At 32.5% G+C, this 162,147-nt stretch carries 118 protein-coding genes and 3 tRNA genes; 60 read left to right on the top strand and 61 right to left on the bottom strand.

The annotated features are described in order from the left end of the window. Positions 1-588: 588 nt before the first annotated feature. From mnmG to BFJ87_RS11385, 3 genes are read right to left on the bottom strand one after another with little or no spacing between them, the layout of a single operon-like run. Entirely contained in the window at positions 589-2,457 is a 1,869-nt protein-coding gene (gene mnmG / locus BFJ87_RS11395; protein WP_077404421.1) for a tRNA uridine-5-carboxymethylaminomethyl(34) synthesis enzyme MnmG, read from the bottom strand. Between the two features lie 4 nt (positions 2,458-2,461). After that, complete coding sequence (ybeY, locus tag BFJ87_RS11390) at positions 2,462-2,881, bottom strand: rRNA maturation RNase YbeY (protein ID WP_077404419.1); 420 nt, start codon at positions 2,879-2,881, stop codon at positions 2,462-2,464. After that, positions 2,874-6,164, bottom strand: coding sequence for a hypothetical protein (locus tag BFJ87_RS11385; RefSeq protein WP_245799629.1), 3,291 nt, complete (start codon positions 6,162-6,164; stop codon positions 2,874-2,876). Before BFJ87_RS11385 ends, ybeY begins: the two co-directional genes overlap by 8 nt. Positions 6,165-6,479: 315 nt before the next feature. On the opposite strand from BFJ87_RS11385, the gene gltX reads away from it, so the two are divergent. Continuing rightward, complete coding sequence (gene gltX, locus BFJ87_RS11380; protein ID WP_077404413.1) at positions 6,480-7,991, top strand: glutamate--tRNA ligase; 1,512 nt, start codon at positions 6,480-6,482, stop codon at positions 7,989-7,991. Positions 7,992-8,138: 147 nt separating this feature from the next. Continuing rightward, entirely contained in the window at positions 8,139-9,095 is a 957-nt protein-coding gene (locus BFJ87_RS11375; protein ID WP_077404409.1) for an SPFH domain-containing protein, read from the top strand. 278 nt (positions 9,096-9,373) lie between these two features. Here BFJ87_RS11375 and BFJ87_RS11370 read toward each other — a convergent pair whose 3' ends face one another. Beyond that, complete coding sequence (locus tag BFJ87_RS11370) at positions 9,374-11,059, bottom strand: glutamine--tRNA ligase/YqeY domain fusion protein (protein ID WP_077404406.1); 1,686 nt, start codon at positions 11,057-11,059, stop codon at positions 9,374-9,376. A 252-nt stretch (positions 11,060-11,311) separates the two neighbouring features. Here BFJ87_RS11370 and BFJ87_RS11365 point away from each other — a divergent pair, with 252 nt between their 5' ends. From BFJ87_RS11365 to BFJ87_RS11335, 6 genes are all read left to right on the top strand, one after another. Continuing rightward, positions 11,312-13,567: a T9SS type B sorting domain-containing protein gene (locus tag BFJ87_RS11365; RefSeq protein ID WP_077404403.1), complete on the top strand. Its 2,256-nt coding sequence runs from the start codon at positions 11,312-11,314 to the stop codon at positions 13,565-13,567. A gap of 6 nt (positions 13,568-13,573) precedes the next feature. Further along, positions 13,574-15,703: a PorP/SprF family type IX secretion system membrane protein gene (locus BFJ87_RS11360; RefSeq protein WP_077404400.1), complete on the top strand. Its 2,130-nt coding sequence runs from the start codon at positions 13,574-13,576 to the stop codon at positions 15,701-15,703. 174 nt (positions 15,704-15,877) lie between these two features. Beyond that, positions 15,878-30,211 (top strand): T9SS type B sorting domain-containing protein, encoded by a 14,334-nt coding sequence (locus BFJ87_RS11350; RefSeq protein ID WP_077404394.1) that lies wholly within the window; start codon positions 15,878-15,880, stop codon positions 30,209-30,211. A 26-nt stretch (positions 30,212-30,237) separates the two neighbouring features. Next, complete coding sequence (locus tag BFJ87_RS11345; protein ID WP_077404391.1) at positions 30,238-31,191, top strand: PorP/SprF family type IX secretion system membrane protein; 954 nt, start codon at positions 30,238-30,240, stop codon at positions 31,189-31,191. 48 nt (positions 31,192-31,239) lie between these two features. After that, positions 31,240-31,596: a dihydroneopterin aldolase gene (folB, locus tag BFJ87_RS11340; protein WP_077404388.1), complete on the top strand. Its 357-nt coding sequence runs from the start codon at positions 31,240-31,242 to the stop codon at positions 31,594-31,596. Between the two features lie 216 nt (positions 31,597-31,812). Continuing rightward, positions 31,813-31,883 (top strand) — tRNA-Cys (locus BFJ87_RS11335). A 129-nt stretch (positions 31,884-32,012) separates the two neighbouring features. On the opposite strand, the gene BFJ87_RS11330 is transcribed toward BFJ87_RS11335, so the two are convergent. The 4 genes from BFJ87_RS11330 to rnr are packed head-to-tail and all read right to left on the bottom strand — an operon-like array spanning position 32,013 to position 36,138. Then, positions 32,013-32,498, bottom strand: a complete 486-nt coding sequence (locus BFJ87_RS11330) for a Clp protease N-terminal domain-containing protein (protein ID WP_077404386.1) — start codon at positions 32,496-32,498, stop codon at positions 32,013-32,015. 26 nt (positions 32,499-32,524) lie between these two features. After that, positions 32,525-33,190 carry a LysE family translocator gene (locus BFJ87_RS11325; protein WP_077404443.1) on the bottom strand — a complete coding sequence of 222 codons (666 nt, stop codon included), beginning with the start codon at positions 33,188-33,190 and terminating at the stop codon, positions 32,525-32,527. A 13-nt stretch (positions 33,191-33,203) separates the two neighbouring features. Beyond that, positions 33,204-33,884, bottom strand: coding sequence for a head GIN domain-containing protein (locus tag BFJ87_RS11320; protein WP_077404383.1), 681 nt, complete (start codon positions 33,882-33,884; stop codon positions 33,204-33,206). A 58-nt stretch (positions 33,885-33,942) separates the two neighbouring features. Continuing rightward, entirely contained in the window at positions 33,943-36,138 is a 2,196-nt protein-coding gene (rnr, locus tag BFJ87_RS11315) for a ribonuclease R (RefSeq protein ID WP_077404380.1), read from the bottom strand. A 619-nt stretch (positions 36,139-36,757) separates the two neighbouring features. On the opposite strand from rnr, the gene rpiB reads away from it, so the two are divergent. Together rpiB and BFJ87_RS11305 are read left to right on the top strand one after the other, a co-directional pair. Continuing rightward, positions 36,758-37,189 (top strand): ribose 5-phosphate isomerase B, encoded by a 432-nt coding sequence (rpiB, locus tag BFJ87_RS11310; protein WP_077404440.1) that lies wholly within the window; start codon positions 36,758-36,760, stop codon positions 37,187-37,189. An 8-nt stretch (positions 37,190-37,197) separates the two neighbouring features. Next, entirely contained in the window at positions 37,198-37,638 is a 441-nt protein-coding gene (locus tag BFJ87_RS11305; protein ID WP_077404377.1) for a GNAT family N-acetyltransferase, read from the top strand. Here the strand turns inward: BFJ87_RS11305 and BFJ87_RS11300 are convergent. After that, entirely contained in the window at positions 37,635-38,009 is a 375-nt protein-coding gene (locus BFJ87_RS11300; RefSeq protein ID WP_171974505.1) for a hypothetical protein, read from the bottom strand. The two genes, BFJ87_RS11305 and BFJ87_RS11300, sit on opposite strands and share 4 nt — an antisense overlap. Positions 38,010-38,160: 151 nt before the next feature. Between BFJ87_RS11300 and BFJ87_RS11295 the strand changes: the two genes are divergently transcribed. Next, positions 38,161-39,366 (top strand): C40 family peptidase, encoded by a 1,206-nt coding sequence (locus BFJ87_RS11295; RefSeq protein WP_077404372.1) that lies wholly within the window; start codon positions 38,161-38,163, stop codon positions 39,364-39,366. Between the two features lie 77 nt (positions 39,367-39,443). Here the strand turns inward: BFJ87_RS11295 and BFJ87_RS11290 are convergent, their stop codons facing one another. The 8 genes from BFJ87_RS11290 to BFJ87_RS11255 all read right to left on the bottom strand — a co-directional run bounded on the left by BFJ87_RS11290 (position 39,444) and on the right by BFJ87_RS11255 (position 49,795). Then, on the bottom strand, positions 39,444-39,977 hold the full coding sequence (locus BFJ87_RS11290) for a DUF4442 domain-containing protein (protein WP_245799628.1): 534 nt from the start codon (positions 39,975-39,977) through the stop codon (positions 39,444-39,446). A gap of 16 nt (positions 39,978-39,993) precedes the next feature. Then, positions 39,994-41,622 (bottom strand): S41 family peptidase, encoded by a 1,629-nt coding sequence (locus BFJ87_RS11285; RefSeq protein WP_077404369.1) that lies wholly within the window; start codon positions 41,620-41,622, stop codon positions 39,994-39,996. Then, positions 41,606-42,016 (bottom strand): ribonuclease P protein component, encoded by a 411-nt coding sequence (gene rnpA / locus BFJ87_RS11280; RefSeq protein ID WP_077404367.1) that lies wholly within the window; start codon positions 42,014-42,016, stop codon positions 41,606-41,608. Before rnpA ends, BFJ87_RS11285 begins: the two co-directional genes overlap by 17 nt. A gap of 206 nt (positions 42,017-42,222) precedes the next feature. Next, a complete protein-coding gene (locus BFJ87_RS11275; protein ID WP_077404364.1) occupies positions 42,223-44,082 on the bottom strand; it encodes a M1 family metallopeptidase in 1,860 nt (619 codons plus the stop codon). Positions 44,083-44,084: 2 nt separating this feature from the next. Next, a complete protein-coding gene (locus BFJ87_RS11270; RefSeq protein WP_077404361.1) occupies positions 44,085-45,725 on the bottom strand; it encodes a S8 family peptidase in 1,641 nt (546 codons plus the stop codon). Positions 45,726-45,810: 85 nt separating this feature from the next. Continuing rightward, a complete protein-coding gene (locus tag BFJ87_RS11265) occupies positions 45,811-46,671 on the bottom strand; it encodes an MBL fold metallo-hydrolase (RefSeq protein WP_077404358.1) in 861 nt (286 codons plus the stop codon). A 54-nt stretch (positions 46,672-46,725) separates the two neighbouring features. Continuing rightward, entirely contained in the window at positions 46,726-48,936 is a 2,211-nt protein-coding gene (locus BFJ87_RS11260; protein WP_077404355.1) for a SulP family inorganic anion transporter, read from the bottom strand. Continuing rightward, complete coding sequence (locus BFJ87_RS11255; RefSeq protein ID WP_077404352.1) at positions 48,920-49,795, bottom strand: universal stress protein; 876 nt, start codon at positions 49,793-49,795, stop codon at positions 48,920-48,922. The genes BFJ87_RS11260 and BFJ87_RS11255 overlap by 17 nt, the downstream gene beginning before the upstream one ends. Before the next feature lie 102 nt (positions 49,796-49,897). Here BFJ87_RS11255 and BFJ87_RS11250 point away from each other — a divergent pair, with 102 nt between their 5' ends. From BFJ87_RS11250 to BFJ87_RS11235, 4 genes are all read left to right on the top strand, one after another. Further along, complete coding sequence (locus BFJ87_RS11250) at positions 49,898-51,751, top strand: cation:proton antiporter (RefSeq protein WP_077404349.1); 1,854 nt, start codon at positions 49,898-49,900, stop codon at positions 51,749-51,751. 179 nt (positions 51,752-51,930) lie between these two features. Beyond that, positions 51,931-54,285, top strand: coding sequence for an outer membrane beta-barrel family protein (locus BFJ87_RS11245; RefSeq protein ID WP_077404346.1), 2,355 nt, complete (start codon positions 51,931-51,933; stop codon positions 54,283-54,285). A gap of 15 nt (positions 54,286-54,300) precedes the next feature. Beyond that, positions 54,301-55,311 carry a sensor histidine kinase gene (locus BFJ87_RS11240; RefSeq protein WP_077404343.1) on the top strand — a complete coding sequence of 337 codons (1,011 nt, stop codon included), beginning with the start codon at positions 54,301-54,303 and terminating at the stop codon, positions 55,309-55,311. 5 nt (positions 55,312-55,316) lie between these two features. After that, the gene (locus BFJ87_RS11235) at positions 55,317-56,081 is read left to right on the top strand and encodes a LytR/AlgR family response regulator transcription factor (protein ID WP_077404340.1); all 765 of its coding nucleotides are present in this window, start codon (positions 55,317-55,319) and stop codon (positions 56,079-56,081) included. 62 nt (positions 56,082-56,143) lie between these two features. On the opposite strand, the gene lepA is transcribed toward BFJ87_RS11235, so the two are convergent. Beyond that, positions 56,144-57,940, bottom strand: coding sequence for a translation elongation factor 4 (lepA, locus tag BFJ87_RS11230; RefSeq protein WP_077404337.1), 1,797 nt, complete (start codon positions 57,938-57,940; stop codon positions 56,144-56,146). Between the two features lie 301 nt (positions 57,941-58,241). Here lepA and BFJ87_RS11225 point away from each other — a divergent pair, with 301 nt between their 5' ends. Beyond that, positions 58,242-59,072: an OmpA/MotB family protein gene (locus BFJ87_RS11225; RefSeq protein WP_077404334.1), complete on the top strand. Its 831-nt coding sequence runs from the start codon at positions 58,242-58,244 to the stop codon at positions 59,070-59,072. Between the two features lie 73 nt (positions 59,073-59,145). Here BFJ87_RS11225 and BFJ87_RS11220 read toward each other — a convergent pair whose 3' ends face one another. Genes BFJ87_RS11220 through BFJ87_RS11205 form a run of 4 tightly spaced genes read right to left on the bottom strand, consistent with a single transcriptional unit; the run spans position 59,146 to position 61,732 of the window. Next, positions 59,146-59,367, bottom strand: a complete 222-nt coding sequence (locus BFJ87_RS11220) for a hypothetical protein (protein WP_077404331.1) — start codon at positions 59,365-59,367, stop codon at positions 59,146-59,148. A gap of 13 nt (positions 59,368-59,380) precedes the next feature. Further along, positions 59,381-59,596, bottom strand: coding sequence for a hypothetical protein (locus BFJ87_RS11215; RefSeq protein WP_077404328.1), 216 nt, complete (start codon positions 59,594-59,596; stop codon positions 59,381-59,383). Then, on the bottom strand, positions 59,593-60,987 hold the full coding sequence (locus tag BFJ87_RS11210) for a radical SAM protein (protein WP_077404325.1): 1,395 nt from the start codon (positions 60,985-60,987) through the stop codon (positions 59,593-59,595). Before BFJ87_RS11210 ends, BFJ87_RS11215 begins: the two co-directional genes overlap by 4 nt. Next, entirely contained in the window at positions 60,959-61,732 is a 774-nt protein-coding gene (locus BFJ87_RS11205) for a prolipoprotein diacylglyceryl transferase family protein (RefSeq protein ID WP_077404323.1), read from the bottom strand. The genes BFJ87_RS11210 and BFJ87_RS11205 overlap by 29 nt, the downstream gene beginning before the upstream one ends. A gap of 59 nt (positions 61,733-61,791) precedes the next feature. Here BFJ87_RS11205 and dusB point away from each other — a divergent pair, with 59 nt between their 5' ends. Continuing rightward, complete coding sequence (gene dusB / locus BFJ87_RS11200; RefSeq protein WP_077404320.1) at positions 61,792-62,784, top strand: tRNA dihydrouridine synthase DusB; 993 nt, start codon at positions 61,792-61,794, stop codon at positions 62,782-62,784. 50 nt (positions 62,785-62,834) lie between these two features. Here the strand turns inward: dusB and BFJ87_RS11195 are convergent, their stop codons facing one another. Continuing rightward, the gene (locus tag BFJ87_RS11195) at positions 62,835-64,043 is read right to left on the bottom strand and encodes an ABC transporter permease (protein ID WP_077404317.1); all 1,209 of its coding nucleotides are present in this window, start codon (positions 64,041-64,043) and stop codon (positions 62,835-62,837) included. A 2-nt stretch (positions 64,044-64,045) separates the two neighbouring features. Continuing rightward, entirely contained in the window at positions 64,046-64,438 is a 393-nt protein-coding gene (rbfA, locus tag BFJ87_RS11190) for a 30S ribosome-binding factor RbfA (protein WP_013620866.1), read from the bottom strand. A gap of 115 nt (positions 64,439-64,553) precedes the next feature. On the opposite strand from rbfA, the gene mce reads away from it, so the two are divergent. Continuing rightward, positions 64,554-64,967, top strand: a complete 414-nt coding sequence (mce, locus tag BFJ87_RS11185; RefSeq protein ID WP_077404314.1) for a methylmalonyl-CoA epimerase — start codon at positions 64,554-64,556, stop codon at positions 64,965-64,967. Between the two features lie 73 nt (positions 64,968-65,040). Next, positions 65,041-65,114, top strand: a tRNA-Ile gene (locus tag BFJ87_RS11180). 167 nt (positions 65,115-65,281) lie between these two features. Here the strand turns inward: BFJ87_RS11180 and BFJ87_RS11175 are convergent. Beyond that, positions 65,282-65,629 carry a YegP family protein gene (locus BFJ87_RS11175; protein WP_077404311.1) on the bottom strand — a complete coding sequence of 116 codons (348 nt, stop codon included), beginning with the start codon at positions 65,627-65,629 and terminating at the stop codon, positions 65,282-65,284. Positions 65,630-65,873: 244 nt separating this feature from the next. Between BFJ87_RS11175 and BFJ87_RS11170 the strand changes: the two genes are divergently transcribed. Next, positions 65,874-66,686, top strand: coding sequence for an endonuclease/exonuclease/phosphatase family protein (locus tag BFJ87_RS11170; protein WP_077404308.1), 813 nt, complete (start codon positions 65,874-65,876; stop codon positions 66,684-66,686). 11 nt (positions 66,687-66,697) lie between these two features. Here the strand turns inward: BFJ87_RS11170 and BFJ87_RS11165 are convergent, their stop codons facing one another. After that, the gene (locus tag BFJ87_RS11165) at positions 66,698-67,126 is read right to left on the bottom strand and encodes a response regulator (RefSeq protein WP_139344236.1); all 429 of its coding nucleotides are present in this window, start codon (positions 67,124-67,126) and stop codon (positions 66,698-66,700) included. Between the two features lie 320 nt (positions 67,127-67,446). Here BFJ87_RS11165 and BFJ87_RS11160 point away from each other — a divergent pair, with 320 nt between their 5' ends. Together BFJ87_RS11160 and BFJ87_RS11155 are read left to right on the top strand one after the other, a co-directional pair. Next, positions 67,447-68,526 (top strand): metallophosphoesterase, encoded by a 1,080-nt coding sequence (locus BFJ87_RS11160; protein WP_077404302.1) that lies wholly within the window; start codon positions 67,447-67,449, stop codon positions 68,524-68,526. A 105-nt stretch (positions 68,527-68,631) separates the two neighbouring features. Beyond that, a complete protein-coding gene (locus BFJ87_RS11155; RefSeq protein ID WP_077404299.1) occupies positions 68,632-69,807 on the top strand; it encodes a dicarboxylate/amino acid:cation symporter in 1,176 nt (391 codons plus the stop codon). Positions 69,808-69,936: 129 nt separating this feature from the next. Here the strand turns inward: BFJ87_RS11155 and BFJ87_RS11150 are convergent, their stop codons facing one another. The 11 genes from BFJ87_RS11150 to BFJ87_RS11100 form a co-directional block, all read right to left on the bottom strand. Next, positions 69,937-71,574, bottom strand: coding sequence for a sulfatase family protein (locus BFJ87_RS11150; protein ID WP_077404296.1), 1,638 nt, complete (start codon positions 71,572-71,574; stop codon positions 69,937-69,939). 2 nt (positions 71,575-71,576) lie between these two features. Further along, positions 71,577-72,506 (bottom strand): alpha/beta hydrolase, encoded by a 930-nt coding sequence (locus tag BFJ87_RS11145; protein WP_077404293.1) that lies wholly within the window; start codon positions 72,504-72,506, stop codon positions 71,577-71,579. 9 nt (positions 72,507-72,515) lie between these two features. Then, complete coding sequence (gene bglX, locus BFJ87_RS11140; protein ID WP_077404290.1) at positions 72,516-74,780, bottom strand: beta-glucosidase BglX; 2,265 nt, start codon at positions 74,778-74,780, stop codon at positions 72,516-72,518. Positions 74,781-74,832: 52 nt separating this feature from the next. Next, positions 74,833-75,621, bottom strand: a complete 789-nt coding sequence (locus tag BFJ87_RS11135) for a carboxylesterase family protein (protein WP_077404286.1) — start codon at positions 75,619-75,621, stop codon at positions 74,833-74,835. Next, on the bottom strand, positions 75,611-76,993 hold the full coding sequence (locus BFJ87_RS11130; RefSeq protein ID WP_077404283.1) for a glucoamylase family protein: 1,383 nt from the start codon (positions 76,991-76,993) through the stop codon (positions 75,611-75,613). The genes BFJ87_RS11135 and BFJ87_RS11130 overlap by 11 nt, the downstream gene beginning before the upstream one ends. Further along, positions 76,983-78,320, bottom strand: coding sequence for a glucoamylase family protein (locus tag BFJ87_RS11125; protein WP_077404280.1), 1,338 nt, complete (start codon positions 78,318-78,320; stop codon positions 76,983-76,985). The genes BFJ87_RS11130 and BFJ87_RS11125 overlap by 11 nt, the downstream gene beginning before the upstream one ends. A 27-nt stretch (positions 78,321-78,347) precedes the next feature. After that, entirely contained in the window at positions 78,348-80,072 is a 1,725-nt protein-coding gene (locus BFJ87_RS11120; protein ID WP_077404277.1) for a LamG domain-containing protein, read from the bottom strand. A 13-nt stretch (positions 80,073-80,085) separates the two neighbouring features. After that, positions 80,086-81,636 (bottom strand): RagB/SusD family nutrient uptake outer membrane protein, encoded by a 1,551-nt coding sequence (locus BFJ87_RS11115; protein WP_077404274.1) that lies wholly within the window; start codon positions 81,634-81,636, stop codon positions 80,086-80,088. 5 nt (positions 81,637-81,641) lie between these two features. Continuing rightward, the gene (locus tag BFJ87_RS11110; protein ID WP_077404271.1) at positions 81,642-84,668 is read right to left on the bottom strand and encodes a SusC/RagA family TonB-linked outer membrane protein; all 3,027 of its coding nucleotides are present in this window, start codon (positions 84,666-84,668) and stop codon (positions 81,642-81,644) included. Between the two features lie 232 nt (positions 84,669-84,900). After that, a complete protein-coding gene (locus BFJ87_RS11105) occupies positions 84,901-87,666 on the bottom strand; it encodes a helix-turn-helix and ligand-binding sensor domain-containing protein (RefSeq protein ID WP_077404268.1) in 2,766 nt (921 codons plus the stop codon). Positions 87,667-87,730: 64 nt separating this feature from the next. Continuing rightward, a complete protein-coding gene (locus tag BFJ87_RS11100) occupies positions 87,731-88,486 on the bottom strand; it encodes a sulfite exporter TauE/SafE family protein (protein WP_077404265.1) in 756 nt (251 codons plus the stop codon). Between the two features lie 74 nt (positions 88,487-88,560). Between BFJ87_RS11100 and BFJ87_RS11095 the strand changes: the two genes are divergently transcribed. Beyond that, positions 88,561-90,372 carry a sodium:solute symporter family protein gene (locus BFJ87_RS11095; RefSeq protein WP_077404262.1) on the top strand — a complete coding sequence of 604 codons (1,812 nt, stop codon included), beginning with the start codon at positions 88,561-88,563 and terminating at the stop codon, positions 90,370-90,372. A 53-nt stretch (positions 90,373-90,425) separates the two neighbouring features. Here BFJ87_RS11095 and BFJ87_RS11090 read toward each other — a convergent pair whose 3' ends face one another. Then, a complete protein-coding gene (locus BFJ87_RS11090) occupies positions 90,426-91,010 on the bottom strand; it encodes a riboflavin synthase (RefSeq protein WP_077404259.1) in 585 nt (194 codons plus the stop codon). A gap of 55 nt (positions 91,011-91,065) precedes the next feature. Here BFJ87_RS11090 and pdxA point away from each other — a divergent pair, with 55 nt between their 5' ends. From pdxA to BFJ87_RS11030, 12 genes are all read left to right on the top strand, one after another. Then, positions 91,066-92,118, top strand: coding sequence for a 4-hydroxythreonine-4-phosphate dehydrogenase PdxA (gene pdxA, locus BFJ87_RS11085; protein ID WP_077404257.1), 1,053 nt, complete (start codon positions 91,066-91,068; stop codon positions 92,116-92,118). Between the two features lie 167 nt (positions 92,119-92,285). Then, positions 92,286-92,819: a YceD family protein gene (locus BFJ87_RS11080; protein WP_077404254.1), complete on the top strand. Its 534-nt coding sequence runs from the start codon at positions 92,286-92,288 to the stop codon at positions 92,817-92,819. Between the two features lie 9 nt (positions 92,820-92,828). Continuing rightward, complete coding sequence (rpmF, locus tag BFJ87_RS11075) at positions 92,829-93,026, top strand: 50S ribosomal protein L32 (protein ID WP_013620844.1); 198 nt, start codon at positions 92,829-92,831, stop codon at positions 93,024-93,026. A gap of 172 nt (positions 93,027-93,198) precedes the next feature. Continuing rightward, positions 93,199-94,194 carry a beta-ketoacyl-ACP synthase III gene (locus BFJ87_RS11070; protein WP_077404251.1) on the top strand — a complete coding sequence of 332 codons (996 nt, stop codon included), beginning with the start codon at positions 93,199-93,201 and terminating at the stop codon, positions 94,192-94,194. Positions 94,195-94,235: 41 nt separating this feature from the next. Beyond that, entirely contained in the window at positions 94,236-94,721 is a 486-nt protein-coding gene (accB, locus tag BFJ87_RS11065; RefSeq protein WP_077404248.1) for an acetyl-CoA carboxylase biotin carboxyl carrier protein, read from the top strand. A gap of 66 nt (positions 94,722-94,787) precedes the next feature. Beyond that, on the top strand, positions 94,788-96,143 hold the full coding sequence (gene accC, locus BFJ87_RS11060) for an acetyl-CoA carboxylase biotin carboxylase subunit (protein ID WP_077404245.1): 1,356 nt from the start codon (positions 94,788-94,790) through the stop codon (positions 96,141-96,143). A 141-nt stretch (positions 96,144-96,284) separates the two neighbouring features. After that, entirely contained in the window at positions 96,285-97,043 is a 759-nt protein-coding gene (locus tag BFJ87_RS11055; protein WP_077404242.1) for a DUF2314 domain-containing protein, read from the top strand. 95 nt (positions 97,044-97,138) lie between these two features. Then, the gene (locus BFJ87_RS11050; protein WP_077404434.1) at positions 97,139-97,828 is read left to right on the top strand and encodes a hypothetical protein; all 690 of its coding nucleotides are present in this window, start codon (positions 97,139-97,141) and stop codon (positions 97,826-97,828) included. 6 nt (positions 97,829-97,834) lie between these two features. Next, the gene (locus BFJ87_RS11045; RefSeq protein ID WP_077404239.1) at positions 97,835-99,763 is read left to right on the top strand and encodes a hypothetical protein; all 1,929 of its coding nucleotides are present in this window, start codon (positions 97,835-97,837) and stop codon (positions 99,761-99,763) included. Positions 99,764-99,775: 12 nt separating this feature from the next. After that, positions 99,776-101,173 (top strand): hypothetical protein, encoded by a 1,398-nt coding sequence (locus tag BFJ87_RS11040; RefSeq protein ID WP_077404236.1) that lies wholly within the window; start codon positions 99,776-99,778, stop codon positions 101,171-101,173. A 45-nt stretch (positions 101,174-101,218) separates the two neighbouring features. Then, positions 101,219-102,337 carry an NAD(P)/FAD-dependent oxidoreductase gene (locus BFJ87_RS11035; RefSeq protein WP_077404233.1) on the top strand — a complete coding sequence of 373 codons (1,119 nt, stop codon included), beginning with the start codon at positions 101,219-101,221 and terminating at the stop codon, positions 102,335-102,337. Next, complete coding sequence (locus tag BFJ87_RS11030) at positions 102,331-102,780, top strand: 3-oxoacyl-ACP synthase (protein WP_077404230.1); 450 nt, start codon at positions 102,331-102,333, stop codon at positions 102,778-102,780. Before BFJ87_RS11035 ends, BFJ87_RS11030 begins: the two co-directional genes overlap by 7 nt. Before the next feature lie 66 nt (positions 102,781-102,846). Here BFJ87_RS11030 and BFJ87_RS11025 read toward each other — a convergent pair whose 3' ends face one another. From BFJ87_RS11025 to BFJ87_RS10990, 9 genes are all read right to left on the bottom strand, one after another. Beyond that, on the bottom strand, positions 102,847-103,233 hold the full coding sequence (locus BFJ87_RS11025) for a plastocyanin/azurin family copper-binding protein (protein WP_077404227.1): 387 nt from the start codon (positions 103,231-103,233) through the stop codon (positions 102,847-102,849). Positions 103,234-103,278: 45 nt separating this feature from the next. Further along, positions 103,279-103,812 (bottom strand): carboxymuconolactone decarboxylase family protein, encoded by a 534-nt coding sequence (locus BFJ87_RS11020; RefSeq protein ID WP_077404224.1) that lies wholly within the window; start codon positions 103,810-103,812, stop codon positions 103,279-103,281. 49 nt (positions 103,813-103,861) lie between these two features. Next, positions 103,862-104,023: a hypothetical protein gene (locus BFJ87_RS16900; RefSeq protein ID WP_171974504.1), complete on the bottom strand. Its 162-nt coding sequence runs from the start codon at positions 104,021-104,023 to the stop codon at positions 103,862-103,864. Positions 104,024-104,120: 97 nt separating this feature from the next. Beyond that, entirely contained in the window at positions 104,121-104,963 is an 843-nt protein-coding gene (locus BFJ87_RS11015) for a helix-turn-helix domain-containing protein (RefSeq protein ID WP_077404221.1), read from the bottom strand. A 130-nt stretch (positions 104,964-105,093) separates the two neighbouring features. Next, positions 105,094-106,542 (bottom strand): pyruvate kinase, encoded by a 1,449-nt coding sequence (gene pyk / locus BFJ87_RS11010; protein ID WP_077404218.1) that lies wholly within the window; start codon positions 106,540-106,542, stop codon positions 105,094-105,096. A gap of 2 nt (positions 106,543-106,544) precedes the next feature. Continuing rightward, positions 106,545-107,009 carry an IPExxxVDY family protein gene (locus BFJ87_RS11005; protein WP_013620830.1) on the bottom strand — a complete coding sequence of 155 codons (465 nt, stop codon included), beginning with the start codon at positions 107,007-107,009 and terminating at the stop codon, positions 106,545-106,547. Positions 107,010-107,119: 110 nt separating this feature from the next. Beyond that, entirely contained in the window at positions 107,120-107,860 is a 741-nt protein-coding gene (gene rnc / locus BFJ87_RS11000) for a ribonuclease III (RefSeq protein WP_077404215.1), read from the bottom strand. 4 nt (positions 107,861-107,864) lie between these two features. Further along, a complete protein-coding gene (fabF, locus tag BFJ87_RS10995) occupies positions 107,865-109,115 on the bottom strand; it encodes a beta-ketoacyl-ACP synthase II (protein ID WP_077404212.1) in 1,251 nt (416 codons plus the stop codon). Between the two features lie 114 nt (positions 109,116-109,229). Further along, entirely contained in the window at positions 109,230-109,463 is a 234-nt protein-coding gene (locus BFJ87_RS10990) for an acyl carrier protein (protein ID WP_008269813.1), read from the bottom strand. Positions 109,464-109,625: 162 nt separating this feature from the next. Between BFJ87_RS10990 and purN the strand changes: the two genes are divergently transcribed. The 5 genes from purN (at position 109,626) to BFJ87_RS10965 (ending at position 115,428) form a co-directional block, all read left to right on the top strand. Next, positions 109,626-110,192 carry a phosphoribosylglycinamide formyltransferase gene (gene purN / locus BFJ87_RS10985; protein ID WP_077404209.1) on the top strand — a complete coding sequence of 189 codons (567 nt, stop codon included), beginning with the start codon at positions 109,626-109,628 and terminating at the stop codon, positions 110,190-110,192. Next, complete coding sequence (locus BFJ87_RS10980; protein ID WP_077404206.1) at positions 110,193-110,822, top strand: ribonuclease H1 domain-containing protein; 630 nt, start codon at positions 110,193-110,195, stop codon at positions 110,820-110,822. Between the two features lie 86 nt (positions 110,823-110,908). Then, the gene (locus BFJ87_RS10975; protein WP_077404203.1) at positions 110,909-111,835 is read left to right on the top strand and encodes a PfkB family carbohydrate kinase; all 927 of its coding nucleotides are present in this window, start codon (positions 110,909-110,911) and stop codon (positions 111,833-111,835) included. A gap of 45 nt (positions 111,836-111,880) precedes the next feature. Further along, positions 111,881-113,779 carry an amidophosphoribosyltransferase gene (locus BFJ87_RS10970; protein WP_077404200.1) on the top strand — a complete coding sequence of 633 codons (1,899 nt, stop codon included), beginning with the start codon at positions 111,881-111,883 and terminating at the stop codon, positions 113,777-113,779. A gap of 752 nt (positions 113,780-114,531) precedes the next feature. Continuing rightward, positions 114,532-115,428 carry a metalloprotease gene (locus BFJ87_RS10965; protein ID WP_077404197.1) on the top strand — a complete coding sequence of 299 codons (897 nt, stop codon included), beginning with the start codon at positions 114,532-114,534 and terminating at the stop codon, positions 115,426-115,428. Between the two features lie 407 nt (positions 115,429-115,835). On the opposite strand, the gene BFJ87_RS10960 is transcribed toward BFJ87_RS10965, so the two are convergent. Then, on the bottom strand, positions 115,836-116,444 hold the full coding sequence (locus BFJ87_RS10960) for a superoxide dismutase (RefSeq protein WP_077404431.1): 609 nt from the start codon (positions 116,442-116,444) through the stop codon (positions 115,836-115,838). A 122-nt stretch (positions 116,445-116,566) separates the two neighbouring features. On the opposite strand from BFJ87_RS10960, the gene BFJ87_RS10955 reads away from it, so the two are divergent. The 11 genes from BFJ87_RS10955 to BFJ87_RS10905 all read left to right on the top strand — a co-directional run bounded on the left by BFJ87_RS10955 (position 116,567) and on the right by BFJ87_RS10905 (position 131,591). Beyond that, positions 116,567-119,686 (top strand): UvrD-helicase domain-containing protein, encoded by a 3,120-nt coding sequence (locus tag BFJ87_RS10955; RefSeq protein WP_077404194.1) that lies wholly within the window; start codon positions 116,567-116,569, stop codon positions 119,684-119,686. Between the two features lie 5 nt (positions 119,687-119,691). Next, a complete protein-coding gene (gene kbl, locus BFJ87_RS10950; protein ID WP_077404191.1) occupies positions 119,692-120,885 on the top strand; it encodes a glycine C-acetyltransferase in 1,194 nt (397 codons plus the stop codon). Between the two features lie 114 nt (positions 120,886-120,999). Continuing rightward, a complete protein-coding gene (locus BFJ87_RS10945) occupies positions 121,000-122,358 on the top strand; it encodes an OmpA family protein (protein WP_077404188.1) in 1,359 nt (452 codons plus the stop codon). A 68-nt stretch (positions 122,359-122,426) separates the two neighbouring features. Next, positions 122,427-125,162 (top strand): PD-(D/E)XK nuclease family protein, encoded by a 2,736-nt coding sequence (locus tag BFJ87_RS10940; RefSeq protein WP_077404184.1) that lies wholly within the window; start codon positions 122,427-122,429, stop codon positions 125,160-125,162. Positions 125,163-125,344: 182 nt separating this feature from the next. Beyond that, positions 125,345-125,746: a response regulator gene (locus BFJ87_RS10935; RefSeq protein ID WP_077404181.1), complete on the top strand. Its 402-nt coding sequence runs from the start codon at positions 125,345-125,347 to the stop codon at positions 125,744-125,746. A gap of 78 nt (positions 125,747-125,824) precedes the next feature. Then, on the top strand, positions 125,825-126,367 hold the full coding sequence (locus BFJ87_RS10930) for a heme NO-binding domain-containing protein (RefSeq protein ID WP_077404178.1): 543 nt from the start codon (positions 125,825-125,827) through the stop codon (positions 126,365-126,367). Next, positions 126,345-128,342: a PAS domain-containing sensor histidine kinase gene (locus tag BFJ87_RS10925; protein ID WP_245799627.1), complete on the top strand. Its 1,998-nt coding sequence runs from the start codon at positions 126,345-126,347 to the stop codon at positions 128,340-128,342. The genes BFJ87_RS10930 and BFJ87_RS10925 overlap by 23 nt, the downstream gene beginning before the upstream one ends. A gap of 9 nt (positions 128,343-128,351) precedes the next feature. Continuing rightward, entirely contained in the window at positions 128,352-129,485 is a 1,134-nt protein-coding gene (locus BFJ87_RS10920) for an FIST signal transduction protein (protein ID WP_077404172.1), read from the top strand. After that, the gene (locus BFJ87_RS10915; protein ID WP_077404169.1) at positions 129,485-130,546 is read left to right on the top strand and encodes a sensor histidine kinase; all 1,062 of its coding nucleotides are present in this window, start codon (positions 129,485-129,487) and stop codon (positions 130,544-130,546) included. The genes BFJ87_RS10920 and BFJ87_RS10915 overlap by 1 nt, the downstream gene beginning before the upstream one ends. A 1-nt stretch (position 130,547) precedes the next feature. Then, complete coding sequence (locus BFJ87_RS10910) at positions 130,548-130,865, top strand: histidine kinase (RefSeq protein ID WP_077404166.1); 318 nt, start codon at positions 130,548-130,550, stop codon at positions 130,863-130,865. Positions 130,866-130,868: 3 nt separating this feature from the next. Further along, the gene (locus BFJ87_RS10905; protein ID WP_077404163.1) at positions 130,869-131,591 is read left to right on the top strand and encodes a LytR/AlgR family response regulator transcription factor; all 723 of its coding nucleotides are present in this window, start codon (positions 130,869-130,871) and stop codon (positions 131,589-131,591) included. Positions 131,592-131,639: 48 nt separating this feature from the next. Here the strand turns inward: BFJ87_RS10905 and BFJ87_RS10900 are convergent, their stop codons facing one another. Further along, the gene (locus BFJ87_RS10900) at positions 131,640-133,712 is read right to left on the bottom strand and encodes a tetratricopeptide repeat protein (RefSeq protein ID WP_077404160.1); all 2,073 of its coding nucleotides are present in this window, start codon (positions 133,710-133,712) and stop codon (positions 131,640-131,642) included. Between the two features lie 226 nt (positions 133,713-133,938). Here BFJ87_RS10900 and BFJ87_RS10895 point away from each other — a divergent pair, with 226 nt between their 5' ends. From BFJ87_RS10895 to BFJ87_RS10885, 3 genes are all read left to right on the top strand, one after another. Continuing rightward, positions 133,939-134,241: an STAS domain-containing protein gene (locus tag BFJ87_RS10895; RefSeq protein ID WP_077404157.1), complete on the top strand. Its 303-nt coding sequence runs from the start codon at positions 133,939-133,941 to the stop codon at positions 134,239-134,241. Further along, positions 134,228-135,463 (top strand): oligosaccharide flippase family protein, encoded by a 1,236-nt coding sequence (locus tag BFJ87_RS10890; RefSeq protein WP_077404154.1) that lies wholly within the window; start codon positions 134,228-134,230, stop codon positions 135,461-135,463. The genes BFJ87_RS10895 and BFJ87_RS10890 overlap by 14 nt, the downstream gene beginning before the upstream one ends. Positions 135,464-135,769: 306 nt before the next feature. Further along, positions 135,770-137,041: a glycosyltransferase gene (locus tag BFJ87_RS10885; protein WP_077404151.1), complete on the top strand. Its 1,272-nt coding sequence runs from the start codon at positions 135,770-135,772 to the stop codon at positions 137,039-137,041. A 54-nt stretch (positions 137,042-137,095) separates the two neighbouring features. Here the strand turns inward: BFJ87_RS10885 and BFJ87_RS10880 are convergent, their stop codons facing one another. Genes BFJ87_RS10880 through BFJ87_RS10870 form a run of 3 tightly spaced genes read right to left on the bottom strand, consistent with a single transcriptional unit; the run spans position 137,096 to position 142,934 of the window. After that, a complete protein-coding gene (locus tag BFJ87_RS10880) occupies positions 137,096-138,619 on the bottom strand; it encodes a glycoside hydrolase family 2 TIM barrel-domain containing protein (RefSeq protein ID WP_077404148.1) in 1,524 nt (507 codons plus the stop codon). Then, entirely contained in the window at positions 138,616-139,845 is a 1,230-nt protein-coding gene (locus BFJ87_RS10875; protein WP_077404145.1) for an Ig-like domain-containing protein, read from the bottom strand. Before BFJ87_RS10875 ends, BFJ87_RS10880 begins: the two co-directional genes overlap by 4 nt. Positions 139,846-139,847: 2 nt before the next feature. After that, positions 139,848-142,934, bottom strand: coding sequence for a hypothetical protein (locus BFJ87_RS10870; RefSeq protein WP_077404142.1), 3,087 nt, complete (start codon positions 142,932-142,934; stop codon positions 139,848-139,850). 216 nt (positions 142,935-143,150) lie between these two features. Here BFJ87_RS10870 and BFJ87_RS10865 point away from each other — a divergent pair, with 216 nt between their 5' ends. Continuing rightward, positions 143,151-144,302, top strand: coding sequence for a response regulator (locus BFJ87_RS10865; protein WP_077404139.1), 1,152 nt, complete (start codon positions 143,151-143,153; stop codon positions 144,300-144,302). 77 nt (positions 144,303-144,379) lie between these two features. On the opposite strand, the gene BFJ87_RS10860 is transcribed toward BFJ87_RS10865, so the two are convergent. The 7 genes from BFJ87_RS10860 to BFJ87_RS10830 all read right to left on the bottom strand — a co-directional run bounded on the left by BFJ87_RS10860 (position 144,380) and on the right by BFJ87_RS10830 (position 156,585). Next, positions 144,380-146,017, bottom strand: coding sequence for a sodium:solute symporter (locus tag BFJ87_RS10860; RefSeq protein ID WP_077404136.1), 1,638 nt, complete (start codon positions 146,015-146,017; stop codon positions 144,380-144,382). A 3-nt stretch (positions 146,018-146,020) separates the two neighbouring features. Then, positions 146,021-147,565 (bottom strand): hypothetical protein, encoded by a 1,545-nt coding sequence (locus tag BFJ87_RS10855; protein WP_077404428.1) that lies wholly within the window; start codon positions 147,563-147,565, stop codon positions 146,021-146,023. Then, entirely contained in the window at positions 147,558-148,604 is a 1,047-nt protein-coding gene (locus BFJ87_RS10850) for a glycoside hydrolase family 130 protein (RefSeq protein ID WP_077404133.1), read from the bottom strand. The genes BFJ87_RS10855 and BFJ87_RS10850 overlap by 8 nt, the downstream gene beginning before the upstream one ends. A gap of 64 nt (positions 148,605-148,668) precedes the next feature. Continuing rightward, positions 148,669-150,186 (bottom strand): hypothetical protein, encoded by a 1,518-nt coding sequence (locus BFJ87_RS10845; RefSeq protein ID WP_077404130.1) that lies wholly within the window; start codon positions 150,184-150,186, stop codon positions 148,669-148,671. A 58-nt stretch (positions 150,187-150,244) separates the two neighbouring features. Next, positions 150,245-151,942: a hypothetical protein gene (locus tag BFJ87_RS10840; RefSeq protein ID WP_077404127.1), complete on the bottom strand. Its 1,698-nt coding sequence runs from the start codon at positions 151,940-151,942 to the stop codon at positions 150,245-150,247. A gap of 11 nt (positions 151,943-151,953) precedes the next feature. Beyond that, entirely contained in the window at positions 151,954-153,489 is a 1,536-nt protein-coding gene (locus BFJ87_RS10835) for a RagB/SusD family nutrient uptake outer membrane protein (protein ID WP_245799626.1), read from the bottom strand. A gap of 12 nt (positions 153,490-153,501) precedes the next feature. Further along, positions 153,502-156,585 carry a SusC/RagA family TonB-linked outer membrane protein gene (locus BFJ87_RS10830; RefSeq protein ID WP_077404124.1) on the bottom strand — a complete coding sequence of 1,028 codons (3,084 nt, stop codon included), beginning with the start codon at positions 156,583-156,585 and terminating at the stop codon, positions 153,502-153,504. 259 nt (positions 156,586-156,844) lie between these two features. On the opposite strand from BFJ87_RS10830, the gene BFJ87_RS10825 reads away from it, so the two are divergent. Next, complete coding sequence (locus BFJ87_RS10825; RefSeq protein ID WP_077404121.1) at positions 156,845-157,717, top strand: AraC family transcriptional regulator; 873 nt, start codon at positions 156,845-156,847, stop codon at positions 157,715-157,717. A gap of 71 nt (positions 157,718-157,788) precedes the next feature. Here the strand turns inward: BFJ87_RS10825 and BFJ87_RS10820 are convergent. After that, positions 157,789-157,862: transfer RNA gene (locus BFJ87_RS10820), tRNA-Ala, on the bottom strand. A gap of 11 nt (positions 157,863-157,873) precedes the next feature. Further along, on the bottom strand, positions 157,874-158,677 hold the full coding sequence (locus tag BFJ87_RS10815) for a universal stress protein (RefSeq protein ID WP_077404118.1): 804 nt from the start codon (positions 158,675-158,677) through the stop codon (positions 157,874-157,876). 134 nt (positions 158,678-158,811) lie between these two features. Between BFJ87_RS10815 and BFJ87_RS10810 the strand changes: the two genes are divergently transcribed. Genes BFJ87_RS10810 through BFJ87_RS10795 form a run of 4 tightly spaced genes read left to right on the top strand, consistent with a single transcriptional unit; the run spans position 158,812 to position 161,949 of the window. Beyond that, positions 158,812-159,312 carry a GNAT family N-acetyltransferase gene (locus tag BFJ87_RS10810; RefSeq protein ID WP_077404115.1) on the top strand — a complete coding sequence of 167 codons (501 nt, stop codon included), beginning with the start codon at positions 158,812-158,814 and terminating at the stop codon, positions 159,310-159,312. Between the two features lie 15 nt (positions 159,313-159,327). Then, positions 159,328-160,662, top strand: a complete 1,335-nt coding sequence (locus tag BFJ87_RS10805) for an MATE family efflux transporter (protein WP_077404112.1) — start codon at positions 159,328-159,330, stop codon at positions 160,660-160,662. Between the two features lie 30 nt (positions 160,663-160,692). Beyond that, positions 160,693-161,460, top strand: coding sequence for an enoyl-CoA hydratase/isomerase family protein (locus tag BFJ87_RS10800; RefSeq protein ID WP_077404110.1), 768 nt, complete (start codon positions 160,693-160,695; stop codon positions 161,458-161,460). A 6-nt stretch (positions 161,461-161,466) separates the two neighbouring features. Next, the gene (locus tag BFJ87_RS10795; protein WP_077404107.1) at positions 161,467-161,949 is read left to right on the top strand and encodes a DUF4199 domain-containing protein; all 483 of its coding nucleotides are present in this window, start codon (positions 161,467-161,469) and stop codon (positions 161,947-161,949) included. Positions 161,950-162,147 lie beyond the last annotated feature (198 nt).

Here is a 162,147-nt window from a genome sequence, read left to right as displayed (position 1 = left end):
AGAATGCAATATAATGTGAGAATGAAGTTGTGTCGTGTACAAAAAAGAAGAAAACGATAGAGAATAACAAGAGTAAGATCGTCGGAATAGGCAGATGTGAATAAGCGACAGTAAAAATAAAACGTGAAATCAAAAAAAATAAAAACAGTGATAAAAAAATAGAAACAAAAATCTGAAATCAATTCTAAAAAGGAAGGTATAAAAATCAATATCAAAAAAAATAAAAAAGATGAAATTTGAAGTAAGGATTCTAAAACAATTTAGGTTCGAAATAATTAAAACTGAAAATTGAAAAACTCAAAAATTCAGAACACTTAAATTTTACAATTGATCTAAAAAAGGATAAAATATTTTCTAATTAACCCACAGCAAAAAAGTAAAATTATATGCTAAAAAAAACGACACGAGAGCATCAGAAATTTTTAAACAGAATTAAAATTAACTCTAAACAAACACACAATAAACAACACTAACCTACCGTTATAAAAACCACAGAAAAAGACAAACAAAAACATCTTTGTTAAAACAAAAAAACCCAATTGTTCCACGTGGAACAATTGGGTGAATCTTATATACTTTAAACTTAAATTACCTTCCCATAAACACAAGTAATACACTTATGTCACTTGGCGAAACGCCACTAATTCTGGAGGCTTGGGAGATAGTAACCGGTCTAATTGCCTCTAATTTTTCACGAGCTTCAAAAGACAAACTCTTAAGTTGTCGATAATCAAAACCTTCAGGAATTTTAATGTTTTCTAAACGCTGAAGCTTATCTGCATTGTTCTTTTCCTTGGCAATATAGCCTGCATATTTAACCTGAATTTCGGTCTGCTCCATTACTTCTCTATCTATATTTTGAGCCTCAATAAATTCTGAAACAGACTTTAATTTACGCATATGATCCATAGTTACATTAGGCCTAGAAAAGCTCTTAAACATCTTATGAGATTGTTTAACTGGGGTAGAATTTACTGACTCTAAAATAGGATTTATATCCTCTGGAACAACACTTGTTTCTCTAAAAAAGTTTACAAAAGCATCAGATTTTTTAAGCTTTTCTTCCATCCTTTTTAGTCTAGAATCTGATGCTAATCCAATTTTATGAGCCATTGGAGTAAGTCTAATATCAGCATTATCTTGCCTTAAAAGGGTCCTATATTCAGCCCTAGAAGTAAACATTCTGTATGGTTCTTCTGTACCTTTTGTAATTAAGTCGTCTATTAAAACACCTATATAAGCCTCATCTCTATTAAGAATAAATGCATCATTTTCATTCACTTTTTGGTGTGCATTTATACCCGCCATTAGACCCTGACTAGCGGCTTCTTCATACCCTGTTGTACCATTAATTTGACCAGCAAAATACAGGTTATTTACAAGCTTAGTTTCTAATGTATGCTTTAATTGTGTAGGTGGAAAATAGTCATATTCTATAGCGTAACCTGGTCTAAAAAACTTCACATTTTCAAAGCCAACAACAGAGCGTAAAGCTTTAAATTGTACGTCCTCTGGTAGCGAAGTTGAGAAGCCATTTACGTATACTTCTACCGTATCCCACCCCTCTGGTTCTACAAATAATTGGTGCTTATCTTTGTCTGCAAACCTATTAATTTTATCTTCAATAGAAGGGCAATAACGCGGTCCTAAACTCTTAATTCTGCCGTTAAACATAGGTGATCTATCAAACCCTTCACGTAATAAATCGTGCACTAAAGTACTTGTGTGAGTCATATAACAGTCCCTCTGATGAGCTAATGCATTGGTATTTGTATAGCTAAATTTTTCTGGAATTGCATCACCTGGTTGCACTATCATCTTAGAATAATCTAGCGATCTACCATCTACTCTTGGTGGTGTTCCAGTCTTCATTCTACCACTTTCAAAGCCTAACTCAACCAACTGTTCTGTAATACCAGTAGCGGCTTTTTCACCTGCTCTACCACCACCTAATTGGCGTTCTCCTATATGAATTAAACCATTTAAAAACGTACCATTTGTAAGCACAACAGACTTAGATCTGATCTCTATCCCTAAAGAAGTTCTAACTCCGCATACCTTATCACCTTCTATAATAAGGCCAGAAACCATCTCCTGATAGAAGTCACAATTAGGTGTTCTTTCTAATGCCAAACGCCATTCTTCAGCAAAACGCATACGGTCATTTTGCGTTCTAGGACTCCACATTGCAGGTCCTTTTGACTTGTTTAACATCTTAAATTGTATAGCAGATTTATCCGAAATAATACCACTATAACCACCTAAAGCGTCTATCTCACGTACAATTTGCCCCTTTGCAATTCCTCCCATTGCAGGGTTGCAAGACATTTGTCCTATGGTTTGAAGGTTCATTGTAACCAACAAAGTTTTAGAACCTAAATTAGCGGCAGCAGCAGCAGCTTCTGCGCCTGCGTGCCCGCCTCCTACTACAATAACATCGTATTCTTTATCAAACATAATCTTAATGTTCCACGTGGAACAATTTAATTTTTTCTTCTTCTTTACACCTCATTACCGCAGCTTCTTCGTTAGTCTTATCTTTAAAGCCACACAAATGAAGTATGCCATGAGCCATAACTCTTAATAATTCTTCATTAAAATTGACTTTAAAATCTGCTGCATTTTCTTTAACACGCTCAATAGATATGTAAATATCTGAGCTAATAACCGTCCCATCTGTATAATCAAACGTAATAATATCTGTATACGTATCATGATCTAAGTACTGCTGATTGATGTTTAACAGGTAAGCATCATCACAAAAAATGTAATTAATATCACCTACTAAATGGTCTTCAGAAGCTATTATCCTATTAATCCAATCGATATACTTGGTATTACCTTTCAGATTAAAATCTGTTTCATAATGAAAATCAATCATTGCTTTTAAAATATTTTTGCACTTTATTTTGATAAATTTGCTGCAAAGGTAGTGCTTGTCTATTTAAGATTTCTATTTCGTTACGATAATTCTCCAATGCCTCTGGCTTAGTCGTAATAGGATTACTAAACTTATTTTTTGCTTTATTAGCTTCTCTTGTACTTTTCTCCCCTTGTTTTAAAGCTGCATTTTCTAGCTTCAAAAGTTGATGTTGTATATTATTTGCTTTGGTTTGAGTTCTATTTGTTATACCATTTTCCAGTAAATCGTTCTCGAAATCTTCCATTTGTTGCAACAGTTTCTTGGCTAAATTCTTATCTTCTTTGGCAATCATATCATTTAATTGCTGTTCTAAAGCCTGTCTAATTTGCTGTTGTTCTTTGTAAATTTCATAAATTTCTTTTAGTTCTTCCTCAGATAAACCTTGTCCTGTAGAACCATTCTCACCATTTTGGGTTCCATTTTTACCCTTAGAATTCTTATTTTCCCCTTCACCATTAGCTCGATTTTTGCCATTATCACCTTCTTTTCCACTCTCTCCTTCGCCACCTTTGTCTCCAGATTTGCCTTTTTTACCATCAGCCCCTGGTTCCTTTACACCAGATTTTTGACCTTCACCAGGCTTTTTGCCATCAGAAGACTTGGAATCTCCTTGTTTACCCATTTTATCTTTTAAGCTATTTTGAGCTTTAATTATATCTGGCAATTGAAAACCTTGACCCTTTCCTTGACCTTGTCCAGCACCAGATTTCATACTCTGATTCATATTATCTAACAAATTAGCAAGAAAATCTGCCAAACTGTTTGATGAATTAAGTACATATTTTTGATTAGACTTAGCCAAATACGACCTATTTTCCGCTAATTGTTCTAATGATTTATCAATATTATAAAATACCTCTGTGATATCTTTAGTTACTTTTTCTGATATTTCAGCTTGTCTAAGAGACAAAGCAAAAAGGCTATCATCTACGTGCTCAAATAATGTACGTAATTCCTTTTGACGCTTAATTGTTGTTGAAAATTTAGTGACGTCATTATCTCTAGCGCTTAAATCCTCAAACAACTGTTCCTGTTTAAAAGAAAAAATAACAAGGTTTTCAAGAATTTGACGTAACATTTCAGCATCTTCCGTAATAGATTCTCCACTAGAACTAGATGAAGACTGCTGCATTTGAGAACTCATTTGTCTCATTTTATCAGCTGCAGATTTTTGTTTTTTTGCAGCTTTGTTACTGGCTTTACTATCAGATTTAGAAGAATTATCACTCCCCTGTTCCTTATTTAGCTCTTCTAAAGCATCATTCTGATCCTGTTTAACGGCGTCTTGTTTTGCTTTATTAGCCTTAATATCTAATGGTTTTTGTAATTTTTGATTGTCCTTTTCAAGCTCATCAAGTTCCTTAGTTAAATCTTCAAAGGCTTTGTTTAATTTTTCCTGCTCCTCTTTTTCAAAATTTTGGTCCTGTTTAAGCTCTGATAGTACCTCTTGTTTCTCTGCAAGTTTCTCTAAATCTTGTGCTAATTGGGCCAATTTTTCTGTAACATAATATTTTTTTGTGAGCTCTAAAAGCTGTTCTAGGTTACGCTCACTATTTTTTTGGCTCTTACCAAGTTCTTCCAAACGCTTACTAAGCTCTTCTTTATTTATTTTATCAGCAACTTTATTTAACTCTTCAAGCAATTTTTGATTCTTTTTTGCTTCCTGCTCCTGACGTTGTAGTCTTTCTTGCAGTAATTTATTCTGTTTATTGTCTGTATCACTCTTTTGTAAATTCTCCTTTAACTGCTTACTAAATTTTTCCATCATCTGCTCCTGCTGTTGTTGCTTTTGCAGATAGTCTTTAACCTCAGACTGTTCGGTATAATTTAATGAAGATTTCTCTTTTTGCCTATTATTTAGCTCTTGCAGTTTTTCTTTCTGTTCTTTAAAATTATCTAAAGAATTGTCCAAGTTATCCAAAAGCTGTTGTTGTTGTTCTAAATCGTTGTTTTTAAGAGCATCAGCATCTAGTAATACAGTACTAAAAACCTGACTTTTAGATGTTTTGCCATTATGTATAGCGTCATTATCTGTAGCAGAAAAATAAAAACTATAGTTAATAGTAGGCTCTAATTTAAGGCCAGATGGGAATGTGTAATAAAACTGAGCAACATTGTTATTGGGATTAGAAATAGTCACTATTTGTTTATCTTTAGCATTATTAGTAGGATAACAAACTAATTTAATACTCATCAGTTTATAATCATCAGAAGCAACACCGGAATAGTATAAAATATTTGGATTTAAACTATCCTTTACTTGACTAACCTGCAAATTAGGACTAGCATCTTTTACTACTGTGAATTTATAACCTAACTTTTCATAATTAGAAACATTGTTATTTGATGTATTAATTACATAATCTGTACTATTATAAATTCTTTTTGAGAAAGAAAAAGAATTATCCATCTTATTAAATCTCAAAATAGTATCATTTAAACCCAAGGAAATGGTACTAATATGGTCGCCTTTTATGTTCCAGCTAACTTTAGTTCCTTCTGGAAAAACCGCATTACCAGTGCTTTGTATTGTTTCTGGTAGTTTATTGGTATAAAAAGGATAAACCAATTTCATACTAAAATCTTCTAAAAAAGGTACGTCTAAAACAGAAAGATTATATTGTTTTGAGGTTATGTTATTGGCTAAAAAGTAAAAAGAAATGCTTTTATCAGGAGAAACAAAAGTATACTCATAAAATCCATTGTTCTCTTGCAAAAGAAATTCAGTGCCACTAACAACTATAGCAACATTTTCTGGTTTAATTTTACCTTTGGTAGTAACTTTTAAGGTTAAACTCTCTCCTCTTAAAACAGTTAACTTGTTATTAATGAGATTAAAAGAAAAAGGTGCAGGTTTTTCATAAGCCATTTGGTAATTAACAACCCTATCATATGAGCCCAAAAAAGAACTAATGTTTCCTGTAATCCATACAACCAAAAATACAGCAAGGGGTAAAAGCAAATACTTAACGTATTTAAAATTTTCAGAAAAATTTATTGCTTTAGCGAAAGGAACAGCATCTAACTTTTTAGAACGTTGTTCTATACTAGCCAATAAAAGCTCAGATGTTTGTTGGTTATCTGCTAAATCTAACAAATTATACAACTTATCTCCTACCTCAGGAAAATGTTTACCTATTAACATAGCTGCATCCTTATTAGATATTCCTTTTTTAAGTTGAAATAAATAAAAAAGAGGTGTTAAAATATAAGCATATAAAAGGTAAAAAGTAATTGCCAAAAGGGTTAAAAGTAACAACAATCTACCTGTAGAATTAAACCATAAAAGGTACTCAAGCCCTAATATTACTAATAAAGTCAGCAATCCAAAACTAATAAAAAGGAGTAATCCTTTAAGTAACTTTTGGGTATAAAACCTTTTAGTAAAGGCCCTTAATTTTTGTAAAATATGGTCTAAACTATTCAAAATCTGTGATATTTAATACCAAGATACCCACAGTTTAAGAAAAACATAGAAAAAAATTGTTAAAAAGTGAGTATAACACTTTAATAGGACAAATAACTAACTGTATCTTTGTAGTAATAAATATATATTATGAGTTCTAAAGTAAGAGTACGTTTTGCTCCAAGTCCTACCGGACCGTTACATATTGGTGGTGTGCGCACTGCCCTATTTAACTACCTTTTTGCTAAAAAAAATGGTGGAGATTTTATTCTGAGAATAGAAGACACAGATCAAAATAGATATGTAGAAGGTGCTGAGCAATATATAATTGACAGTTTAAACTGGTGTGGAATTGGTTTTGATGAAGGTCCTGGAAAGGAAGGAAAATTTGGTCCGTATAGACAAAGCGAACGTAAACATTTATACAAAGAATATGCAGATAAGCTAATTGCAAATGGTAAAGCATATTATGCTTTTGATACTGCAGAAAGTTTAGATGAACATAGAAAAAGCCATGAAGCTAATGGCAAAACTTTTATTTACAACTGGCATAATCGCTTAAAATTAAACAACTCATTAGCACTAAGTAAGCAAGAAGTAGATGCCAAATTAGCTAGTAATGAGCCGTTTGTAATACGTTTTAAAACTCCTGAAAACGAGAAATTAGAACTGACAGATATAATACGTGGTACTATGCATATAGATACTAATGTGTTAGATGATAAAGTATTGTTTAAAAGTGATGGAATGCCAACATATCATTTAGCAAATATTGTTGATGACCATTTAATGGAAATTTCACATGTTATACGTGGTGAAGAATGGTTACCGTCTTTAGCATTACACCAACAATTGTATGATGCTTTTGGTTGGCAAGCTCCAGAATTTGCCCATTTACCATTAATAATGAAGCCTGTAGGTAAAGGTAAATTAAGCAAAAGAGATGGTGAAAAGCTTGGGTTTCCTGTGTTTCCGCTATCATGGAAAGAGTCTACTGGTTATAAAGAAGAAGGCTATTTTCCAGAAGCAGTAGTAAACTTTTTAGCATTACTTGGCTGGAATCCAGGTACTGAGCAAGAATTGTTTAGTTTAGAACAATTAATAAATGAATTTTCTTTAGAAAGAGTAAATAAATCTGGCGCTAGGTTTGATCCAGATAAAACCAAATGGTATAATACACAATACTTACAAGCAAAAGACAATGCAGAAATTGCAACATTATTAATGCCGACTGTTTTAAGTCACGTACAAGAAACACATCCTTTAGCTAAACAAGAAATTGTAACCAAATTGGTAAGTTTACTAAAAGAGAGAGCTACTTTTGTAAAAGATATATGGAATTTAGCAAACTATTTTTACATTGCTCCAAAAGAATATGCTTCAAAAGCTGTTAAAAAACAGTGGAAAGAAGAAACTCCAGTAATTTTAAACCAATTAGTATCTATATTAGAATCAATAACAGACTTTAGCTCTAACAATACAGAAACAATTGTAAAAGAGTGGATTACAGATAAGGAATTATCTTTTGGTAAAGTAATGCCTCCTTTTAGATTGGTTTTGGTTGGTGATATGAAAGGACCACACGTTTTTGATATTGTAGAATTACTAGGAAAAGAAGAAACTATTAAAAGAATAAAAAATGCTATTGAAAGATTAGCATAAATTACATAACATTTACTAAAAGCTACAAATGTAATTATGCATTTGTAGCTTTTTTTTTATAAAAATGTAACATAAGCCCTATTTTAGTTACATATATATGTACAGTATTTGTACATTTAAAACATAAACCTAAAAACCTTAAAAATTATGGGAAGTTATTTATTAATACCACTAATAGTATTTGTAGTATTTGTAATATTTTCAGCTGCATTTGTAGTTAAACAGCAAACAGCAGCTATTATTGAAACATTTGGAAAATTTAGTAGTATTAGACAATCTGGTCTACAATTTAAAATACCTTTTATGCAACGTATTGCTGGTAGATTAAGCTTAAAAATTCAGCAATTAGATGTAATTATTGAAACAAAAACTTTGGATGATGTTTTTGTAAGACTAAAAGTTTCTGTACAATACAAAGTTATAAAAGATAAAGTATATGACGCTTTTTATAAATTAGATTATCCTCATGATCAAATAACATCTTACGTTTTTGATGTAGTACGTGCAGAAGTACCAAAAATGAAATTGGACGATGTTTTTGTTAAAAAAGATGATATTGCCCTTGCAGTAAAAGCAGAACTTAATGATGCAATGTTAGATTATGGTTTTGATATAATTAAAACCTTAGTAACTGATATTGACCCAGATGCGCAGGTAAAACAAGCAATGAACCGTATTAACGCGTCTGAAAGAGAGAAGATTGCAGCACAATTTGAAGGTGATGCAGCACGTATTTTAATAGTAGAAAAAGCAAAAGCTGAAGCAGAAAGTAAGCGTTTACAAGGACAAGGTATTGCAGATCAACGAAGAGAAATTGCACGTGGATTAGAAGAATCTGTAGAAGTACTTAACAAAGTGGGTATAAATTCTCAAGAAGCTTCTGCCCTAATTGTTGTTACCCAACATTATGACACGTTACAATCTATAGGTGAAGAAACTAATACTAATTTAATATTATTACCAAACTCTCCACAAGCTGGTAGTGATATGTTAAATAATATGGTTGCATCATTTACAGCTAGTAATATGATTGGCGAGTCTATGAAAAAAAATGCACCAAAAAATGAACAGACTAAAAAACTAGACAAACCAAAAAATGAATAAAACCAAATTATTATAAAAATTAGAAAATCCGATAGAAATATAAATTTCTATCGGATTTTTTTATACTTATAAAATTTTACAAAAAATTAAAAAGCAAAACTTGGTAAAAAAGGAACTTTTAATACAAAAAACTATTTAAATCAGCTTACACAGCATTATATTAAACTACCCTTATAATGACATTAAGTATTTTTAAAAAACGCTTAGAACTCACTAAAAAAAGCCTTTTTTAATAAGAAATAGTAATTGTTTTTAAGTTAACATCAATAAAACTTATACTAACTTTTTTGCTGAATTTTTGCCCATGAATCTCTTAAACCAACAGTTTTATTAAAAACTAAATTTTCAGGTGTGCTATCTGTATCAATATTAAAATAACCCATTCTTTGAAACTGAAAAAGATCTCCAATTTTAGCTTCTTTTAAACTCGGTTCAACAAAACCTTTAATTACTTGTAAAGAATCTGGATTTATAAACTCCATAAAATCTTTATCTTTATGCGTATCCGGACTCTCATCTGTAAATAACCTATCATATAACCTAATTTCAGATTCTATAGCATGTTTAACAGACACCCAATGTAAAGTACCTTTTATTTTACGTAAACTTTCTTCGGTACCACTACCACTTTTACTTAAAGTATCATACGTACATTGAATTTCAATAATATTCCCATCGGTATCTTTTGTGCAAGATTCCGCCTTTATAATATAAGCTCCTTTTAAACGCACTTCTTTACCAAGCTTTAACCTAAAGAATTTTTTATTAGCCTCTTCCCTAAAATCCTCCTTTTCTATATAAATTTCTCTCGAAAAAGGAATTTGTCTGTTACCAGAAGCAGGATCTTCAGGGTTATTTTCTACCTCCAACCATTCTTCTTGATCTTCTGGGTAATTAGTTATAACAACTTTTACAGGATCTAAAACACCCATTACTCTAGGTGCAATTTTATTTAAATGTTCACGAACATGAAACTCTAATAATGATACATCAATGAGATTTTCTCTTTTGGCAATACCAATAGTATCTGCAAAATTACGAATAGACTCTGGTGTATAACCCCTTCTACGCATACCAGAAATGGTAGGCATTCTAGGATCATCCCATGATTTAACAACACCCTCCTCTACCAATTTAAGCAACTTTCTTTTACTTACAACGGTATGGCTAAGGTTACGTCTGGCAAACTCTCTTTGTTTTGGTCTTGTTTTAGATTCATCATACACTTGGTCTAAAAACCAGTCATACAATTCTCTGTGCATAGCAAACTCTAACGTACAAAAAGAATGAGAAACTTGCTCTAAATAATCACTTTCACCGTGCGTCCAATCATACATAGGATAAATACACCAATCGGTATTTGTTCTGTGATGTGCCTTGTGTAATATACGGTACATAATAGGGTCTCTCATAAGCATGTTAGAGGAACTCATATCTATTTTAGCCCGTAAAACGTGTTCACCTTCTTTAAATTCGCCATTTTTCATACGCTGAAAAAGATCCAAATTTTCTTCAACAGATCTGTTTCTAAAAGGACTAGCAACACCAGGTGTTGTAGGCGTACCTTTTTGTTCTGCCATAGCTTCAGAAGTTTGGCTGTCTACATAAGCTTTATTTTCCTTTATAAGAAAAATTGCCCAATCATACAACTTTTGGAAATAATCTGAAGCAAAGCATTCATGCTCCCATTTATAGCCTAACCAAGAGACATCTTTCTTAATTGCGTCTACGTACTCTTGTTCTTCTTTCGCCGGATTTGTATCGTCAAAACGCAGATTCACAGGTGCATTGTATCGTAAACCTAACCCAAAATTTAAGCAAATAGAACTAGCGTGTCCTATATGTAAATAACCATTAGGTTCAGGTGGGAAACGAAAACGTAAATCCTCTTTTGAGAAACCATTTTTCAGGTCTTCCTCGATAATGTGCTCTATAAAATTTAATGATTTTTCGCCTTCATTCATAGGATAAAATTAAGCTGTAAAGGTACAAAATTAGATTAATTATAGGCCTTAAAAAATCGGTCACCATACAATAAAGCCATTTTCACAACATATTTAAATACTACTACAACAATAAATTTATGAACAAGTTATAAACAACCATATTTGTTTAAGCAAATTTCGCACACGCGTTAAAATGTTTGCAAAATTTTAAACGTTTAATCTAACTAACTATGTCCCCAGACAATAAATAGTTACAAAAAAAATCATCTCATGAGAACAACACCTACTACAGCTCTTTTGGTACTTTTATTGTTATTTAGCTACTCGCTAACAACAACAGCCCAAATCTTAAATGCTCCCGAACCAATTGCCGATCCAAGTGGTGGCGGTACAAGCGGATGGACTGCCGCATGTGCATCTTCCGGATTTAACTCTTACTGGGTAAACTTTACCTGGATTAATGCACCTGCTGTAAACAGCGACAACAAATTTATATTAGAATTATCTGACTCAAATGGCAACTTTGGTAGTCCCGTAGCTCTTGCCACTTTAGATGATAAAAATTCTAATTACGATTTCAATATTCAATTTGCTTTACCTACAGACACTAGAGGAGAAAATTACAAAATACGAGTAAAGAGTACAAGTCCAGAAAAAGTGAGTCCTGTTGCCGGCCCTTATTCTATGTACTATGTAGACTTTAACTCACCAATATTAATGAGTCAAGATGGTAACGGTAATATACCATCTGGTGGTACTATAGAAGTTTGCGACGGTACAGCAATCACCATGGCACCACACAACGTACCAAATGCAAGTACTTACAAATACAATTGGTATAAAAGTGGAACTTTATTATCTGAAAAAGGTCCATCATTAACTACAACAGAAGCAGGTATGTATTCTGTACAGATAGATTATGGAACAATATGTTCTGGATCTGCAAGTACAGACTCAAATATTATAGAAGTAACAACAGGCACAAGTTTAGGAGTTGCATTAAATACACCGTCTAAAACTAGTCTTTGTTCTACAGAAACAGAAACACTTACTGCAAACATATCTGGCCAAGGCTTAACGTATGTTTGGTATAAGGATGATGTTGCTATTACATCACCAACTGTAGATAACCATACATACACAGTAGATGGCGCTACTGCAGGTTTTGAAGGTAACTATGCAGTAGAAATAAGTGGCCCAGGAGCTTGTTTAGAGCGTTCTGCAGCTATTTCTATAACAACTGCATCTAATGTTACATTAACAAGAGATAATGAAGCTAACCTTGTTATTTTACCAACTAAAACTAAAACATTACAAGTAACTAGTAGCAGTACAGCTGTAACTTATGCTTGGTACAAAGATGGAGTAGTACTTAGTGGAGAGACTACAAATACATTAGTGGTAAATAGTGCTGGTGAATACTTTGCTCGTATTGCAGATAATGGTGGTAGCTGTCCTTTTACAATAGATTCTGATAAAACAACAGTAGTAAGTCCGGCTTCTTTTAACATAGCAATAGATTATACAGCGGCTTACACAGACTGCCAAAACACAACAACAACATTAGATGTAAAAACAATTGAAGCCGTTGCCGCAGATGGTACAAAGACAGATGTTACAGCAGATCTTAAAAATGAATTTACATACCAATGGAAAAAAGATGGTGTAGCAATTTCTGGCGAAACCAACAATGCCATTGCACTATCAGATATTACTGCAAACGGAGATTATACTTTAAATGCAAGCATAAGTGGTTACAGCGCTACAGATTCTAACACTTTAGGCGTTATATTATTAACATCAGAAACCGTGGCTATTACAGCAAGTACTACTACTTTTTGTAATCCAAGCAATCCGGTAGTATTAAGTACAACAACAGCATTAGCCGGTGAAACCTTTACTTGGTACAAAGATGGTGTTAGTTATAATAATACAGATGAAACTTTAAGCAGTACAGAAACAGGAACATTTGTTCTAGAAGTACTAAAAAATGGCTGTCCGTTACGTTCTAACGAAGTTGTTATTTCTCCTTTAAACGAAGATTTAATTACGCTAGACAGCGCAGACCCAGTTATTCTTATAGAAGGACAAACTAAAACAATATCTGCAAACGGTGGTACAAGTTACCAGTGGTTAGATGCAGCTAATGTAGAATTAAGCACAAGCTCATCTGTAACAATTACGGCAGAAGGGACTTATACGCTTATAGCAAAGATAGATGACTGTGAAATTATTAAACAATTTACAGTTGAATACAAAGATACTTTTAACGTTCCTAACGTAGTAACACCTAACGGTGACGGTAAAAATGACCTTTGGGTATTACCTAACTCTTACTCTAACAACCCTAATGCAACTGTTATTATTTACAACAGTAACGGTGAGGAAATTTTAAATGAAAAAGGTTATAAAAACAATTGGCCTACTTCAACAATGAGTTTTCCTAAGCAAAATATGGTGTTTTATTATAAGATTTTAGATGATAAAGGTGGTCAAAAACAAGGGACTATAACAATTATAAGATAATTTAAAATGTTTAAGTTTAAGTACATATACTTTCTATTATTAGTGATGGTGCTAGCCAATGTTAGTGCCCAAGAGGTTAATCCATACCTATCATACGATGTTCCATCGCAGAACCTATTAAAATACAATAGGTTCTTAATAAACCCTACGTTTTCTACGGTTAGGGAAGATAAGTCGTACATAAACTTATTGCATAGAAACCAATCGGTAGAATTTACAGATAACAATCAAAACTACTTTTTAAGCTATAGTGGACGTATTAATGACCGTACAGGTTTAGGTTTAAGTATATACCAACAAACAGCCGGTACACTAACAAATTACGGTGTACTTGCTAACTATGCTTATGGCGTAAAACTTAACGACAAAAGTAACTTTACTTTTGGAGCAAATATGTCTTACTACGCTAGTGGTTTAGATAAAAGTAGAGTAAACGCCGCAGATCCAGATGATCCATTTTTAAACGGTCAAAGAGACAATTTACTACAGTTTCAGCCTGGTGTTAACTTGTCTTATGGTAAGTTTGATATTGGTTTATATGCCGAAAACTTATTTGATTATAACTTAAAAACAAGCGAATCTATTACAGAATTTGCAGATAAAACTTTCTCTGGTCACCTACAATATACACATCAGTTTGATAAAACATCTGGTATTTTAGAACAAGGTAGATTAATGCCTTTGGCTAGAGTACGTAAAGGCGGACAAGAAGATGTTGTACTTGGTGGAAGCCTTATATTAGATTTACCTAAACTTGGATGGGCCCAAGTTGGTTATGATGACCATTATGGTGCCGCTGCAGGTTTAGGTTTTAATCTAAACAAACGATTATCATTAGGCTATACTATGGAAAAAGGTATTTCTGGTGATTTAGATAATTTTGGTGTAACACATGAAATATCAGTTGCATACTCATTTACTCCAAATTTAACAGAAGACAGAGTAATGTTAGAAGATGATAACGATAATGAACTTGCTTTTAATGAAGAAGATACCAACTTAGACGAAGAATTAGAATCTGAAAAATTTGAAGAACTTAAAAAACGTTTAGCTGAAAATGATCAAGTTTTGGCAGAGTTAATGTACAGACAAGATTCTTTAGAAGTAAACAGACAAAGAGATCTAGAAAAAAGGTTTGAAAGAGTGTTACGTATGGTACGTAGTGAAACTCAAGGTAAAAGACCAGATTTAGAAGAGAGAGCTAAAAAAATGTATTTCATTAATAATGATGAAAATGCAGTTGCAGAAAACACTACTAATAAACCAAGTGGTATAGAAAAAGATGCAACAACAGTTGTTGCTCCAAAAACCTCAACTTCTGGCTACCAAAATGCTACTAATAACACTATTGAAAATGCAACTGTGGCTACAGATGCTACCAATACAAACACAGCAATAGCAAATAACCAAAAAACAACTACAGTTAAAACAAATGCTTCTACAATAAAAAGAAGAAAATTTAAACATTTAAGTGGTGTACAAGATGGTTACTATGTAATAGCAAACGTATATAAGGGCCAAGGATACTTAAACAAGTTTATAAAAGATCTTGAAGATAATGGCTTATCAGCAGATTATATAAAAGATCCAAAAACAAATTTAAAGTATGTGTATCTAGAAAGATATGATACTTGGAAAGAAGCAGAAGCAGCACATAACTCAAAACTTAATGGCGCATACGATTATGATATGTGGATTATGAATGTAGATAATAGCTCTAACCTAGACAGTAGATACAACAATACAGGTTATGCAGCAACTACAAAAGATAAAACCCAAACCAGGGATAAATACAGTAATGACAACCCTAAGTTTAGAAATCCAGTACAAAAAGATAACGTTGCTAATACTTACCCAACTCCAAAAATTGTAAAATTTAATGGAGTAGATGCAGGATATTACATTATTGCTAATGTATTTGCAAGTGCCAAAAATGCTAACAACTTTGTTAAGTTACTTAACAAACAAGGTTTACACGCTAGCTATTTTATAAATCCTGAAAACAATTACAGATATGTTTACTTAAAAAAGCATGGTACTTGGAACAATGCTTTACTATCATACTATTCTAAAATTAACAGCTCTTACCAAGACCGTATGTGGATTATGAGAGTTACTCAAAACAACATAGCGTAATGGATAAGATTTTTTCTAAAATAATACTTTTTTGTGCACTATTGCTTACGTGTATTGCATTAGCTAACACAAAAAATACCAATAAGTATACTGTAAAATTCAATGACAGTATAACAACAAACAACTCAACTCAAACTAATTACTCACCAACAAACACTAAAAACATTCAACCTAATGAATAAGTTTTTAAAATCATTATTTATTATTCTTTTCTTAGCTTTATCTCATTCAGGATTTAGTCAAGTTAAGAACAATTTTGAACCCAGATATGACAATAGCATTCGTGGAGACTTAACTATAATAGCAAATAACATAGTTAACCGTGAGGGTGATGAAGGTTATTGGGAAAGAAGAATAGTAAGAGGAAGATGGAGATGGGTTTATGTATCAGATCCAAAGGTTGCTAATGACCCATACAACCAAACAGGAAGTAGCTCTACAGCAAATGATAATTGGACAATGCAATACATAGATATAGATGGTGACCCATCTACATTTAGCTCTAGTAGTGCAGAGTTAACAGTACCTGACGCTAGTTGTTCTAGAGTTAGGTATGCTGGTTTATATTGGTCTGCTGTTTATGGCGACTCTGATAGAAGTAATATTGGGAACATTAAGTTTAAAACTCCAGGAGGTAGCTATATAGATATCTCTGCAGACGACATTCTTTTTGATGGTTTTGGTGATTCTGATTTTGGATACTATAGTCCATATGCAAGTTATAAAGATATTACATCAATAGTAGCAGGCCTAGCAGACCCAAATGGAGAATATACAGTAGCAAATATAAGAGCTAGCCTTGGAGATGCACCAAGTGGCTCTGGTGGATATTCTGGTGGATGGACAATGGTTGTTGTTTATGAAAACCCAACTTATCCAGGTAAATACATTACTACTTTTGATGGCTATGCAGGTATAAAATCTGGAGAATCTGTAGATATTCCAGTATCTGGTTTTACAACATTACCAGCTCCTTTCCCAGTAAATGCAAGGCTAGGGGTTAGTACTTTAGAAGGAGATAACAGTTTAGGAGGAGATGGTTTATCTATAAAAGCAAGCGGAAGACCAACTTTTACTCCTTTAGGTACAGCAACGGGAAGCATAAATAGAAATAACAACTTTTTTGACAGTAATGTCACTTTTGAAAATAATATCGTAACTACTCGTAACCCCAACAGTATAAATACATTAGGATGGGATGCAGACCTTTTTACAATACCTAATACAGGTTGGTCTACCATCCCAAATGATGAAACTAGTGCTATATTAAGAGCTAGTTCTACACAAGATAAATACGATATTTTCTTTACATCTTTTGATGTAGAAATTATAGAACCACAAATGCACTTAGCCAAAAGGGTAGAGGACATTGGTGGCACAGATATTACGGGGCAAGGTGTAAATCTAGGTCAGGTTTTAGACTACGTTCTATCATTCCAAAATGTGGGTAATGATGATGCAGATAATTACACAATTAGAGATGTACTCCCTGTAAATGTAACATTAGATGAAACTAATATTACGATGCCTGCGGGTGTATCCTATACTTATGATCCTACTACAAGAACAGTATTGTTTACAATACCAAATAACCTAGTAGTACAAGGCGGACCTTTAGAGAGCATACGCATGCGTGTACGTGTAGCAGAAAATTGTTTTGATTTTATAGATGCTTGTTCAGATCTTATTCAAAACCTAGCCTATTCTACCTATAGAGGTGTAATAAATTCTAACGAAATTACAGATGATCCAAGTGTTACAGATTTTGATACTTGTGGATTTACAACACCTGGTGCAACAAACTTTTTATTAGACGATTTAGAAAGCTGTGACTATAATAGAAATGTAGAAATTTGTGGCGCAGATGCAGTTCTAGATTCTGGTGATGGTTTTGATGATTATGTTTGGTACAAAGACGAAAACGGAAACGGTGTTATAGACAGTGGAGATACTGTCTTAAACGACGGTAATCCAGATGGCGATTTAAGTACACTTGTTGTAGATGATATAGGAGTTTATATTGTAGATAAAATAATAGCAGATCCTTGTAAAGGTTTTCAAGAAGTTATAACTGTAACACGTTTTGGAACCACACAAACTAACCCTATAATAGATTTAATAAACGATACTTCTAACACCGTTGATGGTGAAGTAACTATTTGTCCTATTGATGGTGACCCATTACCAAAAATATTTTTATGTGGTTTAAATGATATAGAACCAATAAGCATTAATATTCCTGATGCTACAAGCATACAGTGGGAAAAATTAGATGAAGGTAGTTGCACGGCTTCAGTAGAAGATTGTGCTAATAAAAACGGAACCTGCACATGGAACCAAGTAGCAACAGGCCAAACATTTAATGCAGAAGACGAAGGACAATATAGAGTAGTAATTAACTATTTAAATGGTTGTTTTACAAGATTCTACTTTAATGTATTTAAAAACGATTTAGACCCTAGAGCAACAGTTGAAGATATTATTTGTACTACAGATGGTAGTATTAGTGTAACTAACGTACCAGCTAATTATAATTTTCAGTTATTAGATGCAGCTACAGGAAATATTCTTGTTCCTTACAGCGCAAATAACGGTCCTGTTTTTCCAATAACAAATAACGGAGCCTACACAGTAGAAATGCGTCAGCAAGGTGTTGTAGATGGTTGTGTTTTTAGATTAGAAGACATAGGGGTATTAAGAAGAGACTATGTAGTTAATATTACAACAAAAGATACAGATTGTAATGGTTTAGGAGAAATAAGAATATCTGCTGAAGACGTAGAACCACAGTACTATTTTTCAATATCACAAGGTGGTGTAGAGGTAGATACGTTTGGACCAACTAATGACAATGACCATACTTTTGAAGGTTTAAATGATGGTGTTTATGATGTAACCGTTAGTACAGATAATGGTTGTACATTAACTAGAGAAGTAACTATTAATGATGTATCAGACCTAGCAGGTTCTGCACTAACTACAAAGTCTATAGATTGTACAGACGGTACTATATCTGTAACAGCTACTGGTGGTATTGCTAATCCATCATATAGCTATGCAATATGGAGTAAAGATGGTGTAGATTTATATCCTTCTCCTTTTTCTTTAAGTGATATTCCTGCTAGTGCATACCAAACTACAAGCGATTTTAATTTTAGTGCTGCAGAGGCTGGTACTTATGAATTTATTGTTGTTGGTAGTAACAATTGTTATATAATTACTAATGAGGCTACAATAGACATAGCGCCTGCAATTACATACAATCCTAACATTACAGATGAAAGCTGTTTTGGTGCAGAAGATGGTAGTTATGATATTAATATAACAAACAGTAATGGTTATACGTTATCCTACAGTTTATTATATCCAGACGGAACAACAACAAGTATTAACAATTCTGGCAGTTTTTCATCATTACCGCAAGGAAATTACATACTTACCATAACACAAACCATAGGTGGTACATCATGTGATTTTGATGAACCTTTTACTATTGGTGGTCCTACAAATGGTGTTACAGGTGATGCTGTTTTAGTAGATGACTATACATGTTTACAAGAGGCAACAATACAAGCTCAAAATGTAGCTGGTGGTGCTGCTCCTTATGAGTATAGTATAGATGGTGTTAACTTTAACTCAGGTGTAGGTGCAGATACATTTGCAAACCTAACTAATGGTAGTTATACTATTACAATTAGAGATGCCAATATGTGTACGTTTGTAACAAATGAAATTGTTATAGATGCATTAAATCCACCAACAGATTTAGATTTTACAGCAACGGCTCCAAATTGTCCTACACAAACATCAAATGTTACAGTAACAGTTGCAAATGGTACTGCTCCTTATGTTTTTGACATTATTGCTCCAACAGCAATAACGGCTACAAGTACTACAGGAAACACAGCAACTTTTAATGGTTTAGCACCAAATACATATACTTTTAGAGTAACTGATGATAAAGGTTGTGAGTATGAAGAAAGTTTTACAATTAGACCTGTAAATCCTATAGTTGTAACAGGCAGATTAGTAAGTAATGTTTCTTGTTTTAATAATACAGATGGAGAAGCAGAATTTACTGTAACAGGTTTTAATTCTACATACAGTTATACAATAACAGGACCTACAACGGTACCAGCTGGTACAGCAGTAAATAATACATTAATTTCTTTAGGTAATTTAGATAATGGTACATACACAATAATTGTAACAGATACAGAAACAAATTGTACTGCAACCACAGATGTTACCATAAATGAACCAACTGCAGCTTTAACTTTAACTGTTAACGAATCACAACCTACATGTACAACAGATGGTAGTGTTGTTTTAACTGCTACGGGAGGCTGGGGTAGTAACAGTTTTACAATTACATACCCAGACGGTACAACTACATTTACAAATGGTACTGGTACGTTTAATAACCTAAACCAAACAGGTACTTTTAATGTAAGCGTAGAAGATGCTAATGGATGTATTGTTACTTCAAATTTTGACTTAGATCCTTCAGTAGCTCCTACTTTAGAAATTGTTCCAAATAACGATTGCTTTACAGCAGCTGCAGGACTAGAACTTACTGCAAACGTAATTGCAGGCGGAGATGGCTCTTATCAATATAGAATTAATGGAGGCGCTTATAACGCAAATAACGTGTTCTCTGGCTTAAATCCGGGTACGTATACTATAGATGTTATAGACGGAAATAACTGTACAGGAACAGCTTCTATTACAGTAAATCCAGAATTAACGGTTACTGCAACAGCAGATAATATTACAGCTTGTGCTACAGATGCCATAGTAACAATTACTCCTGCTGGTGGTAGCGGTGTAAACTATGTATATGCAATTGTTCCTGATGGCGCTACTCCGGTTGCAACAGATTTTACAAATGTTAATCCTAGAACGGTAACAACTGGTGCTGGTGATTATGATGTGTATGTGCGTGATAATAACGGTACAGGAACTTTTTGTGAGGCTATGTACGATTTAAACATTGCTCAAGATCCTGCTTTAACAGTATCTACTACAAGCACAGACATTCTTTGTAGTGGTGAAGCACAATCTACCATAACAATAACTGCTGGTGGAGGAGAAGCTCCTTACCAATACAGTATAGATGGTGGTACTACGTATCAACCAACAAATACTTTTAATAACCTACCTGCAAATAGCTACAACATTGTAGTTAGGGATGCAAATAACTGTGAAATAACAGATACACATACCATAACAGAACCTTTTACTTTATCTGCTTCTGCAGCAGTAACAGCTTTATATGAGTGTAACCCAACAACTGGTGCTGAGGTTAGAATTACAAATGCACAAGGTGGTACACCTGCTTATGAATATAGTTTTGATGGTGGAGTTAACTATAGTACAAACCCAATATCTAACCTATTACCAGGTACGCATACATTATTTATTAGAGATGCTAATTTATGTACGTATGAAATGACAGTAACTGTTGATGAAGCTCCTGAAGCCCCTACATTTTCTCCTTCTATAGCTTATGATTGTGAGGGTCTTGGCGAAATTACAGTAACACCAAGTAGTACAGATTTTGATTATGTATACTCTATAAATGGTTCATTTAACACACCAGATAATACAAGTAATGTATTTACAGATGTAGCAGCTGGCACACATACAATTAGAGTAGATTATACTTCTAATGCAACTCCTACACCAAGTAATTTACTATCAGAAGATTTTGGCGTTGGTGCAAATACATCAATAACACAAATAGATCCTCTATACTGTTATGAACCACAAGATGGTACAGTAAGGCCTTGTGACCCAGGAGTACATACAAGAATTAATGATGGTGAATACTCGGTTACACAAGCAATAGCTTCACCATTTAGTACTTGGAGAAGTCCTAACGACCATACAGGTAATGCTAATGGAAGATTTTTAGCAATAAACGTTGGTGGTGTAGCTGGTGTTGGTGGTATTGTATATGCTAAAAGAGGTATAGAGGTTATACCAAATAGAGATATTACAATATCTACTTGGGCATACAACTTATTAAGAACCGGTGAAAGTGGTGGTGATCCAACAATAGAAATCCAATTAGTAGATGCTGGTGGTACAGTAATTAATAGTGTATCTACAGGTAATATTCCTAAAAACAATAATGCTAATGATTGGCACAATTATATAGTAACATTAAACCCTGGTGCCAACACAAACCTAGATATTGTTATACGCACAAATTCTGCTGTTGTTAATGGTAATGATATTGCTATAGATGATATACAAGCGTTTCAATTACCAGAAGTTTGTTCTTCTTCTGTAACTTTTGATGTTGTAGTTGAAGCAGGAAAAGCTTTTACAGCAAATATCACAAACCCAAAAAACATATCTTGTTTTGGTGGTAATGATGGTGAATTTGTTATTAATGCTGCAAATTTTGGCGCTGGCGGATTTGAATATTCTTTAGATGGTGGTACAACTTATGCTGGGCCTTTTACAACTTCGCAATCAGTAACTGGTTTAACTGCCCAAAACTATACTATTGAAGTTAGAGATGTTGATGATAATGCGTGTAGTATACCGTTAACACAAGAATTAACAGAACCAACAGCTATCACGGTAACTGCCTCTATCACCGATGAATTTACATGTAACAATACAGGTGCTACAATAACTGCTGTTGCAAATGGTGGTACACCAACGTATAACTATCAATTAGAAATATACAATACAGTAACAACAAGTTATACTGTTTTTAGAGCATATCAAACATCTGCAATATTTATAGATGTACCTGCAAATGCAGCTAATGAAAATTATATTGTAAGAGTACAGGATAATAATTTGTGTACAAATGCCATAACACCTGCAGTAACTGTTACTGCTCCAGAAGTACCAACTTTTACAGTAACTCCTACAGCGTGTTATTCTGGTGAAAACGATGGTGAAATACAAGTAGACGTTACGTCTATTCCTGGGAATGGAAACTTCCAGTTTAGTATTAACGGTCGTGCTTGGATTACACCAACTCCGGCAACTGCAACAAGCTATACTTTTACTAACCTAGCAAATGGTACATACACTATAGATGTAAAAGACGGTTATGGTTGTGTTGGCGTACAAGAAACAGTTGTATTGAATCCTGTAATTAATGCCGATATAGATGTTGTACACGTTAGTTCTTGTGCAGATGGAAGTATTACTGTTGATGCAACTGGTGGAGATGGTAATTTAGCTTATGCTTTTGTACCTACTGGAACTCCTGTAACAGCAGCAGATTTTAGTAATGTAAATAATTATAGTGTAGCCGCTATTGATGCTGGTGACTATGATGTTTATGTATGGGATAATAACGCAGCAGATCCACATTGTGAATATATGGAGACCGTTACAGTTAACCCTGCAACTCCATTAACTTATAATGCAGTACCTACAGATCCTACTTGCCACGACGGTACAGGAACTATAGCAATTACAGTTACATCTGGTATAGCGCCATACACATATCAAATTATAGATTTAGATAATGGTGGTGCATCTAATGAAACCACAACCAATGTAATAAACAATACTAAAACATTTTTTAATTTAGCACCTGGCAACTATACAATTAATGTTACGGATGCAAGCGGATGTACAATAGAAACAACTCCTGTATTAATTAATAATCCTGATGAGTTAGTAACAGATATAGAATCTATTTTGTCTGGTAATTGTGACCCTGCAACAGGCTTTAGATTCTTAAACTACACAACAACACTAAACGGAACATTAGAATTTAGTCATGATGGTGGTACTACTTGGCAAACATCTGATGAGTTTAATGCTCCTACATACACATTAACTTCTGGTGATGCTGTAGACCCTTCTATTAGAACGGTAGATGCTTCTGGTAATACATTATGTAGATTAGATTTACCTAGATATATTATATCATATCCATTAGATAATTTAGATATTACAATTTTACCAATTGTAGTAAATTGTAATGAGCTACAAGTAAGTGTACAAGGTAATCAAGGTACTGCACCTTATCAATATACGTATACAGACGATCCTGTTAATTTTGATGCAACTACACCTATTAATCCTTGGACTACTCCTGCAAAGGGACTATCAGATCCTCACACATTTACAGGTTTAATACCAGGTAGAACGTATGTTTTTTATGTAAGGGATGCTAATGGTTGTGTTAGACAAAGTGATGTTAATGTAAACGATATAATTACGTTACCATTAGAAATAACATCTACTTCTGTACCAGCTTGTTTTGGTATGACAAATGGTAGTATTACATATACAATTACAGATAATCAACTTCCATATGGTACAGAATACAGATGGGAAGTTTTTAATATGATTACAGGTACTCCTGTTTCTGTAGCAAATAGTGGAGGTAACATTCCTTTTTCTTCACCACAAACAGTTACAGTATCTGGTTTAGGAGCTGGAGAATATTTTATACAAGTTACCGAAAGAGATAGTGGAGTAGATAGTTGTATATCTGCATCAGAAAATCTATTGTTAGAAGAGTTAGATGATATTACAGCTACATTAAATAAAATACAAGATATTTCATGTGCTACACCTGGACTTATTGAAATACAAAACATTAATGGCGGTGGCGGTACTTATACTTTTACAGTAACTGGTCCTGCACCTTTTACAACTATTACCGGTACTACAGATAATCCTATAGAAATTCCTGCTAATTCACCTGCTGGTACTTATAACGTAACTATTCAAGATCAATATAGTTGTGCTAAAAATTTAGGAGATGTTATAATGACATTAACTCCTAACCCAACAATAGATAGTATAGATGTAAACAATTGTGCTATACCAAATACTTTACAAGTAAATGCATCTAGTACAGCTGCACAAATATTATACTCTATAGATGGTGGTTTAACTTATGTAGATAATGGAGGTTTGTTTACTAATCTTGCAGTTGGTACATACAACATTTCTATAAAAGATAGTAACGGCTGTGTAGCTACAGATAGTGCAACTATTTATCCAGTACTAGAGGCTAATGTTAGTCTTACTAAACTAATGGATTGTAATCCAGGTACTGCAGAAATTACAATTGAAGCTATAAATGGATCTGGAGATTACGATTATGAAATCACAAACGGTTTAGGAACTGTTGTTGCTAGAACAGCATTGGCAACAAATCCTCTTGTAGCAACGGTAACAGTTGTAGATACTTATACTGTAATTGTTTATGATAATAATACAAGTGGTCCTGAATGTTTTAGAAGATTTACAATAGAAGTTCCTGCAGCAGTAACCCCAATATTTACGCACACATTTACAGATATTACTTGTAATAGTGCAGAAGATGGTACTATAACTTTATACCAAACAGATAATGGAATAAACCCATTAACATATACAATTACGCCTGCAGTTGTTGGGTCATTAAATCCTGCAACAAATACGTTTGAGAACCTTCCTCCAAATACGTATACAGTAACTGCAACTGGTACTAATGGTTGTACAACAGATATTACTAATATAGTAATTAGTGAACCTAATCCTATTGTAATTGTAAATGCAGATGTAGTAGAATTTGGTTGTACACCAACAAGTGGTAACACAAATAGCAATGCTAGTATTACTATAGATAATACTGCTGCTAACATTACTGGTGGTAGCAATACTTATGTTATTTATGAATTTATAAATGATAATAACACGGTTGCAACTGGCGATGATACCATTGTACAATCTGGCTCTAGTAATGTTTATATAGAAACCAATACTGCCGGAGGTTCTTATACTATTAACGTATATGATGATAAAGGCTGTGTTGGTACAATAGAGGCAGACATTGCTCCTTATGATGAGTTATTAACGGCTACTGCTACCATTACAGGTGATATTACTTGTGATCCTGGTACAGATGGCGAAATAACTATATCTGTAACTTCTACTGCTAATGATACTTCTAAATTTGAGTATAGTATTGATAACGGAACAACGTGGCAAACTACTGTTTCTCATACTAATCCAGAAATATTTACTGGTTTAGGTGTTGGTACGCATAATTTCTTAATAAGACATGCAGATACTGGTTGTATTATAACAACATCAGAAACTATTACTAGTCCAGATGTATTAGAATTAGATGCAACTGTATTAAGCAATGTAATTTGTTTTGGTGGTAATGATGGTAGTGTTGAATTTAATTTACATGATGATGCTAATGTTACTTATGCTAATGGTGTGACATTTACCGTGTATGATGCTGTAACAAATAATGTTGTACAAGCTTTAGCCTCTGACTTAGATGGAAACTTTGTTGTTAATAGTTTAATAGCTGGTACATACTATATAGAAGTACAACAAACTCCAGATCCTAGATGTACGTATACACAAGCATTTACTATAACTGGTCCTAATGCTGCAATAACTGCTGCTACAGAAGTTACACCTGTAACTTGTATGGGTAATGACGGAGTTATAGAAGTTATTAATGCTGCTGGTGGTTGGGGAGACTATGTTTACTTTGTAGATGTAGCAACTAATCCTGCTCCTGTTTACCCAACAGATTATGTTTCTAATCCTAAATTTTCAGGTTTAGCTGGTGCTGCAGCTCCTGCTGGTACAGATTACCAAGTTTGGATTGCAGATAAAAATGGTTGTATTGTTCAATTAGCAGATGTTAATTTAGTAACACCAGATCCTATAACTGCAACTTTAAGGGTAAACCAAGAAAATTGTACAAACCTAGAAGGTGAAATTGAAGTAATTAATACTGTAGGTGGACAAGGAAGTAACTATACATACCAACTTATTAAAGATGGTACTCCAGTTGGTTCTCCACAGACTACTACAATATTCTCTGGTTTAGGTGCTGGTTCTTACACCGTATTAATTAACGATCAATGGTCTTGTGACTTTACAACACTTGCAACAGTATTGTATGAAGAAATAAATGTTTCTACTACTGTGGCTAAACCAATAGATTGTACAGTAGATCCGGGCGGACAAATAACAGTAAATGTAACAGGTGGTTCTACAAACTTAGAGTTTGTAGCTACATTACCAATAAGTGGTTCTACTATTACAAACACAACTGGTGTATTTACCGGCCTAACAGAAGTTGGTTTGTATAGCTTTGTTGTACGTGATTTAGACACAAGTGCACCAATATGTGAAAAAACAGTTACACAAGAATTGGTTGATAAGGTAGATCCTATTTTATTAGCTTCAACTATAGAAAATGTTAGTTGTTTTGGTTTATCAAATGGTAGTATTACTGCTAATTTAGATCCAGCAACAAATGTAGATCCTATCTATAACTATAATTTATATGATGCTACTGGAACAATTTTATTAGCCGGACCACAAACTAGTCCTACTTTTACAGGTTTAGCTGCTGCTTTTTACCAAGTAGAGGTAGTCTCTGCTAAAGAATGTGCAGTAATACAAACTGTTGAGGTTACTCAGCCTACAGAATTATTGATAAGTGCAGTTGCAACAGATTTTGCTTGTGCTCCTAATAATACAGTAAATACAGCAACAATAACAGTTACTATAGAAGACGGTGCTACAACACCAGGAACTCCTTCTGGTACTAGTCCATATTTGTACAGTATAGATAATGTAAACTTCCAAACAGGAAATACATTTACTGTTACAGATACTGGAGTTACACAAACAATTACTGTTTATGTTAAAGATAATAATAGTTGTCCGCAAACAACAACAGTAACAATAGAACCAATTAATAAATTTACAGCTGTAGTTACTAAAAATGCAGACATATCATGTGCTGGTCCAGAAGAGGTTACAATTACAGTAACAGATAATGGTGATGGTACAAATGTATACACGTATGAGTTATTACCTATTGGTAATACAAATGCTACGCAAACTGGTACACCTACTTACAATACTGCAACTTTTGAATTAACAGCAATTGGTGGTTATGTATTTAGAATTACCGATACAAATACAGGTTGTTATGTAGATACAGATGTATATGACATTGCACCTTATGACTTAATTAAAGTTTCGGCTAGAGCGTCATCTCCTGTAACTTGTTTTGGAGATACAAACGGAGAAATAGAAGTAACGGTAACAGACGCTACAGCACCATTTACTTATTCAGTTTTAAATGCTGATGGTACTTTAACAGGCATTAATGGCAACGCTACAGCAAATACATTTACGATACCAGGTTTATCTGGAGGTAATTATTATGTAGCAGTAACAGAAGATAATGCTCCTTTCTGTACAGAAGATTCTAATGTTATAACAATAGCATCGCCAGATATGGCACTAACAGCAACCATAACACAAAATGCTGCAGTAACTTGTGATGATAATGCTGGTGAAGTAACTGTAAACCCAACAGGTGGTTACGCACCTTATGACATTGTTTTAAGAAACAATACTACTGCTGTAGAAACCACATTTACAGATGTAAATTCTGCTAGCTATGTAGGCTTAAGTGCTGGTACATACACAGTAACAATAACAGATGACAGTGGTTGTATATATACCAATAATATAACATTAAACCCTGCAATACCAATTACTGCAGATATTACACCACTTACACAAATGTTAACTTGTTTTGGTGATAGCAATGGTAGCGTAAGTGCAATAAATGTATTAAATGGTGAAGGTGTTTATACCTACCAGTTAAATGTTTATGATAATGCTGGTATTACATTATTATACTCTAGTACACCACAAGCAAACCCAATGTTTAATAACCTAGGAGCTGGTGTTTATACAATAACAGTTGCAGATGGATGGAACTGTGATGTAGAAACCGTACAAGCCGTTATAACAGAGCCTACAGATATCACTGGTTCTCTTGTTCAAGTATCTCAATTAACGTGCGTAGATCCAGCAGAGATAAGATTAACAGCTACTGGTGGTACTGCTCCGTATGAGTTTAGTGTAGATGGTATAAGCTTTACTCCAATGAGCGGAGGTGATACACATACATTTACAGTAATAGAAGGTGTGTACCAATACTACATAAGAGATAATTTTAACTGTGGTAATATTCTTAGTAATAAAGTAACTATTGATGCTGTACCACCATTACAAATAGTATTAGATGAAACCGCCGCGGTAATAAACTGTAACGGAGAATCTACAGCTAGTATAAATGCAACTGCTATAGGTGGTTTAGGTAATTATAATTATGAATTGTTAGACAATCCAACTAGTACAAGTCCGTTACAAGGACCACAAACTAGTGGTGTATTCAGAAATTTAGGAATTGGCACTTATTATATTAGAGCAACATCAGATGGTGGTTGTGAAAATGTGTCTAGAGCTATTACAATAATAGAACCTGCCCCATTAGTAGTAGAAAACGAAGAATTTACAGATGTGCTTTGTTTTGGAGAAGAAAATGGTACTATAACTGTTGAGGTTAGTGGTGGTACTGGAGAAATTAAATATTCTATAACACCAAATTTAGACCAGTTTGATACTAAAAATGTATTTACAGATTTAGCACCTGGCGTTTATGATGTAATTGCACAAGATGAAAACGGATGTTTTACCACTTTTAATTTTACAATTAGTGAACCTAGTGCAATACAATTAAGTACAACAACTACTGGCGAAACTTGTACTGGTAATGAAGATGGTATGGCTACAGTTACAATAACTGGTGGTACTGCGCCTTACAGCACAAGTTTAGATTCTAATGATCCTGCAGATTATGTGCTAGACAGAGTAGATTTTACAGGTTTAACTTCTGGTACACACGTAATATTAGTTAAAGATGCAAATGGATGTGATACTAATATTGTAATAGATATAGCACCAGGTGTAAATTTAAAAGCCACAGCAACACCTATTTATGAGTGTAGTACAGATACTCCAACAAATTATTTAGACGTTGTTTTAGAAGACAACACAATAACAGACGTATTATACGGTTTAGATACTACAGATCCTGGAGCAATGCAATTAACACCAGACTTTACAAATATGTCTGCTGGTAATCATTATTTACACATATTGCATGCAAACGGATGTTCTGAAACTATTGACTTTACTGTAGCAGATTTTGAACCGTTAACTCTTGTATTAGAGAATAGAAATATTAACGAAATAACGGCAATTGCTGCAGGTGGTAACCCAAAATATACTTTCTATCTGGAAGGAAACAATAATGGGGAAGACAATACGTTCAGAATACGTAAGACTGATACTTATACCGTAGTTGTTGTAGACGAAAATGGTTGTGAAGCTACTCAAGATATATTTATTGAGTTCATCGATATAGAAATCCCAAATTTCTTTACACCTAACGGTGATGATGTAAACAACACATGGAAGCCTAAAAACACAGAAGGGTTCCCTAATATACTAACTATTATATATGATAGATATGGTAGAGAATTATATAGAATGGGAGCAGATGACAAAGGCTGGGACGGAACTTATGATAATAAGGAACTACCATCTGGAGATTACTGGTATACTATTAAGCTTAAAGATGAAGTAGATGACAGAGAATTTGTTGGACACTTTACATTGTACAGATAAAAAATAAAAGAACTTAACCTATAATTATGCGATTTAAATTAGCAATCTTATCATTATTTGCTGGCACAATGCTATCAAATGCACAGGAGCTAAATTCCCCACAGCTCTCACAGTATTTAGCAGATAACCCATTTGTTTTATCACCAACATACGCAGGTATTGGCGATCATGTAAAAATTAGAATGAACGGTCTTGCTCAATGGGTAGGTATTGAAGATGCACCAAGGACACAGTCTTTGGCTGCAGATGCCAGAATTGGGAATAAATCTGGTTTAGGTTTATTTTTATATAACGATAAAAACGGATACACTAAACAACAAGGTGCAAGAATTTCTTTTGCACACCACCTAACTTTAGATAGGTATGAAGACGAGTTTTTATCCTTTGGTATATCTTATAACTTTAACCAATTTAGATTAGACATACAGGAGTTTAACCTAATTGCTAACCCAGACAATGCTGTAACGGATGACAGGTCTACTACAAACCATAACTTTGATGTTGGACTTATGTATAGAATTAATAAATTTTATGCTAGTTTAAACGTATCCAACCTTGTTAACAAAGATATATCAAACTTTAATGAAACTTTTGAGCCAAATGCTTTAAGAAACTATTACTTGTATACTGGTTACAGATACAAAAAAAGTAGAAATAGCGATTGGGAAATAGAACCATCTGTACTTTATAAAATGTTTGAAAGTGATGGAAGATCTGAAACTGATTTAAACCTTAAGTTTAGAAAATACGATTTTGAAGATTATTATTATGCTGGTGTAAACTACAGATTTTTAAATGATCAAATTGGAAAACCATTGTATTTGGCACCTTTTGCAGGTTTAAAAAAAGATAACTACTACTTTGGATACTCTTACCAAATAATTTTAAACGATATTTTAAATTACAGTACAGGTACACATGTTATTACAATTGGTGTAGATTTATTTCAAGGATTAAGTAATTGTAGATGTACTTACTAAGTATTTATTAATTCTATTAGTTAAGTTTGCACATATAAACTAAAACAAATGGGAAAAATAACTGTAAGTACTATTAAAACATATGCTTACCACGGATGTTTAAATGAAGAAGCCTTAATTGGTAGCGATTACTCAGTAAATGTTACCGTAAATGCAGATTTAACTAAGGCATCTGTAACTGATGAGTTAGTAGATACTGTAGATTATGTACATATAAACCATATAGTAAAAGAAGAAATGGCTATACGGTCTAAATTATTAGAACATGTAGCTAAACGTATCATAGATCGTATTTTTAAAGAAATACCAATTGTAACCGAGTCTGAAGTAAAGGTATCTAAATTAAACCCACCAATAGGAGGAGATGTAGAAATGGTTTCGATAACATTGCAATTAACTCGTTAAACTGCATATTAGTAAATTTTTTATACATATAAATATATGTACATTTGAACTCTCCCCCGCATAAATGGCATTGTGGTCGAAATGGATAGACATAATCCCGCAAGGATTAGCATAGTGGTTCGAATCCACTCGATGCCTCGAAAAAAAATGCAAAATTGATTTAAAAAAACTTATTTGCTTATGAATTTATTTTTGTAAGTTTGCAGTCCAAAAAATGGCATCGTGGCCGAGTGGCTAGGCAGAGCTCTGCAAAAGCTTGTACAGCAGTTCGAATCTGCTCGATGCCTCAAAAACCTTCACTAACGTGGAGGTTTTTTTGTTTGTAGTTATAGCTACAAAATTATCTATCTTAAAATCAAATAATTACAAATACTTGATTAAAAGTACAGCAGTACTTTAGAGTTTAAAAACCTATTTTATATAATAGAAAGTAATCCTAAAGAAACTAAACGTTTACTGCTCCCAAAAAATTCTAGAAATTTATTAGATTTTATACTTCTAATTTTCTCACATTCTTTTTTAAATTTAAAATAATCCATTTCTATTTCATTTAAATAGTTACCAGCATAGCTATTTTTATTAGCTAGCATAGCAAGTACTATATGTTCTGGATTTACTTTTATATCTGAATAAATGCGAGCATAAAATGAACCGTTTCTTAAAATAGCATCAAACTCTTTGGTTAGATAATACTTTGCTACTATTTTTTTATCATCTGATTTTAATAATTCTATTAAATTCTGAAATTTCCAATCGTAAGATTTAAATATTTTTTGAGCAATATTATCAGATTGTAAAGTAGCTATTAAAAAATGAAAAGAAGAAATATACTCTGAATTTAAATCTATTGCTACAAGTCTACTATTTGCTATTATTTTTTCTAGTTCAGACCCCAATTCCATTTTTAAACACAATAGTTTTTAAACAATTATTTTTCTAATAACTCTAATCCTTCTTGTATATTTAATTGGTCCTTAGGTAAAAATCCTTTGGTTATTAATACCAAACCACATATAACAAGTATTATACCTAGTATTTTTTTAGTTAAAAAAATACGTTTTGGAGTTAAGTATCTTTTTAATTGTTTAGCCAATAAAATTTTAATTATGTCTGTAATAAAATATGTGCCTAACATAGCAGAAAAGAAAACTAAAATTCTGTTAGGATTGTTATCTAGACTAGGACCTACAACTAAAATAACACCTAACCAAAACACCAAAACACCAATATTTATAAAGTTTAATAAAAAGCCCTTAACAAATAGACTTAGGTATGCACTTTTACTAGATTTAAGTTGAGTTGGCTTTTCTTTTACAGGTTTTTTTATAATTACAATTATGCCATAAACAAGTAATATAACTCCACCAAAAATATATAATCCTGGTAAATTACTTAGGTTTTCTAATAGTTGGTAACTACTAAAATAAGCAACAGTTAAAAATAATACATCTGCTAAAATAACGCCAAGATCAAACATCAATGCAGCTCTAAAACCTTTAACAGCACTGGTTTCTAGAAGAACAAAAAAAACAGGACCAATCATAAAACTTAAGAAAAAGCCTAATGGTATTGCTGCCTGTATATCATCTAACATGTAATAGTTTTTCTTATTTTCTAATAATTTTACCGCCAAAAACAGTTTTTTCATCCATTTTAGCTGGGTCGCCATAAACCAAAACTTCACCGCCAGCCTTTACAGTAGCTTGTACATATTTAGCTGCATTAATTTCTGCATTACCACCCGCATTTACACTTATTGTGGTAAGCTCTGTTTTAAAATTTTTACCGTAATAAATACCACCGGTATTAATTTTTATATCTTGGTTTTTAGCATTTCCTCTAGATGTAATAACCCCGCCAGTAACAGATTTTACTAATAATTGTGTTACGTTAGCATCTATAATTAGTTCTCCACCTTCTTGAGATTTTAACTCTAACAAATCTTGTTTTATAGTTTCATTAGAGCTAATTCTGGCATCTTCATTAACATCTATCACAGTTAAATTATCTGTATAATACAAATCTATAAAAGTTCTATAACCACTAAAAATTTTATCCAATTCCATACGTAGTTTTAGAACACCATCATTATTAACAATTGCAACTTTTTGTGTGTTAACACCAGTTATAACTGCTTCATTTTTAGTAGACTTTATAAGATTTACAGATAATCCATCAAAAGCTTTAACCTCTGAAAAATTTTGTAGCTTTTGTGTAATTTTCTCGTTTTGTGCATTTACTAAACTAATAGCAAAAAATATAAACGTAAATAAGGTTAACTTATTCATTTTGTTGTTTTTAGGTATAATTCCTAATCTAATTTACAAATTTCGTTCCAAAAATACTTTATTCTGCCTTTCTAAGTAATGAGAAATCTAAATGTCTTTTTACTAAATCTGTACTTTTAACCATAACCACAACTTGCTCTCCTAACTGGTAGCTGTTGTTTGTACGTTGCCCTACTATAGAATAGCTTTTTTCATCAAAAGTATAGTAATCGTCCTTAATATCTCTTATACGAACCATACCCTCACACTTATTATCTATAATTTCTACATAAATACCCCATTCTGTTACTCCGGAAATTACACCAACAAATTCAGCATCCTTATGATCATCCATAAATTTAATTTGCATGTATTTTATAGAATCTCTTTCTGCACTTGCTGCTAAACCTTCCATATCTGAAGAATGTTTACATTTTTCTTCATAAACTTCTTGTTTTGCACTTGCGCCACCATCTAAATAATGTTGTAATAAACGGTGTACCATAACATCTGGATACCTACGTATTGGAGAGGTAAAATGAGAATAGTAATTAAAAGCCAAACCGTAATGTCCTATATTATCTGTGGTATAAATAGCTTTACTCATACTACGTATAGCAAGCGTATCTACTAAATTTTGTTCTTTTTTACCTTTCACATCTTCTAATAATTGGTTTAAAGAGCTACTTATAGTTTTTTTACTTTTAAAATCTAGCTTATGACCAAACCTAGAAATAATACCATTTAAATTGGCTAATTTTTCTTCATTAGGTTCGTCATGAACTCTATATATAAATGTTTTTTCTGGTTTTTGTTTGCCAATAAATTCTGCTACCTTTCTGTTAGCAAGTAACATAAACTCTTCTATAAGTTTGTTAGCATCTTTAGACTCTTTAAAGTAAACACCAGTTGGGTTTGCGTCTTCATCTAAACTAAACCTAACTTCTACTTTATCAAAAGAAATGGCTCCGGCTTTCATACGTTTACCACGCATAATTTTTGCTAATTTATCTAATGTAAGCGTAGCATCCACAATTTCATTACTAACACTATAAGCTCCGTTTTCTCTAATAGAAATAGCCTCTGGAATGGTATTTTCACCAGTTTCTATTATATGTTGTGCTTCTTCATAAGCAAAACGTTCATTAGAGTTTATTACAGTTCTACCAAACCATTGGTTAATAAGTTCTGCTTTTTCATTAATCTCAAAAACTGCAGAAAAGGTATATTTTTCTTCATTTGGTCTTAGAGAACAAGCATTGTTAGATAAAACTTCTGGTAACATTGGTACCACGCGGTCTACTAAATATACAGATGTAGCCCTGTCATAAGCTTCATCATCTAAGATGGTATCTGGTTGCAAGTAATGTGATACATCTGCAATATGAACTCCTATTTCATAATTACCATTTTCTAATTTTACAAAAGACAATGCATCATCAAAATCCTTTGCATCTTTAGGATCTATAGTAAAGGTAAGCGTATCTCGCATATCTCTACGTTTTGCAATTTCTTCTGGTTTTATAGATGTATCAATTTTATTAGCATAATTTTCTACTTCTAACGGAAACTCATATGGCAATCCGTATTCTGCTAAAATTGAATGTATTTCTGTGTTATGTTCTCCTGGTTTACCAAGTACTTCTACAATTTCTCCGTAGGGTGAGTCTGCATCATCTGGCCAATCATTCATTTTTACAATGACTTTATCACCATCTTTAGCATCATTAATTTTTTCCTTAGGAATAAAAAAATCTGTATACATTCTAAAATCTGTAGCTGTTACAAAAGCGTAATTCTTTTGCAATTGTACAATACCAACAAAGTTAGTTTTGTCTCTTTCAATAATTTTAGTGATTTCACCTTCTAATTTTCTTCCCTTTCTTCTAGGAAAAATATATACTTCTACAATATCTCTATGAAAAGCTTTTTTTAATTTATTGCTAGAGATAAATACATCATCTTCTAAACCTTCTATAACTATATAGGCATTTCCTTTACTAGTAATATCTACTTTACCTGTATGGTAAGTTTTAGTATCTCTAGCTACAGCTTTATATTTGCCTCTACTTTCTTCTATAATTCTTTTTTTCTCTTTTAATTGTACTAATCTCTTTACTAGTATATTTCTCTTATTTGCATCTGTTATTCCTAATTTAGCAGCAATTTGCTTATAGTTATAACTAGCATTAGGATCTTTTTCTAATACCGTAAATATACCTTTAGTAATAAGATTACGGTCTTGGTTTTTAGGTCCTTTTTTTTTCTTAGTCATTCATTTTATTTATTTCTGGTAAATTACAAATTATAATCTACTCTTATCTAATTAAACAGTTTCTTAATTTTTTAGTAAAGAAAACGTTGTTATAAACATATATATAATATACTATTTTTCTTTTATTAAATTTTAAAAAAAAATGGTGATTATAATAGTGTGTTAATATCTACAATAAAATTATGTAATATTTCTTGTGTTGAACAGTAATGTAAATTTATTGTAAAGTTATTAAGTGTTTATTTTTAACTTTTTATTTAGAAATCAATCTATTACCATAATTATTAACGGTTATTAACAACTTCTATTAACATCAAATTTTTAATAATTAACCGCTAAAAAATTGTTTACATTATTAACAATAGTCTTAATATCTTTTATCTAAAAAGTAAAAAATAGATTTGGTTGAAGAAATTCTATGCTATAATGCAACAATTTTTACGAAAAACAAAATTTATGTTTTGTATACTTATTAAAGTGTTGTGAACAACTTGTTAGTTGTATGTGATACAATCAAAAATGTATGTAAAAATGGGGGTTTGTATTTATTAACAATTTTAGAATAGGATATACAATGGTATTTGTACTTTTGTATTGTAAAACTACAAAAAACAATATAATGCATATAGCTATAGGTAATGACCACGCCGGTACAGAGTATAAATTTGCGGTATTAGAACTTTTAAAATCTAAAGGTATAGAAGTAACTAACTACGGTACAGATAGTAATGATAGTGTAGACTATCCAGATTTTGTGCACCCAGTAGCTGCAGATGTAGATACAAAAAAAGTAGATTTTGGTATCCTTATATGTGGTAGTGGCAATGGTGTTTCTATGACAGCCAATAAATACCAAAATGTTAGAGCTGGTTTATGCTGGACTAAAGAAATTGTGTCTTTAACACGTGAGCATAACAATGCAAACATATTAAGTATACCAGCACGTTTTGTTTCTTTACCGCAGGCATTAGAAATGGTTACTACATTTTTAAATACAGAATTTGCTGGCGGAAGACACCAAAACAGGGTAGAAAAAATAGCATGTAATTAATACTTTATATGGTAATAAGTGTTAAAAGTTTTAACGAGCTTACTACAAAGGATTTATACGCAGTTCTACAACTTAGATCAGAGATTTTTGTTGTAGAACAAAATTGCGTTTACCAAGATATAGATGGTAAGGATTTTAAAGCTCTACATGTTTTAGGTTTTAAAAACAACGAGTTAGTTGCATATACACGTATATTTAAACCTGGAGATTATTTTAATGACGCTAGTATTGGTAGAGTAGTAGTTAAAAAATCTGAAAGGAAACATAAATATGGGTATGCAATAATGGAAGCATCTATTACTGCCGTAAAAAGTTACCTACAACAAACAACGATAAAAATATCTGCTCAAAAATACCTTTTAAAATTTTATAATAATTTAGGTTTTAAAGAAGAAGGAGCAGAATATTTAGAAGACGGCATACCGCATATGGTAATGTACAAACACTAAATTTTTATAGGTGTTTTATTGGTAAGGTTTATATCTTCTAACATTGTATCGGTAAATTTAAAATGTCCTTTGGTAGTAATAATTCTAAATCTGTTAGAGTTCATTCTACTTAAAGTATCTAAAAACAGCCACTTAGACTTTAAAAGTTTAGGTTTATCTGACTTTAAGCTAATTTCAAAAAAATATTTTCTCCCGTTTTTCATAGCAACAATATCTGGCGTTACTTTATCACCAGTATTTTTTCTAATGTAAGATTTTGGTATTTCACAATCTGTTACATCTGCTTTGATATTTGTAAATCCTCTAGATTCTAAATAACCTATAGATTTTTTTATAAACGCTGTATTTTCAATTTTATCTGTCTCTATCATAGTTATCAACATAATAAAATAAACTCAAAATTCCTAATTTATATATTGATTAACAGTACTTTAACGTAGTTATTAACATTACAATGTTCATTTTGTCTACAGTAAAATAAAATTTTCATAATTTCACTCTTTCAATTAAACACGCACAAAAATGATGAAGAATATCAATTCTAAAATTCCATTAATAGCACTTGCAACAATAATGGTTTTGGGTAGTTGTAAAAATGAAGTAGTTACAGAAGTAGAAAATCCTGTTTTAGAATATATAGATGATGTAAAAACAACATATGCTCCAGACAAACGTGTTGCTCTTTTTAATATTGAATATAAAGCTGTTAACAATAGTTTTATTTTAACAGGACAATCTAACCTACCAAAAGCGGTAAACGAGCTTAAAACCAAGCTAAATGAGGCTAAAATTGAGTATATAGATAGTATACAATTACTACCAACAGCAGAATTTAAAAATAGCAATTGGGCCATTGTAAAAATTTCTGTTGCTAATTTAAGAAGCAAAGCAGGACACTCACAAGAACTTGCCACACAAGCAACTTTGGGTACACCAGTAAAAGTGTATAAAAATGATGGCGATTGGTATCTTATACAAACACCAGATAATTACATAGCGTGGGTAGATAAAGGTGGCATAGAAATTTTAAAGAATAACGATTATAAAAACTGGAAAGCAACAGAAAAAATAATATATACTAATACTACAGGTTTTTCTTACGCGTCAACAACAGGTCAAGAAATTGTTTCAGATTTAGTAGCTGGTAGTATTTTAGAATTAGTAGCTGAAGAAGGCTTATTTTACCAAGTAAAATACCCAGATGGTAGACTTGCATTTGTTAAAAAAGACGAAGCACAAACGTACAATAATTGGTTAAAAGCATTAAACCCATCGCAAGAATCTTTAGTAGCAACATCTAAACAATTAATGGGTTTACCGTATTTATGGGGAGGTACATCTAGTAAAGGAGTAGACTGTAGCGGTTTTACCAAAACTATATACTTTTTAAATGGTATGGTTTTACCAAGGGATGCATCACAACAAGTAAATGCAGGTACAGTAGTAGATAAAGATAAAGATTTTAGTAAGCTAGCAGTTGGCGATTTATTGTTTTTTGGAAGACCAGCAACAGATTCTACTAAACAAAAAGTTGTACATGTTGGTATGTGGATTGGTAACAACCAATTTATACATTCCTCTGGACGTGTACATATTAGTAGTATAGATAAAGACGCTACTAATTTTGATGAGTTTAATTTAAACAGATATTTACAAAGTAACCGCATGTTACACCAAAATACAGAAGCTATTTTAGAACTTAAAAATGCTGCACTTTTTGTAGAGTAAAGTGTGTAAAATACACCAAAAAAAGAGACCTAAAATATAGTTATTTTAGGTCTCTTTTTTATTTATATAAACTAATATTATGCCTTTTGTTTTTTTCTATTTTTCATTTTTTGCTTGTAAAACTCTTTGTTGGCTACATAAATGGTTTTATGTACCACGCAAAAGGTAGTTGTACCATCTTCACTTTTAATTTCGGTAGTTTTTTTAACCTCAATTTCGTTTTCTGCAGCAATGCATTTTTTAATATCTTGTAGTTCCTCTTCAGTATAAGTAAAATCTGCAAAAACATTTTGTTTAGCAGGCTTTTTAAAACGTATATCTGCAGCTTTATCCCAAACCACATAATCATCACCAATTAAATACAACAACTGTATCATAGGTATTGGGTCTACAGCAGAAAACAAACTACCACCAAAAATAGAATTTACATAATTTCTGTTTTTCCAACTAATAGGAATCTTCACCTTTATGTGCAGTAAATCTTTAGTAATTTCAATTATTTTACCTGTACTTCTCCTGTACATAGGCGAATAATTAAATCCGTATTTAAAAAGTATATGTTTAGAAAATAGTTTTTGACCAATATTGGCCATTTTTTGGTAAACAGACATAGTATTTTTACGTATTCTACTTTAAATAATCGTTGTATTTACTTGGGTTGTTAAGTAATTCTGTTGCTGTTAAAATAGCATCGTCATGAGATAAGTAATACTCATACAAACCTTCTCTATAAAAATAACGTTTTACAATCTCGTCTTCAATATTTTTTACAATTTCTGTTTTGTATTTATCTAGTGCTTTAATTTTATTTTTATTGATATCTACCAAAAGACTTTTATATTTTTCTTGTATATCATCACCAAAAATAGCGGTATCATTACTGTTTATAGCGGCAGTAAGTGCTTTTTCTGTTTCAGTTTCAAAAGAAAAATTAGAAGCTTCTACAAAGCTTTTAAAAGCAGTAAAATCTGTATCTGTTAACTTAAAATCTGTAATTGAAGCTACTTTATTATTATAATAGTAGTTGGTTGCGTAGTCAAAAATAACATTGTTAACAATAAGTGCTTTTGTAAGTGAGTTTGTTTTAGCAGCAGTAATTTGTATTTCTGGTAAAACACCTCCACCATCTTGTACTTTACGTCCGTTTTTGGTTTTAAACTCATTAAACTTAGTATTTTTTACGGCTTTACCGTTTTCATCTCTATGCCAGTAATCTAAAGACTGTATACATCTGCCACTAGGTGTATAATACCTAGAGATGGTAACTTTTAATTGCGTACCATAAGTAAGTTTAAGAGGCCTTTGTACCAAACCTTTACCAAAACTACGCGCACCAACAATTACAGCTCTGTCTAAATCTTGTAAACTACCCGAAACAATTTCACTAGCAGAAGCACTAGAGCCATTTACAAGTACGACCAAAGGAATTTCTGTGTCTACAGCAGCGTTTCTTGTAGTGTATGTTTTATTAAACTTTTTAACCTTAGATTTTGTGGTTACAATTAGTTCTCCTCTAGGAACAAATAAATTGGTAACGTTTATAGCTTCGGACAATAAACCACCCGGATTTCCTCTTAAATCCAATATTATTTTTTTGGCACCTTCATTTTTAAGGTTTATCAAAGCTTCTTTTGTTTGTGAAGATGCTTTTTGGTTAAACTTTGTTAACACAATGTAACCTGTAGTTTCATCTACCATTTTGTAAAAAGGTACAGCGTCTACTTCTATATCTTCTCTGTTAATTGTTGTGGTGTTTGTTTTACCTTGTCTTTTGTATACAACGGTTACACCAGTGTTACTGGCACCTTTTAGAAGCTCTGTTGCATCATCTTTAAAAGTTGCAACATCGGTATCGCCAATTTTAATAATCTCGTCACCAGCCTTTAAACCAGCCTTATCTGCAGGTAGGTCTTTATAGGCTTCTATAATTAGCATTTTATCTTTGTAAGTACGTACAGTAGCACCAATACCAGAGTATTTACCAGCATTATTAATACGGTAAGCTTCTACATCTTGTTCATTTAAAAAGCGGGTATATGGATCTAAACCGTTTAGCATATTTTTAATGGCATTATCCATTAATTCTGCCGGATTGGTTTCATCCACATAATTCATATTTAACTCTTTAAAGAGCGTAGTAAAAATTTCTATTTGCTTTGCTATTTCAAAAAAATCGCCTTTAAAACTACTGGCTCCTATTAAAATAAAAACGGCAAAAACCGGTATAATTATTCTTTTTTTAAGTACGTTCTTCATTGTTTACTTTCTTATAAAATTTGGCAAGCACTTCTGCAACAGATTTCTCTATTTCAGTATGGTTTGGCTTCTTTTTACCAAGGTATAAAAATAGTAACGCAAAATCTTTATCTATGTTGTTAAAAATTACGTGTTTGTTAAGTCTGTAACCTTCTCGTAATAATCTTTTAATTCTATTACGGTCTACAGCACTTTTAAAATTACGTTTAGGCACAGTTACACCAACTTTTAAAGGGGTGTTTTCTAATGTGCAAGGCAAGTAAATTAGTTTAACTGGGTAGCTAGATACACTTTTTCCATTTTCAAACAATTCTCCAATTAACTTTTTACTTTTTAATTTTTCTTTGGTAGGAAACTTAAAATTAGGAGTGTTTGGTTGTTCTTGCGTAGGCATTAAAAATGTATTAATTATCTAGTTATATAAAAAATGAGTGTTTACAGTAACACCACTTCTTTACTAAAAAGCAAAGGTATTATAAAGTTACTATTTTTAACTATCTATTAGTTTTTTATCTTTTTTGATGCTGTTTTAGAATTATAAAAAAAATCCGTTTAAAGCTGAACTCTAAACGGATTTTGATAGTTGTTAACATGAAGATTTTACTCTGCCTGATAAACGTTGTTTTCTTTATTAATATCTGCCATAAGGTTAGATGGGTCTATAACAATTGCTTTAATACTTGCTTTTGGCTTGTTAATAGTAAAGCTGTAGTTAGAGTTTGCCCAAGGCCAGTCTGGCAATACAGTTCTTTTTAAGTTGGCATAAGGATTTTCTTTTTCTCCACGCATCATACGTAAAGGAGCGTAAAAAGTTTCTTGTGTACCATCTGTATAAACAACTAAAATATCTAAAGGCATTGGCATTAAACCAATTCTTTCTAAAGAAACTGTAGATGCATTGTTGGCTTCTGTAACTTCTGTAATACCATAATCTATAGTATTAGTAGTTTGTGTCCAGTCTGTTAAATACCAATCTAGCTCCATACCAGATACTTTTTCTGCGGTTCTTTTAATATCGTTAGGTATTGGGTGCTTAAATTTAAAGTCTTCGTAGTACTTACGAATTGTTTTCATTAAGTTTTCTTGTCCAATAATATAACCTAATTGTGATAAAAATATAGAACCTTTACTGTAAGCAGCTATACTATAAGGCATATTTTCATGATAACGATCTGCATGTGTAGTTTGTGGTTGTTCTTTACCAGAATTTACTAGGTAATAATAACCACGGTAAGATCCTTCAAAAGGATTGTCTTTTTTCTGGTCCATAACCTCGTTCATACATAATGAAGAAATAAAAGTTGTAAAACCTTCATCCATCCACTCATGTTTAGCTTCATTACTAGCTAATATGTGCTGAAACCAGGAGTGAGCCATTTCATGTGCTGTTGTACCAGCAAGGCTACCAAACTTTTTACCACCAGCAATTAAAGTACTCATAGCGTACTCCATACCACCATCTCCACCTTGTATAATAGAGTATTGTTTGTATGGGTATTTACCAATGTTTTTGCTAAAAAACTGCATCATTTCTGCAGCTTTAGGCTGTACTTTTTCCCAATTTGCTTTAATTTCTGGGTCGTTACCTTGGTATAAAAAGTGTAATAATGGTCCGTTTTCTACTTGTAGTGTGTCATGAATATAATCTGGATCTGCTGCCCACATAAAATCGTGTACCATAGGCGCTTTAAAGTGCCAAGTTAATTTTTTACCACGTTGTTTTTTTACTTTAGTTCCAGGAGTTTCATATCCGTGGCCTATTTCATTAGCGTTTTGTAAATAACCACTACCTCCAACAACATAATTTTTATCTATTGTAAGTTTTACATCAAAATCTCCCCAAACACCATGAAATTCTCTAGCAATGTAAGGGTCTGCGTGCCAACCTTCAAAATCATATTCTGCTAATTTTGGGTACCACTGTGTCATAGATAATGAGACACCATCACTACTATTGCGTCCAGATCTACGTATTTGTACAGGAACCTGACCTTTAAAAACCATATCAAAAGTAGTTTTAGAACCAGCAGCTATTGGTTTAGCCAATTCTACTATTAAAACAGTACCTTCTACACTGTATTTTACAGGAACACCATCTTGTTTTAAAGAAGAAACTTTAATAAAACCAATTTCATCTTCTTTTAAAGTAGCAATTCTGCTATTTTTATTTTTATCTGTCATTCTTCCATCAGGATCTGCAATGCTGTGTAAACGAGCATCCATTTCACTACCTGGCTGAAAAGCATTAAAATATAAATGGTAGTATACACGCGTTAACTCATCTGGTGAGTTGTTAGTGTATACTAATTTTTGTGTACCATCATACTGGTAATTTTCAACATTCATATCTATCTCCATAGCATAGTCTACGTGTTGTTGCCAATACGAACCATTTTGTGCAGATAAAGGAGAAAACAAGGTTGTTAACGCTGCTACCCCCGCAATTAATATTTTTTTCATAATTATAGTTTTACTTGTCCTTTAGAAACGCTTTCAGCTAATAAAAGTGCGTTATATAAATTTACCATTTTACCTGATGTAGATATATTAGCTAATGTATTGTTGTTTGATGGATCACCGCCAAGAACAACTTTAGTTTTAATTGCTATACCAGACTGCATGATTATTTTTTTAACCTGTGCAGCTGTTAATTTAGGGTATTGTGATCTTATAACTGCAGCAACACCAGCAACACCCGGAGAAGCCATAGATGTTCCTCCCATATACTCATATTTACTACCTGGCATTGTAGAGTAAATTTCTGCACCCGGAGCAAAAACATCTACATTAATTTTACCGTAGTTAGAGAAATCTGCAAGCATTGTAGATCCGTATTTGTTAGCTAAAGCACCAACTGTTATTACGTTATCTACAAATTCTGCACCATTTTTTATTTGGTCATTTGGGTAATTAGGGTGGTTTTCATAATCGTCTAAATTAGCACCATCATTACCTGCAGCATGTACAAAAAGTACATCTTTTTCTGCAGCATATTTTAAAGCCTCATAAACCCATTCTGCTTTTGGTGAATAAGCTTTACCAAAACTTGCGTTTATAACTTTAGCTCCATTATCTACTGCATAACGTATACCTAAAGCAATATCCTTGTCGTATTCATCACCGTTAGGTACAGTTCTAATGCTCATTAACTCTACATTATTAGCAACACCGTTAGCACCTTTACCATTATTACGCTCTGCTGCAATAATACCGGCAACGTGTGTACCATGGCTTTCTGTATCTACAGTGTTAATTGGGTTACCATTACCATATTTAGTGTCTGTAATGTCATAAGGATTGTCACCAACAGGTTCTCTACCGTTAAAATCTTTGTTTAAGTTGTAATTTACTTGGTCTGTAAAGTAAGTAATACCACCGGTAATATTTTTTATAGCTTCAGGGATTGAGCTACTAAAAGAATACATTTGGTTTAATACAGCCAAGTTGCGTTGCATAGTTTCATCTTTTGCAGTTATACTGGCTAAATCTTGTTTTGTATAACTGTCTTTACCTAGTTCTTTTTTTACAGCTTCATCTGCATTTTTTACAGCTTGTAAAATTTGCTCATATCTTTGTTTGCCAGCTAAAGCTTCAGCATAGTCTGCTTCTACTTCTGCTTTAGCTTTAGCTTGTAATGCAGCATCGCCAAGACCTAATCTTACAATTCTAGCACTTTCTAATTGTTCATTATAAGAATCTCCTAAAAAGTTATATCCATGAACATCATCAATAAAACCGTTATTATCATCATCTATATTATTACCAGGAATTTCTTTTTTATTAGTCCATAGAACATTTTTAAGATCTTCATGATTTAAATCCATTCCAGAGTCCATAACAGCTACAATAACTTTGGTTCCTTTTTTATTGCCAATAAGCTCTTTGTAGGCTTTGTCTACACTCATACCTGGTATAGTGTCTGTAGCAAGATCTGCGTGACCCCAGTTTTGCTTTTGTTGCTCTGTAAGTTCCGATACTTTTAAAGGTAAAGCATCTATATTTTCTACAGGAGTAGAAATTAAGGTGGGTGCAGAGCCACAGCTAGCCATTATTAAAGCAACTGCTGATAGGCTTAAAACAGATTTTGATAGTCTGATATTCATATTATGTTAATTTAATTTGTGTATTTATTATTTTGATGAATTTAGTAATTTATTGATAAATGTTGGAGTATGGTGGATTACAAGCTTAGTTAAAAAGCTCATTAAATGTAAATGTTTCATTAAGTCTAACTCCTTTTTCTGTGTGCTTTACAGTGCAAATTTCATTATGTGCATCATGTTCTAATACCAAATAATAATTATGATCTGCTGCAGAGTTTAAAAACACTTCTTTTTCAGACAAGGTTAACAGAGGTCTAGTATCAAAACCCATAACGTAGGGTAGAGGTAAGTGCCCAACTGTTGGTAGTAAATCTGCCATAAAAACTAGGGTTTTTCCTTTGTATTGTATGTGCGGAATCATTTGTTTTTCTGTATGTCCGTCTGCATAAAAAATACCAAAACCTAATTCAGATTTGGCTTCAAATTGATGCTGATTTGGCTTTAAAAATTTTAATTGTCCGCTTTGTTGCATTGGCATTATGTTTTCTGTTAAAAACGATGCTTTTTCACGTGCATTAGGTTTTGTTGCCCAATTCCAATGGTTTTCATTAGTCCAAAATGTTGCATTTTTAAAGGCAACTTCAAAACCTGTACGATCTTTGTTCCAAACGGCGCAGCCACCAGAATGGTCAAAATGTAAGTGTGTTAAAAAAACGTCTGTAATATCATCCTTACTAAAACCTAATTTTTTTAATGAATTATCTAAGGTATGGTCTCCCCACATATAGTAATAGCCAAAAAACTTATCAGATTGTTTGTTACCCATACCAGTATCTATAAGTATAAGTCTGTTACCGTCTTCTATTAATAAGCAACGGCCAGCAATATCTATCATATTGTTAGCATCTGCCGGGTTAGTTCTTGTCCATATAGCTTTAGGAACAACGCCAAACATTGCACCGCCATCTAACTTAAAATTGCCTGTTTCTATTGGGTAAATCTTCATATTTACAAAATTAGGTAAACTAAAATGTTTATAATGCGCTAAATTATGTTAACATTATTGTAAAATTTTATGCAATTGTTTGCCAAAATACAACATTGCTTTAACTTCTTGTACACTTAATAAACGTTCTTTTTTAATAATTAAAAGTGAAGAGCCATTACACTCTATATGGTAATAAGGGTTACTTTCTAAAAATAAAATAAGCTCATTTGTAAATAGTTGTTGAATTTGTTTAGGTTTTTCTCCACTTAAGTAAAACCTTTGGTTAAAATCTGGATGATTATCTACGTTTAACTCTTTAAAACCAGCTAAACTATACAAGTATTTTATTAGTCCTTCTTTGTCTAACGTAAAAACAGGTACTTCTCTATCTAATTTTATGTGTAAAACAGTTGTTTTTATTACTTCTTTTACTATAAATTCACCTTCAGTAAACTCTACATCCATAAGAGCAACTTTATTGTTTTTTGCTTTAAGCTGATTATAAAAATAGCTTATTTCTCTAGTTTTAAAGAAAACAAAATTGGTTAAAAAACCAGCGTTTTTATTTTTTTCTGGAATATAATCCCACGTAAAATTTGCAGCAGTATTTTTTAATAGTAACTGCCTTTTTGTAAGGTTACCACCTACAGATGCTAATTTTGTTGCAAACGGAAGAATTTTACGTATTGCAAATGGATGTGCAGAATCTGTACCGTGTTTGTCTAGTCCAATAAGCTCTATACTACCACCTTTTTTACTAAACGTATCTGCATAACCCTCTAAACCATCCATAACGGTGTGGTCTACAAAATTACACATAGAAAAATCTAAAACTACAGTATTGTTTTCTTGTATAGCATCTAATTTATTTTTTAGCTTGTAAAAATTTAAAAAGCTACAAAAGTATTTTATGCTAATATAAAAGTTACCACCGTCTGGCTCTTTATACATTAAAATATTTGGCTTTAATATGTTGCTAAAAAATAACGAAAAACTTTTATTAAGTATAATGTGTATTACAAACGTAACCAATATACCAGCACTTATACCCGTAATTAAGTTGGTAAATAAAGTTGTTAAAAGAGTAACTAAAAATATTATTATTTGCTCTTTACCAACTTTAGCAATTTTTTGTAATGTTTTTGGTGTAGCAAGTTTATAGCCCGTATAAACTAGTATTGCAGCAAGTGCAGCTAAAGGAATTTTACGTAGTTGTTCTTGAAAAAGAAGTACAAATGCTGCTAAAAAAAATGCTTGAAAAAAATTGGCAGACCTATTTGTTGCGCCGTTATTAACATTTACAGAGCTACGTGCTATAACAGTTACAACATTTATACCACCTAAAAAACCACTAGCAATAGAGGCTACACCTAAGGCTTTTAAGTCTCTATTAACATTAGAGCGCCTGTTTAAAGGGTCTAACTTATCTACCGCTTTTATACTTAATAAAGATTCTATACTTGCAATTAATGTGATAGAAAAAACAGCTATTATAAAATTAGGCTGGTATACTTTTGAAAAATCTGGAAAAGCTAAATTAGAAGTAACATCTTTTGGTATTTTTACCAAAAAATCTTTGGTTAACGGATAATTAATATCTAAACTAGTCAACAAATAACTAAGTCCTACAACAAGTACAATAATCCACATAGGAGCAGGTATTAATTGAAAATACTTATTTCTAATTTTTGCATAAAAAACCATAATTAGCAAACTAATAATACCAATTGCAGCAGCAATTAAAACGCTAATATCTGTGGTAATCCATAAATTTTGTATTCCTGCCGGAAACTGTTTTAGTAATGATACTATAGAGCCATTAGCACCATTATTACCTAGCATTATATGAAATTGTTTAGAGAGGATTCCTATACCAATTGCGGCAAGCATACCCTCTATGGCAGAGGCAGGAAAAAAATCTGCCAGACGACCCATTTTTAAAAAACCAAGTATTATCATTACCAAGCCAGATACAATAATGGCGGCAAGTGTACACAGGTAACCTTGGTACAAATCTCCATTACCTAAGGTATAAATGGCACTTAATAAAACAATTACCATACCATTACCCGGACCAGTAATAGTAACATTAGAACCACCTAAAATAGAAACTATAAAACCACCAACAATTGCAGCTATAACTCCAGAAATTGGAGGTGCTTCACTGGCAAGTGCTAATCCTAACCCTAATGGTAATGCTATTAATGATACTACAAAACCAGAAAAAATATTCTTTGGTAGTGCGCTTATAAACGTTTTGGTTTTATTATTTTTTAGAGTCAAATTGGTTACGTATTATAAATAAATCTGTTGGTAAATCAGACAAAATGTATTCTAAATCATGGGGAAAAATACGGTCTAAAAATCTTGTTTTAGACGGAGCATTCATTACCAATAAATCTGCCCTAACAATTTCTGCATAATGGCCAATAGAATAACCTCTTTTGCCAAAAATACCTTGGTTTTTTACTTTTATTCCTTCTTTACAAGCATCAGGAATTTCTTTTACAATTTCTCTAACCCTTTGTTCTTCTCGGTGTTTTAATCGCTCTTTAACAATATTTACTTTTTTTAATGTTTTATCATCCTGTACACTTACTTGTATATTTTTTTGTAAAATTTCTTCTACAATTGTTAGCTGCGGAGCACCAAGGGCGTTGGCAATATAAAAAGCAGAGTTTATAGTAAGTGGGGTATTTGGTGCATCTAGCCCATTAACAACAATGTTTTTGCAAGGCACACGTTCTTTAGACGGTTTTATAAGTAACAATACAGAACAACAAACCTTACGTGTTAGTTTACGCGCAATAGAACCTACATAAAACTGATATATTTTTTCTTTTTGTAAAGCTCCAATAATTAACAAGTCTATGTTACTAGTTTTACAAGCCGTGGTAATAATGGTAATGGGGTCACCTTTTTGCCATTTAACTTCAATGTCTAAATTTTGGTACTCTGTTTTATTTAAAAAAGATGCAATTTTAGCCTCTTTATCTTCTGTTTTAGTTCCAACATGAAGTAAAATTAATTTAGCCTTAAAAAAATGAGCTATTCTGATAGTCTCCAAAATATTTATCTCTAATTTTGGGGAGAATGCAAATCCAAAAAGAATCGTTTTAAAAGGACGATTTTTATAAACCATAGGCTAAATTTAGCCCAAGATAGTACAATTATATAACAAAAGTTATTTTGAGTTAAAATTGCTTTTTAAAATTAAAATACTATTTTTCAAAAAAAATGAATTATGCTAGAGTTAGCCGGAATTATAATATTAGGAATAATTGCCCAATGGTTTGCCTGGAGGTTAAAACTACCAGCCATTTTACCATTAATTTTAATAGGCCTAATGGTAGGGCCAATAGCCACTTTTTTTACTGAAGATAATAGCAAAATTATAGAGCCAATTTGGAACGGTAAAACTGGGCTTTTTCCAGGAGAAAGTTTGTATTATTTTGTTTCATTGGCTATTAGTATTATTTTGTTTGAAGGTGGTTTAACCTTAAAACGATCTGAAATTAAAAATGTAGGGCCAGTAATTTCCAAATTAATAACAATAGGTTCTTTAGTTACATTTTTAGGCGCAGGTGTTGCTGCACATTATATTCTTGGTTTAAGTTGGTCTATATCCTTTTTATTCTCAGGATTAATTATTGTAACGGGTCCTACTGTAATAACTCCAATTTTAAGAAACATACCTTTAAAAAAAGATATTTCTGCAGTACTTAAATGGGAAGGTATTTTAATAGATCCTATTGGAGCTTTAGTTGCCGTTTTAGTTTATGAGTTTATTAGTGTAGGCGGCGGTGGAGACTTTACATTTACCGCACTAATAGAGTTTGGAAAAATACTGTTATTTGGTACCACATTTGGTTTTACTTTTGCACACGGTTTAACAGCAGCTGTAAAACGTAATTTTATACCACATTATTTACTTAATGTGGTGTCTTTATCTACAGTATTACTTGTTTTTGTAATGTCTGATGTTTTTGCACATGAATCTGGATTATTAGCCGTAGTAGTTATGGGTATGGTAATGGGTAATACAGATCTGCCTAATATTAAAGAGTTACTGTACTTTAAAGAATCTTTAAGTGTATTGTTAATATCTATATTATTTATATTGCTTTCTGCTAATATTAACATAGCAGACTTAGAGTTAATTTTTAATTGGAATACACTAATACTTTTTGCTGTAATTGTATTTATAGTACGGCCATTGGGTGTATTTTTAAGCACCAGAGGATCTAACCTTCAATTAAAAGAAAAGCTTTTTATAAGTTGGGTAGGTCCAAGAGGTATTGTTGCGGCAGGTATTGCGTCATTATTTGGATCTAAACTTTTTACAAAAGGTGTAGAGGGTGCAGATTATATTACGCCTTTAGTATTTGTTATTGTATTAGGTACTGTTTTACTTAATGCAACTACGGCTAGGATGTTTGCTAAACTTGTTGGTGTTTTCTTAAAAAGGTCTGAAGGTATTTTAATTATAGGTGCCTCAAAATTATCTAGATTAATAGCTCAATATTTAAAAGAACATAACAGACACGTGGTGTTAATAGACAATAACCAAACTAACATTAACAAGGCAAAAAAATTAGGTATTGATGCTATTAGTGCTAATATTTACTCAGACTCATTAACAGATAATATAGAGTTGAATGATATGGGCTACGTTATGGCACTTACTGCAAACTCAGACATTAATAATTTTGCAGTAAAAAAGTTTGAAAAACAATTTGGAGAAAATGGATCATTTAGGTTGGTTAATTCTGATGAAATGAACGATCCACAAAATAACCCGAAAGAAGGTTTATTTTCTCATACAGACGATTTTATTAAGCTAATGGAAGCTACACGTAAGTACCCAACAATACATGAAATAAAACTAAAAGACCAAACCCATTATGAAGGTTTAATTGAAATTACCAAGGCAGATGAAAGTATAATACCAATATTTTTAAAATCTCCAGATGGTGAGTTGCACATTATACCATCGTTTAGTAAGTCTTTTACCGATATTACAGAAGGGTATGAGCTTGTTTATTTAGGTAAAATGTTAGATGTAGATAAACACGCAGATATTACAGAAGAAGAATAAAAAAGAACTATTTTATAAAGTAAGGCTTCCTGAAACAGGGAGCCTTTTTTGTTTTTAGCTGTTACAATTGGTCATAAAAAAAATAGGTTTTAACCTTATTTTATCCCAATTTATCAGAAAATAGTTTCTGTAATATATTAGTTACTATACATTTATGGTATCAATCATAATCAACAGTCATGGAAACCTTTACAAAAACTATTTTTATTTTAGTCCTGGGTATATTAGCTACCCAAGCACAAAACAAAGTTTCTGGCCTTATTACAGAAAATAATACACCCTTAGAGTATGCCAATGTTATTTTATATCAACAAGCCAATAAAGAGGTTGTAACTGGTACAATATCAAACAAGCAAGGCGTTTATACATTTAATAATATAAAAAACGGAAGTTATTATTTAGAAGTTTCTATGCTTGGTTTTAAAACTAAAACATCTAATGTATTTGAATTAACTACCGATATTACCTTAGATTTTAACCTGCAGGAAGAAGCAGAAACATTAAATGAAGTTGTGGTTAAGAGCAAAAGACCGGTAATTAAACAAACGGCAGAAAAGCTAATTGTAGATTTAGAAAATTCAGAAATGATAAATTCTAACTTACAAGATGTTATGAAACGTGTACCTGGTATAATTGTTAGTAATAATGGTATAAGCTATGCGGGCCAAAACAATATAAGAATATTAATTAATGGTAAAACCACAGACTATATGGATATTAATACTCTGCTGCGTGATATGCCTGCAGACAACATAGCCAGAGTAGAGATGATAGAACAGCCAGGAGCCGAGTTTGATGCTGCTGGGTCTGGACCAATTTTAAATATTATTTTAAAGAAAAATGTAAAACTTGGTACACACGGTACCGTAGTTGGTTGGGTTGGTGAAGATGAAGGCGTAGAGTATGGTACAAGTGCATCTATTGCCAGTTATAAAAACAAACTAAACTGGCAAGCCAGTGCAGGATATTCTAGTCCTACCTGGAGAGAAGATTTGTTTATTAAAAGAACCGTAGAAGACGCTACATATGACCAAGCTACAATAGAACCTTATAACCCGCAAAGTATAAGGGCTAGTGCTAGTTTAGATTATTACATTACAGATAAGCACAGTATTGGTGTTGGTGTTAGAAACATTACTACAGACTCTGACCGGAACTCTAAAAGTAGCAACATAATTACTACCGCTAATACTACAGATTATTTACTGTCTCAAAATAGTTTTAACAGAGACCAAACAGTATTTAATGTTAATCCATATTACGAGTATAAAACAGAAACACAAAAACTAACAGCAGATTTTAATTTTGTAGACTATACTAATGATAATATTAATACCATATCTTCATTAGAGGGCAGCACTGTACCTTATACAAACCAACGTTATTTGCAAGACGGTGAATACCAAATAAAAACATATAAAATAGACTACTCTAAGCAGTTTACAGAAAACTTTAAACTTAGTTTTGGTAGTAAATACGCAGATGTAGACACAGATAGCGATTTAATGTCTTTTACTGAAGATACAAACGGAGAATTTGTTTTTAATGAAGATGCTAGCAATAGGTTTTTAGTAGAAGAAAATATTTTTGCGGTGTATTCTAAACTAAATATTACAAGCGGAGATTGGTCTTTTTCTGGAGGTTTACGTTTTGAAGATAGTAACACAAAAGGTACCTCTAGTACTACTAATGAAAGTAGAGAACGTAAAATATCTAAACTATTCCCTAGTGCATCTGTAAGTAAAAAACTAAATGATAACTTAAGTGCCAATGTAGCTTATAGTTATCGTATTAGTAGGCCAAGTTACAGTACACTAAACTCTTTTGTAACGTATTATGATCCTTTATCATCAGACGTTGGTAATGAAAACTTAAAACCAGCTTTTACCAATAATTATCAGTTTAACTTAACTTTTGATGGGCAGCCTTTTTTTACTATTGCATATAATGAAACTAAGGACGCAATGTTTCAATACGTATCACAAAACACAGAAACCGCAGAAATTAGCAGAACAACAATAAATTTAACAGATAATCAAAACTGGAATTTTAGATTATTTGGACCATTAAGTTTTATAAACGGTGTTGAGGGTTTTACTGGTTTTATTGTAAATTATAACAAGTTAGAATCTGATCCAGACAACTTAAATTTAGATAAATGGAGCTTAATTTGGTTTACACAAGCAAGTTATGAGCTTCCTTGGGAGATTAATGCAGAAATTAGTGGAAATTATGGTACTGGTGCATTAGATGGTGGTATGGATGTAGATTGGTTTGTTGGTTTAGATTTTTCTTTAGGTAAAACTTTTTTAGATGATAGGTTAAAGGTAAATTTTGGGTTAAATAAAATATTAAACAGAGGTTTTGTGGGGACAATTAATTACAACAACCTAAATGCAGATATAGAGAGTAATGAGTCTAGAAGAAACGTACAATTAAGAGTAACCTACAGTTTTGGATCTAGATATGGCAAGCAAAAAAATAGAGAAAACTCATCCAAAGAAGAACAAAACAGAATTGATGATAATAACTAACATACCAACTGTTTAATGAACAAGAAAATAAACAAATCAGATATACTACTTATGGTAGTTTATTTTATAATTTCTTTTTCTTTGCAAGGACGAGAATATTATAAAAACGACTCTATGCTTAGGGAATATCTTATAGATTTTCCAGTAGATTTAATTACCATCTGTGGTATTATTTTCTTGTTTGTTTTTTGGCTAATACCAAAGTTTGTAAAAGAAAAAAAGTATGTGCTTTTTGCTTTCTTGGGTATACTTATCTTGGTTGTTTTAACGGGAATTCAAAATGTAGTTGGCTTTTGGACAGGAGATAATGATTGGAGTAAGTTTCCAACGGGTTTAGATTTTGTTATAGAAATGATAGATAAGGGTAGTTTACAAACCGCTTTTCCTTTTGCATTATTGCTTACTAAAAAGTTCTACGAAGGGCAAAACCAATTATTAAAGTTTGAAAAACAACAAAAAGAAAACGAGCTTAAACTATTACGTTCACAAATAGATCCTCATTTTTTATTTAACAACTTAAATACATTAGATTCTTTAATAGATAGTGATACCCAAAGAGCAAAAGAATACATAAATCGTTTGTCATTAATATACAGGTATTTAATAAAAACAAAAGATGCAGAGGTTATGGAGTTGGCTGAAGAAATTCAACTTGCAGAAAACTATATGTTTTTAATAAAAACGCGCTTTGGCAACGATTATGATTTTAAAATTGAAAAAACCACAGCTATAGAAGATAAATTTATACCCACAGGAGCCATACAAGCTTTATTAGAGAATGTTGTAAAGCACAACAAGCCTACGGCAGGTGTTAGTGTAAAAACAGTAATTTGTGTGGAGGAAAACGCTTTAAAAGTAAGTAATACAAAATCTAACATTATACCAAAAAACGAATCTTTTGGTATAGGTATAGATAATTTAAAAGCTCGGTATAAATTATTATCAGACAAAGAGGTAATTATTATAAGTACTGATAAAGAATTTTCGGTTTCTATTCCAGTAATTAAACTAATTGAAGATAATTAAAGTAGATGAAAATTTTAATTTTAGAAGATGAAATACCAGCTTTTCAAAAACTAGTTTCTTTTGTTAAAGACTATTTTAATGATGAGGTTGTGTATGACTGGGCAAGGTCTAACGCAGAAGGTAAGCTATTTTTAAAGAGCAACACATATGATTTTATTTTGTCTGATATTCAGCTTTTAGATGGTGTTTCTTTTGATTTGTATAACGAGGTTAATATAGATGCCCCAATTATATTTTGCTCTGCGCATGATGAGTATCTTTTTCAGGCATTTAACACCAATGGCATTGCTTATATTTTAAAGCCATACACACAATTAGATTTTAAAAAGGCGCTAGAAAAATACCAAGCATTGTTTAATAAAGGAGATTACAACTCCCTATCTACCAAAACACTTACAAACCTTAAAATTGCGTTACAAGAAGAACATAACAACTATAAAACAAGATTTGTAATAAAAAAAGCAAACGGTATACAGTTGTTAAGTGTTTCAGAAATTAGTTGCATAGAGGCATCAGGAGATTTTTGTGTTGCTACAGATGCAAAAGGGAAAAGGCATACAATATCTTTAAATTTAGGTACCATACACCAACAATTACACCCTAATAAATTTTTTAAAATAAACCGAAGCCAAATTATAAGTATAGATTTTATAGACAATATAGAAAGTCATTTTAAAAACCGATTATTATTAAAAATGGTTGGTGTAAAAGAAAAAGTAATGACTAGCACATCTACCACAGCAGAATTTAGAAAATGGTTAGAGCAATAAAATAAAAAACCTTCATTTTTTAAATGAAGGTTTTTATATATCTATATTAAGTAATAGGTGTATTAATCGTTAAGTTTTAATACTGCCATAAACGCCTCTTGTGGTACCTCTACGTTACCAACCTGGCGCATACGTTTTTTACCTTTTTTCTGTTTTTCTAAAAGTTTACGTTTTCTAGATATATCACCACCGTAACATTTTGCAGTAACATCTTTACGTAATGCTTTTGTAGTTTCTCTAGAAATAATTTTTGCTCCAATGGCAGCTTGTATAGGAATATCAAACTGTTGTCTTGGAATTAATTCTTTTAATTTTTCACACATTTTTTTACCAATATGTACGGCATTATCTGCGTGTATTAAGGCAGATAAGGCATCTACTGGTTGTGCATTTAATAAAATATCTACACGTACTAATTTAGAGGTACGCATACCAATTGGTGTATAATCAAAAGAAGCATATCCTTTAGAAACCGTCTTTAATCTGTCATAAAAATCAAAAACAATTTCAGCAAGTGGCATATCAAAAGACAGCTCTACACGCTCTGGTGTTAAATACGTTTGGTTTGTAATTTGTCCTCGTTTTTCTATACATAAAGACATTACATTACCAACAAAGTCTGATTTTGTAATTATGGTAGCCTTAATATATGGTTCCTCTACACGGTCTATACTAGAAGGGTCTGGTAAATCTGTAGGGTTATTAACAATTACAGGAGTATCTGGGTCTTTACGTGTAAACGCGTGGTAACTAACGTTAGGTACCGTAGTAATAACGGTCATATTAAACTCGCGCTCCAAACGTTCTTGTATAATCTCCATATGCAGCATTCCTAAAAACCCACAACGGAAACCAAAACCAAGTGCAGCACTACTTTCTGGTGCAAATACTAAAGAGGCATCATTTAGTTGCAATTTTTCCATAGAAGAACGCAATTCTTCAAACTCATCTGTATCTACTGGATAAATACCAGCAAATACCATAGGTTTTACATCCTCAAAACCATCAATAGGATTTTTGGTTGGGTTTGCAGAGTCTGTAATGGTATCACCAACTTTAACTTCACGAGCATCTTTAATACCCGTAATTAAATACCCTACATCACCAGCTTTTACACTTTGTTTAATAACTTGGTTTAGCTTTAAGGTACCAACTTCATCTGCAAAGTAGCTTTTATCTGTAGCAACAAATTTTATTTTTTGTCCCTTTTTTATTTCACCATTAATAACTCTAAAATAGGTTTCTACACCTCTAAAAGGGTTGTAAACAGAGTCAAACACTAAGGCTTGTAAAGGTTCGTCTACATTACCAACTGGCGCAGGAATACGTTCTATTACGGCGGCCAAAATATTATCTACACCAAAACCTGTTTTACCACTTGCGTGTATTACGTCTTCTGGTGCACAACCTAAAAGTTCTACAATATCATCTGTAACTTCTTCTGGGTTTGCACTAGGTAAATCTACTTTATTAAGAACCGGAATTATTTCTAAATCGTTTTCTAAAGCAAGATATAAGTTAGATATAGTTTGTGCTTGTATACTTTGTGCAGCATCTACAATTAACAAAGCACCTTCACAAGCAGCAATAGATCTAGACACCTCGTAACTAAAATCTACGTGGCCAGGAGTATCTATTAAATTTAAAATAAATTTTTCTCCTTTGTATTCAAAGTCCATTTGTATGGCGTGCGATTTTATGGTAATACCACGTTCTCGCTCCAAGTCCATACTATCTAAAAGTTGATCTTGTTTTTCACGATCTGTTACAGAACCAGTATAGTCTAATAGTCTATCTGCTAAGGTACTTTTACCGTGATCTATGTGTGCAATAATGCAAAAATTTCGAATATTCTTCATATGTAGTACTAAAGTAGCTGCAAATATAGTTTATATTTTACAGGTTATAAGGGTCTAAGTTTAAAGCACATCTAAAATTAATTACAATTTTTACTTCTAAGGTTTATAAAATAAGCAACTTCTTCTTTTTTAATGTTGTTTTTATATTGTTTTAACGTAATGTTTTTAAATATAGTGGTTTCATTTGTTAAAAAAATTACTTTTTAACTACTTTATTATCAGTGTTTAAGATAATAATTTTTAAAATAAAAAATCTAATTCAATCTTATGCACGTATCTACCTTAGAACAAAACAAAAATTATGAAGAAAATATCATTAGCACTAGCTGCAGTAGTTTTATTGGGATCATGTGTTTCTAAAAAGAAATATGTAGAATTACAACAGGCTCACGGTGAAACTAAAAGTCAATTAACCAAGACTGCAGTAGAAAAGGAAGAGTTAGAAGCTAAATTTGCTAAAATAGAAGCAAGAGTTGCTGATTATAATTCTAAAATAAACGCATTAACAGAAGATAACGATGCAAAATTAATTTCTGCAGATGGTGCAGTTATTAGTAATAACGTTAAAGCTAAAATGCGCGAGACTTTAAAAAATGTTAGTCCAGAACAATTAATGGGTGCAAAAACACTTAAAGATTCTATGAACTTAGCATTGTCTCACAACTTAAAAAAATCTATTGGTACAAATAGCTTAAATGAAGATGATGATATTGCAATTGATATTGATGATACAGTTGTTATGATTTCTATTTCTGATAAGTTATTGTTTAACACTGCTAGCTACAATGTAAGCAACAAAGCAGATGCTATTTTACAAAAATTAGCAGACGTTATTAACTCTGAGCCAAGTATTGAAGTTATGGTAGAAGGACACACAGATTCCAGATCTATTAGTACTCCTAAAGTAACAGATAACTGGGATTTAAGTGTATTAAGAGCAACATCTATTGTACGTAAATTACAAACTAAATATAATGTAGCTCCAGAAAAATTAATTGCATCTGGTAGAAGTAGTTATGTTCCTTTAGCATCTAATGACACTAAAGAAGATAGAGCTAAAAACAGAAGAACACGTATTGTAATCTTACCTAACATAGATAAGTTTTTTGCATTAATGGCTTCTAATGAATAAGCAATAACACTAGCTAACAACTATAAATTTGTTAAAGCGGAAATTCAATTAAGAATTTCCGCTTTTTTTATGTTTAAAAACTAGGAACGCTACATAGTCCAATACCAACAACCAAGTATATACCCGCTATAATAAAAAGTGTTTTGGCTGTTTTGGGTTTCTTTTTACGTAAAAATAAGCCAACTGTTATACAAATTATTGCAGGTGATAATAACGCTAAAATAACAAGTATTACAAGGAGTAAGTAATCAGCACTGCCGTTAGGACTTTGATTTAACAGTATTGCATTTATCATCTATACTATTTATTTAATACCCTGTAATCATTGCACCGCAAATACCCAGACTTATAAGCAGGTAAAGGCCGGTTAAAATAAAAAATATTTTAGCAGCCTTTTTCTTTTTTTGTCCTAGCATAATTAAAGCAATAATTAAAAATAAGAGCGCAGGACCAAACATTATTAATAATATTAGTGTAAACAAGCCATCAAGGTTGCCAGCTTCTAAAGGTAATAACTGTATCATGCGTTTTCTTTTTGTAGTTCTTTAAGTCGGTCTATTTTATCATCTCTATAAAAGAGGTTCATAGTCTCAAAAGGGATAATTTTATAATCCTTATTTACAATGTGTACACAAGATTTTTTTATTGCACGTACATCAAAATTATGCGCATCTATAAATTGCATAATTATTATTCTAAAAAGGTTGTCATACCCTAGTTCTGGCGCATCAATCTCTGGCAAACAACACATAATAGATTTTAAATTTTCTGAGGCCTTATCTACAGAGTTTCCCGTGCTAAACAGTTCTATCATTTTACCGTGTAAAGCTTCATCTTGCTCATATATAATGGTGTTTTTACCTTCGTTTAGTAAATCATCTGGGTTTATATAACGTGTTAACGGACTAACCTCATCACCTAGTTTTAAAGCATAAGCCATAACCAAAGCATCTGGGTTACAAGGAACCGGAATTAAATCATCTGGTTCAAAAATAGGAGACTGCTCTAAAATATTACGGCGTACTTCTGTAAGTGTAATTCTATTTTCATCAACCTCAAAATTCTCTAATCTACCAGCAATTTGTGTTGGCTGAAAAGTAACACCTCTAACACACTTTTGTTTTAAAGCAAAATCTATGGTTTTACCCATTTCGTGGTCGTTTAACCCTTTTTGCAGTGTAACAACCAAAGTTGTAGCTAAGTTTAACTTGTTAAGGTTTTCTATGGCCTTTAAGCGTGTATCTGCAAGGTCTGCCCCTCTAAGTGTTTGTAGTACGGTATTATCAAGAGAGTCAAACTGCAAATAAATTTCAAAATCTGGTGCGTATGTTGCTAATTTTTCTGCAAAAGCAACATCTTTAGCAATTTTAATTCCGTTTGTATTAACCATTAAATGTCTAATAGGTAAAGACTTAGCATAATCCATAATTTCAAAAAAATTAGGATGTATAGTAGGCTCACCACCACTAATTTGTACCACGTCTGGCTCGCCTTCATTCCTTACAATAACATCTAACATTTTTTTAATTTCCTCCAATGTTCTGTGTCTTCCGTAAGTTGGTGAAGACCCTGCGTAGCAGGTAGGGCAAGTAAGGTTGCAACGGTCTGTAACCTCTACAACAGTTAAACAAGAGTGTTGCTCATGATCCGGACACAAACCACAGTCGTACGGGCAACCATAATGCGTTTGCGTGTTAAATGTTTTAGGATATTCAGACGCTTTGTTGTAGTTTCTTATATTTTTATAATACTCAATATCATCAGCAATTAAAACCTTAGACCTACCGTGTTCTTTACAGTTTTTAAGCATATATACCTTATCATTCTCAAACACAATTTTAGCATCTACACGCCTTAAACAATCCGGGCAAAGGCTTAATGTAAAATCATAATAAGTGTAATTTTTTTGCGACATACAAGAGTATTTTTAAAATGAATTTATAGTAGTATAAAAAACAAATTACGCATAAATATTGAATACTACTTAGTCCTAATATTAGAAACTCATTAGGTTTTAAAAACTCAATACAGAAACGATAAAAGAAATACGTTATCATAAAAAACTTAAAATAACTACCGTTTTCTACCTTTATTTTTTTATTCTGATGTGTTTTTAGAGCGATAAAAAGTAGTACTAAAAATACAATTTCATACAGTGCAACAGGGTGCCTTAGGACACCATCTCCTAAATTTAAACCAAAAACAGAAGAGGTTTGCACACCATAAGTAAACTCTTTTGTACCTGATAAAAAACAGCCTATGCGGCCAATAATTATACCTACAATTATGGGTAGTGTAAACAAATCTCCCGAAGATGTTTTTTCTCCAATAATTTTTTTAGCAATTTCTACACCTAGTAAACCGCCAAACAAACCACCCATTATAGTTTTGTTGTTTACAATTGCTATAAAACCTTGTGTAGCGTGTAACGGAGGATTTTCTAAAAAACCAATAAGTCTAGACATAAATAGCGCGCCAAAAATAGCACCAATTAGTATAGACAAACGGTTTAAGCTAGAAATGGTATCGTTGCTATTTTTACGTAAAATAACATAATACCTAAAGCCAATAAAAAATGCCAAATACTCTAAAATAAGGTGCACGTTTAAGTGGTAACCAAAAACCACAGGCTCATAAGGCAGTAAAAATTGTAATGGCATAAGGCTAAGATAGAATGTTTTCTGTTTTTTAGGTAACGGATATGTTGTAAATTTGCCAAATGCCAAAAATAGGAGACATACAGCTACCAGATTTTCCGTTGTTGCTAGCACCAATGGAAGATGTAAGTGACCCACCGTTTAGAGCTTTGTGTAAAGAACAAGGAGCAGACGTGGTGTACACAGAATTTATTTCATCAGAAGGTTTAATACGTGACGCTGCAAAAAGCGTGATGAAATTAGATATTTATGAAAAAGAACGACCTGTAGGTATACAAATTTTTGGAGCAAATTTAGATTCTATGTTGCGCTCGGTAGAGATTGTAGAAAAATCTAAACCAGACATTATAGATATTAACTTTGGTTGCCCTGTTAAAAAGGTAGTAAGTAAAGGTGCTGGTGCGGGTATCTTAAAAGACATAGATTTAATGGTTAAGCTTACCGATGCAATGGTAAAGCATACCAAATTACCTGTTACAGTAAAAACCCGTTTGGGTTGGGATGCAGATTCTATTAAAATTGTTGAGGTTGCAGAACGTTTGCAAGATGTAGGCTGTGCAGCAATAGCAATACACGGCAGAACCAGAGTACAAATGTATAAAGGTAATGCAGACTGGAAACCTATTGCACAAGTTAAAAATAACCAACGTATGCATATTCCTGTTTTTGGTAATGGTGATGTAGACTCTCCTGAAGCTGCTGTAAAAATGAGAGATGAGTACGGGTTAGACGGAGCAATGATTGGACGGGCAAGTATTGGCTACCCTTGGTTTTTTAATGAGGTTAAACACTTTATAAAAACAGGAGAACACAAAGCACCACCAACAATGCAAGAGCGCGTAGATGCCGCTCGTAGGCACTTACAAATGTCTATAGATTGGAAAGGAGAAAAACTAGGTGTTTTTGAAACCCGTAGGCATTATACCAATTATTTTAAGGGCATACCAGATTTTAAGCAATACCGTATGAAAATGGTAACTAGTGATGACTCTGTAGATGTTTTTGCTACTTTTGATGAGGTTTTAGAAAAATTTGGCGATCATCAGTTTTCTTAATGGCTTTGTGTTACTTACACAAAAACGCTAAACCTTAAGGTATTACTTATTTATTGTGTAACAAGCTTTTTACTTATTCTGCTACTTGCAATTTTAGCAGATATTAACCCTAGTACAATAATAGTAGCTAATACAATTACAACATTTAGTAATTTGTATTCTACTGGATAGGCTAAAAATGCGTTTATTTTAAGCCATCCAAACGCTAGTTGAGAAACAATTAATATAGAGCCAATAAGTACACCAACCAAACCACCCAAACTGGTAACAAGTGTACCCTGTATAAAGTATATTTTTCGTAATTCTTTTATAGTTGTGCCTAAGTAGTAAAGTGTTTTAGAGTTTTGTTGCTTGTCTAAAATCATCATAATAATAGCGCCTACAACATTAAATAAGGCTATTATAAGTACTAACGTAAAAATTAGGTAAGTAGCCAAGTTTTCAGTGTTTAACATACGGTGTAGCGTGCTATTTTGCTCTTGCCTATCTTTTAAAACTATCTTTTGGTTAAAAACAACGGCAATTTCTTTTTTAATACTGTTAATATCTTTAGCGTCATCAATTTTAAAATTTATAGCAGAAACCTGTAAACTATCTTTTTCTAATAGTTTTTGTACTACAGGCAAACTTGTAAAAAGGTATTTTTTATCTAGGTCCTCTGCTACATTATACATACCACTAACTACAACATTGTGCTGGTTGTATGGTGTTTTATTAAATCCGCCTTGGTTAACCGCACCTTTTTTTGGTTTTGGCACTAATATTTGTAGTGGACTTCTGAAATTATTAACTGTTAAGCCTAGTAAATTAGCAATACCAATACCAACTACACCTCTTTGGTGGTCTAATAACCACTCGCCAAAATACAAAGTACTATCTATGCTAGTAACTTTATTGTAGTTACTATCTACACCTTTAATATAGCCAATATGGCTTTTCTCGTTATGTAAAAAGTATACCTTTTCTTCTAGTTCTTTAGAAAAAGAAAGTACACCGTCTATATTTTGTAATTTGGTTTCTTGTTCTGGTAAAACCGATATAAATTTTCCTGTTAATGGAGAAGCTTTTAAATCTGGATCAAAACTTTCACTAAAGCTAAGGCTGTACGTTTTTAATCCGGCAAAGCCAGATAATACAATAAAAAGCGCTGCAGAACCAATAACAATTACTAAAAAAGTAATAAAATTGATAATATTTACAGCGTTTTGACTGCTTTTAGAGCGTACATATCGCTTAGCGATGTATAGCGGAAAATTCAATCTTAAGATTTTTTTCTGCGTTCTAACAAATCCGGATTTTCTATAGGGTTGTCTTCTCCCTTTAAAGATTTTTCTATACCATCTATGTATTCTAAAGAATCGTCTATAAAAAATAATAATTCTGGTACACGACGCAATTGGTTTTTGGTACGCTGTGCAAGTTCATGTTTAATTAATGGTTGATTAGATTTTATACCTTCTAAAAGTTCGTCTGCATTTTTATGCGGAAAAATACTAATATATACTTTAGCTATAGATAAATCTGTAGTAACAACCACCTTAGAAACAGATATAAGTGTACCACGCAAACCACCATCAATCACTGCGCGTTGTAAGATATCTGCGATATCTTTTTGTATTACGCCTCCTATTTTTTTCTGTCTTTGAGTTTCCATAGGGCAAAAGTACAATTTATATTATTAGAGTCCTATACCTTAGCCTAGTATCCTAGGGGATTACCTAAAAGATTAATTGTTGTAATTTTAGCCTTTATATTTTTAAAGATAGATTATGCAAAAAATAGAACATATAGGAATAGCAGTTAAAGACCTTAAAGCATCTAATATTTTGTTTGAAAAATTGTTGGGCACACCAAGTTATAAAGAAGAAGAAGTAGCGTCTGAGGGTGTTAAAACCTCTTTTTTTATGCAAGGCCCAAATAAAATTGAACTGTTAGAGGCAACTAAAGAAGATAGTCCGATTGCAAAATTTATAGCTAAAAAAGGTGAAGGTGTGCACCATATAGCATTTGCAGTAGATGATATTGTTGCAGAAATTGCACGTTTAAAAGCTGAAGGTTTTGTGGTTTTAAACGAAACGCCTAAAAAAGGAGCAGATAATAAACTAGTTGCTTTTTTACATCCAAAGGGTACAAATGGCACATTAATAGAGCTTTGCCAAGAAGCACCAGCGCCATTAAAATAAAAAAGTTAATATAACTGCAATGTTCTTTTGGATTGTAACAAAATAAATAGTAATATTGCATCCGCAAAATGCAGGTCCTATAGCTCAGCTGGTTAGAGCACCTGACTCATAATCAGGGGGTCCATGGTTCGAGCCCATGTGGGACCACAAGCAAATAAAAGCCTTTACAGAAATGTAAAGGCTTTTTTGGTTTTAGGTGATAATCAAGGGGGCAAATTATGATTCGTTTTTTTATGATTAGCAACAAGTTAATATATGAGGGTAACTAAAAAATTAGAATTTAGTTTAGAGTAAATTAAAATTAAGCTGCCAAACTATTCCTCTTCCTCACTAAAAACCTTAATAGTAGCTACTGTAGCACATAGCATTACAGATGCAATGCCTAGTTCTTTTTCTTCTTCTGTATTGTATATATTGCTTTTGCCTAGCAGCGTATCCTTATTTAAACACAAATAAAAGTAATGCTTGTTGTTTTTTGTTAGTTTACTGTAGTAGTAATCATAATCATAAGCATATTGTTTAATAAAAATAATTTGTTGTTTACACGCTTCTAAACTTTTAAATACTTCACCATATAATATTATTTCTCCTTCACTAGTTTTTAAATTATAGTAGTACTCATTAGTAATGGTCTTCTTAATTTCGTAGTACGGTTTAGTCATAGTGGTTGTGCGTAGAAAAATACAAACTTACATTATTTAACTTACAATAAAATACAGAAATGTGTAAAGAAAAGGCCTTGCCTACTAATTTGGATAACTTCCCCTATTACCGCATTAGCAAGCAGACCAAATATCTTTATAATTGCAACTATTAGTAACAACAGCACAAAAAGAAACCTACTTATAAAAATAGTTTTACGGATATCCGTAATGAGGTTACTTTTGCTTTTAAATAATTAATAAAATGCTAAAAAAACTATTATTACTGTGTTTAATATCTCTTCATTTTTCTACGTATTCTCAGTCTAAAGAAGTAAAGATAATCTCTTGGAATATTAGAGATTTTGGTAAAACTAAAAACAGTGAAGAATTAGACAAAATAGCAGATATTGTTAGAGATACAGATATTTTAGCAATACAAGAAGTTGTGGCTGGTTATGGCGGTGCACAAGCGGTGGCTAAATTATCTGACATTTTAAATAGAAAAGGTAGTAAGTGGGACTATGTAATTAGTAATCCTACCAACAGCTCCAAATATATAACAGAGCGTTATGCCTTTATTTGGAAAACAAAACATATTAAAATAAAGAGCAGAGGTTTTTTGGTAAAAGAGCTAGACGAGCAGGTAGAGAGAGAACCTTTTTTACTAAATTTTTATATTGAAGGCAAAAAATTTACCGTACTTAATTTTCACTCTAGACCATATAATAGAGACCCGGAAAGCGAAGTAAAAGCAATATCAAAATATATATTAAATTCGTTTACCTCACCAATATTACTTGTAGGAGATTTTAATATAAATGATAAAAACGATGCGTTTAACAATCTCAAAAATAAAGGCTACAAAACTGCAGTAGTAAATAAGAAAACAACGCTAAAAAGGAAATGTTACAGGGGGCAGTATACCAACCACGCTATTGATAATATTTTTTACTCTAAACAAATACAAAAGGTAGATTCTAAGGTTATAGACTTTATTAAAACTTGTAATAATTTGGATGCAGGAAGAGACTTATCAGATCATCTTCCTGTTTTTTTTAAGTTTTCTGTGATTTAGTAATCTAGGAATTATATAATTCCGTCTCTGGTAAGTTTAGCAATTAGATGCGTTGTATTCTTAGCCTCAAAATCATCTAGCTCTATAATAGAAGTGTTAGAACTCATATTTATTTGCGGAGAAACATAGCTATTACCATTATAAACATCTTGTATGGCCGTCATATGTTCATTTAAGTTTTCTCTGCCTTTACATACAAACCCATTCATTTTTTGCTCTTTAAAAAGAGCTTTTATTTTTGTTAGGTAATCTTCCATAGAGTTTACAATAACCTTAATAGTATGTTGTATCCTTTCTATGGCATTTATAAGCTCTATGCCAGATGTAAGTTTACGGTCTGTATATCCTTCTTTAAACTGTAAATCTGTTACCAAGAGCTGAAAAGGAACGTTGTTTTTATATGCAACTACGGCACGGTTGTAAGCTTTGTCGGAGTACAACTCTTCTTTAATATCTGTAATAAAGAGCTTTTCCGTATTCAGGAGTCCATTTTTTGTATTTAGTGCTTTTTTTGTTACTCCAATACCATTATAAGAACATATAATTTTTGTTTAAATGTATTAAAATAGCTTTGAATTAATAAGTGGCTATTTGTTTTATATTTTTAGGTTGATACTTTACAAATATGCTCCTTTTTTAATATTAAGTTAACTTTATATAATTTGTTTTATAGATTCCAAAAGTAATTTTTCAGTTATTTTTGATGACTAAAATAAAAGAAGACAATCAATTTTTAAGATTGATAAATAATTACACTTGTATGAAAAAGGTTTACCAGTTTATAGTAGTAACGTTGTTACTTTTTGCAACCCAACAATCTATTATAGCCCAAAAAAAATACAAAGCACCAAAACTATCTAACCCAAACTCATGGAGTTTAATCTTGGTACCAGATACTCAAAACTACGTTAAGTACCAACGCAACCAAGGCACTTTAGATTTAATGACGGCTTGGATAAGTGAAAACGTAGATTCACTAAATATTAAAATGGTATTGTGTACCGGAGATTTAGTAGAGCAAAACGATATGATTATCCCCGACGGTAAAAACGGAAACCAAACAAGCAGACAACAATGGATGGCTGTGTCTAGAATGTTTGGTAGGTTAGATGGGCAAGTACCTTATGTGTTGGCTGCAGGTAATCATGATTACGGATACAAAGGTGTAGAACACAGAGGATCTAACTACAATACGTATTTTCCAGCGCATAAAAACCAAGCTAATTATAAGTTACTAAGTGCGGCTGCAAAAAATGCTGGCGGCCACCCAAGTTTAGAAAACGCAGCTTTTAATTTTACCGCGCCTAATGGGCGTAAATTTTTATTTATGACCTTAGAGTTTGCACCAAGAGATACTATTGTACAATGGGCAAAAAATGTGGTAGATGAAGATAAGTACAAAAACCATACAGTTGCAGTACTTACGCACTCTTACTTAAACGCTAAAAACCAGCGTATAGAAAAAGAGAATTATCCTGTAAAAGATGCTAACTACGGAGAGGCAGTTTGGAAAAAATTAGTAGAACCATCTAAAAATATACAACTAGTGTTTTCTGGTCATATTGGTGGTGCAGATGATTTTAAAGCTCACGTGGGCTTTAAAGTAGACAAAAATAAAGGAGGTAAAAAAGTGAGTCAAATGGCATTTAACGCCCAAGCTATGGGTGGCGGATGGCAAGGTAATGGTGGAGACGGTTGGTTACGAATTTTAGAGTTTTTACCAGATAACAAAACGGTAAAGGTGCATACGTTTTCTCCGTTTTTTGCAGCATCACCAGCTACAAGGCACTTGGCATGGAGCACAGAAAGTTATAACGACTTTTCTTTTTCTTTAGATTAATTCTAGTTTATAAACCTAGCTAGTTAATAAGTAACTGTTATAATAAATTAGTGACTAGCTTACTTAGGCTATATTTGTGTTTTTTATAAAAATAAAAACTAGGCTATGCTTAAAAAAATTACTTCAAACCTATTATTTAAAGTATTTATTGCAATTATTTTAGGTATACTTATAGGCTTGTATTTACCAGAATCTATAAATAGGTTATTTAACACTTTTAAAGCTGTTTTTAGTCAGTTTTTAGGCTTTGCAATACCGTTAATTATTTTAGGTTTAATTATGCCTGCAATTGCAGATCTTGGCAAGGGAGCAGGTAAATTATTACTTATTACAGCCGCTATAGCATATGGATCTACTTTATTCTCGGGGTTTTCAACCTACTTTGTAGCATCAGGCTTTTTCCCTTCATTTATAGAACCACAAACCGTACAAAATGTTGGTGAAGGTGTAGAAAAATTAAGTCCGTTTTTCTCTATAACAATTCCTCCTGTATTAGATGTTATGTCTGCCTTAGTACTGGCATTTGTAATTGGTTTAGGATTGGCATCACAAGGAGAAAGTAGCTTAAAAAAAGTAGCTAACGATTTTCAAAAAATAATAATGATGGTTATAGAGAAGGTAATTATTCCTTTATTGCCATTATATATTCTTGGTATTTTTTCTGCCATTGCTTATAATGGTCAGGTAGAGTCTGTACTTAGTGTGTTTTTAAAAATTATAGGAATTATTTTTATAATGCACTTTTTACTAATGTTAGTACAGTTTATTATAGCTGGTGCAATAACCAAACAAAATCCAGTAAAAGCACTACTTAATATGGCTCCTGCATATTTAACAGCTTTGGGTACACAATCTTCTGCTGCTACCATACCAGTTACGTTACAGCAAGTACAAAAAAATGGCGTATCTCCTAAGGTTGCTAATTTTGTTGTGCCACTTTGCGCCACTATACATTTAGCGGGTAGTACAATGAAAATTGTTGCCTGTGCAGTAGCACTTATGCTTATGCAAGGTTTAGATTTTAATTTTACAATGTTTGCTGGTTTTGTAATGATGTTAGGTATAGCAATGGTTGCTGCACCAGGAGTTCCTGGAGGTGCAATTATGGCTGCGGTAGGTATATTACAAACAATGTTGGGTTTTAACGCAGAGGCACAAGCATTAATGATAGCACTTTATATTGCAATGGATAGTTTTGGTACTGCCGCAAATATTACTGGTGATGGTGCAATTGCACTTATTGTAAATAAAATAGTGACTAAAGAGGAGGTAATAGCGTAAAACGTTAATACAACTTTGATATTAAATTAACATTTAAGACCATAAAAACCTTAACATTTGCGTTAGATTAATTGTTCTTTTATTAATCTAATTTAAGTCAGTTAAAGTCGGTGTGTAAATACCGACTTTTTAACTTTTAGGTATGCCTCTAAGTTTTTTAAATTGTTTGTATGCCTTGTTTACGTCTTCTTTTTTGGCTTTTGTAAACTCTTTATTAGTTATTTTATATTCTTTTTGAAGTTCTTTCAATTTAGTATGCATTAGTTCAATTTCTTTTGCATACGTAGTATTATTAATTTGGTTAATCTGCTCTTTTGGGTCTGTTTCTAGATCGTAAAATTCCCAAACATCAATATCATCATAAAAATGAATAAGCTTATAACGTTTTGTTTTAATACCATAATGTTTTTTTACCATATGAAAAGCAGGATAGTCATAGTAATGGTAGTAAATAGCGTCTCTAAAATCGTCTTCATTTATTGTACCATCTAACAAACCTTTAAAGGATATTCCCTGCATATTTTCAGCTTTATTAGGTATGCCAGCAAAATCTAAAATAGTGGGTGCATAATCTAAATTTTGTACCATAGCATTTATTTTTGTACCTGGTTTTATGGTTTGTGGGTATTTAATAAGTAATGGTGTTCTAAAAGATTCTTCATACATAAAACGCTTATCAAACCAGCCATTTTCACCCATATAAAAACCTTGGTCAGAAGTATAAACTACAATGGTATTTTCCTCTAAATTATTGGCTTTTAAATAATCTAATATTTCGCCTACTCCTTCATCTACAGATGCAATAGTTGCCATATAATCTTGTAAGTACCTTTGTCCTTTCCATATAGCTATTTCCTCGTTACTTAGTTTGGCTTTGTAAAAGGCGTTGTTTTTAGCTATATATGCACTATCCCAAATTGCTCTTTGTTTGGTAGACATACGCTCAAAATCTGTTTTCCAAGGATTGTGGGCCAGTGTAGTTTTGTTTAAGCCACTAGATAGTTTTAAGTCGTGACCCTCATACATATCTTTATAAATGGTTTGTTGCTGTGTACTACTTGCATTTTGATTGCTAAATTTAGGAAAATAAGAAGTAGGTAAGGAAAAAGTAACCGAGTCATATTTATTTAAATGACGAAGTGCTGGCATCCAATTTCTATGTGGTGCTTTATGTTGCACCATTAAAAAGAAGGGCACACTGTCTTTTCTTTTGTTTTTAAGCCAATCTATAGCATCTGCAGTAATTAAGTCTGTAGCATAGCCTTTAACACGGGTGGTGTCTCCGTTTTCAATAAAATCGGGATTGTAATAATTTCCTTGATCTACAAGAATTTTCCAATTATCAAAACCTTGTGGGTAATCATGCAAATGCCATTTGCCCATTAAGGCTGTTTGGTAGCCTTCATTTTTTAAAATTTTAGGTAGCGTTTCCTGGTCTCCATTAAAATGATCTCCATTTTGTCTAAACCCATTTATATGACTGTGCTTGCCTGTTAAAATAACAGCCCTACTTGGTCCACAAATAGAATTTGTTACATAGCTGCTATTAAAAATTGCACCTTCTGTAGCAATTTTGTCTATATTGGGTGTTGGAGCTAATTTGCCAATAGAATGGTTGTAAGCACTAATTGCTTGTACAGCATGATCATCAGACATAATAAAAATAATATTAGGCCTTTTGTGTACTTGCTTTTTAGGAGGTTCTTTTTGTTTACAGCCAATAATAGCTAGTACTAAAACTACAATATAGAACTTCTTCTTAAGCATAATTAATTTTTGTGCTTTACTTTAATTGTACTTTGTATGTTTTGTTTTTCTAAAACATTTTGTTTAATAAACTTGGCAATAAGGTTGGTGTAACTGTATGGTATACTAGCCCAATTATGTGTACCACTCTTGTCTACAACAAGTGTGTGTGCAACATCTAATTGCTCTAGTTTTTCTGCAATGGTTAAGGAGCCGTCTAACATAATAAAACCTGCCTTATCTTCTTCACATAAATGATGAGGTGCGGTAGAATAGGGTACCAAATTATCCTTAACTCCATGAAATAACATTGTTGGTATTGCCGTATTTTTTGTAATGTAATTTGCATTTACTATGGCACCTGCAAATGATATTACTCCTTTGTATTTAATAGTAGCGTAGGGCAATTTTTTAAAGCTAAATTCATTTTTCATAAATACAGTATTTAATACCGCCTCTGCACCAGCGCTACTTCCAATAAGTATTATATTTTCTGGGTTAAATTCAAGCTTATCTTTTTTATCAATTAAAAACTGCGTTGCTTTTAAAATATCCTTAGAAACCGATACAAATGTTTCTATTTTTTGGTCTGCCGGACAATTACAACTAAAACCAAGCGGATTACCTTTACGCACCAGTCTATAGCTTATAGAGGCTACAGCGTAGCCTCTTTTTGCCATATCTTCGCAAAATTTTATTTCTGATGGATTATCGCGCTTTCCCCCACTGAAACCGCCTCCGTGAACTAAAATTAGCAAAGGTTTTTTGGTAACGGTATCTTTTTTAATGCTGTAGAAATCTAGTTTTAACGTGTCTGCATAGGTATATGTTTTCATTTTAATGTCTGAAAATACCTTTTGCTCATACCTTGTTTGCGAATTACCAATAGTAGTTGTTAGTACAATTAATATTAAAAAAGTAGCACGTTTTAAAAAAGCTAAATAAATACGCATATGTATTAATTATTTTAGGGTTAAAGTTGCCTTTAATTGGGCGTTAGAATTTGTCCCTACAAATATCTCAAAATCTCCAGGTTCCGCAATAAAGTCTAAAGTGCTATTGTAAAATTTAAAATCGTCTGCCGTAAGTATTAATTCTACTGTTTTAGATTCTCCTTTTTTAAGAAATACTTTTTTAAAGCCTTTTAATTGTCTCATTGGTGGTGTAATACTGCGCACAACATCCCTTAAATATAGTTGTACAACTTCTTCACCATCAAAATTACCAGTGTTTTTTACAGTAACAGAAACGGTTACATCTTGTCCTTGTTCAATTTCTTTTTTAGATAGGTTGATGTTCTCATATGCAAATGAAGTATAACTAAGTCCGTAACCAAAAGGTAATAAGGGCGCATTTTTAACATCTAAATAATTGCTTTTAAATTTTTCAAAGGCCTCAGTTGGTGCAGGTCTTCCAGTATTTTTTATACTATGATAAATAGGAATTTGCCCTACATTTCTTGGCCACGTAGCAGTTATTTTTCCAGACGGATTATAATCTCCAAAAATAACATCAGCAATAGCATTACCTGCTTCTATACCAGGGTGCCAAACTTGAAGAATACTAACAGGAAGATTAAATTCTTCTTCAATGGTTAACGGTCTACCGCTCATTAATACCATAACAACAGGCTTGCCTGTTTTTACTAATGCTTGTATTAATTTTTTTTGATTAGCAGGAATAGAGATATCTGTTCTACTAGCGGCTTCACCACTCATCTCTGATGCTTCACCTACAACGGCAACAACAACATCAGATGTTTTAGCAAGGTCTAATGCTTCTTGCAAAAGTTCTTGAGATGACCTTTTATCAATATCTACACGTGTTCCAAAAACATTTACTTTTTTAGCCAGCTCGGCATCATCTGTAATATTAGCGCCTTTGGCATATGTTATTTTTGCCTTTGGCGCAACACTTTTAAAACCTTCTAAAACAGGAGTAGATAATTGCGGATCTCCTGTAGGAGCCCATGTACCCAACATATTATTTTTATTGTTTGCTAAAGGACCAATTAATGCAATATTGGCTGTTTTACTAAGTGGTAATACGTTGTTATGGTTTTTAAATAATACAAACGAACGTTTAGCAGCATCCCTTGCAAATGCTTTATTAGCTTTAGTTAAAATGTCTTTTTTAGGTCTTTTAGCATCAATATATTTATAAGGATCATCAAAAAGGCCAAGTTTGTATTTTGCTTCTAATATTCTTCTACAAGCATTGGTAATTTCCTCTTCAGTAACACGACCTTCATTTAAAGATTTTTTAAGCGTAGTTAAAAAACCTTCACCAACCATATCCATATCTAAGCCAGCTTTTAAAGATAAAGCAGATACATCTTGTAAATCTCCAAGTCCGTGAGCAATCATTTCATTAACAGAAGTGTAATCTGAAACTACAAAGCCTTTAAAGCCCCATTTTTTACGGAGTAAATCTGTAAGTAACCATTTGTTGCCGCTTGCAGGTATGCCGTCTACATCGTTAAAAGATGTCATTATACTTGCTGCGCCAGCATCTATACCGGCTTTGTATGGTGGTAAATATTGATTAAACATTTTTATTTTACTCATATCAACAGAATTATAATCTCTACCAGCCTCAGCAGCTCCATAAAGTGCAAAGTGCTTAATGGTAGCTATCATAGTATTTTTAGATGTTAAATCTGTTCCTTGGTAGCCTTGTACCATTGCTTTTGCAATAGCAGAGCCCAAATAGGGATCCTCACCAGCACCCTCTGCAATTCTTCCCCAACGCGGATCACGAGCCACATCTACCATAGGAGAGAAGTTCCAGTTAATACCATCTGCAGTAGCTTCTTGTGCTGCAATTTGAGCCATTTTTTTAATTAAATCCATATCCCAACTAGATGCAGTACCAAGTGGAATAGGAAATGTGGTTTTGTAACCATGTATTACATCAGAACCAAAGAATAAAGGAATTTTTAATCTGGTTTCTTTTACGGCAAAGTCTTGTGCTATTTTAAGTTTTTCTGGACCAGATATACCAAACATACCACCAACCTCAGCAGCTTTAATTTTTTCTTCAACGTTACTACTAACAACAGAGCCCGTGGCAATACCACCACCTGGTGTTACTAAATTTAGTTGTCCTATTTTTTCGTCAATAGTCATTTTTGCAAGTAAATTTTCTATAAAAGGAACTTTAGTTTGCCCTATTGCTAGAAAACTGCTGCAAAAGGTGAGCATTAGTAGTAGTTTTGTTTTTTTCATATACTATATTTTATTCCCGTGATGGGTTTGTTTTTAATTTTTAAGAATGATTTTAATTTAAAGAATGAGAAAACAACCAAGACAACAATAATGGTTCTGCAAATGCAGGATCCCAGCTGTTATGGTTTGCGTTTTCAAACAATGTAAATCTAGGTTTACCTTTAGCTTTTAATATGGCAGAAACCATTGTTAAAGACTCTTGCGGACTTACTACATTGTCTTCTGCGCCATGAAAAGCCCAAATAGGAGTTTTTGTAGCATAGTTTACAACGGCTTTTGGGTCACCACCACCGCAAATAGGTATAGCAGCCGCAAAAGTGTTGGGTTTTCTGTACAATATCTCATAGGTTCCCATACCACCCATAGATAACCCCATAACATATACTTGGTGTTTGTTACTGTATTTTTTAGAAGAAATACTATCTAACAAAGCCATTGTTAAGGCTAAAGATTTTGTAGGTCCTTTTTTATATTTAAATTTTAAACTTATGGGACTTTTTTTTCGGTTCACTTTTACTTTAGACCAGTAATCATTTTCTGCACATTGAGGAAAAATTACAATGGCAGGAAAATCTGTTTTTGCTATTTCTGATGTAAATAATTTACTCCCGTGTGTTAATTGTTTTTTATTGTCATTACCACGCTCCCCTGCACCGTGCAAAAATAAAAGCACAGGGTATTTTTTGTTTTCATCAAAATTTTGTGGGTATAATATTCTATACAATAATGTGTCTGTATTTTGTATAAAATGTTTTTTTTGGTATGCTTCTGTATGTTGTGCGTTTATGGTAAATACAACAAAAGCAAATAACAGTATAGTACTTAAATTTTTAGTTTGCATAGTTAAAATCTAGTTTATCTAGTCCGTTTTTTACATCAGTATTTTGCATAAATAATTCCCAAAGAAGTCCGGTTCTGTAATTCTCTATCATAAGTATAATTGGCCCTTGGTCTATAGCTAAATACTGTTCTGCAACCCAATAATTATATTCCGGACTAAAGGCATCATAAAACCCAGCAGGCCCAAATAACTTGTCCTTATTTTTATAAAAATAATGTAGCGCTTGTAAAGACTCTGTTGGCGTATAAGGTAAAGAGCTAATTGCTGCAGTTGGTGATATAACACCTGTATCGTTAGAAGGACTATGAGCATTATACCCAATTGTACCATCTGAATTTCTGGTATAGCTGGCTGTTAAACCCCAACAATCTTTACCATAATCTTTAAATTGCTTTGGATTTTCTACACTATAACTATAGTTTACTTTGGCGTGATTTGTATTCACGTTCCAGTAATTTAAATACTCGTCTGATAATCCTTTAGGGTTTAGGCCCAAATACGAATAATGAGCCCAAAATAAGGGTCCGCCATACTCTTGGTTGCCAGCGTGTTTAGCTAATAAAGGAAACCCATATTTTGTGTTTGCAGATGTAATTGAACCGTTAGATGCCCAACCGTTTGTATACACCTCTTTAGAAATTGAATAATTTGGTGAAGCGGCTGCTAAAACATAGGTAATTAAAACTTCATTGTATCCTTTTAGCTCTAGGTTTATTGCAAAATTGTTGTTAGGAGACCAGTGCCAATACAGCGTATTTTCATTTTTTGTGTACCAGTTCCACTCAACACCTTTCCATAACTCATCTGCTTTTGCTGCTATAGCTTTTTCTATATCTGTGCCGTTTTTTAAATATTCTTTTAAGCAGATTAAACCTTGAGTTAAAAAAGCAGTTTCTACCAAATCTCCTCCATTATCTAATGCACTAAACGGTATAACCGCAGCCGTTTGTCCGTTAAGCCAATGTGGCCAGGCACCGTGAAAACGATCTGCTTTTTCTAAAAAATCTAAAATTTTAGAAAACCTATCTAACCCTTGGTCTCTTGTAATAAACCCTCTTTCTATACCCACAATAAGCGCCATAATACCAAAACCTGTACCACCTGTTGTAACCGTATTTTTACTATTATTTGGGTCGTTAGGATGGTATCGCTCTCTTGCTGCACCAGAATTTTCTTCAGCAAAATCCCAAAAATATTTAAAGGTTTCAGCCTGTGTAATATCTAGCAACTCCTCATCTGTTATTGTAGGTGTAGAAATTGGATCGTCATCAGTAGGAAATTCAATTGGAGTATACTCGTAATCATCTCCGCTTTTGCACGAGATAATTACAAGTATAAGTAATGTTGTAAAAAGACTATTTTTAATTGTCATTTTTGTGCGTTGTAGAGAAACCTAGTTTTTCTAATCCCTTATGTAAGTCTTTATTTTTCATAAATAAATTCCATAATAAACCTGTTCTATAGTTTTCTATCATTACAGGAATTGGGCCTTGGTCTATAGCTAAATAGCGAGGTAAAGACCAATCACTTTCCAAGCTAAAAGCATCATAAGGACCATACTTACCAACAAGCGAATCTTGTTCTGTATACATATAGCGTAAAAACTGTAAACTCTCTTTAGGTGTGTATGGCATAGAAGATAAAGCTGCTGTTGGTGATATTACGCCTAAGTCGTTATCTGGTCTGTGGCCAGCATAACCTTTAACAGAATAGCTAGATGTTAATCCCCATAAATTTTTGCCGTAACCCTTATACTTATTTGGGTTTTCTACTGCGTGTCTGTAGTGTATTTTAGCGTGATTAACATTTAATTTCCAATAGTCTGCATAGGCATCTGTTAATCCTTTAGGGTTTAAACCTAAGTATGAATAATGTGCCCAAAATAACGGACCAACAGGAGATGCATCATGCTCATAATGGTTAAGTTCTGTTTCTAAACCATAATAAACAGTGTCTTTTGCGATTTGTCCGTCTAAAGCCCAACCTTTATCATAAACATCTTTAGAAACAGGATGTGTTGGTGATGCAGCAGCTAATATGTACATAATTAAAGCCTCATTGTAACCACCAACAGGAAAATTCATTTTCCACGCTACATTAGGGGACCAGTGCCAGTATAAGGTGTTTTCTCCTTTAGTGTACCAATCCCATTCTACTTCTTCCCAAAGTTGCTGAATTTTAGCAACTAGTTTTTGTTCACGTTCGCCTCCATTAGCGTAATACTCTTTTACTGTTAATAGACCTTGAATTAAAAAGGCAGTTTCTACCAAATCTCCACCATCATCATACGTACTAAAAGGAGCAACTTTACCACTAGGCAATAACCAATGTGGCCATGCACCATGAAAACGATCTGCTTTTTCTAAGAAATCTACAGATTTTTCAAATCTAGATAATGCTTCTTCTTTTGTAATATAACCACGTTCTGCACCAACAACTATAGCCATTAATCCAAAACCGGAACCACCAATAGTAATTATATCTTTATCATGTGTTGGGTAAATACTGTCTAAATGTATACGCTCTCTAGCAAGTCCAGAAACAGGTTCTGCTCCATCCCAAAAATAGCTAAAGGTTTGTTTTTGTACAGAGTCCATTAAGGCTTCATCTGTCCAAACTTGTTTTTGTATTTTTTTTGGCTTGTTGTTGCATCCTGTTAATAAGGATGCAACAGCCAATACTACTAAAAATAATCTCATAAATATGAATAACTAAAAATGTATTTATTATAAATCTGCGTCTCTAATAGACTGTATTTCTTGTTGTGAAAGTGCTTTGTTGTAAAGGCGTAGTTCGTCTATAGCACTGTTGTCTGACTTATGATCCCAGTAACTAAATGTTTCACCACCAGAACCCACTGTTATAAGGTCACAACCTGTCCAGTCTATAGGAGCAGCTAAGTCTGCAGAATTAACAGGAACACCATCAAAATAAATAGTGCTTTTTGTAGCAGAAACAACTAAGGTTACAAATACCCACTCTTGGTCTGCAACGTTAATAATGTCACCATCATTCCAACTTTCATCAGTACCAATACCAATATTTGCTTTAATTCTTTGTTCTGTGTCACTACCTTCTCTAAATAACCTTAGTCCTTGAAAACGATCATCAGCATCATCACCAATAACTAAAATTCCAGCTCTGTCTGGGGTTGCATTTACTTTATACCAGAAAGTTGCGCTAAACTCTGAGCCACTTAATAAGTTATTTGCAGGATAAGTTATATAAGAATCTGTAGTACTTGCAAAGGCGTTACTACCAATAACACTTTCATCTGCAAATCCTGGAGAACCAACTACGGTAGCCTCTTGAGCCGTAAATTTATTTTTTGTGTCGTTATCAAAAGCAGCGTAGAACATTTCCCCATCATAAACACCTGTGTAAGGGTTAGTAACGTTTATCATATTTTCTATATCGCTAGTGGTAAGTGCTTCGTTAAAGAAACGTAGCTCATCAATAGCACTGTTGTCTGACTTATGGTCCCAGTAACTAAAAGTATCTCCGCCGGCACCAATAGTAACAGTATTACAATTTGTCCAATCTACAGGTGCTGCCAAATCTGCAGTATTTACTGCAACACCATTAAAAAAGATTGTACTCTTGGTAGCAGAAACGGCAAGTGTAATATATACCCATTCTTGTTCTGCAACATTAATAACGCCACCATCATTCCAGCTTTCTCCTGCTCCTGTACCTACATTAGCTTTTATTCTTTGCTCAGCGCCATTACCTTCTCTAAATAATCTTATACCCTGAAAACGGTCTTCTGCATCATCACCAATAATTAAAATACCCGCTCTGTCTGGACTAGCATTTACCTTATACCAGAATGAAGCACTAAACTCTGTAGCGCCAATTAAACCCTCTGTAGGATATTCTAAATATGCATCTGTAGCGCCTGCATATGCATTGGTGCCAACAACACTTTCTCCAGCAAAATTAGGGTTGCCAACTTTAGTTGCTGCTTGTAAACCAATAAGATCTATATAATCACCATCAAAAGGCATATATAAGGTTTCTCCGGCAAACAATGGTGTATAGGCAGGTTCTTTTTCAAAGTTTACAGAAGCTTCAGTGGTTTTACCTTCTACATCTGTTGCTGTAATTGTTAGTTTATGTGTGCCATCAACTAAATTATCATAAACAAGATCATCTATTAAAACACGTCTATAGTCTTTAAAACTTGTAAAAGATTGTATTGTATTATTATCTATGGCAACATTTATAGATGCAACTTCTATATCATCTGTAACTTCAAAATCTATTACAATAGAAGTAACAATGTCTAGCACCTTAATTTTTGTACCTTCTGTAGGGTAATTTATTTTAACTTCTGGAGCAGTTTCATCTGTACCTGCAGCTACTTGCGTTATGTTATCTATACCTTGGTCACAAGAATAGAAAAACAATGTGCAAACCATACAGGTTAAAATGTATTTTAAATTTTTCATTGCGTTTAGTTTTTTAGTTTGATGAGTTCCCTAAAATTGGAAATTGGTCTACCTGAGGTTGTGGGTAAGGAAGGTAAACTTTGTCTTCGGAAAATGTTCTTCCGTCATAGCTTAACTCGCTAAATCTGCCTAGTCTAACCATATCGTAATAGCGTTTGCCCCATTCCATACCTAGTTCGGCAAATTTTTCATCTATTACATTGTCTAATGTTACACCTGTAAGAGATGCCATACCAGCTCTTTCTCTTACCAGGTTTACAGCATTATCTGCAGTTATAGAAGTTGCTGTTGCTCCTTGTGTAATGGCTTCTGCATACATTAATAGAATTTCTGCATAACGTATAACATTGTAGTTTTTGTTACTACCATATTCTGTTCTGCCTTCTATTAATTGGTTTGATGGCAAATAGTGTTTACCACTAGAAAAAAGGGCTCTAGAATAGTCGTTTATAACATCACCATCTCTAGTAGTATTAGTTACAAAACTTGGTAAAGTACTGTAATTAGGGTCTGTTTGAAGCTCTGCAATACCACGATCTGTAAATAGCACACTAGTTTCTAAACGTACAGATTCTCCGCGGTCTAACATAAACTTTATAAATTTTAAGCTAGGCTCATAAAAACCCCAGCCAGATGCAGCACCAGTAACAGCCGGAGTCCAGTTTTGCGGGCCATAAGGAGCAAACAAATGTCCTTCTCTATCACCTTCACCTTGTCCAAAATCTGAATATTGTAAATCTAAAATACTCTCATCACTTAATTTACCAGGAGTTTTAAAAAGCTCATAATAATCTGTAAATAAACTAAACTTACCAGAATTAATTATTTGTCCAGTTGCAGCAGCAACTTCTTGGTAATTTTTAAGTTCTTGGTTAGCCAATGCTTTTATAGCTAAAGCAGTATATTTTGTGACCCCTCCAGGGATATCTATACGCTCATTAGGTCTTGCGTCTGGTAAAAATGAAATTGCTTCATCCATCTGGTTAGATATATGTTGCATAACCTCATCCTTAGTAGGTAACTCTGTAACGTTTAAAAGTGCGCCAGTGTCTGAGGATTCTGGAATAAAAACGTCTCCCCAAACCTGAGAAATTTGAAACAACATCATTCCTCTTAAAACTTTAGCTTCTGCAATGTATTGGTTTCCTTTATCAATACCGTCTGCATCTGCAAACTCTTGGTAACGTGCTATTTGTTCCATAGCTGTATGCGCTGTAATAACATCTACATATACGTTTTCCCAAAGAGAATTGTACATCCAATAATCTTTGTTATAATTAAAAAGATCAGTTTCGGCAAAATCTTGTTGGTCACCTAAACCACCAGCATTAACATCGTCTCCACGAACAGAAATTAATAAAGGTTGTTCCCATCCACGAGATTGAAAAGCATCGTAAACACCAATGATAGACAATATCATATCCTCGGTTTTTGTAAAATCTGTACCACCAGCAAAGTTGTTGTTTTCCTGTGGCTCATCTAACTTGTCTGAACACCCAACAAACACTGATGCAATAAATGCTAGTATAAGTAGAAGTGATATATGTTTTTTATACAGTTTCATAAGTCTTATATTTTAATGTTAACTCCCATTGTATAAACTGCAGGGATAGGATATGTTTGGTTATCTACACCATTAGCAACCTCTGGGTTAAACCCGTTATAGCCAAATATGGTTAATGGTTTTTCTGCTGTTAGGTAAATACGGGTTTTAGGAATACCTTTTAATTCTCCGTTTTTATTAATTGTGTACCCAAGTGTTATGTTCTGAATTCTAAAGTAGTCACCATCTTCTACGTAGTAATCGTTTAATTTTTGGTTCCATCCTTTGCGTACTGCTGCTGCAGATGGGTATGAGTTTGTAGTACCCTCACCGTGCCAACGGTTAACAGCAAAGTCTCTGTCCCAGTTAGTATCACTAGTAAAAATTACTTCTAATCTTTTACGGTTAAGTATTTTGTTGCCACCTTGACCAGAAGCAGTAGCCGTAAAGTCAAAATTTTTGTAGTTAAACCCAAAGTTAAATCCGTATGAGTATGTTGGTAAGTAAGACCCTAAAACTACGCGGTCATCATCATCAATAGTAGTAGGATCTCCACCGTTTTCTTTGTATTTAAAATCTCCAGGAACTAAGTTATTAGCTACAGCAACTGGATCTGCAAGTATTTCTGCTTCGTTTTGGTAAATGCCAACAACCTCGCGACCATAAAAGGCGTAAAGAGGTTCACCAACTATAGAACGTTGACGAAATTCGGCTGAGCCAGCATCTATGTATTGTTGGCCATCTAAACTTAATACTTCATTTTTAAGTGTAGCAAAGTTACCACCAATGTTATAACTAAAATCATCTGATACTTTTTTACTCCAGTTTAAAGACATCTCAAAACCAGAGTTTCTAATTTCCCCTACGTTTTGTCTGGTAGAACCAGGTATTAATGGTCTTTGTACAGGGATAACGGCGTCTTTTGTATCTCTAACATAATAATCTGCCTCTAAAGATAAATTGTTGGCTAAAAAACTAGCATTTATACCAATGTTAGTTTCCTCTGTAACTTCCCATTTTAAAGAAGTAAAATCACTACCTGTGTTTAAACCGCTAAACATAGTGTCTCCTAACGCAGTTGTAACTACAGAAGAAGTAATAGAACCGTTACTGCCTGCAACATTATCATTACCTAATTTACCCCAACTACCACGTAGTTTAAGAAAGTCAAAAACACCATTGTTTTGCATAAAAGGTTCTTCAGACACTACCCAACCAGCACCAACAGTAGGGAAGTACCCCCATTTTTCTTGGTATTTGTTAGTTCCGTCTGCTCTAAAGGTTCCGTAAAGCAGGTATTTACCATCATAATTATAAGATACTCTACTAAAATAAGAGAATCCATATTCTCTTGCCCCACCATCACCAACACTATTTTCTACAATAGTTTGTGCTTGGTCTAAATAATAAGCTTCTTCACCAGACAACGGAAAGTTTAATCCGGTTGCTGTTAAAAACTGATAAGACTCGTCTCTAAACGAAGTACCAGCTAAAACAGTTACATCATGATTACCAAAAGATTCTTTATAAGTTAAAGTGTTATCCCAGATTTGATTAGATATTGTAGTGTTACTTTTTGTTAAAGAGGCGTCTGGTCTTTGAAAACTATCTCCAATGTAGTAAGGTAAATTAACGGTTCTGTTTTCAAAAGTTTGGTAGTTGTGATTGTATGCAGTTTTAAACTTAAGTTTAGTAGGTATAACGTCTATTTCTGCATAAAAGTTAGCAAGTACATTTCTAATTTTTGTTCTATTTTCATTAAAATCTAAAAGGGGAAAAGGGTTTTGGCCACCTCTGTAGCCTAAGTCTTGAGCATTAGCGTAGTTTGTAGGGAAAACATCTGGGTTGTTAGCTAAAGCCTCATCATATACAGGTAAAATAGGTACAGCAAAATAAGCAGCACGCCAAGCAGAGTTGTCGCCATCATACCTAGTAGCGTTACTAATTACCGTGTTAGCACCAACTTTTAACCAGTCGTTTGCATTAAACTCTATTTTACTTCTTAAGTTAAAACGCTCATATTCATTTTTAGTGTCTAATATACCTTGCTGTCCAAAGTAATTAGCCCCTACAGAATAACTAACATCTTCACTACCACCAGTTACACCAATACTATGGTTTTGTATTAAGGCAGGTCTTATAATTTCATCATACCAATCTGTGTTAACATTAGGTATATTTGGGTTAACTCTACTACGGCCGTAACGCTGCATAGCATTTAGAATATAGTTTGCATCTGGTGCAGAACCAGATTCTAACGCTAAGGTTGTAAATTGTTCTGCGTTAGCAACTTTTAAAACATTTTGTGCAACCTGGAAACCAGTGTAGCCATCATATGTAATTTCTGCTTTTTTATTAAATGCTCCAGATTTTGTTTCTATTAAAACAACACCATTTGCAGCTCTAACACCATAAATTGCAGATGCAGAAGCATCTTTTAAAACAGAAATGGATGTTATGTCTGCTGTATTTAAAAAATCTATATTGTCAAAAAACATACCGTCTACAACATACAAAGGAGCAGATGCACCTGTGTTGTAAGACCCTATACCCCTTACTCTAATAGTTGGTCCTTGCCCAGGAGAACCACTACTTACTACTTGCATACCTGCAACCTTACCTTGCATGGCCTGCATTGCAGAGCCTGTTGGTACAGCAGCAAGTTCTTCGGCTTTAACAGTGGTTATAGATGAGGTTAAATCCTTAGACTTCATTTCACCGTAGCCAATTACAACAACTTCATCTAAAGACTCTGCATCTTCTTCTAACGTTACATTAATTGTATTGGAATTATTTACAGCAATTTCTGAAGTAATAAAACCAATATAACTAATAACTAAAGTTGCATTGTTTGGAACGCTGTTTAATTGGTAGTTACCATCAAAATCTGTTTGCGTTCCTGTTGTAGTACCTTTTACAACAATGCTAGCGCCTAATAAAGGAGTGCCATTATTGTCTACTACTTGTCCTTTAACTGTTATATTCTCTTGGGCGTAGGCAGCCATCCCAAACAGAATAAAGCAGATTAATAATATTTGATTGAGTATTTTCATAATACATTAAAAATTGAGTTAGATTTTTACTAAATTAATAAAAGAGCGTATTTGCTAAGGTTTTAATAACTACATAAAAACTACATCAATACTAAAATTACGCTACACACCGCCAATAATATGGTTTGCAGTAGTATTACATCCTTTTTATTTGTGCACTTTTAACAGTTTGATGTAGTAATGATGTACTCTATGTTATGTAATTGTTAAGCTGTTTTTGAAAGAAAAACCTTTATTTAAAGGTTATTAAGAAGTTAGATATGTTCTCTGAACTATCTATATTTAATTTTTTACGCAAACGGTAACGATGTATTTCTACGCCCCTAACAGTAATGGCCATTAATGGTGCAATTTCTTTGGTAGAAAGGTTCATTTTAAGGTAAGCACACAGTTTTAAATCTTTAGGGGTAAGCTTTGGGTATTCTTTTAAAAGATTCTCAAAAAAGTCACTATGTAGTTCTTTAAAATTCATTTCAAAACGTTTCCAATCTTCTTTATTGTTTACAGAGTTATTTAATCTTTTCATAAAAGATTTATAACGTTGTTGATTTGGAAATTTGTCTTTATTTTGAGTTAATAAGTTTTTTAGGTCTAATATAATTTCATTCTTTTTGGCAATATTTAGTGTGGTATTTGCTAATTCTTTTTGTTTAAGTTTTACTTCTTTTGCTAGTTTTTCTTTCTCTAAAAGTGCAATTTTTTCATCTTGCTCCTTTTGCATACGTTCTTTAAGTTTGTTGTGTTTTAGGTTTAGTTTGTGTTTGTTATATTTTCTAATAAGAAGTATTGCAGCTATTATAAGTAAAAGGTAAATTAACAGTGCCGGGCCAGATAAATACCAAGGTGCTTTTATTGTAAAATTAATAACATTTGGTTCAGATTTTTTATTGTCAATACCTACACCATAAACCTCTAAAATGTAACTACCGTAACTTAAATTTTGAAATGATATAAAGCCATTATCTAATTGGGCAAACTGTGCATCTTTACCATCTAGACTATAGTAATATTTGGGGTGCATAACACCAGAGGAAGCAATTTTAATACTAATATTACTAGCATCTTTAAAAGGCAATGTTATGTTTTTTGTATGTATTGGGTAACTATTTTGTTTACCATTAAAACTCACTAATTTAGGAGTTGGTAGCCTGTTATTATCTTTTAACTGATTGTTTAACTTGTTAAAGTTTATTTGACTGTAACCATCTACAAGGGTAAAATAAAATGTAGAGTCGTTTACTTTAATAATATTTTCTGCCTCAGGAATTATACGTTTTTTTAAGCTTTGGTTTTCAATAATAATATTGTCTTCCTTAAAATTGGTATAAGTAATTTTTTTACTGTTTTCATTGTCTATAAACCAAAAATGATCATCATTGTAATACAACAACTCATTATTTTTAAATGAGCTAAACTCCTCTAGCGTTACAATTTTGTCTAAAATAGGATCGTATTTAAACCACTCTCCCTGACTGTAAAAAACAATTTGGTTTTTAATATTGTAGAGTTTTACATTGTATTTATTAGGAGCATTTTTTCCGTTATATTCTTTAGAGCTAATTACAGAGTCATAGGTGTTATTTAATTTTAGTTTGTAAAAACCTTTATATGGATGAGCAACCCAAAGTGTGTTAGAGTCTTCAAAACACAATTTTTTTACTGGTAAATTAAAGCCTTTTAATCGTTCTACAGTCCATTGGTTAATATCATCTTTACTGTATTTTGCTATTCCGGTATAAGTACCCTGTAAAAAGGATGATTTGTCCTCAGGTATTTTCTCTATTTGATAGCCTCCAGAAATATTAGATACCTTAACCAAGCCATCTTTATTTAACTTAAATGTACCTGTATTATGGCCACAAAAGAGCTCATTGTTTACAACTGCAATATCCCAAACGTGCCCCTGAGTGCCTTTTACAAAATGTAGCACATCATTATCTACATAATACAAACCAGTATTAGAGCCTAAGTATACTTTATTGTTGTACAAAGCAATGTCATAAACAGTACCTAAAACACCAGTAAAATCTGTGTAATACGTAATAGGGTGGTCTAGTTGAATGTGGTCTATACCATTGTCTAACCCTAACCAAAGCTGATTTTTAAAAGCAACCATAGCTAAAATGGTGTTGTTTTGTAACCCTACTTCACGGTTAATGCTTTTATAGGTTTTTGTGTTATTGTTGTATAAAAAGAGTCCGTTTTTTATAGTGCCAAAAGCAATGCTGTGCTTATTTAATACCATAATTTTATTAAGCTGATGTTGCTTTAATGTGTCGTTAATAGTGCTACTCCAAACATTAATTTCATTATTTTTAATTAAGTAACAACCGTTTAATTTGGTGCCAATTAACAAACCTTCTTTAGTAGAAACCATATCTACAACAGTTTTATTTACAAAAGAAATGTTGTTTTTTAAGACAAGGGGTTCTAAGGTGTCTCCTTCTAAATAAAACAAACCATCATCACCACCTGCAACAATAATTTGGTTGTTGTGTTTTGCAATATTGTTAACAATAATATCTGCTTTAACTACCGTTATTTTATTGTTTTTGTACACATATACTTTAGAAAATGATCTAAAAACAATTGCATTGTTATAAGGTATAATTTGCCAAAACTCTTCACTAGTAAATACGTGGTTTTTTATAAGATGCGTTAATGATGTGTATTGTAAAACCCCTAGGTTATCTTTTTTCCAAAATCCAAATTCTTCATAAGATCCTGTGTAAACTTTGTCTTCTATAGCAGCAACAGATCGTATGGTGGTTTTACTAGGTAAGGCGTTAAGTTTCCATTCCTCGCCGTTAAAATGCAATAAACCAGCATTATTGGCAGAAAATAACTCGCCATCTTTATTAGTGGCTAATCCCCAATTTTTACTAGCAGCATTGTAATCAAATATTTTATAATTGTGTATAGGTGGAAAAAGATTTTGTCCAACAATAACGTAACAACTAATAAAGAAAAGTAAAATAAGCGAGGTTAAATTTTTCATAGGGGATATAGAAAACATCATTAATTCTTTATGAATATAATACTATTACCCAAAAAAGCAATTATTATCTAAGCAAGATTAGCAAAGCACCTATAGCCGTAAGAATTAGTATCATTTTCCTAAAAAATTTGTCTTTAATGTACTTTACTAAAAAGGTGCCAACTGTAAAGCCAATAAAAATTGCAGGTAATAGTTTTAGATTTAAAATTAGAGATTCTTTGGTAATCGTATTCCAAACAAAAATATGAAACGGAAGTTTAAATACATTAGTTATTAAAAACAACCAAGCTGCAGTACCTATAAATTGATTTTTAGGTAAACGCATTGCTAAAAAGTAAATGTTAGAAAAAGAACCAGCCAAATTACCAATCATAGTAGTAATACCAGCAAGCAAGCCCATAGAGCCAGCAAATGTCCAATGTGTTGGTACATTTTTAGATTTTTTTTGATCCCACCAAAGCATCATCACAACGGTAATTAATATAATACCACCCATACAGTACTTAAAGGAGGCCTCTGGTAAGTCTTTACCAATAAGTACGCCTATTAATATACCACAAACCATCCAAGGTAAAAACTTTATAATATATTTCCATTGGGTATATTTACTATAATAAACCACAGCAAAAATATCTCCAACAACCAATAAAGGCACAAGTAACCCTGTAGATGCTTTAGAGCCAAAAGCTAATGCCATTAAGGTAACTACTATTATAGATATCCCTTTTAAGCCAGACTTAGAAATACCCATAACAAATGCAGCAGCAAAAGCCAATATCCAAGTGGTTGTAGAAATATGGGTAACTAGTAATAAACTCATAATTGGCGTTTAGCTAAAAAAAACAAAAGTATTGCAAAAAATAATATCTTTACTAATTAACCAACTACTAAAAAATGGAATTAAGTGCGTTAGATTATAGCCTTATAATAGGGTTTTTTACAATTGTTTTAGGAATTGGAGTTGTGGTTTCTAAAAAGTCTGGAAAAAGCTCATCAGAATATTTTTTATCTGGCAGAACTATGCCTTGGTGGTTATTAGGTTTGTCTATGGTGGCAACTACATTTTCTACAGACACCCCAAATTTAGTTACAGATATTGTACGGAAAGATGGTGTATCTGGTAATTGGGTATGGTGGGCTTTTTTAATAACAGGTATGTTAACTGTTTTTGTATATGCAAAGCTTTGGCGTAAATCTAATGTTAGTACAGATTTAGAGTTTTATGAGTTGCGTTATGGCGGAAAACCAGCCAGCTTTTTAAGGAAATTTAGAGCAATATATTTAGGTGTTATTTTTAATGTAATTACAATGTCTGCAGTTACATTGGCGGCAATTAAAATAGGAGGTATTATGCTTGGGTTAGAGCCTTGGCAAACCGTTGTAAGTGCAGGTTTAATAACTGTTACTTTTAGTGCTTTAGGTGGTTTTAAAGGTGTTGTTTATACAGATTTTTTATTGTTTTTTGTAGCAATGGGTGGCGCTATAGGCGCTGCTTACTATTTGGTTAATTTACCAGAAGTAGGCGGAGTAACAAAACTATTAGCGCATGAAGGTGTGAAAGGGAAATTGTCTATTTTGCCAGATTTTAGCAATACAAATGCTGTAATTACCTTATTAGTTATTCCTTTAGCTGTACAATGGTGGAGTTCTTGGTATCCAGGAGCAGAACCCGGTGGTGGCGGTTATATTGCACAACGTATGTTAGCCGCAAAAGATGAAAACCATGCAATAGGAGCTACTTTCTTTTTTAATATTATGCACTACGCTTTGCGCCCTTGGCCTTGGATTTTAGTGGCTTTAGCATCTATAGTTGTTTACCCAGATATAGCAAGTATTGCAGAAGCTTTTCCTAATATAGGTGCAGATAAATTGGGACATGATTTAGCGTACCCGGCAATGCTAACAAAGTTGCCAAGCGGATTATTAGGTTTGGTTTTAGCATCTTTAATAGCTGCTTATATGAGTACAATTTCTACCCAGCTTAATTGGGGTTCATCATATATAGTGTATGATTTTTACAAACAGCAAGTAAATCCAAATGCATCAGAAAAACAATTGGTAGCGGTGGGTAAATTATCTACTGTTGTGTTAATGATTTTAAGTGCTTGCTTAGCATTGTTAATGCAAAATGCAATGGAGGTTTTTGATATGTTATTATTGTTTGGAGCTGGTACCGGATTAATTTTTATTTTACGTTGGTTTTGGTGGCGTATTAATGCTTGGACAGAGATTTCGGCTATGTTTGCATCTGGAGTCTTATCTATCTTACTAAAAGTTACGCCACTTGGTAATTATCTTTTTGAAGTTGATAAAGGAGTTTTTCCAGATTGGTTTCAAATACCATTTGTGATGTTAGTAACAACCATAATTTGGGTAGCAGCAACGTTTATGACTAAACCAGAGTCTAAAAAAGTCTTAAATAGTTTTTATATAAAAATACAGCCAGGAGGCCCAGGTTGGAAAAAAGTGGTAGATAACGCTAAAGCAGATAATATAAATATTGTAAACCCAAATGAAAAATGGAGTGTTCCTTCTGGCATAGGAGCTATGGTATTAGGTTGTGTACTTATATACACATGTATGTTTGCTACAGGATATTGGATTTATGGACAAACAACAAAAGGAATGCTATTTACAGGTGTTGCTATATTAGCTGGTTTGCTCCTAATAAAAACATGGAGTAAAATGAAGAAGAATATTTTATAAATTACAATTGTAGATGTAGGCTATTTTTTAATAATAGCCTACACCTATAAAATTTATTTTGCTATTAGCTTAGCAACGTATTTTCCAATAACATCAAACTCCAGGTTTACAACTGTACCTACCTTGTAGGTGTTAAAAACAGTGTTTTCAAAAGTATAAGGGATTATGGCTACGCTAAATGTGTTTTTACCAGAGTTAAAAACGGTTAAGCTAGTTCCGTCTATTGTAATAGAACCTTTTTCAATAGTTACGTTATTGTATTTATCATCGTATTCAAAATTAAAAATCCAGCTGCCATCTTGCTCTTCAATAGCAGTACAAATAGCAGTTTGGTCTACGTGGCCCTGCACAATGTGTCCGTCTAATCTTGTGCCCAATATCATAGCACGCTCTAAGTTTACGGTAGAATTTAATTTTAAAGCTCCAATACTTGTTTTTTGCAAAGTCTCATCTATAGCAGTAACTGTATAAGTGTCATTTTCTATAGCAATTACAGTAAGGCAAACTCCATTGTGAGCAACACTTTGGTCTATTTTAAGTTCTGGTGTTAAAGTAGATTGTATAGTAATGTGTAGGTTAGTATCCTCTCTACGTAATGCGGTTACTTTCCCTAAAGTTTCTATAATGCCAGTAAACATATCGTTTTAATTAAGTAGTTTTGCGGTGTAAATTTAGACATTATACAGTTGAATTATGCAAGAAGATAAAAAAATTAAGGTAGGAATTTCTATAGGCGATTTAAACGGAATTGGCTGTGAAGTTGTTTTAAAGACTTTTGAAGACAACCGAATGTTAGATTTTTGTACTCCTGTTATTTTTGCATCAAACAAAACCATTTCTTTTCAAAAAAAAGAACTAAACTTAAATATTAATTATAATGGTGTGCCTGATGCAGACAAAGCTGTAGATAACAAAATTAATGTAGTTAATGTATGGAAAGAAATACCAAAAACACAATTTGGTATTCCTACAGAAGAAAGTGGTAAATATGCTCTAAAATCTTTACAGGCGGCAACAAAAGCTTTAAAAGAAGATAAAATAGATGTATTAGTTACGGCTCCTATTAATAAAAATAATATTCAGTCTGATGAATTTAATTTTCCAGGACATACAGATTACTTAGCAAAAGAATTAGGTGGCAGTAGCTTAATGTTTATGGTAACAAATACATTAAAAGTAGGTTTATTAACAGACCATATTGCTGTTAAAGATGTAGCAAAAGCAATTACACCTAAGTTAATAAAAGAAAAAGTAGCAACTATAGAACGTTCTTTAAAAGCAGATTTTGCCATACAAAAACCTAAAATTGCATTATTAGGTATAAATCCGCATAGTGGAGATAATGGTGTAATTGGTAAAGAGGATGATGAGGTATTAAAGCCAACAGTAACCGAGTTAAAAAACCAAGGTAAAATGGTTTTTGGTCCCTATTCTGCAGATAGCTTTTTTGGGTCTGATGCTTATAGTAATTTTGATGCAATACTTGCGGCATACCATGATCAGGGCTTAATACCTTTTAAAACATTATCATTTGGTAAAGGAGTAAATTATACTGCAGGTTTACATAAGGTACGTACATCACCAGATCATGGCACAGCTTATGAAATAGCAGGTAAAGGTAAAGCAGACCATAGTTCTTTTAAAGAAGCTGTATTTACAGCGTTAAAAATCTTTAAAAACAGGCAAGAATATGCAGAGCTAACTCAAAATCCGTTAAAAAAACAACGTTTAAAGAGAAAAGAGTAAGATATTTTTTCTAGATTTAAACAAAATTAAGCCCTAAAATAGGGCAAAACAATACCTAAACTATTAAGTAATAATATATTTACAATTTTTTAGTTGGGTTTTATTAAAATAATAATATCTTTGCACCCGCCTTTAACGAGGCTGGTACTTTAAAATATAGTGTTGTTATGATGAAGCTAAAGGAGTATTCCATTCCTTTTTCTGGATTAAAGCAGGGAAAGCACAGTTTTGAGTATAATATAGACAATAAGTTCTTTGAATCTTTTGAGTACAATGAGTTTAATGATGCCAATATACATATTGAGGTACAATTAAATAAAATGAGTACAATGTTAGAGCTAGAGATGAAAGCAGAAGGAACAGTTAATGTTTTCTGTGATGTATCTAGTGAAGCTTATGACCAAGCTATAAACTCTACATTAGAGTTAGTAGTTAAGTTTGGCGAAGAGTATAATGATGAGAATGAAGAAATACTGATAATTCCTCACGGAGAGCATCAGGTTAATATTTCGCAATATTTATACGAAATGCTGGTATTGGCCGTTCCATCTAAAAGAGTTCATCCAGGAGTTTTGGATGGTACTTTAAGATCTAAAGCCGTAGATAAGCTACAAGAGCTACAACCAAAAGAAGAGAAGGAAAATAAAGAAGATATTGATCCCAGATGGGACGCATTAAAAAAGTTAATAACGGATAAATAAAGTTTCATAATGGCACATCCAAAGAGAAAAATTTCAAAAACCAGAAGAGACAAGAGAAGAACGCACTATAAAGCGGTAGCTCCTACAATTGCAAAAGATGCAACAACAGGAGAAATGCACTTGTATCACAGAGCTCACTGGCACGAAGGTAAATTATACTACCGTGGACAAATTTTAATTGACAAAGCAGAAGAGGCAGTAGCTTAATTCTACTTTTGTACAATATTTAAAACTCTCACCGTAAAAGTGAGGGTTTTTTTATTTTTCATCAATTTTCGTCAAAAAAAAGTCAGTTTTGGTAAAAAGTCGTAAAAATTGACTAATTTTCCATGATTTTTAGACTTTTTTAAAATTTTTGATTAAAAAATCAAACTTATATATGGGTAAGATATCAGCGGCAATAACTGCAGTGGGTAAGTATGTTCCTGACTATGTTTTAACTAACAAAGAGTTGGAAACAATGGTAGATACAAATGATGAGTGGATTACCACCAGAACAGGTATCAAAGAAAGGCGAATTTTAAAAGAAGAAGGTAAAGGAACTTCTTTTATGGCAATTAAAGCAGCTGAAGATTTACTGCAAAAAAGAGGTATTAAACCAACAGAAATTGATTTAATTATAGTTGGTACAGCAACACCAGATTTACAAGTAGCGGCAACTGCTGCATATGTAGCTTCAGAAATTGGTGCAACTAATGCTTTTGCTTTTGATTTAGAAGCAGCGTGCTCTAGTTTTTTATACGGTATGTCTACGGCTAGTAGTTATGTAGAGTCTGGCAGGTATAAAAAAGTATTGTTAATAGGTGCAGATAAAATGTCATCTATATTAGATTATACAGACAGAACAACGTGTATAATTTTTGGTGATGGTGCAGGTGCTGCACTTTTTGAGCCAAATGAAGAAGGTTTAGGTTTTCAGGATGAATACTTAAGGTCTGACGGTATTGGCCGTAACTTTTTAAAAATTGATGCAGGTGGATCTATTTTGCCAGCATCTGAAGAAACAGTTAAAAATAAACAACATTACGTTTTTCAGGACGGTAAAACCGTATTTAAATACGCAGTTTCTAATATGGCAGAGGTATCTGCTAAAATTATGGAACGCAATAATTTAGAAGAAAAAGATGTAGACTGGTTGGTACCACACCAAGCCAATAAACGTATTATAGATGCTACAGCTAGTAGAATGGGTGTAGGGCCATCTAAAGTAATGATGAACATTCAGAAATACGGAAACACAACTTCTGCTACACTACCACTTTTATTAGCAGATTACGAAAATCAACTTAAAAAAGGAGACAATTTAGTATTTGCCGCTTTTGGTGGTGGCTTTACTTGGGGTTCTATTTTCTTAAAATGGGCCTATAACTCTTAAACTAAAAATAAAAACTTACAACTAAACAAAATCTAATTTTTATGGATATTAAAGAAATTCAGAGTTTAATTAAGTTCGTAGCAAAATCTGGAGCTAGCGAAGTTAAATTAGAGATGGAAGACATTAAAATTACCATTAGAACAGGAGCTTTAAACTCTGGTGGAGAGACTACTATTTTACAGCAAATACCTATGGGGCAAGCGCCAATGGCACCAGCTGCCGCTGCACCTGCACCAGCTGCTGCACCAGAGGCCGCACCTGCGCCAGAAGCTAGTAAAGAAGATAAATACATAACAATTAAGTCGCCAATTATTGGTACTTTTTATAGAAAACCATCTCCAGACAAACCAGTTTTTGTAGAGGTTGGTGATACTATTGGACAAGGCGATGTACTTTGTGTAATAGAGGCAATGAAACTTTTTAACGATATAGAATCTGAGGTTTCAGGTAAAATAGTAAAAGTATTGGTAGATGATTCTTCTCCAGTAGAATTTGACCAACCTTTATTTTTAGTAGATCCATCATAAGAAATTTTAGACACTAAATACTTTTAGTTTTTTAGAATTTAGAATTAAAATTTAAAATTTCATAAGATGTTTAAAAAAATACTTATTGCAAATAGGGGAGAAATTGCGCTGCGTATAATTAGGACCTGTAAAGAAATGGGAATTAAAACGGTTGCGGTTTACTCTAAGGCAGATGAAGAGAGTTTGCATGTTAGGTTTGCAGATGAGGCCGTATGTATTGGTCCTGCTCCTAGTAGCGAGTCTTATTTAAAAATACCAAATATTATAGCAGCAGCAGAAATTACTAATGCAGATGCTATACACCCTGGTTATGGGTTTTTATCAGAAAACTCTAAGTTTTCTAAAATATGTGCAGAACATGACATTAAGTTTATAGGTGCTTCTGGCGAGCATATAGACCGTATGGGTGATAAAGCTAGTGCTAGGGAAACTATGAAAAAAGCTGGTGTACCTACAATACCTGGCTCAGACGGTTTACTTAAAGATGTTGCTGAAGCTAAAAAAGTTGCTAAAAAAATGGGATATCCTGTTATGATTAAAGCAACTGCTGGTGGTGGTGGTAAAGGTATGCGTGCTGTTTGGTCTGAAGATAAAATGGAAGCTCTTTACGAGAGTGCCGTACAAGAAGCTACAGCTGCTTTTGGAAACGGTGCTATGTATATGGAAAAACTTATTGAAGAACCTAGACATATAGAAATACAAGTTGTAGGTGACCAATATGGTAAAGCGTGTCACTTATCAGAAAGAGATTGTTCTATACAAAGACGTCACCAAAAATTAACAGAGGAAACACCTTCTCCTTTCATGACCGATAAACTGCGTGATGATATGGGAGCAGCAGCTGTTAAGGCAGCAGAATACATTAAGTATGAAGGTGCTGGTACAATTGAGTTTCTAGTAGATAAACACCGTAACTTTTACTTTATGGAGATGAATACCAGAATACAGGTAGAGCATCCTATAACAGAACAAGTAGTAGATTACGATTTAATACGTGAGCAAATTTTAGTAGCTGGTGGTGTGCCAATTTCTGGTAAAAACTACTACCCTAAATTGCACTCTATAGAATGTAGAATTAATGCAGAGGATCCTAGAAATGATTTTAGACCTTCTCCAGGAAAAATTACTACATTACATACACCAGGCGGACACGGTGTGCGTTTAGATACAAACGTATACAGCGGTTATACTATTCCTCCTTATTATGATTCTATGGTAGCTAAGCTAATTACAACAGCACAAACCAGAGAAGAGGCTATTAATAAAATGAAACGTGCTTTAGATGAATTTGTAATTGAAGGTGTAAAAACTACAATTCCTTTTCATAGGCAATTAATGGATCATCCAGATTATTTGGCGGGTAATTATACCACGGCCTTTATGGAAGATTTTGTTATGGAACCTAGCAAAGACGATGAATAAATTAAAAAGCTCCGATATTTTATCGGAGCTTTTTTTTGGTGATAACTAGCTCATCCCTTTTCACGGTTTACAGGGTATTTGCTATTGTGTAATGCCTATATCTTTGCTGCATATAACTTTACACAAAAATTAAAAGTACTTATGAGTAATTCAGATAATAATATATTTTTTGCAAAACAAGATGATGAAATGTCATTAGCCTTTAAAAAAGCACAAGAAACATTTAAGTATTTTTGGAGAGAAATGTACTGGGAGTACAGGAGAGTTATACCTGGCCTAGACTTGGCCATTGTAAAGTTTCCTTTTGAACAAACTTTTAAAGGAGAAAGTGAGCCAACTATAGAGCATATGTGGGTGCGCAATATAAGTTTTGACGGAGAAAATATAACTGGCGTTTTAGCTAACAACCCAATGCAATTAACAAATGTGACAGAAGGTGATACTGTTAGTTGCAGTAGATCTAAAATAAGCGATTGGATGTTTGCAACATTAGGTAAAACATATGGTGGCTTTACAATACATACCTTAAGGTCTGGTATGAGCGATGAAAAAAGAAAACAACATGATAACGCTTGGGGTTTAGATTTTGGCGATTTTAATAAAATTATGTTGGTTAATGGCCAAGCAGAAAACCCTGAAAATCTTGTAGAGCATCCAATGTGTGTAAACACAGCAGATAAGTTTTTAGAATTTTTTAAAGAAAATCCAGAAGAGCTTACAACCAAGGATGAAGCTGGTTATACGGTTTTACATAGGCAAGCAATTGCGGGTAACAAAACTACTGTAAATATATTGTTAGAGTTGGGGGCAGATAAAAACGCCACAACAAATAACGGTTTAACAGCTTTAGATTATGCTAAAAAATTAAACTGGTCTCATATAATTTCTTCTTTAGCGTAACATATAAACGTTACCGTAGTCTAACTAATTAAATAGTGTTAATTACAATTTTAACATTAAATAACAGTTTACTATTATAATTTATGTCAATTTATATGTTTAAAAAATTTTTCACCTATACGCTGTTGTTTACTTCACTATTGCTTTGTACAAGTTGTTTTGAAATTTTAGAAGAAATAAGCTTTAATAAAGACGGTAGCGGGCGTATAACGGTAACTGCAAACCTAAGTAAAAGTAAATCTAAATTAGCTTCTGTAATGCTCCTAGATAGTGTAAACGGATATAAAGTTCCTTCTAAGGCAGATATAGATTTGGCAATTAAAAATGCAGTAGATCACTTAAAAAAAACAGAAGGTATATCTAACATAGAAAAAAGTGTAGATTATGATAATTATATATTTTCTATAGCATGTGATTTTAAATCTGTAGCAAATGTTAATTCAATTTTTAAAGAAATGATTAACAACCAAAATAGAAGAGAAAAAACCAGTTTTAGCACAACTAATTTTTCATATAACAATATGAATCATCAATTTAAAAGACATTTTAAATATGATGATAGTATAAAAAGAAAATTCAACTCACTTAAGTCAGAAGACAAAAAAATTTTTAATGATGCCAGTTACACAACAATTTATAGGTTTAATTCATCTGTAAAAAGTGTGTCTAATTCAGGTGCTAAAATAGCTCCAAACAAGAAGGCAGTATTTATGCGTGTACCTGCATTGTCTTTAATAACCGGCAAACAAACCTTAGAAAATACCATACAATTAATCAACAATTAAAACAGAATGAAAAAACTATTATTAAGCCTAACCATTTGTTGTGCTGCATATACAATGCAAGCTCAAGATTTAATACAAAATATACCTGCAAATTCGGCAGCAGTAGTTACTATAAAAGGAAGCAATATTACAGACTTATTTTCTGTTAAAGAGTTTGAAAACTCTAAAATAGGACAGGAAATGGTTAAAGAGTTAACCAGAGAATCTAATGGAGATTTAACAAGCCTAAACGATTTAGGTATAGATTATAATGCTAACCTATATTATTTTTTACAAGCAGAGAAAGGAGTATTTACAAATTATTTTGCTATTCCATTGCGTTCCAAAAATGCTTTTGAGAATTTAATGAGGCAAAATAACAGTAGTACAGAGAAAATAAAAACTGATGGCGATATCACCTATTTTCAGAGTAACTATGACGGTAGTACAGTTGCTTGGAATAATAAAATGATTCTTATAGTAGTATCTGAGGATATTAATAATGATACAGATTATAGCTACTACAGTTATAATAATGAGGCAGATGTTGAAGAGGCTATTGAAGAGGTTGAAATTGAAGTTTCAGAAGTAGAAGAAACTGAGGTAGAAGAAATTGAATATGTAGAGGAAGTTGTTGAGGTAGAAATAGAAGATGTAGAAGAAACAGTAATTGAATCTACTGAAGAAGCAACATACTCTAATGATGATTACTATAAAAAAAGAGAAGAGCGTTACAAAAGAGAACGACAAGAAAGAGAAGCAAAAAGGATAGCAAAAAATCAAAAAGCAAGGTTACGTAATTTACAAAAGGTAAAAGATTTTATTAACGGAAACCATAAGTCTAATAACATTTTAAGTAATAAAAGTTATACAGCAAGTTTGGGAACTCAAAAATTTGAGGCGCACGCTTGGGCTGGAGATTTTATGAATCTTTACCAAGAGTTAGTAGTTACTCAAGGTTTTAGTAATGCTTTTGGTATGTATAATGTAGAAGAATTGTATAGAAACTCTTCTGTGTCTTCTACCTTAGATTTTACCAACACTAGTGCTGTTTTAAACATAGATTATACTATGAGTAATGCTATGGCAAAACACGCTAAAGCTATGTACAATGGTAAAATGAATAAAGATTTTTATAAATATTTTAACCAAGATAAAATGCTGGGTTATATGTCTGTTAATGCAAGTACAGAAGGTTTGCTTACAGAGTATCCAAAACTTATGAAGTCTATGTTTGCTAACTCTACAAATAATGAAATGGCAACTGTAATACCACTTGGAGCAGACTTATTATCTGTATTTTTAGATGAAGAGGCTGTTGGTGAATTGGTTAGAGGAGATATGTTGTTTGTTGTTAATGATATTGCTAAAAAGCAAGTAACATATACAACATATGATTATGATGAAAACTACAATAGAATTCCAATAGAGAAAACTAAAGAAGAAACGGTACCAGATTTTATTTTTATGGCTACGTCTAACGGAGAAAGTATTTTTAACAAGCTTATGAATATTGCTGTTAAAGAAAACGAAATGACGGTAGATAACGGTATTTATAAGTTTAACACACCAAGAAGTGTACCTGTAAATGTATATGCAATGCACGCTAAAGGAGTGTTGTTTTTTGCAACGTCTAAAGACCAGTTGTTGGCCATTAGAAATGGTAGTTTTAAAGGTAGTGTAAGTGGTGAACACAAGAAAAATATTAGTAAAAATACTTCTGCAGCTTATGTTAATGGTAAAAATATAATTTCTCAAATACCAGTTAATGAGTTACCTAGAGAGTTTAAAAGAAAAATTAACTTTTTAACCAGTAATACAGAAGATCTTTTAATTACTACAGGTAAATTAAAGGGGAATACATCTACCACTAAAGTTATTTTAAATACTCCAGAAGAAGGTCATAAAAATGGCTTAGCATACTTTATTAATTTTATAGATGCATTTATAGATTAAGTTTTAAGCAATATGCATTTAAAAAAAACAGTAAAAATAGTAGTCCCAATAATTATACTTTTAGGTATAGTTTATTGGGGCTATAAGTTTATAAACAAGACCTCTTCTTTATTAGGAGTTATACCTAAAAATGCAGATGCTGTTGTTAAAATAGATTTACATAGTATAAAAGAAACATTGGTTTTAGATGCGCTATCTTCACCTAAGTTTTATTATGATAACATATCATTTTCTGGCAGTAAAAATGAAAAAGATTCAACTTTAAATAAAGGTATAAACTTTAGTCCTTATGCGGCAGTATTATATACTTTTAAAGATGTTAAAAACACTATTTTTACTACATTTCCAATAAATAATTTTACAGATTTTAATGCATACATTAAAGTTTATGTACAAGATAAAAATAGTGTAATACAAAAAACAAATGGTTACCAATACTCGGTTTTAGAGAAATCTAAAGTTTGTATAGCTTGGAACTCTAAAAACCTAGTAATTGCAGCTACGCCAGAAAAAATAAACATTACAAAAATTTCTGCTGTTTTTACAGATGTTTTGGTAGATGAAAATTTGATTATAAATAAAAATAATAGCTTAATTCAGAAATTAAAAAGTGCCAAAGAGCACATAGTATACGTTAAGGGAGAAAGTGCTATTGGTTTAAATTTTGAAGACGGAAAACTAATGGCATCCGGACAATTAGAAGTTGATAAATCTTCAGTTTTTTCTAAAGAAATTATTGTAAATAGTATTCCAGATGCATCTCTGCAAATGTATTTAGATTATAGTTTTACAGATGAAAATCACAAGAAAGATTTTATATCAACCTTTAAAAATAGCTCTTTTTTACAAAAAAGTAATTTACAGATAGATAGTATTGCAAAATATAGTAATGGCTTTTTTAGCTTGGCAGTAAGTGGTAAAACCAAACAGCAAAACACTATTATTACCTATGATTATGATGAGAATTTTAATAAGGTAGAGAAGAAAACCGTGCAAGAAAAAGAAGCTCCAAAAATGTATATAAATTTTGGTGTAAATAAAAATGGTTTACAAGCGTATTTACAGGCGCAAGGAGCTGTAGAACAAAGTGTATTTACAGCATTACCTATTTATAATTTTTATGTGTCATCAACACCAAAAACAAGCTTGTTTGCCACTACTAAAAATAATCCTAAAACAGAGATTTTTAAAAGCACTAACTTTTTAGATATTACAGCAGATTTCTCTAAGTTAAATAACGATATAAGCTTTCCTAAATCCAATTTGCTATTTGGACTTTTAAACAGCTTAGACATAAAAGCAAATGTGGTTAAACCAGGAGTTGTTGGTCTAAAAGGCAAAGTATCTGCAAAAAGAGACGATGTAAATATTATAACTCAACTCTTTTTTGGCTTAGAAAAAGCTAAATAATATTTTAGCACACACTTACTTAGTTTTAGTTCTTATTTTAGTAAAATGAATTTTAGTTATTGGGAGCATAAAACGTGGTTATCTGCAATAGATTTTACTATTGTAGGTAGTGGTATTGTAGGCTTAAATTGTGCTTTGTATTTAAAAGAGCGTTTTCCTAAAGCCAAAATTTTAATTTTAGAAAAGGGTATGTTACCGCAAGGAGCCAGCACTAAAAATGCTGGGTTTGCTTGTTTTGGTAGTATTTCAGAAATTTTGTCAGATTTAAATGAGCATTCAGAAGAAGAAGTTGTGTCGCTTGTGCAGAAAAGATTAGAGGGTATAAATTTATTACGATCTAATTTAGGTGACAAAGCTATTGGATATAGAAATTATGGAGGTCACGAGTTGTTTTTAGATTCTAACTCTAATTTATATCAACACTGTTTAAGTAAATTAAACTCTGTAAACACTTTATTAAACCCAGTTTTTAAAGGAGATGCCTTTGTGTCTACCCAAAACAAATTCAACTTTAATAAAATACAAGAAAACTACATTACACATATTTTTGAAGCGCAAATAGACACTGGTAAAATGATGCAGTCTTTGTTAGCGAAAGCTCATCAAAAAGGTATTTTAATTTTAAATAATACAAGCGTAAAAGCATTTACCACAACGATTAATGGTGTAGCGGTAGAAACAAGTAATTTTACTTTACAGACTAAAAAGTTAGTGGTTGCAACCAATGGTTTTGCAGCAGAATTACTACAAGAAGAGGTCAAGCCAGCAAGAGCACAAGTTTTAGTAACAGCGCCTATACCCAATTTACATATTAAGGGCACTTTTCATTTAGATGAAGGATATTACTATTTTAGAAATATTGATGATAGAGTTTTATTTGGAGGAGGACGAAATTTAGACTTTAAAGCAGAAGAAACTACAGAGTTTGGACAAACCAAAATAGTGCAACAAAAACTTGAAGACGTATTAAAAGAAACAATTTTACCAAATACAGCGTTTACTATTGACAAAAAATGGAGTGGTATAATGGGTGTAGGAAAACAAAAAAAGCCAATAATAAATGAAGTTGAACCTAATGTGTATTGTGGTGTGCGTTTAGGCGGAATGGGAATTGCTATAGGTAGCTTAGTGGGTAAAGAATTAGCAGATTTAGTAGAATGGTAAACAAAGAAGAACTTTTAAAATTTTGTGCACGTTTTATAAACGATAGGGTCTCTAGAATACAAAAAAACATTGCAGGCGTACAGGAGTCGTTAACATCTGAAACTAAAAGTAGTGCTGGCGATAAACACGAAACCGGTAGGGCAATGTTGCAGTTAGAGCGAGAAAAACTTGGAGCGCAATTATTAGAGGCAGAAAAAATGCAACAGCTTTTATCTAAGGTAACAGCAACTAAAAATGCAACAGCAATTGGTTTAGGAAGTTTGGTGTATACAGAAAAAAACAATTATTTTTTATCAATTTCTGCTGGTGAATATGTTAATACTAATAATAAGGTGTATTGCATATCTGCCAATACGCCAATAGGTAAATTACTGCTAGGTAAAAGTGCAGGTAATAGTTTTGTTTTTAACGGAACTACAATAAAAATAACACAGGTTATTTAAAACAAAAATCCTTGATTAGCTTACAATAGCTAGTCAAGGATTTTATCACACAAAAAAGATTAAACTTTATTTTACTGTAATTGTGTTATCTGTTGCTGTTGGATTTAACGGGCAAAAATAAACGTATTCCCCTTTTTCTAAAACAGTAGCGTTAGACTTTTCTTTTTTACCGTTTGCAACTGCTTTTGTAACGTATGCAGTTTTAATATGGTTTTCTGGTTTGCTAACATCTTGTCCTTTTTTTACAAGTACAAAACCTACATCATGACCAACGTTATTGTTAGCAATTTCAAAAATATAGGTGCCAGGAGCAACAGTTAGGTTTTTTTGTGTAAACTCCCCTTTTGTTTGCTCTAAAGAAATTACTTTGCTCATTTTATCTTGAGCGTTACTTGTAAATACTACACCTACTAATAGGGCTACTAATGCAATTGCGTTTTTTAAATTTTTCATCTTGTTTTTGTTTTTATTGTTTGTAATTGTGTTTAAATTTATTTGTTATAAAGCTTGTGCTACGGGGAAATCTACAGGAACATCTGTTGTGCTGTGTATGTAGTTAGATATGGTTTTATCACCAACTAATACAATAGTATCTATTAAATTTTCTTTAGTGTAACCTGCGTTTAAAAAGTTGTCTACAACTGTAGCGTCTGTAGCGCCTCTTTTTTCGGTAATGTTTTTAGCCAAAGCAGCTAATGCATCTAATTTAGAGTCAAAAGAAGCTTTGCCAGCTCTAAGTTCTAGTATTTCTTCATCAGTAAAACCATTCATTTTACCTATGGCTGTGTGTGCAGATAAACAATAAATACAGTTATTTACTTGGCTAACGGCTAAGTTTACAGCTTCTTTTTCTTTTACAGATAAAGATGTTTTTGCGCTACTTAAATTAAGGTAGTTTTCTAATGCATTGTTAGAGTATGCATATGTTGCATATAGGTTTGGTACAAAACCTACTTTTTTCTCTAATGAATCAAAAATTGCTTGATTTTTTTCGCTTACCTCTGCTCTTGTTGGTACGTTAAATTTGCTCATAATTATTTTGTTTGATGTCATTTTTTTAAACGACAGTTATTATTATTAGTTATTGAAAATTTTGGATAAAAGGTTTTTCTGCATCACAATAAAAATCATGATGGTATTTTTTTTCACAATGGTCTGTAGCTAATACAGTCTGTTGTTTGCTTTTTTTACCTAGCCTAAATATTTCTATTAGGTTAAAAATAGATGTATGTATTAAGTTCATAATTGCGTTGTTTTATAATTACAATGCAAAGATGCGACCTATTAGAAGTTATTTGTTAATAGCAATTTCCCGACGGCTTGTAGAAATTTCCCGAGACTTAGTTTTTGTGTAACTCGCGGTATTTTGTAGGAGTGTAATTGGTCATTTTTTTAAAAAATGAACTAAAGTGTGCAGGATCATTAAAACCTAAATCGTAGGCAATTTCTTGGTTTTGTTTGTCTGTAAAATTTATTAGTCTTTTTGCTTCAAGTACAATTCTACTTAATATTATTTGCTGGGGTGAACTTTGGTTGTATAAAGCAAAAATGTTTGATAGTGTTTTAGGGCTTTTAAAAAGCAGGTCTGCATAGTCACTTACTTTACGTTTGGTTTTAAAATGCTCATCTACCAACACATTAAATTTGCGTACAATATCTATTTGCTCATTATTTAGCTTTTTTAAAGTTAACTGTTCTTTTGCTAAACGTGTACATATTATTATAAGCCTTTTTAAGAGCATCTGTAGCATATCTCCTTGTATTTTGTCAGATGTGCTAAACTCATCTATAAAAATCTCGTATAAGGTGCTAAATTTACGTTCTTGGTCTTTAGGTATGGTTACTATGGGTAACTCTTGTGTTCCAAAAAATAAAATACCATTACATGATACCTCACTGTCATGATCTCTAATACAGTAAAAAGGCCTGTTAAACATAAAAGCGGTTAAAGGTTTTTCTGTTTTATTGTAAGATACGTGGTGTAAGTATGTGGTTGTAATTAATTGGTTGGGTTGTAGCGTAACAATGGTATTGTCTATTTCTAAAGTAACAGCTGTATTATTTTGGTTCCATAAAATACTTATAGTGTCTTTGTTGGTATTAAAGTAGGTTAGATTTTTTTTGATATCATCTGTCATTCCAAAAACAGAGTCTACTTTAGTATCGGTATATTTAAATTTCATAAAGACGTGTATTAATACGGTAATTTAATAGTCTTTTAAATTAAAGTTTACTTACAGTATTGCTTGGGTATAAATAAAAAATCCTGAGCTAAAAAACTCAGGATTTTTAAATAATAAACTTAAATGTTTTCTATTTTTTTACGTTACATGATTCTATTTCTGTAACACGTAATGTATTTACCATACCTTTATTTGCTATTGGCATAGCAGCAAGACTTATAAGCATATCGCCAGCTTCTAAAAATCCTTTTTGGCAAGCAATAGCATTTACATCTTCTATAGTTTCATCTGTAGTTACATACTTGTCATAATAAAATGCTTTAACACCCCATAAAAGGTTTAATTGTGTTAATATTCTTTTATTAGAAGTAAATACTAAAATGTGAGCACTTGGTCTCCAAGCAGAAATCTGAAAAGCAGTATAACCACTATTAGTTAACGTAGAAATAGCTTTTGCTTTAATTTCATTTGCCATTATAGCAGCATGGTAACAAACCGATTTTGTTATGTATCTGTTAGTTTTTACATGTGGTGGGTTGTGAGGTACAGAAATTAAGTCTGAACCTTCTACACTCATTAAAATACTAGACATTTTTTCTATTACCTGTACTGGATAATTACCAACAGAAGTTTCTCCAGAAAGCATTACAGCATCTGCACCATCCATAACAGAGTTGGCAACATCGTTAACCTCTGCACGTGTTGGCGTTAGGCTCGTAATCATTGTTTCCATCATTTGTGTAGCAATAATTACAGGAATACGAGCTTTTTTAGCCGTTAGTACTAATTGCTTTTGAATTAATGGCACTTCATGAGCAGGTACTTCTACACCTAAATCTCCACGGGCAACCATTAAGCCATCACAATAAGCAACAATTTTATCTATATTTTCTACAGCTTCTGGCTTTTCTATTTTTGCTATAATAGGAATTTTATGCTCAGAGTGTTTTTTAATTAATGCTTGTAAATCAATTAAATCTTGACTAAAACGAACAAAAGAAAGAGCAATCCAATCTACATCTTGCGAAATTGCAAAAATTGCATCTTTAATATCTTTTTCTGTAAGTGCAGGTAAAGATATATTTGTGTTAGGTAAGTTTACCCCTTTTTTAGATTTTAAAGGTCCACCTTGTATTACCTCTGCCTTAACTTCGTCTTTTTTGTTGGTAGATATTACTTTAAACATTAGTTTACCATCATCTAAAAGAACCAGTTCTCCTGGTTTAACATCTTTAGGGAAAGAGGCATAGTTCATATATACCTTTTCTGCAGTACCCTCAAAAGGTTTACCTGTAACAAAAGATATTTTGTCACCAGGTGAAACAACAACTTCACCAGCCATAACCCCAACTCTTAGTTTAGGTCCTTGTAAATCTGCTAATATAGAAGTGTTAGAGCCTAGCTCCTCACTTAATTCACGTATCATTTTAACACGCTCTGTAACATCTGAATAATCTGCGTGAGAAAAGTTAATTCTGAAGACATTAACTCCAGCATTAATCATATCTCTTAAAACTTCTTTTTTGCTTGTAGCAGGCCCTAGGGTTGCTACTATTTTTGTTTTTTTGTTAGTTGGCATTGTTAAAAAATTAAGTTGTTTTTAGATTTTAGGTTATCAACATCTATACTGTAAGCAGTAACAATTTTTGGTATGCTTACAATTTGTTTTAAAATTGAAGCTACAATTTCTTTGTCTTCTTGCTCTATTTTTAAAAAGTAATCCACATCCTTATACTCAGGAATAAGATAGTGCGTTGTGTATGATAGTTCACTACCAAACAAACCTCCTTGTTCTTCTTGTTCTTCTATTTTGCTATGGTTGCTAATTAAAGTCCAGTAGTTGTGGTTGTCTACATCTTCCCACTCAAAAAAAGGAAAAGAAATGCGCTTATTTACATCTAAATCTATTTTAGCTCTTCTAAAATTAGATTTTAAAAATAAATTAAGATTATAACCAATTGCGTAATCTTCTAGACTGCTGTGTAGAGCAATTAATGAAAAAGAATCCTCAAAAAAATCTTCAGAAATTTTATGTATAGCTCCCATATTCTTTATGTCTGAAAGAGTAAATATAGGATTAAAACTTATACTAGCCTAGTATGTTTTAAGGTTTAAGCAAGGTATTTAAAACGAAAACGTTTTAGTTAACAATTATTTTACTTAGACTTCTTAATTTTGTCTTGTAAAGCAAAAAAAGCACGTTTTGATGCTGCTTCCTCAGCCTTCTTTTTTGATGTTGCTCTGGCTTTTGCAATAACATTATTATCTATAGAAAGTTTAACGGCAAAGTGTTTTAAGGTGTCATTGCCAGTATCTTCATAAACATTATAATTAAATTGCTTTTTTTGTTTTTGGCACCACTCTATAACTAGGCTTTTGTAACTAATTACTCTGCCTTCTAATTGCTCTATATCAACATAAGGACCAATTACTCTTTCATTAATAAATTTTTCGCAATAGGCATAACCTCTATCTAAATATATGGCGCCAACTAACGCTTCAAAAACATTGCCGTGTATGTTGTCTCCAAAATGTGATTTAGAAATTCTGCTTTCTACATACTTTATGAGTTCTAAATCCTTACCTAATTCGTTTAAATGCTCTCTACTAACAATTTTAGAGCGCATTTTGGTTAAGTACCCTTCGTCTCCTAGTGGTACTTCATTATACAGGTATTTAGAAATAATTGTACCTAGCATAGAATCTCCTAAAAATTCCAAGCGTTCGTAATTTAAAGGATTACCGTCTTTATCTTTTTTATTTGCAGATCTATGCAAAAAAGCTTTGCGGTATATGCTTATTTTTTTAGGTTTAAAACCTAAAATGTGTGTTATTCCTAAAAAAAAATCCCCATCTTTTTTTGGATGGGAATTAAATATTTTGGAGATAAAACTCATTCTCTTAGTTTAATTTTTTAAAAATTACACAAGCATTGTGCCCACCAAAACCAAACGTATTGCTTAATGCAACGTTTACATCTCTTTTTTGAGCTTTATTAAGTGTAAGGTTTAACTTAGGGTCTATGTTTTCATCTACCGTTTCATGGTTAATTGTAGGCGGTACAATACCGTGCTGCATTGCAAGTATAGAGGCAATTGCTTCTATTGCACCGGCAGCTCCTAACAAGTGACCCGTCATAGACTTTGTAGAGTTTATGTTAATATTATGTGCGTGTTCGCCAAAAACTTTGCTAATAGCTTTTAATTCTGCAACATCTCCTAAAGGTGTAGATGTACCGTGAGTGTTAATTGCGTCTACATCTTCTGGTTTTAAGCCAGCATCTCTTAAGCAGTTTTCCATAACACGTACAACACCTATACCTTCTGGGTGTGGTGCTGTCATATGGTAGGCATCACTAGATAAGCCGCCACCTGCTACTTCTGCGTATATTTTTGCGCCTCTGGCAACAGCGTGCTCATATTCCTCTAGAACTAAAGCTCCAGCTCCTTCGCCTAAAACAAAACCGTCTCTGTTAGCGTCAAAAGGTCTTGATGCCGTTTCTGGACTATCATTTCTAGTAGATAATGCGTGCATAGCGCCAAAACCACCCATACCTGCAATAGTAACAGCAGCCTCACTACCACCTGTAACAACAACATCACAATGGCCAAGGCGTATAGTGTTTAATGCGTCTATAATTGCATTTGCAGAAGACGCACATGCAGACACAGTAGTATAGTTTGGCCCCATAAAACCGTGTTTAATAGATATGTTTCCTGGTGCTATATCAGCAATCATTTTTGGTATAAAGAAAGGGTTAAACCTTGGTGTGCCATCTCCTTCAGCAAAGTTAAGTACTTCATTCTGGAAAGTTTCTAAGCCACCAATACCAGCTCCCCAAATTACGCCTACTCTAAACTTATCTAGAGCGTCTAAATCTAATTTAGAATCAGCTATTGCTTCATCTGCAGAGACCATAGCGTATTGAGCAAACTTGTCTAATTTACGTGCTTCTTTTCTATCAAAAAAATCTGCAGGATTATAGTTTTTTAATTCGCAGGCAAATTTTGTTTTAAATTTTTCTGCATCATAATGGGTAATAGGGGCAGATCCGCTTCTTCCATTTACTAACCCATCCCAGTATTCTTCTATGTTATTGCCTATAGGCGTTAAAGCTCCTAGACCTGTAACTACAACTCGCTTTAATTGCATGAACTCAAATTTTGTTAAATCTATTAATTAGATATGTGTAAATTAAAAAAAAAAATCCATGCAGCAAGACTACCACATGGATATTTTTTTAAATCTTGTTCAAGATATAATAAATTACTTTGCTTCTTCTATATAACTTATTGCTTGACCAACTGTTGCAATGTTTTCTGCTTGATCATCTGGAATTTGAATATCGAATTCTTTTTCGAACTCCATAATTAACTCAACAGTATCTAAAGAATCTGCTCCTAAGTCGTTAGTAAAGCTCGCTTCTGTAACAACTTCGTTCTCATCAACTCCTAATTTGTCAACGATTATAGCTTTTACTCTTGATGCAATGTCTGACATAATAATTTTGTTTTAATAATTTTAATTGAAGGCAAAAATAAAAAACTTTGGTTTAAATACACCATTTGTCGTTAAAATGTGTCAATTTTTAATTTAATTTAATATTGAAGTGTTAATTTTACACCTCATTTTTTATTCAATAATTACCTTATTTGGCGCTCTATGAAACGTATTGTTCTACTTGCTTCTGGTTCTGGTTCTAATGTAGAGAACATAGCAAATTATTTTAAAGACAACCCTTTGGTTACTATTACCTGTGTACTTACTAACAAAAGAGATGCCAAAGTTATAGATAGGTGTAATAGATTGAATATTAGTTGCTTACACTTCAATAGAGAGTCGTTCTCTAAAACAGACTGCCTTTTAAACATTATTAAGGGTATGGAGCCAGATTTAATTATTTTGGCTGGTTTTTTACTTAAAATACCTCAAAAATTTGTCACAGCCTTTCCAAATAAGATTATAAATATACACCCAGCTTTGCTTCCAAAATATGGAGGAAAAGGAATGTATGGTATGCATGTGCACAATGCAGTTAAAAATAATAATGAGACCAAAACAGGTATCACTATTCATTATGTAAATGAAAATTATGATGAAGGAGCAATAATTTATCAGGCAGAAACAGAAATAAATAGTAACGATACTGCGGATAATATTGCAGCTAAAGTACATACATTGGAATATGAGCATTTTCCAAAAGTGATAAATCAACTTTTATCAAACTAAATGGGAAAAGGAAAATTTTATACAGTTTGGAAAGGTAAAAAACCTGGAATTTATGATTCTTGGGCTGCTTGCAAAGCTGCTATTAATAAAGAAAAAGGCGCCCAGTATAAGTCTTTTCCAACTTTTGAAGCTGCAAAAAAAGCTTTTAATGGTAGTTATGATGATTATAAAGGTAAAAAAATTACTACAAGTTTGTCTGAAGCAGAGCTAGATAAAATAGGGCAACCAAATTATAACTCTATTGCTGTGGATGCAGCATCTAGTGGCAACCCAGGTGTTATGGAATACCGTGGTGTAGACACCCAAACCGCCAAAGAGCTTTTTAAACAAGGGCCTTTTAAACAAGGTACTAATAATATAGGAGAGTTTTTAGCTTTGGTACATGGTTTGGCATATCTTAAAAAAAATAATAGTAACCGTATAATTTATACAGACTCTAGAACAGCTATGAGTTGGGTGCGCAAAAAAAAGTGCAATAGTAAATTAAAAGAGTCTAAAAAAAATGAAGATGTTTTTGAGTTAATACGTAGAGCAGAAGATTGGCTAAAAACGAATACGTATACCACTATAATTGTAAAATGGGAAACTAAAGCTTGGGGAGAAATTCCTGCAGATTTTGGCCGTAAATAGTACTTTTTCTTGTTTTTATAAATTGATGTTCTATTGCTTCGGAATTGCTATTTCAAAAATGTATCTTTGCACCAAAATTAACTTATATGAGCAAATTGTTAATTGTGGGTACGGTAGCTTTTGATGCTATAGAAACCCCTTTTGGTAAAACAGATGTTATTCTTGGTGGTGCAGCAACGTACATAGCTTTAGCTGCGTCACAATTTAAAGTAAACTCTGCAATAGTATCTGTTGTTGGTGAAGATTTTCCTCAAGAACACCTAGACTTACTAAAGAGTAAAAATGTAGATTTATCTGCCTTAGAAATTGTAAAAGGTGGTAAAACATTTTACTGGAAAGGTAAATATCATAATGATTTAAATTCTAGAGATACCTTAGCTACAGAGTTAAACGTATTGGCAGATTTTAAACCAGTAGTTCCAGAAAGTTATAAAGAAGCAGATGTTGTTATGTTAGGAAACCTACACCCTAGCGTACAAATGAGTGTTATTGAACAAATGACAAAAAAACCAAAGCTTATTGTTTTAGATACAATGAATTTTTGGATGGATAATGCATTAGATGAATTGTTAAACGTAATTAAACATATAGATGTTATTACAATTAATGATGAAGAGGCTAGACAATTAACAGGAGAATACTCTTTAGTTAAAGCAGCTGCCAAAATACAAACAATGGGTCCAAAATTTGTTGTGATAAAAAAAGGAGAGCACGGAGCATTATTATTTAAAGATGATAATGTGTTTTTTGCACCAGCATTACCTTTAGAAGAAGTTTTTGATCCTACAGGGGCCGGAGATACTTTTGCAGGTGGTTTTTCTGGATATATAGCTGCATCTGGTAATGTGTCTTTTGATAATTTAAAAAGTGCAATTATTCATGGCTCCAATTTAGCATCTTTTTGTGTAGAGCGCTTTGGCACAGAGCGTATGGAGAAGTTAGAGAAAACAGAAGTAGATAAAAGACTGCGTCAGTTTGCAGAATTAACCCAGTTTAACATAGAATTACAATAATTACAAGCCCATTTATGGGCTTTTTTTAATATCAATTTATAAGAAATGAGTGACGCCATTAAACACGAATGTGGAATTTCTATGATTAGGCTGTTAAAGCCCTTAGAGTATTACAAAGAAAAGTACGGTACAGCTTTTTACGGAGTAAATAAAATGTACTTAATGATGGAAAAACAGCATAACCGTGGACAAGACGGTGCAGGTTTTGCCAGCATTAAATTAGATATGAAACAAGGGGAGCGTTACATGAGTAGAGTTCGTTCTGCTCAAAGTCAGCCAATACAAGATATTTTTGCTCAAATTAATGACCGTATAAACTCTGCTTTACAAGAAAACCCAGAGTATGTAGACAATGTTGCTTTGCAAAAAAAACACATACCTTATATAGGAGAGGTGTTATTGGGGCACGTACGTTATGGTACTTTTGGTAAAAATAGTATAGAAAGCGTACACCCGTTTTTAAGACAAAACAATTGGATGCACAGAAACTTAATTGTTGCAGGGAACTTTAACATGACAAATGTTAATGAGCTTTTTGACAATTTGGTGCAAATTGGCCAACACCCAAAAGAAATGGCAGATACGGTAACTGTTATGGAAAAAATAGGTCATTTTTTAGATGATGCCGTAGCAAAACTGTACAAACAAATTAAAAAGGAAGGCTTTACTAAATTAGAAGCTTCACCAATTATAGCAGAGCGTTTAAACGTAGCTAAAATTCTTAAAAAAGCAGCCAAAAACTGGGATGGTGGTTACGCAATGTCTGGTTTATTGGGTCACGGAGATAGTTTTGTTCTTAGAGATCCTGCTGGTATTAGACCTGTGTATTATTATAAGGATGATGAGGTTGTTGTTGTTGCATCAGAGAGGCCAGCAATACAAACAGTATTTAATGTTCCTTTTCAAGAAATAAAAGAACTAGAACCAGGACACGCCCTTATAGTTAAAAAAAGCGGTAAGGCAAGTATTAAGCAAATATTAGAACCAGTAGAGCGCAAAGCTTGTTCTTTTGAGCGTATCTATTTTTCTAGAGGCAGTGATAAAGAAATCTATAAAGAGCGTAAAGAATTAGGTAAGTTGCTGTTTCCGCAAATATTAGAATCTATAGATGGTGATATTAAAAATACTGTTTTTTCATACATTCCTAATACAGCAGAAACTTCTTTTTATGGTATGGTTAAAGAGGCTCAAAACCACTTAAACCGCAAAAAGGAAGAGCAAATTTTGTCTATAGGAAGAAAAATTACATCTGAAGAATTACATGAAATTTTGGAAGTTAGACCACGCATAGAGAAAGTGGCTATTAAAGACGCTAAATTAAGAACCTTTATAACACAAGATAGTAGTAGAGATGATTTGGTTGCGCACGTTTACGATATATCATACGGATCTGTAAAAAAGGGAGATAACCTTGTTATTATAGATGATAGTATTGTACGTGGTACAACGCTTAAAAAAAGTATTTTAAAAATATTAGATAGGTTATTACCAAAAAAGATTGTAGTTGTTTCTTCTGCACCTCAAATAAGGTATCCGGATTGCTATGGAATAGATATGGCTAAACTAGAAGACTTTATTGCCTTTAGAGCTGCCTTAGCATTACATAAAGAAAATAACTCTATGGATATTGTTAAAAGTATTTATGAAAAATGCTTAACACAAGTAAATAGGCCCGATAAAGAGGTTGTAAACTTTGTAAAAGAGTTTTATAAACCCTTTACTGCAAAGCAAATTTCTAAAAAAATTGGAGAATTACTAAGCTCCTCAGAAATTAAAGCTGAAGTAGAAATTATATACCAAACTGTAGAGAGCCTACATGAAGCTTGCCCTAAAAACTTAGGAGATTGGTACTTTACAGGAGATTACCCAACTCCAGGAGGTAACAGGGTGGTTAACAGAGCATTTATTAACTTTTATGAAGGTAAAAGTGAACGTGCGTATTAAATAGTATCGATGAAATGCATATAATAGTGTATTTTGTCGGTAATATATGCGTTTTACCTTTTTTATAGCGCTAAAGGGTGTACACATAACTAATTTTGTGAAAACCATAGCATAAGTAGGTTAAGTTCATGGTAAAATTTGGGGAAAAGGTGGAGGAAACTCCGCCTTTTTATTTTTTATGCAGTGTCATTCATCGGATTATATGTAGTTAAACTGATGAAATGGGCGTTAATCCGATACTTTAGGAACTAGATATAAACTTAAGTTATCTTTGCCGTACCATAGCATAAGTAGGTTAAGTTCATGGTAAGATTTGGGGAAAAAGGTGGAGGAAACTCTACCTTTTTATTTTTAACTACTTTCCTGAAATTCAATTCCTTTTAATAAATATATAAAAAACACTTAGTCTAGTAAACTCTTTAGTTTAACTAATATTGTTTATTGCATTATATAATTAATATACATTTGTTATCACCATAGCATAAGTAGGTTAAGTTCATGGTAAGATTTGGGGAAAAAGGCGAAGGGAACTTCGCCTTTTTATTTTATACCATATTTGTAAATTCTTTTCTTTTAGTTGTTTCCAACTTACTCATTATTAATACTTTTTAATTATAATCATTTTTTTTACAACTAATACTCTAGTAATCCGATAGTTATATGTGTATTGTTAATTTTTGTTTAATATTTCATAATTAGTAAGAAAATATTTACTAATATTGTGTTAACTAATAATCAATAAAATATTAATTATGAAAAACTTAAATTTTAAAAGAACCTACCTATTAGGGTTAACTTTTGTCGCAGTTTTACAGTCTTGTTCTAAAGATACTGAGACCTTTGAGGCAGAAACAGAAGTTGCAGAAGTAAAAGAATTAGCTATTGCTGAAGCTTTTGAAGATGAGTTGCATGAATGTGGTTATGTAGATCGTAACTGGAGTAGTACTGCTTATTTAAGCAGTTCAATAGGTACATCTTCTGAGACAAACTTTATGCAAACTCAAAATTCTAGAATAGCAGCAGTATGGGGAAGGCCAGCAGTACCTTTAAGTTTTGTAAAAGACAACTCCAATCCTAACTCTACTTATAACGCAATATCTTATGGTAGTGGTAAAATTTATTACGGAGAGGCAATTTACAATGCAGCAAAGGCTCAAGGTCAAATAGCTAATGTAATGATTTTGGCACATGAGTTTGCGCACCAATTACAATTTACTTATGGTTACCCATCTAAAAATGAGTCTACAGCAAGAGCTGCAGAATTAGAGGCAGATGGTATGGCTGGTTACTATTTAAGAAGACCTAATGGATATAATAAAACCAGTTTTTCTCAAATTGCAACTGCTTACGAGTTTGCAGCGTCTATTGGCGATAACAACACAACAAGTCCAGGGCACCACGGCAGAAATTACCAAAGACGATCTGCTGTTAGGTTAGGTTTTTTATTAGGAGCTTACGATTTAAACGCAGCTAGTTTTGACTATAATTTCTTTTATTATTACAATGGGGTTTTAAATGGTTCTTACAAGCAAGAAAAATCTGAATTTTTTAATCCAGAGTTAGATAAGTATATACGTTCTTACGCTAAAGAATTGCAAAATATTAGAAGCGGAGAAATGACAGATGATGAATATTTTAATCTAGATTAAAAATTTATGAACACCTACTTTAGTATAATTTTTTAATTAGCACTAAAATTTTAACAAAACTATGGGATTTTTGAGTTGAATTTCTAGTTGGTTTTTGGAGAAAAGACGAAGGAAACTTCGTCTTTTTGTTTGCTTGTAATCAAGCTATTAGGGTGCATTTCATCGATGTTATTTGCAAAATAATGTATTATTGTGTTAATTTTTTTGCAGATTTTTTTTTTTATTAGACACAATACCAGTAATTTAGCAGAGCCATAGCATAAGTAGGTTAAGTTTATGGTAAGATTTGGGACGAAAAGGGTGGAGACTTCTCTGCCCTTTTCTATTTTATAAAATTTTGTAAATAAAAAACATAAAAAAAGCCGCTCTAAATTAAGAGCGGCTTTTTTGTTTTTAAGTGTATTATTTTATTTGTTACTTGCGTATAGCTCAGCTACTTTTTCCCAATTTATTACATTAAAAAAACCACCAATATAGTCAGGTCTTCTGTTTTGGTAATTTAAGTAATAAGCGTGTTCCCATACGTCTAATCCTAAAATAGGAAAACCGCCACAGCCAACACCTGGCATTAAAGGATTATCTTGGTTTGGAGAAGAACAAACTTCTACTTTACCACCTTTATGTACACATAGCCAAGCCCAACCAGAACCAAATCTAGTTGCTGCTGCAGTAGAAAAAGCTTCTTTAAAAGCATCAAAAGAACCATATGCATCGTTAATTGCTGTTGCTAATTCGCCTGTTGGCTCACCACCACCGTTTGGCGACATAACTTCCCAAAAAAGTGAGTGGTTGTAAAAACCACCACCATTGTTACGTACAGCACCATTGCTCATATCTAAATTAGTTAAAATATCTTCTATAGATTTTCCTGCTAAATCTGTACCTTCAATAGCACCATTAAGTTTAGTAGTATATCCGTTGTGATGTTTTGTATGGTGTATTTCCATAGTTCTAGCATCAATATGTGGTTCTAACGCATCATATGCGTAAGGTAATTTTGGTAATTCAAAAGCCATAATTATATCTATTTTTAAGTTAAAAAAATGTCGTAGCTCAAATTTACAATATTCTATGGCATTTTCCATAACGTTTGTGTTAAGAACATTGTAATATTATGTAATTTGCAGCTAAAAACTTCTTGGAAACTTCGCCTTACAAAATATACAGTGCATCTGCAGGTTCTGGTAAAACGTATACCTTGGCCAAGGAATACCTTAAAATAATTTTAACTTCTGCAACAGCTAAAAGTTACAGACAAATATTAGCCATTACATTTACAAATAAAGCTGTTAATGAAATGAAGCAGCGAATTTTAGATAATTTGCATGCTTTTAGTAAAATTGATGAAGAGAATAAACCATCAGACTTATTTTTAGATGTTGCTAAAGAACTAAATGTTTCTGCCGAAGAGTTGCAAATAAGAGCTAAACAAGTACATAAAAGTATACTACACAATTATGCTTTTTTTGATATAAGTACCATAGATAAGTTTACACACAGGCTTATTAGAACCTTTGCAAAAGATTTAAAAATACCACAGAATTTTGAGGTAGTTTTAGATATAGAACTGTTGTTGTCTGAAGCTGTAGAAAGATTGCTTGCCAAAGCAGGTACAGACAAACTTTTAACCAACACATTATTAGAATTTACTTTTGAAAAAATTGATGATGATAAAAGTTGGGATATTACAACAGACTTAAATAAAGTTGGTAAAATGTTGTTTAATGAAAACAACATAGAGCATTTAAAAGGCTTTAAAACTAAAAGTATAACTAATTTTTTAGATCTTAAAAAAACACTTACTTCTACCATTAAAAAGTTAGAAGAAACAGCTAAACAAAAAGCCAATACTGTTGCTGTTTTAATAGAAACAGAAGGTATAGATGTTGCAGATTTTCCTAGACAGACACTTCCTAATCACTTTAAAAAAATAGTTGATGGTGAATTTGGTTTACTAAAATTGTATAATAATAAATTAGGAGAAAATTTACAGGATGGTAAAATTTTTAAAGCCACAGTAAAAAATGCCCCAGACCACATAGCTCCTATGCTATTAGAAATTTACAACAGTGTAAAAAATACTATTTACCAAAGGGCAATGTATAAAAATGTATACGCTAACATAGTGCCGTTAACTGTTTTAAATGAAATACAGAAAGAAATTAATGCTATTTGTAAAGAGAGAGACCAATTAACTTTAGCATCTTTTAATGCCATAATTTCTAAAGAAATAAAAAATCAGCCTGCTCCTTTTATATATGAACGTTTAGGAGAAAAATACAGACACTATTTTGTAGATGAGTTTCAAGATACATCAGAACTACAATGGCAAAACTTAATACCGTTAATAGGTAATGCTCTGGAGAGTTTAGATGACTATGGTAAAAAAGGATCATTATTGTTAGTTGGTGATGCCAAACAGGCAATATATAGATGGCGTGGTGGTAAAGCAGAACAATTTATACAGTTAACAAATAAAAAAGAATTGCCATATGTTCTAGAGCCGCAAACAACAGAATTACCTAAAAACTATAGGAGCTATTCAGAAATAATTAATTTTAATAATAATTTTTTTACCGCTACAAGCAAGCTGTTAAACAACACAGCTTATGCAGATTTATATGTTTCCGGTAACAAACAAGAAATAAATACGAAAACAGGCGGTTTAGTAGAGCTGTCTTTTATTCCTAATGAAAAAGAGGAGCAAGATAACGACTTATACTGTGAGTCGGTTTTAGAAAAAATTGTAATATTAACCACAGAAAAAAAATACAACTATAAAGATATTTGTATTTTGGTACGCTCTAACAACCACAGTTATGTGTTGGCAGATTTTTTAACCTCTAAAGAAATTCCTGTAATATCATCAGAATCTCTGTTGCTAAAGAGTAGTGAAAAGGTAAGTTTTTTATTAAACCTTTTAACCTATAGCACGCAGCCAAAAGATAAAGATACAGCTTATGAAATCTTATATTATTTAGCTGAAAAAGATGTGAATACCCATCAGTTTATACAAGAACATTTAAATAGTTTAGATGAGTTTTTACTAGAACATTATGGTTTTGCAATAGATAAGTTAAAACAACTATCTGTTTTTGATGCTTTTGAAAAAGCTATTCATCAATTTAAGTTAGCAGAAGCATCAGACGCATACCTTATTAGCTTAATGGATGAGGTTTTAGATGTAGAACAAAAAGACGGTGTTAGCGCGCAAACCTTTTTAACTTTTTGGGAAAAGAAAAAGGATAAATTGTCTTTAAAGGCACCAGACAATATAAATGCTGTTCAAATAATGACAGTACACAAATCTAAAGGTTTAGAGTTTCCTATTGTAATTTTTCCGTTTGCCAATTCATTAATGTATGGTAATAACGAAAAAATATGGTTACCAGTAGATCCGGAGCAGTTTAATGGCTTTTTCGAGGTGTTAGTTTCCAAAAAGCAAGAAATGGAAGAATATGGAGATATAGCAGCATCATTGTATTTAGATGAGCACAGTAAACAAGAGTTAGATGCTTTTAATGTTTTATATGTAGCATTAACTAGGGCTGTAAAGGCACTTTATATAATAACTAAAAAAGAATTAAGCACAAAAGAAGAACCAAACATGAAAAGGTACTCTGGTATGTTTATTAAATATTTACAGCAATTAGGTCTGTGGTCAGACACACAATTACAATATAGTTTTGGTAACTTACAAATTGCAGAACAAACTACAATAAAAGCAGAAAAGTTAAACCATATACACTACCAATACTCTACCAAAGACAGACCAAGTTTTAAAATTTTAACTAAATCTGGTACGTTATGGGAAAGTGGTAGAGACGTAGCTTTAGAAAAAGGAAATCTTATACATCTATTATTAAGTTATATAAACACGGTAAAAGATATAGATAAAGCTATAGCAATATTAATTAGAGATGGGCATTTAACTTCTTTGGATGTTGAAACAACAAAACAAAAAGTGCTTACTATTTTAGAGCATCCAGAATTAGCTATGTATTATAAAGAAGGAAATATTGTTAAGAATGAAAAGGATATAATTACAGCAGAAGGATTACTTTTGCGCCCAGATAGAGTTGTAATTAACACAAATAATGAAGCAACTGTTATAGATTACAAAACAGGTGTGCCAAATAGCAGCTACCACCAACAAGTAAATAGTTATGCTTATGCTTTAGAAGCTATGGGATTTAAGGTAGTGTCTAAAGTAATAGTATATATAAATGATAACATAACTCCAGAATTTATAAGTTAAAAATTATGTACGGAAAAATTAAAGAACACTTACAGGAAGAACTAGACGCTATAAAAGAAGCAGGTCTATATAAAACAGAGCGTATAATAACGTCTCCACAAGATGCTGTTATAAAAATATCTACAGGAGAAGAAGTAATAAACTTTTGTGCAAACAATTACTTGGGTTTATCTTCTCATCCAGATGTTGTGCAAGCAGCAAAAGATGCTATGGATACACACGGTTTTGGAATGTCATCTGTACGTTTTATTTGTGGTACACAAGATATACATAAAGAGTTAGAGCAAAAAGTAGCTAATTTTTATGGTACAGAAGATACCATATTATATGCAGCAGCTTTTGATGCCAACGGAGGTGTTTTTGAACCTATATTAACAGCAGAAGACGCTATAATATCAGATTCATTAAATCATGCTTCAATTATAGATGGTGTACGTTTATGTAAAGCAAAGCGATATAGATATGCTAATAATGATATGGCAGATTTAGAAAAGCAACTTAAACAAGCTAATGAAGACGGATCTAGGTTTAAAATAATAGTTACCGATGGTGTTTTCTCTATGGATGGTTTATTAGCGCCACTAGATAAAATATGCGACTTGGCAGATAAGTATGATGCATTGGTAATGATTGATGAATGCCACTCAGCAGGATTTATAGGGGAAACAGGTCGCGGAACACTAGAAGAAAAAGGAGTTTTAGACCGTATAGACATCATTACAGGTACCCTAGGTAAGGCATTAGGTGGAGCTATGGGAGGCTATACCACGGGTAAAAAAGAAATTATAGAAATTTTAAGACAACGCTCTAGGCCATATTTATTTTCTAATTCCTTAGCTCCTGCAATTGTAGGTGCATCTATTAAGGTTTTTGATATGCTAGATAAAGACACAACCTTAAGAGACAAATTAGCAGAAAATACAGCATACTTTAAAAAAGGAATGAAAGCAGCCGGATTAGATATTATAGATGGAGACTCTGCTATAGTGCCAGTAATGCTTTATGATGCAAAGCTTTCTCAAAAAATGGCAGATATGCTATTAGAAAGAGGCATTTATGTAATAGGGTTTTTCTTTCCTGTTGTGCCAAAAGGTAAAGCAAGGATAAGAGTTCAGTTATCTGCTGCGCACAAAAAAGAGCATTTAGACCAAGCAATTGCAGCTTTCACCGAGGTTGGAAAAGAACTTGGTATCATTTAATTAAGTTAATTTTTTTATTAATTGTGTTAAAAAAAACAGCTGTTTGATTTTGTTAATAAATACTAACAACTTACATTTGCAGCTTACAAACACTTAAAACTTAAATTTTAAAGCATGAAAAATCTTAGCAAATTAATGGTTGTTGCCCTACTGCTAGTAGGTGTAAACAACATACAAGCGCAAGACGAAAATAATCCTTGGCAGATTAATTTTGGTGTAAACGCAGTTGATATGTACCCAACTAACGATGAGGATGCCCTTTACCCAACTGGAGAATTGTTTGATGAGTACTTCAATGCTACTGATCACTGGAACATTCTTCCTTCTATCTCTTATATTGGAGTTTCTAGATCTGTAGGTAATGGTTTCTCTGTAGGAGTTAGAGGTTCTTTAAATAGAATTGAAAACTTAGGAGACTGGTCAGCTGATGATCTATCTTACTACGGTTTAGATGGTGCTATTAAATATGCATTCTTAAAAAATACAACAATTGATCCTTTCGTAGAAATCGGTGGTGGTTATACTTGGGTTGATGAAATCGGTTCTGGTACTGTAAACGGTGGTGTTGGTGTTAACGTATGGTTCTCTGAGAACATAGGTTTAACATTACAAACTGGTTACAAGCACGGATTTGAAGATTACAGCGTTAAACATTTCCAACACTTAGCTGGTCTTGCTATCAAATTTGGTGGTGCTGATACAGATGGTGACGGTGTTTATGACAAAGATGATGCTTGTCCAGAAGTTGCTGGTTTAGAAGCTTTCAATGGTTGTCCTGATGCTGATGGTGATGGTATCGAAGACAGCAAAGATGCTTGTCCTAACGAAGCTGGATCTAAAGAAATGAACGGTTGTCCTGATGCTGACGGTGATGGTATTGCTGATAAAGATGATGCTTGTCCTAATGAAGCAGGTACTGCTGCATTAAACGGTTGTCCTGATGCTGATGGTGATGGTGTTGCTGATAAAGATGACAAATGTCCTTCTGAAGCTGGTCCTGCTGCAAACAACGGATGTCCTTGGGAAGATAAAGATAAAGATGGTGTATTAGACAAGGATGATAAATGTCCTGAGGTTGCTGGTACTGTTGCTAACAACGGTTGTCCTGAAGTAACTGAAGAAGTTCAAAAGCAATTAAACGATTACGCTAGAACTATCTTATTTGATACAGGTAAATCTTCTATCAAAGCTGAGTCTACTGCTGTTATGGTAGATATCATTACTATCTTAAAAGAGTACCCTAACGCTAAGTTTACTGTAGAAGGTCATACTGATAGTGTAGGTTCTGCTACTTTAAACCAGAAGTTATCTGAGTCTAGAGCTCTTTCTGTAAAAGAATTTTTAGTAGAAAAAGGAATTGGAGAATTTAGATTATCTGCTGTAGGTTACGGTGAAGATAAGCCAATTGCTACTAACAAAACTAGAGCTGGTAGAAAGCAAAACAGAAGAGTTGAAATCAACTTAGTAAAATAATAAGAGTTTAAAACTCTAATTTTATAGAAAAGGCTCCGCAATTGCGGAGCTTTTTTTATTTTTAACCCATGCAAAGCTTTTTAGAAGAAACATTACTTACTATTATTAATAAAGAAGGTTCATTAGAGAACCTTATTTTTGTTTTACCAAGTAAACGTGCAGGTACGTTTCTTAAAAATGCAATTTCTAAACACACCAAGAGTACTATATTTGCGCCAGAAATACTAAGTATTGAAGACTTTGTAGAAAACATATCTGGCTTGGCTTATGCATCTAATACACAGCAATTGTTTGAGCTATATAAGGCTTATACAACTACAGTTAAAGGAGAACAAGATACTTTTTACGCGTTTTCTAAATGGGGAACTACGCTACTACAAGATTTTAATGAAATTGATAGGTATTTGGTAGATACCAAAAAAATATTTTCACACTTAAATGCGGTACAAGAAATTAACCACTGGACAGTAGAGAAAGATAAAAGCACTATTATAACTAATTATATGGCTTTTTGGAACTCATTAGAGGCTTTATATAATGCTTTTAATGCTTCTTTAAAGCAAGACGGCTTAGGACACCAAGGCTTGGTTTACAGAGAAGCCTGTAATAATTTAGAAGCCTATATAAATAGCAAAAGCAAGCAAAAACATTTGTTTATAGGTTTTAATGCTTTAAATACTGCCGAAGAGTTAATAATACAATCCATACTAGAGAAAACTTCAGCTGAAATTTATTGGGATTTAGACGAGTATTTTTTTAATGACCCGGTGCATGATGCAGGTTTTTTTATCCGCCAATTTGGTAAACAATGGAATTATTTTAAAAATAAGCCGCTAAAGGTTACTAATGGTAATTATTTAACAGATAAAAATATTACTATTACGGGCGTACCCAAAAACGTATCACAGGCTAAATACATAGGTAGTATTTTAGGTAAATTGTACAATGATAAAAAAAGTATGTTAACTAATACGGCTGTTGTATTAGGAGATGAAACACTTTTAAATCCTTTAATAAATGCCATACCAGAAGAAATAAATGGTATTAACATAACAATGGGTTTCCCGTTACATAAATCGCCTTTAGAAAGCTTATTTTCACAGTTATTTGACCTTTATATACGTAAGGATGAAAAAGGTTGGTACTACCAACATGTAACAACTGTACTAAACCACCCATATATACAATTGTTGTTTGCATCAGAAGACAAAACAATAAATGCTGCAGATGTTATTTGTAATGAAATAAAAATAAGAAATTGGATTTACGTAGACGTAGCCAAACTGCAATTAATTAATAGTGGTACAAGTAATTTAGACTTACTTTTTTATAAGTCAAACTTAACTGTTCCTGTTTTTATTAAAAAATGCCTTACGCTTATTTTGGCCATTAAAGAAAAAATAAACGCAGAGGGTAACGGTTTAGAGTTAGAGTACTTATACAGATTTCACCAACTTTTTAATCAGCTAAACAATTTAGTTGTTAAATACCCATTTTTAAACGATTTACAGTCGCTCTTTGGCTTATATAAAGAATTATTATCTAGTGAAACATTAGATTTTAAAGGAGAGCCTTTAAAAGGCTTGCAAATAATGGGAATGTTAGAGAGTAGGAATTTAGATTTTGAAACCGTATTACTAACCTCTGTAAATGAAGGTATTTTGCCATCTGGTAAGTCTAACAATTCTTTTATTCCTTTTGATATAAAAAAAATGTACGGCTTGCCAACCTATAAGGAAAAAGATGCCGTATATACATACCATTTTTATAGGCTTCTACAACGTGCCAAAAATATACATTTGGTGTACAACACAGAGCCAGACGTTTTAGAAGGAGGCGAGGTAAGTAGGCTAATAAGGCAATTGTTAGCAGACAATAACATGTCACCATATATAACAGAAACTATTGCTTTTCCAGAAATTAAATCTCCCGTAAAAAAGGTTGTATCTATTAAAAAAGATGCAAACTTAATGGAATTAATTAAAGGTATAGCTGCTTATGGGTTTTCTCCAACATCATTATCTAATTATATAAGAAATCCATTAGATTTTTATAAAAAAAACATATTAAAAATTAATGAGTTAGAGGAAGTAGAAGAAACAGTTGCTGCTAATACCTTTGGTACAATTGTACATGAAACCTTAGACGAGCTATATAAGCCCTTTATTAATACATTTTTAGAAGTAGATAAATTAAAAGCACTATTGCCTAATATTAACAGCACAGTGCGCAAGCATTTTAATATACATTACCAGAACGTTAGCCTAGATCAAGGTAAAAACCTAATAGCTTACAACGTAGTATTAAAATATGTAGAGAATTTTATAAAAATTGAAATTGAAACTTCTAAAAAACATAAAATAAAAATTATAGGATTAGAACTGTCCTTAAAAACTGTAATTAATGTACCTGGAGTAAATTTTCCTGTTCATATAAAAGGAAAATTAGACAGAATAGATGAAATAGATGGTGTTTTACGTGTTATAGACTATAAAACAGGTAAAGTAGAGCAAAAAAATCTTAATTTAAGTACTTGGGAAGATATTGTAGAGGAGTATGATAAAAGTAAAGCTTTTCAATTACTGTGTTATGCATATATGTATAACTATGCAAAACCTATTGATAAAGTACAAGCAGGAATCTTTTCTTTTAAAAATATAAAAGCTGGTATATTAAAGTTTTCAGACAATAAAAACACTATAATTACGCAAGATACTTTGCATAAATTTACACAAGAATTGCATAAATTAGTAGGTGCAATTTGTAATTCTGATGAACCATTTGTAGCAAAAGAGATTAAATAAGATAACCGTGCATTTCATCGGGTTTTCCTGCGTTTTAAAGGGGGTTTCAGATGTTGGTTAAATGTGCAAATTTATCCACCTACAGAAAACTACCATTCATCTACACTAAATTACTATTCAACTTTACAATAAAATTTAATTAAAAATGAGATATTACATTTGCAGATATAAAATCTAGAACTATGAATATTTTATTTATTGAAGATGACATGATCGAGACAATGAAGCTGAAGAGAACCATCTCCAAACTTCAATTAAAACATAATATCACCGAAGCAAAAAACGGTGAGGAAGCTCTAGATATACTACAATCTGGCAATACATTACCAGATATAATTTTATTAGACCTAAATATGCCAAGGATGAGTGGCATAGAATTTTTAAGTGTTTTAAAAGCAGATGAAAAGCTTAGATTTTTACCAACAATAGTTTTAACCACATCAGAAAATAGAGCAGATTTGCTAGAGTGTTATAAAATAGGAATTGCTGGTTATGTAATAAAACCTCTAAAATATGAGGAATATGAAACTAAGTTACAAAGCGTTTTAAACTACTGGGACAACAATGAACTAGTAAAAGGCTAGTAATTTTAACAGCTTTCACAACAAAAATTACAGTCTAGGTATCCTTTTTCTTACTTTTACAACTCTAAATGTCTAGTTATGAAAGGAGTTGTATTTACAGAATTTTTAGAAATGGTGGAGTCAAAGTTTGGATTAGAAACTGTAGACACTATAATTGAAAATTCTAATTTACCATCAGAAGGAATTTATACCTCTGTTGGAACGTATAATTTTAACGAAATGGTAAGTCTTATTACCAGTTTAAGCTCTGAGGTAAAAACACCTGTAGGAGATTTAATATATGCTTTTGGTTTATTTTTATTTGATGGCTTAGCCAAAGCACATCCAGATGTTATAAAAAGTTATAGCTCACCGCTAAGCTTAATTTACTCTATAGAAGACCACATACACGTACACGTTAAAAAACTATATCCTGACGCAGAATTACCTACGTTTAAAATTTTAGAAAAGACAGATACTTCTATTTCTATGGTATATTCTTCTAGTAGAGGATTATACCAACTTGCACACGGTTTAATTGAAAAATCTTTTGAACATTTTAATAGTAGTGCAACAGTTACATACAAACTTTTAAATGAAAACGGTACTGAAGTAAAATTTGACATTACCCAGAATGGATAGTAACAAAGAAATTTTATTACTTAAAAAGGCGTTAGAAAGACAAAAAAAAGCAAGATTACAAGCAGAAAAAATATTAGAAGTAAAATCTAAAGAGCTTTTTGATACTACCCTACACCTTAAACAAGCTAATAATAAATTAGAGAACTTATTAACAGAAACTACCTCTCAATTAGATGGTGGTTTTGTTAATATTATAGACCCATACGTTGTTATGGATCTAAGCTTTAATGTTGTTAACATGAATAATTCTGCACGAGAATTTTTAGGCTATGATAATACTAAAGAAACAATTAACCTGCCAAAGTTAGTACACCCAGATTTTGTACAGTATACAATAGAGTCTTTTAAAACATTAATGCAGATAGGTACATTAAAAAATTATAGATCTAAAATTATTACTAAAGATGGTACGCGTAAATGGGTGCAAATAAACACCAGTGTAATTTATGATAAGCACCAAAAACCAATAGGAGCCCAAGGTATTATTAGAGATATTAGTAAAGAAACAGAAATTAAAGAAATGCTAAGTGAGCAAAAAAGGCAATTAGATATAATTGTAGAAAACTCACCACTAGGTATTGTACTTACTGTTAATGATGAAATAATAAAGTGTAACGCCACATTTACCGCCCTATTAGGTTACCCAGAAAATGTAACAAATAAACTAAAACTGTCAGACATATCGGAATCTGAGGATGAAGTAATAACAAAAAAGTTAGAGTCTGATTTAAATGCTGGTTTAATAGATAATTATTCTACCGTAAAAAGATTTTTTAAAAAAAATGGAGCTCAAATTTTAGCTAAAACAAGTATAAGTGCTGTTAAAAACAACGAAGGTAAAGTAGAGTACCAAGTTTGTGTAATTGAGGATATTACTAAAGAGCGCCAAGCAGAGGAAAAAATAAAAGCAGAAAAAGAAAAGTACAGAGGTATTATTGCTAATATGAATTTAGGTATGGTAGAAGTTACCATAGATAATGAAATTCAACTTGTAAACCAGAGCTTTTGTAAAATGAGTGGCTACTCTAAAGATGAACTTTTAGGAGAAGATGCTGTTGAAATTTTGAAGATTAAAAACTCAGAGAAAATAGAAAAGAAATCTGAAAATAGGTTAAAAGGAATCTCAGACTCCTATGAAATTAAAATAAAGAATAAAAAAGGAGAAACAAGGCACTGGCTTGTTAGTGGCGCTCCAAATTATAATGAAGAAGGCAAGGTAGTAGGTTCTATAGGTATACATTTAGATATTACAGAGCAAAAAGAATTAGAGCTACAAAAGGAGCAATTATTAAAAGAGCTTAAAATTAGTAATGATGGTTTGCAAGAATATGCCCATATAGTGTCTCATGATCTAAAATCTCCGTTGCGCAGTATTAGTGCGTTAGCTACGTGGACTTATGAAGATTATAAAGATGTTTTAGATGAGGCAGGTGTGCAAAACCTAACATTAATGCAAGAAAAAGTTGCATTTATGGACAAGCTAATTCACGGAATTTTAGAATACTCTACAGCTGGTAGTGCACAAATGTCTACCAGTAAAGTAGACCTAAATACTGTTATAACAGACATTAAAGAAAGTATTTATATTCCAGAGCATGTAGCAGTTGTTGTGCCTAAAAAATTACCACTTTTAAATGCAGATAGTACAAAAATGCACCAATTATTTCAAAATATTATTGGCAATGCCGTAGTACACATAGAAGCAGAAAAGGGTTTGGTTCAGGTGCTTTTTAAAGAAGAACCAGAGTACTGGCAATTTTGTATTGAAGACAATGGTGTTGGCATCCCAGAAAAATTTCACAAAAAAATATTCGAGATTTTTCAATCAATAGGAGATAATGAACGTTCTACAGGTATAGGTTTATCAATTGTTAAAAAAATTGTAGACCGTTATGAAGGTAAAGTATGGGTAGAGAGTGAGCTTGGGAAAGGAACAAAATTCTTTTTTACGTTAAAAAAAGATCTAGAAAATTAATTTTTAGTTATGAAAATAGTACAAGCAAAAAAAGAAAAAGGCGCAAATTTTATTTTTATAACCGATAAAAAAAAATTGGAAAATCCTTTAGTTTTAGTCTTCGGTAATAGGTTATTACTAGAAGAAGAAAACCTATATGAAGAAATTAAAGAAATGTTTCCTAACGGAAATATTGTTTTTGGGAGTACTTCAGGAGAAATAGTTGGAGATAAAGTGTGGGAAAATACTATAGTTTTAACTGCCATAGAGTTTGAAAAATCTTCTTATTTGGTAAAAAGTAAAAACGTTAAAGATTTTAATTATAATGAGCTAGACTTAGGGTCTAACCTAATTGAAGAGTTTCCTAAAAAAGATTTAAAACACATTTATATAATTTCTGAAGGAAGTACGGTAAATGGCAGTGCTTTAATAGAAGGAATAGAAAAGGAAAAACACATAACTATTGGTTTGTCTGGTGGTTTGTGCGGAGATGATGACAGGTTTGAGAAAACACTTGTATCTTATAACAGCAAACCTAAAGAAGGCGAAATTGTGGCTATAGGTTTTTATGGTAAAACATTAGAGATTACTAGCGCAAATTATGGTGGCTGGACCGGCTTTGGTCCAGAACGTATTATAACCAAATCTAAAGGTAATATTTTATATGAACTAGACGGTAAACCAGCATTAGACCTTTATAAAAAGTATTTAGGAGATAAAGCTAAGGAGTTACCAAAATCTGCATTATTATATCCATTAAGTGTTAAAACTAATGATGACGCACAGCCCATTGTGCGCACTATTTTAAATATAGATGAAGACACAAATACAATGATATTAGCTGGTGATGTTCCGCAAGGTTCTACAGTACAATTAATGATGTCTACTGTAGATGATATTGCAGAAGGAGCAAGTATTGCAGCAAAATATGCTACTAGAAATAGAGAACATACTGCGCAATTAGCATTACTAGTAAGTTGTATTGGTCGTAAACTAGTTATGGACCAAAGAACTGAAGAAGAGGTAGAAGAAGTTCTAGATGTAATAGGCAATCAGGCTAAAATTATAGGGTATTACTCTTACGGAGAAATGGCTCCTTTTGAGGGTAACAATGCGTGTATGTTGCACAACCAAACAATGACTTTAACTTTAATAAGCGAGTAATGCATTCACTTTTAAAAAGACAAATACGTAAAAATTTGCCAGAGGAGTTAAAAGGTAATCCTAATTTAGAAAAGCTTTTTAATGCAATTGAAAAGTCTTACGATGATTATGATGATAAAATTGCAATGATACAGCGTGCAACTACCATAAGTGCACAAGAGTTAAAGGCTGCAAATATAGAATTAGCACAAGAAGCACAACAACAAAAAAAAACATTACAAGCCTTAGAGCAAGCAGTTAATAGTCTTAACTTAAATTTAGATAACGCAGAAAATATAGTACATTCTAAAAACAATATAGTTAGTGCACAAAAATTAGCTCAGCATATTAGTAAACAAGCAGAGTATATTGCTCAAGTAACTAAAGAAAAAGATAAATTAGTTAAAGACTTAGAGGAGCAAAATAAATCTTTAAACAATTACGCCCACGTAGTTTCCCATGATCTTAAGTCTCCTATGCGTAATATTAATACGCTTATGAGTTGGATTGTAGAAGAGGAAAAACACAAGTTTACAGTAGATAGTCTTAATAATTGCGATTTAATATCTCAAAACCTGGTAAAAATGGATAATCTTGTTAGTGGTATTTTAAAGCATGCAACAATAGGTAACAATGAAGAGTCTAAAAGCAACGTAGATATTTCATCACTTTTAAAAGAGATAAAGAGCACTATTTATATCCCTAAAAACGTTACTGTAAAAGTAGCAGAAAATTTACCTACCTTATTTTTAGATAAATATAGATTAGAGCAACTTTTCATGAACCTACTAACTAATGCCATTAAGGCAACAGAGTATCTAGAACGCGGTATTGTTACTGTAGATGTTACAGATAGTGATAATTTTTGGCAATTTAGTATTACCGATAACGGAAAGGGAATACCAGAAAAATATTTAAATAAAATATTTGAAATGTTTAAAAAGTTAGATAATGATGTAGAATCTAACGGAATAGGCTTGGCATTAGTAGAAAAAATTGTAACTTTCTATGGAGGTAAAATTTGGGTAGACTCCAAAGAGAATAAAGGAACAATATTTTATTTTACCATAAAAAAAGACTAATATGGAGCAGCCCAACCTAAATTACGTACATAAACTAGCAGATGGTAATACCGAATTTTTAAATCAATTTATAAGTATTATTAAAAGTGAGTTTCCAGATGAAAACCAAACATATATTAATGCTATTATGGCTAAAGACAATAAAGCCTCTGCAGAAATAGTACATAAATTAAAACATAAATTTAATATTCTTGGTTTAGAAAAGGCGTACGGTTTAGCAGTAACTTATGAAGAACAACTGTTAAAAGGTACTTATGATTTACATGATGAATTTAAATTGATTTTAGAAAGAATAACAACCTACCTAAAAACCATTTAAACTATGAATTGTATTATAGTAGACGACGAGGCAACAGCTAGGTTAATAGTTGCACAGCTTTGCTCTAACGTAAAAGAGTTAGAGGTTATAGACGCTTTTGGAAGTGCAATGGAGGCCATTAAATTTTTAAACCAGAATACAGTAGATGTTATTTTTTTAGATATACATATGCCAGGTTTTAGTGGTTTTGATTTTGTACAAACATTAAAAAATCCGCCAAAAATTGTTTTAACAACCTCAGATACTAATTTTGCTATTGAAGCATATGAATACGAGGCAATTGTAGATTATTTAGTAAAACCAGTAACTCAAGATCGTTTTAATAAATCTATACAAAAAGTAAAAGCTGCACTTGCAAAATCCCCAGAACCAGAAACGGTTTCTAATAACACTACTAATAGTAATAGCTCTTTAGGTGAAGAGCTTTATATTAATATAGATAGGCGTTTAATAAAAATTAACTTTAATGATATACAACTTATTGAAGCTAAAGGAGATTATATAGAGGTTAAAACAACAAAGGAAAACTACAGAGTGCGTAATACCTTAAAAAAAATTAAGGATAAGTTACCAGAAAAATTATTTTTACAAATACATAGGTCTTACATAATTAACTTTACTAAAATTGTAGATATAGAAGACAATAGTGTGCTTATTGAAAAAAATGTAGTACCCATTAGTAGATCTAACCGACCAGAATTAATGAGAAGATTAAACCTTTTATAAGTTTAAATACGAGTTAAAAGTTTGCCCTAAAAGTTTTTAGGGCTTTTTTTATTTTATGTTATATTGTTTTTTTAGTTTATCTAAAAACAAAGGCTTTTTTGTTAAATAGTATTTTAGCTTAATACCAATTTCCGTAAACTCAAATCCAGCAGCTGTAGCAGAAGCAATATTACTGTATTTACCATATACATCACCAATAAACCTCTCCGAAAATTTATGCGTTAAACCAGCTTCTGCTCTAAAAAGCGAACTGGCATTTTGTTCCTCTACATACTGCAAACCTGTTGCGGCACTAGCAAAGTAATTTGTTTTTTCATTTATTTTGCCTCTAACATCTCCAAAAAGTTCAAAAGCTTTATATGTTTCTGGACTAAAGTAAATTAACGGTAATTGGTCTTTAAATGTTAAGTATTGGTAGTTTACTCCAAATTTTAAAGCTGGTTTTTTTAACACATTGTAGTATAAAGAGGTAAAAAGTAAGTTTCTCTCATTATTATCTGTTTGTTGTGTATGTATAAATTGTGTATACCAACCTAGGTTAAAATTTGTGCTTAAATTGTACACTAAACTATAGTGGTTCATTACAATTTCTCTTTCAATAAGTTCTGCGTTAAAGCTTTGCACTTCTCTTTGGTAACCCAAATCTAAACTTAGAAAAGACAAAGGCTTAGTCTGTAATTTTGCTTGCAGTATAGGTTGGGTATAAGATGTGCTAGAAAACCTAGAATTATTAAACCCTGCGGAAGCTAATAAATTAGTTTTAGGCATTAACTTATACTCAACATCTGCTTGTACTAAATGTGCTGTTGCTTTATTGTTTGTGGTGGTATTTTCTGTTGTTCTATATTGGTAAGATACTGTTGTTTTAAATTTTGTAGATAACGGTACTATGGCAGATGTTTTTAAAGAAATAGCAGTGTTATCGCCATTATCAAATGTGTAGCTAAGCTGTTGTTCTGCAAATGGAGTGTAATTTTTATTTAATTTTTTTATAAGCCCAGTAGCATCTTTCTGTTTCGGAAAAATTTCTAATGTTTTATAAGTTGTAACATATGCAGGTACAATTTTATCAGAAGCAAATAAAGCATTTGCTTTACCTAAGTTACCATCAAAAGAAGTACTGTCATTAGATAGAATAGCATTATAGTTAGTAATACTTGTTTTAAATTTTGACGTATACATACCCAATGTTGCTTTTAAAGACCGTACCCAATTTCGGTTTGGATATTTTTCTTCTAATATTTCAATCTCTTTTCTGGCAGTTAAAAATTTATTATTCCAAATTAGGGCTTGTACATGTCGCTCACTACTTTTCTCTATAAGTTCAAAATCATCAAGATTTGTTGCTTTTTGTTTGGCGTTAATTGCTGTTTCTAGTGCTATTTTATCTTTTTCACCAATATGTTCTGCTAATGCAATACCAATTAAAGCTGTAACCGTATCTTTTGGCGTTTTTGCATATTGGTAATATGTGCTTTTTGCTTTATTTACTTCTTTGGTAATTAAGTAAATATTAGCCAAATTAAGTAGTGCATCCTTATCATCCTTAAAATCTTTAAGAATTTCTTTTAATAAAATTTCTCCTTTTTTATAATTTTGGTTATTAACATAGTAATTGGCGTAACCAAGCTTAATATATTTTTTAGATACTTTGGCACTATTATTATCTGGATCTACCTCTATAGCCTTATTAACCCACTTTAAAGCCTCTTTATATTCTTTTAAATTACTTAAGGTATTGGCATAACCTAGTATTGCGGCAAAATTTTCAGGGTTGTTTTTAACTAAATCTGCGTAAAGAGGTTTGGCCTCTTTAAACTCATTAGACCATAAAAAAGATTCATAATAATTTATTTGCACCTCAAAATCATTAGGGTGCTTTTCTAATAGCCCCTTAAATATGGTATTAGCAACCTTAGGCTCTCCGCTTAAACCTACAGCTCTACCATAACAAATTAATATTGTTTTGTTTGTAGGGTTTGCTTCTGCTAATGGTTTAAAAAAAGTTTTAGCCTCTTTAAAATTACCCTTTTCTAGCATTTTAAAACCAGGAGTTAGATCTTCTTGGGCATTAACAGTTACGGTTGCAAAAAGCAATAAATACATTATAAATTTCTTCATTATAAAAATGGTAGGGTTAGTACTACACTAATATAACGCATACAATCTGTATTTATTAGGCTTTTGGAATTTAATTATGAGGGAGTTACAAATTTAATTTAAAGATTAAAACTTACCATTCGTCTACAGTAAATAACCAACCGTCTACACTGGGCACTTTTTCCTTTTTTAATAAAAGATATTTGCTGTAACAAATCATGTAAACTTAACCTAAAACCCCAATATTATGGCATTACGTATAAATCAAATTAACAATTTTATGGAAGTAAAGGGCAACCTTAACTCTCAGAATATGAAAACACTTAAAAGCCATATAGACTATTACTTAAAAGGTAATGAAAAATTAATTTTATCTCTAGATAGTGTAACTAACATAATGTACTCTAGCGCAAAGCAGTTAGAGCAGTTGTACGTTAAAGTTGCAAAAAACAACAAAGTATTAGCTATTGTTGGACAGGAGAATAAAAAAATTGCTTCTATTATGGAAATGTCTAACACATCTTATATCTTAAGCAATGACCGCGTTTAGTTTTGTAAATAAAAAAATAACTCCAGAACAAATTTTTATGACAAGTGTACTTGTTGTAAATGGAGGTAACTACCTATATAATTTAGTACTAGGACGTATGTTAGGGCCAGCTGCTTTTGCAGATGCTGCATTACTAATAACATTATTGTTAGTGCTTTCTTTTGTAGGAATGACTTTTCAATTGGTGACTACTAAATTTAATATTTTATTTACTGGCAACCAATGGAAGGCTTTTGAAAATTACATGCAGAAATATGCAGTTATTTTTGGTGTTGCCATAGGAGCATTATTATTTTTATTTGCAAATAATTTACAGCAGTTATTTAATACAGAATCTGTAGCAATGTTTAGAGTATTTGCTGTAGGTATTCCTCTTTATTTTGTAATGTCTATAAAAAGAGGTAAGTACCAAGGAAAACAAAATTATACTAATTTATCTGTAACATATCAATCTGAAATGTGGAGCAGATTGTTAGTTACATTGGCTTTGCTATTATTGGTGCCAATGAACTCAGCTTTTTTAGTAGCTGTGGGTATAGTTGTCTCTTTTGTTTTTGGGTTAATGCCAATAAAATTTAAAAAAATATCTTTTGCAGCATCTAAGATTTTAACCTCAGAAAATAAAAAGAAAGTTACCACATTTATACTGCTTACAGCTGGTTATGAGCTTACACAAATTATTATAAATAATAGTGATGTGTTACTTGTAAAGCATTATTTTAATTCTTTAGATGCAGGACTTTACGCATCTTTAGCTTTAATAGGTAGAGTTGTGTACTTTGTAGCTTGGATGTTTGTAATGTTACTGTTGCCAGCAGTAATAGAAAAACGTAAAGAAGGAAAACGAACAGCTCCTGTTTTATTTAAATATGTAGGTTATATTAGCTTATTATCTGTAACTATAGTTGCCGTATGTTACCTTTTTCCAGAAACAATTATAACACTAATGTTTGGAGATGCATATTTATCAATGTCATCATTATTATGGCAATACGCACTAGCAACATCACTTTTTGCTATCTCTAATATTTTTGCTTACTATTTTTTATCTCTAGACTATTATGTGCCTGTAATATTATCAGGTGTGTTAGGGTTATCACAAATAGGACTAATAGTATTTTTTCATAGCAGTTTAGCTATGGTAGTACAATTACAAATTATAGTAATGTTAGCATTACTTTTTGCACAACTACTTTATTTTTCATCAAAAAGAAACATATAAAACTTACTTTTAATTTGGTTAGCATTCCCCCCAATTAAAGGCCTAAAACTTTTTAAGTTTTAGGCCTTTTGCCTTTAATAAAACCTCACATTTTTGTACGAATTTAGCTTCGTTTTTTTAACCGTAAATCAACAGTGTTTCTTTTATGGGTGTTAATCTATTTTTGTTAAAAAAACGTTAATCGCAGGGTGCTTTCCATTCGTCTACAGTAATTGGTATTTTACCTCTAAACAGCTATTAAATAAGGCTTTAAGACGGATATTTGTATAACAATTTATCCCAAATAAATTATTAAAACTTAACCTTATGAAATTAGCAATTGTAACAGCGTACCCACCAAGTAAAGTAACTTTAACAGAATACGGATACCACTTGGTAAAACATTTTAGACTACAAAAAGAAGTAACAGAAATAGTCTTAATTACAGACAAAACCAAAGAAGCAAAAGACCTTTCTTTTACAGAAGAAGGCTGTAAAATTACAGTTAAAGAATGTTGGAGTTTTAATAGCTACAAAAATGTTTTTGGTATCATGGGCGCAATTGCAGACACTAAGCCAGACGCAGTGTTGTTTAACCTTCAGTTTTTAAAATTTGGAGATAAAAAAGTACCAGCTGCGTTAGGTTTAATGTTACCATTAATTTGCAAATTAAAGGGTATACCAACAATATCTTTATTACACAATATTTTGGAGCAGGTAGATTTAGAAAATGCAGGAATAACCAAAAGCAGTTTTCTTAAAAAGGCATACAATTTTATTGGAGCTACATTAACTAAAGTAATTTTAGGATCAGATATTTTGGCGGTAACAATTAGTAAATATAAAACTATTTTAGAGGGTAAGTATAACTCTAGAAATGTCGCTTTAATTCCTCACGGAGCTTTTGAAACACCACCAGAACCAACATATGAATTACCAAAAGGACCTAAGCAAGTTATGGCTTTTGGAAAATTTGGAACTTATAAAAAAGTAGAAATTTTAATAGACGCAGTAGAAATTATTCGTAAGCGTACAAAACAAGATATAGAGATTGTAATAGCAGGTACAGATAGCCCAAACACACCAGGTTATTTAAATGAAGTGAGCAAAAAATATGAACACGTAGATCAACTAAGATTTACTGGTTATGTTGCAGAAGAGGATGTACCTGTTATTTTTAATGAAAGTGCTGTTGTTGTTTTTCCTTATACATCAACAACAGGTAGCTCTGGTGTTTTACACCAAGCAGGTAGTTATGGTAAAGCAGTTGCGTTACCAGACTTAGGAGACTTAAGTATATTAGTTAAGGAAGAAGGATATAAAGGTGAGTTTTTTGAGCCAGAAAGTGCAGAATCTTTAGCAGATGCAATAGAAAATATTATCACTTATGATGATTACCGTGAACAGTTAAGTAAAGCAAACTATAAAGCGGCTTGTTCTTTACCAATGTCTGATATTACACAAATGTATGTAGATTATTTTGCAGCAATACAAATGGCTAAATCAGGTAGCATAAGTATTGATACTATTATAGCAGAAAGAGAAAAAGAAAGAGAGATGGAGAAAGAAAGAGAAGCAGTAGAGCTTTTAGTAAAATAAATTATGGTGAGGTTAAGCCAAAAAAGGGGAACAGTATGGTTAGCTGTTTCCCTTTTACTTTTTTGGTTTAATATATTTTAAGGCTTCTTTAGGTTGGCCATCTGTTGTGTACAACCCAAAATGTTTTTGCTGGTTTTTTCGCCATGGTAACCTGCCTACTACTGCCGTTGGTATGGTTTCAAAATCATACAATGTCCATAATACAAAAGGAATATTTTCTTGCTCTATATACAATTGCATTTCTTTATAATAATTAGCTTGTTCATCTTTAGAGCCAGTGTATAAATTCCAAAAACCGCTGTAGGAGGAATAACCATATTCTTGTAAAACCAAATCTTTACCTTTTGCTTTACTTTTTAGCAAACTAAATGATTTTAAAAAATCCTTAGGTTCTTTGTAGTAATGAAAAGATATTATATCTACTTCATCAACTAAGTTTTCTGCGGCTTCTGTGCTAGACCATCCTATGGTAATATCTGTTTTAGTATCCCACTTTCTTATGTTTTTAATCATTTCTTTAAGCCAGGCAATTACTTTTAATTTTCCTCTAGATTCAAAATCTAAATCTGGTTCGTTTTTAATATCCCAAGCAACTAAAGCTGGGTGTTCTTTAAGTGTATTTACAATTTGTTCTGCATGCCTATGATTTAAGGTCCAGTCCTGTACATCATAATTACCATAAAAATCAAAAAGAGTAACAATTACATTTAGTTTGTGTTTTTCTGCTATATCTAAAGTTTGCTTTAATTGCATTAATTTTTTTTGGTCTACTGTAGCTTTTCCAAAGGTTTCATAGGGAACAAAAATGCGTATTGTATTTAATTTTAACTCTTGTATTAAGGCAAAATCTTTTTCTATTATTTTACTGTTAAAAGTTTGTCCAAACATATCCCAAGGTGTATTTTTTGGGTAATAATTTACACCAGAAGCTATAGTTTTATTGTGTTGCTGTTTTGTGGGCTGTACAGTGTTATTTTTGGTGTCTTTGTTAATTTCTACTAAATGCCTAATGCGCCAAAAACCATCTTCTAAAAGCATCATAACTTTATAACTAGGTGTACTGTAAAATGTACTTATTAAGTTATTGTTACTGTAAACCTCGTTATATTGTTCTACATTATTATCTGTAAACACTACTAGTTTACCATCTGCGCTATAAAAATCTATGGTAGGGTTATGTTGTATAGATGTGGTAACCAATGTAATTCCGTTTTTAGCGTTTAGTTTAATAATACTATCTAATTTAGCTCTGGCACTAGTGGTAAAAAAATCATCTACACCATACATATTATTACTTGCTAAAGCAATATTGCGCACGTTCCAAGCATTTTTGTAATCTTCTTCTATAGTTTGTAATGTTTGGTCTTCAATTTCTCTACCTTCATTAGTGGTGTTATACCATATAATTTTTGGGGTATACGTTTCTTCAAAATTTTGCTCAATATGTAAAATAGAAGTCCTTTCTGCCCCTGTATTTAAGTAAGCTAATATTGCGCTAATGCCAATTAATACTAAGCCATTTAAGGCCACAAAAGACAGTAATAAAAGTGCTCTATATATTGTTTTATTTATCTTCATTTTAGCATTATTACTTTGTTTTTAATAATTCCGGCAGCTTCAATTTTAATATTGTAAGTTCCTTCTTTATAAAAGTTTTCATCAAAATTAAACTTGGCAATACCTTTTAAACTTGTGGTCTTAATTGTATTTAGTAATTTGCCGTCTTTTGTATAAATACATACAGTTACGGTTAACCCATCTGGTACAAATTGTTGCATAAAACTTTCTATTGGGCCTATGGTAATTATTCTGTTGTTGGTAGATAACTGTATCTTATAGTCTTTTATTGCGGAACTAAAATCTACCATAATTGGGTCACTTTTTGCGGCTCCTGTAACATAGGCAGTAACTGTCCAAGACTCCTTTTTAGAAGGGTGTAGTAGTTTTGCTATGGCAACACCATTTATAGTTGTACCATTGGTTTGTAACAAGTTTCCCATACTGTCTTTAACCGTAAATAACACCAAAGTACCATCACTAACTACATTGCCGTGGTTGTCTTTTATTGTAGATGTTGTAAATGTTATAATTTGGTTACCATCTGCATATTTATGATTTCTACTGTAGTCTACTGTAAAGTTAGATGCGTTGTCTGGTAAAATTACAGTGGTCAATTCCTTAGATTTTGTACTGTCTACCAAAGATGTAATTAATATGCGACCTGTTTTTTGAGGAGAAAAAATGTTGGTCCAAGCCACTAAATTTTTAACTCTTAAAGTGTCAGTTATAACTTCTTTTTTAAATTGATGTTTAATAGCCACCTTAGTACCTGTTTGTAAAGGATTATCAAACCTATCTGTGGGTGCGTTTACAAGCATAGAAAAATCTTTTCCTCCGGCTACAATACTTCTTGGTCCTAAATAGGTTTCTAGTTTTGGGTAGTTGTTAGTTTCTGGCGTTATGTTAAGTGTGCCTTGCAATTTTGTGCTGTTATCTAAAACCAATAACCACTTTAAATTACCTACTATTTTGGTGAAATTTGATGGTATTTTATAAGTTAGTTTAGTGCTGTTTAGTTTTGGTTTTATGGCAGTTATGCCATAGGCATTTTTTAAAACTAAAATGGCATTATTTTGTTGGTTAGTACTAAATTCTAAAGAGATAGAATCTGAAACGGTATAGTTTTTTTTAGATGTTATAAGGGTAAAAGCTACGTTTTTGGTATTTTGTTTTTTGGGTGTCTCTTTTTTGCCGCAGCTAATGCAGAAAAGAAATAATAATATTATGTAAATGTAATTTTTCAAGCTTATTTTGGGTTGCCAATGTAACTATTAACTTCTAATCTTATAAAATTATAACCATCTCCTTTTTGTTCTTGCAATTGTTCAAACATATGGTTGTGTTTTCTGTCAGGAAACATTTTTTTAGCTATTTCTATGTTAGGAGAGCCGTTTACAAAACAATTTGTCATATCATCACTAATAACTTTTAAATTACTAAGGTTTAGCAGGTTATAATTAAAATGTTGTTTTCGTTGTATACGTACACCTTCAGATAAAAAATTATGATCTACCCACACTAGTTTTTTGTTATTATCATAATAAGAAATTAGTAGTTGAGGTATAGTAACTTCTTGCACACCAGAATTAAAAAGTGTACCGTTCATTGTGGTATTTGTAAAGTTTAATTCTTGCACAGATAATTTTTTATATAAATCTGTATTGGCAACGTTGCCGGCGCATTGTAAATTAAACTTTGTTGGTATTTCATCTAAATTAATAGGTGTAAACTCATCCGGATTAAATGTTGGAGGTAATGTATCTTTTGTAGAGGACCATGCAATACCTTCAAAATTAATTTTAAAAGCAGTAATTTCTTTTGGCATTAGCTTGTGCTTAATATTGTCTTTAGCGTTATAATTGGCTAATTCTTTATTTTCATCATTGTAAAGAGTTCCTTTTATAACAACATCAGACGGTACATTGTCTACGTTTTGTATTTGTCCAATAATACTATACCTGCCGTTGTATTTTATAAGTTTAGCGGTTAATACTTCTAAAACAGGTTGCTTTAATACATCTTCATGGTGTGTTTGTTCTGTTGTTATTTTACGTCTACCATGGTTAAAAAAAGTGGTAGCGTTGTCTGTAAACAATTGGTCTGGAGGTAAATCGTTATCTAATTTAGAAACGCTTAAATACCATTTATTCCTTTTCTTTTTTACGGTATGATAAAATGTTTTCTCTACAGCATCCAAAGGCGTAATCCACCTGGTATCTACTTTTACTTTTGCACTTTTCTCTGTTTTATTTACGTATGAAATTCCAATAGAATCTAACTTGGCATAAGAACTTAGAATACCGTCTGTAACAGAAATTTCTAACATATACTGAGATAGGCTAACACCATCATCTGGGTTAATGTATGAATAAGCCCTTTCAAACTCTTTAAAATCTACAGCGTCATAATAGGCAGTAACTACATTTTTGGCCGATAATTGCGTGCTGTTTTCTACATAAAATAAATATCCGCCATAAGACAAACAAACCATAACAATAAATGCCCAAAAATGGTTAATAGTTACTAAGCCACTAGAGAATTTTGTGTATTCTATTTTATACTTTAAATAAGAAGGTAACGCTAGTTTTTTAGACTTTAAGGTTCTATACCATACCATTTGTATATTAATAATAAATGCAAGTAAAATGGTTAAAACCGGTATAGTACTCCACATTATTTTTAAAAATGTTGGTACATCTTCTTTGGGTATAATTGCGGGTATAGGTGGCACATTTAGTTTTTCCCAAACCATAATACCATTTTCTAACTGTTGCAAACGTTGCCAGCCAGAAAAGTATAGTATGGGATCATAAAATTTATCGTTAGAAAAAATATACTTTAAATTGTATTTTTCTGGTACCGTTAAAAATTGCTGTAAGGATCCAATACCTTCTACGCCTCTAAATTTTGAGTTTTCTAAACGTTCTATAGCTCTTGTTGTTAGCTCTGGTAGTCGCCGTGCAGAGTGGTAATTGCCATCTACAGTCATTGCTTTTGTTTGTGCAGATAACCAAGCCATTTGGTCTCCAAAGCCAAGTGTTAAGTAACGCCAATGGTCATGCTGATCCTGATTTAAAAAATTTACAATAGGTAGCATTTTAATTTTTGCTGGTTGTGATGGTCTAAAATAGCCCAAACTCATTGTAAAAATTACCATAAATAATATGCCAACCATAAAAAAACCACCAACAATTCTGTGGTATACAGCTCCAAACCTTTTCTGGATATTGTTTTTTAAATCACCCTCAATCATTCTGTAAGCAAACTCTCCAAATATTGGCAGTGCCATAATTGTGGCCCAAAGAGTAAAACGGTCTAATGTTAAAATGTTAAAGGCAGTTTCTCCTAATAATTTTAAGGGTATTGGTGTTGTACCACCAGTACCTAAAATGGTTAACATAGTAAATGATAACCCAAAAAATAAGTAACGTTTACTGTAATATCTATAAAAAATATACGGCAATATAAATAGCAATATGCCCCAAGGAATCATAAAAAATACCAAGCCAGAAGACAAAACCTCTAAAAAATTGTCTCTAGAGCCGTGCGGAATAGGAACTTGAGTTATAGGGTTTTTTTTAGAATTTACCCAGTATGGCAAAATACAGAATATAATTAGTAGTAATGATGAAAACCCAAATATTACAATACGCCAAAATAGTTTTTTAAAAGCCCAAATAAATGTTTTTAAATGTATAGCCTTAGTATCTTTTACTTTGTCTTTGGCAGTATCCATTATGACCATACCAATAAGTGGAAATATAAAAAATACCATACCAAAAATTGGCGTAACATGATGAGAGGTAACTGTTACTGCTATTAATGATAAACTAGTAACTAAGTATCTAATTTTACCCTCTTTTATCCATAAATAAATTTCAGGTATACTGTGTAGTAGTATAGACAATCCCATAATACTAGGTAATTGTCCAAATATATGTAGGGTTTCTATAAATGTAGAAGAAAAAACAGCTAATAACGCAGTGTATCCGGCAACGCGCCTATTAGCAGTTATGAGTAACCCAAACCTGTAAGCACCAGTTATAAATAAAATAATTGCAAGCAGTGCAACTGTAAACATCCCAAACTTTAGGCCACCTATGTAAGATAAAAGACCTATTAATTGGTGTACTAAAGGAGGATAAGCTTGTACAGTAAAACCTGTGTACCACCTGTAATCCCAAGGCTCAAACCAACTATTAGCGTAGTGATCGGCAAAAAACAGGTGAATTAGAGCGTCATATGTATTTTCTAACGTAAAGAAAATACTAGACCCATGGAAAGCAACACCAACAATAAGAGCTAATATTAATAAAATATTGGTTCTCTTCATAAATTTAAACCTGTAAGAATATAAAACAAGATAAAGATAAGCATATTGTGGTATTATAAATAATGTATGTTAACTCACTTATAAAACCATTCGTCTACAGAAAATGGTTATTGACCTTACGATCAACTTTTTAGTTGCATAAGCATAGTACCTTTGTATCAGAAAGTTATGGTAAAAAACCTATAGCCTTTTCCCCAAAACAAAAAACCTTAACCTATGAAAATTTTAGCAATTGATGACCAGCAATTAATTTTACTCTCTGTAGAAAAGAAATTAACTGACTTAGGATACCAAGTACAGACAGCGAGTTCTGGTGTAACTGGTATAGAAACTTTTAATAGCTTTAAACCAGACCTTGTAATTGTAGATATAAATATGCCAGATATGAATGGTTTAGATGTAGTAAAACACATTAAAAACAATTCTAATACGGCTATAATGGTTATGTCTGGTAATACAAATGAAGATATAATTTTAGATGGGTTTAACCTTGGTATAGATGACTATATGAAGAAACCCGTAAGTTTAGAAGAAGTAGCAGCAAGAGTAAAGCGTATTGTTGGTGCTCCAGAAGATGCTAAAACTATTACAAAAGTAGAGGGCGCGCAAATGTTGCAAAAAAATTGTGTTGGTGTAGTTATACCTTGTTATAACGAAGCAGATAGGCTATCTAGCGCAGAGTTTAAAGATTTTGCCCAAAAAAATCTAGGTTATCACCTATGTTTTGTAAACGATGGCAGTACAGATAATACCTTAGAAGTTTTAGAAGAACTAAGGAAAGAAAGTGAAAATACCATTAGTGTTTACAATTGTAAAAAAAATGGAGGCAAAGCAGAAGCAGTTCGTCAAGGAGTATTGCATTTAGCTAAAGATCCGCAGTTTGATTATATAGGCTACTTAGATGCAGATTTATCTACAGATTTTAGAGATTTTGATGAGCTTGTGAAGACATTAGAAAACTCAGAATATAAGATTGTTAGTGGCTCTAGAATTAGTAGAATGGGAGCAGATATTACTAAGGAATCTGCACGTAAAATAATAAGTAAAACCATAAACCTTATTATTCAAAATATATTAAAAATGCCATTTAAAGACACTCAGTGTGGTGCTAAAATAATGGACAGAGAAATAGCAACTACAATGTTTAATAAAAAGTTTATTACACGTTGGTTGTTTGATGTTGAGATCTTTATGCGTATGAAAAAGAAATACGGAAAAGATAATGTACAGCAGCTAATTTGCGAACAACCATTAAAAAGATGGATACACGCAGATGGTTCTAAATTATCTATGAAGGACTCTATTAAAATTGTTGGTCAGTTAGCGCAAATAAAAATGCACTACGGAAATAAAAGTTATGAAGTTTAGGTTAAGGTTCTCTTCTAACTAAAAAAATCCCACATTGTAATGATGTGGGATTTTTAATTAACTAAACATAGCCTTTTTTAATAAAATAAGCCATACATAACAAAGCAAGCTATAACTAACAAAACTGCTTGTACTCTAAAGTTTTTATACCAAACAATACCTTGTAATTCTTTGGTTTCATCTATCCAAATTTGTTTAGTCCACGTATTTGCTTCAACCTTTTCTGGAGGTGGTGGAGCAGTGGCCAAACTTACAGCAACAGAAACAACTAAACTTATAATAAGTAATACTGGAGCTAATAGTAAAAAGTGTATATCTATTTTAACGTCTAAAATGTACTTTAGTGTCATAATTGTTGCAGCAACAACTAAGCCAGCCATTAAACCGCTAAAAGCACCTTTTGCATTAGCTCTTTTCCAGAACAAGCCTATAAAAAATGTACCAACAATTGGTGGTGCTAAATAAGAAACTATTTCTTGGTAATAAGCAATAAGTGAATCAAAACTTTGAATATAAGGTGCCCAAATAACCGCAATTATTAATGTGATTACGGCTGTAATTTTACCAACTTTTACCTTTTTGGCGCTACTTGCATTTTTATCAATTTTACTGTAAAAATCCATTGTAAAAAGAGTAGATACAGAACTTAAGGTAGCACTTAAGGTAGAGGTTAGGGCAGATATCATTGCAGATAAAATAATACCAATTAAACCAACGGGCAATAATTTTACAATTAGTCTAGGGTATACTTGGTCTGTATTAATGCCATATTTTTCTTTTAAATCTATACCACTAATAAGTTCATGTGGTAAATTTTCTACTCCAAATAGGTTTATGCCGCGTGCAATTAATCCAGGCACAATAAATATAAATAACGTAAATAGGTATAAAAAGCCAACCAAAAGCACACCTTTTCTGCCATGATCTATAGATTTTGCAGATAATACACGTTGTACCATAACTTGGTTGTTAGCCCAAAAATAAAACCCAAGTATAGGAATACCAATCCACATACCTAACCAAGGTACAGTAGGGTCGTCTAAAGGTCTGGTTAGCTTTAACCAAACACCATCATTAAATTTATCTATAAAAGATTCCCAGCCGCCAATACTACTAATAGCATAGAACGATAAAATTGAAGAACCAATAATTAATACAGCAGCTTGTATCATATCTGCATTAATAGCAGAAGATAAACCACCAATAATGGTATAACTACCTGCAACAGCTGCCATACCTATAATAATCCAGAAAATTTCTACTTCCGGAAAAATCATTTTAATAATTAAGGCGCCTGTGTATAGCGTAGCAGAGGCATCTAAAAAAACGTTACCAATAATTGTAATAAAAGAAAAGTAAGATCTAGATTTGCCATCAAACCTGCGCTCTAAAAACTCTGGCATTGTAAAAATTCCAGATTTTATATAAAAAGGCAAAAAAAACATGGCAAAAAATACCATTATTAAAACCGATATCCAGTTGTAATTAAAAACTGCAATACCGCTAATAAAGCCTTCTCCAGAATGCCCCATTAGTGTGGAGCTAGATACACTTGCGGCAAATAAAGATAATCCAACCATTGGCCAAGTTAAATTTCTGCCAGCTAAAAAATAGGCATCAGAATCTTTACTTTTTCCATTTTTTAAAGCCCACCATACTATAAAAACAATGTACAATACTAGTACAGTAAGGTCTATATAACTTAAGTTACTCATAATTTAATAATTGTAGGTTGTGTAAAGTAATACGCTTTTTGCAGGAATAGTTATTTGCTTTGAGTCTGATGTAAAACTTAAATTAGTTTGTACTGCTTTAGGAAAGTTATTACCGTCTACAGGTCTGTTTTTTTCACTGTATATAAACTTTTTAAAGTTTTTATTTTGTAAATTTTTGGTGTCTAGTGTAAAAGTTGCGTTTTTGCTACTATTATTTACAATAGAAAACGTAACGTGGTTGTTTGTAGACCAGCCAGTTACCATACGTACTTTGTTTAAGTTTAAACCAGTAGTTTTTACAATTTTCATATCTTCTGTAAAGTATCTGGTTATAATAGACCACGTATAAAACCAAGGTCTTATGTTTTCTTCTTTAGCATCACCAGTTAGTTCTTTGCCAAGAATATTCCACATTCCCCATTTTTTAAGCTGATTTTTTTCGCCTGTATCACCGTTGGTATGCATGGCATCATCTAATCCCCAAGCAATAACGGCATCAAAACCGCTATTCATAGACTGTATTAGTGCATCTGCCATATCTACACCATAGTCATAATCATAAACAGATAATTGACTATCTGGGCTAGCAAACGGGTCTGCCTCATACCTTTTTATGTTTTCGTCTACATATTTTTCAAAACCTATTTCACCTAAAATAAAAGGTTTTTTTGCAACGCTATCTGCAAAAGAAATCATTTTAGTGTAGTGTTTTTCAAAATCACCAGAACGTACAAATTCTTTTGTTGGGTAATCATGAACATCATAAGCAGCTAAAACATCACTTAATTGTAATACTGCTTCTTTAGCCCACTCTTCTCCTGTGTATTTAGATTTATCATTGTTAAAAGGAGTAGCATCTGGGCCAATAACCTTTACGGGTGTTTTTAGTTTTTTTGATGCAAAAGCACTATCTAGTTTTTTAACACCAAGTTTCCACTCGTCCCAATTACCATCTATAGAAGACCAATAACCGTTTGGTTCATTTACCAAATTGTAATACTTAATACAAGTATACTCTTTAGTGTTAACTAGGTAGTCTAGGTGTTCTGCAATACTGTTTAACCATTTAGGATCTGTGGCTCCAGTAAATGCATCTTGCATTTTTAAATGGGTGTCATGTACTTTGTACGGTTGTCCCCATTCTCCAAGTATAACTTTTATGTCGTTTTTTTGGCAGTAGTCTAGTAGCTTGTATAAAGCTTGCATTTCTTGGTTTTCAAAATTAAGAATTGGGTTGCCATTTTTGTCTATACCTTCTAAATACCTCCAATTGGCCTGGTCTAAAACCCTAACAATTTTTGGTTTCATGTAGTCTAACCTTTTAAAAACGGTTTTCCATTTTTTATTGGTCATTAATAAACCCCATTCTGCATCATCTGCATCTGCGTGTGGATACGCAGACCACTCTACACCGTTGCCAATAAACTCAGAAGAAATAATACTATTGTTTTCAATTTTAACCAACTCTTCTTTTTTTACCGATTGGCAAAATGCCAACGGCAAAAAAAGGAGAAGTAAAATGTAATTAAAGAGTTGCTTTTTAAGCATTTTTAAGTTCATTTAATAATTCATCAATATTACATGTTGCAAGGCCAACATACCTGTCTGCAGCACCATAATATACGTATAAAGTATCATCAATAATCATATTTCCAGTAGGAAACACGCAACCTTTGTAAAAGCCGTCAATTTCATAGTCGTGCTCTGGCTCCATAATCCAATTTTTGAGCCTAGATTTTACAATTGTAGGATCTTCTAAGTCTAAAAGAGCTGCTCCAACACGATAATAACCTAAGCCACCATTTTCTACACCATGGTAAATAATTAACCAGCCATCTTTTGTTTTAAGAGGAGGAGTACTGCCTCCAATTTTTTCTTCCCAACTATTGTTTATGCCGGCAAGTAGTAGTGTACTTGGCTCTTCCCAAACCATTAAATCGTCAGAAAAACGAATCCATATAGAAGGTTTATCACAACCATACTCTTTACCAATCCATTCTTTTGGTCTGTGTAACATTGCATATTTTCCGTTTATTTTTTCAGGAAAAATAATAACATCTCTATCGTCTAAATTACTTTGTGTAATTCTTCCTAAACGTCTGTAATTTTTAAAATCTTTGGTTAGCAATAAGCCAGAGTTGGCAATGTTGTTTTTTAAAACCAACGGAGCATCAGCATCACAATCTGGTAATAAAATTTGATCATGGTCAAAGTTCCAATACTGCCCTGGAGGATGAGGCCTGTAGGCGTAGGTTACATAAAACTCTTCTCCAAATTTAACAATTCTAGGATCTTCTACAGCTCCCATATCTGGCCCATCTGTACTTGGACTAAAAACAGGTTGGTTAGAGCTACGCGTAAAGTTTACACCATCTGTACTAGTGGCTAAACCAAAACGTATTTGATGTTCTTTATCGTTACCAGCGGCTCTGTATAGCATATAAAATGTACCATTCTCATACCAAACACCAGGGTTGCATACTACTAAGCTTTCCCAATCGTTTTTTGGATTTGGACTTAATACCGGATTGTTTTGGTGTTTTTTAAGACGTAATAATCCTGTTTTGTTTTCTGTTACAGTATTCATTCTAATTTTTATTTCCTTATTTGTAAATTACTTTTGATTGATTTTTTAAACTTTAGTTTTTGGATTATTCCATATTGGTAAATAGTACAAAAGACTCGCCCTCTAGCGTCATATTTACTCCATTTGTAAAGTTTAATTCTTTGTTGTTTTCTATTGGAGTAGCAAAGCCATTTTCATCTACTTTACCAACAAAAGAGCCATCTGCATTAGATTTATAGCTGTATTTGTTTGCAGTAATGTTGCCTAAAAAGTCCGATTTTAATACCAACTCATATGTGCTGTAATGTGAGTTTACAATAGCTATTGTTTGTTTGCCATTGTATGTGCCTACTACGGCGCGTAATCCTTTTTTATTAGGTAACTCTACATTGTAAATATCACTACCAGCAGGGAAAAAGCGAGTTAACAAGGAAACAGGATAAAAGTATGGTCTAATGTTTTCATCACTAGCATCACCAGTGTGCTCTTCGCCTAAAATGTTCCAAAATCCCCAACGTTTTAATTTATCAGACTGGTAATCTCCGTTGTCTGGACTGTTGTACATAGCATCATCCATATTCCATACTAAAGAGCCAGAGAAGCCTTCTCTCATTGCTTGTATTAAGGCATCTGCCATATCTATGCCGTAAAAAGCTTTATAAATCATCATGTTAGAATCTTCACCAGCATATGGGTCGTTAGCAATAGCTTCTTCGTTTTGTAATTTTAGTTCTGCATCTACCTCTGTGTATTTAAATCCTATTTCTCCTAAAACAATACGCTTGTCTGCCGGGGTTATTTTTTTGTATGCGCTAAGCATTTGTGCAAATTCACCATTACGAATTAGTTGTTGTTGTGGGTACACGTGAATGTCATACAAACCTACATTGTCTCCTAAATCTGCCTCAGTTTTTGTTAACCATTCTGTTTGGCTAGCGGTGTTAAAAACGGCAATATCTGGCCCCATAACTTTTAGGTCTGCCAAGCTGTAGTTTTTCATTTCTTCTAAATAAGCTAGCTGTACATTTTTCCAAATGTTGTAATCTCCTTTAGTGCTAGACCAGTCGCCATTTGGCTCATTAATAATATTTATAGTTTTAATGTTGGTATACCCTTTTTCATTTACTAAATGATTTAAGAATTTCACAGATTTTTCAATCCAATCCATATCTATAGTGCTAATGTCGCCTACGGAATTGTGTCCCCATTCGCCATACGTAATTTCTATATTACGATCTTTAGCATAGTCTAACATTTTAAAGAGTGATAGTGTCTTTGTAGTCTCGTCATACTCACCATTATTATCATAAGACCAGCCAGAGTTGGTTACAATTCTTAAAAACGGAGGACGCATGAAATCTATACGACTAAATAAAGTGTTCCAATCTGCATCACTAAGTGTTTCTGTACCTAACCAAGTTGGTACCATATCATAACCACCCCATTGTGCACCGTTACCCACAAAATTGGTAGAAACCAATTCTTCAGTAATTACAACTTCTCTATTTTTTTCTACGGAAGTAAATACAGGTTCATCATCATCACAACTTGCAGCAACAAGTAGCATAGGTAGCACAGCGGCGAAAATATTTTTAAGTCTCATATTTTTATTTTTAGTATTGTTGTATCTTCTTAATATTTATAATCAAATTGATGATCTATTATTTACTTAAGTTGTACCACATTTTTTTAGACATATGTGCTGTTTCTTCGTAATTGTAGTTTGTGTCTGTCCAATTATACAACTCAGATAAATACTCTACCTCTGAGGTTATGGCAATTTCAGTTTCAGAATTAATTTCTAGTGTTAAAACAAATACGGCTCCTGAGCTATCTGTAATAGTTACTGTGTCTCCTACAAGTTCCCAAGTTCCTGTACCTGTAGGCACTTTTCTAAACCTAGCATTAAATTCTGTTTCTGGCCAAGTAGTGTCATCAGAAACAAAATCTCCGTACTCACCATCAGTACTAGCATTGTTTTCAAATGTGCCGTAAGGGTTGTCTCCGTTTTTACCTTCTACAATAAATGATATGGTGTTGTCTAGCTCTTTACCTGCACTAGGTAGGTAATTATTTAAAAGTTCAGTTTTTTCCCAACCCCAGCTTTCCCAGGTAAACATATCACAGTAAACGCCAATTTCAGCAATGTTCCAAGTGCCTGCAATAGATACGGTTGCAGGATCAAAATCTAATTTTAGTTTAATGGTCCACATAACACTTTCTCCTGTTTCTGAAGTAACATTTATTGTTGTAGAATTACCTGTAGAGAAATTTAAAGTGCTACCAATATTAGTGTCTGATGTAGCTGCATAAGATATGTTTAAGTTAGTAAGTTCTATAGCAGAAATGTCTGTGCCATTATCTGCAATGGTAACCGTAACTTCTTTAGTATCTGTATTTATTTCTGTATCGCCTATTTGGTTTGCAACAGTTAAGCCCGTAATGCTATTGCCTGTTTGTATTACACGTTCTTTTGTTAGTGTATACCAAGTTAATTTAGACATATGAGCTAGTTCTTCAAAACTCCAGTCAGTATCTGTCCAGCTAAAATTTTCAGCCAGGTAAGGAACTTCAGTTTTTAAATTAACCTCGTTTGTAGCGGTAAGCAATTCTAAATCTAGTTCATACTCTACTTTATTAGCGTCTGTAATAATTACTTTGTTGCGTTCAAAATCTCTTAACCAAGTGCCATTACCAGTTGGTATTTTTCTGAATCTAGAATTAAAGTTCCAACCTTTACTAGCGTCTGAGTAACTACCAAAAGAACCGTCATCACCAGCATTGTGCTCATACTTACCAAAAGGATTTCCTTTAGCATCTGCACCTTCTACAGTAAAAGTAATTTTGTTGTCTAACTCTGGGTTTAATTCTGCTAAGTAACCAAACATACTTTCATTTTTTTCCCAGCCCCAGCTTTCCCAAGTAAACATATCGCAATACATGCGTACATCACCAATGTACCAAGTACCTTCTAGGTCAGACTTAAATGGTAGTAATGTAACTTCCCAATTAAGGGTTTCACCAGCCCCAGCTGTTACAGCAATTGTAGCTGTACCAGAACTTAAATCTAATGTAGTGCCCTTTTCATTTGTAGAACTTGCACCATATGAAAGTTCAATATTTTTAATCTCTACCTTAGATAAATCTGCTATATTTTCTGTTTTTGCATAAATTTTAATTTTTGCATCATCAAAATTACGTTCTATAATAGCTGTGCCTATTTGGCCTTCTAGTAAAATAGAAACCACATTACGTTCTTTTTGCCAATTGGTACCCTCAACATCTTCTAGAGGGTTTTCTGTACAGGCCACAAAAAATAGTGCCAGCACTATAAAGTATATGTTATGTAATTTTTTCATTGCGCTTTAGTTTAGTTGATGTTAGGGTTTAAGTCTATTTCACGTTGCGGAATAGGGTAAAAAGCAACTGCATCTGGAGATAAACCAGCGGCATTGGTTACATTGCTTTGTACTGTGTTTGTACGTCTAAGATCCCATAAACGGTCTCCTTCGTAAGCAAGTTCTCTTTGGCGTTCTTCTACAACTAGTTTTCTAAAGTCGGCCTTAGATAAGCCACCAATACTAGCTAGTTCTGTAGCGTTTGCTCTGCTTCTAATTTGGTTGTATTGTGCTAAACCATCTGCATTGGCAGTAGCTTCTGCATAAACCAATTGTATGTCTGAAAAACGAATTAAGTAGGGTCTTGTACTTGTTTTATCACCCTCAAATAAAGGATCTATGTATTTTCTTGTGAACGGATAAATTACAGTACCGTCTGCTACAGACCCAATTGCTGTACCATTTTGGCTATAAACTTCAGAAACAAACAAATCTGTTTTACGTTTGTCATCTGAATCATAAGAAGTGAATAGTTTGTCTGTAGTCTGAAAAACGCTCCAACCATCATGTGTTGGAGAAAAAGTATCATCTGTGTTTTTTAAATAAACTGTAGCCCCATCTATATAAGGAATAAAGTATTTTGATAGTTTAGAGTAATCTCCTTCTTGTGTGCCAGACCTGTCTAATGATAGTATAAAAATATGTTCTGGTCCGTTAGGCGAGTCAACATTATAAATGTTCTGAAGATCTGTGTCATGACTATACTCTCCTTGGTTGTTTAGTACCATACCAGCATACTCTGCAGCTTTAGCATATAAAACATCTACATTTTCTGAAATGGCATTGTATTTAGGAACACCACTTTCTTTAGCAGAGGCAGCAAATAAGTACACTTTAGCAAGTAATGCCTGTGCAGCAACTTTATCTGCACGACCAGTAACTCTGTTTACTTCTAAATTATCTATTGCCCTAGTTAAATCGTCTATTAAAAAGGCATATACCTCTTGCATATCTGCAGGCAATGTAGCTGTGGTTTCATCTAACTTATCTATTAAAGATTTTTGTAGAGGAGCTAAGCCAAAAGCTTTTACAGCGTTAAAGTGGTTGTAAGCTCTTAAAAACAAGGCTTCACCTAAAATACGTTTTTCATCTTCTGGATTAAAACCTTTGCCCTCTATATTTTCTATTACTGCATTTGCGCGGTTTACAGCAATATATATAGATCTGTAATACTGTGTTAGTAATTGGTTTTGGGCTGTTACCTCCCAATTTACAAATGCTTGTGCATCTGCACCTTCATCTGCCTTAACCACGCAATTGTCTGATGCTAACTCTGTAAAATAATAGGTTACAGGAGCATAACTAACCAGTGTAAGTGCATCATAAGCATATAAAATAGCTGCTTCTGCGTCTTCTATAGTTTTGTAGAAGTTTTCATCAGAATAAAAACCCGTAGGTTCTACATCTAAACTCTCACAAGAAGTACCACTTACTACAAGGGTAAGTGCCACTATTAATTTTTTAAATTGCTTCATTTTCAATTCGTTTATTATTGTAAATGTTTTCATTTTTAACTGGTTTTAAAAGGTTAGTTCTACGCCTAAAGTCCAGTTCCTTAACTTAGGGTAGCCACCCCAGTAAATACCATCTCCTCCTAATTCTGGGTCATAACCATTAAAATCTGTTATGGTAAATAGGTTGGTTCCGTTCATAAAAATTCTACCTTTTTTAAACCAAGCCGTGTTTAAGTTTGTAATGTTGTAGCCAACAGAAAGGTTTTGTAGGCGTACAAAGCTTCCTTTTTCTATAAACCAGTCAGACATGTAAAGTGTGCGTCCGTCTCTTAAGCTTGGGTAGCTGTTTGTAGTGTTGTCTTGCGTCCAGCGTAATGGTATGTTTCCTGGCTCACTAAAAGCTTTGGTATTAAAAATATCTTGACCAAAACTACCGTTAAAGAATAACGAAATATCAAAATTTTTGTAGCGCCCATTAAGATTTAAACTTGCTGTAAAATCTGGATTAGGATTACCAATTATAGTACGGTCGTTTTCATCTATAACACCATCTTCATTTAAGTCTACATACTTAAACTCTCCTGGTTGCGCTAAGTTGCCCTCTAGGCCAGCAGCTAAGCCTTCGGCTTCAGTCTGTATAATGCCATCTACTTTATAGCCATAAAATACATTTATAGGTTGCCCAACAGCTAAGATGTTTGGTATAGCACGGAAAGCTTCTACTTGGTTGCCAGAAAACTCATATTTAATACCGGTTAACGCATCAGTATTTAAACCAGACGAAACCGCATTACCAAGGCTAACAACTTTGTTTTTGTTTCTAGAGAAAATAAACATACCGTTTAAGCCCCAATCTTCTTTATTAACCATAGTGCCATCTAAAGTAATCTCTACACCTTGGTTTTCTATTTCGCCATCATTAACCCACATTTTATCATAAGAAGAAGAAGGGGAAAGCAAACGCTCACGTAATAAGTCTGACGTATGTTTTTTGTAATAATCTGCAGTAACTTTTAATCTGTTATTAAAAAAGGCAAAATCTGCACCAATGTTAAACTGCTCTGTAGTTTCCCATTTTAAATCTGGATTAGGAATACCTCCCCACGTTTTTTTACCACTCTGGCTATCTTGCCCAACCACATAGCCAGGGCCAATTGTTGTTTGCCAACGCCCGTTTACGTAGTATTGATCTTGCCCGTACCTGCTATTAATTAAGTAAGGAGAAATGCCTTGGTTACCAGAGATACCGTAACTAGCACGTAGTTTAAGTTCGTCAAAAATGTTTAAGTTGTTTATAAAATCTTCTTTATGTAGTTTCCAACCTAAGGCTCCAGAGGGGAACATAGCCCATTGGTTGTTTTCTCCAAATTTAGATGAGCCGTCTGTACGCATCGTAAAAGTTACCAAATACTTGTCGTCATAAGAATAATTTAAACGGCCAAGGCCAGAGTACATAACGGTTTCAGAAAGGCTATTAGCAACAGATTGTTTTTCTGGGTTACCAGTAGCTAGGTTGCCATTACCTAAAGATTCGTTTAAAAAATCATACGCTTTTAGCTCAGATGTTCTTGCCTCATACCCTTGGTAAGAGAAACCACCCATAGCTGTAAAATTGTGTAGGTTGTTAAAAGTGTTGTTGTAGGTTAAAAAGGTTTCTGCAACGGTTTCACTACTTTCCCAATTATTAATACCACCAGAACCATTATTAAAAGTACCATCTTCGGTATAAATTTTAGGGTTATAATAATCTGTAATAGAACGCCCAAATTTGTGGTTTACTTGAGTTTTTAGTTTAAGGTTTTTTGTAAAATCTACCTCTATAAATGCAGAACCTATAAAATCTAAAAATTTATTTTTATTAGTTCTGTTTTCTGTTAAAGCAATTGGGTGAGAATAGTCTTGTGCACCTGCTAAAAAATAATCGTTAACAGGGTTATCATCTTCATAAACAGGAAAAATAGGGTTGCGCCAGTAAGCTAATCCACCATTGTTGTTTTGGTTTCCTTTAGAGTAAATAACGTTACCACCAATGGTAACTTTGTCATTGTAAATTTTATGAATTACGTTTAAATTAATATTTAATTTTTCATAATCATCATTAATATAAACACCTTCGTTGGTGTAATAAGTTGTACTTAAACTAAACTGTGTGCGGTCTGTTTGGCTACGTACAGCAACATTTGTGTTGTTAGACACGGGATCACGAAAAACAATATCATCCCAACGTGTGTTGTATGCCCAGCTACCATTTTTAAGTTCGCTAACCGATGGGTAATACACACCATTAGCATCATTGGCACCAATATAAATAGGCGTAAAACCACCATTAATTCTACTTTCATTACTTAGTTCTGCCATTAAAACAGGGTCTCGCCAAAGGTTTAAATCAGACGTAAAACTAGCATACGTATTTTGCTGAGACACAGTAACCTCTGTAGTGTGTTTAGCTCCTTTTTTGGTAGTAATCATAATTACACCATTTGCACCTCTAGAGCCATAAATTGCAGCTGCAGAAGCATCTTTAAGTACTTCCATAGAAGCAATATCTTGTGGCGATATTTGTTTTAAATCTCCGGCATAACCAATAGGAAAACCGTCTACAACAACAAGAGGGTCATTACCGCCGCGTAAAGAGCTACCACCTCTAATTCTAATAACAGCGCCAGCACCAGGATTGTCTGATGGTGTAGTTACTTGTACACCAGCAACTTGCCCTTGCAGTAAACCGTCTATAGAATTTGCAGGTTTATTAGGAATATTATCCATTTCTACCGAAGTAACAGAACCGGTTAAATCGCTCTTTTTTACAGAACCATAACCAACAACAACCACCTCAGATAATTGTTCTAAATCTTCAACTAACTGTACGTTTACAATGTTATTTTCTGGTATCGCAATCGTTTTAGTAACAAAGCCAATGTAAGATATTACTAGCATATCTTTAGGACTATCAACTTCAATAGTAAAGTTTCCGTCAAAATCTGTAGTGGTTCCGTTTGTGCTAGAACCCTGCTCCATAATGGTAACACCAAGTAGAGGAACACCGTCGTTAGATTTTACTGTTCCGGTTACCTTAATTTGTGCAGTAGCCGTAATGCCTACAATTAAGAAAACAATAAAAATCATACTTTTTTGAAACTCATATTTCATTAGTTCATGAATTTTTTAGTTAGTAATTAAGTTGTTTACAAAAGAATAACATATGGTTAACATTAATTTTGTAAATGATGTTAAATAATGATACTTATATGAATTAAGCATTGTATTTTGCTTGTTTTAATTAAAATTTGTTGTGTTTTATAAGTAGTTTTTAAGTTATTTTTATTTAATTTGATAAAAAATGTAGTCATTTATTTACATTTTAATATAATTGACGGCTTATTTTTTACAAATATGATTTGATACTATTATGAATAAAGAAGCGCGTATTTTAAGAGAACTGGTACCAATATCTGAAGATGATTTTTTTATTGTATTAAATCATCATTCTGCAAAGTTTGATTTTCCCGTTCATTTTCATCCAGAATTAGAACTTAATTTGGTGTTAAATTCATCGGGGAAAAGAATTATTGGAGACTCTATACAAGAGTATGTTAATAACGATTTGGTTTTGGTTGGCCCTAATACTCCGCATGCTTGGACAGGTGAAGACAAAAACACAAATGCACATGTGGTAACCGTACAGTTTCATGAAAAGTTTTTGTCTGAACTAGCATTAAACAGAAAATTAATGTTGCCTATAAGAGATTTAATAGAAAAATCTAAAAGAGGTATTTTATTTTCTAAAGAAACAATAGCAGTTTTAAAACCAAAAATATTGCGTTTGTCCGAGTCTCAGGATTTTGATTCCTTACTTAACTTTTTATCTATTTTGTATGATTTGTCTATTGCACGCAATACAAAAATGTTGGCATCCCACTCTTATGTAGACCATTATACCATACATAAAAGCAGAAGAATAGAGAAGGTAAATAATTATATAAAAGAAAATTTGCATCAAAAAATACCTTTAAAAGATGTGGCAAGTTTGGTAAATATGTCTGAGTCTGCATTTAGTCATTTTTTTAAAAAAAGTACAAATTCATCATTCTCAGACTATGTTAGTGATTTACGCTTGGGGCACGCAGCAAGGTTACTTATAGAGACAGAACGCTCTATAAACGAAATTTGTTTTGATAGTGGTTTTAACAACATATCTAACTTTAATAGAACCTTTAAACGTAAAATGGGCTATACACCAAGCTATTTTAGAGACCAACAGAAGTTAATAACTAAGCATTAATTTATTGAAATCTACAATTAAAAACCCCTTTACGTTTAGTAAAGGGGTTTTTTAATAAAATTGTTTTTTTGTGGAGAATACCGGAGTCGAACCGGTGACCTCTTGCCTGCCAGGCAAGCGCTCTAGCCAGCTGAGCTAATCCCCCAAGTAAAAAACTTAATCTTTTTTAACGCTTAATACTAACACTGGTACAGGTGCAAAAAACTCTGCCTTTGCTATGGTATTTTTCTCCCATAATTTTTTAAAAAAGCCTCGTTTTCTTCTAAAAACACACAACATATCTGGTTGTTTGGTTAAAAAGTGCTCTAACACACCAAGGTACGTAGTTGCATTTTCTGTAAGTGTCATTTTAGAGCTAATATCTAAAAGTGCTGTATCTACTTTTAAGTCGTCATCTGTATAGCCAGGAGTTTTTACCAATAACAAATTTACAGTACAGTTAAATTTCTTTTTAATGGTAATTAACGGGTTTAGTATTCTTTTTCGTTTTAAAATACCAGATTTAAATGCGGTAAGTATAGAGGTTACAGGCTTAAACACATAACCTTTAGGAACTATTAAAGTAGGAATATCTGTTTGCTTAATAATTTTACCAGAAGTGTTGCCTAGGTAATTACCTTCATTAACATCATTACTTCTAGGAGCCATAATAATTAAGTCTATTCCTAAATATTGCTTGTCTATTTTTTTTAAGCCTTCAATAATATCACCTTGGTAGGTGGCTATTTTTATTTCAGTTCCTTTTTTATCAACCTTATGTATAACATCTAACAATTGTTCTCTGCTGTTTTTTTCTATTTTATCTGTAGCATTTGCTAAACTACCGGCACCAGCAGATATTACATTAAAAATTTCCATTACATAAATAGTGGCGTCAAAATTTTTAGCAAAATCTACGGCATATTGTAATGTTTCATGATTTTCTGTAGATGTTCCTATAGGAACCAATATGTTCTTCATTTTTCTCTTTTTTCAGTTTAATTAGGTTACTAGATCTGCACATTATTGGCTTGGTTAATGGCCAATTAAAAATACTAGTACATTTTATCAGTTGTATTTTATACTCTAAATTTACAATTTAATTTATACCTCTAATGATTCGTTTAGCAAAAAAATCAGAAATTGATAAAATTATTACGGTTACAAAAGCTTGTGCAGCTTTTATGATTAAAAATGGTATTTACCAATGGAACGAGCATTACCCAAGTAAACAGGCTTTTTTGCATGATATTGCACAAGAAGAACTTTTTGTTTTAGAGGTTGATAAAAAAATAATAGGAACCATTGTACTCTCTACGCATATGGATGATGAGTACATACCAATTAAATGGCTAACAAGTAATGAAGCTAACTTGTACATACACAGATTATCTGTTAACCCAGATTACCAAGGCCAAGGTTATGCACAAAAGTTGATGAATTTTGCAGAATCATACGCAAAAAGTAATGGTTTTTTATCTGTACGTTTAGATACATTTAGCATAAACAAACGCAATGTTAATTTTTACCTAACCAGAGGCTATAAAAAATTAGGGGATATATTTTTTCCTAAGCAAAGCGAACATCCTTTTCATTGTTTTGAACTAGTTTTATAAAACCCACTTTTTTTTTTGAATAAAATTGTAAATCTTAAAAACATAAATAAGCTAGCTATACCGGCTACAATTGCTGGTATATCAGAGCCATTATTATCTATTACAGATGCAGCTATTGTTGGCAATATTCCTAAGTTTGGACTAGAGTCTTTGGCGGCAGCAGGTATTGTTGGCTCTTTTTTATCTATGCTTATTTGGATTCTTGGGCAAACCAGAAGTGCTATTTCTGCTATAATATCTCAATATTTAGGAGCTGGTCGTTTAAACGAGGTTAAAACATTACCTGTACAAGCTATTTTTTTTAACATATTACTTAGCATTATTATACTGCTTTCTACTGTTTTTGTTATAGAAGAAATATTTGTGTTCTTAAAGGCAAAAGATAAAATTTTAGAGTTTTGTGTGTCTTATTACGGTATTAGAGTTTGGGGGTTTCCTTTAACCTTATTTACGTTTGCAGTAATGGGCATTTTTAGAGGCTTGCAAAATACAAGTTGGCCAATGGTAATAGCTTTAATTGGGGCCGTATTAAATATATTTTTAGATTACATTTTTGTGTACGGCATACAAGGCGTTTTAGAGCCAATGTATTTAGATGGTGCTGCGTGGGCAAGCTTAGTTTCACAAGCAGTTATGGCAATAATAGCCTTCTTTTTATTGGTTTTAAAAACAGATATTAGTCTAAGGCTACGTTTTCCTATACACCCAGAGCTGGGACGTTTGGTAATTATGAGTTTAAACTTATTTGTACGTGCATTGTCTTTAAATATTGCATTGGTTTTAGCAGTAAGGGAGGCAACAGATTTGGGAGATAGGTTTATTGGGGCACACACAATAGCTATAAATGTATGGTTGTTTTCTGCTTTTTTTATAGATGGTTATGGCGCAGCAGGTAATATTATAGGAGGTAAATTACTGGGTGCAAAAGATTATAATAACCTTTGGCTTTTAGCAAAAAAAATAATGCAGTATGGAGTAACTGTAAGTGTTGTGTTAATGCTGTTAGGTTTTGCTTTTTACTATCCTATAGGCAGAATTTTTTCTAATGAACAAGTGGCTTTAGATACTTTTTATGCTGTTTTTTATATTATAATTTTAAGCTTACCAATTAATGCTGTAGCTTTTGTGTTAGACGGACTTTTTAAAGGTTTAGGGGAAATGAAATACCTTAGAGACACACTTTTAGATGCTACTTTTTTAGGTTTTATACCTATGTTAAACCTAAGTAAAGAGTTAGGTTGGGGCTTTACAGGAATTTGGTTGTCTTTTGTGGTTTGGATGCTAATAAGAGGTGGTGCATTGGTGGTTAAATTCATTACAAAGTTTCGTCCCCTGTTACAAAAAGCGTAATTTTGGTTTTTACATAATAAAAAGGTTTTTATGGGCACAACAAGAACAAATGGTAGTTTATATACCAGTATAGATAATAAAATAGCAACAATAGAATTTGGGCATCCGGCAAGTAACTCATTTGTGGCAGAATTGTTAGATAGGTTAACGAAAGAAATTTTAAAACTATCAGGAGACCAAACAGTTAATGTTATTGTTTTAAAGTCTGAAGGAGAAAAAGCTTTTTGTGCAGGTGCTTCATTTGATGAGTTAATGGAAGTGACCAACTTAGAAGAAGGTCAACAATTTTTTAGTGGTTTTGCAAATGTTATTAACGCTATGCGCAAATGCAAAAAACTAATAGTTGGGCGTGTACAAGGCAAAACAGTTGGTGGCGGTGTTGGTTTAGCTGCAGCTTGTGATTATGCTTTTGCTACAGAGGCGGCATCTATTAAATTGTCTGAACTATCTATAGGTATTGGCCCATTTGTAATTGCTCCGGCAGTAGAACGTAAAGTTGGTAAAAGTGGTTTAGCAGAACTATCTTTAGCTGCTACAGATTGGCAAAGTGCATATTGGGCAAAAGACAAAGGTTTGTTTGCTAAGGTGTTTGGTTCTATTAAAGAAATGGATAAAGAAATTGAGATTTTTACAGAAAAATTGGCGTCATATAACCCAGAAGCCTTGCAAGAAATGAAAACAATATTGTGGCGAGGAACAGAAAATTGGGATGACTTGTTAAAAGAAAGAGCAATAATTTCTGGTAAATTAGTATTGTCAGATTTTACTAAGAATGCATTATCAAAATACAGAAAATAAACTTTTATGAATAAGTTTAAAACAGAGATAAAATGGGGTTTTATCTTTACTGGTTTTGCACTTTTATGGGCATATATAGAAAAACAATTGGGCTGGCATACAGACCACGTTAGTAAGCACTTAATATATACTAACTTATTTGGTATAGTGGCTATTGTACTATATGTTTTAGCTTTAAGAGATAAAAAACAAACAGATTATAAAGGTGTAATTACCTGGAAAGAGGGTTTTATTAGCGGTATTGTTTTAAGTGCAGTAATAGCTGTATTAAGTCCGGCAACACAATACATAACCCAGGTATATATTTCTCCAGAGTATTTTTCTAATATTACAACGTACATTGTAGGTGCAGGAAAAATGACTCAAGAAAACGCAAAAGAATATTTTAATATTAACAATTATATACGACAAGGGATATTTACTGCGTTATCTATGGGAGTGGTAACAGCAGCAATGGTGTCTTTTATCATTAAAAATAAAAAGAATTAAAAAATAAGAAGATTATGGGCGGAGATATTGTATTTCCATTACTAGCATTATTTGTAGTAGGTGTTTATATTTTTAACAGAGTTAGAAACAGTAAAAAGTACAAAAGAAAATAACCCTATTATTAGGTTTTATTTTTAAATAACTTAAAAAATAGAAGTTAGGGTTGTTTAAAAAAATATTTTTATTAACATTTTTTTT

The sequence above is a fragment of the Cellulophaga omnivescoria genome (genome assembly GCF_001999725.1).
Taxonomy (GTDB): Bacteria; Bacteroidota; Bacteroidia; order Flavobacteriales; family Flavobacteriaceae; genus Cellulophaga; species Cellulophaga omnivescoria.
The sequence above is the reverse complement of the archived record's forward strand: the minus strand, read 5'-3'. Positions and strand labels throughout refer to the sequence as shown.

What these genes read in the sequence shown, in the direction of transcription:
- kbl (WP_077404191.1), top strand. Translation starts at nt 119,692, where the DNA reads ATGTACGGAAAAATTAAAGAACACTTACAGGAAGAACTAGACGCTATA.
- BFJ87_RS10980 (WP_077404206.1), top strand. Translation starts at nt 110,193, where the DNA reads ATGGGAAAAGGAAAATTTTATACAGTTTGGAAAGGTAAAAAACCTGGA.
- BFJ87_RS11080 (WP_077404254.1), top strand. Translation starts at nt 92,286, where the DNA reads ATGATGAAGCTAAAGGAGTATTCCATTCCTTTTTCTGGATTAAAGCAG.
- BFJ87_RS11235 (WP_077404340.1), top strand. Translation starts at nt 55,317, where the DNA reads ATGAAAATTTTAATTTTAGAAGATGAAATACCAGCTTTTCAAAAACTA.
- BFJ87_RS10965 (WP_077404197.1), top strand. Translation starts at nt 114,532, where the DNA reads ATGAAAAACTTAAATTTTAAAAGAACCTACCTATTAGGGTTAACTTTT.
- BFJ87_RS10935 (WP_077404181.1), top strand. Translation starts at nt 125,345, where the DNA reads ATGAATATTTTATTTATTGAAGATGACATGATCGAGACAATGAAGCTG.
- BFJ87_RS11030 (WP_077404230.1), top strand. Translation starts at nt 102,331, where the DNA reads ATGGTAAACAAAGAAGAACTTTTAAAATTTTGTGCACGTTTTATAAAC.
- BFJ87_RS10800 (WP_077404110.1), top strand. Translation starts at nt 160,693, where the DNA reads ATGGGCACAACAAGAACAAATGGTAGTTTATATACCAGTATAGATAAT.
- BFJ87_RS11055 (WP_077404242.1), top strand. Translation starts at nt 96,285, where the DNA reads ATGAGTAATTCAGATAATAATATATTTTTTGCAAAACAAGATGATGAA.
- BFJ87_RS11020 (WP_077404224.1), bottom strand. Translation starts at nt 103,812, where the DNA reads ATGAGCAAATTTAACGTACCAACAAGAGCAGAGGTAAGCGAAAAAAAT.
- BFJ87_RS11365 (WP_077404403.1), top strand. Translation starts at nt 11,312, where the DNA reads ATGAGAACAACACCTACTACAGCTCTTTTGGTACTTTTATTGTTATTT.
- BFJ87_RS10795 (WP_077404107.1), top strand. Translation starts at nt 161,467, where the DNA reads ATGAATAAGTTTAAAACAGAGATAAAATGGGGTTTTATCTTTACTGGT.
- BFJ87_RS11095 (WP_077404262.1), top strand. Translation starts at nt 88,561, where the DNA reads ATGGAATTAAGTGCGTTAGATTATAGCCTTATAATAGGGTTTTTTACA.
- BFJ87_RS10920 (WP_077404172.1), top strand. Translation starts at nt 128,352, where the DNA reads ATGAAAATAGTACAAGCAAAAAAAGAAAAAGGCGCAAATTTTATTTTT.
- BFJ87_RS11130 (WP_077404283.1), bottom strand. Translation starts at nt 76,993, where the DNA reads ATGACAATTAAAAATAGTCTTTTTACAACATTACTTATACTTGTAATT.
- BFJ87_RS11210 (WP_077404325.1), bottom strand. Translation starts at nt 60,987, where the DNA reads ATGTCGCAAAAAAATTACACTTATTATGATTTTACATTAAGCCTTTGC.
- BFJ87_RS11135 (WP_077404286.1), bottom strand. Translation starts at nt 75,621, where the DNA reads ATGCAAACTAAAAATTTAAGTACTATACTGTTATTTGCTTTTGTTGTA.
- mce (WP_077404314.1), top strand. Translation starts at nt 64,554, where the DNA reads ATGCAAAAAATAGAACATATAGGAATAGCAGTTAAAGACCTTAAAGCA.
- BFJ87_RS11345 (WP_077404391.1), top strand. Translation starts at nt 30,238, where the DNA reads ATGCGATTTAAATTAGCAATCTTATCATTATTTGCTGGCACAATGCTA.
- rnr (WP_077404380.1), bottom strand. Translation starts at nt 36,138, where the DNA reads ATGACTAAGAAAAAAAAAGGACCTAAAAACCAAGACCGTAATCTTATT.
- BFJ87_RS11225 (WP_077404334.1), top strand. Translation starts at nt 58,242, where the DNA reads ATGAAGAAAATATCATTAGCACTAGCTGCAGTAGTTTTATTGGGATCA.
- BFJ87_RS10940 (WP_077404184.1), top strand. Translation starts at nt 122,427, where the DNA reads ATGCAAAGCTTTTTAGAAGAAACATTACTTACTATTATTAATAAAGAA.
- BFJ87_RS11250 (WP_077404349.1), top strand. Translation starts at nt 49,898, where the DNA reads ATGCTAGAGTTAGCCGGAATTATAATATTAGGAATAATTGCCCAATGG.
- BFJ87_RS11305 (WP_077404377.1), top strand. Translation starts at nt 37,198, where the DNA reads ATGGTAATAAGTGTTAAAAGTTTTAACGAGCTTACTACAAAGGATTTA.
- BFJ87_RS11035 (WP_077404233.1), top strand. Translation starts at nt 101,219, where the DNA reads ATGAATTTTAGTTATTGGGAGCATAAAACGTGGTTATCTGCAATAGAT.
- BFJ87_RS11050 (WP_077404434.1), top strand. Translation starts at nt 97,139, where the DNA reads ATGTTTAAAAAATTTTTCACCTATACGCTGTTGTTTACTTCACTATTG.
- BFJ87_RS11120 (WP_077404277.1), bottom strand. Translation starts at nt 80,072, where the DNA reads ATGAAAAATTTAAAATACATTTTAACCTGTATGGTTTGCACATTGTTT.
- BFJ87_RS10880 (WP_077404148.1), bottom strand. Translation starts at nt 138,619, where the DNA reads ATGAAGATAAATAAAACAATATATAGAGCACTTTTATTACTGTCTTTT.
- BFJ87_RS10815 (WP_077404118.1), bottom strand. Translation starts at nt 158,677, where the DNA reads ATGAAGAACATATTGGTTCCTATAGGAACATCTACAGAAAATCATGAA.
- BFJ87_RS11025 (WP_077404227.1), bottom strand. Translation starts at nt 103,233, where the DNA reads ATGAAAAATTTAAAAAACGCAATTGCATTAGTAGCCCTATTAGTAGGT.
- BFJ87_RS11215 (WP_077404328.1), bottom strand. Translation starts at nt 59,596, where the DNA reads ATGATACAGTTATTACCTTTAGAAGCTGGCAACCTTGATGGCTTGTTT.
- BFJ87_RS11270 (WP_077404361.1), bottom strand. Translation starts at nt 45,725, where the DNA reads ATGAATATCAGACTATCAAAATCTGTTTTAAGCCTATCAGCAGTTGCT.
- BFJ87_RS10810 (WP_077404115.1), top strand. Translation starts at nt 158,812, where the DNA reads ATGATTCGTTTAGCAAAAAAATCAGAAATTGATAAAATTATTACGGTT.
- BFJ87_RS11015 (WP_077404221.1), bottom strand. Translation starts at nt 104,963, where the DNA reads ATGAAATTTAAATATACCGATACTAAAGTAGACTCTGTTTTTGGAATG.
- BFJ87_RS11320 (WP_077404383.1), bottom strand. Translation starts at nt 33,884, where the DNA reads ATGAATAAGTTAACCTTATTTACGTTTATATTTTTTGCTATTAGTTTA.
- BFJ87_RS10860 (WP_077404136.1), bottom strand. Translation starts at nt 146,017, where the DNA reads ATGAGTAACTTAAGTTATATAGACCTTACTGTACTAGTATTGTACATT.
- BFJ87_RS11155 (WP_077404299.1), top strand. Translation starts at nt 68,632, where the DNA reads ATGCTTAAAAAAATTACTTCAAACCTATTATTTAAAGTATTTATTGCA.
- BFJ87_RS10845 (WP_077404130.1), bottom strand. Translation starts at nt 150,186, where the DNA reads ATGAGACTTAAAAATATTTTCGCCGCTGTGCTACCTATGCTACTTGTT.
- accC (WP_077404245.1), top strand. Translation starts at nt 94,788, where the DNA reads ATGTTTAAAAAAATACTTATTGCAAATAGGGGAGAAATTGCGCTGCGT.
- gltX (WP_077404413.1), top strand. Translation starts at nt 6,480, where the DNA reads ATGAGTTCTAAAGTAAGAGTACGTTTTGCTCCAAGTCCTACCGGACCG.
- BFJ87_RS10970 (WP_077404200.1), top strand. Translation starts at nt 111,881, where the DNA reads ATGAGTGACGCCATTAAACACGAATGTGGAATTTCTATGATTAGGCTG.
- BFJ87_RS11040 (WP_077404236.1), top strand. Translation starts at nt 99,776, where the DNA reads ATGCATTTAAAAAAAACAGTAAAAATAGTAGTCCCAATAATTATACTT.
- BFJ87_RS10890 (WP_077404154.1), top strand. Translation starts at nt 134,228, where the DNA reads ATGACCGCGTTTAGTTTTGTAAATAAAAAAATAACTCCAGAACAAATT.
- BFJ87_RS10990 (WP_008269813.1), bottom strand. Translation starts at nt 109,463, where the DNA reads ATGTCAGACATTGCATCAAGAGTAAAAGCTATAATCGTTGACAAATTA.
- BFJ87_RS11290 (WP_245799628.1), bottom strand. Translation starts at nt 39,977, where the DNA reads ATGTCTGTTTACCAAAAAATGGCCAATATTGGTCAAAAACTATTTTCT.
- BFJ87_RS11170 (WP_077404308.1), top strand. Translation starts at nt 65,874, where the DNA reads ATGCTAAAAAAACTATTATTACTGTGTTTAATATCTCTTCATTTTTCT.
- BFJ87_RS11245 (WP_077404346.1), top strand. Translation starts at nt 51,931, where the DNA reads ATGGAAACCTTTACAAAAACTATTTTTATTTTAGTCCTGGGTATATTA.
- BFJ87_RS10930 (WP_077404178.1), top strand. Translation starts at nt 125,825, where the DNA reads ATGAAAGGAGTTGTATTTACAGAATTTTTAGAAATGGTGGAGTCAAAG.
- BFJ87_RS11325 (WP_077404443.1), bottom strand. Translation starts at nt 33,190, where the DNA reads ATGTTAGATGATATACAGGCAGCAATACCATTAGGCTTTTTCTTAAGT.
- BFJ87_RS11150 (WP_077404296.1), bottom strand. Translation starts at nt 71,574, where the DNA reads ATGCTTAAGAAGAAGTTCTATATTGTAGTTTTAGTACTAGCTATTATT.
- BFJ87_RS10910 (WP_077404166.1), top strand. Translation starts at nt 130,548, where the DNA reads ATGGAGCAGCCCAACCTAAATTACGTACATAAACTAGCAGATGGTAAT.
- BFJ87_RS11115 (WP_077404274.1), bottom strand. Translation starts at nt 81,636, where the DNA reads ATGAAACTGTATAAAAAACATATATCACTTCTACTTATACTAGCATTT.
- rnpA (WP_077404367.1), bottom strand. Translation starts at nt 42,016, where the DNA reads ATGCCTACGCAAGAACAACCAAACACTCCTAATTTTAAGTTTCCTACC.
- BFJ87_RS10870 (WP_077404142.1), bottom strand. Translation starts at nt 142,934, where the DNA reads ATGAAGAGAACCAATATTTTATTAATATTAGCTCTTATTGTTGGTGTT.
- BFJ87_RS10915 (WP_077404169.1), top strand. Translation starts at nt 129,485, where the DNA reads ATGCATTCACTTTTAAAAAGACAAATACGTAAAAATTTGCCAGAGGAG.
- BFJ87_RS10960 (WP_077404431.1), bottom strand. Translation starts at nt 116,444, where the DNA reads ATGGCTTTTGAATTACCAAAATTACCTTACGCATATGATGCGTTAGAA.
- mnmG (WP_077404421.1), bottom strand. Translation starts at nt 2,457, where the DNA reads ATGTTTGATAAAGAATACGATGTTATTGTAGTAGGAGGCGGGCACGCA.
- BFJ87_RS10885 (WP_077404151.1), top strand. Translation starts at nt 135,770, where the DNA reads ATGAAATTAGCAATTGTAACAGCGTACCCACCAAGTAAAGTAACTTTA.
- BFJ87_RS11370 (WP_077404406.1), bottom strand. Translation starts at nt 11,059, where the DNA reads ATGAATGAAGGCGAAAAATCATTAAATTTTATAGAGCACATTATCGAG.
- BFJ87_RS11045 (WP_077404239.1), top strand. Translation starts at nt 97,835, where the DNA reads ATGAAAAAACTATTATTAAGCCTAACCATTTGTTGTGCTGCATATACA.
- BFJ87_RS11240 (WP_077404343.1), top strand. Translation starts at nt 54,301, where the DNA reads ATGAACAAGAAAATAAACAAATCAGATATACTACTTATGGTAGTTTAT.
- BFJ87_RS11255 (WP_077404352.1), bottom strand. Translation starts at nt 49,795, where the DNA reads ATGGTTTATAAAAATCGTCCTTTTAAAACGATTCTTTTTGGATTTGCA.
- BFJ87_RS10865 (WP_077404139.1), top strand. Translation starts at nt 143,151, where the DNA reads ATGAAAATTTTAGCAATTGATGACCAGCAATTAATTTTACTCTCTGTA.
- BFJ87_RS10855 (WP_077404428.1), bottom strand. Translation starts at nt 147,565, where the DNA reads ATGCTTAAAAAGCAACTCTTTAATTACATTTTACTTCTCCTTTTTTTG.
- rbfA (WP_013620866.1), bottom strand. Translation starts at nt 64,438, where the DNA reads ATGGAAACTCAAAGACAGAAAAAAATAGGAGGCGTAATACAAAAAGAT.
- BFJ87_RS10830 (WP_077404124.1), bottom strand. Translation starts at nt 156,585, where the DNA reads ATGAAATATGAGTTTCAAAAAAGTATGATTTTTATTGTTTTCTTAATT.
- BFJ87_RS11105 (WP_077404268.1), bottom strand. Translation starts at nt 87,666, where the DNA reads ATGAAAAATTTAACCTCGCTTATTTTACTTTTCTTTATTAGTTGTTAC.
- BFJ87_RS10975 (WP_077404203.1), top strand. Translation starts at nt 110,909, where the DNA reads ATGAGCAAATTGTTAATTGTGGGTACGGTAGCTTTTGATGCTATAGAA.
- pyk (WP_077404218.1), bottom strand. Translation starts at nt 106,542, where the DNA reads ATGCCAACTAACAAAAAAACAAAAATAGTAGCAACCCTAGGGCCTGCT.
- ybeY (WP_077404419.1), bottom strand. Translation starts at nt 2,881, where the DNA reads ATGATTGATTTTCATTATGAAACAGATTTTAATCTGAAAGGTAATACC.
- BFJ87_RS11125 (WP_077404280.1), bottom strand. Translation starts at nt 78,320, where the DNA reads ATGAGATTATTTTTAGTAGTATTGGCTGTTGCATCCTTATTAACAGGA.
- rpiB (WP_077404440.1), top strand. Translation starts at nt 36,758, where the DNA reads ATGCATATAGCTATAGGTAATGACCACGCCGGTACAGAGTATAAATTT.
- BFJ87_RS11100 (WP_077404265.1), bottom strand. Translation starts at nt 88,486, where the DNA reads ATGAGTTTATTACTAGTTACCCATATTTCTACAACCACTTGGATATTG.
- BFJ87_RS11330 (WP_077404386.1), bottom strand. Translation starts at nt 32,498, where the DNA reads ATGGAATTGGGGTCTGAACTAGAAAAAATAATAGCAAATAGTAGACTT.
- lepA (WP_077404337.1), bottom strand. Translation starts at nt 57,940, where the DNA reads ATGAAGAATATTCGAAATTTTTGCATTATTGCACACATAGATCACGGT.
- BFJ87_RS11110 (WP_077404271.1), bottom strand. Translation starts at nt 84,668, where the DNA reads ATGAAAATACTCAATCAAATATTATTAATCTGCTTTATTCTGTTTGGG.
- BFJ87_RS11070 (WP_077404251.1), top strand. Translation starts at nt 93,199, where the DNA reads ATGGGTAAGATATCAGCGGCAATAACTGCAGTGGGTAAGTATGTTCCT.
- pdxA (WP_077404257.1), top strand. Translation starts at nt 91,066, where the DNA reads ATGCAAGAAGATAAAAAAATTAAGGTAGGAATTTCTATAGGCGATTTA.
- BFJ87_RS11175 (WP_077404311.1), bottom strand. Translation starts at nt 65,629, where the DNA reads ATGACTAAACCGTACTACGAAATTAAGAAGACCATTACTAATGAGTAC.
- BFJ87_RS11360 (WP_077404400.1), top strand. Translation starts at nt 13,574, where the DNA reads ATGTTTAAGTTTAAGTACATATACTTTCTATTATTAGTGATGGTGCTA.
- BFJ87_RS11220 (WP_077404331.1), bottom strand. Translation starts at nt 59,367, where the DNA reads ATGATAAATGCAATACTGTTAAATCAAAGTCCTAACGGCAGTGCTGAT.
- BFJ87_RS10945 (WP_077404188.1), top strand. Translation starts at nt 121,000, where the DNA reads ATGAAAAATCTTAGCAAATTAATGGTTGTTGCCCTACTGCTAGTAGGT.
- BFJ87_RS11205 (WP_077404323.1), bottom strand. Translation starts at nt 61,732, where the DNA reads ATGCCATTACAATTTTTACTGCCTTATGAGCCTGTGGTTTTTGGTTAC.
- BFJ87_RS16900 (WP_171974504.1), bottom strand. Translation starts at nt 104,023, where the DNA reads ATGAACTTAATACATACATCTATTTTTAACCTAATAGAAATATTTAGG.
- BFJ87_RS11295 (WP_077404372.1), top strand. Translation starts at nt 38,161, where the DNA reads ATGATGAAGAATATCAATTCTAAAATTCCATTAATAGCACTTGCAACA.
- BFJ87_RS10850 (WP_077404133.1), bottom strand. Translation starts at nt 148,604, where the DNA reads ATGAATACTGTAACAGAAAACAAAACAGGATTATTACGTCTTAAAAAA.
- BFJ87_RS11300 (WP_171974505.1), bottom strand. Translation starts at nt 38,009, where the DNA reads ATGATAGAGACAGATAAAATTGAAAATACAGCGTTTATAAAAAAATCT.
- BFJ87_RS11090 (WP_077404259.1), bottom strand. Translation starts at nt 91,010, where the DNA reads ATGTTTACTGGCATTATAGAAACTTTAGGGAAAGTAACCGCATTACGT.
- BFJ87_RS11350 (WP_077404394.1), top strand. Translation starts at nt 15,878, where the DNA reads ATGAATAAGTTTTTAAAATCATTATTTATTATTCTTTTCTTAGCTTTA.
- BFJ87_RS10900 (WP_077404160.1), bottom strand. Translation starts at nt 133,712, where the DNA reads ATGAAGAAATTTATAATGTATTTATTGCTTTTTGCAACCGTAACTGTT.
- BFJ87_RS11145 (WP_077404293.1), bottom strand. Translation starts at nt 72,506, where the DNA reads ATGCGTATTTATTTAGCTTTTTTAAAACGTGCTACTTTTTTAATATTA.
- BFJ87_RS10840 (WP_077404127.1), bottom strand. Translation starts at nt 151,942, where the DNA reads ATGAAAAAATTACATAACATATACTTTATAGTGCTGGCACTATTTTTT.
- BFJ87_RS10905 (WP_077404163.1), top strand. Translation starts at nt 130,869, where the DNA reads ATGAATTGTATTATAGTAGACGACGAGGCAACAGCTAGGTTAATAGTT.
- BFJ87_RS10895 (WP_077404157.1), top strand. Translation starts at nt 133,939, where the DNA reads ATGGCATTACGTATAAATCAAATTAACAATTTTATGGAAGTAAAGGGC.
- BFJ87_RS10825 (WP_077404121.1), top strand. Translation starts at nt 156,845, where the DNA reads ATGAATAAAGAAGCGCGTATTTTAAGAGAACTGGTACCAATATCTGAA.
- BFJ87_RS11285 (WP_077404369.1), bottom strand. Translation starts at nt 41,622, where the DNA reads ATGAAGAACGTACTTAAAAAAAGAATAATTATACCGGTTTTTGCCGTT.
- BFJ87_RS11375 (WP_077404409.1), top strand. Translation starts at nt 8,139, where the DNA reads ATGGGAAGTTATTTATTAATACCACTAATAGTATTTGTAGTATTTGTA.
- BFJ87_RS10835 (WP_245799626.1), bottom strand. Translation starts at nt 153,489, where the DNA reads ATGAAAACATTTACAATAATAAACGAATTGAAAATGAAGCAATTTAAA.
- rpmF (WP_013620844.1), top strand. Translation starts at nt 92,829, where the DNA reads ATGGCACATCCAAAGAGAAAAATTTCAAAAACCAGAAGAGACAAGAGA.
- folB (WP_077404388.1), top strand. Translation starts at nt 31,240, where the DNA reads ATGGGAAAAATAACTGTAAGTACTATTAAAACATATGCTTACCACGGA.
- purN (WP_077404209.1), top strand. Translation starts at nt 109,626, where the DNA reads ATGAAACGTATTGTTCTACTTGCTTCTGGTTCTGGTTCTAATGTAGAG.
- dusB (WP_077404320.1), top strand. Translation starts at nt 61,792, where the DNA reads ATGCCAAAAATAGGAGACATACAGCTACCAGATTTTCCGTTGTTGCTA.
- fabF (WP_077404212.1), bottom strand. Translation starts at nt 109,115, where the DNA reads ATGCAATTAAAGCGAGTTGTAGTTACAGGTCTAGGAGCTTTAACGCCT.
- BFJ87_RS11265 (WP_077404358.1), bottom strand. Translation starts at nt 46,671, where the DNA reads ATGAAGATTTACCCAATAGAAACAGGCAATTTTAAGTTAGATGGCGGT.
- BFJ87_RS11275 (WP_077404364.1), bottom strand. Translation starts at nt 44,082, where the DNA reads ATGAAAAAAATATTAATTGCGGGGGTAGCAGCGTTAACAACCTTGTTT.
- BFJ87_RS11160 (WP_077404302.1), top strand. Translation starts at nt 67,447, where the DNA reads ATGAAAAAGGTTTACCAGTTTATAGTAGTAACGTTGTTACTTTTTGCA.
- rnc (WP_077404215.1), bottom strand. Translation starts at nt 107,860, where the DNA reads ATGAGTTTTATCTCCAAAATATTTAATTCCCATCCAAAAAAAGATGGG.
- accB (WP_077404248.1), top strand. Translation starts at nt 94,236, where the DNA reads ATGGATATTAAAGAAATTCAGAGTTTAATTAAGTTCGTAGCAAAATCT.
- bglX (WP_077404290.1), bottom strand. Translation starts at nt 74,780, where the DNA reads ATGAAAAAAACAAAACTACTACTAATGCTCACCTTTTGCAGCAGTTTT.
- BFJ87_RS11005 (WP_013620830.1), bottom strand. Translation starts at nt 107,009, where the DNA reads ATGGGAGCTATACATAAAATTTCTGAAGATTTTTTTGAGGATTCTTTT.